This is a genomic window from Streptomyces sp. NPDC111606 (assembly GCF_055656945.1).
In genome coordinates this window covers 57154-282936 of the sequence record NZ_JBVKBY010000009.1, presented here as the reverse complement: position 1 = coordinate 282936, position 225783 = coordinate 57154, and the positions used below count along the sequence as shown (strand labels likewise).

At 71.2% G+C, this 225783-nt stretch carries 205 protein-coding genes and 5 pseudogenes (2 of these 210 cut by a window edge); 110 read left to right on the top strand and 100 right to left on the bottom strand.

Going from position 1 to position 225783, the window contains the following annotated elements:
- The 5 genes from ACZ7M7_RS30425 to ACZ7M7_RS30405 all read right to left on the bottom strand — a co-directional run.
- Positions 1-68 carry the start of an ABC transporter ATP-binding protein gene (locus ACZ7M7_RS30425; protein ID WP_472122218.1) on the bottom strand. Its footprint begins 1003 nt before the window's first position, so only the first 68 of its 1071 coding nucleotides appear in the window; its start codon is at positions 66-68; its stop codon lies beyond the left edge, outside the window.
- A gap of 4 nt (positions 69-72) precedes the next feature.
- Positions 73-957: an ABC transporter permease gene (locus ACZ7M7_RS30420; RefSeq protein ID WP_383626006.1), complete on the bottom strand. Its 885-nt coding sequence runs from the start codon at positions 955-957 to the stop codon at positions 73-75.
- Positions 954-1850: an ABC transporter permease gene (locus tag ACZ7M7_RS30415; protein WP_383598048.1), complete on the bottom strand. Its 897-nt coding sequence runs from the start codon at positions 1848-1850 to the stop codon at positions 954-956. The genes ACZ7M7_RS30420 and ACZ7M7_RS30415 overlap by 4 nt, the downstream gene beginning before the upstream one ends.
- Positions 1851-1853: 3 nt before the next feature.
- A complete protein-coding gene (locus tag ACZ7M7_RS30410) occupies positions 1854-2978 on the bottom strand; it encodes a polyamine ABC transporter substrate-binding protein (protein WP_383626003.1) in 1125 nt (374 codons plus the stop codon).
- Positions 2979-3170: 192 nt separating this feature from the next.
- Complete coding sequence (locus ACZ7M7_RS30405) at positions 3171-4364, bottom strand: aromatic ring-hydroxylating oxygenase subunit alpha (RefSeq protein WP_383598044.1); 1194 nt, start codon at positions 4362-4364, stop codon at positions 3171-3173.
- A gap of 428 nt (positions 4365-4792) precedes the next feature.
- On the opposite strand from ACZ7M7_RS30405, the gene ACZ7M7_RS30400 reads away from it, so the two are divergent.
- From ACZ7M7_RS30400 to hypA, 16 genes are all read left to right on the top strand, one after another.
- Positions 4793-5221, top strand: coding sequence for a hypothetical protein (locus tag ACZ7M7_RS30400; RefSeq protein WP_383598041.1), 429 nt, complete (start codon positions 4793-4795; stop codon positions 5219-5221).
- Entirely contained in the window at positions 5218-6456 is a 1239-nt protein-coding gene (locus tag ACZ7M7_RS30395; protein WP_472122213.1) for an NADH-ubiquinone oxidoreductase-F iron-sulfur binding region domain-containing protein, read from the top strand. Before ACZ7M7_RS30400 ends, ACZ7M7_RS30395 begins: the two co-directional genes overlap by 4 nt.
- Before the next feature lie 54 nt (positions 6457-6510).
- Entirely contained in the window at positions 6511-6702 is a 192-nt protein-coding gene (locus ACZ7M7_RS30390) for a ferredoxin (RefSeq protein WP_362379586.1), read from the top strand.
- 1 nt (position 6703) lies between these two features.
- The gene (locus ACZ7M7_RS30385) at positions 6704-8758 is read left to right on the top strand and encodes an acetate--CoA ligase family protein (protein ID WP_472122209.1); all 2055 of its coding nucleotides are present in this window, start codon (positions 6704-6706) and stop codon (positions 8756-8758) included.
- 48 nt (positions 8759-8806) lie between these two features.
- The gene (locus ACZ7M7_RS30380; protein WP_472122207.1) at positions 8807-9979 is read left to right on the top strand and encodes an acyl-CoA dehydrogenase family protein; all 1173 of its coding nucleotides are present in this window, start codon (positions 8807-8809) and stop codon (positions 9977-9979) included.
- Between the two features lie 40 nt (positions 9980-10019).
- Positions 10020-11192 carry an acyl-CoA dehydrogenase family protein gene (locus tag ACZ7M7_RS30375; protein WP_472122204.1) on the top strand — a complete coding sequence of 391 codons (1173 nt, stop codon included), beginning with the start codon at positions 10020-10022 and terminating at the stop codon, positions 11190-11192.
- A 34-nt stretch (positions 11193-11226) separates the two neighbouring features.
- Positions 11227-12129 carry a 3-hydroxybutyryl-CoA dehydrogenase gene (locus ACZ7M7_RS30370; protein ID WP_472122202.1) on the top strand — a complete coding sequence of 301 codons (903 nt, stop codon included), beginning with the start codon at positions 11227-11229 and terminating at the stop codon, positions 12127-12129.
- Between the two features lie 47 nt (positions 12130-12176).
- On the top strand, positions 12177-12788 hold the full coding sequence (locus tag ACZ7M7_RS30365; RefSeq protein WP_472122199.1) for a TetR/AcrR family transcriptional regulator: 612 nt from the start codon (positions 12177-12179) through the stop codon (positions 12786-12788).
- A gap of 110 nt (positions 12789-12898) precedes the next feature.
- A complete protein-coding gene (locus ACZ7M7_RS30360) occupies positions 12899-14410 on the top strand; it encodes a hypothetical protein (protein ID WP_472122196.1) in 1512 nt (503 codons plus the stop codon).
- 1 nt (position 14411) lies between these two features.
- A complete protein-coding gene (locus ACZ7M7_RS30355; protein WP_383598017.1) occupies positions 14412-15500 on the top strand; it encodes an NADH-quinone oxidoreductase subunit B family protein in 1089 nt (362 codons plus the stop codon).
- Positions 15501-15588: 88 nt separating this feature from the next.
- Positions 15589-17382 (top strand): nickel-dependent hydrogenase large subunit, encoded by a 1794-nt coding sequence (locus ACZ7M7_RS30350; protein WP_472122193.1) that lies wholly within the window; start codon positions 15589-15591, stop codon positions 17380-17382.
- Positions 17375-17935, top strand: a complete 561-nt coding sequence (locus ACZ7M7_RS30345) for a NifU family protein (RefSeq protein WP_383598011.1) — start codon at positions 17375-17377, stop codon at positions 17933-17935. The genes ACZ7M7_RS30350 and ACZ7M7_RS30345 overlap by 8 nt, the downstream gene beginning before the upstream one ends.
- Positions 17932-18528, top strand: coding sequence for a DUF5947 family protein (locus ACZ7M7_RS30340; RefSeq protein WP_472122190.1), 597 nt, complete (start codon positions 17932-17934; stop codon positions 18526-18528). Before ACZ7M7_RS30345 ends, ACZ7M7_RS30340 begins: the two co-directional genes overlap by 4 nt.
- A 42-nt stretch (positions 18529-18570) precedes the next feature.
- A complete protein-coding gene (locus ACZ7M7_RS30335) occupies positions 18571-18777 on the top strand; it encodes a hypothetical protein (protein WP_383598006.1) in 207 nt (68 codons plus the stop codon).
- A 22-nt stretch (positions 18778-18799) separates the two neighbouring features.
- Positions 18800-19000, top strand: a complete 201-nt coding sequence (locus ACZ7M7_RS30330) for a hypothetical protein (RefSeq protein WP_383598003.1) — start codon at positions 18800-18802, stop codon at positions 18998-19000.
- Positions 19001-19007: 7 nt separating this feature from the next.
- Positions 19008-19364 carry a hydrogenase maturation nickel metallochaperone HypA gene (hypA, locus tag ACZ7M7_RS30325; RefSeq protein WP_451166495.1) on the top strand — a complete coding sequence of 119 codons (357 nt, stop codon included), beginning with the start codon at positions 19008-19010 and terminating at the stop codon, positions 19362-19364.
- Between the two features lie 55 nt (positions 19365-19419).
- On the opposite strand, the gene hypE is transcribed toward hypA, so the two are convergent.
- The 15 genes from hypE to ACZ7M7_RS30250 form a co-directional block, all read right to left on the bottom strand.
- Positions 19420-20490, bottom strand: a complete 1071-nt coding sequence (gene hypE / locus ACZ7M7_RS30320; protein WP_451166497.1) for a hydrogenase expression/formation protein HypE — start codon at positions 20488-20490, stop codon at positions 19420-19422.
- The gene (hypD, locus tag ACZ7M7_RS30315) at positions 20483-21625 is read right to left on the bottom strand and encodes a hydrogenase formation protein HypD (RefSeq protein WP_472122185.1); all 1143 of its coding nucleotides are present in this window, start codon (positions 21623-21625) and stop codon (positions 20483-20485) included. The genes hypE and hypD overlap by 8 nt, the downstream gene beginning before the upstream one ends.
- Positions 21622-21942, bottom strand: a complete 321-nt coding sequence (locus tag ACZ7M7_RS30310) for a HypC/HybG/HupF family hydrogenase formation chaperone (protein WP_383597990.1) — start codon at positions 21940-21942, stop codon at positions 21622-21624. The genes hypD and ACZ7M7_RS30310 overlap by 4 nt, the downstream gene beginning before the upstream one ends.
- 3 nt (positions 21943-21945) lie before the next feature.
- Complete coding sequence (hypF, locus tag ACZ7M7_RS30305; RefSeq protein ID WP_472122182.1) at positions 21946-24279, bottom strand: carbamoyltransferase HypF; 2334 nt, start codon at positions 24277-24279, stop codon at positions 21946-21948.
- On the bottom strand, positions 24276-25043 hold the full coding sequence (gene hypB, locus ACZ7M7_RS30300) for a hydrogenase nickel incorporation protein HypB (protein ID WP_472122179.1): 768 nt from the start codon (positions 25041-25043) through the stop codon (positions 24276-24278). Before hypB ends, hypF begins: the two co-directional genes overlap by 4 nt.
- Positions 25044-25081: 38 nt before the next feature.
- Positions 25082-25669, bottom strand: coding sequence for a hydrogenase maturation protease (locus ACZ7M7_RS30295; protein ID WP_472122176.1), 588 nt, complete (start codon positions 25667-25669; stop codon positions 25082-25084).
- On the bottom strand, positions 25666-27411 hold the full coding sequence (locus tag ACZ7M7_RS30290; protein ID WP_472122174.1) for a hydrogenase maturation protein: 1746 nt from the start codon (positions 27409-27411) through the stop codon (positions 25666-25668). Before ACZ7M7_RS30290 ends, ACZ7M7_RS30295 begins: the two co-directional genes overlap by 4 nt.
- A 132-nt stretch (positions 27412-27543) precedes the next feature.
- Positions 27544-28395, bottom strand: a complete 852-nt coding sequence (locus ACZ7M7_RS30285) for a PaaX family transcriptional regulator (RefSeq protein WP_472122491.1) — start codon at positions 28393-28395, stop codon at positions 27544-27546.
- 52 nt (positions 28396-28447) lie between these two features.
- Positions 28448-29866 (bottom strand): alpha/beta hydrolase family protein, encoded by a 1419-nt coding sequence (locus tag ACZ7M7_RS30280; protein WP_472122171.1) that lies wholly within the window; start codon positions 29864-29866, stop codon positions 28448-28450.
- Positions 29866-31239, bottom strand: coding sequence for an MFS transporter (locus ACZ7M7_RS30275; RefSeq protein ID WP_472122168.1), 1374 nt, complete (start codon positions 31237-31239; stop codon positions 29866-29868). Before ACZ7M7_RS30275 ends, ACZ7M7_RS30280 begins: the two co-directional genes overlap by 1 nt.
- A 298-nt stretch (positions 31240-31537) precedes the next feature.
- On the bottom strand, positions 31538-31792 hold the full coding sequence (locus tag ACZ7M7_RS30270) for an EF-hand domain-containing protein (protein WP_383599696.1): 255 nt from the start codon (positions 31790-31792) through the stop codon (positions 31538-31540).
- An 88-nt stretch (positions 31793-31880) separates the two neighbouring features.
- Entirely contained in the window at positions 31881-32954 is a 1074-nt protein-coding gene (locus tag ACZ7M7_RS30265) for a FecCD family ABC transporter permease (protein WP_472122164.1), read from the bottom strand.
- Positions 32951-33955, bottom strand: a complete 1005-nt coding sequence (locus tag ACZ7M7_RS30260; RefSeq protein ID WP_383597968.1) for a FecCD family ABC transporter permease — start codon at positions 33953-33955, stop codon at positions 32951-32953. Before ACZ7M7_RS30260 ends, ACZ7M7_RS30265 begins: the two co-directional genes overlap by 4 nt.
- A gap of 59 nt (positions 33956-34014) precedes the next feature.
- Positions 34015-35058, bottom strand: a complete 1044-nt coding sequence (locus tag ACZ7M7_RS30255) for an ABC transporter substrate-binding protein (RefSeq protein ID WP_472122161.1) — start codon at positions 35056-35058, stop codon at positions 34015-34017.
- Between the two features lie 179 nt (positions 35059-35237).
- Positions 35238-36872, bottom strand: coding sequence for a cellulase family glycosylhydrolase (locus ACZ7M7_RS30250; protein WP_472122158.1), 1635 nt, complete (start codon positions 36870-36872; stop codon positions 35238-35240).
- A 203-nt stretch (positions 36873-37075) separates the two neighbouring features.
- Between ACZ7M7_RS30250 and ACZ7M7_RS30245 the strand changes: the two genes are divergently transcribed.
- Together ACZ7M7_RS30245 and ACZ7M7_RS30240 are read left to right on the top strand one after the other, a co-directional pair.
- Positions 37076-37861 carry a cyclase family protein gene (locus ACZ7M7_RS30245; RefSeq protein WP_472122155.1) on the top strand — a complete coding sequence of 262 codons (786 nt, stop codon included), beginning with the start codon at positions 37076-37078 and terminating at the stop codon, positions 37859-37861.
- Positions 37858-39498: a thiamine pyrophosphate-binding protein gene (locus ACZ7M7_RS30240; RefSeq protein ID WP_472122152.1), complete on the top strand. Its 1641-nt coding sequence runs from the start codon at positions 37858-37860 to the stop codon at positions 39496-39498. Before ACZ7M7_RS30245 ends, ACZ7M7_RS30240 begins: the two co-directional genes overlap by 4 nt.
- 70 nt (positions 39499-39568) lie before the next feature.
- On the opposite strand, the gene ACZ7M7_RS30235 is transcribed toward ACZ7M7_RS30240, so the two are convergent.
- The gene (locus ACZ7M7_RS30235) at positions 39569-41014 is read right to left on the bottom strand and encodes a glyceraldehyde-3-phosphate dehydrogenase (protein ID WP_369269224.1); all 1446 of its coding nucleotides are present in this window, start codon (positions 41012-41014) and stop codon (positions 39569-39571) included.
- 135 nt (positions 41015-41149) lie between these two features.
- Between ACZ7M7_RS30235 and ACZ7M7_RS30230 the strand changes: the two genes are divergently transcribed.
- Together ACZ7M7_RS30230 and ACZ7M7_RS30225 are read left to right on the top strand one after the other, a co-directional pair.
- Positions 41150-42109, top strand: coding sequence for a LysR family transcriptional regulator (locus tag ACZ7M7_RS30230; RefSeq protein ID WP_383597953.1), 960 nt, complete (start codon positions 41150-41152; stop codon positions 42107-42109).
- 136 nt (positions 42110-42245) lie between these two features.
- Positions 42246-44237, top strand: a complete 1992-nt coding sequence (locus ACZ7M7_RS30225; RefSeq protein WP_472122149.1) for a collagenase — start codon at positions 42246-42248, stop codon at positions 44235-44237.
- A gap of 55 nt (positions 44238-44292) precedes the next feature.
- Here the strand turns inward: ACZ7M7_RS30225 and ACZ7M7_RS30220 are convergent, their stop codons facing one another.
- Entirely contained in the window at positions 44293-45255 is a 963-nt protein-coding gene (locus ACZ7M7_RS30220) for an esterase/lipase family protein (RefSeq protein WP_472122146.1), read from the bottom strand.
- Between the two features lie 301 nt (positions 45256-45556).
- Here ACZ7M7_RS30220 and ACZ7M7_RS30215 point away from each other — a divergent pair, with 301 nt between their 5' ends.
- The gene (locus tag ACZ7M7_RS30215) at positions 45557-46780 is read left to right on the top strand and encodes a PucR-like N-terminal domain-containing protein (protein ID WP_472122144.1); all 1224 of its coding nucleotides are present in this window, start codon (positions 45557-45559) and stop codon (positions 46778-46780) included.
- An 11-nt stretch (positions 46781-46791) separates the two neighbouring features.
- On the opposite strand, the gene ACZ7M7_RS30210 is transcribed toward ACZ7M7_RS30215, so the two are convergent.
- Positions 46792-47751, bottom strand: a complete 960-nt coding sequence (locus tag ACZ7M7_RS30210; protein WP_472122141.1) for a LysR family transcriptional regulator — start codon at positions 47749-47751, stop codon at positions 46792-46794.
- 80 nt (positions 47752-47831) lie between these two features.
- Here ACZ7M7_RS30210 and ACZ7M7_RS30205 point away from each other — a divergent pair, with 80 nt between their 5' ends.
- Entirely contained in the window at positions 47832-48527 is a 696-nt protein-coding gene (locus ACZ7M7_RS30205; protein WP_472122138.1) for a type 1 glutamine amidotransferase domain-containing protein, read from the top strand.
- 117 nt (positions 48528-48644) lie between these two features.
- Here the strand turns inward: ACZ7M7_RS30205 and ACZ7M7_RS30200 are convergent, their stop codons facing one another.
- Positions 48645-48896 (bottom strand): hypothetical protein, encoded by a 252-nt coding sequence (locus ACZ7M7_RS30200; protein WP_451166530.1) that lies wholly within the window; start codon positions 48894-48896, stop codon positions 48645-48647.
- A gap of 165 nt (positions 48897-49061) precedes the next feature.
- Here ACZ7M7_RS30200 and ACZ7M7_RS30195 point away from each other — a divergent pair, with 165 nt between their 5' ends.
- On the top strand, positions 49062-50567 hold the full coding sequence (locus ACZ7M7_RS30195; RefSeq protein WP_472122135.1) for a purine-cytosine permease family protein: 1506 nt from the start codon (positions 49062-49064) through the stop codon (positions 50565-50567).
- Positions 50564-51109: a cysteine hydrolase family protein gene (locus ACZ7M7_RS30190; protein ID WP_472122132.1), complete on the top strand. Its 546-nt coding sequence runs from the start codon at positions 50564-50566 to the stop codon at positions 51107-51109. Before ACZ7M7_RS30195 ends, ACZ7M7_RS30190 begins: the two co-directional genes overlap by 4 nt.
- Before the next feature lie 31 nt (positions 51110-51140).
- On the opposite strand, the gene ACZ7M7_RS30185 is transcribed toward ACZ7M7_RS30190, so the two are convergent.
- Both ACZ7M7_RS30185 and ACZ7M7_RS30180 read right to left on the bottom strand, forming a co-directional pair.
- Positions 51141-52112: a peptidoglycan-binding domain-containing protein gene (locus ACZ7M7_RS30185; protein WP_472122129.1), complete on the bottom strand. Its 972-nt coding sequence runs from the start codon at positions 52110-52112 to the stop codon at positions 51141-51143.
- 129 nt (positions 52113-52241) lie between these two features.
- Positions 52242-53588, bottom strand: a complete 1347-nt coding sequence (locus ACZ7M7_RS30180) for a phosphoribosyltransferase family protein (RefSeq protein ID WP_472122126.1) — start codon at positions 53586-53588, stop codon at positions 52242-52244.
- 210 nt (positions 53589-53798) lie between these two features.
- Between ACZ7M7_RS30180 and ACZ7M7_RS30175 the strand changes: the two genes are divergently transcribed.
- From ACZ7M7_RS30175 to pqqB, 5 genes are all read left to right on the top strand, one after another.
- Positions 53799-54551, top strand: coding sequence for a Type 1 glutamine amidotransferase-like domain-containing protein (locus ACZ7M7_RS30175; protein ID WP_472122123.1), 753 nt, complete (start codon positions 53799-53801; stop codon positions 54549-54551).
- Positions 54548-55222, top strand: coding sequence for a hypothetical protein (locus ACZ7M7_RS30170; protein WP_472122120.1), 675 nt, complete (start codon positions 54548-54550; stop codon positions 55220-55222). Before ACZ7M7_RS30175 ends, ACZ7M7_RS30170 begins: the two co-directional genes overlap by 4 nt.
- A 135-nt stretch (positions 55223-55357) precedes the next feature.
- Positions 55358-56599 carry an acyl-CoA dehydrogenase family protein gene (locus ACZ7M7_RS30165; protein WP_472122117.1) on the top strand — a complete coding sequence of 414 codons (1242 nt, stop codon included), beginning with the start codon at positions 55358-55360 and terminating at the stop codon, positions 56597-56599.
- Between the two features lie 174 nt (positions 56600-56773).
- Entirely contained in the window at positions 56774-57175 is a 402-nt protein-coding gene (locus ACZ7M7_RS30160; protein ID WP_383597916.1) for an SseB family protein, read from the top strand.
- Between the two features lie 241 nt (positions 57176-57416).
- Complete coding sequence (gene pqqB, locus ACZ7M7_RS30155; RefSeq protein ID WP_383597913.1) at positions 57417-58268, top strand: pyrroloquinoline quinone biosynthesis protein PqqB; 852 nt, start codon at positions 57417-57419, stop codon at positions 58266-58268.
- Between the two features lie 46 nt (positions 58269-58314).
- Here pqqB and ACZ7M7_RS30150 read toward each other — a convergent pair whose 3' ends face one another.
- The 6 genes from ACZ7M7_RS30150 to ACZ7M7_RS30125 form a co-directional block, all read right to left on the bottom strand.
- The gene (locus tag ACZ7M7_RS30150; protein ID WP_383597910.1) at positions 58315-58704 is read right to left on the bottom strand and encodes a MarR family winged helix-turn-helix transcriptional regulator; all 390 of its coding nucleotides are present in this window, start codon (positions 58702-58704) and stop codon (positions 58315-58317) included.
- A 90-nt stretch (positions 58705-58794) separates the two neighbouring features.
- Entirely contained in the window at positions 58795-59145 is a 351-nt protein-coding gene (locus ACZ7M7_RS30145; RefSeq protein ID WP_472122113.1) for a VOC family protein, read from the bottom strand.
- 177 nt (positions 59146-59322) lie between these two features.
- The gene (locus ACZ7M7_RS30140; protein ID WP_383597904.1) at positions 59323-60354 is read right to left on the bottom strand and encodes a LacI family DNA-binding transcriptional regulator; all 1032 of its coding nucleotides are present in this window, start codon (positions 60352-60354) and stop codon (positions 59323-59325) included.
- Positions 60351-61259, bottom strand: a complete 909-nt coding sequence (locus ACZ7M7_RS30135) for a carbohydrate ABC transporter permease (RefSeq protein WP_472122110.1) — start codon at positions 61257-61259, stop codon at positions 60351-60353. Before ACZ7M7_RS30135 ends, ACZ7M7_RS30140 begins: the two co-directional genes overlap by 4 nt.
- Positions 61256-62179, bottom strand: a complete 924-nt coding sequence (locus ACZ7M7_RS30130; RefSeq protein WP_472122107.1) for a carbohydrate ABC transporter permease — start codon at positions 62177-62179, stop codon at positions 61256-61258. The genes ACZ7M7_RS30135 and ACZ7M7_RS30130 overlap by 4 nt, the downstream gene beginning before the upstream one ends.
- Positions 62176-63507 carry an ABC transporter substrate-binding protein gene (locus ACZ7M7_RS30125; protein ID WP_472122104.1) on the bottom strand — a complete coding sequence of 444 codons (1332 nt, stop codon included), beginning with the start codon at positions 63505-63507 and terminating at the stop codon, positions 62176-62178. The genes ACZ7M7_RS30130 and ACZ7M7_RS30125 overlap by 4 nt, the downstream gene beginning before the upstream one ends.
- Before the next feature lie 184 nt (positions 63508-63691).
- Here ACZ7M7_RS30125 and ACZ7M7_RS30120 point away from each other — a divergent pair, with 184 nt between their 5' ends.
- The 15 genes from ACZ7M7_RS30120 to ACZ7M7_RS30050 all read left to right on the top strand — a co-directional run bounded on the left by ACZ7M7_RS30120 (position 63692) and on the right by ACZ7M7_RS30050 (position 80112).
- Complete coding sequence (locus ACZ7M7_RS30120) at positions 63692-65713, top strand: beta-galactosidase (RefSeq protein WP_472122101.1); 2022 nt, start codon at positions 63692-63694, stop codon at positions 65711-65713.
- Positions 65714-65834: 121 nt separating this feature from the next.
- The gene (locus ACZ7M7_RS30115) at positions 65835-67403 is read left to right on the top strand and encodes a glycoside hydrolase family 53 protein (protein WP_472122098.1); all 1569 of its coding nucleotides are present in this window, start codon (positions 65835-65837) and stop codon (positions 67401-67403) included.
- 222 nt (positions 67404-67625) lie between these two features.
- A complete protein-coding gene (locus ACZ7M7_RS30110; RefSeq protein WP_472122095.1) occupies positions 67626-67913 on the top strand; it encodes an ArsR family transcriptional regulator in 288 nt (95 codons plus the stop codon).
- Positions 67914-67984: 71 nt separating this feature from the next.
- Complete coding sequence (locus ACZ7M7_RS30105) at positions 67985-68956, top strand: SMP-30/gluconolactonase/LRE family protein (RefSeq protein WP_472122092.1); 972 nt, start codon at positions 67985-67987, stop codon at positions 68954-68956.
- Positions 68957-69119: 163 nt separating this feature from the next.
- On the top strand, positions 69120-69569 hold the full coding sequence (crcB, locus tag ACZ7M7_RS30100; RefSeq protein ID WP_472122089.1) for a fluoride efflux transporter CrcB: 450 nt from the start codon (positions 69120-69122) through the stop codon (positions 69567-69569).
- Positions 69566-69961, top strand: a complete 396-nt coding sequence (locus ACZ7M7_RS30095; protein WP_472122086.1) for a DUF190 domain-containing protein — start codon at positions 69566-69568, stop codon at positions 69959-69961. Before crcB (ACZ7M7_RS30100) ends, ACZ7M7_RS30095 begins: the two co-directional genes overlap by 4 nt.
- Positions 69958-70332, top strand: coding sequence for a fluoride efflux transporter CrcB (crcB, locus tag ACZ7M7_RS30090; protein WP_472122083.1), 375 nt, complete (start codon positions 69958-69960; stop codon positions 70330-70332). Before ACZ7M7_RS30095 ends, crcB (ACZ7M7_RS30090) begins: the two co-directional genes overlap by 4 nt.
- 95 nt (positions 70333-70427) lie before the next feature.
- Positions 70428-71267 (top strand): undecaprenyl-diphosphate phosphatase, encoded by an 840-nt coding sequence (locus ACZ7M7_RS30085; protein ID WP_472122080.1) that lies wholly within the window; start codon positions 70428-70430, stop codon positions 71265-71267.
- A 177-nt stretch (positions 71268-71444) separates the two neighbouring features.
- Positions 71445-72122, top strand: coding sequence for a FadR/GntR family transcriptional regulator (locus tag ACZ7M7_RS30080; RefSeq protein WP_383599693.1), 678 nt, complete (start codon positions 71445-71447; stop codon positions 72120-72122).
- The gene (locus ACZ7M7_RS30075; RefSeq protein ID WP_383597868.1) at positions 72119-73558 is read left to right on the top strand and encodes an amino acid permease; all 1440 of its coding nucleotides are present in this window, start codon (positions 72119-72121) and stop codon (positions 73556-73558) included. Before ACZ7M7_RS30080 ends, ACZ7M7_RS30075 begins: the two co-directional genes overlap by 4 nt.
- Before the next feature lie 49 nt (positions 73559-73607).
- A complete protein-coding gene (locus tag ACZ7M7_RS30070; protein WP_383597865.1) occupies positions 73608-74624 on the top strand; it encodes an asparaginase in 1017 nt (338 codons plus the stop codon).
- A gap of 117 nt (positions 74625-74741) precedes the next feature.
- Complete coding sequence (gene aspA, locus ACZ7M7_RS30065; protein WP_472122077.1) at positions 74742-76151, top strand: aspartate ammonia-lyase; 1410 nt, start codon at positions 74742-74744, stop codon at positions 76149-76151.
- Between the two features lie 47 nt (positions 76152-76198).
- The gene (locus ACZ7M7_RS30060) at positions 76199-77140 is read left to right on the top strand and encodes a glutaminase (protein ID WP_383597859.1); all 942 of its coding nucleotides are present in this window, start codon (positions 76199-76201) and stop codon (positions 77138-77140) included.
- A gap of 228 nt (positions 77141-77368) precedes the next feature.
- Positions 77369-78763 (top strand): polyprenol phosphomannose-dependent alpha 1,6 mannosyltransferase MptB, encoded by a 1395-nt coding sequence (gene mptB, locus ACZ7M7_RS30055; RefSeq protein WP_383597856.1) that lies wholly within the window; start codon positions 77369-77371, stop codon positions 78761-78763.
- Positions 78760-80112 carry a glycosyltransferase 87 family protein gene (locus tag ACZ7M7_RS30050; protein WP_472122074.1) on the top strand — a complete coding sequence of 451 codons (1353 nt, stop codon included), beginning with the start codon at positions 78760-78762 and terminating at the stop codon, positions 80110-80112. The genes mptB and ACZ7M7_RS30050 overlap by 4 nt, the downstream gene beginning before the upstream one ends.
- 32 nt (positions 80113-80144) lie before the next feature.
- Here the strand turns inward: ACZ7M7_RS30050 and ACZ7M7_RS30045 are convergent.
- The 3 genes and pseudogenes from ACZ7M7_RS30045 to ACZ7M7_RS30035 all read right to left on the bottom strand — a co-directional run.
- Positions 80145-81029 (bottom strand): annotated as a pseudogene (locus tag ACZ7M7_RS30045) (D-alanyl-D-alanine carboxypeptidase family protein); the annotation flags it as partial.
- A 96-nt stretch (positions 81030-81125) separates the two neighbouring features.
- A complete protein-coding gene (gene rho / locus ACZ7M7_RS30040; RefSeq protein ID WP_472122072.1) occupies positions 81126-82256 on the bottom strand; it encodes a transcription termination factor Rho in 1131 nt (376 codons plus the stop codon).
- Positions 82257-82499: 243 nt separating this feature from the next.
- Entirely contained in the window at positions 82500-83327 is an 828-nt protein-coding gene (locus tag ACZ7M7_RS30035; RefSeq protein WP_472122069.1) for a class I SAM-dependent methyltransferase, read from the bottom strand.
- A 129-nt stretch (positions 83328-83456) separates the two neighbouring features.
- Between ACZ7M7_RS30035 and ACZ7M7_RS30030 the strand changes: the two genes are divergently transcribed.
- From ACZ7M7_RS30030 to ACZ7M7_RS30020, 3 genes are read left to right on the top strand one after another with little or no spacing between them, the layout of a single operon-like run.
- Positions 83457-84170 carry an SgcJ/EcaC family oxidoreductase gene (locus tag ACZ7M7_RS30030; RefSeq protein ID WP_383625890.1) on the top strand — a complete coding sequence of 238 codons (714 nt, stop codon included), beginning with the start codon at positions 83457-83459 and terminating at the stop codon, positions 84168-84170.
- The gene (locus tag ACZ7M7_RS30025) at positions 84167-84508 is read left to right on the top strand and encodes a YciI family protein (RefSeq protein WP_369269184.1); all 342 of its coding nucleotides are present in this window, start codon (positions 84167-84169) and stop codon (positions 84506-84508) included. The genes ACZ7M7_RS30030 and ACZ7M7_RS30025 overlap by 4 nt, the downstream gene beginning before the upstream one ends.
- Positions 84505-85767 carry an RNA polymerase sigma factor gene (locus tag ACZ7M7_RS30020; RefSeq protein ID WP_472122066.1) on the top strand — a complete coding sequence of 421 codons (1263 nt, stop codon included), beginning with the start codon at positions 84505-84507 and terminating at the stop codon, positions 85765-85767. Before ACZ7M7_RS30025 ends, ACZ7M7_RS30020 begins: the two co-directional genes overlap by 4 nt.
- A 214-nt stretch (positions 85768-85981) precedes the next feature.
- Here ACZ7M7_RS30020 and ACZ7M7_RS30015 read toward each other — a convergent pair whose 3' ends face one another.
- The gene (locus ACZ7M7_RS30015) at positions 85982-86380 is read right to left on the bottom strand and encodes a nuclear transport factor 2 family protein (protein ID WP_383597839.1); all 399 of its coding nucleotides are present in this window, start codon (positions 86378-86380) and stop codon (positions 85982-85984) included.
- Between the two features lie 70 nt (positions 86381-86450).
- Between ACZ7M7_RS30015 and ACZ7M7_RS30010 the strand changes: the two genes are divergently transcribed.
- Entirely contained in the window at positions 86451-87008 is a 558-nt protein-coding gene (locus tag ACZ7M7_RS30010; protein WP_472122063.1) for a PadR family transcriptional regulator, read from the top strand.
- Between the two features lie 5 nt (positions 87009-87013).
- Positions 87014-87775 carry a class I SAM-dependent methyltransferase gene (locus ACZ7M7_RS30005; RefSeq protein WP_472122060.1) on the top strand — a complete coding sequence of 254 codons (762 nt, stop codon included), beginning with the start codon at positions 87014-87016 and terminating at the stop codon, positions 87773-87775.
- On the opposite strand, the gene ACZ7M7_RS30000 is transcribed toward ACZ7M7_RS30005, so the two are convergent.
- The 4 genes from ACZ7M7_RS30000 to ACZ7M7_RS29985 form a co-directional block, all read right to left on the bottom strand.
- Positions 87745-88503 (bottom strand): GntR family transcriptional regulator, encoded by a 759-nt coding sequence (locus ACZ7M7_RS30000; protein WP_472122058.1) that lies wholly within the window; start codon positions 88501-88503, stop codon positions 87745-87747. The genes ACZ7M7_RS30005 and ACZ7M7_RS30000 overlap by 31 nt on opposite strands.
- 130 nt (positions 88504-88633) lie before the next feature.
- Complete coding sequence (locus ACZ7M7_RS29995; protein ID WP_472122056.1) at positions 88634-89800, bottom strand: serine hydrolase domain-containing protein; 1167 nt, start codon at positions 89798-89800, stop codon at positions 88634-88636.
- A 126-nt stretch (positions 89801-89926) separates the two neighbouring features.
- Entirely contained in the window at positions 89927-90331 is a 405-nt protein-coding gene (locus ACZ7M7_RS29990) for a nuclear transport factor 2 family protein (protein ID WP_472122053.1), read from the bottom strand.
- A gap of 10 nt (positions 90332-90341) precedes the next feature.
- Complete coding sequence (locus tag ACZ7M7_RS29985) at positions 90342-91310, bottom strand: acetylxylan esterase (RefSeq protein WP_472122050.1); 969 nt, start codon at positions 91308-91310, stop codon at positions 90342-90344.
- Positions 91311-91413: 103 nt separating this feature from the next.
- Between ACZ7M7_RS29985 and ACZ7M7_RS29980 the strand changes: the two genes are divergently transcribed.
- Entirely contained in the window at positions 91414-92793 is a 1380-nt protein-coding gene (locus ACZ7M7_RS29980) for an 8-oxoguanine deaminase (protein ID WP_472122048.1), read from the top strand.
- 180 nt (positions 92794-92973) lie between these two features.
- Here the strand turns inward: ACZ7M7_RS29980 and ACZ7M7_RS29975 are convergent, their stop codons facing one another.
- The 3 genes from ACZ7M7_RS29975 to ACZ7M7_RS29965 form a co-directional block, all read right to left on the bottom strand.
- Positions 92974-93558, bottom strand: coding sequence for an Rv1733c family protein (locus ACZ7M7_RS29975; protein ID WP_472122045.1), 585 nt, complete (start codon positions 93556-93558; stop codon positions 92974-92976).
- A gap of 75 nt (positions 93559-93633) precedes the next feature.
- Positions 93634-94416, bottom strand: coding sequence for a ferredoxin reductase (locus ACZ7M7_RS29970; RefSeq protein WP_383625872.1), 783 nt, complete (start codon positions 94414-94416; stop codon positions 93634-93636).
- A 10-nt stretch (positions 94417-94426) separates the two neighbouring features.
- Complete coding sequence (locus tag ACZ7M7_RS29965) at positions 94427-95032, bottom strand: sulfite oxidase-like oxidoreductase (protein ID WP_472122043.1); 606 nt, start codon at positions 95030-95032, stop codon at positions 94427-94429.
- Between the two features lie 295 nt (positions 95033-95327).
- On the opposite strand from ACZ7M7_RS29965, the gene ACZ7M7_RS29960 reads away from it, so the two are divergent.
- A complete protein-coding gene (locus tag ACZ7M7_RS29960) occupies positions 95328-96233 on the top strand; it encodes a putative protein N(5)-glutamine methyltransferase (protein ID WP_472122040.1) in 906 nt (301 codons plus the stop codon).
- Here the strand turns inward: ACZ7M7_RS29960 and ACZ7M7_RS29955 are convergent.
- A complete protein-coding gene (locus ACZ7M7_RS29955) occupies positions 96205-98286 on the bottom strand; it encodes a SpoIIE family protein phosphatase (protein ID WP_472122037.1) in 2082 nt (693 codons plus the stop codon). The genes ACZ7M7_RS29960 and ACZ7M7_RS29955 overlap by 29 nt on opposite strands.
- A gap of 268 nt (positions 98287-98554) precedes the next feature.
- Here ACZ7M7_RS29955 and ACZ7M7_RS29950 point away from each other — a divergent pair, with 268 nt between their 5' ends.
- Positions 98555-99424, top strand: coding sequence for a hypothetical protein (locus tag ACZ7M7_RS29950; protein ID WP_383625865.1), 870 nt, complete (start codon positions 98555-98557; stop codon positions 99422-99424).
- A 156-nt stretch (positions 99425-99580) separates the two neighbouring features.
- Entirely contained in the window at positions 99581-99961 is a 381-nt protein-coding gene (locus ACZ7M7_RS29945; protein ID WP_383597799.1) for a hypothetical protein, read from the top strand.
- Positions 99962-99980: 19 nt separating this feature from the next.
- On the opposite strand, the gene ACZ7M7_RS29940 is transcribed toward ACZ7M7_RS29945, so the two are convergent.
- Positions 99981-101141 (bottom strand): M20 family metallopeptidase, encoded by a 1161-nt coding sequence (locus ACZ7M7_RS29940; protein ID WP_472122035.1) that lies wholly within the window; start codon positions 101139-101141, stop codon positions 99981-99983.
- Positions 101142-101307: 166 nt separating this feature from the next.
- Between ACZ7M7_RS29940 and ACZ7M7_RS29935 the strand changes: the two genes are divergently transcribed.
- Positions 101308-103323, top strand: a complete 2016-nt coding sequence (locus ACZ7M7_RS29935; protein ID WP_472122032.1) for an oxidoreductase — start codon at positions 101308-101310, stop codon at positions 103321-103323.
- Between the two features lie 54 nt (positions 103324-103377).
- The gene (locus tag ACZ7M7_RS29930) at positions 103378-103929 is read left to right on the top strand and encodes a PadR family transcriptional regulator (RefSeq protein ID WP_472122029.1); all 552 of its coding nucleotides are present in this window, start codon (positions 103378-103380) and stop codon (positions 103927-103929) included.
- Positions 103930-103962: 33 nt separating this feature from the next.
- Here ACZ7M7_RS29930 and ACZ7M7_RS29925 read toward each other — a convergent pair whose 3' ends face one another.
- The 10 genes and pseudogenes from ACZ7M7_RS29925 to ACZ7M7_RS29880 form a co-directional block, all read right to left on the bottom strand.
- Positions 103963-104496, bottom strand: coding sequence for a hypothetical protein (locus ACZ7M7_RS29925; RefSeq protein WP_383597789.1), 534 nt, complete (start codon positions 104494-104496; stop codon positions 103963-103965).
- Between the two features lie 167 nt (positions 104497-104663).
- Entirely contained in the window at positions 104664-105641 is a 978-nt protein-coding gene (locus ACZ7M7_RS29920) for a fibronectin type III domain-containing protein (protein ID WP_472122025.1), read from the bottom strand.
- Positions 105642-105965: 324 nt separating this feature from the next.
- Positions 105966-106305: pseudogene (locus ACZ7M7_RS29915) on the bottom strand (SDR family NAD(P)-dependent oxidoreductase); the annotation flags it as partial.
- Positions 106306-107114: 809 nt separating this feature from the next.
- Positions 107115-107537: a PTS-dependent dihydroxyacetone kinase phosphotransferase subunit DhaM gene (locus tag ACZ7M7_RS29910; protein WP_383597781.1), complete on the bottom strand. Its 423-nt coding sequence runs from the start codon at positions 107535-107537 to the stop codon at positions 107115-107117.
- Positions 107530-108129 (bottom strand): dihydroxyacetone kinase subunit DhaL, encoded by a 600-nt coding sequence (dhaL, locus tag ACZ7M7_RS29905; RefSeq protein WP_472122021.1) that lies wholly within the window; start codon positions 108127-108129, stop codon positions 107530-107532. The genes ACZ7M7_RS29910 and dhaL overlap by 8 nt, the downstream gene beginning before the upstream one ends.
- A 46-nt stretch (positions 108130-108175) precedes the next feature.
- Positions 108176-109168, bottom strand: coding sequence for a dihydroxyacetone kinase subunit DhaK (dhaK, locus tag ACZ7M7_RS29900; RefSeq protein WP_383625852.1), 993 nt, complete (start codon positions 109166-109168; stop codon positions 108176-108178).
- Positions 109169-109550: 382 nt separating this feature from the next.
- The gene (locus tag ACZ7M7_RS29895; protein ID WP_472122018.1) at positions 109551-111497 is read right to left on the bottom strand and encodes an FHA domain-containing protein; all 1947 of its coding nucleotides are present in this window, start codon (positions 111495-111497) and stop codon (positions 109551-109553) included.
- A gap of 107 nt (positions 111498-111604) precedes the next feature.
- On the bottom strand, positions 111605-113236 hold the full coding sequence (locus ACZ7M7_RS29890; protein ID WP_472122015.1) for a serine/threonine-protein kinase: 1632 nt from the start codon (positions 113234-113236) through the stop codon (positions 111605-111607).
- 423 nt (positions 113237-113659) lie between these two features.
- Positions 113660-114280 (bottom strand): LysE family translocator, encoded by a 621-nt coding sequence (locus ACZ7M7_RS29885; protein ID WP_472122013.1) that lies wholly within the window; start codon positions 114278-114280, stop codon positions 113660-113662.
- 72 nt (positions 114281-114352) lie between these two features.
- Positions 114353-115450: a diaminopropionate ammonia-lyase gene (locus tag ACZ7M7_RS29880; RefSeq protein WP_472122010.1), complete on the bottom strand. Its 1098-nt coding sequence runs from the start codon at positions 115448-115450 to the stop codon at positions 114353-114355.
- Between the two features lie 115 nt (positions 115451-115565).
- On the opposite strand from ACZ7M7_RS29880, the gene ACZ7M7_RS29875 reads away from it, so the two are divergent.
- Positions 115566-116507, top strand: coding sequence for a LysR family transcriptional regulator (locus ACZ7M7_RS29875; RefSeq protein ID WP_383597767.1), 942 nt, complete (start codon positions 115566-115568; stop codon positions 116505-116507).
- Between the two features lie 24 nt (positions 116508-116531).
- Here ACZ7M7_RS29875 and ACZ7M7_RS29870 read toward each other — a convergent pair whose 3' ends face one another.
- The 5 genes from ACZ7M7_RS29870 to glyA are packed head-to-tail and all read right to left on the bottom strand — an operon-like array spanning position 116532 to position 122883.
- Entirely contained in the window at positions 116532-117155 is a 624-nt protein-coding gene (locus tag ACZ7M7_RS29870) for a sarcosine oxidase subunit gamma (protein WP_383625838.1), read from the bottom strand.
- Entirely contained in the window at positions 117148-120012 is a 2865-nt protein-coding gene (locus ACZ7M7_RS29865; RefSeq protein WP_472122007.1) for a sarcosine oxidase subunit alpha family protein, read from the bottom strand. Before ACZ7M7_RS29865 ends, ACZ7M7_RS29870 begins: the two co-directional genes overlap by 8 nt.
- A complete protein-coding gene (locus ACZ7M7_RS29860; protein ID WP_472122005.1) occupies positions 120009-120308 on the bottom strand; it encodes a sarcosine oxidase subunit delta in 300 nt (99 codons plus the stop codon). Before ACZ7M7_RS29860 ends, ACZ7M7_RS29865 begins: the two co-directional genes overlap by 4 nt.
- A gap of 23 nt (positions 120309-120331) precedes the next feature.
- Positions 120332-121552, bottom strand: a complete 1221-nt coding sequence (locus ACZ7M7_RS29855) for a sarcosine oxidase subunit beta family protein (RefSeq protein WP_383625833.1) — start codon at positions 121550-121552, stop codon at positions 120332-120334.
- Positions 121549-122883 carry a serine hydroxymethyltransferase gene (gene glyA / locus ACZ7M7_RS29850; protein ID WP_472122002.1) on the bottom strand — a complete coding sequence of 445 codons (1335 nt, stop codon included), beginning with the start codon at positions 122881-122883 and terminating at the stop codon, positions 121549-121551. The genes ACZ7M7_RS29855 and glyA overlap by 4 nt, the downstream gene beginning before the upstream one ends.
- Positions 122884-122977: 94 nt before the next feature.
- Here glyA and ACZ7M7_RS29845 point away from each other — a divergent pair, with 94 nt between their 5' ends.
- A complete protein-coding gene (locus tag ACZ7M7_RS29845; protein WP_383597752.1) occupies positions 122978-123643 on the top strand; it encodes a GntR family transcriptional regulator in 666 nt (221 codons plus the stop codon).
- A gap of 78 nt (positions 123644-123721) precedes the next feature.
- On the opposite strand, the gene ACZ7M7_RS29840 is transcribed toward ACZ7M7_RS29845, so the two are convergent.
- Entirely contained in the window at positions 123722-124681 is a 960-nt protein-coding gene (locus tag ACZ7M7_RS29840) for an EamA family transporter (protein WP_472121999.1), read from the bottom strand.
- A 68-nt stretch (positions 124682-124749) separates the two neighbouring features.
- On the opposite strand from ACZ7M7_RS29840, the gene ACZ7M7_RS29835 reads away from it, so the two are divergent.
- The 4 genes from ACZ7M7_RS29835 to ACZ7M7_RS29820 all read left to right on the top strand — a co-directional run bounded on the left by ACZ7M7_RS29835 (position 124750) and on the right by ACZ7M7_RS29820 (position 130317).
- A complete protein-coding gene (locus tag ACZ7M7_RS29835) occupies positions 124750-125622 on the top strand; it encodes a LysR family transcriptional regulator (protein ID WP_472121996.1) in 873 nt (290 codons plus the stop codon).
- A 426-nt stretch (positions 125623-126048) separates the two neighbouring features.
- Positions 126049-126822: an HAD family hydrolase gene (locus tag ACZ7M7_RS29830; protein WP_472121993.1), complete on the top strand. Its 774-nt coding sequence runs from the start codon at positions 126049-126051 to the stop codon at positions 126820-126822.
- Positions 126822-129302, top strand: coding sequence for a glycoside hydrolase family 65 protein (locus tag ACZ7M7_RS29825; RefSeq protein WP_472122488.1), 2481 nt, complete (start codon positions 126822-126824; stop codon positions 129300-129302). The genes ACZ7M7_RS29830 and ACZ7M7_RS29825 overlap by 1 nt, the downstream gene beginning before the upstream one ends.
- A 133-nt stretch (positions 129303-129435) precedes the next feature.
- A complete protein-coding gene (locus ACZ7M7_RS29820; protein ID WP_472121990.1) occupies positions 129436-130317 on the top strand; it encodes a universal stress protein in 882 nt (293 codons plus the stop codon).
- Between the two features lie 3 nt (positions 130318-130320).
- Here ACZ7M7_RS29820 and ppk2 read toward each other — a convergent pair whose 3' ends face one another.
- Both ppk2 and ACZ7M7_RS29810 read right to left on the bottom strand, forming a co-directional pair.
- Positions 130321-131124 carry a polyphosphate kinase 2 gene (ppk2, locus tag ACZ7M7_RS29815; RefSeq protein ID WP_383597740.1) on the bottom strand — a complete coding sequence of 268 codons (804 nt, stop codon included), beginning with the start codon at positions 131122-131124 and terminating at the stop codon, positions 130321-130323.
- 163 nt (positions 131125-131287) lie between these two features.
- Entirely contained in the window at positions 131288-131629 is a 342-nt protein-coding gene (locus tag ACZ7M7_RS29810; RefSeq protein WP_383625822.1) for a DUF6479 family protein, read from the bottom strand.
- Between the two features lie 139 nt (positions 131630-131768).
- Between ACZ7M7_RS29810 and ACZ7M7_RS29805 the strand changes: the two genes are divergently transcribed.
- The 5 genes from ACZ7M7_RS29805 (at position 131769) to ACZ7M7_RS29785 (ending at position 138264) form a co-directional block, all read left to right on the top strand.
- Positions 131769-132152 (top strand): four-helix bundle copper-binding protein, encoded by a 384-nt coding sequence (locus ACZ7M7_RS29805; protein ID WP_383597735.1) that lies wholly within the window; start codon positions 131769-131771, stop codon positions 132150-132152.
- Positions 132153-132277: 125 nt separating this feature from the next.
- The gene (locus ACZ7M7_RS29800; RefSeq protein ID WP_472121986.1) at positions 132278-133456 is read left to right on the top strand and encodes an acyl-CoA dehydrogenase family protein; all 1179 of its coding nucleotides are present in this window, start codon (positions 132278-132280) and stop codon (positions 133454-133456) included.
- 9 nt (positions 133457-133465) lie between these two features.
- The gene (locus tag ACZ7M7_RS29795) at positions 133466-134308 is read left to right on the top strand and encodes an oxygenase MpaB family protein (protein ID WP_472121983.1); all 843 of its coding nucleotides are present in this window, start codon (positions 133466-133468) and stop codon (positions 134306-134308) included.
- Positions 134309-134371: 63 nt separating this feature from the next.
- Positions 134372-136612, top strand: a complete 2241-nt coding sequence (locus ACZ7M7_RS29790; RefSeq protein WP_472121980.1) for a serine/threonine-protein kinase — start codon at positions 134372-134374, stop codon at positions 136610-136612.
- 74 nt (positions 136613-136686) lie between these two features.
- Positions 136687-138264: a phytoene desaturase family protein gene (locus ACZ7M7_RS29785; protein WP_472121977.1), complete on the top strand. Its 1578-nt coding sequence runs from the start codon at positions 136687-136689 to the stop codon at positions 138262-138264.
- A 12-nt stretch (positions 138265-138276) separates the two neighbouring features.
- Here the strand turns inward: ACZ7M7_RS29785 and ACZ7M7_RS29780 are convergent, their stop codons facing one another.
- Entirely contained in the window at positions 138277-139116 is an 840-nt protein-coding gene (locus tag ACZ7M7_RS29780) for an SDR family NAD(P)-dependent oxidoreductase (protein ID WP_472121974.1), read from the bottom strand.
- Between the two features lie 54 nt (positions 139117-139170).
- Between ACZ7M7_RS29780 and ACZ7M7_RS29775 the strand changes: the two genes are divergently transcribed.
- Complete coding sequence (locus tag ACZ7M7_RS29775) at positions 139171-140022, top strand: helix-turn-helix transcriptional regulator (protein ID WP_472121971.1); 852 nt, start codon at positions 139171-139173, stop codon at positions 140020-140022.
- A gap of 22 nt (positions 140023-140044) precedes the next feature.
- Here ACZ7M7_RS29775 and ACZ7M7_RS29770 read toward each other — a convergent pair whose 3' ends face one another.
- Entirely contained in the window at positions 140045-141817 is a 1773-nt protein-coding gene (locus ACZ7M7_RS29770; protein ID WP_472121968.1) for a serine hydrolase domain-containing protein, read from the bottom strand.
- 168 nt (positions 141818-141985) lie between these two features.
- Here ACZ7M7_RS29770 and ACZ7M7_RS29765 point away from each other — a divergent pair, with 168 nt between their 5' ends.
- Positions 141986-143095, top strand: a complete 1110-nt coding sequence (locus ACZ7M7_RS29765) for an NAD(P)H-dependent flavin oxidoreductase (RefSeq protein WP_472121966.1) — start codon at positions 141986-141988, stop codon at positions 143093-143095.
- Between the two features lie 23 nt (positions 143096-143118).
- The gene (locus ACZ7M7_RS29760; RefSeq protein ID WP_451178347.1) at positions 143119-144669 is read left to right on the top strand and encodes an acyl-CoA synthetase; all 1551 of its coding nucleotides are present in this window, start codon (positions 143119-143121) and stop codon (positions 144667-144669) included.
- Between the two features lie 2 nt (positions 144670-144671).
- Here the strand turns inward: ACZ7M7_RS29760 and ACZ7M7_RS29755 are convergent, their stop codons facing one another.
- The 4 genes from ACZ7M7_RS29755 to ACZ7M7_RS29740 form a co-directional block, all read right to left on the bottom strand.
- Positions 144672-147581, bottom strand: coding sequence for a helix-turn-helix transcriptional regulator (locus ACZ7M7_RS29755; RefSeq protein WP_472121963.1), 2910 nt, complete (start codon positions 147579-147581; stop codon positions 144672-144674).
- A 187-nt stretch (positions 147582-147768) separates the two neighbouring features.
- Positions 147769-148785 carry a (-)-alpha-amorphene synthase gene (locus tag ACZ7M7_RS29750; RefSeq protein ID WP_472121960.1) on the bottom strand — a complete coding sequence of 339 codons (1017 nt, stop codon included), beginning with the start codon at positions 148783-148785 and terminating at the stop codon, positions 147769-147771.
- On the bottom strand, positions 148760-150136 hold the full coding sequence (locus ACZ7M7_RS29745; protein ID WP_472121957.1) for a cytochrome P450: 1377 nt from the start codon (positions 150134-150136) through the stop codon (positions 148760-148762). The genes ACZ7M7_RS29750 and ACZ7M7_RS29745 overlap by 26 nt, the downstream gene beginning before the upstream one ends.
- 334 nt (positions 150137-150470) lie before the next feature.
- On the bottom strand, positions 150471-152897 hold the full coding sequence (locus ACZ7M7_RS29740) for a penicillin acylase family protein (protein WP_472121954.1): 2427 nt from the start codon (positions 152895-152897) through the stop codon (positions 150471-150473).
- 119 nt (positions 152898-153016) lie between these two features.
- Here ACZ7M7_RS29740 and ACZ7M7_RS29735 point away from each other — a divergent pair, with 119 nt between their 5' ends.
- Positions 153017-154516 (top strand): acyl-CoA synthetase, encoded by a 1500-nt coding sequence (locus ACZ7M7_RS29735; protein ID WP_472121951.1) that lies wholly within the window; start codon positions 153017-153019, stop codon positions 154514-154516.
- Positions 154517-154746: 230 nt separating this feature from the next.
- Here ACZ7M7_RS29735 and paaK read toward each other — a convergent pair whose 3' ends face one another.
- Positions 154747-156042 carry a phenylacetate--CoA ligase PaaK gene (paaK, locus tag ACZ7M7_RS29730; protein WP_472121948.1) on the bottom strand — a complete coding sequence of 432 codons (1296 nt, stop codon included), beginning with the start codon at positions 156040-156042 and terminating at the stop codon, positions 154747-154749.
- Positions 156043-156217: 175 nt separating this feature from the next.
- Here paaK and ACZ7M7_RS29725 point away from each other — a divergent pair, with 175 nt between their 5' ends.
- Positions 156218-156643 (top strand): hypothetical protein, encoded by a 426-nt coding sequence (locus ACZ7M7_RS29725; RefSeq protein ID WP_472121945.1) that lies wholly within the window; start codon positions 156218-156220, stop codon positions 156641-156643.
- Positions 156644-156689: 46 nt separating this feature from the next.
- Positions 156690-157553: an alpha/beta fold hydrolase gene (locus tag ACZ7M7_RS29720; RefSeq protein WP_472121942.1), complete on the top strand. Its 864-nt coding sequence runs from the start codon at positions 156690-156692 to the stop codon at positions 157551-157553.
- A 111-nt stretch (positions 157554-157664) separates the two neighbouring features.
- Here ACZ7M7_RS29720 and ACZ7M7_RS29715 read toward each other — a convergent pair whose 3' ends face one another.
- Positions 157665-159557: an alkaline phosphatase family protein gene (locus tag ACZ7M7_RS29715; protein WP_472121940.1), complete on the bottom strand. Its 1893-nt coding sequence runs from the start codon at positions 159555-159557 to the stop codon at positions 157665-157667.
- A gap of 116 nt (positions 159558-159673) precedes the next feature.
- Positions 159674-161302 (bottom strand): acyl-CoA synthetase, encoded by a 1629-nt coding sequence (locus tag ACZ7M7_RS29710; RefSeq protein WP_472121937.1) that lies wholly within the window; start codon positions 161300-161302, stop codon positions 159674-159676.
- 178 nt (positions 161303-161480) lie between these two features.
- Between ACZ7M7_RS29710 and ACZ7M7_RS29705 the strand changes: the two genes are divergently transcribed.
- From ACZ7M7_RS29705 to ACZ7M7_RS29675, 7 genes are all read left to right on the top strand, one after another.
- Positions 161481-162281, top strand: a complete 801-nt coding sequence (locus tag ACZ7M7_RS29705; RefSeq protein WP_383611461.1) for a crotonase/enoyl-CoA hydratase family protein — start codon at positions 161481-161483, stop codon at positions 162279-162281.
- Positions 162282-162470: 189 nt separating this feature from the next.
- Positions 162471-163442 (top strand): Zn-ribbon domain-containing OB-fold protein, encoded by a 972-nt coding sequence (locus tag ACZ7M7_RS29700; RefSeq protein WP_472121934.1) that lies wholly within the window; start codon positions 162471-162473, stop codon positions 163440-163442.
- Complete coding sequence (locus ACZ7M7_RS29695) at positions 163439-164488, top strand: thiolase domain-containing protein (protein WP_472121931.1); 1050 nt, start codon at positions 163439-163441, stop codon at positions 164486-164488. Before ACZ7M7_RS29700 ends, ACZ7M7_RS29695 begins: the two co-directional genes overlap by 4 nt.
- Positions 164485-165651 carry a thiolase domain-containing protein gene (locus ACZ7M7_RS29690; RefSeq protein ID WP_472121928.1) on the top strand — a complete coding sequence of 389 codons (1167 nt, stop codon included), beginning with the start codon at positions 164485-164487 and terminating at the stop codon, positions 165649-165651. Before ACZ7M7_RS29695 ends, ACZ7M7_RS29690 begins: the two co-directional genes overlap by 4 nt.
- An 83-nt stretch (positions 165652-165734) precedes the next feature.
- Complete coding sequence (locus ACZ7M7_RS29685; protein WP_363043009.1) at positions 165735-165977, top strand: DUF397 domain-containing protein; 243 nt, start codon at positions 165735-165737, stop codon at positions 165975-165977.
- A gap of 181 nt (positions 165978-166158) precedes the next feature.
- Complete coding sequence (locus tag ACZ7M7_RS29680) at positions 166159-167064, top strand: universal stress protein (protein WP_383611449.1); 906 nt, start codon at positions 166159-166161, stop codon at positions 167062-167064.
- 169 nt (positions 167065-167233) lie between these two features.
- A complete protein-coding gene (locus ACZ7M7_RS29675) occupies positions 167234-167731 on the top strand; it encodes a hypothetical protein (protein WP_383611446.1) in 498 nt (165 codons plus the stop codon).
- A 10-nt stretch (positions 167732-167741) separates the two neighbouring features.
- On the opposite strand, the gene ACZ7M7_RS29670 is transcribed toward ACZ7M7_RS29675, so the two are convergent.
- Positions 167742-169751 carry an N-acetylmuramoyl-L-alanine amidase gene (locus ACZ7M7_RS29670; RefSeq protein ID WP_472121925.1) on the bottom strand — a complete coding sequence of 670 codons (2010 nt, stop codon included), beginning with the start codon at positions 169749-169751 and terminating at the stop codon, positions 167742-167744.
- 164 nt (positions 169752-169915) lie between these two features.
- Positions 169916-171061: an aminoglycoside phosphotransferase family protein gene (locus ACZ7M7_RS29665; RefSeq protein ID WP_472121923.1), complete on the bottom strand. Its 1146-nt coding sequence runs from the start codon at positions 171059-171061 to the stop codon at positions 169916-169918.
- A 246-nt stretch (positions 171062-171307) separates the two neighbouring features.
- Here ACZ7M7_RS29665 and ACZ7M7_RS29660 point away from each other — a divergent pair, with 246 nt between their 5' ends.
- Positions 171308-172804 (top strand): DNA-binding protein NsdB, encoded by a 1497-nt coding sequence (locus ACZ7M7_RS29660; protein WP_472121920.1) that lies wholly within the window; start codon positions 171308-171310, stop codon positions 172802-172804.
- Between the two features lie 58 nt (positions 172805-172862).
- On the opposite strand, the gene ACZ7M7_RS29655 is transcribed toward ACZ7M7_RS29660, so the two are convergent.
- The gene (locus ACZ7M7_RS29655) at positions 172863-174293 is read right to left on the bottom strand and encodes a PP2C family protein-serine/threonine phosphatase (protein WP_472121916.1); all 1431 of its coding nucleotides are present in this window, start codon (positions 174291-174293) and stop codon (positions 172863-172865) included.
- Between the two features lie 433 nt (positions 174294-174726).
- Here ACZ7M7_RS29655 and ACZ7M7_RS29650 point away from each other — a divergent pair, with 433 nt between their 5' ends.
- Positions 174727-175140 carry an SsgA family sporulation/cell division regulator gene (locus ACZ7M7_RS29650; protein WP_472121913.1) on the top strand — a complete coding sequence of 138 codons (414 nt, stop codon included), beginning with the start codon at positions 174727-174729 and terminating at the stop codon, positions 175138-175140.
- 69 nt (positions 175141-175209) lie between these two features.
- Here the strand turns inward: ACZ7M7_RS29650 and ACZ7M7_RS29645 are convergent, their stop codons facing one another.
- Positions 175210-176307: a baeRF3 domain-containing protein gene (locus ACZ7M7_RS29645; RefSeq protein ID WP_383611429.1), complete on the bottom strand. Its 1098-nt coding sequence runs from the start codon at positions 176305-176307 to the stop codon at positions 175210-175212.
- Between the two features lie 65 nt (positions 176308-176372).
- The gene (locus ACZ7M7_RS29640) at positions 176373-177989 is read right to left on the bottom strand and encodes an alpha/beta hydrolase (RefSeq protein ID WP_472121910.1); all 1617 of its coding nucleotides are present in this window, start codon (positions 177987-177989) and stop codon (positions 176373-176375) included.
- A gap of 271 nt (positions 177990-178260) precedes the next feature.
- Here ACZ7M7_RS29640 and ACZ7M7_RS29635 point away from each other — a divergent pair, with 271 nt between their 5' ends.
- Positions 178261-178914 (top strand): chaplin, encoded by a 654-nt coding sequence (locus ACZ7M7_RS29635; RefSeq protein WP_383611423.1) that lies wholly within the window; start codon positions 178261-178263, stop codon positions 178912-178914.
- Between the two features lie 205 nt (positions 178915-179119).
- A complete protein-coding gene (locus ACZ7M7_RS29630) occupies positions 179120-179974 on the top strand; it encodes a GNAT family N-acetyltransferase (protein WP_451173449.1) in 855 nt (284 codons plus the stop codon).
- 9 nt (positions 179975-179983) lie between these two features.
- On the opposite strand, the gene ACZ7M7_RS29625 is transcribed toward ACZ7M7_RS29630, so the two are convergent.
- A complete protein-coding gene (locus ACZ7M7_RS29625) occupies positions 179984-180469 on the bottom strand; it encodes a nucleoside deaminase (RefSeq protein WP_472121907.1) in 486 nt (161 codons plus the stop codon).
- A gap of 135 nt (positions 180470-180604) precedes the next feature.
- Here ACZ7M7_RS29625 and ACZ7M7_RS29620 point away from each other — a divergent pair, with 135 nt between their 5' ends.
- The gene (locus ACZ7M7_RS29620; RefSeq protein ID WP_472121904.1) at positions 180605-181381 is read left to right on the top strand and encodes a GNAT family N-acetyltransferase; all 777 of its coding nucleotides are present in this window, start codon (positions 180605-180607) and stop codon (positions 181379-181381) included.
- 93 nt (positions 181382-181474) lie between these two features.
- On the opposite strand, the gene ACZ7M7_RS29615 is transcribed toward ACZ7M7_RS29620, so the two are convergent.
- The 3 genes from ACZ7M7_RS29615 to ACZ7M7_RS29605 all read right to left on the bottom strand — a co-directional run bounded on the left by ACZ7M7_RS29615 (position 181475) and on the right by ACZ7M7_RS29605 (position 183030).
- The gene (locus ACZ7M7_RS29615; RefSeq protein ID WP_328429850.1) at positions 181475-181738 is read right to left on the bottom strand and encodes a GlsB/YeaQ/YmgE family stress response membrane protein; all 264 of its coding nucleotides are present in this window, start codon (positions 181736-181738) and stop codon (positions 181475-181477) included.
- 69 nt (positions 181739-181807) lie between these two features.
- Entirely contained in the window at positions 181808-182371 is a 564-nt protein-coding gene (locus ACZ7M7_RS29610; protein ID WP_472121901.1) for an AAA family ATPase, read from the bottom strand.
- 59 nt (positions 182372-182430) lie between these two features.
- The gene (locus ACZ7M7_RS29605; RefSeq protein ID WP_472121898.1) at positions 182431-183030 is read right to left on the bottom strand and encodes a hypothetical protein; all 600 of its coding nucleotides are present in this window, start codon (positions 183028-183030) and stop codon (positions 182431-182433) included.
- A 204-nt stretch (positions 183031-183234) separates the two neighbouring features.
- Here ACZ7M7_RS29605 and ACZ7M7_RS29600 point away from each other — a divergent pair, with 204 nt between their 5' ends.
- The gene (locus ACZ7M7_RS29600; RefSeq protein WP_472122485.1) at positions 183235-184002 is read left to right on the top strand and encodes an ArsR/SmtB family transcription factor; all 768 of its coding nucleotides are present in this window, start codon (positions 183235-183237) and stop codon (positions 184000-184002) included.
- 80 nt (positions 184003-184082) lie between these two features.
- Here ACZ7M7_RS29600 and ACZ7M7_RS29595 read toward each other — a convergent pair whose 3' ends face one another.
- On the bottom strand, positions 184083-184523 hold the full coding sequence (locus ACZ7M7_RS29595) for an SPW repeat protein (protein ID WP_328429853.1): 441 nt from the start codon (positions 184521-184523) through the stop codon (positions 184083-184085).
- A gap of 250 nt (positions 184524-184773) precedes the next feature.
- Between ACZ7M7_RS29595 and ACZ7M7_RS29590 the strand changes: the two genes are divergently transcribed.
- The 10 genes from ACZ7M7_RS29590 (at position 184774) to ACZ7M7_RS29545 (ending at position 195679) form a co-directional block, all read left to right on the top strand.
- Entirely contained in the window at positions 184774-185127 is a 354-nt protein-coding gene (locus ACZ7M7_RS29590; RefSeq protein ID WP_472121895.1) for a YciI family protein, read from the top strand.
- Positions 185127-186320, top strand: coding sequence for an RNA polymerase sigma factor (locus tag ACZ7M7_RS29585; RefSeq protein WP_472121892.1), 1194 nt, complete (start codon positions 185127-185129; stop codon positions 186318-186320). The genes ACZ7M7_RS29590 and ACZ7M7_RS29585 overlap by 1 nt, the downstream gene beginning before the upstream one ends.
- 136 nt (positions 186321-186456) lie before the next feature.
- Positions 186457-187227: a GntR family transcriptional regulator gene (locus ACZ7M7_RS29580; protein ID WP_383611399.1), complete on the top strand. Its 771-nt coding sequence runs from the start codon at positions 186457-186459 to the stop codon at positions 187225-187227.
- An 85-nt stretch (positions 187228-187312) separates the two neighbouring features.
- Positions 187313-187540 (top strand): 4Fe-4S dicluster domain-containing protein, encoded by a 228-nt coding sequence (locus tag ACZ7M7_RS29575; RefSeq protein WP_031480193.1) that lies wholly within the window; start codon positions 187313-187315, stop codon positions 187538-187540.
- Positions 187541-187554: 14 nt separating this feature from the next.
- Positions 187555-188910, top strand: a complete 1356-nt coding sequence (locus ACZ7M7_RS29570; RefSeq protein WP_472121889.1) for an ABC transporter substrate-binding protein — start codon at positions 187555-187557, stop codon at positions 188908-188910.
- The gene (locus ACZ7M7_RS29565; protein ID WP_472121886.1) at positions 188907-189767 is read left to right on the top strand and encodes an ABC transporter permease; all 861 of its coding nucleotides are present in this window, start codon (positions 188907-188909) and stop codon (positions 189765-189767) included. The genes ACZ7M7_RS29570 and ACZ7M7_RS29565 overlap by 4 nt, the downstream gene beginning before the upstream one ends.
- Positions 189764-190585, top strand: coding sequence for an ABC transporter ATP-binding protein (locus ACZ7M7_RS29560; protein ID WP_472121883.1), 822 nt, complete (start codon positions 189764-189766; stop codon positions 190583-190585). Before ACZ7M7_RS29565 ends, ACZ7M7_RS29560 begins: the two co-directional genes overlap by 4 nt.
- A 371-nt stretch (positions 190586-190956) precedes the next feature.
- Positions 190957-193722 (top strand): fumarate reductase/succinate dehydrogenase flavoprotein subunit, encoded by a 2766-nt coding sequence (locus tag ACZ7M7_RS29555; protein ID WP_472121880.1) that lies wholly within the window; start codon positions 190957-190959, stop codon positions 193720-193722.
- Positions 193723-194023: 301 nt separating this feature from the next.
- Positions 194024-194734 carry a chitinase gene (locus ACZ7M7_RS29550; protein ID WP_383611384.1) on the top strand — a complete coding sequence of 237 codons (711 nt, stop codon included), beginning with the start codon at positions 194024-194026 and terminating at the stop codon, positions 194732-194734.
- Positions 194735-194773: 39 nt separating this feature from the next.
- Positions 194774-195679: an aldo/keto reductase gene (locus ACZ7M7_RS29545; RefSeq protein WP_470948084.1), complete on the top strand. Its 906-nt coding sequence runs from the start codon at positions 194774-194776 to the stop codon at positions 195677-195679.
- A 22-nt stretch (positions 195680-195701) separates the two neighbouring features.
- On the opposite strand, the gene sph is transcribed toward ACZ7M7_RS29545, so the two are convergent.
- On the bottom strand, positions 195702-196688 hold the full coding sequence (sph, locus tag ACZ7M7_RS29540) for a sphingomyelin phosphodiesterase (RefSeq protein ID WP_383611379.1): 987 nt from the start codon (positions 196686-196688) through the stop codon (positions 195702-195704).
- 119 nt (positions 196689-196807) lie between these two features.
- Positions 196808-197267, bottom strand: a pseudogene (locus ACZ7M7_RS29535) (pyridoxamine 5'-phosphate oxidase family protein).
- 134 nt (positions 197268-197401) lie between these two features.
- Between ACZ7M7_RS29535 and ACZ7M7_RS29530 the strand changes: the two are divergent.
- Entirely contained in the window at positions 197402-197788 is a 387-nt protein-coding gene (locus tag ACZ7M7_RS29530) for a VOC family protein (RefSeq protein WP_472121876.1), read from the top strand.
- A 65-nt stretch (positions 197789-197853) separates the two neighbouring features.
- Entirely contained in the window at positions 197854-198924 is a 1071-nt protein-coding gene (locus ACZ7M7_RS29525; RefSeq protein ID WP_472121873.1) for an adenosine deaminase, read from the top strand.
- A 25-nt stretch (positions 198925-198949) separates the two neighbouring features.
- On the opposite strand, the gene ACZ7M7_RS29520 is transcribed toward ACZ7M7_RS29525, so the two are convergent.
- Together ACZ7M7_RS29520 and ACZ7M7_RS29515 are read right to left on the bottom strand one after the other, a co-directional pair.
- On the bottom strand, positions 198950-199459 hold the full coding sequence (locus tag ACZ7M7_RS29520; RefSeq protein ID WP_472121870.1) for a mycothiol transferase: 510 nt from the start codon (positions 199457-199459) through the stop codon (positions 198950-198952).
- A gap of 25 nt (positions 199460-199484) precedes the next feature.
- Complete coding sequence (locus ACZ7M7_RS29515) at positions 199485-200372, bottom strand: LysR family transcriptional regulator (RefSeq protein ID WP_363040617.1); 888 nt, start codon at positions 200370-200372, stop codon at positions 199485-199487.
- Between the two features lie 137 nt (positions 200373-200509).
- Here ACZ7M7_RS29515 and mgrA point away from each other — a divergent pair, with 137 nt between their 5' ends.
- Entirely contained in the window at positions 200510-201505 is a 996-nt protein-coding gene (mgrA, locus tag ACZ7M7_RS29510) for an L-glyceraldehyde 3-phosphate reductase (protein ID WP_472121867.1), read from the top strand.
- Here mgrA and ACZ7M7_RS29505 read toward each other — a convergent pair.
- Positions 201495-202500: pseudogene (locus ACZ7M7_RS29505) on the bottom strand (oxidoreductase). The gene mgrA and the pseudogene ACZ7M7_RS29505 sit on opposite strands and share 11 nt — an antisense overlap.
- A gap of 101 nt (positions 202501-202601) precedes the next feature.
- On the opposite strand from ACZ7M7_RS29505, the pseudogene ACZ7M7_RS29500 reads away from it, so the two are divergent.
- Positions 202602-203526, top strand: a pseudogene (locus tag ACZ7M7_RS29500) (AraC family transcriptional regulator).
- Here the strand turns inward: ACZ7M7_RS29500 and ACZ7M7_RS29495 are convergent.
- Both ACZ7M7_RS29495 and ACZ7M7_RS29490 read right to left on the bottom strand, forming a co-directional pair.
- Positions 203516-203803 carry a DUF1905 domain-containing protein gene (locus ACZ7M7_RS29495; protein ID WP_383625710.1) on the bottom strand — a complete coding sequence of 96 codons (288 nt, stop codon included), beginning with the start codon at positions 203801-203803 and terminating at the stop codon, positions 203516-203518. The pseudogene ACZ7M7_RS29500 and the gene ACZ7M7_RS29495 sit on opposite strands and share 11 nt — an antisense overlap.
- A gap of 70 nt (positions 203804-203873) precedes the next feature.
- Positions 203874-204257 (bottom strand): nuclear transport factor 2 family protein, encoded by a 384-nt coding sequence (locus ACZ7M7_RS29490; protein WP_472122482.1) that lies wholly within the window; start codon positions 204255-204257, stop codon positions 203874-203876.
- A 356-nt stretch (positions 204258-204613) separates the two neighbouring features.
- Between ACZ7M7_RS29490 and ACZ7M7_RS29485 the strand changes: the two genes are divergently transcribed.
- The 4 genes from ACZ7M7_RS29485 (at position 204614) to ACZ7M7_RS29470 (ending at position 209005) form a co-directional block, all read left to right on the top strand.
- Positions 204614-205024, top strand: coding sequence for a hypothetical protein (locus ACZ7M7_RS29485; RefSeq protein ID WP_383611361.1), 411 nt, complete (start codon positions 204614-204616; stop codon positions 205022-205024).
- A 91-nt stretch (positions 205025-205115) separates the two neighbouring features.
- A complete protein-coding gene (locus ACZ7M7_RS29480; protein WP_472121864.1) occupies positions 205116-207461 on the top strand; it encodes an FHA domain-containing protein in 2346 nt (781 codons plus the stop codon).
- Between the two features lie 10 nt (positions 207462-207471).
- Entirely contained in the window at positions 207472-208017 is a 546-nt protein-coding gene (locus ACZ7M7_RS29475; RefSeq protein WP_472121861.1) for an SH3 domain-containing protein, read from the top strand.
- Complete coding sequence (locus ACZ7M7_RS29470) at positions 208007-209005, top strand: serine/threonine-protein kinase (protein ID WP_472121858.1); 999 nt, start codon at positions 208007-208009, stop codon at positions 209003-209005. The genes ACZ7M7_RS29475 and ACZ7M7_RS29470 overlap by 11 nt, the downstream gene beginning before the upstream one ends.
- A 19-nt stretch (positions 209006-209024) precedes the next feature.
- Here ACZ7M7_RS29470 and ACZ7M7_RS29465 read toward each other — a convergent pair whose 3' ends face one another.
- Entirely contained in the window at positions 209025-210311 is a 1287-nt protein-coding gene (locus ACZ7M7_RS29465; protein ID WP_472121855.1) for a streptophobe family protein, read from the bottom strand.
- Positions 210312-210536: 225 nt separating this feature from the next.
- Here ACZ7M7_RS29465 and ACZ7M7_RS29460 point away from each other — a divergent pair, with 225 nt between their 5' ends.
- The 3 genes from ACZ7M7_RS29460 to ACZ7M7_RS29450 all read left to right on the top strand — a co-directional run bounded on the left by ACZ7M7_RS29460 (position 210537) and on the right by ACZ7M7_RS29450 (position 212789).
- On the top strand, positions 210537-211685 hold the full coding sequence (locus tag ACZ7M7_RS29460; protein ID WP_472121852.1) for a DUF6777 domain-containing protein: 1149 nt from the start codon (positions 210537-210539) through the stop codon (positions 211683-211685).
- A 99-nt stretch (positions 211686-211784) separates the two neighbouring features.
- Positions 211785-212240: an ATP-binding protein gene (locus ACZ7M7_RS29455; RefSeq protein ID WP_328429876.1), complete on the top strand. Its 456-nt coding sequence runs from the start codon at positions 211785-211787 to the stop codon at positions 212238-212240.
- 99 nt (positions 212241-212339) lie between these two features.
- Positions 212340-212789, top strand: a complete 450-nt coding sequence (locus ACZ7M7_RS29450) for a helix-turn-helix domain-containing protein (RefSeq protein WP_472121849.1) — start codon at positions 212340-212342, stop codon at positions 212787-212789.
- A gap of 15 nt (positions 212790-212804) precedes the next feature.
- Here the strand turns inward: ACZ7M7_RS29450 and ACZ7M7_RS29445 are convergent, their stop codons facing one another.
- The 3 genes from ACZ7M7_RS29445 to ACZ7M7_RS29435 form a co-directional block, all read right to left on the bottom strand.
- Positions 212805-213407 (bottom strand): ClpP family protease, encoded by a 603-nt coding sequence (locus ACZ7M7_RS29445; RefSeq protein WP_383611339.1) that lies wholly within the window; start codon positions 213405-213407, stop codon positions 212805-212807.
- A gap of 1 nt (position 213408) precedes the next feature.
- Entirely contained in the window at positions 213409-214047 is a 639-nt protein-coding gene (locus tag ACZ7M7_RS29440) for an ATP-dependent Clp protease proteolytic subunit (RefSeq protein WP_472121846.1), read from the bottom strand.
- Between the two features lie 109 nt (positions 214048-214156).
- Positions 214157-215362, bottom strand: coding sequence for an epoxide hydrolase family protein (locus ACZ7M7_RS29435; protein ID WP_472121843.1), 1206 nt, complete (start codon positions 215360-215362; stop codon positions 214157-214159).
- Positions 215363-215486: 124 nt separating this feature from the next.
- Here ACZ7M7_RS29435 and ACZ7M7_RS29430 point away from each other — a divergent pair, with 124 nt between their 5' ends.
- Entirely contained in the window at positions 215487-215966 is a 480-nt protein-coding gene (locus ACZ7M7_RS29430) for a VOC family protein (RefSeq protein ID WP_383611330.1), read from the top strand.
- A 16-nt stretch (positions 215967-215982) separates the two neighbouring features.
- On the opposite strand, the gene ACZ7M7_RS29425 is transcribed toward ACZ7M7_RS29430, so the two are convergent.
- The 5 genes from ACZ7M7_RS29425 to ACZ7M7_RS29405 all read right to left on the bottom strand — a co-directional run bounded on the left by ACZ7M7_RS29425 (position 215983) and on the right by ACZ7M7_RS29405 (position 221799).
- Entirely contained in the window at positions 215983-216912 is a 930-nt protein-coding gene (locus tag ACZ7M7_RS29425; RefSeq protein WP_472121840.1) for an SGNH/GDSL hydrolase family protein, read from the bottom strand.
- Positions 216913-217030: 118 nt separating this feature from the next.
- Positions 217031-217909: a geranyl diphosphate 2-C-methyltransferase gene (locus tag ACZ7M7_RS29420; RefSeq protein ID WP_383626387.1), complete on the bottom strand. Its 879-nt coding sequence runs from the start codon at positions 217907-217909 to the stop codon at positions 217031-217033.
- A 50-nt stretch (positions 217910-217959) separates the two neighbouring features.
- Positions 217960-219018, bottom strand: coding sequence for a family 2 encapsulin nanocompartment cargo protein terpene cyclase (locus ACZ7M7_RS29415; protein ID WP_472121837.1), 1059 nt, complete (start codon positions 219016-219018; stop codon positions 217960-217962).
- A gap of 16 nt (positions 219019-219034) precedes the next feature.
- Positions 219035-220471 carry a family 2B encapsulin nanocompartment shell protein gene (locus ACZ7M7_RS29410; protein WP_451173524.1) on the bottom strand — a complete coding sequence of 479 codons (1437 nt, stop codon included), beginning with the start codon at positions 220469-220471 and terminating at the stop codon, positions 219035-219037.
- 320 nt (positions 220472-220791) lie between these two features.
- A complete protein-coding gene (locus ACZ7M7_RS29405) occupies positions 220792-221799 on the bottom strand; it encodes a zinc-binding alcohol dehydrogenase family protein (RefSeq protein WP_472122479.1) in 1008 nt (335 codons plus the stop codon).
- A 150-nt stretch (positions 221800-221949) separates the two neighbouring features.
- On the opposite strand from ACZ7M7_RS29405, the gene ACZ7M7_RS29400 reads away from it, so the two are divergent.
- Together ACZ7M7_RS29400 and ACZ7M7_RS29395 are read left to right on the top strand one after the other, a co-directional pair.
- Positions 221950-222750: a VOC family protein gene (locus ACZ7M7_RS29400; protein ID WP_472121834.1), complete on the top strand. Its 801-nt coding sequence runs from the start codon at positions 221950-221952 to the stop codon at positions 222748-222750.
- A gap of 36 nt (positions 222751-222786) precedes the next feature.
- A complete protein-coding gene (locus ACZ7M7_RS29395; protein WP_472121831.1) occupies positions 222787-223482 on the top strand; it encodes a ribonuclease H family protein in 696 nt (231 codons plus the stop codon).
- An 18-nt stretch (positions 223483-223500) separates the two neighbouring features.
- Here ACZ7M7_RS29395 and melC2 read toward each other — a convergent pair whose 3' ends face one another.
- Together melC2 and melC1 are read right to left on the bottom strand one after the other, a co-directional pair.
- Entirely contained in the window at positions 223501-224325 is an 825-nt protein-coding gene (gene melC2 / locus ACZ7M7_RS29390; RefSeq protein ID WP_472121828.1) for a tyrosinase MelC2, read from the bottom strand.
- A 62-nt stretch (positions 224326-224387) separates the two neighbouring features.
- Positions 224388-224810: an apotyrosinase chaperone MelC1 gene (melC1, locus tag ACZ7M7_RS29385; RefSeq protein ID WP_472121825.1), complete on the bottom strand. Its 423-nt coding sequence runs from the start codon at positions 224808-224810 to the stop codon at positions 224388-224390.
- 347 nt (positions 224811-225157) lie between these two features.
- On the opposite strand from melC1, the gene ACZ7M7_RS29380 reads away from it, so the two are divergent.
- A protein-coding gene (locus ACZ7M7_RS29380; protein ID WP_472121822.1) for an FAD-dependent monooxygenase crosses the window boundary here: on the top strand, positions 225158-225783 show its 5' portion. 598 nt of this gene lie beyond the right edge of the window; the window shows 626 of its 1224 coding nt (coding positions 1-626); it begins with the start codon at positions 225158-225160; its stop codon lies off the right edge, out of view.

Genomic DNA, 225783 nt, shown 5'->3' with positions numbered 1-225783 from the left:
TGCACGGCGTAGGAGTCGGCGAACTGCTTGGAGACGCCGTCGAGCCGGACAGCGGGGGTCGCGTCCATGGAGTCACTCTCCGGAGAGGATGTCGAGGCCGCCGCGGCGGCCGAAGAGGCGCGGGATGAACAGGGCCAGGGCGATCAGGGCGATGGATCCCGCGAGCATCAGCGTGCCGACCGCGTTGATGGTGGGCTGCACCCCGAAGCGGATCGCCGAGTAGATCCGCACCGACAGCGGCTGCGGGTCGACGCCGGTGGTGAAGTAGGCGAGCACGAAGTCGTCGAAGACCAGCGCGAAGATCAGTACGGCCGCGGCGAGCACGGCCGGCAGCAGGGCCGGCAGCGTCACCAGCCGGATCGCCTGCCAGCGGGTGGCGCCGAGGTCCATCGCGGCCTCCTCCACCTCCGGGTTCAGTGCGGCGACCCGGGATCGGAGGATGACCGTGACGTAGGAGATGGAGAAGGTGATCTCGGCCAGCATCACGGTGCCGGTGGACAGCGGGATGCCCAGCCCCTTGAACAGCAGCATCGACGCCACGCCGGTGACGATCTCCGGCGTGATCAGAGGCACCAGCATGATCAGGCCGGCCAGCGAGCCGAGCCGGGTGCGAGACCTGACCAGACCGAGGGCCAGCGCCCCCCCGAGCAGCACCGAACCCGCCATCGCCACCAGGGAGATACGCAGACTGGTGCCCAGGGAGGCGATGAGGACGTCGTCGTGGACGAAGGCGCGGTACCAGCGCAGGCTGAACCCGTCGAACACGGTCAGTGACTTCTGGGAGTTGAAGGAGAACAGCGCCACCACCGCGATGGGCAGATAGAGCAGCGCGAAGAACAGCCCGGTGACGGCGATGAGACCGCGGGGCCTGCGGTTGGCGCGGCCGCGCCGGGTGCGGGTCCGGGCCTTCGGAGAGGCCGAGGGGGCGGTGGCGGTCGGCAGCTTGAGCATGGTCATCCGCGGGCCTCCGCCTCGTCCTTGCGGGTGCGCCGCAGATAGCCGAGCATCCCGATCAGCAGGACCAGCATCAGCAGCATGGTGAGCGCGGAGCCCAGCGGCCAGTTCTGGCCCTGGAAGAACTTGTCCTGGATGAGGTTGCCGATCATGATCTGGTCCGGGCCTCCCATGAGCTGTGCGCTGACGAAGTCGCCCATGGCGGGCAGGAAGACCAGGACGAGCCCGGCCGCCGCGCCCTGCCGGGTGGCGGGCAGGGTGACGAAGAAGAAGGTGCGGACCGGGCCGCCGTACAGGTCGCGGCCGGCCTCGATGAGGGAGACGTCCAGCCGTTCCAGGGCTGCGTACAGCGGGATGATCATGAAGACGACGAAGCCGTAGACCAGTCCCGCGACCACGCCGAAGCCGCTGTTGAGGATCTTCGTTCCGCCGTCGGCGATCCCGACCGCGCGCAGCGTGCGCAGCACGGGTCCGTCGTCGGAGAGGACCACCGACCAGCCGTACATCCGCACCAGGTAGTTGGCGAAGAACGGTACGACGATCGCGGCGATCAGCGCGTGCTTGTACCGCCCGCCGTACAGGGCGATCGTGTACGCCACCGGATAGGCGATCAGCAGCGAGATCAGGCAGGTCAGCAGGGCGTAGCCGAGGGAGCGGGCCAGGACCTCGGTGTAGGCGGGGTCCGCGAGCGCACGTATACCGGCGAGGCTGAAGCCGAAGCGGGGGTTGCCCAGTTCGTCGGTGGTGCCGACCGCCAGGACGCCGACGAGGACCAGCGAGGCGATCAGGAAGCCGGTCATCCACAGGGTGCCGGGCAGCATGAGCCAGGTCCAGATACGGGTGCCGTTCGCGTTGGGGCCGCGGCGGGCGCGTGAGGAGGGGCGGGGCAGTGCCATGGATCAGCCCGCCTTCACATGGGTCCAGGCGGCGTCGCGGGCGGCCTCGGCCGCGGTGCCGCCGTTGCGGAAGAACACGTCGGCCTTCAGGTCGTCCTGGGTGACCAGGCACTCGGGGAAGGGCCCGACCAGGTCGGCGTAGGTTTTCTCGGTGCCCGCGACCGGCATCGGGTAGCCGATGTACTCGATGTTCTTCTTCACGTTCTCCGGCCGCAGCATGTAGTCGATGAACAGCATCGCGGTGCCGGGGTGGGGAGCGTTCCAGGGAATGGCGTAGCAGTCGGAGTTGATCGGAGTGCCCTCCTTGGGGGCCTGGAACCCGAACACCGAGGGGTCCTTGGCCTGGTTGAGCATGGCGGCCATGTCGCCGCTCCACGCCTGCTGGATCAGCGCGTTGCCGTTGAGGAGGTTGTTGTAGCTGTCGCTGGAGAAGCCGCGCAGCCGTGGCCGCAGGGTGCCCAGCAGGGAGGTGATGCGGTCGAGGTCGCCGGTGTCGCCGGTGCTGACGTCGAGACCGAGGGCGAGGGCGCCCATGCCGAGGACCTCGTCGCGGTCGTCCAGCAGGAAGACTTTGCCCTTGGCCCGGTCGTTCCAGAGGTCCCGCCAGGAGCCGGTGAGCTCTCCGATCTTGTCGCGCCGCCAGCCGATGCCGGTCTTGTACGCGGTGAAGGGGACGGTGTGTGCGGAACCGGGGTCGTACCACGGGTCAGCGAAGTAGTCGTACGTTCCGAATATGGCCTGGGAGTGGGCGAGCCCGGAGTGGTCGATACGGCGCAGCCGGCCTCCGCGGACCAGACGCTGGGCCCATTTGGCCGTGGGGAAGATGATGTCGTAGCGGTTGCCGGCGTTGAGCTTGGCGACCATGCCTTCCATCGAGTCGAAGTTCGACTGGATGACCTTGACGCCGTACTCCTTCTCAAAGCCCTTGAACACGGACGGGTCGACGAAGTCGGCCCAGTTGAAGTAGACGAGATCGCCGTCGACGCGCGCTTTCACGGGCGCCAGCTGTTGGGCATCGGGCGTTTTCGCGGGCATGAACCCGCAGCCGCCGGCCGCGGCGCCCAGCAGGCCGAAGGCGCCTGCCCGCAGCACGGCGCGTCGGGACGGCGGTATTGCCTCGGGGGACATGAACGTCCTCTCCGTCGAGGAACGGCACAACTCCAGGGCGGGACCGGCTGGTCGGCTCACTTCAGGCCCTGATTCCGCAGTGAAGACCGGTCTGGGGAGGTGCGTACGCGCGTCAGACTGCGCGCGGTAAGCCTGCACGGAGGCTCACGGCGGCCTCGTGCGGATGCGGCGAACGCGCCGCGCCGAAGGGCGTCACGCGGCGCCCCCCTCCAGGTCCTCCCGGACGCGGCGGGCGAACCAGCCGACAGCGGCCTCGCGCTGTGACAGCGGACCCGGCTCGAAGCCGGGGGTGCGCATACCTGCCTGCACGCGCTCCACCAGCTCGGCGTCCTCGTCGTTGGTGACCCAGCCGATGTGGATGTTGATCCGCCGGGCCAGCCGGGTACGGAAGCTCTCCCCGTGCCGGGTGTAGAAGCCGCCGGGAATCGCCGCCCGGTCCTGGGCGGTGGGCAGGGCGGTCCACGCGAGCACGTGGTCAGGGTAGAAGTCGATGAGCGTGTTGGGATATATCACGGCGTACCGCCACACCCTCCGGTCGGCCTCGGTCAGCCCCGGCATCGGGGTCGCCAGCCGCTGGTAGAGCCGCTCGGTCCAGTTCGAGGACGGCTTGTCGCGCAGCGGTGACTCGAAGAGTACGTAGTTCTCCTGCACGTCCACCGTGTACGCCTGGTAGTCGAGCAGTCGCATGAGGGAGGGGTGGGCCACGGGGACGTGGTAGCCCTCCAGGTAGTTGTCGACGATCACCTTCCAGTTGGCGTTCTGCTCCTCGCCGTCCGCCACGTCGTGGATCCGGTGCTTGCCGACCGGGACCAGGCCGGGCCCGGCGTAGTGGCCGACGGCCTCGGCCAGCCCCGCGCAGCTCTCGGCGAGCGGGGTTGCCTCCATGTCCAGGTTGACGAAGACGAAGCCGAGGAAGGACTCGACGTTGACCGGGTGCAGTCCGAGCCTGGGCTTGTCCAGGCAGGGGATCCGGCGGGCCTCGGGGGCCCCGACCAGCCGTCCGTCCAGCTTGTAGGTCCAGCCATGGTACGGGCAGCGGATCGCCTTGCCCGACGGCTCGGGTTCGGTGACCAGGCGGGTGCCGCGGTGCCGGCAGACATTGAGGTGGGCGGCGAGGCCGCCGTCCTCGGTGCGCACGACCAGCACCTCACGGCCGGCGGCGGTGGCGGTGAGCCGGGCGCCGGGGCCCGGGAGGTCGGACTCGTGGCAGACCAGCTGCCAGGACTTGGCGAAGATATGGTCGGTCTCTGCCTCGGCGATGGCCGGATCCGTGTAGTAGCGGGCGGGTAGTGCTTCCCCGGGGTGTTCAAGGGGCGACCGGGCCGGCTGGGGCGACTCCGGCGGGGGAGCGGAGACAGCGTCTGCCCGTGTGGTCGAGGGATGCATTGGGGTCCTCCTCCGCGCCGCTTCGGCGGCGATGGGCGGTGAGGGCGAGGGCCGGTACGGACGGCCGGTGGGGCGCCAGGTGTGCTCGAAGCGGGGCGCCGGACCAGCCGCGATCCGGCTGACTGATTGGTTAGTCAGAGTGGGACCATCGCGGGGGCAAGTCAAGACTTGTGGGCTGACTAATTAGTTAGTTAGTCTCCTGGCAGGCGGATGACCCGGGACCCGCAGACCGATACCCAGGCGCTCCGCAAGCCCGCGGACCACCGTCCGCGCCACAGCGGGCATCCGGATCCGGACACCCCGCACAGCTCCCGCCCCCTCGCGTCACGGCACCGGAGCATCCGCACTCACGTCATCCCGACTCACGTCATCGCCGCGCCACCCCCGTCTCCGGACCACCCGGGAACGGTGCGCACCCGGAGGCACGCATGAGCGCTCGCCGCAGTCTTGTATGGCTCGGCCTCACGCCGGAGCCCGAACAGGAACTGCCCACCGCCGTGGCCGCCCTGCGCGCCCCGACGGACGGCAGCCCGCCGCCGGCCCTGGTCACCGCCGAACGACACCGCGTCGAGCGACTCGTACTGCGCGGCACACACCGCGGCTGGCTGCGCTACCTCGGCGAAGTCACCGACCTGGTCGTCGAGGCCGCCACCGGCTCCGGCACCGCCGATCCACGGGCGGCGCTGGTGGCGGGCGAGGTCGTCCTCGATCACCACCGCATGCTGATCGGCCTGCCCGGGGCCGGTTACGCCCGCACCGCGACGCAGCGGCGGGATCTGGAACGGGCGCTGGGACTCCTGCGAGCCCGCCGCGCCCCCGCCCGCACCGGACACCACCAGCCCAGGAGCACCGTATGACCCGCGTGTACTCCCTCCTCCCCGAAGGACACCACGGCCTGCTCGCCCCGCTCGGGGGCAGCGAGGACATCCACGGCTACCTCGCCGTGGGCGGTTACGCGCCGCTCGTCGCGCCCGACCGCCTCCTCGACCGGATCGCCGCGACGGGCCTGCGCGGCCGTGGCGGGGCCGGGTTCCCCGCCGCCGTCAAGATCCGTGCCGTCCGTGACGCACCACCCGGCCCGCGCGTGGTCGTCGCCAACGGGGAGGAGGGCGAGCCCGGATCCGTCAAGGACCGCTGGCTGCTGCGGCACCGCCCGCATGCGGTCCTCGACGGTCTGCGGCTGGCCGCGGCCATGACCGGTGCCGAGCGCGGCTTCGTCTACCTCTCGGACGACCTCGCCGAGCAGGCCGTGCGAGAGGCGCTCGCCGAGTCCGCGCCCGAGATGCGCATCGACGTCGTACGGACGCGGCACACCTACGTCGCGGGGGAGGAGAGCGCGGTCGTACGAGCGCTCGACGGCGGCCCGGCGCTGCCCACGGCGAAGCCCCCGCGCCCGTTCGAGAGCGGTGTCGGCGGCGCGCCCACGCTGGTCGCCAACGTGGAGACGCTGGCCCGCGTCGCGGCGATGTACTCGCGCCCGGACGAGGCAAACTCCGTCGCCGGGACCCACCTGGTGACCCTCTCGGGCGCCGGCGCTGCCGGTGCCGCGCTGGCCGAGGTCCCCGCCGGGACGCATCTGAAGGTCCTCGCCGACCTGAGCGGACACGGTACGGCCGCCGCGGTCCTGCTGGGCGGCATGTTCGGCGGACTGTACGGCGAGGGCTGGACGGACCTGCCCCTCGACCACGACCGACTCAAGGAGGCCGGCGGAGCCCTCGGCTGCGGAGCGCTGCACTTCCTGCACCCCGAGGACTGCCCGGTCGGCGTGGCCGCCGAGGCCGCCGCCTATCTGGCCGCGCAGAGCGCCCGGCAGTGCGGGGTGTGCGTGTCCGGCACCGGGGCGCTGGCCACCACCCTCACGGCCGCGGCCCGCGGCGAGGCGGGCTACGACTCCGTCGACAAGCTGCGCCGCTGGTCGCAGCAGCTGCCCGGCCGCGGGGCCTGCGGGCTGCTGGACGCCGCCGCCCGCATCGTCGGCAGCCTCCTCGTCCACTTCCCCGACCGGATCGACGCCCACCGCCGCTCCGGCTGCCCTGCCTGCGAGGGCGCGGCAGCCGAGGACGGGCGCCGGTTCACGGTGCCGGTGCCCTGAGCCGCATCCAGGCCCCGTAAGCCCCCGACCCCGCCGCACCGAAAGGACCGCACCATGAAACTCCTGCTGGACTCCACCCGCTGCCAGGGCTACGGCCTCTGCCAGGAACCCGCACCCGAGCTGATCGACCTCGACGAGTGGGGCTATGCGCAGATGCGCGCGACCGACGTGCCGCAGGGTGACGAGGAAGCCGCCGAGGCCGCTGTCGCCGCCTGCCCCAACGCTGCGCTGCGGCTGGTGAAGTGACATGGGACGTGACCTGTCGGCCCTCTTCGACCCCGTATCCGTCGCCGTCGTGGGAGCCAGCGACGACCCTGCCAAGTACGGCCACGCCATAGCCGCCCAGGCCATCCGCGCCAACGGTCGTCGCCCCGTGCACATGGTCAACCGCCGCGGCGGCACGGTGCTCGGCCGCACCGTCGCCCCCAGCCTGAGCGCGATCGGCGAGCCCGTCGACCTGGCGGTGGTCTCCGTGCCCGCCGCCGGTTTCGAGGACGCCGTCGACGAGGCCCTGCGGTGCGGGGCCCGGGCGATCGTCGCGATCACCGCCGGTTTCGCCGAGACCGGCGACGCGGGGCGGGTACGGCAGCAGGCCGTCGCCGAACGCGTACGCGCCGCCGGTGCCGTGATGGTCGGGCCCAACTGCCTGGGGATCGCCGACAACACCACCGACCTCTTCCTGGCCTCCGACACCTTCACACCCGGCGGCGTCGCACTCCTGAGCCAGAGCGGCAACCTCGCCCTCGAACTCCAGCTCCGCTTCCGCCCGCACGGCCTCGGCTTCTCGCGGTTCGTCTCGCTCGGCAACCAGGCCGACGTCACCCTCGTCGACCTCCTCGCCGACTGTGCCCGGCACGAGGGCACCCGGGCCATCGCGGTCTACGCCGAGGACTTCGGCGACGGACGCGCCTTCGCCGAGGCTGCCGCCGACGCGGGCAAGCCCGTGGTGCTGCTCACCGCCGGACGCGGCGACGCCTCAGCGCGCAGCGCGCAGTCCCACACCGGCGCGCTGACCACTTCGGCCGACGTCGTGACCGCGGCCTGCCGGGACGCCGGTGTGGAACTCGTCGCCACGCCCCGCGAACTCACGGTGGCCGTGGCCGCGTTGAGCGGCCCGCGACGGGCGTCGGGACGCAGGGTCGCCGTGCTCACGGACGGCGGCGGACACGGCGTCGTCGCCGCCGACGCCGTCGAGGCGGCCGGCCTGAGCGTGCCCGAACTCCACGAGCCGACAAGGCAGGAACTGAGGGAGGCCCTCTGGGAGCAGTCGGCCGTGGCCAACCCCGTGGACCTCGCCGGGATGGGTGAGCAGGACCCCGGCTCCTACGCGGAGACGGTCGCCGCGCTGCTGGCGGCCGAGGAGGTCGACGCCGTGCTGATGACCGGCTACTTCGGCGGCTACGCGGCGGCCGAAGGCGGGCTCGGCGGAGGCGGCAAGGCACTTGCGGACGGGGAGGAGGAGGCCGCCCGCCTCATCGCCGCCCGACACCGCGCCACCGCGAAGCCGCTCGTCGTCCAGTCCATGTATCCCGAGTCCCCGAGCTGCCGCACCCTCGCCGCCGCGGGCATCCCGGTCTTCGCCGCAACCGAGGATGCGGCCCGCGCCCTCGCCGCGACGGCACCCGTGGAACAGCGCACCGGTGTCACCCCCCTTCCCCGGCCGGCACCCCCGCTGGGCGAGAGCGGCTACATGGAGACGCGCCGAGCCCTCGAAGAGGCCGGACTCGCTTTCCCCGCAGCCCGCGAGATCCACGACGAGACCGAACTGCGCGCCGCAGCCGAGGAGTTCAGCGGCCCGTACGTCCTCAAGGCCCTCCATCTGCTCCACAAGTCGGACGCGGGTGGAGTGGTGCTCGGCCTGGCCGGACCCGACGAACTGCTCGCCGCCTTCCGCGAGATGCACGCCCGGCTCGGCGCCTCCTCCTACTCCGTGGAGGCCATGGCCGACCTGACCGACGGCATCGAGCTGATCGTCGGCGTCAACCGCGACCCGCGCTTCGGCCCGGTCGCCATGGTCGGCCTGGGCGGAGTGCTGGCGGAGGCCCTGCACGACGTCGCCTTCACGCTCGCCCCCGTGTCCGCCGAACGGGCCGTGAGTCTGCTGCGCGGACTGCGCACCGCCGCCCTGCTCGACGGGGTGCGGGGCAAACCGCCCGTCGACGTCGAGGCGGCCGCGAAGGCCGTGGAGGCGATCACCGCGTTCGCCGCCGCCCACCCGGAGATCGCCGAGATCGAGGTCAACCCCCTTCTCGTACGCCCCGACGGTGCCCTCGCCCTCGACTCCCGCGCCGTACTCGCCTGACCCGCCCCACCCCGCACGCCGTCCCCCGACCTGACCGAAGAGGCCCCCATGGACATGCGCTACACCCCCGAGCAGGCCGACCTCAAGCGCCGCGCCGCCGAGTACGCCCGCCTGCTGATGCGTTACGAGGACCAGTCCGAGCAGGCCGGCGGCCCCCTGCCGCAGCAGCTCGTCACCGAACTGACCCGGGCCGCCATGGACGCCGGTGTCTACGCCATCAACATGCCCGCCGAATGGGGCGGCGCCGGACTCAGCCTGCTCGACCAGGTCATCGTCGAGGAGGAGTTCGGCAAGGTCACCAACTGCCTCTGGGACATTCCCTGGCGGCCCGCCAACGTGCTGGCCTACGGCGACGAGCGGCAGCGCGAGAAGTACCTGCTGCCCGTGATCCGGGCGGAGAAGTTCGACGCGTTCGCGGTGACCGAGCCGGGCGCGGGATCCGACCCGTCCTCCGGCACCTCCACGGCCGACCGCACCGACGGCGGATGGGTGCTCAACGGCGAGAAGTGGTTCGTCACCTGCGGCGACATCGCCGACTTCCTGCTGGTGCAGGCGGACGCCGGGCCCGAGCGGCAGCCGACGCTGTTCTTCGTGGACCGGGCCGCGCCCGGCGTCGAGATGACCCGGGTCCCGCACTTCATGCACTCCGCCGTCAACGGGCACCCCGAGTTCACCTTCACCGACGTCTTCGTGGCTGACGAGGACGTGCTCGGCGGCGTCGGCAACGGCTACGAGCTCACGAAGGAATGGTTCACCGACGAGCGTCTGATGATCGCGGCCCGTACGGTCGGCGCCGCCGAGCGAGCCCTCCAACTCGCCCGTGACTGGGCCGTGGAGCGCGAGCAGTTCGGGGCGCCGATCTCCTCGTACCAGCTGATCCAGGGGATGCTCGCGGACTGCGCCGTGGACATCGCCGTCAACCGCGCCTACGCCCACCAGGTCGCCTGGGAGGCCGACCAGCCGGGCACCGACCGCAAGACGCTGCACGCCAAGGCCTCCACCGCCAAGCTCGCCGCCAGCGAGGCCGCCGGCCGGGTCGCCGACCGCTGTCTGCAGATCTTCGGCGGCCGTGGCTACGACCGCACCTACCCCGTCGAGCGCATGTACCGCGAGCTGCGCGTCGACCGGATCTGGGAGGGCACCTCCGAGATCCAGCGGCTGATCATCGCCAACGAGCTGATCAAGCGCGGCACGCGCGCCCTTGCTCTGCCCACGCCCTGAAACCGCCCACCCGTCACATCACCGCACAGCGAGGACTTCCATGGACTTCCGTCTCACCCCGCGCCAGGTTCAGCTCAAGGCCGACGCACGCGCCCTCACCGACTTCATCGCCGGCTACGAGATCCAGTGCGAGGAGGACAACGGCCTGCCCGCCGACGCCCACATCAAGGTCCGTGACGCCGTGCTGGACGCCGGTCTCCAGGCCGTCAACATGCCGGCCGAGTGGGGCGGCGCCGGACTCACCATCGCCGAACAGGTCACCGTGCAGGAGGAGTTGGGGCGGCTCACCGGCGCCCTGTGGGACATGGTGTGGCGGCCCGCGAACGCGCTGCGGTTCTGCACCCCCGAGCAGCGCGAGCGCTTCCTCGTCCCCGTGATCAACGGCGAGCGGCGCGACTGCTACGCCGTCACCGAGCCCGGCGCCGGCTCCGACCCGCAGAACCTGGCCACCACGGCGACGAAGAACGACCAGGGCTGGGTGCTCAACGGCGAGAAGTGGTTCGTGACCGTCGGCGACCACGCCGACTTCATGATCGTGCTCGCGGCGGCCGGCCCGGAGCGCGCACCGACCCTCTTCCTGGTCGACAAGGACACCCCCGGCATCGAGATGACGCGCGTCCCGCGCTGGATGCACACCTTCGTCTACGAGCACCCCGAGTTCACCTTCACCGACGTCCAGGTCGGCGAGGACGCCGTGCTCGGCGGCATCGGCGAGGGATACGACATCACGCGCTCGTGGTTCACCGAGGAGCGCCTGATGATCGCCGCCCGCACCATCGGCGCGGCCGAGCGGGCGCTGGAGCTGTCCCGGGACTGGGCCGTGGAGCGGGAGCAGTTCGGGGCGCCGATCTCCTCGTACCAGCTGATCCAGGGCATGCTCGCCGACTGCGCCGTGGACATCGCCGTCAACCGCGCCTACACCCACCAGGTCGCCTGGGAGATCGACCAGGCCTCGGCCGAGGACCGCAAGACCCTGCACGCCAAGGCGGCCATCGCCAAGCTCTCGGCGAGCGAGGCCTCGGGACGGGTGATCGACCGGTGCCTCCAGATCCACGGCGGGCGTGGCTACGACCGCTCGTACGCCGTCGAACGGCTCTACCGCGAGCTGCGCGTGGACCGCATCTGGGAGGGCACCTCCGAGATCCAGCGGCTGATCATCGCCAACGAACTCATCAAGCGCGGCTTGGGAGTTCTGGACCTGCCCAGCGCCTGACCCGCACCGTCGCAGACCAGAGAGAGGGATACGGATGACCGACATCAAGCGCGTGGGAGTCGTCGGCTGCGGGCTGATGGGCGCCGGCATCGCCGAGGTCTGTGCACGGGCCGACGTGCCGGTCACGGTCGTCGAGCGCGACGCGGAGGCGGCCCGGGCCGGCCGCCTCCGCATCACCCGCTCGCTCGACCGTGCCACCGCACACGGCAGGCTGAGCGACGAACGACGGGAGACCGCCGAGTCCCTGGTCACCGTCGTCCATGAAATCGAGGCATTGCACGACCGCGACCTGGTCATCGAAGCGGTCGCCGAGGACGAGGCCCTCAAGGTCGACGTCTTCACCCGCCTCGACTCGGTGATCACCGGCGACGACACGATCCTGGCGACCAACACCTCCTCCATCCCGGTCATCAGACTCGCCGCCGCGACGACCCGCCCCGACCGGGTCGTCGGCGTGCACTTCTTCAACCCCGTACCGGTCCTGCGACTCGTCGAACTCGTGCCGTCGCTGCTCACCTCGCCCAGCACGGCGGCACGGGCCGAGGATTTCGTGACGGGCACCCTCGACAAGGAGGTGGTCAGGACCCGGGACAAGGCCGGATTCGTCGTCAACGCGCTGCTCGTGCCCTATCTCCTGGCCGCCGTCCGCATGGTGGAGTCGGGCAGCGCGACCGTCGAGGACGTCGACCGCGGCATGGTCCTCGGCTGCGCGCACCCCCTCGGCCCGCTCGCCCTGACCGACCTGATCGGCCTGGACACCACACGCGCCATCGCGGAGTCGCTGTACGCCGAGTTCCGCGAGCCCCAGTACTCCCCACCCCCACTGCTGTCCAGGATGGTGGAGGCCGGACTGCTGGGGCGGAAGTCCGGGCGGGGCTTCCACGCGTACGACGCACAGGGCCGTCCCGAGGCCGCGGCACCGTCGGGGCGGCCGTGAGGGAAGATGGTCATGGCCTACGTCCACGGAACGAGGGGAGCCCGACGGTGTCCACGAAGGTGCGCACGGCAGACACACGCGAGCGCATCCTGACCGCGGCGTGCGAGGTCATCGCCGACATCGGGTTCGAGAAGATCCGGATGCGCATGGTCGCCGAGCGGGCCGGTGTGTCGACGGCGCTGCTGCACTACCACTTCGACACGCGCGAGAAGCTGTTCACCGAGGCGATGACCCACTCCTTCGCCAACACGGCCGTCGACGTCGAACGTGACGCGGAGACGGCCCCGGCGGCGGTCATCCTTTCCCGTATCGTGCGCAACCTGCTGCCCACCGACCCCCAGCTGACCCAGGACTGGCGGCTCTGGCAGGAACTGTGGGTCCGGGCGCTGCGCGACGAGACCACGCGGGTCTTCGCCGTCGACCTGTACGCCCAGCTGCACGCCTGGGTGGGCGACGCGGTACGACGCGGGATCGCCTCCGGCGAGTTCACGCCGACCGACGTGGACGACCTCAGCACCCTCGTCCTGTCCCTCAGCGACGGCTACGGCATCCGCCTCATGCTGCGCGACCCGACCGTCACCCTCGACACGGCGCTCACCTCCATCTGGCGCCATGCCTCCACCGCGCTGGGCCTGCCGCCGACCGTGCCGACGGACTGACGCCCCCAACCCGAATGGCTCAGCGTCGCTGCGCCGGAGGAGGCGAGGGTGGGTGAGTGGTGTGAGCGTGGTGGAAGGGATGCGCGTGAACACTGCGACGAGGAGGCGCGATGGCGGCGGAGGGACGGGCCGAGGGCGGCACTGCGTGCGCTGACCCCGGGGAGGACGCGGACCTGCCGCCGGGCCGGTCCGGAGGCGTCTTCGAGCAGGTGAGCGCGGTCGCCGACGCCGTCCTCTACGAGGGCTACCTCCTCTATCCCTACCGGCGCTCCTCGGCCAAGAACCGCGTCCGATGGCAGTTCGGGGTGCTGTTCCCCCGGGACTGGGTGGAGTCGGACGGTCCCGTCGCCCCCGGCATCTCCGGCTCCGCGGACTCCTGGTACCAGCAGACCGAGTGCCTGCTGAGGCTCCGGCAGCCCGGCGCGGCCGTACATGTCCGGCTGCGCTGTCTGCAGATGCAGCGCAAGCAGGTCGAGGAAGCGGAACGGGACGGCGGACACCGCCCCGTCGAGTCGCTGCGCACCGACGACGGCACGACCCATCTGACCTTCGACGAGGCCGTACCGCGTGAGTTCGATGCCGTGATCCCGCTGGACGAGCTCCTTCGGGGTGAACACACCGTTGCGGTGGCAGCGCCGGCCGGGGAGGACGTCGAACCACTGCCGGGCCACTCGGGCCGGGTGGTGCGGCGCCGCGAGCAGGTGCGGGCGAGCCTCACCGTCGTCGCCGAGCGCCTCGCGCCGTACCTCTGCCGGCTCCGGGTCCGCACCACGAACACCGGACCCGCCCCGGATCCGGGAACCCCGCGCGACGAGGCGCTGCGCCGGGCACTCATCGCCACGCACACCCTCATCGGCGGTGCCGGCGTCGAGTTCGTCTCGCCGACCGATCCGCCCACGGACCTGCGGGCCCATGCGAGCGCGTGCCGCAACGAGTTCACGTTCCCCGTGCTCGGCGGTGAGCCCGACGAGGTCGGACGCGCCCTGCTGTCCGCCCCGATCATCCTGCCCGACCACCCTCAGGTCGCCCCGGAGAGCCCCGGCGACCTGCACGACGCGGCGGAGATCGACGAGATCCTCACCCTGCGCACGATGCTGCTGACCGACGAGGAGAAGCAGGAGGCACGCGCCACCGACCCGCGGGCCGCCGCGATCCTCGACCGGGTCGACACCATGCCTCAGGAAGTCTTCGAGCGGCTGCACGGCGCCGTCCGCTCCCTGACTCCGTCAGCCACGGCGCCCACCCGGGTCACCCCGTCGCCCCTGGCGACCCTGCCCGCCGAACGCCCGGCCTGGTGGCAGGAGGGCGCCGACGACGGTCTCTCCCCGTCCACGGACACCGTGCTCGTGGACGGCGTACCCCTCGGAGCGGGCAGCCGAGTAAGGCTCCGCCCACGGGGTCGCGGCGCCGACGCCCAGGACATGTTCCTGGCCGGGCGGACCGCCGAGGTCGCCGCCGTCTTCCACGACGTGGACGGCAGCGTGCACCTCGCCGTCACCGTCGACGACGATCCCGCGGCAGAACTGCACACCTGGTACGGCCGCTTTTTGTACTTCCGGCCGGACGAACTCGAGCCACTGGAGCCCGCTCCATCCGAAACCCCCCGCAGCGGAGGCCGATGACATGGCAACGCACAGCAGTACCGCCGAGGTCAGCAAAGAACCCAGTAGCGGTGAGGACCGCGAGGGCTTCGACGAGATCACCATCCTGTGGATCTCCGAGGGCATGAGCTGTGACGGCGACACCGTCTCCCTCACGGCCGCCGACCAGCCCTCCATCGAGGACCTCGTCCTGGGTCTGATCCCGGGCCTGCCGAAGGTGAACCTGGTCAACAAGGTGCTCTCGCCCAGCCTGGGCGGCGAGGACTTCCTCGCTCCCTACCGGGCCGCCGCGCGGGGCGATTTGTCACCGTTCATCCTCGTTATCGAGGGCTCGATCCCCAACCAGAACATCATCGAGGGCGACGGCTACTGGACGTCCTTCGGCAACGACCCGGAGACCGGTGAGCCGCAGACCCTGAACTGGTGGATCGACCAACTGGCCCCCAAGGCCTGGGCGGTGGTGGCCGCCGGCACCTGCGCCACCTTCGGCGGCATCCACGCCATGTCCGGCAACCCGACCGGCTGCATGGGCCTCGCCGACTACCTGGGCTGGGACTACACCTCCCAGGGCGGCCTGCCGGTCGTCAACGTGCCCGGCTGCCCGATCCAGCCCGAGAACTTCATGGAGACCCTGGTCTGGGTCCTCTACCACGCGGCCGGCTCCGCGCCCCCGCCCCCGCTGGACCACATGCTCCGCCCGCAGTGGCTGTTCGGCAGGACGGTCCACGAGGGCTGCGACCGCGGCTCGTACTACGAGCAGGCCAGCTTCGCCAAGGACTACAACTCGCCCAAGTGCCTGGTCAAGACAGGTTGTTGGGGTCCGGTCGTCAACTGCAATGTGCCCAAGCGCGGCTGGATGGCAGGCATCGGCGGCTGCCCGAACGTCGGCGGCATCTGCATCGGCTGCACGATGCCCGGCTTCCCCGACGCGTTCATGCCGTTCATGGACGAACCCCCGGGCGGCACGCTGTCGTCCCTGGCCATCAAGCCGTACGGGGCCGTCATCCGCAGGCTGCGCGGCATGACGAACGAACTGGTCAACCACGAGCCCAGGTGGCGCCACAACAAGCGCAAGCTGACCAGCGGCTACGACCCGCACTGGCGCCCCTGATGGCGCTCCGCGCGCAGGTCCGCGAACCGCACGACCCCCACCTCACGACCCACCCGCACATCACCGACAGCGAGGGGCAGCACCGCAGATGACCACCACCGAGGCCCGGCCCACGGAGCGCAAGCCGCCACAGCTCGTGGACATGTCCTGGGATCCGATCACCCGGATCATCGGGAACCTGGGCATCTACACGAAGATCGACTTCGCCAACCGGGAAGTCGTGGAATGCCACAGCACCTCGTCGCTCTTCCGCGGCTACTCCGTGTTCATGAAGGGCAAGGACCCGCGCGACGCCGGCTTCATCACGTCCCGCATCTGCGGCATCTGCGGCGACAACCACACCACCTGCTCCGACTACGCCCAGCAGATGGCCTACGGCGTCAAGCCGCCCCCGCTGGCCGAGCACATCGTCAACCTCGGCGAAGCGGCCGAGTACATGTTCGACCACACGATCTTCCAGGACAACCTGGTCTTCGTGGACTTCTGCGAGGCGATGGTCAAGGCCACCAACCCCGGCCTGCTGGCCCGCGCGGAACGCACCGAGGCGCCCCGCGGGGAGATCCACGGCTACCGGACGATCGCCGACATCATGAAGGCCTTCAACCCCTTCGAGGGCGAGGTCTACAAGGAGGCCCTGAAGGTCAGCCGGGTCACCCGTGAGATGTTCTGCCTGATGGAGGGGCGGCACGTCCACCCGTCCACGCTGTACCCGGGCGGCGTCGGCACGATGCCCCAGCCGACCGTCTTCACCGACTACCTCGCGCGCCTCATGCGGGTCATCGACTTCGTGAAGAAGGCCGTCGCCATGAACGACGACGTCTTCGACTTCTTCTACGAAGCACTGCCCGGCTACGAGGAGGTCGGCCGCCGCCGCGTCCTGCTGGGCTGCTGGGGCGCCTTCCAGGACCCCAAGGTCGTCGACTACCGGTACGAGACGATGAACACCTGGGGCAAGGCGATGTACGTCACCCCAGGCATCATCGTCGACGGCGAACTCGTCACCAACAACCTCGTCGACATCAACCTCGGCCTGCGCATCATGCTCGGCAGCTCCTACTACGAGGACTGGGTCAACGAGCAGCCCTTCGTCACCCACGACCCGCTCGGCAACCCCGTCGACATGCGTCACCCGTGGAACCAGACCACCGTCCCGGTGCCGCAGAAGCGCAACTTCGACGACAAGTACAGCTGGGTGATGAGCCCGCGCTGGTACGACAAGCGGACCGACCAGCACCTCGCCCTCGACACCGGCGGCGGCCCGCTGGCCCGGCTGTGGTCGACCGCGCTGAGCGGCCTGGTGGACACCCCGTACATCAAGGCCACCGGCCACAGTGTGCGCATCTCGCTGCCCAAGGGCGAGTCGCTGCCGGAGACCACCCTGGAGTGGCGCATCCCGCAGTGGAGCAACACCATCGAACGCGACCGCGCCCGGCCCTACTTCGTCGCCTACGCGGCCGCCATGGCCCTGCAGTTCCTCGAAGAGGCCATGGGACTGGTCCGCGCGGGCGAGACCAAGGTCTTCGAGAACTACGAGGTGCCCGACGAGGCCATCGGCTGCGGCTTCCACGAGGCGGTCCGCGGTGTCCTCTCGCACCACCTGGTGATCAAGGACAAGAAGATCGCCAACTACCACCCGTACCCGCCCACCCCGTGGAACGCCAGCCCCCGCGACATCTACGGCACCCCGGGTCCGTACGAGGACGCCGTCCAGGGCCAGCCCATCTTCGAGGAGAACGGGCCGGACGACTTCAAGGGCGTCGACATCATGCGCACGGTCCGCAGCTTCGACCCCTGTCTGCCCTGCGGTGTGCACATGTACGTCGGCAAGGGCAAGACGCTCACCACCCTGCACTCGCCGACGTACGGGGCGAACCATGGCTGAGGCCGGTGCCGCCCGGCTGGCGGACCCGGACGTGGAGGCCCGGCTCGCCCGGCTCGACGAGCTGCTGGCGGGCCTGGAGTCCGCGCCCGGCCCCACCACCCGGTCCGCGACCGAGGCGGTGGGACTGCTGACCGAGGTCTACGGCGAGGCGCTGGCCCGCGTCATGGACCACGCGGACGGTCAGCTGGCCGAGCGCCTGGCCGACGACGAGTTGCTGGGCCACCTGCTGGTCCTGCACGACGTCCATCCCGAGCCCGCCGAGCGCCGGGCGGCCCGCGCGGTCGAACGGCTGCGTCCCGCCGTACAGGAACGTGGCGGCGACGTGGAGTGGGCCGGCGTGGAGGGACAGGTGGCCCGGGTGCGCATGAAGGCGGGCGGCGGATGCGGCTCGGGTTGCGGTGCCGGGGCGCTGGACGTCACCGACGCGGTCCGCGAGGCGGTGCTTGCCGTGGCACCCGAGCTGACGGCCGTGGAGCCGCTCACCGCGGCTGCGCCCGCACCCCCGCCCGCGTTCGTCCCGCTCGCCACGCTGACGCACCGGGGCGCACGGTGACCACCGACGGGGCCCTGGCCCGCCTCATCCGTTCCTCGGCCGACCGCACGGCGGCGGCCGGGGTGGAGGCGTGTGACCTGTGCGCCGCGCCGGTGCCGGACGAGCACGCGCACCTGTACGACACCGGGCAGGACGAGGTGCGGTGCGTCTGCGGCCCCTGCTCGGTGCTGTTCGCCGGGGCCGGGGCGGGCGACGGCCACTACCGGCTGGTGCCCCGGCGTCGGATCAGGCTGCCCAAGGTCGACACGGCGGCGCTGGGCGTACCCGTCGGCCTGGTCTTCTTCGTGCCCCGGGCGGACGGCACCCTCACCGCGCAGGGCCCCAGCCCGGCCGGTGCCATGCGGTGGGAGGTGGAAGGGTCGGCCTGGCTCGGGCTCGCCGAGACGTGTCCGCAGCTCGCCACCGTGGAACCCGAGGTGGAGGCACTGCTGGTGAACACCGTCCACGGCCTCGACCACCACTGGATCGTGCCGATCGACGACTGCTACCGGATGGTCGCCGTCGTACGCCGGGAATGGCGCGGCCTGTCCGGCGGCGGGCAGGTCTGGCCGGCCGTCGAGCGGTTCTTCGAGGACCTCACCGAGCGGTCCTGAGCACGTACTCCGCAGGTCGGAGGCGAGGAAGGAGATCACCCCATGGGCAGCATCAGAGTGGGCCGGGCCCAGGCGAGGCCCGACACGCCGGCGCACGTGTCCGGCATGCACCAGGGCAACCGGGGGCGGTACAAGGACCAGAAGGGCCACCACGAGGACGGCACCGCCGACGCGCGCCGTTCCACCGGGATCCATTGGAAACGGCATGACGTGCTCGTGGAGACGATGCCGAACATCTCACCGGGATGAGAGACAGCAGGGAGTCGCCGCAATGAAGGTCCAACGAGCACAGTGGTCGACTGCCAAGGGCAGACGAGCCGGGATGAGCGGACAGCGGGTGCTGATGGCCGAGGCGGCCCTGGTGGGCAGCCTGGTCCTCGCCGTGCTGCTCAAGGAGTTGCCCAGCCTCCGGCGCGAGGCGCGGATCTGGCGGATGTCCGGCGGGTTCCGCGCCGGACGCCGCTACCCGTGAGCCGGTCGTGCACGAACTGTCGATCGCGACCGCGATCATCGAGCGGGCCGGTGAGCTGGCACGGGCGGACGGAACCGAGTCCGTCTCGGCGGTGACCGTCAGGGTCGGCGAGCTGGCGGGCGTCGTCCCCGACGCCCTGGATTTCGCCTTCGAGGTGGCCCGCGACGGGACCCCCCTCGCCGAGGCGCGGCTCGTGGTCGAGCAGATCCCCGCGCAGGCCTGGTGCGGCCCGTGCGCCGAGGAGTTCCCGGTGGGCATGCCCCCGTTCTTCTGGTGCCCGCGCTGCGACGTGCCCTCCACGGACCTGCGCAGCGGCCGGGAACTGGAGATCGCCGGGATCGAGCCGCCACCGGCCTCGGCATAGCGCGCGTGGGCCCCGCCGAACACGCTCGGCGGGGCCCACGCACGTCCGGACCCGATCAGCAGATCCGCGGCAACTGCTCACCCAGCGGCAGATCCACCACCCGGGTCCCGCCGAGCCCCGTCGCGACCACGACCATCCCGGGGTGGTCGGCGACGCACTCGCCGATCAGAGTGGCGCCGGCGCCCTGCGGGTGGGCGCGCATCGCAGCGAGTACGTCCTCCGCCTCCGACGGGGGCACGAAGGCGACCAGCCGGCCCTCGTTGGCGACGTAGAGCGGGTCGAGCCCCAGGAAGCCACAGGCGTTCGCCACCGCGTCCGGCACCGGAATGGCTCGCTCCCGCAGCCGGACACCGGTCCCGGAAGCGCGCGCGATCTCGTTCAGGGACGCGGCGAGGCCGCCCCTGGTGGGGTCGCGCAGCACATGGATGTCCTGGGTGACCGCCAGCATGGCCGCGACCAGACCGGCGAGCGGCGCGGTGTCGCTGGCCACCTCCACCCCGAACTCCAGCCCCTCCCGCACGCTCATGATCGCCACCCCGTGCAGGCCGATCGGCCCGCTGACGATGACGGCGTCACCGGGTCGTGCACGCTGGGGCCGGATGTCCACCCCGTCGGGCACGAGCCCCACGCCGGCGGTGGTGACGTACACGCCGTCGCCGTGCCCGGACTCCACCACCTTGGTGTCACCCGTGGCGATGGTGACCCCGGCGGCCTCGGCCGCCGCGCCCATGGCCCGCGCGATCCGCTCGACCACGGTGAGCTGCACGCCCTCCTCCAGCACGAAGGCGGCGGACAGATACGCGGGCCTGGCACCGCTCATCGCCAGGTCGTTGACGGTGCCGTTGACCGCGAGGTCGCCGAGGCTGCCGCCGGGGAAGAACAGCGGCCTGACCACGTAGGAGTCGGTGGAGAACGCCAGCCGGGCACCGCCCAGTTCGAGGACGGCGGAGTCCGCGAGCCCGGCCAGGGTGGCGTTGCCGTAGGCGGGGGTGAAGACCTGCTCCATCAGCTCCGCCGACAGCGCACCGCCGCCGCCGTGCCCCATCACCACGACCCCCTGGTCGCGCAGCGGGGCGGGGCAGGACCAGTTGGCCGGGTCGACCGTCTCGGCGAGTTGTTCAGGCAACGGGGTTCATCTCCTCCCGCGCGGCCCGGTCGGCCTGCGGAGTCGGGGCGTTCATGCGGCGGTACAGGTAGTAGGCCGCGCAGGCACCCTCGCTGGAGACCATGGTGGCGCCGAGCGGCGTGCGCGGAGTGCAGGTGGTGCCGAACGCGGCGCACTCGGTCGGCTTGATCAGACCCTGGAGGACCTCGCCGCTGCGACACTCGGCGGGCTCCTCGGTACGGATGCCGCTGACGTCGAAGCGCTGCTCCGCGTCGTAGGCCCGGAAGGCGTCCGTCAGCCGCCAGCCGCTCAGCGGGATGCGCCCGATGCCACGCCAGTTCCGGTCGGTCACCTCGAACACCTCCTCGATCATGCGCACGGCGGCCGGATTGCCCTCCTCGCGCACGGCACGCGGGTACGCGTTCTCCACCCGGTGCTCACCGCGCTCCAGCTGGCGCACCGCCAGGCGGATGCCCTCCAGGATGTCCAGCGGTTCGAAGCCGGTCACCACCATCGGAACGCCGAACCGCTCGGCGAGCCCCGGGTACTCGGCCGTCCCCATCACGCTGCACACATGCCCGGCGGCCAGGAACCCCTGCACCCGGCACTCGGGCGCCGTCATGATCGCCTCGATCGCCGGGGGCACCCGCACATGCGAAACCAGCAGACTGAAGTTGGTCAGGCCCAGACGACGCGCCTGGTGCACGGCCATCGCGTTGGCGGGGGCGGTGGTCTCGAAGCCGATGGCGAAGAACACCACCTCCCGGTCCGGGTTGCGGCGGGCCAGCTCCAGGGCGTCGAGCGGTGAGTAGACCACGCGTACGTCGCCGCCCTCGCCCTTGACCCGGAACAGGTCGCGGTCGGTGCCCGGCACCCGGAGCATGTCGCCGAAGGAGCAGAAGATCACGTCGGGCCGCGAGGCGATCTCCAGCGCCTTGTCGATGACCACCAGCGGCGTGACACAGACGGGGCAGCCGGGGCCGTGGATCAACTCCACCTTCTCGGGCAGCAGTTGGTCGATGCCGTGCCGGATGATCGAGTGGGTCTGCCCGCCGCACACCTCCATCAGGGCCCAGGGCCGGGTGGCGGTGGCGCGGATCTCGTCCAGCAGCCGCCGCGCGAGATCGGGGTCGTTGAACTCGTCGATGTACTTCACCGGGCCTCGCTCCCGCTGTCCTGGCGCTCCGTCACCGCGGTGCCGCCCGCCTCCTTGGCCGCCTGCTCCCAGGCGTCCCCGAACTCCTCCTCCAGCAGCCCCAGTTCCTCGAAGAGCTTCAGGGAGGCCAGCGCCGACTCCTCGTCCAGGCGCTGGAGCGCGAAGCCGACGTGCACGATGACGTACTCACCCACCCGCACGTCGCTCACGTACTCCAGACACGCCTCTTTCTGCACCCCACCGAAGTCGATCAGCCCGGTGAGCGGATCCGCGCTGTCGTCGATGGACACGACCTTGCCGGGCACTGCCAAGCACATGGGTCACTCCTTCTGTCGTTCGTGCGCCGCGACCACCAGCTGGCCGAGGGCCAACCCGCCGTCGTTCGGCGGGACTTCGCCGTGCCGGAGCACCGTGAGGCCGTCCCCGGTCAGCAGCCGCGTGCACTCCTCCTCCAGCAGCGCGTTGGCGAACACCCCGCCGCTGAGGGCGACGGTGGTCAGCCCGGTGTCCTCGCGTGCCCGCCGGCAGACCGCCCGGACGGCCCGCGCCACGCCGCGGTGGAAGCGCGCGGCGAGTACGGGAGCCGGGGTGCCGCGGCGCAGATCGGTGAGCAGCGCGCCGAGCACGGGCGCCGGGTCGTAGGCGCCGCCGGCGAGTCCGAAGGCGTAGGCCGAGGTGTCGGCGTCCCAGCCCGCAGCGGCGGCGGACTCCAGCTCCATGGCGGCCTGCGCCTCGTACCGCGCGCGATGACAGACGCCGACGAGGGACGACACCGCGTCGAAGAGCCGGCCCATGCTGGAGGTCGCCACACAGGCCACACCACGCGTCAACTGGCGCTTCAGCATGGCCAGTTCGTCGGGAGCGCAGGTGGCCACGCTGGGCAGGTCCGCGTCCCATCGCAGGCCTGCCGCCCACAGCCGCGCCAGCGCCAGGCGGCACGGGTTGGCCACGCCCGCGTCACCACCGGGGAGCGGGGCGGGGGTGAGGTGGCCGAACCGCCGGAAGCCGTTGTAGTCGGCGAGCAGGATCTCGCCGCCCCAGACGGCGCCGTCGTCGCCGTAGCCCGTGCCGTCGAAGGCGACGCCGATCACGGGGGCGGTGCCGTCGAGGCCGTGCTCGGCCATCGCCGAGGCGATGTGCGCGTGGTGATGCTGGACGAACACCGGTGCATGTACGGGCAGTTGGGCGGCCCGCTGCCGGGCCCAGCGCGACGAGTGGTATCCCGGGTGCCGGTCGGCGGCGACCAGCTCCGGGCTGACGCCGGTCAGGGACCGCAGCTGCGACTCCGCCCGCCGGGCCGCCTCCAGGGTGGCCAGCTCGCCCATGTCGCCGATGTGCGGGCCGAACCAGGCGTGCTCGCCCTCACCGAGGCACAGCGCGTTCTTCAGATCGCCGCCCACGGCGAGCGCGGGCCGCACCGCGACCGGCAGACGCAGCGGACGGGGTGCGTAGCCCCGGGACCGGCGCAGCACCTGCTCCGTGCCGTCGGGGCGTACCCGCAGCAGGGAGTCGTCGCACGGCGACGCGATGGGCCGGTCGTGGGCCAGCCAGGCGTCGGCGAGACCGGCCAGCCGGGTCAGGGCCTCGTCGTCGTCCGTGACGATCGGCTCCCCCGAGCGGTTGCCGCTCGTCATGACCAGCACCCGCGGTCCCGGCGGATCGCCGGGCAGGCCGAACAGCAGGGCGTGTACGGGGGTGTAGGGCAGCATCACGCCGACGTGCGGGCTGCCGGGGCAGACGCCGGGGGCGAGGGTGTCGTGCTCCGAGCGCCGGCGCAGCAGGACGATGGGGCGCCGGGGGCTGGTGAGGGCGGCCGTCTCGGGCGCGGACGGCACGGCGATCCGCCGCACGACGTCGAGGTCCGCGCACATCACCGCGAACGGCTTGCCGCCGCGTGCCTTGCGGGTGCGCAGCGTGTCGACCGCCCGTGCGTCCGTGGCGTCGCACGCCAGGTGATAGCCGCCGAGGCCCTTCACGGCGACGATCCCCCCGGCGGAGAGCAGCGTCCGTGCCGTCTCCAGGGCATCGGCGTCCCGCGCGGGCCTGACACCGCTCCCGGCAGCGGGCACCAGGCGCAGCCGAGGGCCGCAGTCGGGGCAGGCCACGGGCTGGGCGTGGAAGCGGCGGTCGGCGGGATCGCCGTACTCCCGGGCGCAGTCGGGACACATCGGGAAGCCGGCCATGGTCGTGACCGCCCGGTCGTACGGCATGCCCGTGGCGATGGTGAAGCGCGGCCCGCAGTGCGTGCAGGTGACGAACGGGTGCCGGTGGCGGCGGTCGGCCGGGTCGGCCAGCTCCCGCAGGCAGTCGGCGCAGGTCGCCGTGTCCGGCGGCAGGAGCGTGCGGCCGGGGGAGCGGTCGGTGGAGCGGATGGTGAAGGCGTCGTCGGCACCGGTGACGGGCAGGTCCTCGAACCCGACGGCGGTGACGGAGGCCAGCGGCGGGGGCTGGACGGCCAGCCTCTCGCAGAAGTCGACGACACCGTCCGGCGGGCCCTCCACCTCGATCAGGACACCGCCGGCCGTGTTGCTCACGAACCCCGCCAGCGCGAGATCGGAGGCCAGGCGGTGTACGTACGGGCGGAAACCCACGCCCTGCACCGTGCCGCGCACGGTGACGCGGCGGCGTACCGCCTGTGCGGCGGGCGCCGTCACGAGACGCGGCCGGCCGTGAGGCCGGAAGCGGCGTCCTCATGCGTGTGGCTGTGGCTGTGGCTGTGGGTGTGGGGTCGGGGCGCCAGCGGAGGCCGGTGGACCGCGGCCCCGTCCCGCACCGCGAGCACCCGATCCAGGAGGGTGTCGACTCCGTCACCGGTCCGGGCGCAGGAGAACATGAGCTCCACGCCGGGATTGACCCGCTGGATGTTGGCGGCGAAGGCGGCCTGGTCGAAGCCGGCGGGCCCGGCCAGGTCGGTCTTGGTGAGCACCACCAGATGGGCGGAGCCGAAGGCCGTGGGGTACTTCAGCGGCTTGTCCTCGCCCTCTGTCACCGCCATGAGCACGATCCGCAGGTTCTCGCCGAGGTCGTAGGAGGCCGGGCAGACGAGGTTGCCGACGTTCTCCACGAACAGCAGCGAGGTGCCCTCCGGCAGCCAGCTCTCCACATGCCCGCGCAGCTGCCGGGCCTCCAGATGGCACAGCCCGTCGGTCAGCAGCTGCTTCACCGGCGCTCCCGAACGGGCGAGCCGGTGGGCGTCGTTGTCGGTCGCCAGGTCGGCGGTGAGCGCGGCCACGGGGATGCCCCGCTCCACGGCCCTGGCCAGTACCCGCCCGAGCAGTTCCGTCTTGCCGCTGCCCGGGCTGGACAGCAGGTTGGCCACGCTCACACCACGCCGGGCCAGTTCCTCGCGCAGGCTCGCGGCCAGATCGTCGTTCTTCGCCAGGACGGCCTGAGTGACCTCGTCCACGGAATCGCACATGCGCGCTGCTCCCAGCGGGGGATCGGGGGTTCGGACCGCTATCGATCCTCCGCGCCCTCGGCCACCAGGCGCGGGAGACCGGCCGCGCACGGGTCCGTGGATTCCTCCGGGCGGCTCAACGGGGGCGTGGCCGCCGGGTCGGCGAGCAGCACCGGCACCATCGTGTGCAGAGCGGCGACGGCCCGTCCGACGGCATCGCGCACGGTCGCGCTGATGCCCGGCGCGATGTCCTCGTCGCCGCGCGGCCGCAGCTCGGGCTCGCAGGCGAGGACGAGGACGCGTGGGAGCGGTTCGTCGCCCAGGTGGGTGGCCAGCGCCAGGACCTTCGCCGGGTCCATGCCGTGCGCCTCGGGAACGGGCCCGCCTGCGCTGCCGTCGGGAAGCTGCGGTTCGATCAGCGACAGGGTGCCCGGCTCGTGTCCCCGTACGGACGCGTCGACCAGCACAGCCGTGTCGTAGCCGTCGAGCAGCTCGTACGCCAGGTCCATGCCGCGGATGCCGAAGTCCCGTACCCGTACCTCGGGCGGCAGCGGGCGCCCGTCCAGGGCGCGGATCACCTCGGGGCCGAAGGCGTCGTCCGCGAGGAAGATGTTGCCGACGCTGGCCACCAGCAGACGGGTGCTCATCGCGCGCCCCCGGTGGTCAGCGGGTTGGCGGAGCCGCTCGGCTGCTTGCGGACGAAGGCCGAGCGCAGGGCGTGGTACGGGGCACGCGAGTCGAAGAAGATGGCGCGCATGCGGGCGAGTTCGTCCCGCCGGTACTCGCCGAGCGGTCGCCGCGCCTCGTCCGCCCGCCGTGCCGCGGCCTTCGCGGCGGTCCGTGCCGTGAGGTCCGGGGCCTCGGCGAGGGCGGCGGCCAAGTGCTCGACCTCCCCGGTGAAGTCCCGTGCCGGGACCGGCACCAGACGGTCCACCAGCCCGATCCGTGCGGCCGCCGCCGCGCTCACCGGCAGCGCCTCGGTCGTGAGCCGCGCGGCCGTCTCGGCTCCGGCGCGGCGCGGCAGCGTGTACGTCCAGTACTCGGACCCGTAGAGGCCCATGCGCCGGTAGTGCGGGTTGAGGACGCTGCCTGTGCGGCACCAGACCTGATCGGCGGCCAGGGCGAGCATCACGCCGCCTGCGGCCGCGTTGCCGCCGACGGCGGCAACCACCAGTCGGTCCGTCGTCCGCAGCACCGCCTCGACCAGGTCGTTCATGGCGTTGAGGTTGGCCCACGACTCGCCCGCAGGGTCGGCCGATGCCTCGATGACGTTCAGATGGATGCCGTTGGAGAAGAAGTCGCGGGCTCCGCCGAGCACCAGCACCGAGGTGGGGCGGGTGAGCGCGCGCCGGTAGGCGGCGAGCAGCCTGCGGCACTGGTCGGTGCTCATCGCCCCGCCCGGGAAGGAGAAGGACAGGAAGCCGACGTCGCCGTGCTGCCGGTAGCGGATGTCGGTCCAGGTGGTGCGCTCCGGGGGCAGTTCGAGCGGGGCGGCTTCCTCCGGCAGCCAGTGCGGGCCGCCGTCATGGCGTGGCGTTCCCTGACCGGTGCCGGGCGGGGCCGGGAATCCGGCGAGCACCGAGGCCGCGGGGCGGCGGAACGGCGCCGGGTCGCCGGAGTTCTTGCGGGGGCGCAGCTCCGGGATCCACACCGCGCCGTCCCGGGTGGCCCGGCAGACCGCGCCGGACCGCGTCGCGAGCAATGCGCCGGGGCGCCCGCGCAGCCGGTCCTCGCCGTGCCCGCCGTGCAGGAACACCTCCCGGCCGCACAGCTCGTCCAGGACACCCGGCTGCGAGTCGGCCCCACGGAGCTTGCGCAGCACCGTCGCGGTGCTGTCGTTCTCCCAGTCGATTCGTCGCCGCTCCTGGCGGAGGAAGTCGCGCCACACCACGGCAATCGCGGGATCGCTCTGAGCCTTCGGCTTGAACGATCCGTCGGCGAACCGTTTCACCGCCAGCAGGACGGCGGCCGAGGCGGCGTCGGAGACCTCGTTGCGGTACAGGTCGCTCTTGCCGACCGGCGGCACCGGGAAGGAGCCGTCCGCCCAGATGTCGCCCGCGTCCATCGCCGCCTCGGCCTGAAGCACCGTCACGCCCCAGCGCGGCGCTGCCTCGGCGATCGACCAGTCGAGGGAGGACGGGCCGCGGTCGCCGGGTGGGCCCGGGTGCACGATCAGACAGGTGTGCTCCTGCCACACGTCCTCCGGCAGCGCCGTCTTCAGCATCGGCGCGATGATCAGCTCCGGACGCGTTTCGCGTACGGCGGCCCGGACCGCTTCGGGTCCGTGCGAGGCGAGTACGACCTCAACCCGGTGTCCCCGCTCGGACAGTTCGGCGTACACACGCTGGGACAGGCTGTTGAACGCGCTGGCGACGAGCAAGATGTCCATGGCATGGCATGTTCGCCGGTCGGGGGAGGGCCGCGAAGGACCACGGCGGCGTTTCGCGAGTCGCCGCCGGTTCCCGTCCGCCATCCGGATCGCATTCCCGGCCGGGTCGCGCGGCTGCCCGGCGTCGCCCGCCTAGCCGAACGGAGTGGTCTCCAGCAGCTCGCCGGCCATCCGCCGAGCGGGCCGCTCGGTGTGCTCGGCGACGCGCCGGAAGGTCTCCTGGGCGGCGCGGGCCGGCCACTCGGGGGGAAGGTGCCGGGCGGGCAGCCTCGGGTCCGTGCGGATGGTCCAGAGCCATTCGCTGACAAGCCGCAGCCGGGTTCCGATCGGGTCGTCCCCCGGCCCGGCGTCGAGGTGAGCCGTCCACCGCTTGTCGAAGGTGACGTAACGAGCGGCGATGCTCTCCAGGTCCCAGGTGCCGTGGATCATCTGCGCGATGTCGGTGCTGTCGTCCGCCAGGGCGTGGAAGATCTTGACGTGGTCGGCCAGCTCGAGCTCCGAGACCACGGCGGCGACGTCGACCTTCCCGGGGGCGATCCACAGCCCGCTGTACAGCGCGCCGAATCCGGACCAGGCCAGCCGGGAGCGCAGGTCGTGGCGCCTGCGCTTCCAGGAGTCGGGGAGGGAGAAGCCGAGCAGGGTCCAGGAGCCGTCCCAGTCGTCGTTGACCGCGCCCTGCCGCCAGATGCGGGTACGGCCGTCCTCGAGGACGCGCGTCGCCTGCGGGGTCAGACCGAAGAACATCTTGCGGCCCTCGCGCCGGCGCCGCAGCAGACCGCGGTTGACCATGCGGGTGAGCGTGGAGCGAACGGCCTGTTCACCGACCCCGACGCGGCCGAGCACCTCGATGATGCTGCCCGAGTAGACGCACAGGTCGCCTTCCTCCAGAACGTGATTGCCGAAGAAGGCGAGCATGAGCGACTGCGGGCGCGGCTGCGGGCCCTCCGAGGTGACCGGGGTGTCCAGGATGTCGTCGTCCTCCACGGTGCACAGCGTACGACCGCCCACCGACAGCGCGGCGGGCGGTCGTACGGCATCACCGCCCGTCGGCGGGGTGGGCAAGGTCGTAGGGGCGCGGGTACGGGGCCGGTCGGTACGGCACGTAGCGCGTCGGCGTGGTCGGATCGGCCGCCGTGGCACGGGAGTTGAGGGACTTCGGGTCGGTGCCGACCCAGCTGCCGGCCGTGAGGCGGTCCTCCAGGGTGTGCAGGGCGGCGAGCTGTTCGGCGGGGCTGAAGGTGCAGTGGCCGGCGTTGTCGGTGTACGCCTGCCGCAGCCGGGACGCCGACCCGGCGGCGGTGACGGCCCGCTTCAGAGCGTTCTCCGTCTGGACGGGGACGAGGGCGTCGCCGATGGTGTGGACCGACAGCTGCGGCTTGGCAAGCTTGCCGGTGAAGGAGCTGGTGCCGCTCATCCACGCCACGGCGTTCGGGTCGGCGCCGATGCGCGGGGCGCGGTTGAGGGTGGCGAGATCGGCGCGCAGGGACAGGCCGGCCTTCCGGTACAGCTCGGTGACCTCCTTGCGGACGGAGGACCGGCCGAGCAGCTTCGCGTAGTCGACGCCGGTGTTCCACGACATGTTGCCGCCTGCCCGCGCCTCCGCCTCCTGCCGCCGGTTGAAGGCGGCGATCTGCAGCAGGCCCTTGACCGCCTCGTACTGGTTGGCCTGCTGGGCTGCCCAGTCGGTCGCGGCCGGCCGGGGCTGCGTGGGCTGGTTCCAGACGGGGATGTTGTGCAGGGCGGCGGCGAGGGCGATCCTGGCCCGCCCTACGGCCGTCGTCTGTGCCGAGTCGACCACGGAGGTCAGGGTGTCGGCCGCGTCGTCGGCGGCAGCCTGTTCGGCGATGTTCACCAGTGGGACGTCGGTGCCGGGCGCGAGGAGCGTTTTGATCGCGAAGACGGGATCGAGGGTGTTGTTCCAGTTGGCCACTCCGCCGTGGACCAGGCCGCACAGCGAGATCGAACCGTCGATCCGCTCCGGATGCCGCTCGGCGATGGCGGTGGTGACGAGCCCGCCGTACGACCGCCCCCAGGCGATGGTGCGGGAGGCCGTCCCGAAGCGGTCGGTGAAGGCGGTGAGGGTGGCGAGCTGATCGGGAACCGCGTCCGTCACAGCCCAGCCGGTGGTGGCGTAGGAGGAGCCGGCGAGGGCGTATCCGTTCCTGAGGAGCAGAGCCTTGGTGGCGTCGTCCGGGGCGTCCTGGGCGGGGTTGGCGGGGCCGGTCGCGTAGCCGTGGCTGAACAGCAGGACGGTGCCGTTCCAGTGGGCGGGCATGTCCATCATGTACGTGGCGCCCGAGGGGAGTCGGCCGTCGACGTGGGTCGTGTCGGAGGCGGCGACGGCGGTCGTGGCGGGCAGCGCGCCGACGGCGAGCAGGAGGGCGGCCGCACCGGCGATGCGGCTACGGCGGCGGGGCCGGCGTACGTGCGGTGGCGGGGGCGCGGTGGTGCTCATCACGCGGAGATCCCCTCCGTCCGGCGGGAGTTGGGACGTTCGGGCGCCGAGCCGGACAGGGACGTGCGGTTGGTCTCGCGCACGAACCAGACGGTCAGCGCCGTGATGAGCGAGCCCCCGCAGATCAGCAGGGCGACGGGGGTGCCGTTGCCGCCGGCGGCCACCAGACTTCCGGCGAGCATCGGGGAGAAGCCGGCGCCGATCAGGGTGGCGCCCTGGTAGCCGAGGGAGGCTCCGGTGTAGCGGACCCGGGTGCCGAACATCTCCGTGAGCAGGGCGCCCAGCGGGCCGTACATCACGGACTGGGCGATGCCGTGGCCGAGGACGACGGCGAGGATCAGCAGCCCGGGCGACTTCGAGTCGACCAGGGCGAGGACGGGGAAGGCGAGCGCGGCCGAGGTGAGGGCTCCGGCGAGGACGACCGGGCGGCGGCCGACGCGGTCGGACAGCGCTGAGGCGCAGGGCAGGACGACCAGGGCGACGCAGGCTGACACCGTGAGCGCGGTGAGCACCTGCGGGCGGGCGTATCCGATGCCGGTGGCGTACGCGATCAGATAACTGGTCAGCAGGGACTGGGCGGTGAAGGCGCCGATGCCGACACAGCAGGCGAGCAGCAGCGGCCGGGGACGCCGCAGTACGTCGACGATCGGCAGCCGCGCCTCGGTGCGCTCCTTCTTCACCTCGGCGAAGAGCGGGCTCTCGACCACCTTCAGCCGGACGAAGAGGCCGACGCCGAGCAGCACCACGCTCAGCAGGAACGGCACGCGCCAGCCCCAGGCCGTGAACTGGTCCCTGGGCATGGCGACCACGAAGGTGACGACGAGCGAGGAGAGCAGGGAGCCGAGCGGGGCTCCCATCTGCGTGAAGCTCGACCACAGGCCGCGGCGGCGCTCCCCGGCGTGCTCGACGACCATGAGCGTGGCGCCGCCCCACTCACCGCCGATGGCGATGCCCTGGACGACACGCAGGGCGATCAGCAGGACCGGCGCCCAGACGCCGATCGTGCCGTAGGTGGGCAGCAGGCCGATGAGGAAGCTGGCGCCGCCCATCAGGCCCATCGTGAGCAGCAGCATGGACTTGCGGCCGAGCCGGTCACCGAAGTGCCCGAAGACGATGCCGCCGAGCGGACGGGCGACATAGCCGGCGGCGAACGTGCCGAACGCGGCGATGGTGCCGACAGCCGGGTCGGCGCCCGGGAAGAACAGCTCGCCGAAGACCAGGGCGGCGACCGTGCCGTAGACGAGGAAGTCGTAGAACTCCACGGCGGTACCGAGCAGCCCGGAAAGGGCGACCCTGCGCAGCTGCCGGGCGCTTTCGGGGTTCGGGTTCGGGGACGGGGGTGGTGACGGTGATGCGACGGGGGACGGGGGCATCGCGGTCTCCCTTGACGGGGGAAGGACACCGCGAAGGTAGGCTCTATACTTACCGCCGTCAATAAAGTGCACAACATTAGCGCCTATGGGTGCCGTGCGGGTCGGTCGTGATCGCCGAACGGCGCGTTCGTCCGGGGACGGCGAAGGGGCTGCGGCGGCTACCGGGCGGTGAGCGCCGCCGCCTCCGTGGGCCGTTTCTGCCAGGCGCCGGTCGACCTCAGCCTCAAGGGGCAGGAGGCAAAGACGGCCTGGCGCCTCGAGGAGGGGAGAACTGCAGCGCTACGGCTCGTATCCCGTCTCAGTGCCAGCCGAAGCGGCGGTCCACCACCGCTGCGAACTCCTCCAGGGTCAGCACGGAGTCCCCGTTCTGGTCGGCTGCGTCGAACAGAGCGGACGAGGCGTACTCGTCTCCCAGTGCCCAGGTCGGCAGATCTCCAGAAGCGGCCAGGGACGGGCCCTTGCTGCGCAGGGCGATGATCACCTCTTCGCGGGTCAGGGTCCCGTTCTCGTCGAGGTCGAGTGCCTCGAACAGCTTCCGGGCCTTTTCGCTCATCGTGTCACCCTCGTTCCTGTCGTCGGCATCGGGCCGACCCACCCCGTTACCAGATGAGAACGCCTTTTCCCCCGCTCGGGTTCCCTTTTCAGCGACGAGTGCGAGTGCGGGCGATCAGCCACATCAGATACGGCGCTCCGACGGCCGCCGTGAGGACGCCCACCGGCAGCTCTACCGGGGAGAACATCCGGCGGGCCAGTACGTCCGCGACGAGCACGATCGTGGCGCCGGCCAGGGCGGAGGAGAGCAGCGGGATCTGGGCGGTGCGGGTCAGCCGGTGGGCGATCTGCGGGGCGAGCAGCGCCACGAAGTCGACCGGGCCGGCGGCGCCGGTCGCCACGGAGGCCAGCACCACGCCGAGCGCGGTCAGACCCAGCCGGACCGGACCGAGCCGCACGCCCAGCGCGGTCGCCGTGCTGTCGTCCAGGGACACCATGCGCTGCGCGTGCGCCGCCCACAGCAGCGCCGGGACCAGGGCCAGCAGGATCCAGGCGAGCGGCGCGGCCTGGTCATAGCCCCGGCCGTTGAGCGAGCCGGTCAGCCACACCTTGGCCTGCTGGGCGACCAGATAGTCGCCCTTGGTGAGAAACAGCCTGGTCAGCGAGCCGAGCGCGATGGACACGCCGATTCCGACGAGCACGAAGCGCGTCGCGTGCAGACCACCCCGCCAGGCGAAGGCATAGACGAGCGCGGCGGCCGAGAGCCCGCCCAGGACCGAGACGTACGGCAGGACGGTGTACGACGTGAGCCCGAAGGTCATCGCGGTCACCGTCGCCGCGCCCGCGCCGTGCGTGACGCCGATGACGTCCGGACTGGCGAGCGAGTTGCGGGCGACGGTCTGGACCAGTGCGCCGGAGACGCCGAACGCCGCGCCGACCAGCAGACCCGTCACCAGGCGGGGCAGGCGCAGCGTGCCGACGACGAGTTCGTCGGGGCTCGGCTGCCCGAGCAGCACCCGCACGACCTCCGTCGGCGAGACGTACGACTCGCCGACGCACAGGGACACGACGACCGTCACCGCGAGCACGGCCGCCAGCAGCACCGCGACCGCACACGCCCGGCGGTGCAGCAGGAAGCTGTTGTCCCGCACGCGGACAACGGTGTAGCCGGAGGGACGGAGGCGACGAGACGCGGCGGCGGTGCGATCGAGGGGCTGAGTCACGCCGGCACCGTTGCCTTCCTGCGTACCAGCGCGACCAGGAACGGCACGCCGAGCAACGCGGTCATCACGGCCACCGGCACCTCCGAGGGCGCGAAGAGGACACGGCCGAGCACGTCCGACACGAGGATCACCGTGGGGCCCAGCAGCGCGGACAGGATCAGCACCCACCGGTGGTCGGCGCCCACCAGCGCCCGCGCGATGTGCGGGACGGCGAGCCCGACGAACGCGATCGGACCGGCGACCGCGACGGCGACCCCGGTCAGCACGGTCGCGGCGAGCGCGCCGACGGCCCGCAGGAGCGCGACCCGGTGGCCGAGCCCTCTGGCCACGTCGTCGCCGAGAGCCAGGGCGTCCAGCCCCCGCGCCACGACGGCGACCAGCAGCAGCCCGACGAGGACGAACGGCCAGGTCTGCGCGACGACGTCACCGTCCCGGCCGCCGATCGAGCCGACGTCCCAGAAGCGGAACTCGTCGAGGGCGCGGGCGTCGGTGGTGACGATGGCGGACACCACGGAGGCGATGAAGGCGTTCATCGCGGCCCCGGCCAGCGCCAGTTTGACCGGCGAGGCACCGCCGCGTCCGCTGCCCGCCACCGCATACGCGGCCACCGCGGCCAGTCCCGCACCGGCGAACGCGAACCACACGTAACCGGCCGGCGAGTGCACCCCGAGGAACGCGATCGCGCAGACGACACCCAGCGAGGCCCCCTGGCTGACGCCGAGAACGCCGGGCTCGGCGATCGGGTTGCGGGTGATGCCCTGCATGACGACCCCGGCCACCGCGAGGGCGAGCCCGACCAGCACGCCGATGACCGTGCGGGGAACCCGCAGCGCCCGCACGACCTGTGCGTTGTCGCTGGTGCCGCCGTGCAGGAGGGCGTCGAACACCTGGGCCGGCGGGATCTGCCGGCTGCCGAGCGCGAGGCTCAGCAGGGCCGCGACCAGCAGCAGGAGCATGCCCGCGACCGTCCAGGCGATACGACGCCGGGTGGCACGGGACATGCGGTTCCTCTTGCTGTTTGCTCTTGCCGTGTGGCAGCCGGATCCCCTGTACGAGGGCCTTACTTGGTGAGGTACTTCTCCAGGTCCGTGAGGACCTCGTCGGCCGCGGTGACGCCCAGACCCAGGTACCAGGTCTCGTCGGGGACGTCGTACGCGTGCCCGGCCTTGACCGCCTTCAGGTTCTTCCACAGCGGGTTGTCCTGCGCGCGGGACTTGTCGGTGGCCTTCGCGTCGCCGTACACGCCGGTGAAGATGTAGTCCGCGTCGGCCTGGTCGATGTTCTCGGCGCTGACCTCGGCGGCCAGGTCCTCGATGTCCTGGTTCTTCGGGCGCGGGATGCCGGCGTCCTTGAGGATGGTGCCGATGAACGAGGCGTTGGCGTACAGCCGGATCACACCGTCGGGCAGGTAACGCACCATCGACACGATCGGCTTGTCGGCGCCCAGCTCGGCGTCGAGCGCGTCGACCTTCTTGTCGTAGGCGGCGAGCTTCGCCTTGGCGTCGGCGGTCTTGTCCAGGGCCGCGGCGTTCAGAAGGTAGTTCTCCTTCCATGTGAAGCCGGGGCGGATGGAGAAGACGGTGGGCGCGATCTTCGACAGCTCGTCGTACTTGTCCGCGGCGCGCAGCTGGCTGCCGAGGATCAGGTCCGGCTTGAGGCCGGCGATCGCCTCCAGGTTGAGGTTGTTGATCGTGCCGACGTTCTTGGGGGTGCCGGCGTCCTTCTTCAGGTAGGAAGGCAGTTCGGGGGAGCCCTCGGTGGGGGCGAGGCCGACCGGCTTGATGCCGAGCGAGACGACGTTGTCGAGCTCGCCGACGTCCAGGACCACCACACGTTTGGGCGGGGAGTCGATGACCGTCTCGCCCATGGCGTGCTCGATGGTGCGCGGCCACTGGCCCGGCTTGGCGTCGGTGCCCATCGCGGCGGTCTTCTCTGCGGCGGACGCGAAGTCCTTGCCGCCCTTGGCCACGTCCTTCTTGTTGCCGGACCCGGCCGCGGAACCCGCGCTGTCCGAGCCGTCGTTGGAGCCGCCACAGGCCGCGAGGGACAGTGCGGCGGCGACGGCAAGAGCGACGGCGGCTGTGCCGCGGCGCCGGTGAAGCATGACAGGGCTCCCTCATGGTGCACAGGTGGCCATCGATTAGGCCAGGCTCACCTTATCCGCACGGTCCGTGTGCCGTACACGAGGGCTGTGTGGTCCCTGTCACGGTCCTGTGCTGTGCACGTGGGGCATCCTTGGCGCCCTGACCTGCCAGGACGCCAAGGATTGCGAGCGCGTGGCGGTCAGGCCGGCGAGCAGGCGGAGTCGTTCAGCGTGAAGGCGGCCGGGCTCGGGTTGGCGCTGCCCTTCGTGGCCGTGAAGCCGAGGGTGACCGAACCGGCCGGGGCGATCGACGCCGTGTACGACACGGATGTGACGCTCACGTCGGTGCCGCTCTGGGTCGCGGTGCCGCCCCACAGATTGCTGACGTGTTGGCTGTCCGGGAAGGTCCAGCGCAGCGTCCAGCCGTTGACGGCCGAGCTGCCGGTGTTGCGGATGACGATCTCGGCCTGGAAGCCGCCGGGCCACTCGTTCGCCACCCGGTAGGCGACAGCGCATGTCGCCGACGAGCCGGCGGACGACGTCGTGACCGCCACCGTGCCCGAGCGCTGCGAGCGGTTGCCCGCCGCGTCGCGCGCGTAGACGGCGAAGGCGTAGGCGGTCGCCGGGGCGAGGCCGGTGACCGTGGCGGAGGTGCCGGTCGTCGCGGTGGCGGCGGTCTCGGTCCCGCCGCCGATGCGGACGACGTCGTAGCCCGTCACGCCGTTCGCGTCGGTGGAGGCGGTCCAGTTCAGGGCGACGGACGAGGACGTCACGGGGGAGGCGGTCGGCGTCCCGGGGACGGTCGGGGGAGTGGTGTCGCCCCCCGAAGAGGAGTAGACGGTGGCTTCCTCGGCCGTGGCGGCGATGCCGTTCGCGCCGTTGAAGAGGCGTTGCCCCCACGAAGTCAGCTGGTTCGGGTCGAAGCCTCTGACCATGTCCAGGTACTCGACCCCGCCGCCGTTGCCGCTCCAGGACCAGCCCAGATAGCCGAGGCCGAGCTGCTGGGTGACCGCGAGGATGGTGTCCTCGTCGGGGTTGCCGTCCGAGTGGTCATGGCCGAACTCGCCCACCACGATGGGGAGTTCGGCCGTGACGAAGCGGTTCAGATAGTCGCTGATCTCGGCGGCCGTGTCGAAGACGCCGTACATGTGGATGGAGAAGACCGTGTTGGCGTCCGGGTCGGCGGCGAAGACCGAGGCGGCGTTGTCGCGCATCGTGAACGCCCAGTCCTGGCCCCAATTGGGTGCGTCGACCATGAGGGTGTGCCGGAAACCGGCGGTGCGCAGTTTCTGGATGGCCGCCTTGGTGTCGGCCGTCCACGCCGTGTAATTCGTGTTGCCGTACGGCTCGTTGCCGATGTTGACGACGACGTAGTCCTCCTGGCCGAGTAACGCGCCCTGCACGCCGATCCAGTAGTCGGCGGCCCGGGAGAGCGTGACGGCGCCGCTCTGTTCGCCGTAGCCCGTGGTGTCGTGGACCTCCAGGACGCAGATGAGCCGGTTCTGCTTGCACTGGGCGACGACGTTCGCCACGTCTGCGGTGTCGTTGCGGGTCCAGCGGTCGCCGCTGGAGAGGACCACCCGCACCGTGTTCGCGCCCTTGGCCTTGATGTGGGCGAGGGAGCTGATGCGGTCCGGATACCAGGTGTGGGCATGGTTGACGCCCCGCATGACGAAGTCGTTCCCGTTCGCCTCCAGCAGCCGGCCGTTCGCGACCCGGAAGCCCGGCGGCGCGGCATGAGCCGGCGTGACGACGGCAAGCAGCGGGAGAAGAAGTCCCAGCAGGGCTGCGGCCACGGCGACCGGCCGTGGGACGGCGGGGAGGCGGAATCTCATGGCGGCTCCAAGAGAGGGGAGTTGGGGGTGGGGGAGTGTCAGGTGTGGCCCTCGCCGCCGTGCCGTCGGCGGCGGTGCTGAGGGTGCCGTGCGAAGTGGGAGCGCTCCCATGAACCATCAAGCCACTGTTGTCATTGACGCGTCAAGGGGCGGGAAGTACGGCTGCGATGCTGTCATGGAGAGCACCGACCGAGGAGGCGCCCATGCCCGAGCCGTCCGTCCTTGCCGCGCTGGTGTCCGGGTTGCGGGGTGGATCGATCGAAGTCGTCGACCTCACCTCGCCCCTGTCGTCGACGACACCGGTGATCCAACTACCGCCCCAGTTCGGGCAGACCGCCGTCTTCGAGCTGGAGGAGATCAGCCGGTACGACGACCGGGGCCCCGCCTGGTACTGGAACAACTTCCGCAGCGGCGAGCACACCGGCACCCACTTCGACGCCCCCAACCACTGGGTCACCGGCAAGGACCTTGCCGACGTGGCCTCGGTTCCGGCCGGCAAGCTGATCGCACCGGCGGTGGTCCTGGACTTCACCGCCGAGGTGGCCAAGAACCCCGACTTCCTGGTCGAGGTCGACCACGTGAAGGCCTGGGAAGCCGAGAACGGCCCGTTGCCCGACGGCGGTTGGCTGCTGCTGCGCACCGGCTGGGATGCCCGGTCGCACTCCCAGGAAGCGTTCCTCAACGCCGACGAGAACGGCCCGCACACCCCCGGTCTGTCGGTGGAGTGCGCCCGTTGGGTGGCCGAGGAGTCGCCGGTGATCGGCCTCGGAGTAGAGACGGTGGGCACGGATGCCGGGGGCGCGCACTCGTTCGAGCCCGCCTTTCCGTGCCACTCCTACCTCATGGGCAGCGGCAAGTACGGTCTGACGCAGTTGCAGAACCTCGCCGCGCTGCCTCCGACCGGTGCCCTCGTCATCGCAGGACCGCTGCCCATCGTCGCCGGCTCCGGGGCTCCGGCACGGGTGCTGGCCCTGGTGGAGCGCGCATGAACGTCGCGGAAGCGGTCGGCCGGGCGCTGTGCGCGGCCGGGGTCGGCCAGGTCTTCGGGGTGGTCGGATCGGGCAACTTCCATGTGACGAACGCGATGGTCGCGGCAGGTGCGCGGTTCGTCGCCGCACGCCACGAGGGCGGCGCGGCGACGATGGCCGACGCGTACGCCCGGACCAGCGGCACGGTCGCCGTGGTGAGTGTCCATCAGGGGCCCGGCCTGACCAACGCGATGACGGGAATCGCGGAGGCGGCGAAGAGCCGTACGCCGCTCGTCGTCCTGGCCGCCGAGGTGACCGAGCCCCGGTCCAACTTCTATGTCGACCAAGAGGCGTTGGCCCGCGCGGTGGGCGCGATCACGGTTCGGGTCACGTCGGCGGAGGAAGCGGTCGAGCAGGCGTGCGCGGCGGTACGGCTGGCGGTGGGGGAGCGGCGTACCGTCCTGCTCAACCTTCCGCTGCCGGTGCAGGCGCTGGAGGTGCCCGACGGTGCCCTCGCTCAGGCGGCACCCCCGCCGCAGCGGGCCGCGGTCGAACCGGAGGCCGACGAGGTGGCCGCCTTGTCCCGGCTGCTCGGGCAGGCCCGGCGGCCCGTCTTCGTGGCCGGCCGGGGGGCACGCGGGCCGGGCTGTAGCGAGGCCCTGGAGGCGGTCGCCGAACGGCACGGCGCGCTCCTGGCGACCTCGGCCGTCACGCACGGGCTCTTTCACGGAAACCCCTGGTCCCTGGGCATCTCCGGCGGCTTCGCCGCACCCTTGGTCGCCGAACTGCTCCAGCGCGCGGACCTGATCGTCGGCTGGGGCTGCGCCCTCAACATGTGGACGATGCGGCACGGCAACCTCATCGGCGCCGACGCCACCGTCGTACAGGTCGATGACGAATCCACGGCGCTCGGGGTGCACCGGCCGGTGCATCTCGGTGTCACCGGAGACGTCGGGCTCACCGCGCGTCAGGTGTTCGCGGTGGGCGACGGGCAGCGGCAGGGGTATCGGACCACAGAAGTCCGTGCGGCCATCGCCGCGGCCGGGCGGCTGCGTGACGTGCCGTACGAGGACAGGAGCACGCGGGAGCGGATCGATCCGAGGACGTTGAGCATCGCGCTCGACGGCATCCTGCCAGCGGAGCGGGTCGTCGGCGTGGACTCCGGCAACTTCATGGGCTACCCGAGCGCGTACTGGTCGGTGCCGGACGAGAAGGGCTTCTGCTTCACGCAGGCCTTCCAGTCGATCGGCCTGGGGCTGGCGACCGCGATCGGGGCGGCGCTGGCACAGCCGGACCGGCTGCCCGTGGCGGCGCTCGGGGACGGGGGCGCGCTGATGAGTGCCGCGGACCTGGACACCGTGCGCCGGCTCGGGCTGCCGATGGTGGTCGTCGTGTACGACGACGAGGCCTACGGTGCCGAGGTGCACCACTTCGGTCCGCACGGGCATCCGCTGGACACGGTGCGCTTCCCGCCGACGGACATCGCCGCCGTGGGGCGGGGCTACGGCTTCGAGGCGGTGACCGTTCGGACCAGGGCCGACCTGAAGGCAGTCGTGGACTGGGTCGCCGGGCCGCGGACCGCGCCGTTGCTCGTCGATGCCAAGGTCGTCGCCGATCGAGGGTCGTGGTGGCTGGAGGAGGCCTTCCGCGGCCACTGAGGGCTCCGCGAACGCCGACCCGCCCGCCGCGGCTCAGCGCAGGGCGACAGGCGGGTCGACGTGGGCGGGATCAGACCGCCGGGGCCGGGTAGGTCGGGTACTCCACCCCGGAGACGTGCTGGACGACGCGGATGACCTGGCAGGAGTAGCCGAACTCGTTGTCGTACCAGAGGTAGAGGATGGCGTTGTCGCCCTCCACCTTCAGCGCGCCGGCGTCGATGATCGAGGCGTGCCGCGAGCCGATGAAGTCGCTGGAGACCGCGTCGGGGGCCGTGATGAAGTCGATCTGGCGGCGGAGCGGAGAGGTCAGCGACACGTCACGCAGGTGGTCGAGGACCTCCTCGCGCGTCGTCTCCCGCTTGAGCTGGAGGTTCAGGATCGCGATCGACACGTCCGGCACCGGGACACGGATCGAGCTGCCGGTGATCCGCGCCTTGAGGTCGGGCAGCGCCTTGGCGACGGCGGAGGCGGCGCCGGTCTCGGTGATGACCATGTTCAGCGGCGCGGAGCGGCCACGGCGCTCGGACTTGTGGTAGTTGTCCAGCAGGTTCTGGTCGTTGGTGAACGAGTGGACGGTCTCCACGTGACCGCGCAGCACGCCGTACTCGTCCTCCATCGCCTTCAGCGGCGGGACTATGGCGTTGGTGGTGCAGGAGGCGCAGGACAGGATCTGCTCGTCCGGCTTGAGGGTGTCGTGGTTGACGCCGTGCACGATGTTGGGGACATCGCCCTTGCCCGGCGCGGTCAGGACGACCTTGTCGATGCCGGGGCGCAGGTGCTCGGACAGGCCCTCGCGGTCGCGCCACTTGCCCGTGTTGTCGATGAGGATGGCGTTCTTGATGCCGTACGCCGTGTAGTCGACCTCGGACGGGTCGTTCGCGTAGATCACCTTGATCGCGTTGCCGTTGGCGAAGATCGTGCTGCTCGCCTCGTCCACGGTGATCGTGCCCTGGAACTGGCCGTGGATGGAGTCCCGGCGCAGCAGGGAGGCGCGCTTGACGATGTCCTGCTCGCCGCCACCGCGCACGACGATGGCACGCAGGCGCAGGCCGTTGCCCGAGCCGGACTTCTCGATCAGCAGGCGGGCGACGAGCCGGCCGATGCGGCCGAAGCCGTACAGGACGACGTCGCGGCCCTCACGGCGCTCGATCTTGTTGGCTCCGGTGGCACCGGCGACGGCCTCGGCGGTGAACGCCTCGACGGTCAGACCGCGGTCGTCGGCCTTGTACGTCGCGGCCAGCATGCCGATGTCGATCTGCGACGGGCCGAGGTCGAGCGCGGTGAGGGCCTGCACGAACGGCAGCGTCTCGGTGACCGAGAGCTCCTCACCGGCGATCTGCCGGGCGAACCGGTGGGTCTTCAGGATGCTGACCACCGACTTGTTCACCAGGGAGCGGCTGTGGAGGAGGACGGTGACGTCCCGCTCCCGGTGCAGCTTCCCGATGAGCGGGATCATCGACTCCGCGATCTCCTCGCGGGTCTTCCAGTTGGTGAACGAGTCGTCGTTGACAGTCACGGGCCTATCTTTCGAGCTAGGTGGCGCTCATATGCTAACCGCAGGGTGCGACGATCGTTCAAAGGGGGGTCGGTGAGGTGGGAGAGTGACCCGGTTTTGCGGGTTTTTCGCCTGTATGCGGAGAAGGAGTGAAGGGTGGAGTTGGAGCTACGGCATCTGCGCGTGCTGTGCGCCATCGCGGACGCGGGGAGCGTAGGCCGGGCCGCGGCGGAGCTGGGCTACTCGCAGCCCGCGATGAGCACCCAACTCCGGCGCATCGAGCGGTACTTCGGTGAGTCCGTGTTCGAGCGCGGGCCGACCGGTGTGCGGTTGACCGCGTACGGCTTCGAGGTGGTCGCGCAGGCCCGCGACGTCCTCACCCGTGCCGACGCGATCGGACGCCGTCCGGCCTCCGGTGCCGCGGCGGCGGGCCGGACCCTGCGGGTGGCCGCCACCAACTCGCCGATGCTGGCCGGCATGGTGTCGGGCGTGCGCACCCGGCTGCCGGACGTCACGCTCGCGGTGAGCAGCGTGTACGCCTCCTCGCGGATCGTCGAGCTGCTGGAGGAAGGCGTGGTGGACGCGGCCATCGCCGCGGACTATCCGGGCAGGGAGCTGGAGCACTCGGACGCGGTGGCCCACCGCGGCATCGTCACCGAGCCGACCTTCGTGGCCCTGCCGTCCCGGCACCCCCTCGCCCAGCGCACGCAGGTCGCCCTCGCCGATCTCGCCGAGGAGGCGTGGTTCCTGACGCCGGACGACGGGGCGGGCTGGCCCGGTGTCTTCTACTCGGCCTGCGCGGCGGCCGGCTTCACGCCCGCCGTCACCCATGAATTCCTCGGCGACCAGCAGCAGTTGCAGGGGATGATCGCCGACGGCCTGGGGGTGGCCGTCGTGCAGCCGACGATGCGGCCGGAGCCGAACGTGGTCGTCAAGCCGCTGGCCGGTACGCCGTTGTGGTGCCGGTATGTGCTGGCCTGGCGGCGGGCGACCGTCGCCGATGACACGGTCGAGGCACTGTTCCAGTCCGCAATCGCCACTCATCGTCAACTCGTGGGCCAGTCACCCCACTTGAAGGCATGGGCCGCGCGGACCTGGAGCGCCGCCGAGGGGTAGGCGGCGCCGTATGGCCGGGCAGTGGTGTTATGTCTGCTCGGTGCCATGTGCTATGTCACACGGCATTGTTGAGCGGAGGCGGCGTTGAGACAGTGCCTCACACGCCTCAGCACCCCACACCGAGGCGCATCCATCCGTGGAGGACCCCCAGATGCGCTACCGCTTCGTGCTGCCCAGACGCATGGCCCCGGCGCTCGCCGCCTGTGTCACCGTCTGCGGCTTACTGACGACGCCGGCTCTCGCGACCACCGCTCCCCAGGCCGACGCCGTCCCGCTCGCTACCCGGTCGGTGAAGCCGACGCCACCCCCGCCCCCGACCGCATCGACCACCGACCCCACCACCCACCCCGTCGCGCGCGACCGGCAGCGCACCCCCGCCCACCTGCCGCCCCTGACACCGACGCCCGAGCCCGACAGCCCCGGCGCGCAGGTCGCTCCGAAGGCGGCCCCGTGCAGTCCCGCCGACTTCGGAAGCAGAACGGGATCCGCGCTGGTGGCCTTCGTCAAGGCCTCGACCACGGACTGCGTCAACAGCCTCTTCTCGGTCACCGGCACGGACGCCCGCGCCGTCTTCCGTGAGTCCCAGATGGTCACCGTCGCCGAGGCGTTCACGCGCACGGCGCAGAGCTATCGCGGCGACAACTCCACCCGCATCTGGCAGCTCGTGCTCTTCCTGCGCGCCGGCTACTACGTGCAGTTCAACAACCCCACCGACGTCGGCCCCTACGGCGCACGCCTGGCCCGGAACACCGTCCGCGGTCTGGACACCTTCTTCGCCCGCACACCGTCGAGGGACGTCACGGCGGCCAACGGCGACGTGCTGAGCGAGGTCCTCATCCTCACCGACAGCGCCGACCAGCAGCCCCGCTATCTGCAGGTCTACCGGCGCGTGCTGATCGGATACGACAGCTCCTACGACGCCATCCCCAGCATGCTCGCCGCCGTCAACGCGGTCTACACCCCGCTGTGGCGCGGCAATTGGAACGCGGACTACGTCAACGCCGTGGCCGCCGACCCGTCCATCGTCCGGACCCTCCACAGGTTCGCGCTCGACCACCTCGACCTGCTGCCCACCGACCGGGCGTATCTGGCGTCCAACGCAGGGATGAACCTGGCCCGGTACGTCGAACACCCGTCGCTGCGAGCCATGGTGCGGCCGCTGACCAGGCAGCTGCTGAGCGCGTCACGGATCACCGGCCCGACGGCCGGGCTGTGGGTCGCGGTGGCGACGCAGGCCGAGTACTACGACGGGGCCAACTGCTCCTACTACGCCGTCTGCGACCTGACCGGCCAACTGACCAGGGCCGCCCTGCCGATCACCCACCCCTGCGACGCGACCCACACCATCCGGGCGCAGGCGCTCACCCCGGCCGACCTCGACGCGGCGTGCGACAGTGTGCTCGGCCAGGACGCGTACGTGCACGACCTGGTCAAGGACGACGGCCCCATCCCCGGTCAGTACCTGTCGACCATCGACCTCGTCGTCTTCGCCGGCCCCGCCGACTACCGCACCTACGCAGGAGCGATCTTCGGAATCAGCACGGACAACGGCGGCATGACCCTGATCGGAGACCCGGAGGACCCGGCCAACCGGCCGTTCGCGGTCATGTACCAGAAGGAGCAGGACACCGGTCACGCCGCCCGCATCTGGAACCTCAACCACGAGTACACGCACTACCTCGACGCCCGCCACAACATGAAGGGTGACTTCGCCCAGCAGATCTCGGTGCCGGACGTCTGGTGGATCGAGGGCGTGGCCGAGTACGTCTCGTACGGCTACCGCGGCATCGACTACGACCGGGCGATCGCCGAGGCGGGCAAGCACACGTACCGGCTGAGCACGCTGTTCCAGAACACGTACACCAACAGCGACGTGACCCGCACCTACCAGTGGGGCTACCTCGCCGTCCGCTACATGTTCGAGCGCCACCCGGACGATGTCCACCGCATGCTCGCCCGCTTCCGCGTCGGTGACTACGCGGGCGGATACGCCGTCTACGCCACCGACATCGGCACCCGCTACGACGCCGACTTCGACCAGTGGCTGACGGAGTGCGCGGCGGGGGCCTGTGCGGCCGGCGCGGCCGTCGGCCGAGGCCGGTCCGCGATATCAGCACGCGGCCTCTGAGCCCCGGCCCGTGGCCCGCGCGGGGTGATCCGCGCGGGCCACGGGACCGCCGACATCAGCAGGTGGGACGCTGGGCGTGGGCCGGGTCGAGGGCGTTGAGGACGAGGCGGGTGGCCAGGGCGTTGTAGCTGATGCCGACGTGTTCGGTGAGGTCGGCGGGGCACAGGTCCTGGAGCTTGACGTTGGTGACGTTCGGGGCGGCGTCGAGATAGGCCGAGGTGTAGGGGGTGACGACCTCGTCGTACCGGGTGGTGATCACCGTGTAGGTGATGCCCGGGTCGGTCTCGCCGCCCGCGTTGAGGTCCCGGAGGAAGTCCGAGCCGATGAGCTGCTGGCTGCACGCCTTGCAGTTCACTCCGAGGAGTGCGTCGCCGCCGGGTACCGCCAGGGCGAGCAGGCCCAGGCCCGAGAACGTGGTGCCGTGGTTGGACGGGGTGAGGGCGACGAGCTTGTCGACCTCGGCCGCGCCGCCGAGGTTCTTGATGTAGTGGCGCGGCATCATGCCGCCCTGCGAGTGCCCGACCAGGTCCACCTTCGCGGCGCCGGTGGCGGCCAGCACCCGGTCGACGAAGTCCGCCAACTGCCGGGCCGAGACAGCCATGTCGCCGGTGCCGAGCAGGGCGCCGGAAGTGCCGCCATGGTTGAGGGCGAAGACGCAGTACCCGGCCTCCTTGAGCCGCGGAGACAGCGCCGCCCAGTTGTCGTAGCGGTTCTCCATGGTGCCGTGCACGAGGACGACGGGTCGCGGATGCGCGGCTCCGGGGCGGCAGGCGAAGTCGTTGGCGCCGAAGGGCACGGCCGTCGGGTGGGCGAGGGAATAGCTGAACGCCGACGCGAAGTCGTCCTGGGGCGGGCCGACCGGATCGGTCGCGGCCACCGGCACGGCGTCGCTCGTGTCGGGCGCCGCCTGGGACCGGTCGACACCGGTCACGCCGATACAGACGGCCGCGGTGAGCCCGGCCAGGGACGCGGTCAGAAGGCGTCGGCGTCGGGTGCGCCGGAGTCTGCGGGTACGCATGAGGAGGTCTCCTCCGCTTGGTCGTGGGGAGCGGCAGCGCATCCGTGAGGCCTGGTCACAAGGGGTTTGGTCAGGAGCGTGTGAAGCCTTGTCACAAGGGCGAGACATGGAAGCTACTGGCGCGTAACGTCGGATCCACACTCGCGTCGCCCGCGGGGAGTCGACCAGGAGAGCCGCGGACGGGAGGAGAAAGATGTCATGGGCGTGACACCTTTCCCGGGCTGCCCCTCACCGGGAGCAGTCCCCGTGCCCGCCGCCGGCCACCCACGACAAGTCCGCCGCCCGGGACGGAGCCACCTCGATGACGTCACAGGCCGAGACGTTCTCGCGTCAGCCCTGGCACGAACTGCCCCAGGTGCTGGCCGCGCTGATCCGTTCCCGGACCGAGAGCATCGTCACCGACATGACCCGCGCGATCCGTGACGAGGTGCCCGCCTATCGCCGCTCGCTCGACTCCGCCGTCGGCCGCGACCTCACCGAGTCGATCCGGCGGGCCGTACGGCAGTTCGCGGAGCTGATCGAGCGCCCCGACAGCCCGCAGGACCATCACATCCTGCACTTCCGGCACCTGGGCCGTGTCGAGTTCCTCAACGGCCGCACGACGGACGGGCTCCAGGCCGCCTTCCGCGTCGGTGCGCGCGTGGGAAGCCGGCGGTACGCCGAGATCGTGCAGGAGGCATCGCTGCCGCCCGAGACCGTCCTGACGCTGCACGAAGCCGTGCTGGTCCACATCAACGCCCTGTCCAACGAGTCGGTGAAGGGGTTCCTCGCGGCCCAGTCGCGCTCGGAGGGCGAGGTGAAGCGCGCCCGCCGGACCCTGGTGGAGCGGCTGCTCGAGCCGCCGAGAGGCCAGGAGCGCGCACCGCTGGGACCGCTGGCCGAGCGTGCCCGCTGGGCGTTGCCGGGTGCCGTCGCCTGTGTGGTGGTGCGGTCGGCGGGGCGCTTCTCCGTGCCCGGCGCCGACGGTGAACTGCTCTCCGTGAACCGGGGGAGCGACATCGTCCTGATCGTGCCCGAACCGGAGTCGGGCGGGCTGATCGAACGGGTGCGGGCCGCCGCGCGGGGGCGTGTCACCGTCGTGGGCCCGGCGGTTCCCGTGCACGAGGCGTGGCTGTCCCTGCAGTGCGCCCGCCTCGCCCTCGACCGCCGTGCGGAGCAGCCGACGGTGCCGGGCGGTGAACCGGCCGACGGTGTCTTCCTGCACGTCGACGACGAGTTGGCGGAGCTGCACCTGCTCCGCAGCGCCCCCATCGGTCAGTTGCTCGGCCGGCGGGTGCTGGGCGTCTTCACCGACCTGCCCCAGGGAAGAGCCACGCGGTTGGCCGAGACCCTGGACGCGCTGCTGATGTCCTGGGGTCGTACGGCTCCGGAGGTGGCCCAGGCGCTGGGCATCCATCCGCAGACGGCCCGCAAACGGCTGCGCCAGCTGGAGGAGCTGTTCGGCGACCGGCTCGCGGACCCGCGCTTCCGGTTCGAGGCCCTGCTGGCGCTGCGCACCCATGCGCTGCGGGCCAACGCCGTTTGAACTTCGCGCAGTTACCAGTCCCGCGCGCTGCCCAGCAGGTGGTCGCGGACCAGCGCGACATGAGCACTGCCGGACGAGCCCGGGCGCTGGACGAGGAAGCCGGTGTTGATCGGCGGATCGTCCGGGTCGTGCAGCAGGACCAGCGCGCCCGACGCCAGCTCGGCGGCGCACAGGTAACGGGGGAGCACGCTGAACCCGGCACCGCCCGTCACCGCGGCCCTGACCCCGTTCAGGTCGGGCATCGTGACCGCCGGGTGACACACCAGACGCTTGCCGAACACATGACGCCAGTAGCGCCGCACGATCGGTACGTCCTCGGCGTAGGCGACGAGCGGCACGCCGTGCAGCGCGGCGGGCCCGGCTGTCGCGATCCGCGTCGGTCCCCCGATGCGCTCCGCCCAGGAGGGAGCCGTGACCAGCACGAACTCCTCGTCCATCAGCGGCACCGAGGCCAGGGCGCGACCGCGCGGCCGGTACGTCGACAGAACCAGGTCGTGGCGACCGGCTCGCAGCTCCTCCAGGAGCGGCTCGGTCAGGCCCGGGGTGACGCGCAGCCGTACGCCCTTGTCGACCAGCGGCGCGAGCGCCGGCATGACGCGGTGGGTCAGCAGCTCGGCCGGACCGGCGAGATGCACCGGCTCCGCCGGCTGGACGTCGGCCGAGCCGCCCGGCCCGGTGACGGTGGCGAGGGCGTCCAGCGGCTCGACGATCCGGGAGGCGAGCTCGTCCGCGTGGGGAGCGGGGGCGACGCCGCGTGCGAGACGCTGGAACAGCTCCCTGTCCAGCTGCCGCTCCAGCGTACGGATCTGTGTGGTGACCGTCGGCTGCGACAGGCCCAGCACACGGGCGGCGGCGGTGAAGGAGCCGGTGCGGTACACGGCCAGGAACGTGCGCAACAGGTTGAGGTCCACCGGCGCCGCACCGCTGAGCTGGGCGCTGTCCTCCATCTCATCGGAATTCCTATGTCTCATATGTGTGAGCCTATTGGATTCCAATGGCGCCGGGTGCGTACCGTCGGGACATCGACTCACCGTCTCTCGAAAGAGCCCCCATGTCGAAGATCCTTTTCGTGCTGACCGGCGCCGACCACTGGACGCTGGCCGACGGCACCAAGCACCCCACCGGCTTCTGGGCCGAGGAGGCCGTCGCCCCGTACGAGGCGTTCACTGCCGCTGGCCACGAGGTCGTCGTGGCCACGCCCGGTGGGGTCGTCCCGCCGGTCGACAAGGGCAGCCTCGCGCCCGAGTTCAACGACGGTCAGGAGAACGCCGACCGGGTCGCCGCCGTACTCGCCGCGATGGCGGAGCTGCGGCAGCCGGTCCGGCTGGAGGACGTCAACCTCGACGACTACGCCGCCGTGTTCTACCCCGGCGGCCACGGCCCGATGGAGGACCTGTCCGTCAACGCCGAGTCCGGCAGGCTGCTGACCCTCGCGCTGGAGAGCGGCAAGCCGCTGGGTGTCGTCTGCCACGCCCCGGCCGCACTGCTCGCCGCCACCAGGGCCGACGGCACCAACACCTTCGCCGGATACCGGGTGGCCGCGTTCACCAATGCCGAGGAGACCCAGGCCGGCTTCGCCGGCAAGGCCAAGTGGCTGCTGCAGGACCGGCTCACCGCGGCCGGCGTGCAGGTGCAGGTGGGCGAGCCGTGGGCTCCGCATGTGGTCGTCGACCGCAACCTCGTCACCGGCCAGAACCCGTCCTCCGCCGCCCCGCTCGCCGTCGAACTGCTCAAGAAGCTGGGCTGAATCAGCTCGCCGCCCCGCCCGCGCACCCAGGCGCTGCGGCGGGCCCGAGGGGCGGCAATGGCCGAGGACGCCTCGTGCGCGACACGCATACGAGACGTCCTCGTCGGCTACGGCTGTCTACTGCAGGAACGAGCCCTCGGCGCCCTCGGCGTCACCGAAGCCCGCCCCCTGGTCCTGGGCCTGGCTGCCTTCACTGCCGAAGGCGGCGCCGCCCTGGTCGTTGAACGTGGGCTCCTGCCAGCCCTGGTTCTCCTGGCTGCCGACGCCGAAGCTGCTCTGGTCGTCGACATCGGCGTGGGCGGCGGCAGCGCCGCCGAGGACGACCAGGGTTCCGAGGGCCGTGGCAGCAAGTGCGGTGCGAATACGCATTCGTACTCCTGTTGCAGTGGGTGCTGTTGTCACATGAACATCACCCTCGGAACGTACGGGGTACACCAAGAGCCACTCGGATGAGTGACTGTCGCATGGCAACCAGCGCGACGGACACCGGCAGACGGTGTTCCGCGGCGGGAAAAGCGGTGCGACGATGCCGGAATGATCACATCCCCGGACCCACTCGACGGCCGGCCCGCGAGGCGAGCACTCCAGCTGGAGACCAACGGCCTCGACGTGATCGCCGACGCCGAGCGCAAAGGCACGCCACGCACCCTGTTCTGGCCCTGGTTCGGGGCCAACGTGTCCATTCTGGGCCTGAGTTACGGCGCCTTCGCGCTCGGCTTCGGAATCTCCTTCTGGCAGGCGCTGGTCGCCGGAGTCGTCGGCATCGTCTTCTCGTTCCTGCTGTGCGGGTTCGTCGCCGTGGCCGGGAAACGCGGATCCGCGCCGACGATGGTCCTCGGTCGCGCCGCGTACGGGGTGCGCGGCAACCGTCTGCCGTCGGTGATCTCCTGGGTCCTGACCGTCGGCTGGGAGACCGTGCTCTGCGCCCTCGCCACCATGGCCACCGCCACCGTCTTCGGACGGCTCGGCTGGGGCGGTGGCACCGAGACCAAGGTGGTCGCCCTCGTCCTGGTCGCCGCGTTGACCGTGGTCGTGGGGGTCATGGGCTTCGACCTGATCATGCGGCTGCAGACCGTGATCACCGCGGTCACCGGCGTGCTCACCGTCGTCTACGTCGTCCTCGTCGCCGACGACATCCACTGGTCCGTCGTCAGCGCCCTACCCACGGGCTCCGCCCAGCAGTTCATCGGCGCACTCGTCTTCATGATGACCGGCTTCGGCCTCGGCTGGGTCAACGCGGCCGCCGACTACTCCCGCTATCTGCCACGCAGCGCGTCGAGCCGGGGCGTGATCGGCTGGACCGCCTTCGGCGGCTCGCTGGCGCCGCTGCTCCTGCTGGTCTTCGGTCTCCTCCTGGCCGGCTCGTCCAGCGCGCTCGGCGAGGCCGTCGCCGCGGACCCGATCGGCGCGCTGACGACGATCCTGCCGACCTGGTTCCTGGTCCCGTTCGCGGTCGTCGCGGTCCTCGGCCTGGTCGGCGGCGCGGTCCTCGACATCTACTCGTCCGGCCTGGCCCTGCTGTCGGCGGGCCTGCGCGTGCCGCGCTACATGGCCGCGCTCGTCGACGGCGTCCTGATGATCGTGGGCTCGATCTACATCGTGTTCGTCGCCGACGACTTCCTCGGCCCGTTCATGGGCTTCCTCACCACGCTCGGCGTCCCCATCGCCGCCTGGTGCGGCATCATGCTCGCCGACCTGGCCCTGCGCCGCCGCGACTACGACGAACCCGACCTCTACCGCCCGAGCGGCCGCTACGGCGACGTACCGCTCACCCCGCTCCTCCTGACCCTCACCGCCACCGCCCTCGGATGGGGCCTGGTCACCAACTCGACGGCGAAGTGGCTGGACTGGCAGGGCTATCTGCTGACCCCACTGGGCCTCGGCGGCCGAAGCGGCTCCTGGGCCTACGCCAACCTCGGCGTCCTCGCGGCCCTCGCCCTCGGCTTCCTCGGCACCCTGCTGCTGCGTCGCGGACGCGTCCGTGCCCAGGAGGCGCAGGCACCGAGCCCCACGGCGGACGAGGGGGCGAAGACCGCATGACCACGGGGCTGCTCACCGTGATCGACATGCAGCGCGTCTTCGCCGACCCCGACAGCCCCTGGGCCACCCCGCGATTCGCCGAAGCGGCAGCGGGCGTACGGCGGCTTCTGCCGGCCTTCGGGGACCGGGTCACGTTCACCCGATTCGTGGCACCCGAGAGTCCGACGGGTGGCTGGCGGGCGTACTACGAACAGTGGCCCTTCGCCCTGCAACCACCTGATGCTCAACTCTGGCAGCTCACACACGAGTTCGCGCCTCGGGCACGGCACGTCCTCGACGCCGCCACCTTCGGCAAATGGACCCCTGAACTCGCGCGACGCGCCACCTCGGAGGGCCGCCTCGTCCTGGTCGGCGTCAGCACCGACTGCTGCGTCCTGTCGACCGCCCTGGCCGCCGCCGACGCGGGCGTCGAGGTGCTGGTCGTCGCCGACGCCTGCGCGGGCGCGGACGACGACTCGCACGCCAAGGCGTTGCACGTTCTGGACCTGTACCGGCCGTTGATCCGGGTGACGACCGTCGCCGTGCTGCAGGAGACGGCCTGAGTCACCGGCGACGCCCCGCCACCCCGGGTGGTCACGGCTCCGAGGTCTCCGATTCCAGTGCGGCACGGGTCGCCTTGCCGTAGACGCCGGACTCGTCGCTGAGGATGACACGTGTGAGCTGGTAGGTGCGGACCGAGCCTTCCACCCCGCGGTCGTAGTCGCCGTCGGTGTCCCCGGAGTAGAGGCCGAGCTGGCGCAGGCGCTGCTGGAGTTCGGTGACTTCCGGCCCCTGGTCGCCGAGGCGGAGGACCGGAGGCCGACCTTCCGGAGCGGTGGGTTCGGGGGCGGCGGTGCCGACTCCGGCGCCGACGCCGGAGGGGGGCGCGGTCGGGGTGGTGGAGGAGTCGGTCGGGGTTGCCGGGCTGCCGGCCGGGGGCGTACCGGGCGAGGACGTCGGGCTCGAAGCCGGCGATGCGGTGGCCGTGGCGGCGGACTGGCCCTCGGGGGATGTGCCGTCCTCGGTGGAGCTGTCCGGGACGGGCGGCCGTACGTCGTCGGATGCGGCTCCCGCCCGGGAGGGGCTGTCGTAGAGGTGGAGCCCGCCCAGGACGGCACCGGTCACCAGGGCGACCATGGTGGCGCCCGCTCCGGCGATGAGAAGGGGGCGCCGCTTGCGTGGGGGGCCTTGCGGGGCTTCCGCGTCGGGGGCGGGGGTCTCCACGGGTGCTGGGTCCGGGGCGGCGGGAGCGGGGACAGGGGACGTGGGGCCGTCGTGCGCGTCCCCGGCGTCCCCTTGTGTCGCCGAGTCCCTTGATATCTCCAAGTCCCCTGAATGTGGCGGCACTTCACCCGCCGACGCCCGGTCCGCCGTCCCGGCACAGTCACCGAGCTCCACGAACGGCCGGATCCGCAGCGGAGCGAAGTCCTCCGCTGCCGCCGCCTCAGCCGTGCGCGCGTCGCGGTGGGCGTCGGAGGCGAGGCGGGTGCAGGAGCAGGCCGGAGTTCCGTCCGATGCCCGGGGTGTGTCGCACTCCGGGCAGACGGGGCCGTTCGGTTCGCTCACGTGGAGTGCCTCTCCGTGCAGGATCCTGAGTCCAGGCATATGTCCTGCACATAATCTCCATCACCCCGGACGTGGGTGGAACCGGGGCCTCCGGACCGACCAGATCAAGCCGCGCGGGGACCTCTGTCGCTACCGCGACCGGCGCGGCGACGCCCCCGCGGTGGGCCGGTCGAGGTGTGCGGTGAACCAGTCACGGGCCAGTTCGGCGACGGTGGTGAGGGTGCCGTGTTCCTCGAAGAGGTGGGTGGCGCCCGGGACGACGGCGATCCGGTGCTCGCAGTGCATTCGGTCGGCGGCCAGGCGGTTGAGGCTGAGCACCTGGGTGTCGCGGCTGCCGACGATGAGCAGGGTCGGCGCCCGCAGGCGGGTCAGCGCCGCCGGGGTCGCCAGGTCGGGGCGGCCGCCGCGGGAGACGACGGAGCGGATGCCGGAGCCGGACAGCGCGGCGGCCTCCAGCGCCGCGGCGGCCCCTGTACTGGCCCCGAAGTAGGCGACGGGCAGGCCGGTTTCACTGCGCAGCCACAGGGATGCGGCGTGCAGGCGGCGGGCGAGCAGGAAGATGTCGAAGACGTTGTGCCGGTCGTGGGCCTCGTCGTCGCTGAGCAGGTCGAGCAGCAGCGTGGCCAGGCCGGCGCGGTTGAGGGCCGAGGCGACGTAGCGGTTGCGCGGGCTGTCCCGGCCGCTGCCGCTGCCGTGCGCGAACGCCACGGCCGCCGGGGCCTCGTCCGGCACGACCAGGTGGGCGCCCAGCCGGGCCCCCGCGGCCGGGATCAGCACCTCCCGGTTCAGCTGTGACGAGGGTGCCCCCTCGGGGGACCGCCCGGCGGGGGAGCGGGGCGTGGAGCGGGCGGCCTCGGCGAGCAGGTAGGTGACCTCGGCGTCCGAGGTCTGGGCGAAGTTCCGGTACCAGGCGCCCACCGAGCCGAGGGCCCGCAGCGGCTGCGGACACACCACCTCGTCGGCGACCCGCCGCAGTCGGGCGACGCTGTGAGTGGGCCCGACGGGCACGGCGAGCACGACCCGGGCAGCGCCCTGGCCCCGTACGACCCGACAGGCCGCCTCGGCCGTGGCGCCGGTGGCGAGCCCGTCGTCCACCACGACGGCGACCCGCCCCGCGACCGGCAGCGCGGCCCGGCCCTGCCGGTACTCGCTCACCCGCCGGTCCAGCTCGGCCCGCTCCGCTCGCTCCACGGCGTTCTGCTCGGCAAGGTCCAGCCCGGCCTCGCTGATCACGTCCTGGTTGAGGACGCGGACACCGTGCTCGCCGATCGCGCCGAACCCCCACTCCGGCTGCCGGGGCACACCCAGCTTGCGCACCACCAGCACATCCAGCGGGGCGCCGAGGTGCCGGGCCACTTCGGCCGCCACGGGCATCCCGCCGCGCGGCAGCCCCAGCACCAGCACGTCCTGGCCGCGCCACTCCTCCAGCGTCTCGGCCAGCAGCTGCCCGGCCGCCCTGCGATCGTCGTACCGCATACGCCGCCTCCCGCGCCCACAAGGGCGGGAGCCTGTCCTTACCTCTTCAGGCTACGACTGTTCGCCCGCCGCGGACGCCGGTCTGCCGCGCGCGTGCGGACGGCCTACTCACGGTTGCCCCCTGCGCGGGCAGGGCCAATCTCGATTGCGCTCGCCGCCCGGACCACGGCATCGTTCCCGAACACTTCCCGGTCCCGAGGAGGTCCACCGGTGCCCGACGTTCCGCCCCGCCGCCTGGCCCTCCTCGGCGGCGGCTTCTCCACCGAGGACGACGGCCTGCTCGACGACTGGCTCCTCGGACACGCGCGCACGCCCCGGCCGAGGGTCTGCTTTCTGCCCACCGCGAGCGGGGACGCACCGGGATACGCGGAGAGGTTCCTGACCGCGTTCCGGACGCGCTCCTCCTGCGCTCCCTCCGTCCTGCCACTGTTCCAACGGACGCTCGACGACGAGGCTCTTCGCGCGTACCTGCTCGCGCAGGACGTGGTCTACGTCGGCGGCGGAAACACCGCGAACCTGCTCGCCGTATGGCGTGTACACGGAGTGGACCGGCTTCTGCGCGAGGCCTACGACCACGGCACCCTGCTGTGCGGCATCAGCGCGGGCGCCAACTGCTGGGGCGAGGCCTCCCACACCGACTCCTTCGGCCCGCTGACCTCCCTGCCGGACGGTTTGGGGCTGCTGCCGGGTTCGGTCTGCCCGCACTACGACAGCGAACCGGGACGCCGGTCCTCCTACCGGTCGGCGGTGGGCGGCGGAGCGCTGCCCGCCGGGTGGGCTCTGGACGACGGGACAGGGACTCTCTTCACGGACGGCAGCGTGACGGAGGCGGTGACGCGTGCGCCGGGTGCACACGTGTACCGGGTGGCGGCGGACGGCGGAGGTGGGGGCGTCGTCCAGGAGTGGGCTCTGCCCTGTCGTCGGCTGTCCCGGGCTCCGGATGGGGGAGGCTTGCAGTCATGACCGAATCCAGAGCCTTGGCCTCCGCCGAGGAGATCCATGCCTACCTCGTCGAGCAGCTGAACCTCGCGCTTCGGCGGCCCGGGATGTTCGGGGGCGAGACGGCGCTGTGGATGTTGGTGGATCATCTGCTGTTCGTGGAAGGGCAACCCAAGGCGTGGGACGAGGAGAGGGCGCGTCTGGCGGAGCGTGGGTGCTGGGACGCGCTCGGGGTTCGAGGGGTGTTTCGCGAGCTGATTCCCGGTCGCCACTACGACAGCGGAACAACCTCGGTCCACGCCGAGTTCGCGCATCGACGCGACTGGCTGAAGCCGGACCGGGTCCTCGATGAGCAGGAGTACGAGGCCCTGGCCGGCCGAGCCCGTCAGTGGGCCGGCAAGGACCGGGTGTGGTCGGAGGTGATCGCCGAGTTCGGGGAACCCTCGGTGCTGTTCGGTGGAAACAACCCGCTCTACGGCAAGACACTCGGCTATCTCACCGGAGACACCGACCGGCCGATCATCCATTTCCACCTCTGGAACGGCAGCGCGGACGGAGACGAACCATCGTGGCCGCCCGCGCACGAGGAACCGCTCCTGTTCGCCGTCCGCTTCGGTGACGGCCCGTTCCGCGAGACCTTCACCTTCACCCCGGAAGGCCGTCGGCTGCGGCCGGCGGCCGAAAGGCAGTGCTGAGCCGGTTCCGCCCCAGGGGCTCGGCAGCTTGGCGATATCCGGTCGGTACCCCGTGCACAGTTGCCGTGTTCAATCACTTGGTATCGCGTCACGCATCACGACACGAACGGACGGCCCCACACGTCAGGAGGCATCGTGATCGCCGCTCCCGAGCCCGGACTGACCGAACGTGACATCGTCGAACGGGCCGTGAACCTGCGGCCCGTGCTGCTGGAACGCCAGCCGGAGACCGAACGGCTGACGCACTACCCCAAGGACACGCACGACGACTTCCTGCGGGCCGGCTTCTACCGGATGCTTCAGCCGCGCCGCTACGGCGGCTACGAGTTCGGCCTGCCCACCTTCTACCGCGTGGTCACCGAGATCGCACGCGGCTGCCCCTCCACCGGCTGGGCCCTGTCGCTCACGGCGGCCCACGTCCTCCAGGTCGCCGCGGTCTTCGAGGAGAGGGCGCAGGACGAGATCTTCGGCGCCGACGGCGACTTCCGCGCCGCCTCCACCGTCGCGCCCATCGGCGTCGCCCGCCCCGACGGCGACGGCCATGTCGTGCTGAACGGCACCTGGCCGTACTCCTCGGGCGCCCCGTACTCCACCCACTACGTCGGCCAGACCCTGCGCGCCCCCGACCGCGACGGCGCCCCGCCCGGACCTCCGGTGCTGTTCGTCGCCCCGCGCTCGGTGTGGACGGTGCTCGACGACTGGCACGGCGTCCTGGGCCTGCGCGGCAGCGGCTCCAACAGCATCTTCATGGAGCAGGCCCGCATCCCCGCGTACCTCACCCGCGAGGCGAGCCTGCTCGATCTGCCCGTCGAGGGCGGAAGCGCCGGCTCCGCCCTGCACGGCAACCCCATGTACGCGGGGCGGGCGCCGAGCTTCTTCCACGGCGAACTGGCCGCGATCATGATCGGCACCGCGTACGCCGCCGCCGACGAGTACGCCCGGGTCGTCGCCGACCGCCCCCTCATCCTCGAACCCGGCCGCACCCGGGCCGAACTCCACGACTACCAGCGGCACCTCGGCGAGGCCCTGGGCGTCATCCACACGGCCGAGGCGGCGCTGCAGCGCACCGCCGAGGAATGGATGGAGACCTGCCACCGCAATGCCAACGGCGGCCCGCCGTTCACCACCGTCGAGGACAACCGCCTCGCCCTCATGTTCCTGAACGCGGGCCGCATGACCTGGGACGTCCTCCAGGGCAGCCTCTTCCGCACCGCCGGTTCCCGGCACGCGCGCGACGGCGAGCGGATGCAGCGCTACTTCCGGGACGCGGCCACGTACTGGACCCACGTGGGCCCCAGCATGGCCGAGCCCCTCGCACGCCGCGTCGGCTGCGACCGCCTGGGGCAGCCGTCCGGCCACATTCCGTTGATCCCCTGACTCCTCCGCCGGGTGTTCCCCTGAGAAAGGACCTTCTGACCTTCTGACCAGCATTCCCATCCCCTGGACGGCGATAGGAATGCTCCGGTCCGGATCGGGTACGCGAGCAGGACCGCACCAGGGTCGATCACGTCCCGGGCGGCCCGCACTACCGCCGCTACCAGGGGATCTGTCATGGAGACACCAGCGAACGACAACACCGCCACACCGGCCCGGCGTGCGCTGGACGCGCTGGCCGGGAACAGCGAGGACGCGACGGCGATGGACACGCTCGCGAGCAGCGACGTCCTCGTCCCCGTCCCCGACGACGCCGATGAGCAGGACGCCATCGACCCCGGCGCCGTGGCGCTGCCGGTCATCGAGCGGTCGGACGGCGAGCCCGTCGTCCCCGTCTTCACCTCCGAGCCCGCGATGGCCGAGCTGCTGCCCTTCGTCTCCCGCTACCGCCTGGTACCGCTGGGCGCACTCGCCTCGCAGTGGCCGTCCGAGGACCTGGCCCTGACCATAGACGCCGGCTCCTCACACCCGCTGACGCTGACGTCGGAGGGCGTACGCACCCTGCTGGCGCGGCCCTAGCGCCGACCACGAGCGGCCATGCAGCGCCGACGGCGAGTGAAGACCTGAAGGGGACGAGTGGCACGTCAGCCACTCGTCCCCTTCGCGCCGTGCCACCCCAGCCGCCACTGACGGCACCCGGAACCGCCCCGGACCGCGGGTGAAGGTCGGCCGGAACTGCTCCCCGCCCCGGGGTGCTTCGGCCGTACGGAGAGGGAAGATCCCACCGGAAGAGCCGACGCGCGAAGGGTGGGGGGTCGTCTTGAGGTTCGTCCTGCTCGGTACCGCCGCCGGAGGCGGGTTTCCACGCTGGAACTGTGCCTGCGCGCGATGCGCCGCCGCCCGCGACGGCAAGCTGCCCGCCCGCAGCCCGGAATGCGCGGCCGTCACCGGCAACTCCCGCGACTGGTGGCTGCTGAACACCTCGCCCGACATCCGCGCCCAGCTCACCGCGGCCTCCGCCCTGTGGCCCAGCCCCCGGCACAGTCCCGTGCGGGGAGTGCTGCTGACCGACGCCGAGGCGAACCACGTGGCGGGCCTGGCCGTGCTGCGTGATGTGCCCGGACTGAAGACATACGCCGCCCCACCCGTTCTCGCCGCCCTGGCCCCGGCGCGGGCGGCGCTCGACCGTCACGACCCGTGGGAGTGGGCGGACAGCCTGACGGAAGGCGGCTTCGTGCTGGCCGGCGGGCTGGTCGTCACGGCCCACCCCGTCGGGGGTGAACCGCCGGCGTACGTACCGGCCCGGTCGTCGGACGACCGCTGGGTGACGGCGTACCGCATCGAGAACCTGGCGACCGGCGGCGTCCTCGTGTACGCGCCCCGTCTGCGCACCTGGAGCCCGATGCTGGACGACCTGATCGAGACGGCGGACTGCGTCGTCATGGACGGCACGCACTTCGCGCCGGACGAGACGCCGCAGGCCGGACGCCGGCTGTCCGTCTCGGGACCGGCCGGCAGCCTCGCCGCCCTGGCCCGGCACCCGCACGCCCGCCGGATCTACACCCACCTGACCGACACGAATCCCCTGCTCGACCCCGCCTCGGCGGCTCGTGCGCAGGTGTCCGAGGCGGGCGTGGAAGTGCTTCCGGACGGGACCGAGTTCGTGATCTGACGGCCCGGCGCCGGAGGCCTGTCAATCGACGTCCGACGCCCAGCCCTCAGCCGGTCAGCATCCGCGCCAGCGCGTCCCGCTGCAGCGGCAGTACCTCGGCGTGCAGCTCACGCCCCTTGCGGGTGAGGGTGACGTACACGCCGCGCCGGTCCTCGGCGCAGACGGATCGCTCCACCAGGCCGTCCTTCTCCAGCCGCCCTATGAGCCGGGACAGTGCGCTCTGGCTGAGATGAACCCGGCCGACCAGATTCTGCACCCGGCACTGCTCGCCCTCCTTGGGGGCCGCCGACGCGAGGATGTCGAGCACCTCGAAGTCGCTCGCGCCCAAGCCGTGCGGGTGCAGCACGCGGTCGATCTCGCACATCGTGCGCGCGTGCACGGAGAGGATGTCCCGCCAGCGTTCCTCGAGCCCGGCGTCGGCCGTCTTCACTGCCATACCTGGCACGGTAGCACCGATCCGGCCATTTGTTGCCTGTGCAACTAGTGCGCGCGCAAGGGAATCGGCCGGGCCTGCTTCGGGGGCGTCTCAGCCGGTCGCGTCCTGAAGCAGCCCGACGAGGTTGCCGTCCCCGTCCTTCACGGAGGCGATCAGCCGGCCGCCACCGACGTCGTGGACGTCCTGCAGCGCCTCGGCGCCCGCCTCCAGCAGAGCGGCGAAGGCCGTCCCGATGTCGTCGACGTGCCAGTAGGGCACCGGGCCGGTCATGCCCTTCGCGTGTCCGTTGGGGTCGAGGCCGACGTCCTGTCCGGCGTCCTTGAAGCCGACGTAGTACGGCTCGTCCGCATACGGTTCCGTGCCCAGCAGGGCCTTGAACAGGGCCTTCGCCCGGTCCAGGTCCTTGACGGGGTAGATGATCGTGTTGACTCCGGCGGTCATGACGTCCTCCTGACGTGAAGTGTGCCCGATGGTTTTCGTCGGTGGTTTCACGCTAGGACGGGGGAGTCCGGAGCTGCTTCTTCATTCCTGACCGGTCACTGACCGGTCGCGGACGGAGGGCGCCGACGGCCGCGTCGCCATGCAGCGCGCCCGGCGCCCCGCGGCCCGCTCACGCCACTACGTCGACTCCCGCTTCACCAGCTCAGTCGGCAGGATCACCGCAGCCGGGTCCTCGCCGCCGATCTGCGCGAGCAGCAGCCTCACCATCTCGGCGCTGATGCGGTCGTAGGGCTGGCGGATCGTCGTGAGGGCGGGAGTGGCCTCCGTCGCCGCTGCGGAGTCGTCGAAGCCGCCGACGGCGACGTCCTCGGGCACCCGGCGGCCGGCCCGGTGCAGTGCGGCCAGGGCGCCCTGTGCCATCAGGTCGGACGCCACGAACAAGGCGTCCATGTCAGGGGCCTGCGCCAGCAGCCGCTCGGTACCCGCCTCGCCGCTGGCACGGCTGTAGTCGCCGGAGACGATGAGCCGCTCGTCGCTCTCGACGCCCGCCTCGGTGAGTACCTCCTTGTAGCCGGCGAGCCGATCGACACCGCCCGGCGTGTCCAGGGGACCGCTCACCACGCCGATCCGGCGGCGCCCGACGGACAGCAGATGGCGCACCATGTCACGGGCGCCGTCCCGGTCGTCCGCCGCCACGTAACTCACCTTGGAGCCGGGGCCCATGGGCTTGCCGCACTGGACGAGCGGCACACCCGCCTCGCGCAGTTCCTCGGCGACCCGGTCACCGGAGTGGCTGGACACCAGCAGCACCCCGTCCACGTGCCCCGCCGTGATGTACCGCGTGATGCGCCGCCGCTCGTCCTTCGTGCCGGCCAGCATCAGCAGCAAAGGGATGTCGTGCGCGGCCAGTGCCTGCGTGCAACCGCTCAGCAGGACGTTGAAGTTGGGGTCCTCGAAGAACCTCTCCTGCGGCTCGGTCAGCAGGAAGCCGATCGAGTCCGAACGCCCCGTGATCAGAGAGCGGGCATGCCGGTTGACGACGTAACCCGTCTTGCGGATCGCCGCGTTGACCGCCTCCTGCGCGGTCGGGCTGACGTAGTGCCCGCCGTTGAGCACGCGCGAGACCGTGCCCCGTGAGACTCCGGCCTCGCGCGCCACGTCGTGGATCGTCGGCGGCTTGCGTCGGCCCCCCGTGTTGCTCATGGTCATGACTTTACGGCCCCGGAGAGCAGATCCAGGCTCCAGAACCGCTGGACGACCAGGAAGAGCGCGACCAGCGGGAAAACCGCGAGGAACGCGCCGGTGATCACCAACGTGTACAGCGCCGGGGTGTTGGCGCCCTGCTCGAGGAGTGTGTACAGACCGAGCGTGATCGGGAACTTCTCGTCGTCGCTGAGCATGATGTACGGCAGCAGGAAGTTGTTCCAGATCGCCACGAACTGGAACAGGAACACCGTCACCATGCCCGGCACCATCATCGGCAGCGCGACCCGCGTGAAGATCCGCCACTCGCTCGCGCCGTCCATCCGCCCGGCCTCGACCACGTCGGCGGGGACGGCGGCGGCCGCGTAGATCCGCGCGAGGTAGACGCCGTACGGCGAGAGGATCTGCGGCAGCATCACGGACAGGTACGAGTCCGTGAGGTCGGCCTGCGCCAGCAGCAGGTACTGCGGGATGGCGAGGATGACCGGCGGCATCAGCACGCCCGCCAGCAGCACGTTGAAGAGCGTCTCGCGGCCCGGGAAGCGGTAGATGGCGAGCGCGTAGCCGCTGAACGCCGAGACGACCGTCGACAGCAGGGCGCCGAGGCCGGCGTACAGGGCGGAGTTGCCCATCCACTGCCAGTACACGCCGTCGCGGTAGGCGCTCAGGTCCGCGAAGTTGTCGGCGAAGCCCGTGCCCGGCAGGAACGTGAACGTGGAGAACAGCTCGCTGCCGGACTTCGTCGCCGCGATCACCACCCAGGCGACCGGCAGCAGGCAGTACACCGCGCCGAGCAGCAGCGTGATCGTCGGGATCAGTGCGGTCCGGCGGCGCAGCGGCGGGCGGTTCCGGACGGTGCCGGGGGCGGTGCCGGCGGCCCGCCCGGTCTTGCGCACAGCAAGAGAACTCATCGTGCTGCCTCCTGCTTGTTACGGCGGTTCGCGGCGCGCAGGAAGCCGAAGGACAGCAGCAGCGTGGCCAGGGCGATGATCGTGGCCTGGGCGGCCGCCGCATGGATGTCGCCCTTGCCGAAGGCGTCCTGGTACACCTTCATCAGCGGACTCCACGTCGTGGACACGGAGTTGGTGAGCGGCTTGAGGGTGGTCGGCTCGCTGAACACCTGGAGCGTGGCGATGATCGAGAAGAAGAAGGTCAGCACCAGCGAGGGTGCCACCATCGGGATCTTGATCCGCAGCGCGATCTGCAGCGGCGTGGCACCGTCCAGCTTGGCCGCCTCGTACACCTCGGCCGGGATGGCCTGCAGCGACGTGTAGATGACGATCATGTTGAAGCCGGTGCCGCCCCAGACCGCGATGTTCGACAGGGCGAGGTAGAGCGGACCGCCTTCCAGCAGGTCCGGCTGCGGCATGCCCAGCCTGTCGAGCACGAAGTAGAACGGGCTGACGTCCGGCAGGTACAGAAAGCCCCACAGCAGCGCGGCCACCACGCCCGGGATGGCGTAAGGCAGGAAGATCGCGAGCCGTGTGAACGGCGCGAGGCGCACCTTCTCGGAGTCCAGCATCAGCGCGAACAGCAGGGCGAGGCCCAGCATCACCGGCACCACGATGCAGCCGTAGCCGAGCACGCGCAGCGCGCCGTTCAGCAACTCGCTGTCGGTGAGCGCGTCCGTGTAGTTCTCCAGGCCGGCCCAGACCTCCTTGCGGGCGCCGGAACCGAGCCCGAGTCCGGAGACCTGCACCTTGCGGAAGCTGAGCCAGATCGCGTACCCGATGGGCAGGGCGAAGAAGAGCAGGAAGAGGGCCGTTGCGGGGATGAGGAAGGCGTACGGGGCCCCCTTCACCCCGTACGCCCTCCGGCTTGTGCTGGTCACTCGGAGACCTCGAAGCCCTGCTTCTCGAGGTCGGCGACCGTGTCGTCCTGCATGGCCTTCAGCGCGGCGCCGAAGCCGGACATGTTCTTCGCGGCGGAGCCGAAGGCGTCCTTGAACGTCGTGTACGCGACGTTCACGTTCGGGCCCCACGCGGACGGCGCCGTGCTCTCGGCGATCTCGGCGGCCTTCGTGTAGAAGTCGGGCTGGTTGGAGAAGTAGTCCGGCGGCGTGGTGAACGCGCCGCTGAGCTGGGCCGAGGTGGAGGCCGGGTAGATGCCGCTCTCCTTGGCGAGCGCGTTGAGCGCGTCGCCGTCGGAGTTCAGCCAGGCGGCGAACTTCGCGGCGGCCGCCTTGTGCTCGGAGTCGGTGGTGACGGCGGTGGAGGAACCGCCCCAGCTGCCGGTGACGTTGTCCGAGTCGGACCACTGGGGGAGCGGGGCCATGGCCCACTTGCCCTTGGTGTCGGGCGCGGCCGTGGTCAGGGTGCCCGGCGCCCACACGGCGCTGACCCAGGCGATCTGCTTGCCGGTGTTGAGCGCCTTGTTCCAGGCCGGCGTGTACATCGGCTGGTTGTCGACGGCGCCCTCCTTGACGAGGTCGCCCCAGAACTCGGCGACCTTCTGCGAGGCGGCGTCGTCGATGCCGACCTTCCACTTGTCGCCGGACGTCGTCCACCACTTGGCGCCGGCCTGCTGGGCCAGCCCCGCGAAGAGGCCGGAGTCATTGGCGGAGAAGGTGGTCAGGTCCTTGTCCGGGGCCTTCTTCTTGAGCGCGCGGGCGGTCTCGGCGAACTCGTCCCAGGTGGCCGGGACCTTCAGGCCGTACTGCTTGAAGAGGTCCTCGCGGTAGTAGAACATCATCGGCCCGATGTCCTGCGGGACCGCGTAGACCGCGTCCGTGCCCAGCGTCGTCTGCTGCCAGACACCCTCGGCGAACTTGCCCTTCGCGTCGCCGACCTCGCTCGCTATGTCCGCGACCGCGTCATTGCTGACCAGCGTCGGCAGCGCCTGGTACTCGGCCTGGACCAGGTCGGGCGCCTTGCCCGCCTTGTGAGCGGTGAGGATCTTGGTGACCAGCGTGTCGCCGGACGCCTGCTTCTTCACCGTGACCGTGATCCGGTCCTTCTTGCCCTGGCCCTTGTTCCACAGGTCGACGACCTTGTCCATGCCGGGCGTCCAGGTCCAGTACGTCAGCGAGACGGGACCGGACTCGGCCTCGCTGTCGCTCCCGGACGAGCCGCACGCGGCGAGGGCGGTGGCGCCGAGGGCGACGGCGACGGACGTGGCTGCGCTTCTGACGAAGAGCCGCCGGCGCTTCGTGATGGGCATGGATCTCTCCCCTGACCTGGGGTCTCCGCCTGTTGCGAAGACCTGCCATGCTTCTGTGAGCGTTCACAGTAGAGAAACATCCCGGACACTTGTCAATGGTTGTTGCTGTGCGGTTATGTTGGGCTCGCATCGCCCATGATGTGTGTGCACGTTCCCAACTGATCGATAAATCGGGAGACATTCCATGCCGGAGACCACCCCCAGGGGCCTCACGAGGCTCGCCTTCGGTGGGGACTACAACCCCGAGCAGTGGCCGGAGAGCGTCTGGCAGGAGGACGTCCGGCTGATGCGGGAGGCCGGCGTCACGATGGTGAGCGTCGGGATCTTCTCCTGGGCCCTGCTGGAGCCGTCACCGGGGGCGTACGACTTCGGCTGGCTGGACCGCCTGTTCGACCTGCTGCACGAGAACGGCATCCGCGTCGACCTGGGCACACCCACCGTCTGCCCGCCGGTGTGGTTCTACCGCGCCCACCCCGAGGCCCTGCCCGTGACGGCGCAGGGCGTGCGCCACGAGTTCGGCTCGCGCGCCGCCATCTGTCACAGCAACGCCGACTACCGCGCGGCAGCCGCGGGCATCACCACCCGGCTCGCCGACCGCTACGGCGATCACCCGGCGCTGGCGATGTGGCACGTGCACAACGAGTACGGCGTCCCCGTCTCGGCCTGTCACTGCGACTCCTGCGCGGCACACTTCCGGCGTTGGCTGGAGTCGACGTACGGCACGGTCGAGGCGGTCAACGAGGCCTGGGGGACCGCCTTCTGGGGGCAGCGGTACTCGCACCTGGACGAGATCAATCCGCCGCGCCTCACGCCGACGGCCGTCAACCCGGCACAGGCGCTGGACTACAAGCGGTTCGCCGACGCCACCATGCGCGAGAACTTCCGCATGGAACGGGACATCCTGCACCGCCTCGCGCCGGGCGTCCCGGTCACGACCAACTTCATGACAGCCCTCAGCCAGTGCGACTCCGTCGACTACTGGGCCTGGGGCCGCGAGGTCGACATCGTCACCAACGACCACTACCTGATCACCGACGGCCGCCGCACCCACGTCAACCTCGCCATGGCCGCCGACCTCACCCGCTCGGTCGCCGGGGGAGCCCCCTGGATCCTGCTGGAGCACTCCACCTCGGGCGTCAACTGGCAGCCCCGCAACCCCGCCAAGGCCCCCGGCCAGATGGCCCGCAACTCCCTCGCCCACGTGGCGCGCGGCTCCGAGGGTGCCATGTTCTTCCAGTGGCGGCAGTCCCGGCGCGGCGCCGAGAAGTTCCACTCGGCGATGCTCCCGCACGGCGGCACCGACACACGCGTGTGGCGTGAGGTCGTCGAACTCGGCGCCGCCCTGGACTCGTTGGGCGCCGTGCGCGGCACCCGCACGCAGGCCGACGTGGCGATGCTGTGGGACTGGCACTCCTGGTGGGCGCAGAGCCTCGACTGGCGCCCCAGCGAGGAGCACGACGCCCGCGAGCGCGCCGACGCCTTCTACGAGGCGCTCTACGACCGCCACCTCACGGTCGACTTCGCCCACCCCGAAGCCGATTTGTCGAGCTATCCCCTTGTCGTCGTACCGGCCTCGTACCTGATGACCGAGGCGGCCGGGAACAACCTCACGGAGTACGTCGAGAACGGCGGCACCCTCGTCGTGTCGTACTTCTCCGGCATCGTCGACGAGCACGACGCCGTGCACGAGGGCGCCTACCCGGGGCCGCTGCGGGACGTCCTCGGCCTGACCGTCGAGGAGTTCTCACCGCTGCTCCAGGACCGGCTGGTGCGCATCACCGGCCCGGACGGCTCCGAGCTGAGCGGCGACGTGTGGAGCGAGTTCGTCGTCCCGCGCGGCGCCGAGACCGTCTGGACGTACGCCGACGGCCTGACCGCGGGACACCCCGCCGTCACCCGGCACCGCCTCGGCGAGGGCACGGCCTGGTACGTCTCCACGCGCCTGGGCACCGACGGTCTCGACGCGCTGCTGGGCTGGGCGATCGAGGACGCGCAGGTCGCCCCGCGTGTCGACCTGCCCCGTGATGTCGAGGTCGTGCGCCGTACCGGCGAGTCGGGAAGCTACCTGTTCGCGATCAACCACACCGCGTCGGACGCCAAGGTGCCGCTGGAGGCGCCCGGCGCCGAGCTGCTGACCGGCGAACGCGCCGCGGGCCGCCTCGAGGTCCCCGCCGGAGCCGTACGGGTCGTACGACTCGACGGCTGAGCCGACTCCCCTCCGCCCGCGCGTGCCACGAGCCGCGGGTGGAGGGGCTCCTCACCGCAGTTTCCTCACCGCGGCGGTGAGGGATCCCCATCCCCATACGTCGAAGGGACGACGGACGACGATGTTCCATCCCAGACGCACCCTCCGAGCCCTGCTGCTGCCGCTCGCCGCCGGACTCGCCCTCACCGCCCTGCCCGCGCAGACCGCCTCGGCGGCGAGCACGCTCACCAACGGCGGTTTCGAGTCCGACGGCACCGGCACCGCCACGCCGGCCGGATGGTCCACGTACTCGGCGGCCGGCCAGAGCGCGGCCTCCTTCACCGAGGCCGGTGGCCACGGTGGGAGTTACCGACTCACCCACTGGGCGTCCGCCGCGTACAAGGTGGAGACGTACCAGTACCTGTCCGGGCTGACCAACGGGAACTACCGGCTCACCGCCTGGGTCCGCTCGGGTGGTGGCCAGAACTCGGCGTACATGGCGCTGAGGAACTGCGGTGGCGCCGAGCAGCGCACCGACCTTCCGGTCTCGGCGAGCGGCTGGATCCGTATCGTCGTGCCGGTCACTGTGACCGGAAACCAGTGCACCATCAGCATCAACAGTGACGCGAACGCGGGCAACTGGATCAACGTCGACGACCTGACCTTCGCGTCCGGTACGAGCGGCACGTCGATCCACGGCGCCGACATCTCCTCCCTTGCCAAGAGCGAGGCCAAGGGCGGCGTCTACAGAACCGGTTCGGGCACGACCGCAGACGCGATCACCATCCTGAAGAACGCCGGCATGAACTACGCGCGGCTGAAGGTCTGGGTCAACCCGGCCGACGGCTACAACAACAAGACGCGCGTGCTGGCCATGGCCAAGCGCGTCAAGGCGGCCGGCATGAAACTGCTGGTCGACTTCCACTACTCGGACACCTGGGCAGACCCGGGTGCCCAGGGCAAGCCGGCCGCCTGGGCCGGGCACTCGTACAGTCAGCTCAAGACCGACGTGTACAACCACACGTACGACGTGTTGAACGCGTTGAAGGCCCAGGGCACCACCGCCGACATGGTCCAGGTGGGCAACGAGATCAACGGCGGCATGCTGTGGACCGAGGGGTCCACGGACAACTGGTCGCAGCTCGCCGGCCTGCTCAACTCCGGCTATGACGCGGTCAAGGCCGTCAACCCGGCCACCACCGTCGCGCTGCACCTCGCCAAGGGCGGCGACCTGTCCGGCACCCGCTGGTGGTTCGACAGCGCGGTCGCGAACGGCGTGAAGTTCGACGCCATCGGCCTGTCCTACTACGGCTACTGGCACGGCTCGCTCCACGACTTCCAGACGACCCTGGACGACGCGGCCGCCCGCTACGGCAAGCCGGTCTTCGTCGCCGAGACGGCCTACCCGTTCCGGCTGGACAGCAAGGACTCGCACGAGGAGATCATCAACACCACCGGCGAACTGGTCTCCGGCTACCCGGCGAACACGGCCGGGCAGCGCCGCTGGATGAACGACGTGACCAGCATCGTCGAGGCAGTCCCGAACGGCCGTGGCCTCGGCGTCTTCTACTGGGAGGCGACCTGGACCGCCGTCACCGGCAACGGCTGGGACCCGACCGACGCCTCCTCCGGCAACGGCTGGGAGAACCAGGCCCTGTTCGGCTACGACGACACGGCCCTCTCCTCGATGGCGTGGTTCGGCCACCGGTGAGTTCGCCGACTCCGTTGAATCCGTGACCAACGGGCCCGGCCGCGCCCCTGCGGCCGGGCCCCACCGCGTCCGGGACGCAGAAGGCCGGTCCTCCGTCGAACACCCCTATGTCGTACGGCCGTTCGGTACCGGACAAGCGTCCGAGAGTCCCGGACACGGCGGCTTCGACTGCGGGACAGTGGGGCATACGCGCTAGGACGCGGCCCACGGAGGGGGGACGAGATGCTGAGGACTCCCGTCAGCGCAACGCGCCACGACATCCTGGAATGGCTCAAGGATCCGGTCGCGCACTTCCCGAAGCGGCGACATGGCGATCCCGTCGAGGACGGCGTCACCGCGGACGCCGTGGCCGCGAAGCTCGGAGTGCCGCGCAAGGTCGCCGAGGCCCACCTCGGCCTGCTCACGGGCTTCGGCATGCTGCGCACCAAGCGGATCCGGCGGCGCGTGTACTACCGTCGCGACGACATGCGGATCGCCGAGGTCGCGCGCCTGTTTGAGAAGGGCTGGTAGGCGGCGAACCGACAACGCGGAGCCGGGAGTCGAGCGCCTTGGCACACCAGGGCGACGAAGGGATGACGCACATGGAACGTCCGGGGGCGCTCGTCCCGCACCGCTACGTCGCGATCGGCGGCCGAGGCCCGGAGGACGTCATCGCCGACGCCCGCGGCCGTGTCCTGACCGGCCTCGAGGACGGCCGTATCCTGCGCCTCGACGGCTTGGCGGACGCAGAGTCCCGTGCCGAGGTCCGTGTCGAGGTGCTCGCCGAGACCGGCGGCCGACCACTGGGCCTCGAACTCCTGCCGGACGACGCCCTGTTGGTGTGCGACGCCGAACGCGGACTGCTCCGCGTCGACCTCACCGACGGCACCGTACGCATCCTCGCCGACTCGGCGGCGGGGGAGCGGCTGCGGTTCTGCAGCAATGTCGTCGCCCTGCCCGACGGCAGCGTCTATTTCACCGTCAGCAGCCGCCGGCACCCCCTGGAGCACTGGATCGGCGACCTCGTCGAACACACCGCCACGGGCCGCCTGCTGCGCCTCGCCCCCGGCAGCGACACCCCCGAAGTCCTTCTGGACGGGCTCCAGTTCGCCAACGGCCTCGCCCCGAGCGCCGACGGTTCCTTCCTGGTCGTCGCCGAGACCAGCGAGTGCCGCCTCACCCGCTACTGGCTCACCGGGCCCCGTGCCGGACACAGCGAGCCCTTCGCCGAGAACCTGCCGGGCATGCCGGACAACCTCTGGCGCGGCACACCCGACGGCCCGATCTGGGTGGCGCTGGCCGGCCCGCGCGTGCCCCCGCTGGACCTCCTGCACCGCGCCGCCCCCACCGTACGCCGCGCCGCCGCCCGCGTCGCCGTGCGCGCCCCGTTCCGTCCCACGGGCACGATCGGCGTGCTCGCCCTCGACGACACCGGACGGGTCGTCCACCACCTGGCCCGCCGCCGCTCCGGCTTCCGCATGGTCACCAGCGTCTGCGAGACCGGCGGCCACCTGGTCCTCGGGAGCCTGTGGGAGCGGGGCGTGGCGCTCTGCGAGCTGCCCGAGCAGAAGTGACCCGCCTTCGCGTCCGGGGTTAGGCTGTTCAGCAGCCGTGATCATCGTCGCGGCGCGGCGGTGGGGCCCGCCGTACCCGAACCGCGGCGCGCATGCCGCCAACGGTCCCTACTTGCGACCGCGCCCGTCTGCCCGGGCCCCGGCGAGTAGGAGACGTACGACCATGACAGCCCCGGACACCGAGAGCCTGCGCGCCCCGCGGCAGCCCGCGTGGCGGACACAGGCGCCGATCGTCGCGGTGGTCGCACTCGGCGGAGCCATCGGCGCCACGGCCCGGTACGCGGTCTCCCTGTGGTGGCCCGCCCAGCCCGGGGGCTTCCCCTGGGCGACCTTCTGGATCAACGTCGTCGGCTGCGCCATGATCGGCGTGCTCATGGTGATCATCACCGAGGTCCGGCCCGCCCACCGCCTCGTCCGCCCCTTCGTCGGCACCGGAGTGCTCGGAGGCTTCACCACCTTCTCCACGTACGCCGTCGACATCCAGCAGCTCGTCGACAGCGGCCACCCCCGCACCGGAATGGCCTATCTCGCCGCCACCCTGATCGCGGCACTCACGGCGGTCTGGCTCGCGACGGCGGCGACCCGCCGCGTCCTGAAACGGAGGCAGCCATGACCAGGCTGACCGGCAGTGCCCTGCGCCTCACCGTGTTCGTCGGCGAGCACGACACCTGGCACCACAAGCCCCTCTACTCGGAGATCGTGCACCGCGCCCACGCGGCCGGCCTCGCGGGCGCCAGCGTCTTCCGCGGCATCGAGGGCTTCGGCGCCTCCTCGCTGATCCACACCTCCCGGCTGCTGTCCCTGAGCGAGGACCTGCCGGTCACGGTCGTGATCGTCGACACCGAGGAGCGCGTACGGGCCTTCCTGCCGCAGCTCGACGAACTCGTCACCGAAGGGCTCGTCACCCTCGACGCCTGCGAGGTCATCCGGTACACCGGCCGCGGAAACCCTCCGTCCGAACCGGATACGACAGGCAGGAACACGGAAGGTGAGACGCCGCCGTGAACTGGCTCCTGGTGATCGCGGGTGCCGTCGTCGGCGCACCGCTGCGCTATCTCACCGACCGGGCGGTGCAGTCCCGGCACGACTCGGTGTTCCCCTGGGGCACCTTCCTCGTCAATGTCAGCGGCTGCCTGGTCCTCGGCCTGCTCACCGGCGCGGCAGCCCAGGGCGCCGCGAGTTCCCACCTCCAGCTGCTGCTCGGCACCGGGCTGTGCGGGGCCCTGACCACGTACTCGACCTTCTCGTACGAGACCCTGCGGCTGACGGAGACGGGAGCCGGGCTCTACGCCGTCCTCAACGTCGTGGGGAGTGTGATCGCGGGCCTCGGCGCGGCGTTCGCGGGAGTGACGATCGCCCAGGCGGTGTGGTCCTAGACGACGACACCGCCACCGTTGCCGCAGGAACCACACCCGCACCTGGTAGGACAGTGCGCGCCACTGCTGTCCCGCCGACCCCGGAACTGGATCCCATGAGCGCCATCAGCGTCGGTCAGGCCGTCGTCCTCGGAGCCGTCGAGGGGGTGACCGAGTTCCTGCCCGTGTCCTCGACCGGGCATCTGAAGATCGCCGAGGGGCTCATGGGCATCCCCGTCGACGACGACGCGGTCATCGGGTTCTCGGCCGTCATCCAGGTCGGCGCGATCGCCGCAGTGCTCGTGTACTTCTTCAAGGACATCGTGCGGATCGTCTCCGCATGGCTGCGCGGGCTGCGGGACAAGGAGGAGCGGTACCACCACGACTACCAGTTCGCCTGGTGGGTGATCTGCGCGACGATCCCGATCATCGTCGTGGGCCTGGCCGCCAAGCCGCTCATCAAGGGGCCGCTCGCCTCCCTGTGGGTGGTCGCCGGCTCGCTGATCGTCGGCAGCGGCGTGATGTGGGCCGCGGACCGGATGGGCCGGCACAAGCGAGGGGAGGACGACACCTCCTTCAAGGACGCGATGCTCGTCGGCAGCTCCCAGATCCTCGCCCTGCTCTTCCCGGGCTTCTCGCGCTCCGGCGCCACGATGTCCACCGCGCTGATGCTCGACCTGGACCGCGTCGCCGCCACCCGGCTGTCCTTCTTCCTCGGGATCCCGGCCCTCACCGGCGCCGGCATCTACGAGCTGAAGGACGCCCTCGGCACGACGGGCACGGGCGCGCTGCCCCTGGCCGTCGGCACCACCGTCTCCTTCGTCGTCGCCTACACCTCCATCGCCTGGCTGCTGAAGTTCGTCGCCAAGCACTCCTTCAACGCCTTCGTGATCTACCGGATCGTGGTCGGGCTGCTGCTCTTCGGGCTCCTGGGTGCGGGCGTGATCAACAGCTGACACAGGCGCCCGCCGGTCGGCCGGCCGGGCGGAGCGCGGTCGGCTTTGCTGGTTCACACCCGGTGAACCTCACCCACCGGCTCCCCTTGACACCACCCCCACCTCACCCGGAGTATCACTTCCGTGAACCTGTCAGACAGCCGGACAGCCGGACAGCCGCCGAGGCGGGTCAGCGCCATGGAAGCGGTCCTGGCGCACCTGCGCAGTGCCATCGAGCGCGGCGACTACGCCATCGGGGACAAACTCCCCTCCGAGGCGGAACTCTGCCGCAGCCTGGAGATCAGCCGACCCGTGCTGCGCGAGGCCCTCAGGGCCCTGCAGACCATGGGCCTGACCGTCTCCAAGACCGGCAAGGGCACCTTCGTCGTCGCCAGCGCGGTCGAGGACCCGACCTTCGGCGACTACGCGGCCAGTGACCTGCTGGAGGTGCGCCGGCACGTCGAGATCCCGGTCGCCGGATACGCGGCCCTGCGCCGTACCCCGGAGAACCTCGACCACCTGGCTCACCTGCTCGACCGTATGGAACGGGAGACGGACACCACCGCGTGGGTCGCGATGGACACCCTCTTCCACCTGGCCGTGGCCGAGGCCGCCCAGAACCCGGTCTTCCGCCGGGTCATCGAGGAGATCCGCGACGCACTGGCGCGTCAGTCGGCCTTCCTCAACGAGCTGGGCGGCCGGCGCGAGCAGTCCAACCGCGAGCACCGGGCGATCGTCGAGGCGCTGATCGACGGTTCCGAACTCGACGCGACCGACGCCATGGCGCATCACCTCGACCGCGTCGAGACGACCCTCACCGACATCGTGCGCCCCCCGCGCACGGACAGCACCACGGAAGGCGGACCCGAGGCGTGAGTGAGCAGTCCCTGCACGAGGGCGTGCAGAAACGTTCCGGCCATGTCGACGCCGGAGACGCCGGCTACAGCAAGTCGCTGAAGTCGCGGCACGTCAACATGATCGCCATCGGCGGAGCCATCGGCACCGGCCTGTTCCTCGGCGCCGGCGGCCGGCTCGCCGACGCCGGGCCGTCCCTGTTCATCGCCTACGCGGTCTGCGGCGTATTCGCCTTCCTCGTCGTGCGCGCCCTCGGCGAACTCGTCCTGTACCGGCCGTCCTCCGGCGCCTTCGTGTCGTACGCCCGGGAGTTCATGGGTGAGAAGGGCGCGTACACCGCGGGCTGGATGTACTTCCTGAACTGGGCGACCACCGGCATCGCCGACATCACCGCGGTGGCGACGTACACCCACTACTGGGGCATGTTCTCCGACATCCCGCAGTGGGTGATCGCGCTGATCGCCCTCGCGGTTGTCCTCACCGTGAACCTGATATCTGTGAAGATCTTCGGCGAGCTGGAGTTCTGGTTCGCGATCATCAAGGTGGGCGCGCTCGTCGTCTTCATGTGCATCGGCATCTTCCTGCTGGTCACCCAGCAGCCCGTGGACGGCCACACCCCCGGCCCGTCCCTGATCACCGACAACGGCGGCCTCTTCCCCAGCGGCCTGCTGCCCATGCTGCTGATCGTCCAGGGCGTCGTCTTCGCCTACGCCTCCGTCGAGCTGGTCGGCGTCGCCGCCGGTGAGACCGAGAACCCCGAGAAGATCATGCCGAAGGCGATCAACTCGATCATGTGGCGCGTGGGCCTCTTCTACGTCGGCTCCGTCCTCCTGCTCTCGATGCTGCTGCCCTGGTCGTCGTACAAGGCGGGCGAGAGCCCGTTCGTCACCGTGCTGTCCAACATCGGCATCCCGGCGGCCGGCGGCGTCATGAACCTGGTCGTGATGACCGCGGCCATGTCCTCGCTCAACTCCGGCCTGTACTCCACCGGCCGCATCCTGCGCTCCATGGCCATGTCCGGCTCCGCCCCGAAGTTCACCTCGGTGATGAGCCGCAGCCAGGTCCCGTACGGCGGCATCCTGCTGACCAGCGGTATCTGTGTCCTCGGCGTCGGACTCAACTTCGTCGTCCCGGCCGATGCGTTCGAGATCGTGCTGAACTTCGCCGCGATCGGCATCCTCGCCACCTGGGGCATGATCATGATCTGTCACCTGCTCTTCTGGCAGAAGACCCAGAAGGGCGAGCTCGACCGGCCCGGCTACCGACTGCCGGGCTCCCCCTGGACCGAACTCGTGACGCTGGCGTTCCTCGCCTCCGTCCTGGTCCTCATGTACGCCGACGGAGGCGCCGGCCGCACCACCGTGCTGTGCCTGCCGCTGATCGTCGGAGCGCTGGTCGCGGGCTGGTACACCATCCGCGGCCGTGTCGCCCGCACCGCCACCAAGGCCGACGCGTGAACCCGTGTCGGTCGACGCCCCCTCATCGACCCAGGACAGCCAGGCAGTGATGTACAGCAGCTCCATGGCGGACGCACCCCTTGTCCGCGAACCTCTCCACGCCCCCGTCGCCCACCTCATACGCGGCGGAATGATCGAAGGCACCCACTACGGCTCCGTCGTCGTCCTCGGCGCCGACGGCAAGGTGGACTTCCAACTCGGTGACATCGAGGCCGCCTTCTACCCGCGCTCCGCACTCAAGCCCGTCCAGGCCGTGGCCATGGCCCGGGCCGGGCTGCCGCTCGACGGCGAGCTCCTCTCGCTCACCGCGGCGAGCCACTCCGGCGAGGAACGCCACCTCGCCGGAACCCGGCGCATCCTCGAACTCGCCGCGCTCACCGAGGACCACCTGCGCAACGTCCCGGACATGCCGTTCGACCCGGTCGTCCGGGACGCCTGGGTGCGGGAGGGACGCCTGCCTTCCCGGCTCGCGCAGAACTGCTCCGGCAAGCACGCGGCGATGCTGTACACCTGCGCGCTCAACGGCTGGTCCCTGGACGACTACCTCGACCCCGGGCACCCGCTGCAGCAGGCGATCGCCGAGATCGTCGAGGACCTCACGGGGCAGCGGATCGCTCGCACCACCGTCGACGGGTGCGGGGCGCCGTTGTTCTCCGTCTCGCTGCACGGCCTTGCCCGTGCCGCCGCCCGCATCACCACCGCGGTGCCGGGCACGCCCGAGGCTCGGGTCGCCGACGCGATGCGCGAGCATGCGGAGATGGCCTCCGGCACCGGGCGAGACGTGGCCGCGCTGATGCGGGCCGTGCCGGGTCTGCTCGCCAAGGACGGGTTCGAGGGCGTGCAGGTCGCTGCGCTGGCGGACGGGCGGGCTGTTGCCGTGAAGATCGCCGATGGGGCGAATCGGGCGCGGATACCGGTTGCCGCCGCCGCTCTTGCATGGGCCGGGGTGGACCCGGAGCTGCTCGCCGAGTTCCAGGGCGAGGCGCTTCTCGGGGGCGGTCAGGCGGTCGGGTGTGTGCGGCCCGTTCGTGCGCTGGAGCCGGTTGTTGTTTCGGCCTGCGCCTAAGGATGTGCCGGAAGTGCTGTTCTGCGGCTGCGGGCCGATTGTGGCTGGTCGCGCAGTTCCCCGCGCCCCTGAAGGGGCGCTCACCCTCACCTGCATTGAAAGAGGAACCGTTCCCTCATGACCGCTGCCATCCGTAGCGAACACGACCTGCTCGGCGACCGTGACATCCCCGCCGACGCCTACTGGGGTGTCCACACCCTGCGCGCCACCGAGAACTTCCCCATCACCGGGACGCCGATCTCGGCCTACCCGCACCTCATCGACGCCCTCGCCGCCGTCAAGGAGGCCGCCGCGCTCGCCAACGAGGAGCTCGGGCTGCTGGAGGCGAAGAAGGCTGCTGCCATCGTTGCCGCCTGTCGGGAGATCCGGTCCGGCAAGCTGCACGACCAGTTCGTCGTGGACGTCATCCAGGGCGGCGCCGGCACGTCGACCAACATGAACGCCAACGAGGTCGTCGCCAACCGGGCGTTGGAGCTGCTGGGGTTCGAGAAGGGGCAGTACCAGCACCTGCACCCCAACGAGGACGTCAACCTCGGCCAGTCGACCAACGACGTCTACCCGACCGCCGTCAAGATCGCGACGGTGTTCGCGGTGCGCGGGCTGCTCAAGGCGATGGCGGTACTTCAGGACGCGTTCGCCCGCAAGGCCGTCGAATTCCGCGACGTGCTCAAGATGGGCCGTACGCAGTTGCAGGACGCGGTGCCGATGACGCTCGGGCAGGAGTTCTCCGCGTACGCCGTCATGCTCGACGAGGACCGGTCCCGACTTGCCGAGGCCGTCGAGCTGATCCATGAGATCAACCTGGGCGCGACGGCCATCGGTACCGGACTGAACGCCCCCGCCGGCTACGCCGAGTCGGCCAGGCGTCACCTCGCCGAGATCACCGGGCTCCAGCTGGTCACCGCCGCCAACCTGGTCGAGGCGACCCAGGACTGCGGCGCGTTCGTCCAGATGTCCGGCGTGCTCAAGCGCATCGCCGTCAAGCTCAGCAAGAGCTGCAACGACCTGCGGCTGCTGTCGTCCGGTCCGCGCGCGGGTCTGGGCGAGATCAACCTGCCTCCCGTGCAGGCCGGTTCGTCGATCATGCCCGGCAAGGTCAACCCGGTGATCCCCGAGGTCGTCAACCAGGTCGCGTTCGAGGTGATCGGCAACGACGTCGCCATCACCATGGCCGCCGAGGCCGGACAGCTCCAGCTCAACGCCTTCGAGCCGATCATCCTGCACTCCCTGTCGGAGTCGATCACCCATCTGCGGGCCGCCTGCCTGACGCTCGCCGAGCGCTGCGTGGACGGCATCACCGCCAACACCGAGGCGCTGCGCCGGACCGTGGAGAACTCCATCGGCCTGGTCACCGCCCTGAACCCGCACATCGGCTACACGGCGGCCACCGACATCGCCAAGGAGGCCCTGGTCAGCGGCCGCGGCGTCGCCGAACTCGTCCTGGAGAAGGGCCTGTTGCCCGCCGAGACCCTCGCCGACCTGCTGCGCCCCGAGATCGTCGCGGGCAGCGGCCAGGCCCTGGCCTGAACCGGCCGTGAACCGCTGAAGCGCACCCGGACCGGCAGGAAGGCACAATGGTGATCATGGCAGCGTCGACGTCGTCACTGACCTTCCAGCCGATCCTTCAGCGCATCGCGGAGGAGATCGAGCGGACCCCCGGCCGCGGCCGGCCGGCCGACTACATTCCGGCGCTCGCGGCCTGCGACCCGCGCAGCTTCGGCATGGCCGTCGCGGAACTCGACGGCACGGTGTACGGCGTGGGGGACTGGCGCGAGCCGTTCTCCACGCAGTCCATCACCAAGGTCTTCACCCTCGCGCTGGACCTGGCCCGCGAGGGCGACGAACTCTGGGAGCACGTGGGCCGCGAGCCCTCCGGCAACCCCTTCAACTCCCTGATCCAGCTGGAGTACGAGAACGGCATCCCACGCAACCCGTTCATCAACGCCGGCGCCCTCGTTGTCACCGACCGGCTCCAGACCCGTACCGGAGCCGCGGCGGGCGAACTCCTGGCCTTCCTGCGTGCCGAGAGCGGCAACCCCGCCCTGGACTTCGACCAGGACGTCGCCGCCTCCGAGTCCACGCACGGCGACCGCAACGCCGCGCTCGGCCACTTCATGGCGTCGTACGGCAACATCGACAACCCCGTGCCGGTCCTGCTCGACCAGTACTTCCGCCAGTGCTCGATCAAGGCGTCCTGCGCCGATCTGGCCCTCGCCACCACCTTCCTGGCCCGCCACGGCGTCCGCGCCGACGGCACCCGGCTGCTCACCCGCAGCCAGGCCAAACAGGTCAACGCGGTCATGCTGACCTGCGGGACGTACGACGCGGCGGGCGAATTCGCGTACCGGGTGGGCCTGCCCGGCAAGAGCGGCGTGGGCGGCGGCGTCATCGCGGTGGTACCGGGCCGGTGCACGTTGTGCGTGTGGAGTCCGGGGCTGGACGAGCGGGGCAATTCAGTGGCAGGAGTGGCGGCCCTGGACAGATTCACGACACTGACAGGCCTTTCGGTCTTCTGACCTGACTACTCGGCGCCGGGTGCGGGCGCGTCCCTAAGGGGCGCGGGGAACTGTGCGACCAGCCCCCACCGGCCGGCAGCCTGCGAACCACCTCATCCGGCAGACGCGTCGCAGCCCTGAACCAACGGCCACAATCGATCACCGGCCGGTCACACCCCGGCCTCCCCCCGGAGGGAACCGCGTCAACTTAAAGCCACCCCGCGTTGACACCCTGACCGAGTGTTGGCCATGGCTTTCCCCATCGATCTCCGCCGCTGCCAGATCCTCGGTCTGGCCGGCACCGCCTTCCTCGCCCTGGGCGGTGAGTCGGCCGGCGCGCTGCCGGTCCGGGACATCCTGGCCCCGAGCTCGGCGCACGCGGCGCTGGGCCTGGTCGGCGTGTACTTCGGCGTCGTCCTGCTGATAGCGGCGTGGCTGATGCTCGGGCGCCTTGTGCGCAGCGCCGATCCGCCGACGCCACGCGCCCTGCTGCTGGTGCTGGCGGTGTGGGCCACCCCGCTGCTGATCGCGCCGCCGCTGTTCAGCCGGGACGTGTACAGCTACCTGGCCCAAGGGGCCATGGTCGACGCGCACATCGACGTGTACGCGTACGGCCCCTCCCATCTCGGCGGCCCGCTCGCGGACGAGGTCGCCCCGCTGTGGCGGCACACCGGCGCCCCGTACGGCCCGGTGTTCCTCGGCGTCGCCTCCGCCCTGTCCACCGTGACCCGCGGTGAACTTCCCGCCGGGCTCCTCGGCATGCGCCTGATAGCCCTCCTCGGGGTGGCGCTGATGGCGGCCGCGCTGCCGCGCCTGGCCCGGCACAGCGGAGCCGACCCGTCCGCGGCGCTGTGGCTGGGGGCCCTCAACCCGCTCGTGCTGCTGCACCTGGTGGCGGGCGCCCACAACGACGCCATCATGCTCGGCCTGCTCGGTGCGGGGCTGGTCGCCGCGCTCGGCCGGTGGCCGGTCCTGGGCGCCGTACTCGTCACGCTCGCCGCCCTCGTCAAGGCGCCCGCGGCACTGGGCCTCGCCGCGGTCGTACTGCTCCAGATGCGGGCCGGGCACCACCCGGTGAAGGCCGTGTTCACCACCGCGGCCGCGGCCGCCGGCACCACGGTCGCGGCGACGGCCGTGGCGGGCACCGGATACGGCTGGATAGGCGCCCTGGACACCCCGGTCTCCTCGCAGAACTGGGCGCTCACCAGCCTTCTCGGCCGTGCCACCGCCTCGCTCCTGGAGCAGGCCGGCAGCGACCTCGCGCCGCTGGCCGTCCCGGTCTGGCACACCTTCGGCATCGTGCTCACGGGGGTCCTCGTGCTCCTCATATGGTGGCGCTGGCGACCGCGCCCCGTGTACGCGCTCGGTCTGAGCCTGGCGGCCGTCGCCGCCTTCGGACCGGCGATCCGCCCCTGGTACGCCCTGTGGGGCCTGTTCCTCATCGCCGCCGCCGCGCCCAGCACTTCGGTACGGCACCGGGTGGCGGCCCTGACGGGAGTGCTCGCGCTCGCCGTCCTGCCCAGCGGCGGCGCCGCGGACGCCGGCCAGCTGGTGCTGGCGGTCTCCGGGGGTGCGCTCGCCGTGGTCGTTCTGTGGCAGGCGCATCTCGCTGCGCAGGCCCCGGCTCTGGAGCGCACCGCATGAGGCTTCCGCGTACCGACCGGGGCCGGCTCTTGCTGGTCCTCGTGCTCGCCGCCGCGGTGACCGTCTTCACCGCCACCGTGCCACTGCTGCGTGACTGGTTCGACCTGCGCGTCTACTACGGCACCGTGGACAGCTGGATCCACCACGGCGGCCGTCTCTACGACTACCGGGTGCCCGGCACGACGTACGGCTTCACCTACCCGCCGTTCGCCGCCGTCGTCATGCTGCCCATGGCGCTGGTCGGTCTGCACGTTTCGATCGCGGTGGCGCTGCTGCTCAACCTGGCGGCACTGGCCTTCTCGCTGCGGGTGCTGGCGGGACGGTCCTGGCGGCGCCACGGCTGGTACGGCTGTGCCCTCGTCGCGTGCGGGCTGGCCCTGTTCGAACCGCTGAGGGACACCTTCAGCTTCGGCCAGGTGAACATCCTGCTGCTGGCCCTGGTGCTCCTCGACTGCTGGTTGCTCGCGACGGGCCGGGAGCGCTGGGCGGGCGTGGGCATCGGGCTCGCGGCCGCGATCAAACTGACGCCGGCCGCGTTCATCGGCCTGCTGCTGGTGGCCCGGCGCTGGCGAGCCGCCGCGGTGGCCACGGCCGTCGCCGCCGCGGCCACGGCGCTGGCGGCCTGGGTGGCCCCCGACGCCTCCCGCTTCTACTGGACGCACGCGATGTGGGACACCACCCGCGTGGGCCGCCTCGACTACGTCTCCAACCAGTCGCTGCAGGGCATCCTGGCCCGGCTGGACGTGCCGAGCCGCGAGGTCTGGGCAGTCGTGGTGCTGGTGGTCCTGGGCGTCTGGGTGGTGCGCACCCACCGCGCGGTCGTGGCGGGGGACTGGACGGCGGCGTTCGCCCTGACCGGGCTGACCGCCTGTCTGGTCAGCCCGATCACCTGGGTCCACCACCTGGTGTGGCTGCTGCCGTCCTTCGCCGTCCTCGTGCGCGCCGGGCACCTGCGGATCGCGGGCGCCCTGTACGCCGTGCTGTGCACCAGCGTGGTGTGGCTGTGGTTCGACGACGCGTCCGGCGTCGACGGCTTCCTCGGCAGCAACACCTACGCCTGGATCACGCTCGGCCTGCTGCTGTGGCTGCCCGTCGGTCAACTCTGCGTCGACCGCTCGACCCTGCCCCGGGTCACCAGCGACACGGCACCGGCGCCCATGCCGGCGGCGCCCGCGATCGCGAAGGCCTCGGCCCAGCCCGGCTCGTCCTCCGGTGCCACCGCGGCGACCACGGGCACCGCCGCGGGCCCCGGCCTCGGCCTGACCCGCAACGCGTCCAGCGAGCCCACCGGTTCGACCCGGCCGACCGCCCCGAACCCCCAGTCGAGCAGTTCGCCGGCCTCCTCGTAGACGGTGAACCCGCCGGCCCGGGGGTTCATCACGGTGACGACCAGGGTGCGCTCGCCCCGGCGGGCGGCGGCGATGAGCGTGTTGCCCGCCTGGCTGGTGTAGCCGTTCTTGATGCCGATCACGCCCGGGTAGCGGTCCACGCCGTCCGCGCCGGTCAACAGGCGGTTGGTGTTCTGGATCCCGTACGCCCAGCCGCCTCGGCCCGGGAACCGCGACTGCGCGGTGCCGCAGTACCGCGCGAACTCGGCGTTGCGCAGCCCGGCCCGGCCGAACACCGCCAGGTCGTACGCCGACGACACCTGGCCCGGCGTGTCGTAGCCGTCCGGCGACACCACGTGCGTGTCTAGGGCGCCCAGGGAGCGGGCCTTGGCCTCCATGCGCTCGGCAGTGAAGCGCCAGCCGCCGTTGAGGGAGGCCAGCACCCGCACGGCGTCGTTGCCGGAGCTGAGGAACACCCCGCGCCACAGGTCGGCGACCTGGTACGTACGCCCCTCGGCGACCCCGACCAGGCTGCTGCCGGGCCCGATCCCGGCGAGCTCCTCCTCGCGCACGGTGTGCCGGATGACGCCGGGCAGGGTCGGCAGCACGGTGAGTGCGAACAGCGACTTGAGCGTGCTGGCGGGTGGCAGCTTCCGGTGTGCGTCGTACGCGGCGAGCACCTCGCCGGTGTCGGCGTCGGCCACCAGCCACGACCGCGCGGACAGACTCGGAACACGGGGTGCCCCGGCGTGCGGCCGCACCTGTGTGCCGGATCCGTACAGCTGGGTGGGAGGTGGCGTTGCCGCCTGGTGCCTGCCTGGGGTGTCGGGGTCGCGCCCGGGGCGGGCGACGGCGGTGGCGGGCGCGAGCGCCAGCAGGCCGGTCGCGCACAGTGCGCAGGTGGACACCAGGGCCCGGGAAGTAAATCCGATCTTCATACCGTCAACGTAGGAACGGTCGCGCCTCACACCGCGCTGCCCGGGCCGGTCGGGGCGCGCGTCGGCACCCGGACGGGCGATTCCGGCGCGGATCTGTCATTCGCCGGGAAGTGTCGGCTGGATCCGCCGAAGGAACGTGGCGTTGTCGGGCGTCTCGCGCATGCGCTCCAGGAGGGTTTCCAGGTTGGACTGGCCGTCCCGGGTCTGCAGGGCCCGGCGCAGTCCGCGCACGGCGGTCAACTCGGCCGGGGGCAGAAGCAGTTCCTCGCGGCGGGTGCCGGAGGGGTTGATGTCGACGGCGGGGAAGACGCGGCGGGAGGCGAGGTCCCGGCTCAGGCGCAGCTCCATGTTGCCGGTGCTCTTGAGCTCCTCGAAGTAGTAGTCGTCGGCCCGGGAGCCGGTCTCCACGAGGGCCGTGGCGAGGATGGTGAGCGAACCGCCCTCCTCGGCGAGGCGCGCGGCGCCGAAGAACCGCTTCGGACCCTGCAGCGCGGTCGCGTCGACGCCGCCGCTCAGGGTGCGGCCGCCGGATCCGGCCGCGTTGTTGTGCGCCCGGCACAGCCGGGTCAGGGAGTCGAGCAGGATGACGACGTCCTCGCCCGCCTCGACGAGCCGCTTGGCGCGTTCGATGACGAGCTCGGCCAGTGCGATGTGCTGCTTGGGCGCCCGGTCGAAGGTCGAGGCGTACACCTCGCCCCGCACCGAGCGCCGCATGTCGGTGACCTCCTCGGGGCGTTCGTCGAGGAGCACCACCATCAGCCGGCATTCCGGGTGGTTACCCGCGACGGCGGCCGCGATCTGCTGGAGCAGCACGGTCTTGCCGGTCTTGGGCGGGGCGACGATCAGGCCCCGCTGGCCCTTGCCGACCGGGGCGATCAGGTCGTTGACCCGCCCGGTCAGGCCGGACGCCGGGTGTTCGAGGCGGATCCGGTCACGCGGGTGCAGCGGCGTCAGGTCGCCGAAGCCGGGGCGGTTCTTGGCGGGGGTGCGGCCATTGACGTGGGCGACTTCGGTGAGGGTGCGCCGGTCGCCGCGTACGCCGTCGACGAGGTCGCCCTTGCGCAGGCCGTGGCGGCGGATGAGCGCGGGGGAGACCTGAAGGTCGGAGGGCGAGGGCAGCAGGTTGGCGGCGCGCAGGTGCCCCTTGCCGCTCGCGTCGATGTCGAGGACACCGGTGACGGCCGTGGCCTGCTGCTGGACCGGTGGGTGTTCGAGTGTGGTGGTCATGGTGGTGTGTCCTTTCACGGACGGAAGGCATGGGACATGCAGAGGGAAGGGGTGTGCCGCGGACATCGGGAAGGCGGACAGAGCGCCTTCGGGCGGCGGGAAGCAACACCTCGGACATGGCGGAACCGCTGGTCACGAGATGGTGATGAGAAGCCGGTACGCCTACCGGCGAACTGAGAGAGAACTGGCACCGGCGCCACAACCGGGCGTACACAGGTGCTGACGCGACCGTAGCACGAAGGCTCAGCGTGTGGCGAGCAATCCGTACAGCAGAGGGATGCGTGGCTCGGGGAGACGCCACCAGCCGGAGGGGGTGCGCTCCATCTGCGGCCAGCGCTGCCAGGGCAGCTCGTCACTCTCGCGCAGCCGCCTGATGGTCAGTCCTGCTCCGCTCAACGCGTCTACGACCTCTCCTATTCCGTGCATCCACTCGTAACTGTCCGTGGCGCCTTCGACGGCAGGCCCGTCGGTGTAGGTGCGTGCCGCGTCCCGGTGCACGGCACCGTCGCCGCCCAGGTAGTCATTGCGCAGCAGCAGCTCGGGCCCCTCGCCCGGACCGGGCTTGGGGCCCAGGGAGTTGAGTAGCGGGTGGAACTCGACGATGTACAACCGCCCGCCCGGACGCAGGAGTTGGGCCACGACACCGGCCCAGCGATCGAGGTCGGGCAGGTAGCACAGTGCGCCCTTGCCCGTGTACACCACGTCGAACCGGCGTTGCCCCAGGGCCTCCACGGCGTCGTACACATTGGCCTGCACATACGTGACGTCCAGCCCGGCCTTATGCGCGATGCCGCCCGCGGCAGCCACGGACGCCGCGGAGAAGTCCAGGCCGACGGCCCGCGCCCCGCGCTGTGCGAAGGCGATCGTCTCGGTGCCGAGATGGCACTGCAGATGGAGCACATCGCGGCCGGTCAGCTCACCGAGGTCGTCCCACTCGAAGGAGGCGAACCAGCGCGCGGGATCGAGACCCTGGTCGAGGCCGTAGAAGCGGCTCGCGAGGTGGACGGGGGTGCGGGCGTCCCAGTTCGCCTGATTGGCCGACATCATCCGCGCGTGCTCGTCGGAGGTCATGAGGACATCCAATCGCGAACGGAGCGTGCGCGGGGGCAGAAATCCCGGGCGTGGGCCGCCCGGGTGTCGATTCGGTCCGGTCCCGTTCGTCGGTGGGGTGTAGGAAGCTCATGAGGACCGGGAGGATCCATGAAGTACATGCTGCTCGTCTGCGGTGACGACACCGCCGACGCCTCGGGCATGACCCCCGTCGAGCCCTGGGTCGAAGACCTCGGCGACCGCCGCGTACGCCTGCACGGCCACCGGCTGGCGCTTCCCGACCGGGCGGTCACCGTGCGGGTGCGCGGCGGGGAGGTACTGCGCAGCGACGGGCCGTTCGCGGAGACGAAGGAGTACGTCGCCGGGTTCGACATCCTGGACTGCGACAGCCTGGAGGAGGCGATCGAGGCGGCCGCGCGGCATCCCGTGGCCGCCGTCGGGGCCATGGAGGTGCGCCCCTTCTGGGAGGACGAGGATGCCGAGACGCAGATCCGCGCGCTCGACGCCGAACTGACCGCGGCCGCGCGTGAGCGGGACGTCGAGCGCATGGCGGCCTGCTACGCCCCGGACGTGACGGCGTTCGTCGACGGCCGGGAACTTCAGGGGACCGACGCCCTGCGCAAGTCGCTGGAGGCGCGGTTCACCGGCCTCGCCGGTCCCGTCACCCGCGAGGTGCTGGACTTCCGCGTCCACGTCGACGAGAGCATCGCCTTCGGCCACGCCCTCGTCCGCCTGCGCGCCACCCGTACGGACGGTGCGCCACTCGACGACCTGATGCGCGTCACCACCGGCTACCGCGACGTCGGTCTGCGCCGGCTGATCGCGCACGAGCACGTCTCTCTCGACCCCGAGGAGCGGTCATGAAGTACGTCCTGTTCATCTGCACACCGGTCGGCGGTGAGGAACTCAGCCCCGAGGAGATCGCCGAGGACCCCCGTTTCACCTCGTACATCGACGAGGTCCGCAGCCGTGACGTCGTCAAGGGCGGGGCCCGCCTGCGGCCGCACACCGACGCCACGACCGTCCGCGTCCAGGGCGACGAAGTGCTGCTCAGCGACGGGCCCTTCGTGGAGTCCAAGGAGTACGTCGCCGGCATCGACATCATCGAGGTCGCCGACCTGGACGAAGCCATCTCGCTGGCGTCCCGGCATCCAGCGGCCCTCGGCGGCGGCTCGATCGAAGTGCGGCCGGTCTGGGAGTGAGCGCCACGAACGGCGTCGAGGAAGCCGTCGCCGCCGCCTTCCGCGAGGAATGGGGCCAGGTCGTCGCCACCCTGATCCGAGTGACCGGCGACTGGGACCTCGCAGAGGAGTGCGCCCAGGACGCCTTCGCCCAGGCCCTCGACCGGTGGCGGCGCGACGGAGTGCCGCGCCGCCCCGGCGCCTGGCTGACCACGACCGCCCGCAACCGCGCCCTGGACGTACTGCGCCGGGAGGCGGTGGGGGCGGCGAAACTCCGGGAGGTGGCGGTGCTGGCCCGCGACGAACCGCCGTACGGACCCGAGAACGACAGCGGTGACGGCAGCGGCGTGCAGGACGACCGGCTGCGGCTGATCTTCACCTGCTGCCACCCCGCGCTGCCCATCGAGGCCCGGGTCGCGCTGACCCTGCGCACGCTCGCGGGGCTGACCACACCGGAGATCGCGCGCGCCTTCCTCGTCCCCGAGGCGACCATGGCGCAGCGCCTGGTGCGCGCGAAGCGGAAGATCCGCAACGCAGGAATCCCGTACCGCATCCCGCCCGCGCACCTCTTGCCCGAGCGCACGACGGGCGTGCTCGGTGTGATCTACCTGCTGTTCAACGAGGGCTACGCGGCCACCGCCGGTGCCGATCTCGTCCGTACGAACCTCTGCGCCGAGGCGATCCGCCTGGCTCGCGTCCTGGCCCGTCTGATGCCCGACGAGCCCGAGGTGCTCGGCCTGCTCGCGCTCCTGCTGCTGCACGACGCCCGCCGGCACACCCGCGTGGACGCCGCGGGCGACCTGGTGACCCTGGAGGACCAGGACCGTACGGCCTGGGACCGCGCCGAGGCCGACGAGGGCGCCGCGCTGCTCGAGACCGCGCTGCGGCGCGGCCGCCCCGGGCCGTACCAGATCCAGGCCGCCATCGCCGCCTGCCACACCACCGCGCCCACCGCCGAGGACACCGACTGGGCCGACATCGCCGCCCTGTACGGCGAGTTGGCGCGCCGGGTGCCCTCCGCCGTGGTCCGCCTGAACCGTGCGGTGGCCGTCGGCATGGCCGAGGGCACGGACGCCGGCCTCGCCCTGGTCGCGGAGCTGGAGGAGCAGGGCGACCTGGCCGGGTACCACCTGCTGCCGGCCTCCCGCGCCGATCTGCTGCGCCGCAGCGGCCGCACGGACGAGGCGGCGCAGGCATACCTCAGCGCGCTGGAGCTGGTCGAGAACGACGCGGAACGGAGGTTCCTCGAAAGGCGGCTCGCGGAGTGTCGATCCGGGTGAGGACCGCTCGTCGGTGGGGTGAGAGCGCCCTCGGTGGCGCCGACCACGCCTTCACGCCGCTGGAGTCCGCCCGGAGCCGCTCGCGGCACTGACGGCCGGCCACCGGGCCGCGTTCACGGCCTGCGCCGTGCTTGCGGCGGCAGGGCCGGCCTGCGTGCCGGTGCTGGTGCGCGGGCGCCCCGGCGCCGGCGTCCCGAGCGGCCGGAGGCGGCTGTCACGCCGACTGCGCCGCCGCCTCCTTCGCGATCCGGTCGAACTGCGCGCCCATCGCCTCGGCCAGCGCCTGCAGGCCCGACAGCGGACGGACCATGACCATGAAGTCGTCGATCAGCCCGTCCTCGTTGACGTGGAGGAAGTCGCAGCCGGTGATCTCCCGGTCGCCCACGCGCGCGGTGAAGACCAGCGCGTGATCGCGGCCGCCTGGGTCGTTGATCTCGCGCACATAGCGGAAGTCCTCGAAGACCCGCACGACAGCGCGCAGAATCGCCGCCGTGATCGCCTTGCCGGCGTACGGCTTGAACACGGCCGGGCTGGTGAAGACGACATCCTCCGCCAACAGGGCCTCGACGGCTTCGGTGTCGCCTGCTTCCACCGCCTCGCGGAACGCGCGCATCGGATCACCTCATAGTCAAATAGTTGAGTAGGTGCCGATGAGAATAATCACCTGCTGTTAACGTGTCCACATGTCCCTCAAGTACGCCGTCCTCGCCGCCCTCCTGGAGGGCGAGGCCTCGGGTTACGAGCTGTCGAAGGTCTTCGACGTCTCGTTCGCCAACTTCTGGCCCGCGACGCCGCAGCAGCTCTACCGGGAGCTGGAGCGGCTCGCGCAGGACGGCCTCGTCGAGGCCCGGTTCGTGCAGCAGGAACGACGGCCGAACAAGCGGATGTTCACGCTCACCGACGCCGGACGCGAGGACCTGCGGACCTTCGCCGCCGAGCCGCCCCGGCGGCCCACCGCCATCCGCGACGAACTCCTGATCAAACTCCAGGCCATGGAGGACCCCGAGGCCACCCGCGCCCTGATCGAGGAGCGCATGACGTGGTCGAGCGGCAAGCTGGACCGCTACGAACGCGTCCGCGACCGCCTCCTCGACGGGCGCACCGAGGACGAGTACCTGCGCGAGTCCGACCGCATCGGGCCGTATCTGACGCTGCTGGCCGGAATCTCCTTCGAGCAGGAGATTCTGCGCTGGTGCGAGCGCGTGCTCACCGTCCTGCGGCACCGAGTGGCCACGGGGTGACGCGGATGTTCAGCCCCGAAGGGCCCTCCCTGCGTGAACTCGCCGTCCAGGCCCTGTCGTCCGTCGAGCGCGGATACGACCTGCTCGCCCCGAAGTTCGACCACACGCCGTTCCGCACGCCGGACTCCGTGCTCCGTGCGGTCGCGTCGGCGCTCGGCCGAACGGGCTCGTACGACGACGGCCTCGACCTGTGCTGCGGTACGGGCGCGGGTGTCGACGTGCTGGCCGAGGTGTGCCGGCGCAGCGTCACCGGTGTCGACTTCAGCGCCGGCATGCTCGACGTCGCCCGGCGGCGGGTGCGGGTCGGGGAGCGGCGCGTCGGCTGGGTGCGTGCCGACGCCCGCGCCCTGCCGTTCGCCCCGGCCTTCGACCTCGTGGTGAGCTTCGGGGCGTTCGGGCACTTCCTTCCCCGTGAGCTGCCGGGACTGTTCGACCAGGTCCACTCCGTGCTGCGGCCCGGCGGGTGCTTCGCCTTCCCGGTCGTGGCCCCGCCCCGCCCCGCGTCCCTCGGCTACTGGATGCTGCTGGGCTTCGACACGGTGATGCGGGTGCGCAACGCCGTGTGGCGGCCGCAGTTCGTCATGTACTACCGGGCCTTCCGGCTCGCGGAGGTACGCGACGAACTGGCCCGCGCCGGCTTCGAGGTGGAGTCGCAGGTTCTGCCCGAGTTCGGACGGCGGCGGGACGGGAGTCCCCGGGTGCGGATGGTGGTGGCGCGGCGCCCGGACCAGGCTGGTCAGACCGCCGCGGGCAGCGTGAACTCGTAGACCAGAGCGTCCTGTTGGGCGTCCATCACGAGGTCCGTGATCTCCAGGGGGCGGGCGTACTGGTCGTGCACGCGCCGGGTGACCCGCACCGAGGACGCGCCCGGGAGCCGGGTGATGGTGTCCCGGTGGTGGAGGGTGAGGCCCGCCTTGCGCATCCAGTCGTAGGTGCGGTGCAGTTGGGCGGAGCCGGTGCTGTCGGCGCGGTCGCCGTCGGCGCGGTCGCGGCAGCGGGCGAGCTCCGCCACCTCGGCGAGGGCCACAGCCGAGAACGACGTCACTGCCGTACGCCGGCCACCACCGTCGGCGCCCGCGGACTCGTACCGGTGCACCAGGGTCGGCCGGTGCGTGGCCAGCCCCAGGGCCGCGGCATGCTCCGGCGGGGGAGTCTCCCAGGCGACCGTCGCGCGGTCCACGGCGCCCGGCCCGGCCGTCCGGGCGCCGACCGGGAAGGTGAGGGTCGACGGGGTCTCGACCGGCGGACCGGACAGGGTGGCATGGCTGCCCCGCCGGTCGGTGGCGACCAGGCCCCGGTGGCGCAGCACCTCCAGCGCCTGCCGTACGGTCTCCCGGCTGACCCCGTAGTGCAGCGCCAACTGCCGTTCCGACGGGAGCCGTTCACCGGGCGGGATGGTTCCGTCGCTCAGTTCGTCGAGCAACTGGGTGGCGATTCTCCAGTACAGCGGCTGCGTTTCGGTGAGGGGGCGGTCGTGCGGGGTGGTGCGGGCCATGCCGCGCCTCCTGTTGGTGACGTGTTGTAGCCGTGCGGGTTCGTTGCGCCACCAGATCTAAGCATTGGTCTAAACCACGGCGGAAGGGTGGTCTGTCACTTCGGCCGAAACGGTCCGCGCGTACAGGCCGTCACAGGGTGCCGTACAGGGCGTCGATCAGCGCCATCTTCCGCGGGTCGTCGGCGATATGAGGCCCCATCCGGTTCATCACATAGCCCAGCGACACCCCGGCCTCCGGGTCGGCCAGACCGCAGGAGCCGCCGAAGCCGTCGTGTCCGAAAGCCCGCGGGTTGGGCCCGTACGACCCGTTGGCCCCGCTCAGCCACAGGCCGAGCGCGACCTCCGTCTCGCTCTCGAACCCGGCCCCGAGCACCAGATCGCGGCAGGCGCCCTGCCCCTCACGCACCCGCTCGGCCGCCTCGGGAGACAGGACGCGATGGCCGTCGTACGACCCGCGCCCGGCGAAGATGCCGTACAGCGCGGCGATCGCCCGAGCCGTGCCGTGCCCGTTCGCGGCGGGGACCTCCGCAGCCCGCCACTCGGCCGAGTTGGCCTGAGCCGCCCCCACGGCGGGGTTGGCCAGCGCGGCGATGGCGGCGGGCGCCAACTGGCTGAAGATCGCAGCCTGTTCACTGTTCGACGCGACCGGCGCATGCACCAGCTCGGCCGCCCGTCCGCCCTCCTTCTCCGGCAACCCGATCACGAAGTCGATGCCGAGCGGCCCGGTCACCTCCCGCTCCAGGAAGGCTCCGGGCAGCAGCCCCGAGACCCGCCGCACGACCTCCCCGACCAGGAACCCGTACGTGAGCGCGTGATATCCGGACTGGGTCCCCGGCGCCCACCACGGCTCCGTCGCCGCGAGCCGCTGGGTCGTCAACTCCCAGTCGCAGAGCTGTTGAAGCGAGTGCGGATCCCGCAGCCCGGCCAGTCCGGCGCGGTGCGACAGCAGATGCCGTACGAGGATCTGCTCCTTGCCCGCGGCGGCGAACTCCGGCCAGTACGTGGCCACCGGCGCGTCCAGGTCGAGCAGCCCCCGGTCGGCGAGGATGTGCGCGCACAGTGCCGTAGGTCCCTTGGTCGTCGACCACACGTTGACCAGCGTGTCGCGCTCCCACGGGCGACTGTGAGCCGCGTCGGCCCACCCGCCCCACAGATCCACGACGGTCTCGCCCCCGACCCTGACCGTGACCGCGGCGCCCAGCTCCCCGCGCTCGCGGAAGTTCGCCTCGAATGCCGTCCGCACCGCCGCGAACCTCGGATCGCAGTGCCCGTGCAGCAGTGCCTCGTGCTCCGCCATGGCCCACCCCTAGTCGTCCGCAGACGTCCGCCGGATACCCGGACCGCGACCGTGCGACCGGGCTCCCTGAACGTACCGACTGGTCGGACTGGACGGAAGGCGTCGAACACGCCGAACGCACCGACCTCATCCGAGGAACAGTGCGCCTTCCGGCTCGCGGTGACCCTCGACGGTGTGCCAGTAGTCGCGGGTCTCGACGGCGAGCCCGGCGGCGTCGAACCGCACGAGGACACAGCCGGCCAGCGTGGCCGGCGCGCCGTCCTCCTCGGCGAGGACCCGGAACTCGGCCACGGCCACCCCGTCCTCGCCGACCACCGGCGCGGAGAAACGCACGTCGGTCACCCGCTCACCGGCGAACGACCAGCGCAGATACTCGGCCAGCGCCGCCCGCCCGCGGTGTGGCTCGCGGAACGGCATCGAGCGGTGGACGCAGCCCTCGGCATACAGCCCCAGCAGGGCGTCCACGTCGTGTTCCGTCCAAGCCCGCTGCCAGACCCGGACGAACCGCTCCGCGGCCTCACGCGTCTCCATGCCGGACCTCTCAGGCGTGCGAGCGCAGCCAGTCGAGCTTGGCCGCCTCGTGGAACGGGCCGCCGCCCTCGTGGTCGTTGAAGTCGTAGACCTCGATGGCCTTCTCGTCGTAGGCCCAGGCGTTGAAGGCCGCGAAGACGGTGGACGGCGGGCAGGTCTGGTCCTCCAGGGCCGCCGAGAACAGGGCGGGGGCCCGGCCGCGGGCCGCGAAGTGGACGCCGTCGAAGTACGACAGGGTGCGCAGGACGTCCTCGGTGCGGCCCCGGTGCGTCTTGAGGTAGAGGGCGATCTCGCGGTACGGGTGGCGGTCCGTCAGGGTGGCCGCGCGCGGGTAGTCGCACAGGAACGGCACGTCCGGCGCGATCGCCGTCAGGTCCGGGACCAGGCCGCCGACCGCGATCGTGATGCCGCCGCCCTGGCTCGCGCCCAGCGCGACCGTGCGCGAGGCGTCGGTCAGCGGGTGGGAACGTGCCGCCTCGACGGCACGGACCGCGTCCGTGAACACCCGGCGGTAGTAGTAGTTCTCGGGCGCGTCGACGCCCCGCGTCATGAACCCGGGGTACGCGGGCGCCGCGCCCACCGGGTCCGGCGTGCCACCACCGGCGCCCCACGCGCTGCCCTGGCCACGCGTGTCCATCATGAAGTGCGCCCGGCCCGAGGAGGCCCACAGCAGGTTCTCGTGCGGCAGGCCCCGCCCGCCGCCGTACCCGAGGAACTCCACCACCAGCGGCACCTGCTCGGTGGTCCCGGCGGGCAGTCGCAGCCAGCCCTTCACCGGGTGACCGCCGAACCCGGCGAACGTCACGTCGTACACCTGCACCGTGACCAACCCCGTGTCGACCGGCTCGAAGCGGGCGTCCAGATCGTGTTCGCGCGCTTCCCCAAGGGTCTTGGACCAGAACGAGTCGAAGTCCTCGGGTTCGACGGACTTGCTGCGGTACTCGCGCAGTTCGTCGAGCGGAAGGTCGAACAGGGCCATGAAGGACCGCCTTTGCCAAGAGTGACTGCGGATGATCACACCGTACGTGGATGATCGGACGACTCGCCAGAACTTTGCCGTGCCGTGTGCCTACGATGGCGCCATGACGTCTGCCGTCGAACCCCCGGTCAACGCCACGGAACTGCTGGTCAAGGACGCCGAACTGCTCATCGTGGACGGGGACCGGGAGATCCCGGGCGGCTGGCTGGCCGTCACCGGTGGTCGGGTCACCGGCGTCGGTTCCGCCGGGAGCGAGCCCGAGGCCCGCAGCACCGTCTCGGCGGCCGGACGCCTCGTCACCCCGGGCCTGGTCAACACCCACCATCACATCTACCAGAACCTCACCCGGTCCTACGCGCCCGCGGTGAACGGCTCCCTGTTCGACTGGCTGACCACCCTCTACCCCCTCTGGGCGGACCTCGACGAGGAGGCCGCGTACGTGTCGGCGTACGTCGGCATGGCCGAACTGCTGATGGGCGGCTGCACCACGTCCGCCGACCACCTCTACGTCCATCCCCGCCCGCGCCTGGTCGACGCCGAGATCCGTGCCGCCCGCGACATCGGCTTCCGCTTCCACGCCACGCGCGGCTCGATGACCCGCTCCGTCGACGACGGAGGCCTGCCGCCGAGGAGCGTCACCCAGACCGAGGACGAGGTGCTGGCCGACAGCGAGCGCCTGATCACGACGTACCACGACCCCGAACCGGGCGCGCTGGTGCGGGTCGCGCTCGCGCCCTGCTCACCGTTCTCGGTGACCAAGTCGCTGATGACGGCGACCGCCGAACTCGCCGGGCGCCACGACGTACGGCTGCACACGCACCTCGCCGAGGACCACGACGAGGACACGTACTGCCTCGAGACCTACGGTTGCCGTCCCGTGGAGTACTTCGAGCAGACGGGGTGGATGAGCGACCGCAGCTGGGTCGCGCACTGCATCTACCCGACCGGCGACGAGCTGCGCCGGCTCGCCGCCGCGGGCGTCGGCGTGGCGCACTGCCCGAGCTCCAACATGCTCATCGGCGGCGGCACCGCGCGCGTGAAGGAGATGCGCGAGCTCGGCCTGCCCGTCGGCATCGGCTGCGACGGCTCCGCCTCCACGGACCACGCCTCCCTCTGGATGGAGACCCGGGCGGCACTGCTGCTGGGCCGCTACCGCGGCGGACCCGGCGCGATGGCCGCACGCGACGCCCTCGACATCGCGACCCGCGGCTCGGCGCGCTGCCTCGGCCGGGACGACGAGCTGGGCCACCTGCGGCCCGGGGCCTGCGCCGACCTCGTCGTCTGGGACCTGCACGAGGTCGCCCTCGCCGGCGCACTGAGCGACCCCGTGGAGGCCTGGCTGCGCTGCGGGCCGGCTCGGGCCTGGACCACGGTGGTCGGCGGCCGGATCCTGGTGGACCGGGGCGAGCCCCGGTTGACCGGGCTGGCGGACGCGTTGCGCGGGCACGAGCGGATCGCACGGCGGATGCAGCGTCGTGCCTAGACGGCGGGTGGCAGGGCGGGAGACGGCCCGCGGTAGGGGCACGTGGCAAACGGTGAGTGGCTCGCGGTAGGCGGCGGGCGGCAAATGGTGCGTCGCCTGCGGCAGACGGCAGACGGCAGACGGCAGGTGGCAGACGGTAGATGGCCCGCGGTAGGTGCCGCGCCAGACAGGCGCCGCCGCTCACGCCCGCCGGTCCGACCAGACCGGCTCCGTCCGGGCCCACTCCTGCTCCCACTCGGCCAGCCGCCGCCGCATCGCGCTGTGGCGTACGACGGCGTGGCCGAGCATGATCACCGCGACCGCGCCGCACGCGGCACAGACGCCGATGGTGACGGTGTGCTGCCAGACGGCCATGCCGCCGGCAGGCGGGGCCGTGCTCCGGCCCCGGGAGTCCAGCCACACGTCGACCGTGTCGCCGGCCCGCGTGCCCGCCGGGACGCGCGCCGTGGCCGTACGCGGACCGCCTTCCGGCTCGGTCCAGCGCACCGTCGTTCTGGCTGACGGCTGCCGACCGCCCTGTGCCATGGGAAGCGCGTCGGAGGACTTGCCGAGGACCTCGGCCCTGACGTGCCGGCGATCGGCCCGCTGCTCCCGGGCCACGCCCCGGGCGCCGTCATGGGCCCACCATGCGGCGACCACCCCGACCAGCGGCGCGACCACGAGCAGCAAGAGGGCCACCGTGAGCACCGTCCACGCCTCGACGACATCCGACCGGCGCCGCAGTGGACTGTGCCGTCGGCGCCAGCCGCGCACCCGATATCGCATGGCGTCCAGGTACCCCGTACGCCGGACATGGTTCCTGACGATCCCGGACGAAATGCGTCCCGTGCGGGGCGCCGTTCAGCCGAAGCGTTCGATCCGGATGCGGTCCACGGGCTGACCTGCCGCCACGAGCAGCCGCGAGGCGTGCTCGGCGAATCCGTTGGAGCCGCACACATAGGCCTCCCACCCACCGGGAGGCCGCTCGGCCAGGAGTGGCGCCACATGGGCGGCCGCCATGCGTCCCACGGGCACACCCTCCGGCGCACTTCGCGTGAACACGGGCGTCGTCTCCGCGCCGTACTCCCGCGCGTAGATCAGCTCCTCGGGGCTGCGCGCCGAGACCAGCAGGCGCAGCGGCACGTCCAGGCCCCGCGCCCGGTGGTGCCGCACCATCGACATCAGCGGTACGACACCGGAGCCGGCGCCGATCAGCAGCGCGGGCCGGTCGCCGGGCCAGGCGAAGAAGCCGCTGACCGGGCCGCGCACCTCGACCGTGTCACCGGGCTCGGCCACGGTGTGGAACCAGCTGGAGACCTCACCGTCCTCGACATGGTCCACGGTGAGCTCGATGTGGCCCGAGTCGTCCGGCGCGGACGCGATCGAGTAGTGGCGCTGGGCCACATAACCGTCCTGCGCCGTCAGACGCAGCAACAGGTGCTGGCCGGGCAGATGGCCCACCCAGGCAGGCACCGCGAGACGGAACGTGGCGGCGTGCGGGGTCTCGCGGCGGACCTCGGTGATCGTGGCGGTCTGCCACATCGCGGCGGCCCGGTCGCCGACGGCGATCCGTCCGGGCACGGCGAAACGGGTCGGGGGAGCGAACGCCAGGGTTGCCCCGGCTGCCACGGTTGCTTCAGTCACGTCCATCGCCTCAGTCACCCGCGTACCGCTGCTCTTCCCACGGGTTGCCGCGGGCGTGGTAGCCGTTCTGCTCCCAGAAGCCGGGCTCGTCGTGGTCCAGGATCCTCAGGCCCGCGATCCACTTGGCGCTCTTCCAGAAGTACAGGTGCGGCACCAGCAGCCGTGCCGGGCCACCGTGCTCCGGGGCGAGTGGCTTCCCGTCGTACTCCCAGGCGATCCAGGCCCGTCCGCCGGTCAGGTCGGCGAGCGGGAGGTTGGTGGAGTACCCGGTGTGTGAATAGGCGACGGCATGTGTGGCGGACACATGGGGCCGGACCACAGCAAGGAAGGCGTCCAGCGAGACGCCCCCGAACCGCACGCCGAACTTCGACCAGCTCGTCACGCAGTGGATGTCGCCCTCGTACCCGGACGCCGGCAGCTCGTGTGCCTGATCCCAGCTCCAGCTCCGTGGCTCCTCGACCAGACCGTCGATGCGGAAGGTCCACTCGGCGGGCGTCAGCTCGGGGGTGACCTCGGCGGACAGGACGGGCCAGTCGTCGCCCGCGTCGTACTGGCCGGGCGGCAGCGCGGCGTTCCGGACGCGGGGGCGGCCGGTGAAACCTCGGGTGACGTTCATACGGGTGGTGCCTCCAGGCCGCTGTCGGCGGCGGCCCGCGGGTCGAGCGTGATCAGTTCTTGCTCATTCAACCGTACGCGCTGCGGTGGCCCGCCTTCGCCGATGCACGGGAGCGTTGGTGATCGTTGGGGTAGGGTTGCCCTCCGGCCGGGACAGTCCCCGCCGCACGGAGTCCAGGAGGTGAGACCCATTACCGCTGTGTCAGGTCGGGTGCTCACACCTCGAATCGGCGCGGATCACCGCCGCTAGGCGACCGCGAGAGCATCCTTCGGCTTCCGAAAGGCTCTCGGCTTCCATGCCTCCTCTCTCCTCCCCGTCCGCTTCGTCCTCTCCGTCGCCCACGTCCGCCCTGCCTGCTGCTCCTTTGCCCCTCTCGGGCGACGCCGTCGTGACCGCACTGCGCGCCGCCGGCTGTGTCTTCGCCGAGGACGAGGCCCGGCTGATCCTGACCGCAGCCGGCACCCCGGACGAGCTGGCCGCCATGGTGGACCGGCGGGTCACCGGCGTGCCCCTCGAACTCGTCCTGGGCTGGGCCGAGTTCCGCGGGCTGCGCATCGCCGTGGAACCCGGCGTCTTCGTCCCCCGTCGCCGTACCGAATTCCTGGTCGAGCAGGCCCTCGCCCACGCCCGGGACGCGTCCCTCGTCGTGGACCTGTGCTGCGGCTCGGGCGCGGTCGGCGCGGCGCTGGCCGCGGCCCTCGGCCCGGTCGAGCTGCACGCCGCCGACATCGACCCGGTGGCGGTGTGCTGCGCCCGCCGCAACGTGGGCCCCTTCGGCGGTCGGGTGCACACCGGCGACCTGTTCGAGGCGCTGCCCGGCACCCTGCGCGGCCGGGTCGGGATACTCGCGGCGAACGTGCCGTACGTGCCCACCGGCGAAGTCGGACTCCTGCCCGCGGAGGCCCGCGACCACGAGCCGCACGTCGCCCTCGACGGCGGTCCGGACGGACTCGACGTACTGCGCCGGGTCGCCGCCGAGGCACCCCGATGGCTGGCGCCCGGTGGCTGCCTGCTGATCGAGACGAGTGAACGCCAGGCACCGGCAGCCCTGGAGGCCTTCACCCGCAGTGGACTGGCGTCGCGTCTGATCGTCTCGGCGGAGCGGTACGCGAACGTCGTGGTCGGCCTCAACCAGGCCGACCACCAGGCGCCCCTCGGGGGCACCCCGTCGATCAACCCGGCGGCAGAACACGGGCGATGAGCAGCGCCACGTCGTCGGAGTTCTCGGGCTGGTGGAGGGTGCGCACCAGGAGGTCGCAGACCTCCTCCAGCGGACGGTCGGGGCCGTCGAGGAGTTCCAGGAGGGCGGCCAGGCGTTCGTCGAGCGGGTGTTGGCGGGTCTCGACGAGGCCGTCGGTGTAGAGGACCAGGCGGTCGCCGGGTTCGAGGTCGACGGTCGTCGTGGAGAACGGGACTCCGCCGACACCCAGCGGTACCCCGGTGGGCAGTTCGAGGAACTGCGGGCTGTGGCCGGGGCGGAGGCGGGCCGGCGGCAGGTGTCCCGCGTTGGCGATCCGGCACTGGCGCTGCTGCGGGTCGTGGACGACGTAGACGCACGTGGCGATGGAGTGGTCGAGGCCCTCGGTGATCTTGTCGAGGTGCTCCAGGAGCCGGGCCGGTTCGAGGTCGAGGGAAGCGAGCGTGTGCGTGGCGGTGCGCAGTCGGCCCATGGTCGTCGCGGCGTCGATGCCGCTGCCCATCACGTCGCCGACGACGAGCGCGGTCTTGCCGCCCTCCAGCGGAATGACGTCGAACCAGTCGCCGCCGACCTCGGCGCTGGCGCCCGCGGGCTGGTAGCGGGAGGCGACCTCCAGGCCGCCGGTCACCGGAGGATGGCTGGGCAGCAGGCTGCGCTGCAGGGTGAGGGCGGTGTCGCGGGCGTTCTGGTACCAGCGGGCGTTGTCGATCTGCACGGCCGCGCGGGACGCCAACTCCCGGGCGAGCAGCAGGTCGTCCTCGCTGAACGGCAGCGGATTGCGGGTGCGCTTGAGGTCGAGGGCGCCCAGCACCTCGCCGCGCGCGATCAGCGGCACCGCCAGATAGGAGTGCACGCCCGCGCGGCCCAGCTGGACGGCGGCCTCGGGGGAGCGGGCGATGCGCGGCAGGTCCTTCTCCTCGACATGCGCCACCATGATCGGGCCGGCGGTGCGCACACACTGGGTGACCAGTCGGTCGGGACCGTAGCGGGCGACCTGGCCGGGCTGGTCGGCGGCGTCGAGGGCCACCGTGTCGTGCTCCGCCTTGACGGCCAGGGCGCGGATCACCGCCGATTCCGCGGGCCCGAGGCTGCTGCGTCTGCCCTCCACGACGGCTTCCAGCAGATCCACGGCCGCCACGTCGGCGAGCTCCGGCACGGCGACCTCGGCCAGCTCGTGGGCCGTGCGGTCCAGCTCCAGCGTGGTGCCGATGCGCGCGGAGGCGTCGGCGATCAGGGCCAGACGCCGCCGTGCCGTCTCGGCCTCGACGGCCGCCTGGTGCTGCTCGGTGATGTCCACTGCCATGCCGGCCACACCGAGCACCGTTCCGGCGGAGTCCTCCAGCCGGTACAGCGAGATGGACCAGAAGTGCTCCACGTCCGGGTCGGCCAGGGTCCGGCCCATGATGCGCTGGTTGATGAGCGCATCGCCGGTCCGCAGCACCTCGCGCAGAGCCGCTTCGATGGCCTCGGCGGCGTCGGGATCGGGCAGCAGCTCACGTGGTGTGCGGCCGAGGTGCTCGTCGGCCGGGATGCCGTTGAGCTGCGCCAGCGCCGGGTTGACCGAGACGTAGCGCAGCTCGGTGTCCATGACGGCCAGCCCGATCGGGGCCTGAGCGATCGTCCGGGTCGACAGTGCGACGTCCCGCTCCACCTGGCGGACCGTCGTCTGGTCGGCGCACAGCCCCAGTGCGTAGACGTCCCCCTGGTCGTCGAGCAGCCGCATGTTGCGGAACTCCACCAGCCGCGTGCTGCCGTCCTTGCGCCGGATCGGGAACGCCCCGGCCCAGCCCTCACCGGTCTCCATGACGTCGGCGAACAACTTGACGACCAGGTCCACGTACTGCTCGTGGACCATGATCCGGGCGGCGTACTCGCCCAGCGCCTCCTGCGCCGGATAGCCGAACAACTCCTCGGCCTGGGGGCTCCACAGCACGATGCGGCCCTCGATGTCCAGCACGACCGAGGCCACGCCGAGCACATCGAGCAATCCGCTCGGCCCTACCGGCCCGCGCACCGGCTCGTCGCCCCCGGCCACGGGACGTTCGGCTGCTGACATCCGCACCGCCTTCGCCCATCCTCCTCGCGGCACGCCATTCCCCCGTGCCGACTCCCCTTGTTCTACCGCGTTCAACCGTCTCCGGGCCCCCCTTGGTCGTTCTCCTCCACCATCCCTCAACACGGCGGCGGGCGTCCGCCGAAGTCATCACCGGGGCACGCGACTGTGGCCGATCAGACAGCACATGTTCGCTCGCTTGGTCTGTACATGACCATATGGTCCCGCCAGACTGTCCGCGACCCGCACCCACCCCCAAGGAGTCGGTCCCATGGCCCTGCGTGCCCGGCAACGTTGTCAATCAGCTCTGACCTGCCTCGTCGCCCTCGCGTCCGCCGCCGTGCTGTCCACCGCGACGCCCGCGCAGGCCGCCGACACCTGGACGGAGGTGGGCTCCGACCGCGCCGACCCGCTGACCGAGAGCCAGGGGCTGGCCTCCGTGGAGGTCCCGGCGAACAGCCCGAACCGTTACACGGGCATCGGCACCATCCCTGTCTCGGTCAGCAGCCGTGGCTGGAACCACGTGGGCGACCCCGACGCCTCCTACAACGGCTACTACATCGAGCCGTACCAGGCGGACTCCGGCAGCGCGAAGATGTTCCGGGTGCAGGCACCGAACGGGACCTGGTCCGAGTACGTCCACGCGCTGGGCTCCGGCGAGGCGCTGAACAACTCCTTCGTCGCCATCACGCCCGGCGGCCAGTGGATGGTCTCGGGAGAGTGGGGCACCATGACCCGCCTGCTGGTCCACCCGACCCCGGGCGTCAACCCGAGCACGTCGCCGTCGGCGAACCTCCCCTGGACGTCCAGCATCCGGCTGGACCACGCCGTACGCGACATCCAGGGCTGCGACTTCCTCGGCGCCACGACCTTGCTGTGCGCCTCCGACGACCCCGCGGGCACCCTCTTCGGCATGACCAAGCCGTTGCTCCGGATCGACCTCTCCGCCGAGCCCGGCTCGTCCGACGTGACCGGACACGTCACGGCCCTGCGTCAGCTCCCGCTGCGCAGCTCCTGCTCGGGCGAGTTCGAGACGGAGGGCATCGACTACGACCGCCGTACCGGCACCCTGCGCGTGATCGTCATCTCGCCGGGCTTCTGCGTGCTGACGGACAGCAAGACGTACCGGTTCACACGATGAGCTGCCGGTCCACGAGCGGCCTGGGCGGGTCCTGGGCGCGGATGGTGCGGTTCCGCCGGTAGTGCCCGGCCGGACTGGGTGCTTTTCTTGGGATTGGGGTCCGGTTCCGCGGGCAACCCGTGGCACCGCGGTGCGGCCACGAGAGGAGCGATCACGATGGTCCGTGAACGAATGCACGAGGAACCCGTCTCCGTCGAGATCAGCGGATGCAGCAAGGAAGACGCCCGGATCGTGTTCGACACGCTGAACGCGTGCTTCGAGTCCGACCGGACCCCCGAGGACGTGCCGCAGCAGCTCCATGAGACGCGCCCCATGGTGTGGCTCGGCACGTTCGAGGTCACCGACGCCCAGGAGTGCCCGGCGCCCGCCCGGCTCTCGGCGTCCGTCGAGGCCGATGCGCAGGGCGGCTACTGGGCCATCGAACGGCTCCGTACGACCCTGGACTCGCTGTTCACGGTGCACGACCTGACCTCGGCCTCGGGCGACCAGGAGCGGGAGCTGCACGTGGTGCTGGAGAGCCGGTCCGGCGCGTCGTGACGCGCCCGTCCCGGGCCCCTCATGAGGGGCCCAGCAGGCTGAGCACGGCACGCCGGTAGACGGCGTGGACGGCGGGCAGGTCCTCCAGGCAGGCCTGCTCGTCCACGCCGTGCAGCCCCTCGTACCGGACGCCGAAGCCGGCCGTGGCCGGGATGCCCTCGCCCGCGAGCAGATTGCCGATGTTCGACGGGCCGGCGGTCTTCGGCCGCACGACCAGACCCTCCCCGGCGGCGGCATCCAGCAGCGCCGCCGCGGGCTGCCGGCCCGTGCCCAGTCGATACGCCGGCCAGGACGCCACCGGCGTGATCGTGGTCGCCCGCGGGGCCGACACCTTCGCGTCCAGCTCGGCCACCGCCTCGCGGACCAGCTGCTCGGCGGCGCGGGCGTCGAAGGCCGGAGTGGTGCGGATGTCGACGCCCAGCTCGCACAGGTCGGGCACGACCGAGAAGCCCTGGCCGCCGTGGCAGGAGGTCACGGTCAGCTTGGGCGGCAGGGGGAACTCGCCGTCGGAGCCTGGGAGATCGGCTTCCTCCAGGAGCCTTACGAGATGCGCCGCGCGGGAGATGGCGCCGGGTGCCGAGCGGCGTGACCCCGAGTGGCCCGAGGCCGCGTGCACCGCGATCGTGGCCCGCCACAGGCCCCGCCCGCCGACCACGACCTCGTCGAGCCCCGGGTAGCCGATCATCACCCCGGCAGGGCGGGCCGCCTCCGGGTCGGCGAGGTAGGCGCGGGCGCCACCGAAGCCGCCCGTGTGCTCGTCGACGTCGAGGAGCACCGCGAGCCCGCCGTGCAGGGCATCGGCCCGCCCGCGCAGTTCGGCCGCGATGCCGCAGAACATCGCCGCGGCGAGCTTGGAGTCCGCGGCGCCCCTGCCGCGCAGCCAGCCGTCGACGACCTCGCCGGAGTCGGGCGCGAACGACCAGGCGGCCTCGTCGCCAAAGGGGGCGGTGTCGACGCAGGCGTCCAGTGCCCACCAGGGGCCGGGCCGGCCACCCGCGACCTCAATCAGCAGACCGACGGCGCTGCCCGTGTCGCCGTGGAGGCGGCGATACGGCAGCTCCCGCGCGGCGAGCCAGTTCTCCAGGACGCCGAGGACGGGCCCGTAGTCGTCGATGCCGGCGCGGCTGGGGCGGCGGATCAGGCGCTGGGCGAGGTCGATCACGTCGGCGTGTGCGGTCATGGGGCCTCCGTGTGGGGTCATGGCGCCACTGTGCCCGAGCGCGATCGGTGTCGGGGGCGGCGGCAGTGGCCGGTGTCACCCCTCCTCGGTTGTGCAACTAGTTGCATAAACCCGGTGCGGTCCTCTACAACTACGTCAGGCACGACACCGCCCACGGAGGGTCCCCATGAGCCGTTACCCGCACCTGCTGAGCCCGCTCGACCTGGGCTTCACCACGCTGCCCAACCGCGTCCTCATGGGCTCCATGCACGTGGGCCTGGAGGAGGCCGAGCGCGGCTTCGAGCGCATGGCCGCGTTCTACGCCGAGCGGGCGCGCGGGGGAGTGGGGCTCATCGTCACCGGTGGCATCGCGCCCAACGACGCGGGGCGGCCCTACGAGGGCGGTGCCAAGCTCACCACCGAGGCGGAGGCGGAGCAGCACCGGGTCATCACCGACGCCGTGCACGGCGCGGGCGGCCGGATCGCGATGCAGATCCTGCACTTCGGCCGGTACGCCTACCACCAGGACCTCGTCGCCCCGAGCCCGATCCAGGCGCCGATCAGCCCCTTCCAGCCCCGCGAGCTCGTCGACGCCGAGGTCGAGCGGACCATCGACGACTACGCCCGCGCCGCCCGCCTCGCCCGGCATGCCGGCTACGACGGCGTGGAGATCATGGGCTCCGAGGGCTACCTCATCAACGAGTTCATCGCCAGGCAGACCAACCGCCGTACCGACCGCTGGGGCGGCGCGTACGAGAACCGGATGCGCTTCCCGGTCGAGATCGTCCGGCGGGTGCGCGAGGCCGTCGGCGAGGACTTCATCATCGTCTACCGGCTGTCCATGCTGGACCTCGTGCCGGGCGGTTCGACCCTCGACGAGGTGATCACGCTCGCGAAGGCCGTAGAGGCCGCCGGGGCGACGATCATCAACACCGGCATCGGCTGGCACGAGGCGCGCATCCCGACCATCGCCACCTCGGTGCCCCGCGGCGCGTACACCTGGGTGACCAAGCGGCTGATGGGCGAGGTGTCGGTCCCGCTCGTCACCACCAACCGCATCAACACCCCCGAACTGGCCGAGGAGTTGCTGGCCGACGGCTGCGCGGACATGGTGTCCATGGCCCGCCCGATGCTCGCCGACCCCGACTTCGTCGCCAAGGCCGCTGCCGGGAAACCCGAGGCCATCAACACCTGCATCGGCTGCAACCAGGCCTGCCTCGACCACACCTTCAGCGGCAAGATCACGTCCTGCCTGGTCAACCCGCGCGCCTGCCACGAGACCGAGCTGACGCTGTCCCCGACCCGACTGCGCAAGCGGGTCGCCGTCGTGGGCGCCGGACCCGCCGGCCTCGCCTGTGCCGTGAGCGCGGCCGAACGCGGCCACGAGGTCGCGCTGTTCGACGCCGCGAGCGAGATCGGCGGGCAGCTGAACGTCGCCCGCAAGGTCCCCGGCAAGCAGGAGTTCGACGAGACCCTGCGCTACTTCCGGCACCAGCTCGACTGGCAGGGCGTGGACGTACGGCTGAACACCCGCGTCGCGGCCGACGATCTCGCCGGCTACGACGAGGTCGTGGTCGCCACCGGCGTCAGCCCGCGCACCCCGGACATCCCCGGCGTCGACCACCCGAGCGTCGTGGGCTACCTCGACGTCCTGCGCGACCAGGCCTACGTCGGCGAGCGCGTCGCCGTCCTCGGCGCGGGCGGCATCGGCTTCGACGTCGCCGAGTTCCTCACCGACGGCGGCGACAAGGCGAGCGAGGACCCGGCGACGTACTTCCGCCAGTGGGGCGTGGACATGGACTACACGGGCCCCGGCGGCCTCGCCGCCCCCGAGCGGCCCGCCCCGCCGCGCACCGTCCACCTGCTCCAGCGCAAGACCACCAAGGTCGGCGCCGGCCTCGGCAAGACCACCGGCTGGATCCACCGCGCCGAGCTCAAGCACCGGGGCGTCACCATGGTCCCGGGCGTGCGCTACGACCGTATCGACGACGCCGGACTGCATGTCACCGTCGGCGAGGAGAGCACGGTCCTCGAGGTCGACACGATCGTGCTGTGCACCGGGCAGGAGCCGCGTCGCGAACTGTACGAGGCGCTCATCGCCGCGGGCCGCAGCGCACACCTGATCGGCGGCGCCGACGTGGCCGCCGAACTGGACGCCAAGCGGGCCATCAAGCAGGGCACGGAGCTGGCGGCGAGCCTGTAGGAGCGAGTGGTCGCATGCGTAGGACGACCTCCTCGCGTCCTTAGGATGAGCCCCATGTCACTCCCGCACGCGATCCTCATCGCCCTGCTCGAAAAGCCGTCCTCGGGGCTGGAGCTGACCCGTCGCTTCGACAAGTCGATCGGGTACTTCTGGTCGGCGACGCATCAGCAGATCTATCGCGAGCTGGGAAAACTGGAGAGCGAGGGGTTCATCCGCACCCTGCCGAGCGAGCAGCCGGCCCGCGGGCAGAAGAAGTCCTACGACGTCCTGCCCGCGGGCCGCGCCGAACTGGCCCGCTGGACGGCCGCGTCCCAGGACCCGAGGCCCCACCGCGACACCCTGCTGCTGCGGATGCGTGCCGCGGCGGTGGTGGGGACCGAGGGCATCGAGGCCGATCTGCGGCGCCATCTCGATCTGCATCAGCGGCAGTTGGCCGAGTACGAGCAGATCGAGCAGCGCGACTTCCCGCCCGGCAAGGACAGCTCCCAGGACCGGTTGCGGCACCTGGTGCTGCGCGCCGGCATCGATCTGGAGACCTTCTGGACGCAGTGGCTCACGCACGCGCTTGAGGAGTTCGCCGAGCTGCCGGGGCGGGAGCCTGCGTGAGCCGGCCCGGCAGCTGTGCCGGGGGCCCGGCCCTCAGAGCCGGTACGGCTTGGCCTTGCGGCGCAGATACCAGGCCGCGGCCAGGCCACCCGCGCCCACCAGGACGCCGCCGCCCACCAGTGTGAGGGTGCCGAAGTCCGTCGAGGAACCGCCCACGCCGCCCATCACGCCGCGCGAGGGCGAGGTCCTGGGGGTGGGTGTGCGGGTCGGGCTGGTCGAGACGATGACCGACTGGGTGCCCGCCGTCGAGCCGTTGGAGCACACGACGATGACGGTGTAGGTGCCCGGGTTCACGCTCGACCACGCCGCCGACTGGAGCCGGTCCGTGCCGGACAGGGAGACCTGCCGCCCCTGCGAGAAGTTGGCCTGGCTGCTGGTGAGCAGCGAGGCGGTGCCCCAGCTGCCGTTGACATTGGTGCACGCACTGGTCGTGACGGAGACCGTGGACCCGGTGGTGCTCACGGAGATCCCCGATTGCGCGGCGGCCGGACCGGCGGCCACGACGAAGGGGAGTGAGGCGGCTGCCACGGTCAGGCCCGAGCGGAGGAAGAGCGATGAATTGCGCATGGAATGCCCTCCGGCGGCACGGTTGGCGGTACATCCCTTGCGCCGCCGAGGGTCGGGAACGCCCGTGCTGCCTCAGGGGCAGCCAACGCGCCCCGGGTCCGGCCCGCATGCGGGCCGGACCCGGTCAGGTGACTCCTTGCTGCATCCGGGGGAGGCCGGACCTGCTGTCACCCCCGCGCGCCGGTCGTCACCGTCCGCTCCGCCGAGAAGCCGCCCCAGGTGCCGTCCGGCAGCCTCCCCCGGATCCGCACCCGGTGGCTGACCCCGGAGTCGGGGCCCAGGTAGAAGCTGTACGTGGCCTTGTCGCGCGGCGGGTTTCCGCCGTACACCAGCGAGGTGGCCGCCTTGCCGTCGAGCTGGATCTGGTACTCCGCGACGACGCCGTCCGTGCGCGGCGGTACCCAGCTCAGGTCGAGGTGGTACGCCCCGTCCGCGCGGTGCGTCGTCGCCCGGAAGGAGGTCGGTGCGGTGCCTCGTCCGTCGTCGGTGCCGGGCGTGGTGATCCGGACGGACGCCGTGGCCGGTGACAGGTTGTCGGCCGCGTCGCGGGCCCGGACGGTGAAGGAGTAGCGGGTGCCCGGCCTGAGCCCGGTGACCACGGTCGCCGTCTGGTTGCCGCCCACACTGTGGATCTTCGTGCCGCCCTGATGGATGTCGTACGACACCACGTCCCGGTTGTCCGTGGCCGTCGACCACGACAGCTGAACCGCCCGGCTGCCGACCGCCCGGCCGGTGATCTTCCCCGGCCGCGTCGGGGCCGCACGATCGGCGGCCACGGCCCGGGGAGTCGTCGCCCGGACCTCCTTGCTGGGCGGCCCGAGACGCCCGCCCGTGTCACGGGCCCGGACGGTGAACGCATAGGTGGTGGCCGGCTTGAGCATGGTGACATCCACCATGTGCGCGGAGCCCGGCACTTCCTTGACCTTTGTGGGGCCCCGATACACCTCGTAGACGCGGACGCCGCCTTCCGTGGAGACCGCGGTCCACATGACGTGCACGCTGGTCGCGCTGCCCGCGGCGGCCGTGACACCCGTCGGTGCCCCGGGCGGCCGGGCCCCGTCCCCGTCCGCGCCGCCCCACGTGCAGGACGAGAGCAGCGCGAGCGCGGCGCAGAGGGCGGAAACGAGTGTCAGAACGCGTCGCACGACTCTGCCTCCCGGGGGCGGCCTCGCGGCAATGGTCCGGACCAATATGACGCGGCTGACGCGATCACATCAAGAGGGGGGTAGGTGGTGGTCGTTGATGGTCCGTCCGGCGGGTTACGTATGCTGAAGCTCCTCACGGCCGAACTCACCCTGAGAGCTGGGGAGTTCATGCCGCCTGCGCGGGCCCGCTGTCGTCGCTGATCCCGCGCCGGACGCGGGTGGCCGGGCGGCCGGGTCCTGTCGCGGACTCAGGCCCCCGGCCCCTGACGGACGTTCGGGGCGGTCGTCATGTCCGTCGTGTCGTCGTCGGCGGATGAGGGGCAGTCAGACCGCCGACCAGCCGTCGTCGACGGGCAGGATCACGCCGTTGATGTTGCTCGCCGCGTCCGAGGCGACGAAGACGATGGCGGCGGCCTGCTCCTCGGGCTCGGCCGGCCTGCCGAGGTTGACGAAGTGGGGGCCGAGGGCGGCAGGACCGTGCGCGTCCTGCGCCGCGTCCACGACTATCCCCGTCCGGGTCCGCCCGGATTCCCTGCTTGCGGTACATCACCGCGAGGGACTTCGTCAGCCCCACCACGCCGTGCTTCGACGCCGTGTACGCGGCACCGGCCGCGCTGCCCCGCAGGCCGGCCTCCGACGCCGTGTTCACGATGGCAGGCGGGCCGTGGCGGCGCAGGGGGGCGGGGGTGCTGCGGAGGTGCGGTGTCGGGCCCCGCTCGCCAGGTGCGCCGGGGCATCGGCGAGACGGCGCCGGGCGCGAGGCGCCTCCCCGGCGCACGGGAGCGGAGGCCATCACCTCAGGGTGTTGCGGGGATGTGGCTGGCAGGGAGTGGCAGCGAGCGCCTCGGGGTCCGGTCGCCGGGCACATGAGGGCTGGGGGAGGGGCTCGCGGGGGCGCGGCCCTGGGGTGGTGGTCGGCGATGGAGGAACGCCGGGGCGGTGGGCCGGTGTCATGGGGTCGGGATCCCGTGCGTCGGCCGTCCGGGTTCCGGGGCCGTCCGGTCACCGCGTGCGCGTGCCGCGTGGTTGAGGCTGTGTGGGGTGTGGCTCGTGGATTGGGGGTGGGCGACTGAGGGATGCGCGGGCGGTGGGCCGGTGTCATGGGGTCGTAGTGGCGTGCGTCGGCCGTCTGGGCCCCAGGGGGTGCCTGGTCACCGCTCGGGCGGCTGCCGTGCGCGTGCCGTGTGGTTGAGGCTGTGTGGAGTGCGGGTGGGCGGCTGAGGGGCGCCGGGGCGGGGGCCGGCGTCATGGGGGCGAGGTCCCGTGCGTCGGTCGGGGGCCGGCGCGAGGAGCGGTGGCAGGCGGTTGAGGGGCGCTGGGGCGGCGTCATGGGACCGAGACGCCGTGCGTCCGGCCGTCAAGGCCCCGGCCACCGCCCGCGGAGCGGTACCGGCGGGCAGGGCCCGTGGTGCGCATCCCGGTAGCCGGAACTACGCCGAGGGGCCCTGGCCGCCACGGCTGCCGTAGGGCGTCCTACACCTTGCGGTACGTGTACGCCTCCGCAGCCGCCGCCTCCACCGCCGCGAGGTCGGCGCCCGCCGCTGCGGTGACGACCGCGGCCACCGCGCCCTCGACGAACGGGGCGTCCACCAGGCGTGTGTTGTCGGGGAGTTCGTCGCCCTCCGCGAGGAGAGCCTTGACGGTGAGCACCGCGCTGCCGAGGTCGGTGAGGACCGCGACCCCGGCGCCGCGGTCGACGGAGGCCGCAGCGGCGGCGATCAGTTCGGAGCTGGTGCCGAGCTCGCCGCCCTCGGTGCCGCCCGCCGGGGCCACCGGCACGGTCGTCGAGCCGCCCGCGAGCCCCTGGGCCAGCTCGGCGACCGACGCCGCCACCTGCGCGCTGTGCGAGACCAGTACGACGCCCACGAGTCCCTGGTCCTTCTTCGCCTCACTCACCGTTCGCCTCCGCCAGTGCCGCGATCAGCAGCGCCGATGACGTGGCGCCGGGATCCTGGTGGCCGATGCTGCGCTCGCCGAGATAGCTCGCCCGCCCCTTGCGGGCCTGCAACGGCGTCGTCGCCAGGGCACCCTCCTCGGCGGCGGCCCGCGCCGACGCGAAACCGTCACCGAGGGCGTCCACGGCCGGCACCAGCGCATCGATCATGGTCTTGTCGCCCGGCGCCGCACCCCCGAGCGTCATGACCGCGTCCACCCCGGCCCGCAGCGCCTGGCCGAACTGGTCCTCGCTCACCTCACCGTCATCCCCGAGGGCCTTGCCGGTCCGGCGCAGCAGGGTCCCGTACAGCGGTCCGGACGCCCCGCCGACCGTAGAGATCAGCTGCCGCCCGGCGAGCATCAGGATCGCACCGGGCGTCTGCGGGTCCTCCTTCTCCAGCGTCGTCGCGACGGCGGTGAACCCGCGGTGCAGGTTGCTGCCGTGGTCGGCGTCCCCGATGGGTGAGTCGAGGGCGGTGAGCCGTTCCGCCTCACGGTCGACGGAGGCGGCGGTCGCCGTCATCCAACGGCGGAAGAAATCGGCGTCGAGCACTGGATCTCCTTGCATGGCAGGTGCGTTGCGGTCGTCCGGCTCCGGATCACATACCCCACCGCAGCCCGGGCGTCTTCACCGGCGCGTTCCACAGCCGCAGCAGCTCCTCGTCGACCTGGCAAAGTGTGACCGAGGCGCCGGCCATGTCGAGGGAGGTGACGTAGTTGCCGACGAGCGTGTGGGCGACGGTCACTCCGCGCTGGGCGAGCACCCGCTGGACCTCGGCGTTGAAGCCGTACAGCTCCAACAGCGGTGTCGCGCCCATGCCGTTGACCAGGACGAGCACCGGATTGCGCGGGGTCATGTCGTCGAGGATCGCGCCCACCGAGAAGTCGGCGATCTCGCCCGAGGTCATCATCGCGCGCCGTTCCCGGCCGGGCTCACCGTGGATGCCGATGCCCAACTCCAGCTCGCCGGGCGGCAGATCGAATGTGGGGCTGCCCTTGGCGGGGGTGGTGCAGGCGCTGAGGGCGACGCCGAAGCTGCGCGAGTTCTCGTTCACCTGCCGCCCGATCGCCTCGACCCGCTCCAGCGGCTGCCCCTCGTCGGCGGCGGCACCGGCGATCTTCTCCACGAACAGGGTCGCGCCCGTGCCGCGCCGCCCGGCCGTGTAGAGGCTGTCGGTGACCGCCACGTCGTCGTTGACGAGCACCTTCGCGACCTGGATGCCCTCGTCCTCGGCCAGCTCGGCGGCCATGTCGAAGTTGAGGACGTCGCCCGTGTAGTTCTTCACGATGAACAGCACACCGGCCCCGCTGTCCACGGCGGCCGCGGCCCGCGCCATCTGGTCGGGCACCGGCGACGTGAACACCTCACCCGGACAGGCAGCCGACAGCATCCCCTGACCGACGAATCCACCGTGCAGCGGCTCGTGCCCCGACCCGCCGCCGGAAATGAGGGCGACCTTCCCCTCCACGGGCGCGTCTCGCCGAACGATCACCCGATTGTCCACATCGACGACCAGCTCGGGATGAGCGGCAGCCATTCCGCGCAGTGCGTCCGCGACCACGGTCTCCGCGACGTTGATCAGCATCTTCATGGGTACCTCCTGGTGAGACTGGCGCCGGCCTCCTGACCTGTGCTTGTCCAGGTCAGGGCAGCTGGGGCAAGGCTTCGATCTTGGCGGTCCGTGACGGTCGTGGGCGGGTTCGGGAGGTTCCGGCGATACGGCGTGTCGTCGCCGAAGCCCTGATGTCGGCAGTATCGCCCTTGCGGCAGCGAAGGTCACGTGCGCAGGTCCCCGGGGGGCGCCCCCGGGCAGGAGGACGCCTTCGAACCGCGGTCCTGACCTGGTGCGCCGGCAGGTCCTCCATCGGCCGGTCGCGCACGGCGAACAGGTGCGCTGACCAGCTGAAAGGGGAGGAGCGGCGGCCGCTGACCGGCCGCCGGACCCCGAGGCGGCACCCGTCACGGGCACCGGCTCACGACGGTGCGACCGCCGGGCCCGCGTTGTGCGGGTTGAGGAACCTGGCCTCCTGCGGCACCTGCGGCGCGAGGTCGGTGCGCGGGTCGGGAGGGCGGGGCACGAAGACGGGGACTTCCGACTGGTAGAAGATGTCGATGTCGGCCTCCTCACCGCTGACGATCAGGGTGTCCCACGCCCCGCTCTCCTGAAGCGTGCGCAGGGTTTCCGGAGCGAGCTCGGCGAGGTGGGCGCGCAGCACCTCGTCGGTCGGCATGCCCGGCAGGCGGGACGCCAGCCGCTCACGGATGGCGAGCATGCGGTCGAGCAGGAGATCGAGGTCGGAGCGGTGCGCCGCGGAGCCGTCGTCCGGCTGCATGCTGCGGGCGACGATGTCCTTGATGGCACGGGTGATGCCCTCGTCGTCGGTGGCCACCATCGCGTTCCAGGCCCGGGACTTGTGCCGGTACTGAAGCATCGACATCGCCGCCTCGTGCCGGATGAAGTCGGCGTCCCGAAGCGGTCGGCCCTGCCAGACCCGGCTGAGGGAGCGGGCGAGCGAAGTGGCCGACGCCAGGCCGCTGTTGAGGCCGCGGCCCGGCCAGAAGTGGATGGCGTTCGCCGCGTCGCCCAGCAGGAAACCGAAGGTTCCCGGGCTCTTCGCGGTGGGCCGGCTGAGCTGGGCCGTGAAGCGCGGGCGCTGCACCATGTCCAGACGGAACGAGGTGACCGCCGACAGGTCGTCCTCGGGCACCCCGAACATCTTCAGCCCCTCCAGGATCCGCTTCCACAGCGGCGAACCTTGAAGCAGGGCCGGCAGGAACAGGGTTCCGTGCGTGGGACAGACGAACTCGTTGTGCTCGCCGCGGGTCATCACGCAGGGGCGGGCGGCGATGCACTCCTCGAAGACCTTGCGGACCGGATCGATGCCGATCACGTCCTCGGCCTCCTCGCGGGTGAGCCGCATGTTCAGGAAGCCCTCGCCACGCAGCGAGTTGAGCAGGAAACGGTTCTGCGACACGGTGAGCAGAACGCTCATCGGGTCCGGCAGCGTCGACTTCACCCGCAGCCCCAGCACGATGTCCCGCAGGTGCTCGCCGTCGAGGGAGTAGATCGAGGCGTCCGCCGCTCCGAAGCGGTCGGCATAGTGTTCGCGGGTTCGGGAACGCCCGCCCTCGGCGATGACGAGCACGTGGTCCTGGGCGATCCGGTTCTGCTGCTCCTCCACGTCGAAACGCTTGGGCACCAGCCTGATCGCCTCGCGCTTGTTGGCCAGCTCCAGCAACTGGTCCTCGACGTAGGCGATACGGATGTTGCGCGGCGGACGGCCGTCCACCGAGTCCGGTCCGACGGGCCACATCTCCGAGTAGCCGGCCGTGTCGTCGAACAGCGCCGAGCGAACCTCCTCGGACAGCGCCAGATACTGCCGGCTCTGCACGGTCACGACCTGCTGGCGCCGCACGTTGCCGTGCCGCTCGTCCTTCCAGACGACGGTGGAGCCCTCCTTGCGCCAACGGGCGTCGTACACGGTGATCTGCGTACGTCCCCGGAGTTGCTCCTCCAGCGCCAGGGCGAAGGCGAGGCCGACCGGTCCACCGCCGGTGACCGTGACGCGCAGGGTTCCGGAGTCGGCGCTCGGGTCGATGCGCGGGGAGTTGAGGAGGGAGAGGTCCATGACCGTCTCCATCGCTTCCTGCGCCTCGTAGAGGAAGGTTTCGTCGCCTATTCGTATGCGGTCGTTGGGTCGCAGCACGTGTCGCGTGACGCGTTCGTCGTTGACGTACGTGCCATTGCGGCTGTCACGGTCGTACAGGACGAAGCCGGCGTCCTCCGTGACGATCTCGGCGTGCAGGCGCGAGGCATTGGCGCTCACCAGCACGATGCCGTTGTCGCCCTTACGGCCGAGGGTCAGCGGTGCACCGTCCAGAACCACACTCTGACCAGTGAAGGGACCTGTTTGTCCCACGATGATCGACGGCACCTGCGTACTCCTCGCACTCCGTGTGAGGGTGAACTCCCCCGGGACATACACGTAAGTATGCCCCGCCGCGGTTCAACCGATCTTGGACCGATCTACTCGCACGTCACCGAGAAGGGCACCGTGTTCGAGGTCGTCCCCGGAGGGCCCTTGACCTCCACGCCGATCTCGCTGGTGAAGGTGCCGGCCCTGGAGTACGCCGTCAGGCGAACGACGTCCTGGCCCGTACGGTCCCCGTCGCTCGCGAAGTTGAGGGAGCGCCACTCGCGATCGACCACCGAACCGTCCTTGGACACCCACCGGTAGGTGATTCTGGCCGGTACCTCGTCCACGGCGAACGTCGCCGTGAAGGTGGGGGCCTGGTCGGCGGGCGGCGAACACTCCCCGACATAGGTCGTGTTCACGCCCGTCACCGTCGCACGGACCTGCTGCGACGTGGCGGTGTCCTTGTCGTTCCCACCCTCGTCCTCGCCCCGATTGACCAGCACGTAGCTCAGCCCGGCGACGAGGAGGGCGCACGCCACCGCGCCGGCGATCAGGGCCGCCGTGCGTCGGCTGCGGCGCGGGACTCCGGCAGGCTGCGGCTCGAAGGGGATGGGCGGGCCGAAGACGCCGGGCGGTGCGGTGGCGGCGGGTTGAGCGGGTTGAGCGTGCTGTGGTGGCTGAGGGGAGTGAGAGGCATGGGCCGGTGATGGCTCGGTCACGGCGTGCGTCGCCGCAGCCGACGCCGACGTACCGTCACCGGTGGTCGGTGTGTCACCGACCGTGGGCGCGTCACCGACGGTGAGGGTTCCTTCGGCCGTCGGGACCTCCGAGGCGCCGGCCGTTGGGGAGTCGAGGGTGGCGCTCGTGGGCGCTTCCACGGCGGCCGTCGCGGCCGTACCGCCCGCCGCGATCGCCCGCAGCTCCCGCTCGGCCTGTTCGGCGGTCATCCGCTCGGTGGGCTCCTTGCGCAGAAGTCCCTCGATGATCGGGGTGAGCGGGCCGCACCGGCGTGGTGTCGGGGGTTCCTCGTCGACGATCGCGCGCAAGGTGCTGAGCGGGGTGTCCTGACGGAACGGGGAGAGGCCCTCCACGGCCGCGTAGAGCAGAACGCCGAGCGACCACAGGTCGGACTCGGGACCGGGAGTGCGGCCGAGGGCCCGCTCGGGCGGCAGGTACTCGGGGGAGCCCACGACCTCGCCGGTCATCGTCAGCGAGGAGTCGCCCTCGACCATGGCTATGCCGAAGTCGGTGAGTACGACACTGCCGTCGTCGCCGAGCAGCACGTTCGCGGGCTTCACATCGCGGTGCAGCACCCCCTCGCCGTGCGCGGCGCGCAGAGCTGACAGGACCTCGGCGCCGATCTGCGCCGCCCGCTTCGGGGTCAGCGGTCCCTCGGCGCGCAGCAGGTCTCCGAGTGAGCGTCCCCGCACGAGTTCCATGACGATCCAGGGGCGGCCGTCGTCGGTGGCCACGTCGTAGACGGTCACCACATTGCGGTTGGGGATGCGGGCGGCGGCCCAGGCCTCGCGCTCCAGCCGCGTGTACATCCTCTCGATGTGCACGGCGGACAGCCCGGCGGGGGCACGCACTTCCTTGACGGCGACGTCGCGATGCAGCGTCTCGTCGCGCGCCCGCCACACCGTTCCCATGCCGCCCTCGCCGAGGCGCGACAGCAGCAGGTAGCGGCCCGCGATCCTCCGCTCCTGGTCCGGTGGCACCTGTACGGCCTCCTGGTTGTGCATCCGGACGGCTCTCCCTCTCCTCGTGCGGCGAGCGGGGCGATCGCCGATGTCGCCCTCGCGCAGCAGTTCCGCATCCCCGTATACAGCGCTCCACAGCGAGCCCGCCACCCCGCGGGTGGCGTCCCGCGTGGCGGCCCGGCGATCACCGACCCGGCGCGGACACATGATGTCGCACGTGCCCGACCGGCCGTCATGGCCCCCACCCGTTCCCTCCGACAACGCGCCGTCCCTCCGGGACAGTTCCTCGCATGTAGTCGAAGCGACCGTGCCGCCGGCGGCTCCCGGACTTTCCGGGAGCCGCCTTGTGCTACAAGCGGAAGCCGGTTCGAATGGTTCGCCTCATTGCGAGGAACTTGTGGCAGCTCCCGACCTGGTGCCCGAAACCGGCGCATGCGCAGGCCCGAGCCGGGTGGCGTCTGTGTATCAGCCGGAGGCCGTCGCGAGCGCGAGGCCCAGACCGATCAGAGCGACGCCGGTGGCTCGCCCGAGCGCACGGCGGGTCCGCGAAGGTTCGAGGACGCGCCCGGCCTTGGACAGCAGGAACACGTAGCTGCCCAGCCACGCGACGCTGAGGACGGCGTGGAGGAGGACGAGGAGCGTCATGGACCAGGCGGCGGGCAGGTGCGGCGGGGCCAGGGTGGGGAGCAGTCCTGTGTAGAAGACGATGATCTTCGGGTTGAGGACATTGCTGACCAGGCCGGTCCGCCACAGGCCTCGGCCGGCAAGGCGCGTACCGGCATCGGACGAGGCATGGGCGGCCCGGCGGCTCTGCCACAGTGCCTGCACGCCCAGGAACATCAGGTAGCCGGCGCCGAGGAACTTGATGGCCAGGTAGGCCGCGGGCGAGGCGGCCAGCACGGCCGCGAGCCCGGCCACGGTCAGTGCGCCCCAGATCAGCAGTCCCGTGGTGATCCCGGCGACGGTGCGCAGAGCGTCCCGGGGTCCGATCGCTATCGCGCTTCGCGTTACCACCGCCATGTCCGGGCCCGGCAGGACGGTCAGCAGGCCGAGCACTCCGAGCGCGGCTGCGAAGTGGGTCAGCATGCCGCCGCCCGGCTCCTGACGAAGGTGCGGGTTTTCAACTCAAAAGCCTTTCAGGTGTGGAGTGTTCAGTGATCAGAGCGGGTTGGCGGCCGTGCCCTCGCTGCTCAGCAGCACGACCACCGAGGACGGGCCGAGCCCGAGCGCCCTGCGGCGGTCGTCGCCGCCGACGCCGTTGAGCGCCGTACGCAGACCGGCTAGGGCGGCGGCCCCACAGGGACCCGAGGAGACACCGAGGCCGGCGAGGTCGACGGCCGCGCGGGCGCTGTCGGCGTCGGGGATGGCGACAGCGGCGTCAAGACCGCCGTACAGATAGGGCCAGGCAATGCTGGACGGGGTGCCGCAGTTCAACCCGGCCATGCTGGTCTTCCCGGTGGTGACACTGACGAGCGCGCCGAGAGCGAGGCTCTCCAGGACGCAGGCCGCGCTCTCCGGTTCCACCGACAACAGCGCCGGTGCCCGCTCGGAGAGACGACTGCGGTAGTGGGTGACCACTGCCTGGGCCAGCGACCCCACGCCCACGGGTACGGAGACGAGGTCGGGCCCTTCGGTGACCCCGGCGGCCGTCAACTGCTCGTCGATCTCTGCGCAGAGGGTGGAATAGCCCTCGACGATCCAGGCCGGGACCTGCTCATAGCCCGGCCAGGCGGTGTCCTGGACGAGGATGGCGTCCGGCGCCGCAGCGGCCCGAGCCGCCTGTCGAACGGCTTCGTCGTACGGCCCCGGAACTTCGGTGACCTTGGCCTGTTCCTCCACGATGGCAGTCACGGCCCGCGGATGTACGCCCTGCGGGACGAAGACGTGGGCGTGCTGTCCGAGGAGGCGTGCCATACGGGCGACCGCGCGCCCGTGGTTGCCGTCCGTCGCGGTCACCAGAGTGGCCGGACCCGACCCGTGGCCGTTCGCGGCCCGCTCGGCGAGGGCGCGGTGGATCGCCCAGGACGCGCCCAGCGCCTTGAACGCGGGCAGGCCCAAGCGGTGGGACTCGTCCTTGACGAAGACCCGGCCGACCCCCAAATCCTGTGCCAGTGCAGGTAGTTCGGTCAGCGGGGTCGCCGCGTAGTCGGGCAGTGCGGAGTGGAAGTCCCGCACCTCGGCGGGTGCGGGTGCGCACCGCCAGGCGCGGGCGCCGGGCCGCGCGGACCAGGGCAGGCAGGAGAGGTTCTCGGTCACACGGTCAGCGTCCAGCACCCAGTGATGATCGGTCCAGCAGATGTTTCCGACCTATACTCATCGGTGGAGCCGACCATTGGGGTTGCTGCTCCGTGACCGAGGAAGCGGTCCGGCGATGTTCGATCTGCACCGACTGCGCCTGCTGCGCGAGCTGAAACACCGAGGCACCCTGGCAGCCGTCGCCGCAGCCCTCTCCTACGCCCCGTCCTCCATCTCCCAGCAGCTCTCCCAGCTGGAAGCCGAAGTCGGGGTCCCGCTACTGGAACCGGTGGGGAGGCGGGTACGGCTGACCGAGCAGGCCGAGATCCTCGTCGCCCACACCGAGGCGGTGCTCGAACGGCTGGAGCGCGCGGAGGCCGACGTCGCGGCCTCCCTGACGGCGCTGACCGGCACCGTGCGCATCGCCTCGTTCCAGACGGCTGCCCTGGCCGTGGTCCCGACCGCGCTCGGCCTGCTGCGCGACCGGCACCCGCACCTGCGCGTCCACGTCAGGCACATGGAACCGGAAGAGGCTCTCCCCGCCCTGCAGTCGCGTGACTTCGACCTGGTCCTCGCCGAGGAATACCCCGGCAACCCCAACCCGCGTCCCGCCGAGCTCGAACAGGAAGACCTGTTCGACGACCCCCTCCACCTCGCCGTGCCCGAACCGGCCGTGAGGCCGGACGCCGACGGCCCCATGGCGGCGCTGCGCTCACTCGCGGACCACCCCTGGGTGATGGAACCCGAGGGCACAGCCGCCCGGCACTGGGCCACGACCCTGTGCCGCAACGTCGGCTTCGAACCCGACGTACGCTTCGAGACCACCGACCTCCTGCTCCACCTCCGCCTCGTGGAGCAGCACCACGCCGCCGCCTTCCTTCCCGACCTCGTCTGGAACGGGCAACCGCCGACCGTCCCCCTGCGGCAACTCATCCGTGGGCAGCGGACGCGCCGCATCTTCACCGCCGTACGACGAGGTCGCAGCCGGCACCCCACCATCGTGGCCTGCCGCGAGGCCCTCCACCGCGCCGTCGACCCGGCAGTGGTCCCTGAGACCGGTCAGCCTGACTTCTCGTAGTCGGAAACCAGACCCTGGGTCCCGTCAGGGAGTCTCCGGCCCCCGGTACTCACTCATCGCGTCGATGAGCCAGCGGGCCAGGTAGTCGGCGAACGAGGACCGCGGGAGGATTCGGTACGTCGGCTCGTCGTCGACCTGCCACAGCAGTACCGCCACGGGCCCCACCGTGGTCGACAGCGCCCGGCCGGGGCCGAAGGCCCGAGGGTGCAGGTCGAGCGCGCAGCCTTTCTCCAGCACCTGTCGGGCGGTCGGGCCGCTCAGCTCCAGGGTGGTGCGGTTGGCCGAGACGTCGACGACCGAGCCGGGGTCCGCTCCGAGGGCCTCCTTCAAGTCGGCGGACACATAGGTGCCTTCGGAGATTACGAGCCACTCGTCGGGACCGAGCCAGACGATCGTGTGGGCGTCGGATGCGGCGGTGTCGCCGCATTGTCGGGGGAGGGGTGTCCCCAGGACCTTGGCCATGCGGTCGGCTGCCTCGGAGGCGGGATCGACGCGCAGGTTCACCATCGTGAGGAACGGCCGCTCGGCCAGCGCGACGCCCCGGGAGCCGGTGACGGTCGCGGCGCGCATCCGTTCCTCCAGATGTGCCAGGGGGCTGGTGCGCGGTGCCACCGGGCCGGAGCCTGTGTCGGTCGTGGACTCAGCCATCTCGCTTGGTCCCTTCGGGGTCGTAGAGGACGAAGTCGGTCACCTCGACGGGCACCAGGCCCTCACCCACGGGGGCGAGCAGGGTCTCGCCGATCCTCGCCCGCCCGTCGGCGACGAGGGCGAGGGCGAACGGTCGGCCGAGGGCCGGGCTGTGGTAGCTGGAGGTGACGTGGCCGAGCATCGGCACGGGCACCGTCTCCAAGGAGACGTCCGGCGCGACGAGTTGGGCGCCCTCGGGCAGCCGGGTCGTGCGGTCGGTCGGCAGCAGGCCGACCAGTTGCTTGCGATCGGTGCGGCAGGTGGCGGCGCGGGAGTAGGACCGCTTTCCGATGAAGTCCTTCTGCTTCGAGACCACCCAGGACATGCCCGCGTCCTGCGGGGTGACGGTGCCGTCGGTGTCCTGGCCGACGATGATGTAGCCCTTCTCGGCGCGCAGGACGTGCATGGTCTCGGTGCCGTACGGCGTGATGTCGTAGGGCCGGCCGATCGCGTACACCTCCTCCCAGACCGCCAGGCCGTACCAGGCGGAGACGTTGATCTCGTAGGCGAGTTCACCGGAGAAGGAGATCCGGCAGATGCGGGCCGGTATGCCGGAGGCGAGGGTGGTCTCGCGGAAGACCATGAAGGGGAACGCCTCGTTCGACAGGTCGACGTCGGGGGCGAGATGAGCGACGACCTCGCGCGACTGCGGGCCCACGACGGCGATCGTCGCCCACTGCTCGGTCACCGAGGTGCAGTGGACGTCGAGTTCGGGCCACTCCGTCTGCAGCCACTCCTCCAGCCAGTCCAGGACCCCGGCGGCACCGCCGGTCGTGGTGGTCATGAAGTAGCGGTTGTCGTCGAGGCGCAGGGTCACGCCGTCGTCGAAGATCATGCCGTCGGGCTTGCACATGACGCCGTAGCGGGCCATGCCGGGCTTCAGCTTCTTGAAGGCGTTCGTGTACATGCGGTTGAGGAACTCGCCCGCGTCCGCGCCCCAGATCTCGATCTTGCCGAGGGTGGAGGCGTCCATGAACGCCACCCCCTCACGGGCCGCCCGGCACTCGCGGGCCACGGCCGTGTCCATGTCCTCGCCGGGGCCGGGGTAGTACCGGGGCCGCTTCCACTGTCCCACGTCCTCGAACACCGCCCCTTGAGCGACGTGCCAGGTGTGGACGGACGTCGTGCGCTCCGGGTCGAACAACTCGCCGCGCTCACGCCCGGCCAGGGCGGCGAATGCGATCGGCGTGTACGGCGCGCGGTAGGCCGTGGTGCCGATCTCGCCCAGGGAACCGCCGAGGGCCTCGGCGATCACGCCGATGGCGTTGACACCGGAGGTCTTGCCCTGGTCGTTCGCCGTGCCGAGCGAGGTGTAGCGCTTGACGTGCTCCACACCGCGCATGCCGGCACCGGTGGACCGCCAGACATCGGCGACGGTGACGTCGCGTTGGAGATCGACGAAGTGGGTGTCCCAGGTGGCGGGTTCGCCGTCGGGGTCGGGGACCAGCCACAGCGCGCGCACCGGGCCGGGCGCGGATCGCGCATCGCCGAGCGACGGTACGGCGACCGGGAACCCGGCGTCCGTCGCGGCCCGAGCCCCGGCCCGCGCCCCTTCGGCCAGACAGCCGTCGAGGTCGTACGTCCCACGCGCCGCACCCACGGCCTGCTGGTCCCGCACGGTTTCGTCGGGGACGAACGCGACCAGCTCCTCGTCCCAGCGCAGCCGCCCCTGACGCTGGCTGTGCAGGTGCACCACAGGGCTCCACCCGCCCGAGACCGCGAGCAGATCGCAGTCGAACGACTCCGCCGCACCGGTGAGTCGGCCGTCCTCGTCGAGGGCCTGCACGGTGACGCCGGTCAGCCGTCCGCCGCCGGCAGCGGAGACCACCGCACTGCCCGTCACCACGGGCACCCCGGTCGCCCCGGCGACCTCGGCGGCCCTGTGGGAGAGTTCGGGGCGCGCGTCCACGACGGCGGCGATGTCCACCCCGGCGGCGTGGAGATCGGCGACGGTGTCGTACGCGCTGTCGTTGGTCGTGCTGACGACGGCTCGCGAACCCGGCACCACCGCATACCGGTTGAGATACGAACGCACGGCCCCGGCGAGCATCACCCCGGGCAGGTCGTTGCCGGCGAACACCAGCGGACGCTCGTGGGCCCCGGTCGCCAGGACGACCTGGCGGGCCCGGATGTGCCACAGCCGCTGACGCGAGACGCCCTCGGACGGGTCGGGGGCGCCGGCTCCGAGGTGGTCGGTGCGCCGCTGGAGGGCCAGTACGTAGTTGTCGTCGTACGACCCGAAGGCCGTGGTGCGTTGCAGGACCACGACGTCGGGGGCGGCGTCGAGAGCCGCCCGCACCTCGGCGACCCACTCGAGGCCGGTCCGCGTGCCGGAGAGCAGCGAACCGCCGGGCTCGGGCTGGTCGTCGACGAGGATCACCCGGGCGCCGGAGCCGGCGGCAGCGGCGGCGGCGGCGAGTCCGGCAGGTCCGGCGCCGACGACCAGGACGTCGGTGTGGACGTACTTCTTGTCGTACACGGCGGGGTCGGGGGTCGGGTCGAGCCGGCCCATCCCGGAGAGGGTGGTGGCGGACAGCCCGTCGTACAGCTCCACAGTCGTGGCCGGGAGCATGCCCTCCGAGCACGAACCGTCGATCTGCACCAGGGCGTTGGGCTCCTCCACGCCCGCTGCGACGATGCCGCGCGGGCGGCCGCGGTACAGCGACGGGGCCACCTCGACAACACCGTTCGCCAGCATCGCGGAGGCGACGGTGTCACCGGGGTGACCGGTCAGCTCCCGCCCGTCGACGGTGAACCGCAGCACGCGGGCACGGTCGACACGGCCGCCCTGCCGCCGCCGGAATCGCTGGTCGGTCATCGGTCGTTCCCTCCGGCCTGGGGCAGTTCGGGGCGGGGCTCGCCGAGCCGGTAGGAGCTCAGCACCTCGTAAGTGACGGTGTCGCGCAGGACGTTGAACCAGCGTCGGCAGCCGGTGCTGTGCATCCACCGCTCGGCGAAGGGGCCCTTGGGGTTGTCGCGGTAGAAGACGTACTCGGCCCACTGCTCGTCGGTGAGCTGGGCAGGGGTCTCGGGGTAGGGGACATGGGCCTGTCCGCCGTAGTGGTACTCGGTCTCGTCGCGGGGGCCGCACCATGGGCAGCTGATCAGCAGCACGGTGTCCTTCTCTCAACAGGCTTTCAGTGGGCCACGGCTGCCGCGCCGTGCTCGTCGATCAATGCACCCGTCGCGAACCGTTCGAGGGCGAAAGGGGCGTTCAGCGGATGCGGTTCGCCCGTGGCGATGGTGTGCGCGAAGGTCCAGCCGGCGGCCGGGGTGGCCTTGAAACCGCCGGTGCCCCAGCCGCAGTTGACGTAGAGGTTCTCTACGGGCGTGGTCCCGATGATCGGGGAGGCGTCCGGACTGACGTCCACGATGCCGCCCCAGGTCCGCAGCACGTGCGCCCGGGCGAAGACGGGGAACAGCTCGACGGCGGCGGCCATCTGCTGCTCGATGACGTGGAAGGAGCCGCGCTGGCCGTAGCCGTTGTACGAGTCGACGCCCGCGCCCATCACCAGCTCGCCCTTGTGCGCCTGGGAGACATAGACGTGCACGTGATTCGACATGACCACCGTGGGGTGCACCGGCTCGTGCAGCTCGGAGACCAGCGCCTGCAGCGGGTGGGACTGCACCGGCAGCCGCACGCCCGCCCGCTCGGCCAGCACGCTGCTGTGCCCGGCGGACGCCAGACCCACCCGGCCGGCGAGGATGCGGCCCCGGTTGGTCTCGACGCCCACGACCCGGTCGCCGTCCTTGAGGAAGCCGGTGACCTCGCAGCCCTGGATCAGATCGACGCCCATCTCGTCGGCCCGGCGGGCCAGCGCCCAGGCGACGTGGTCGTGCTTGGCGATACCTGCCCGGGGCTGGAAAGTGCCGCCGAGGACCGGATAGCGGGTGCGGGGCGAGACGTTGAGGATGGGGCAGACCTTGGCGACCTCGTCCGGTTCGAGCCACTGGGCGTCGACTCCGTTGAGGCGGTTGGCGTTGACGCGCCGTACGCCCTCGCGGACGTCCTGGAGGGTGTGGGCGAGGTTGAGGACGCCGCGCTGGCTGAACAGGAAGTCGTAGTCCAGCTCCTCCGGGAGGCCCTCCCACAGCTTGAGCGCGTACTCGTAGATCGCCGCGCTCTCGTCCCACAGGTAGTTCGAGCGGATGATCGTGGTGTTGCGCGCCATGTTGCCGCCGGCCAGCCAGCCCTTCTCCAGGACGGCGACGTTGGTGATGCCGTGGTTCTTGGCGAGGTAGTACGCGGTGGCCAGGCCGTGCCCTCCGGCGCCGACGATGACGACGTCGTAGGAGGAACGCGGCTCGGGGTTGCGCCAGAGGAAGTCCGGGTGCTCCGGCAGCGGCTGGGCGGTCATGCCGCGTCTCCGATCAGGTGGGGATTCCCGGTCAGGTGGGGATAGAGGGGGAACGCGCCGGCGAGCTTCGCGACCCGGTCCCGCAGCAGGTCCGCGCGCTCGTCGCCGAGCCGCTCCGCCATCAGGGCCTGCGCGATGATGTCGGCGACCTCGCGGAACTCCGTCTCGCCGAAGCCGCGGGTGGCCAGGGCCGGGGTCCCGATCCGCAGCCCCGACGAGACCATGGGCGGGCGCGGGTCGAACGGCACCGCGTTGCGGTTGACGGTGATGCCGACGCGGTGCAGCCGGTCCTCCGCCTGCTTCCCGTCGAGCGCGGAGTTGCGCAGGTCGACGAGGACCAGATGGACCTCGGTGCCGCCGGTCAGCACGGTGATCCCGGCCTCGGCCACGTCATCGGCAAGCAGCCGTCCGGCGAGGATGCGGGCGCCGTCCAGCGTGCGCCGCTGGCGCTCCTTGAACTCCTCGCCCGCCGCCACCTTGAAGGCCACCGCCTTCGCCGCGATGACATGCTCCAGCGGGCCGCCCTGCTGGCCCGGGAAGACCGCCGAGTTGATCTTCTTCGCCAGGTCGGCACGGCTGAGGATCACCCCGCCGCGCGGCCCGCCGAGGGTCTTGTGCGTGGTGGTCGTCACGACATCGGCGTACGGCACCGGGCTCGGGTGCAGGCCCGCGGCCACCAGCCCGGCGAAGTGCGCCATGTCCACCATCAGGTACGCGCCCACCGCGTCGGCGATCCGCCGGAACGCGGCGAAGTCCAGCCGCCGGGAGTAGGCCGACCAGCCGGCGACGATCATCTTCGGCCGGTGCGCGAGAGCGAGCTGCTCGACCTCGTCCATGTCGACGCGCAGGTCGGACTCGCGCACGTGGTAGGGCACGACGTTGTACAGCTTGCCGGAGTAGTTGATGCGCATGCCGTGGGTCAGGTGACCGCCGTGCGCCAGGTCGAGGCCGAGGATCGTGTCGCCGGGGTCGAGCAGCGCGAACATCGCGGCCGCGTTGGCCTGGGCGCCCGAGTGCGGCTGCACGTTCGCGGCCTCCGCGCCGAACAGTTCCTTCACCCGCGCGATGGCCAACTGCTCGACGACGTCGACGTGTTCGCAGCCGCCGTAGTAGCGCCGGCCCGGGTAGCCCTCGGCGTACTTGTTGGTCAGCACCGAGCCCTGGGCCTCCATGACGGCGGCCGGGGCGAAGTTCTCCGAGGCGATCATCTCCAGGGTGGACTGCTGCCGGTGGAGCTCCGCGCCCACCGCGGCGGCGACATCCGGGTCGAGCTCACCCAGCGGGAGGGAGAGAGGAGAGGCGGACGTGGTGATCGACGGGTTCGCTGCCATCTGTGCACCATCCTGGGAGCCAACTAATGAGCAACTGATATATCAATCTCTGCGGTACGGTATGAGAGCTCGACGGACAGGTCAAGGGGGCTTCATGCAGAACGTGGCGACCGCGCCAAGAGGTGAGGAAGTGTCCCTCGCCGAGCGGGCCTACCGCGCCATCCGCGACCGGCTCGTCATGCTCGAGATCCGCCCGGGCGCGCCGATCAACGAGGACCAGCTCGCGCAGTCCCTCGGCGTCGGACGGACGCCGGTGCGCGAGGCGCTCAAGCGGCTCCAGTACGAGCGGCTCATCACGACCTACCCGCGACGCGGCACCTTCGCCACCGACGTCAACATCACCGACCTGGCGCACATCTCCGAGGTGCGCCTGGAACTGGAACCCCTGGCCGCTGCCCAGGCCGCACGCCGTGCGACGGCCGCGGACCGGGCAGTCCTGACGGCCCTGCGGGTGGAGCTGGAGAGCGAGGGGCCCCGGCAGCGCGACGCCTCCGAGCTCATGCACCTGGACCTTCAGGTCCACCGCGCCATCTACGCCGCCACGCACAATCCGTACCTGGAGGACACCCTCGTCCGCCACGACAACCTGGCGACCCGCATCTGGTGTCTGTTCGTCGACCGGCTGTCCGACATGGCCGGGCATGTCGAGGAGCACGGACCGCTGGTCGAGGCGATCGTCGCCGGTGACCCCGACAAGGCGGCGCAGCTCGCCCGCAGCCATGTCGAGGGCTTCGAACAGGCCATCCGCGAGGCCATCTGATCCGCGCGGGGCACCAGTGATACGCGCGTCCACGTCCCCACGCTGTACGACCCCGATCACCTCAAGGCCGTCCCCGTCTCAGTCGCGTGACGTGATGATGCTGAGCGCGTTGGCGGCGACGATGGCGCCGATGCTCGCCCACTCGAGCCCGCCCAGGTCCTGACCCAGACCGACCAGGCCGACCACGGCCGCGAGCACCGGGTTGACGCTCATGAACAGACCGAAGGCCCGGGCCGGGACGTGGCGGAGGGTGAACAGGTCCGCCAGGTACGGCACGGCCGAGGAGAGGAGCCCGGCCGCGATGGCGCAGGCGAGGGCGCCGGCCGTGGGCGGGTGCTGGACGGCGATGACGATGCCGATGGGCAGGAACATCACGGCGGAGATGCCGGACGCGGCCGCCGCGCCCCGGGCTCCGGGGATGCGCCGGCCGACGGTGCGGTTGAGCAGGATGTACGACGCCCAGCAGACGGCGGCCAGCAGGCCCAGGGCCAGCCCCACATAGTCCGTCGAGGGCTGTGGGCGCATGAGGGTGATGACACCGGCCGCGGCGATCACCGCGCAGCACACGTCCACGCGGCGGCGCGACGTGGCCAGAGCGATGGTGAGCGGGCCGAGGAACTCCAGCGTCACCGCCAGCCCCAGGCCGACGCGCTCGATCGACGAGTACAGCGAGAGGTTCATGGTGCCGAACACCAGGGCCAGCGCGACGACCGGCCACCACTGATGCCACGTGAACGAACGCAGCCTGGGCCTGCTCACGCACAAGAGGACGACGGCGGCGACATACTGCCGCACGGCGACGACACCGACCGGCCCGAGGACGGGGAACGCGAGGGAGCCGATCGCGGCGCCCGTCTGGGTGGACAGTCCGCTGCCGATCATCGTGGCCACACCGGCGAGACGTCCGCCGGTCTGCTTGCGGCCATCGAGAGGGACCGTGGACGAGGGCGCCGCGGCCGGCGCGGACGCGGCAACGAGCGCCGGCGGGGTGGCGGGCGCGGGTGCAGTGGCGGACGCGGGTGCGGGACGGGTGCGCATACGCCGATCGTGCGACCGCTCGATCTTTGCGCAAAATGCGTCCCTGGAGCCATCTATACGCTTGAGTCATGAATGGAGCTGGAGCCACGGATCTGGAGCTGCGGCAGCTGCGCTGTCTCGTCGCCATCGTCGACGAGGGCACGTTCACCGACGCCGCGATCGCCCTCGGCGTCTCCCAGGCGGCCGTGTCCCGCTCGCTGGCCTCGCTGGAACGCGCCCTGGGCGTACGGCTGCTGCGGCGGACCTCCCGGGAGGTGACTCCGACGGGTACCGGGCTGCGGGTCCTGGCGCACGCGCGGCGGGTGCTCGGCGAGGTGGACGACCTGGTCCGGGAGGCCGCCTCCGGGCACGCCCGGCTGCGGATGGGCTACGCCTGGGCGGCGCTCGGCCGGCACACCCCGGCGTTCCAGCGCCGCTGGGCCGCCGCCCACCCCGGCACCGACCTGCAGCTAGTCCGCGTCAACTCGCCCACCGCGGGACTGGTGGAAGGCGCCTGCGATCTGTCCGTCGTCCGCCGGCCGGTGGACGACCGGCGGTTCGAGAGCGCCATCGTCGGACTGGAGCGGCGGTTGTGCGCCGTGGCCACCGACGATCCACTGGCCCGGCGCCGCTCGGTCCGGCTGGCCGACCTCAGCGGCCGTACCCTGCTCGTCGACCGCCGCACCGGGACCACGACGGCCGACCTGTGGCCGCCCGACTCACGTCCGGCGACCGAGGAGACGCACGACGTCGACGACTGGCTCACGGTGATCTCCACCGGCCGCTGCGTCGGCATGACCGCCGAGGCCACCGCCCACCAGTACCCGCGCCCCGGAGTCGTCTACCGGCCGCTGCGGGACGCCGAACCCATTGCCGTACGGCTGGCCTGGTGGCGCGACGACCCGCCTCCCGCAGCTCAGGCGGCGATCGAACTGCTCACGGCGCTCTACCGCGGCGACTGACACACGCACAGAAACCCCCGGGCGACATCACGGGGACGGAGCAGGACACTGGGGCGGGAAGGGCCCTATCCACTTCTCGCGGATCCTGATTGCGCGGTGCGCGGCCGTCATCCGCTTCCCCGCGCCGGTGTGGGTCCTTCCCGTCACCTCCAGCACACCATGCGCGCGGCTGATGCGCCAGGGCCGGTCGGCGCACCTGGGCGGCAGGCGGCGGCGGTAGCGGTGCCAGGAGGTGACAACGCGGGCCCGGCGGGTACCCATGAGCGGATCCCGCCGGGTGCGGGAGCGCCGTCGAACGGAGGTGAGGGCGCCGTGCGGTTCGCGTTCTGTGACGCCGGTGTACGCGGACATCCCCCGGATGCCGTAGGCGCCCGGCGTTGGCCCCCACACGACCCGGGTGACGACCTGCCGCGGCGGGGGTGACCGATGCACAGGCCCCTCACCCCCGACAGGGCGCGCGAGGCGCTCGCCCCCGCTCTGCGCGACGTGCGTGCCGTCGTCTTCGACACCGACGGAGTGATCACCGACTCTGCCCGGGTGCACGCCGCCGCGTGGAAGGTGGCCTTCGACGGCTACCTGCAGGCCCACCCGCCCGAGGACCCCGATCAGCGTCGCCCCTTCGACGTGGGGGACGACTATCTGCGCCACGTGGACGGCAAGTCCCGCCTCGACGGCGCCGCGGCCTTCCTCGCCGCGCGCGGCGTCGACGCGTCGGACGAGACGGTTCGGGCCGTCGCCGAGGACAAGGAGCGCCTCTTCACCGAGAGGCTGCACGAGCACGGCGTCGACGCCTACCCGGGGACCGTACGGCTGGTGCAGGCGCTGCGCGCGGCCGGCGTGCCCCGGGCGGCCGCCTCCGCGTCCCGGCACGCCGGGGAGCTGCTGGAGCGGGCCGGAATCCTCGACCTGTTCGACGCCCTGGTGGACGGCGGTGAGACGGCCCGCCTGGGCCTCGCGGGCAAGCCGGAGCCCGATCTGTTCCTGGAGGCGGTCCGCAGACTCGGCGCCCCCGCCGGTCGGGCCGCGGTCGTCGAGGACGCCCTGGCGGGCGTGGAGGCGGGCCGGCGCGGCGGATTCGCCCTGGTGGTCGGTGTGGACCGGGCCGCGGGCGCCGACACCGGGGCGCGGCTGCTGCGGCACGGCGCCGACATCGTCGTACGGGACCTCGGAGAACTCTGCGCGGGAGGAGTGCCGACGTGATGGACCGGAGCCTGGAGGCCGAGGGAGCTGACCTGAGCTCGGTGGCCGAAGAAGCAGAGCTGATCTCGAAGGCCGACGGAACGGATCTGGGCTCGGAGATCGACGGAACGGGCTGGAGCTGGGAGTACGCGGGCTACAAGCCCGGCGACGAACGACTGCGCGAGTCGCTGTGCACCCTCGGCAACGGCTACTTCGCAAGCCGTGGCGCGCTGCCCGAGTGCGCTGCCGACGACGTCCACTATCCGGGCACGTATGTGGCCGGCATCTACAACCGGCTCACGTCCAAGGTCGCGGGCCGCAAGGTCGAGAACGAGGACATGGTCAACGTCCCGAACTGGCTGCCGCTGCGCTTCCGCCTGCCCGGTGGAGAATGGATCGTCCCCGACACGTCGGACGTGCTCGACCACCGGCTGATGCTGCACCTGTCCGTGGGGCTGCTGGAGCGCCGGACGCGGTACGGCCTGGGCGACGACGGAGTGCTGACGGTGCGTCAGCAGCGGGTGGTGCACATGGCCGACCCCCATCTGGCGGGGCTGCGCACCGAGTTCACGGCCGAGGGATTCTCCGGCCCGCTCGAAGTGGAGGCGGCCCTGGACGGCGGCGTCACCAACTCCGGCGTGGCCCGCTACCGGGACCTGGACGGCCGCCATCTGACCCACATCCACACCGGCACCGCCGCCCCCGACACGGTCTGGCTGCGCTGCCGCACCCGCACCTCCGACATCCGGATCGGCATCGCCTCCCGGCTGACCACCGACGCCGACGTTCCGGTCACGATCAGCCACGAACGGCCGTACGCCATCCAGCGGTTGACCATCGACCTGGAACCGGGCCGCACGGTCACCGTCGACAAGACCGTCGCCCTGCACACCTCCCGCGACCCGGCGATCAGCGACCCGCTGCACGCCGCCGTCGACCGGGTGGGCCGCGCCCCCGGCTTCGACGCGCTGATCGGGTCGCACCTCACGGCCTGGGCCCAGCTCTGGCGCCGCGCCGCACTCGACGTCCCCGGCGAGTCGGGCCGCATCCTGCGGCTGCACCTCTTCCACGTCCTGCAGACGCTCTCCCCGCACACCGCCGGTCTCGACGTGGGAGTCCCGGCCCGCGGACTGCACGGCGAGGCCTACCGCGGCCATGTCTTCTGGGACGAGCTGTTCGTGCTGCCCTACCTCAACATGCACTTCCCGGAGGTCTCCCGCGCCCTGCTCCGCCACCGCCACCGACGCCTCGAACAGGCCTGCACCAGCGCCAGGGCGGCGGGCCACAAGGGCGCGATGTACCCCTGGCAGAGCGGCAGCGACGGCCGTGAGGAGACCCAGCAGCTCCATCTCAATCCGCGCTCGGGACGCTGGCTGCCCGACCACTCCCGGCTCCAGCACCACGTCGGCTCGGCGATCGCGTACAACGTGTGGCAGTACTGCGAGGCCAGTGGCGACATGGAGTTCCTGCACACCAAGGGCGCCGAGATGCTGCTGCAGATCGCCCGCTTCTGGGCGGACAAGGCCGTCTACGACGACAGTCTGGGCCGCCACAGCATCAAGGGCGTCGTCGGCCCCGACGAGTACCACGAGGCGTACCCGGACGCCGGCGCACCCGGCCTGGACGACAACGCGTACACCAACGTCACAGCGGCCTGGGTGCTCACCCGCACCCTGGAACTGCTGGAGAGCCTGCCCGAGCCCCGCCGGCGCGAACTCGCCGAACGCACCGGCCTGGGCGGGGGTGAGCTCGAACGGTGGGACGACGTCTCGCACACGCTCCACGTCCCCTTCCACGACGACGTGATCAGCCAGTTCGCGGGCTACGGCGACCTCGACGAGCTCGACTGGCACGGCTACCGCGAGCAGTACGGCGACATCCGGCGGCTGGACCGGATCCTGGAGGCGGAGGGCGACACGGTCAACCGCTACAAGGCCTCCAAGCAGGCCGACGTCCTGATGCTCGGCTACCTCTTCGCCCCCTCCGAACTGGGCAGCCTGTTCCACCGGCTGGGAGTCCGGCTCGACGAGCACATGTGGCAGCGCACCGTCGACTACTACATGCACCGCACCAGTCACGGCTCCACCCTCAGCGGCCTGGTCCACGGCTGGGTCCTGGCCCGGTGCCGGCGCTCGGAGGCGTGGAAGTTCGTCCAGGAGGCCCTCCAGGGCGACATCGCCGACGTGCAGGGCGGCACCACCGGCGAGGGCATCCACCTCGGCGCCATGGCCGGCACCCTCGACCTCGTCCAGCGCGGCCTGACCGGCCTGGAGACCCGGGGCGGTGCACTGTGGCTCGACCCCGTGCCGCTGCCCGAGCTGTCCTCCTACGGGTTCCCCCTGCGCTACCAGGGCCACTGGGGCGTACGGCTGCGCCTGGAACGAGGGCTGCTGGAGATCGAGGTCCCGTCCTCCGACGCCTCACCGATCGACGTACGGCTGCCCGGTCGCGGTGTGTCGCTGCAACCGGGGGGAACAGGGCGACTGGTGCTGCACGACTGACGCGGCTCATCCTCGGCTCCGACCTGCGCGACGTACCGCCCGGTGCGGGATGCGGCCCGCGGGGAGAGGCTGGGAGGACAAACCCTCGCGGATCCTGCGGGGAAGGCGGATCCTGCGCGGAAAGGGGAGCGCGATGCACGGCCCGGTTGTCGTAGGGGTGGACGGCTCGCCGTCGAGCATGGCGGCCGTGGAGATCGCGGCGCGCGAGGCCGGGCTGCACGGCGTGGGCCTGCGGCTGGTGCACGCCTTCGGCTGGCCGGCCGCACACATCCCGCACGGCGGGCGGCCCTGGGAGCCGAGCGGCGCCGGGATGCGTGAGCTGATCGACGGCACGCTCGCCAAGGCCGAGCAGCGCGCCCACGAGCTTGCGCCGGACGTCGAGATCACGCGTGACATCGCCGTCGGGGAACCGGTGACGGTGCTGGAGATCGAGTCGCGCACCGCGTCCCTCGCGGTGGTGGGAAGCCGGGGCCAGAGCCGGTTCGGCGCCCTGCTGCTCGGCTCCACCGCCGGTCACATGGCCGCCCATGCCGCCTGCCCGGTGCTGGTGGTGCGCGGCAGACCGGATCCGGACGGGCCGGTACTCCTCGCCGTGGACGGTTCGCCCGCGGCCCGGGGAGCCGTCGAGTTCGCCTTCGCGGTGGCGGCCGCGCGCGGCACGGACCTGGTGGCGCTGCACGCCTGGAGCACCCGTTCCGAGCGCGCCTACGAAAGCCCCGCCGACCCGCCCTTCGTGACGTACGACGAGGGCCGGCTGCGCGACGAGGAGGAGCGTGTGCTCGCCGAGGCGCTCGGCGGGCTGCGTGAGCTGTATCCCGACGTCGCCGTGCGCCGCAGGCTGGTGCGCGGCCGGATCCGCCACACCCTCATCGAGGCCAGCGCCGACGCCGGGCTCGTGGTGGTGGGGGCGCGCGGCCGGGGCGGGTTCGCCGGACTGCTGCTCGGCTCGGTCAGTCAGGCGCTGCTCCATCACGCGCAGTGCCCGGTCGCCGTCGTCCGTTCCGGTGCGCAGTGAGGCTCACAGGCTCGCCGCGTGGTCCGGGACGTAGTGCTGCAGATGGCGTGGCGGTCGCTGGTAGCCGGTCGAGGCCGGACGCTCGGGCAGCTCCAGGACGGGCGGGAGCGCGTCCTGGTACGGCACGGAGCCGAGCAGGTGGGCGATCATGTTCAGCCGGGCCCGGCGCTTGTCGTCGCTCTCGACGACGTACCAGGGCGCCTCGGCGATGTCGGTGTGCACCATCATCTCGTCCTTGGCCCGGGAGTACGCCTCCCAGCGGGTAACCGACTCCAGGTCCATCGGGGACAGCTTCCAGCGCCGTACGGGATCCTCCAGCCGACGCCGGAAGCGTTCCTGCTGTTCCTCGTCGCTCACCGAGAACCAGTACTTGCGCAGCTGGATCCCGTCCTCCACGAGCATCCGCTCGAAGAGGGGGCACTGGCGCAGGAAGCGCTGGTACTCCGCCTTGGTGCAGAAGCCCATGACGTGCTCGACACCGGCGCGGTTGTACCAGCTGCGGTCGAACAGCACGATCTCCCCGGCGGCGGGCAGATGCCCGATGTACCGCTGGAAGTACCACTGGGTCCGCTCGCGCTCGGTCGGCTTGGGCAGCGCCGTGATCCGCGCGACCCGGGGGTTGAGGTGCTCCGTGACCCGCTTGATCGTGCCGCCCTTGCCCGCCGCGTCCCGCCCCTCGAAGACGACGACCAGCCGGGCACCCTCGGCCCGCACCCACTCCTGCAGTTTCGCCAACTCCAGCTGCAGACGCAGCAGTTCCTTCTCGTACGCCTTGCGCGGCAGCTTCTCCGCCTTGTTGCCGGCCATGCCGCCTCCCAGCTTCGAACGCCAGAACAGCACCGTACTGACCGGCGACGGTCACTGCACGTCCACCGGCTCCGCCGAGAGGCGGCTACCCGGGTGAGGGGGCGTACGCCACCAGGCTGGGGACAGGTGCGATCCGTGCGGCGGCCTCCGAAGAGCGGAGGCGTCACGTACCGCCGCTGCCGCCCTCGCTCCAGCGCGGGCGTTCCTGCGACGGGCTGGTGCGGGAGGGGATGTTGCCGTGGGCGGGAAGGTCGTGCGGGGTGACCCGCTGGTCGCTCTTCGGCACCTCGGCGGGTTCGCGGTGCTCCCGGACCTCGTGGACCGGGCCCTCGGCGGGCAGCCTGGGCTGTTCCTCGGGACGGGGCGGACGCGGTTCCCGGCGCCTGATCCGGGCGCCCAGGACAAAGGCGCCGATGAGCAGCGCCACGACGACCACCCCGGCGACGAGCAACCCGCCAGCGAGTGCGCCCCGAGCTGCGGCGATGTCCATCCAAGTCGTGTCCATGGGCCCGCGGGTACCCCTGGCACCTCGATGAACACGTAGAGCATCCGTGAAGAACCCGTTTGCCACGACCGGCTGGAACGCCCGGCCACAAGGCGTGAGAGTCGGGTTTGGTGCCCTCGGCTCCGGCTACCCGCCCCTTGTGACATCGCCAGCATCCCAGCAAGAACTCGTCCAGTTCCTCGAGGACCGCTTCGCCTGTGCGCAGGCCTGCACCGAGTGCGCTCGGACCTGCGCCCTGCGTGCGAGCCTCGTCGATCCGGACGCGGCCGAGGACCAGGAACTTGTGCGACGCAAGGGCATCCTGTGTGCCGAGGTGTGCGACACGACCTGCCGTGTGCTGTCCGAGCAGGGCGGCATGGACGAGGGCGCCGAGGCCGCGCTCCGGGTCCAGCTGGAGTGGACCCGGTCCGTGTGCCTGGAATGTGCGCATGTTTTCGACCGGCACCCGGGCGCCGAGGACGCCGCGAAGGCATGCCGTGCCTGCGCACGGGCCTGCACGGACTTCATGAGCACGCTCGACTGACGGGGCTGCACCGCCTCGCCTCAGCGGGTCGCCCCGCATCCCACCGCTCCTCGCCATTCCCAATTTCTGGAACACGTTCTACCGTGTGCGCCGACAGGACCGGCCTTGGGGAGCCTGGAGGCGCCGTGCATCTCGAATACACGCCCGAGCAGCAGCGGCTGCGCACCGAACTGCGCGAGTACTTCGCCAAGTTGGTGCCCGACCTCGCACAGACCCGCTTCACCGACCCGGCCGCCCAGAAGCGCTACTACCGCAGGACGATCCGCCGGCTCGGCACGGACGGCTGGCTCGGCGTGGGCTGGCCCAAGGAGTACGGCGGCCGCGGCCTGACCGCGATGGAACAGTTCATCTTCTTCGACGAGGCGGCCCAGGCGGGCGTACCGCTGCCGCTGATGGCGCTCAACACCGTCGGCCCGACGATCATGCAGTACGGCACGGACGAACAGAAGGCGTACTTCCTGCCGAAGATCCTCTCCGGCGAGATCGACTTCGCGATCGGCTACAGCGAGCCCGACGCGGGCACCGACCTGGCCGCCCTGCGGACACGCGCCGTGCGCGACGGCGACGCGTACGTCGTCACCGGCCAGAAGATCTGGACGACCAACGGCGACACCGCCGACTGGGTCTGGCTGGCCGTCCGCACCGACCCGGACGCCCCGCCCCACAAGGGCATCACCATGCTCCTCGTCCCGACCACCGACCCGGGCTACTCCTGCACCCTCATCAACACCCTCGCCTCGCACGACACCACCGCCAGCTACTACGAGAACATCCGCGTCCCGGTCTCCCGCCGCGTCGGCGCCGAGAACCAGGGCTGGCGCCTGATCACCAACCAGCTCAACCACGAGCGCGTCACCCTCGCCGCCCACGGCACCATGGCCATTCGTGCCCTGCACGACGTCCAGCGCTGGGCCATGGAGACCAAGCTCGCCGACGGCCGCCGGGTGGTCGACCTCCCCTGGGTGCGCCGCCGGCTCGCCCAGACCCACGCCAAGCTCGACGCCCTCAAGCTCCTGAACTGGAAGATGGTGAGCGCCGTGCAGGAGGGCACGCTCACCCCACAGGACGCCTCCGCGGTGAAGGTCTACGGCTCCGAGGCGCGCCGGGACGCGTACGCCTGGCTGATGGAAATCGTCGCCGCACCAGGCGCGCTGAAGGAGGGTTCGGCGGGGGCCGTACTGCACGGCGAGCTGGAGCGCGGCTACCGCTCGGCCGTCATCTTCACCTTCGGCGGCGGCAACAACGAGATCCAGCGGGAGATCATCTCGTGGATCGGGCTGGGGATGCCGAGGGTGCGGCGTTAGCCTGCGGGCATGGGCGATTCCGGGCTGTTCACCCCGAGTTCCGTGACCTGGCAGATGCACGGCGACCCCATGATGTGGGTCGCCGGAATCCGCGCGCTCTACTTCCAGGCCCTCCATCCGCGTGCCGTACGCGGCGTCATGCAGAACAGCGACTTCCGGCACGACGCCTGGGGCCGCCTCCTGCGCACCGCCAACTTCGTCGGGACGATCTCGTACGGCACCACCGAGGCCGCCGAGAAGGCGGGCGCACGTGTGCGGAAGATCCACAGCATGCTGAGCGCCACCGACCCGGACACGGGGGAGCGGTACGGCGTCGACGAACCCGATCTGCTGCTGTGGGTGCACTGCGCGGAGATCGACTCGTATCTGCAGGTCGCGCGGCGCTCCGGGTTCCGCCTCACCGACGTGCAGGCCGACCGCTACATCGACGAACACCGGGTCAGCGCCCGTCTGGTGGGCCTGGACCCCGACGCCGTACCGGCGAACCAGGCCGAGATGGCGGCATACTTCGAGAAGGTGCGGCCCGAGCTCGCGTGCGGATCCGAGGCACGCGCGGTGGACGACTTCCTGCTCCGCCCGCCGACGCATGCCCTTCTCGTCCCGGCGCGCGAGGTGCTGTGGCGGCGCGTGGCGCAGCTGGCGTACGCCGCTCTGCCGCCGTACGCCCACGAGCTGTACGGCAGACCGGCGCCGAAACCCGCCACCGTCACCCGTCAGTTGCGTGCCACGGGCACCCTGCTGCGCGCTGTTCCCGCACGTCTGCGCTGGCAACTCCCGCCCAAACACATCGTGCGGGCCATGGCACGACTCGGCCCCGGCTCGCGCCCGGCACCGTACAAACTCGGACGATAGCTCGCCATACTGGACGAGCCGGGGGAGGGCAAGGCTGACCGTGACGGGGGGCGATCGCGGGCGATGGGGGACAGCAGGCTGATCCAGGGCCGGTACCGACTGCTCGATCCGATCGGGCGCGGCGGTATGGGCGAGGTCTGGCGTGCGCGCGACGAGTCGCTGGGCCGGCATGTCGCCGTGAAGTGCCTCAAGCCGCTGGGACCGCATCACGACCACTCCTTCATGCGTGTCCTGCGGGAGCGGTTTCGCCGCGAGGCGCGGGTGGCCGCGGCTCTCCAGCACCGCGGGGTGACCGTGGTCCATGACTTCGGCGAGTCCGACGGGGTTCTGTTCCTGGTCATGGAGTTGCTCCAGGGGCGCAATCTCAGCCAGCTCCTGGAGGACAACAAGCACCATCCGCTGCCCGTCGCGGACGTCGTCGAGATCGCCGACCAGGTCGCCGCCGCCCTCGCCTACACCCACCAGCAGGGCATCGTGCACCGCGACCTGAAGCCCGCGAACATCATGCGGCTCGCCGACGGCACGGTGAAGATCTGCGACTTCGGCATAGCGCGCCTCGCCCATGACATCGGCTTCACCTCCCGGCTGACCGGCACCGGCATCGCGATGGGCACCCCGCACTACATGTCGCCGGAGCAGATCGGCGGGGAGGAGGTGGACCAGCGCAGCGACCTGTACTCGCTGGGGTGCGTGCTGTACGAGATCGCCACCGGGGTACCGCCGTTCGACCTGGACGACCCCTGGGCGATCCTCGTCGGCCACCGCGACACCGCGCCCCGGCCGCCGCGCAGCCACCGCGCCGAGCTGCCCGAGTACTTCGAGCAGGTCATCCTCGACCTGCTGGCGAAGCGCCCCGAGGAACGCCCGCACGACGGACGCGAGTTGGGCCGCCGGATCGGCCTGGGCCGTACGACACCGGCGTATGTGCCGACCGTGGTGACCCCGCAGCCGGAGCTCAGGCCCCCGGCGCCCGTGACCCGCGAGCCCCGCCTGCCGTCCTGGACCCGCGGCATGACCACCGGCCACAAGGCCACCGGCGCCGGCCTGCGCACCACACCGCCGGACGCGGGGGCCGGGCTCACCGGCGAGTGGATCCCCCGGCCCACGACCGGCCGGCCCGAGGGGCCCGCCGAACCCGACGAAGCGCCCGCCCCTTCCGCGGCGGCGCTCGCGGCGCTGGCCGGACGGCACAACGCCGGTCTCAGCCTGGGCCGACTGGGCCGCTGGACCGAGGCGGGCGAGGTGCACCGGGCCGTCGCCGCCGAGCGTGAGCACCTCCTCGGTCCCGACCACCCGGACACCCTCGCCAGCCGCTACGAGGTCGCCTTCACCCTCAGCCGCACCGGCCGCGCCGCCGACGCCCTGCGGGAGTACAAGCACGTCGCCCGCGCCCGCAGCCTCTCGCTCGGCCCCGACCACCCCGAGACGCTCGCCGCCCGGCAGGAAATGGCATACGTGCTCGGCCAGTTGGGCCGCCACTTCGACGCGCACCAGGTCTACACGTCCGTACTGACGGCACGGGAACGCGCGATCGGCGCCGACCACCCCGACACGCTGCGCTGCCGCCACAACCTCGCCTTCAACCTGAGCAGGCTCGGCCGCCTGGAGGACTCGTACCGCATGGCCGGCGAGGTCGCCGTCGCGCGCGCCCGCGTCCTCGGCCCGCACCACCCCGACACCCTGGTCACGCGCTACGAAGTCGCCTACGCGCTCGGCCAGTTGGGCCGCTGGACCGAGGCCCTGCAGACCTACCGCGACGTCGCCGACGCCCGCGCCCAAGCCCTCGGCCCGGACCACCCCGACACGCTCGCCGCCCGCTACGAGGTCGGCATCAGCCTCGGCCGCCTCGGCCGGAGCGCGGAGGCGCTCCAGCTCTACCTCGACCTGATCGACGACCGCACCCGAGTCCACGGCCCCGCCCACCCCGAGACCCTGCGCGCCCGCCACGGCCTGGGCGTGAACCTCGGGCGCCTCGGGCGCTGGGAGGAGGCCCTCGCCGAGTCCCGTGACGTGTGCGCGATCCGTGAGCGCGTGCTGGGACCCGACCACACCGACACCGTGGTCAGCCGACGCGAGGTCGCGGTGAGCCTGGGCTGGCTGGGCCGCTGGCCGGATGCGCTCACCGAGTACCGCAGGGTGGCCACCGCCCGCGAACAGGTCCTCGGCGCCGACCACCCCGACACCCTCGCCAGCCGGAACGACGAGGCCCACTGCCTGGAGCAGCTCGGGCGGGGCGCGGAGGCGGTCGAACTGTACCGGAGGGTGGCGGTGCTGCGGCAGCAGCGGGCGTCCGGAGGCCGGTGAAGCCCGGTGGCGAGGCGTGACTCCGGTGCGTCCCACCTATGGCCGACCTAGATCATCACGTGTTACGAAGAACCATGCCAGCACACGAGGGACACCCGGGACACCGTACGTACGACGCCGTTATCGTCGGCGGAGGCCACAACGGTCTGGTCGCCGCCGCCTACCTGGCCCGGGCCGGACGGTCCGTGCTGGTGCTGGAGCGACTGGACCGCACCGGGGGCGCCGCGGTCTCCACACGCCCGTTCGCCGGCGTCGACGCTCGGCTCTCCCGCTACTCGTACCTGGTCAGCCTGCTGCCCAAGAAGGTCGTCCGGGACCTCGGCCTGGACTTCCGCGTCCGTACGCGCAATGTCTCCTCGTACACGCCCGTCGACCGGGACGGACGGCCGACCGGACTGCTCGTGGGCGGCGGCGAGCGGCGCACCCGGGAGGCGTTCGCCCGGCTGACCGGGGGTGAGCGCGAGTACGCGGCCTGGCAGCGCTTCTACGCCATGACCGGCGAGGTCGCCCAGCGGGTCTTCCCGACACTCACCGAGCCCCTGCCGAGCCGCGAGGAACTGCGCCGCCGGGTGGACGACGAGGAAGCCTGGCGGACCCTCTTCGAGGAGCCGATCGGCGTCGCGATCGAGGACCGCTTCACGGACGACCTGATCCGGGGCGTGGTCCTGACGGACGCCCTGATCGGCACCTTCGCCGACGCCCATGACGCCTCGCTCAAGCAGAACCGTTGCTTCCTGTACCACGTGATCGGCGGCGGCACCGGCGACTGGGACGTCCCCGTCGGCGGCATGGGCGCCCTCACCGACGCCCTGGCCACGGCCGCACGCGACGCCGGCGCGGTCCTCGTCACCGGGCACGAGGCGGTACGGATCGACACGGACGGACGTACGGCGGAGATCAGCTATCGCACGGCCGACGGTGAGGGCGTCGTCGCCGCCCGGCACGTCCTGGTGAACGCCTCCCCGCAGGAACTCGCCGCCCTCACCGGCGGCACCACCCCGGCCCCCGCCGAGGGCGCCCAGCTCAAGGTGAACATGCTGCTCAAGCGCCTGCCCCGGCTGCGCGACAGCTCCGTCGACCCGCGTGAGGCGTTCGCCGGCACCTTCCACATCGCCGAGGGCTACGACCAGCTGGCCACCGCCCACGCCCAGGCCGCCGCCGGGGAACTCCCCGCCGCCCCGCCGTCCGAGATCTACTGCCACTCGCTGACCGACCCGACGATCCTCGGCCCCGCCCTGGTCGAGCGGGGCTACCAGACCCTCACCCTGTTCGGTCTGCACACCCCGGCCCGGCTCTTCGAGCGCGACAACGACGCCGTACGCGACGAACTGCTGAAGTCGACGCTCGCCCAGCTGGACGCCCACCTCGCCGAGCCGCTCGCCGACTGTCTGGCGACGGACGCCGACGGACGGCCCTGCATCGAGGCGAAGACCCCGCTGGACCTCGAGCGTGACCTGCGCCTGCCCGGCGGCAACATCTTCCACCGCGACCTGGCCTGGCCGTACGCCCAGGAGGACACCGGCCGCTGGGGCGTGGAGACCCGCCACCCGAACGTGCTGCTGTGCGGGGCGGGCGCGGTGCGCGGGGGAGGGGTGAGCGGGGTGCCGGGGCACAACGCGGCGATGGCGGTGCTGGAGGCGGTCGGCGACTGACGCCCTCCCGGCTCAGGCCCGGACGCCGCCGTCCACCTGAAGGATCACGCCGGTGACGTAGGACGCGCGGTCGCTCAGCAGCCATGCGGCAGCCTGGGCGACCTCCTCGGGGTCGGCGGCCCGGCCCAACGGGTTCTGTGCGGTGAGCCGGTCGATGATGCCGGGGGAGTTCCGCTCCCACTCGTCGACCATCTCGGTGCGGGTGAGGCCGGGTGCGACGGCGTTGACACGGATGCCCTCCCGGCCGTACGTGACGGCCGCCGACGCGGTGAGGCTGTTGACGGCCCGCTTCATCGCGCCGTACACGGGCAGCTCGGGGTTGGCCGCCAGGCTGCCCACGCTGGAGTTGTTGACGATCGCCCCGCGCCCGGCGGTGGCTCGGATGGCGGCGATCTCGGCCTTCATGGCCAGCCACGGTCCCCGGAGGTTGACCGCGCCGACCCGGTCGAACTCGGCCTCCGTCAGCTGGTCCAGCGGACCGGGCGGCTGGATCGTCGCACCGTTGTTGAAGGCGACGTCCAGGCGGCCGTACAGCTCCACGGCCCGGTCGACGGCGGCCCGGACGCTGTCCCCGTCGGCCAGGTCGCACCGCACGTGGTCGGCGGTGCCCCCGGCCGCCCGGATGTCCTCGGTGACCGCCTTGAGCTGCGTCTCGGTGCGCGCCGCGAGCAGCACGCGGGCCCCTTCCCGGGCGAACAGCCGAGCGGCGGCTGCGCCGATGCCGCGGCCGGCGCCGGTGACGAACGCGACCTTGCCGTCGAGCAGGCCTGTCGGTGTGATCGGTGTGTTGTCCATGCCGATGGGTGCGTTGTTGTCCATGCGATCGAGCCTGTGACCGGCCGCGCCGCTCATCCAGGCACCGGTGGTACCTGGCTCGGCGGCCGTTCGCCCGCGCACACTGGAGACGTGGACCGACGACAGATGGCGGACTTCCTGCGCAGCAGGCGCGAGCGCATCGCCCCCGGCGAGGTGGGGCTTCCGGCCGGGCCGCGCCGCCGCACTCCGGGGCTGCGCCGCGAGGAGGTGGCGCAGCTGGCGTTCATCTCGACCGAGTACTACACCCGCCTCGAGCAGGCCCGCGCCCTGCACCCGTCCCGCGAGGTACTGGCCCAGCTGGCCCGAGCCCTGCGCCTGACGGACGCGGAGCGAGCCCACCTCCACCATCTCGCCGGGGCCCCGCCCGGACCGCCGCCGGGGCCGGCGCGCGAGGTCCGGCAGAGCATCGTCGACCTGATACACCGGCTGCCGCACGCCGCGGCGACCGTCATCTCGGCGACGTTCGAGATCCTCGCCTGGAACGACCTCGCGGCCGCCCTGATGGAGGACTTCTCCGCCCTGCCCCGCAGCGACCGCAACCTCGTCCGGCGCGCCTTCCTCGGACCGCACCGGGACGGGCGGGCGCTCTACGGCGTCTCGGACGTGGCGGAGTTCGCCCGGAACTCGACCCAGCAACTGCGCGCCGCCGCCGCCCGCTACCCGGACGACCCGGAACTCACCGCGCTGATCAGCGAACTTCTGGACGGCAGCGAGGAGTTCGCCCGGCTGTGGGCGGCCCACGACGTGACCGCCGCACCCACGCTCCGCAAGACCTTCGACCACCCCGTCGTCGGCCCCGTCACCGTCAACTGCGACGTCCTGGACATCGCCGACCGCGACCAGCGGGTCGTCATCTACACCGCCACGCCGGGCACGCCGTCCGAGGAGGCGCTACGACTGCTGTCCGTCCTCGGCACGCAACGCCTGGACGTGCCCGGCTGAGTCGTCGGCGCCGGCTGGGCGGTCAGTTCGCGGAAGCGGTCCACCCGCTCGCCGTGATCCGCGCCGCGTCCGCCGGCCGGGCCTCGTCGAAGAGGACGCCGTGCGCCGTCTCGACGTGCAGACCATCGACGTACGCACCGCGGCCCACGTACAGCTTGTCGGTGGTGTATCGCCAGCGGAGCACCAACTGGCGGTGCGCGGGGAGTTGAGCCGTGAGGCGGTGCCAGACGCGGCCCGACCAGCCGGTGACGGCGCCGGTCGGGTGGGCCTGTGGCCGCTCGCCCTGGCGTTTCGTCGCGAAGGGGAGCGGAGTCCAGGTCGTGCCGCCGTCGGTCGTGGACTCCAGGACGAGGACGTCCGCCTGCGGCTCGGTGTCCCACCACAGGGCGCAGTGCAGCTCTGCCTCGCCGGAGGACGTGTCGAGGGTGGGGAGCGCGAGGGTCGCGCTCGTGGCGGTCGCCATTCCCGAGAACCATGCCGTACGACCGTGGCGCGGGCGGACCGCTGCGGCACGGGCCATGTTGTCGGCCGCGGCGACCCGGGGCGCGGAACCGGAGCGCCAACTGCGCACCGGGTGGACCGAGTTGCCGAGGACGACGAGGAAGGAGTCGGTCGTCGGGTCGAGGACGAGGGAGGTGCCGGTGAAACCGGTGTGCCCCGCTGTGCGCGGGGTGGCCATGGCGCCCATGTACCAGTGCTGGTAGAGCTCGAAACCGAGGCCGTGCTCGTCGCCGGGGAAGGCGGTGTTGAAGTCGGTGAACATCAGCTCCACGGACTCCGGCTCCAGGATGCGGCACCTGCCGTAGGCGCCCCCGTTGAGCAGTGTCCGGCCGAGGACCGCCAGGTCCCACGCGTTCGAGAAGACGCCGGCGTGGCCCGCGACCCCACCCAGGCTGAAGGCGTTCTCGTCGTGCACCTCACCCCAGACGAGTCCACGGTCCAGGCCGGACCACGGCAGCCGGGCGTCCTCGGTGGCCGCGATCCCCGGCTTCCAGGCTGCGGGCGGGTTGTAGCGGGTGCGGCGCATGCCGAGCGGGCCGGTGATCTCGTCGTGGAGGAGGGCGTCGAGGCCGCGGCCGGTGATCTTCTCCAGGACGAGCTGGAGGGAGATCAGATTCAGGTCGGAGTAGAGGTACTTGGTGCCCGGAGGGTTCAGCGGCGCCTCGTTCCAGATGAGGTGGAGCTTCTCCTCGTACGTCGGCGCGTTGTACAGCGGGATCCAGGCGCGGAACCCCGAGGTGTGGGTCAGGAGCTGCCGGACCGTGATGTCCTGCTTGCCCGCGCGGCCGAAGTCCGGGAGGTAGGAGGCGACCGTCGCCTCCAGCCCGAGCTCACCCCGTTCGATCTGCTGCACCGCAAGGATCGACGTGAACAGCTTGGACACCGAGGCCAGGTCGAAGACGGTTTCCTCGGCCATCCGGATCTGCTGGTCCGACGGAAACTCCACGCCGGTGTCGCTCGTTTCGTCGTACGCCTCGTAGCGCACGGCCATCCCGATGGGCTGGTGCAGGGCCACCGTGCCGCCGCGGCCGGCGAGGAGGACGGCGCCGGCGTACCAGGGGTGCTTGGGGGAGGGGCCCAGGAACCTCTCGGCGTCGGTGACGAGTTGGCGGAGATGGGTGGGGAGGAGGCCCGCGCGTTCGGGGGATCCGTGGCGCAGGGTGGGGTTTGCGGTGCGTGCCTGTGCTGCCGCCGCGGGTCCCGCGGGCAAGGGGGCGATGGCCAGGGCGCCGCCCAAGGCCATCGCGGTTCTGCCCAGTTGACGCCTGGTCAGTCCGGTTCTGCCGTCGGTCATCGAGGTTCCTCCCGCCACTCCGGCTGAAAGTATCTTTCCGGGATCACCTTGCGTGATGAAACTTTCGTGTCAGGTGGGAGTGGTGTCAACGGGACGGTCGCTCAAGAGATCTGACGGTGTATCAGAAAAGGCCTTCCGTCGTCCGGAGGTCTGCGGCATCCTGCGCCCATGCAGACGGAGCTGAGCAAGAAACTGGGAGTCGAGCACGCCATTTTCGGCTTCACGCCGTTCCCCGCCGTCGCCGCGGCCATCAGCAGGGCCGGCGGCTTCGGTGTGCTCGGCGCGGTCCGCTACACCGCCCCCGACGACCTCAAACGCGACCTCGACTGGATCGAGGCACATGTCGACGGCAGGCCCTACGGCCTGGACGTCGTCATGCCCGCGAAGAAGGTCGAGGGCGTCACGGAAGCCGACGTCGAGGCGATGATCCCGGAAGGGCACCGGCAGTTCGTCATGGACACCCTGGCCAAGTACGGGGTGCCCGAACTGGCCGAGGGCGAGGCGTCCGGCTGGCGGATCACCGGGTGGATGGAGCAGGTCGCCCGCACCCAGCTCGACGTCGCCTTCGACTATCCGATCAAGCTGCTCGCCAACGCCCTCGGTTCACCGCCCACGGATGTCGTGGAACGCGCCCATGACCGGGGCGTGCTCGTCGCCGCGCTCGCGGGCAGTGCCCGGCACGCCCGCAAGCACGCGGAGGCGGGGATCGACATCGTCGTCGCCCAGGGCTACGAGGCGGGCGGCCACACCGGTGAGATCGCCTCCATGGTGCTCACCCCGGAGGTGGTGGAGGCGGTCGACCCCCTGCCCGTGCTGGCTGCCGGGGGCATCGGCAGCGGCCAACAGGTGGCGGCGGCACTCACCCTCGGCGCCCAGGGTGTGTGGCTGGGCTCCATGTGGCTGACCACCACAGAGGCCGATCTGCACTCGCCCGGCCTGACCCGCAAACTGCTCGCCGCCGGCTCGGGCGACACCGTCCGCTCCCGCGCCCTGACGGGCAAGCCCGCACGCCAGCTGCGCACCGAGTGGACCGACGCCTGGGACGACCCGGACGGGCCCGGCACCCTTCCCATGCCCCTGCAGGGACTCCTGGTGGCCGAGGCCGTCTCCCGGATCCAGAAGTACGAGGTCGAGCCGCTGCTCGGCACACCCGTCGGGCAGATCGTGGGCCGGATGAACAGCGAACGCAGTGTCCAGGCCGTCGTCGACGACCTCACCCGCGGCTTCGAGCAGGCCGTGCACCGCATCAACCGCATCGCCGGAAGGAGCGGCCAGTGACGAGCACCCCCGCCACCCCCACCGTGAGCACCCCGCCGGTCGGATTCTGGGCCCAGGCCGCCGCCGACCCCGACCGCCCGGTCCTCGTCGCCCCCGACGGCGAGCAGTGGACCGCCGGGCGCCTGCACGCGGCCGCCAACCGTCTCGTCCACGGCCTGCGTGCGGCCGGCCTCGGACGCGGCGACGCCTTCGCGGTCGTCCTCCCCAACAGCGTCGAGTTCTTCACGGCATACCTGGCCGCCACCCAGGCCGGCCTCTACCTGGTCCCCGTCAATCACCATCTCGTCGGCCCCGAGATCGCCTGGATCGTCGCCGACTCCGGCGCCAAGGTGCTCATCGCCCACGAGCGCTACGCCGACCCCGCGCGCCAGGCCGCCGACGAGGCCGGCCTCCCGGCCACCCACCGGTACGCCGTCGGCGAGGTGGAGGGCTTCAGGCCGTACGCCGAACTCGTCGACGGACAACCGGAGTCGGCGCCCGCGGAACGCGAGCTCGGCTGGGTCATGAACTACACCTCGGGTACGACGGGCCGCCCCCGAGGCATCCGCCGCCCCCTGCCCGGCAAACCGCCCGAGGAGTCCTACCTGGGCGGCTTCCTCGGCATCTTCGGCATCAAGCCGTTCGACGCCAACGTGCACCTCGTCTGCTCGCCGCTCTACCACACCGCGGTCCTGCAGTTCGCGGGCGCGTCCCTGCACATCGGCCACGGACTGGTCCTGATGGACAAGTGGACGCCCGAGGACATGCTCCGCCAGATCGACAACCACAAGTGCACGCACACCCATATGGTCCCGACCCAGTTCCACCGTCTCCTCGCGCTTCCGCAGGACGTACGGGGCCGCTACGACGTCTCCTCCATGCGGCACGCCATCCACGGCGCCGCCCCGTGTCCCGACCATGTGAAACGGGCCATGATCGAGTGGTGGGGCCACTGCGTGGAGGAGTACTACGCCGCCAGCGAGGGCGGTGGGGCCTTCGCGACCGCCGAGGACTGGCTGAAGAAGCCCGGCACGGTCGGCAAGGCCTGGCCGATCAGCGAGCTCGCGATCTTCGACGACGACGGCAACCGGCTCGCTCCCGGCGAACTCGGCACCGTCTACCTGAAGATGAACACCGGCGGCTTCAGCTATCACAAGGACGAAGCCAAGACGAAGAAGAACCGCATCGGCGACTTCTTCACCGTGGGCGACCTCGGCTGTCTGGACGAGGACGGCTATCTCTTCCTCCGCGACCGCAAGATCGACATGATCATCTCCGGCGGGGTCAACATCTACCCGGCCGAGATCGAGTCCGCCCTGCTCGCCCACCCGGCCGTGGCCGACGCCGCCGCCTTCGGCATCCCGCACGACGACTGGGGTGAGGAGGTCAAGGCCGTCGTCGAACCGGCCCCCGGCCACGAGCCCGGCCCTGCCCTCGCCGCCGCGATCCTCGACCACTGTGCCGGGCAGCTCGCCGGGTACAAGCGGCCCAAGAGCGTGGACTTCATCGCCGAGATGCCAAGGGATCCCAACGGGAAGCTGTACAAGCGGCGGTTGCGGGAACCGTACTGGGAGGGGCGCACGCGCCCCGTGTGACGTCAATGACGCATACGAGACGGTGCCTCCAAGGCCTTGGCGAGGCCTGCCGCGTCGGTGCCGAACTTGCGGTAGATGCTGGAAAGCAACTGCCGCACGCCCTGTTCGGTCAGGTGCAGTTCCTTGGCGATCACAGTCACCGGGCGTCCCTCGACGGCCAGTTGGGCCGTACGGTGCTCCTGCGCGGTCAGTGTGTCCGCCTGCACGTAGCGCAGGGGCAGCGGGCGCAGACCGGCCGTCGAGAGTTCCTCCCGGGCGCGGGCGGCGAGCGCCTCGGCTCCGCAGTGGACGGCGCCTTCCAGACCCTGGTAGAGCCGGTCGGCGGCCTCCTGGAGCCGCCCGTTGCGGGACAGCGCGGCGCCGTGGCCGACTTGGGCGCGAGCGAGTTCGTACGAGGCGGGGGACTGCTCCAGTTGGTCGATCGCCTCCGCGTACAGGTCGAGTGAGGCAGGCCCGCCGGTCACCTCGGCGAGGGTGTGGAGGGCCTGCCCGATGGTGGAGGCGGCACCGAAGTCCCGGGCACGCTTGACGGCGTCCTGGGCGTGATGGATCGCCTCGTCCGGAGCGGTGGGGGCGAGCGCGGTCGCGAGGTGCAGCTGCCACGGGCACCAGGCCGGATTGCGCCAGGCCCGTCCGTCCAGCCAGTCCCCCACCGCGGACAGCAGCGCCGCCGCCTCCGCGTGCCGTCCCTCCGCCAGCAGCAGTTCCGCGTACACGGTGCGCGGGTCGGGATAGATGACGGCGTTCGGAGCCATCTCACCGAAGTGGTTGTCGTCGGCGAGCGCGCGAGCCTCGGTGATCCGTCCACGGGCCAGCAACGTCTGGATCAGGACGCTGACGCCGTACCACTGGGCGGCCACGATGCCGTCCACCTTGTCGGCGATGCGCAGACCTTCCCGGACCAGGTCCTCGGCTTCGGCCAGACAACCGCGGTGGTAGCGGACATAGCCGGCGATGGACTGGCCGAAGGCCAGGTGGGAGCCGTGCCAGCCCTTGCCCACGCACTCCGCGATCCCCTGCTCGAACAACTCCTCGGCCCGTCGCGGCTGGTCGCTGTACATGAACACCAGGGCGACCGAGAGGGGTACCTCGAAGCCCCGGTTCTCATCGGTCCAGCTCATGCCGCCGCGCAGGGACTTCTCCGCATAGGCGAGGGCGGTCCGGCGCGGTTCGCCGCGCAGGACGGCATCCCAGGCCCGCAGTCCCAGGATGTAGCGCTCCTCCAGGCTGCGGCCGGGCAGCTGCTCGGCCAGCCGCGCCAGGGTCCGGGAGCGGGCGGGTGAGTCGGGATCGTCGGCGCGCATCGTGCTCCAGACGAACTGATCGGCCTGCATACGCAGTTTGACGCGCGGATTCGTGGCCTGCCGGGCCTCCTCTGCGGCCACGGTCGCGGCCTCGGCCATCCGATCGGTATGGGCGAGTGCTGTCGTCAGCCGATAGACGATGGAGGCGCGCAGGTCGGGGTCGACATCCGGCTCCGCCAGCGCCTGCTGGAGATGCCGCACCGTGGCCGTGGGCTCGATCAGGAAGGTGGCGCACGCGAGTTCGTGCAGGACCGCGGCGCGGTCCTCGGGGAGCGGTGGCTCCTTCAGCGCACGGGTGAGCATGCGCCGGGCGGCCTCGGTCGCCCCGGCGCCGAGGTACTCGCGAGCGGCCTCGCGCAGGCATTCGACCGTCTCGGGGCTGCCCTCACTGGGCACCTCCAGCAGGTGCCGGGCGGCGGCGGTGGGGCCGTATCCCGCGTTCAGGACCGCGTCCGCGGCCGCGTTGTGCAGACCGGCCCGGAAGCCGGAGCGGATGGACCGGTAGATCGTCGTGGTGATCAGCGGGTGGACGAACTCGAGCTCACCCTCAGGGCCGTGGCCGTCGCTGAGGATCCGTGCCGCGCGGAGCTTCTGGGTCGCCTCGGCGGCGGTCTCGTCGCCGAGTACCGCGATGGTCGCGGCGAGCTGGGGTGAGAAGGGCGATCCCAGCACGGCAGCGGAGTGCGCGAAGCGGACGGTCGCGGTGTCGAGGCCTTCCAGACGCTCGATCAGCCCCGGACCCTTGATCGCGGCGGCCAGTTCACGCATCGCGGGCAGGTCACCCTCGCTGCCGCTCAGTTTCCGCTCGGCGAGGCCGATGGCGAGCTCCACCGTCTCGAAGGGGCTCCCTCCGGTGGCCGACCAGCATTCCTTGCAGAACACGTCTTCGGCTCTGTCACCGACTTGGTTCCTGATGATCTGTGCCACGCCGTCGGCGGTGAGGCATGCGAGGTCGTGGGGGCGCTCTCCGTGATGTCCGACGAGCGTACGGAGTTCGCCCGCGTCGGACGGCAGTTCCTCGGGCCGGTAGGCGACCACGATCAGCAGGGGGAGGTCATCGACGCGTGACGCGAAGGAATCGAGCCAGCTCAGGGACTCGGCGTCCGCCCAGTGCAGGTCGTCCAGGAGCAGGACAACGGGTGCCTTCCTGATGGTGAGGCAGGTCATGACCCAGTCGAGGCCTTCGCGGACCCCGGTCGGATCCGGTGCGGGGGCGGGGCCCCTCGCCTCGAGGCCGAGCACGGCGGCCATGACGTCGTACCAGCTTCCCAGGAAGGCGCGGAGTTCCGCTCCGTCCATCCTCGCCAGCGAGGGCTGGACGAGCTGGCGCACCACGCGGAACGCCGACCCTTGTTCCTTCTCCCCGCCTCTGCCCGACAGCACGGTGAATCCCGATGTCATGGCGCGCTCACGCGCTTGCGTCATGAGTGCTGTCTTGCCCAGTCCGGCCGGTCCGCTGAAGGCGAGCAGCCCCCTGCGCCTGGCTTGCGGCACACCGTCCGTGGTGCGTCGCAGTTGCTTGAACGCGGCGTCGAGGGCCTGAAGTTCCCGTCGGCGCTCGATCAACGTCCGTTGTTCCGTGATCGAGTGCCGCGGCTCCATCGCCATGTGCCGTACCGCCTTCTGTCGTTCGGCTCGGAGGAGCCGAGCGTACGCCTCGGCGAGGTGCGGCAGGACGAATTGAGCACCATAGGGTGAATCGTTCACTGTAGGTGGGAGAACGCCCGCCCGCTGGGTAGTGGACACGGATGGACGTCTCCCGGGTGAAGCGGAAGCGGGAGCACATCAGGAGGGGCTACGGCACGGCCGGCACCGAAGTCACATCCGCGTAGCGAGGCACGGTGCGGGCCCAGTCGTAGCACCCGCGGATCCAGCCGATCATGCCCTCCACATAGGCGATGCCCGTGGGGCTCAACGCCGGTTCGATCCCGGCACGCAGCCTTTGGAACTGCTCGATCGCGCTGTTGATGTCCTCGATGGCCAGGAGCACGGCGGCCTGCAGGGAGCACCGTCGTTCGCGCTGGTGGGCCAGGGCAAGGTTGATCATTTCGCCCGCGTGCTGTTCTTTCACCGCGGAGAACAGATCGGCCGTCCATACCGCCGCGTCGGCCGACAGCCGGCTCAGTCGCCGCACGACGGGATGATGCACGTCGGCGTCGGTCAGTTCGCTCGCTCGGGCGCCCTCGTACAGCGGGTAGAACGGCTCGACGCCCGCGGTCAGCGACCGTATGGAGGTGCAGTCGCCGGTGCGCAGCACCAGGGGGTGGGCCTGGGCCACGGCTTCGTACAACAGGCCGTGCACGTATTCACAGCTCTGCCAGGCCCATCGGGAAGCCTGCGCGGGGGTGCACTGCTCCCGGACCTGGCGATGGAGATCGGCCAGCGCAGCTCCGAGGCGAGTGCGGGGCGGTCGCCCCTCCCGCAGGATCGCGACACTCTCGCACAGCATGGGCAGCAGCCTGCCCGGAGAGCTTCGGCCGAGGTCCTCGGCAAGGTCGTCGAAGACGAACTGATAGGCGATCTGGTGGGCCACAATCTGAAGGACGCCCAAATCCACGGTGGGGCTGGTGTAGCTCGCGAGTTCGGCGGGCCGAGTGCGCGCGATCATCGCCGCCACATCCGGTTCGTCCGTCAGCCCCCATACCCTCAGCCATGCGTCGACCCCGGTCGCGGCCTCGGTTTCATGTGGATTCCGCCGGAACGGAAAAGGCATATGGAGGTTGGTGTCGATCAGGTCCCGGAGATTGAAGTCCGGCATTCCGTCCGGTACGCCCAGAGTGATTTCCTCATGCGTCGTCGACACCGTGGTCACCTGCCGTTCGGGTATCCGACGTGCGCCGGTCGGCCGTCGCTCGGCGCGTGCGCGAGTCGGGGGAGGGCGTACGGGAACGGGGTTCGCAGATCATGACCAGCGAGCGCGGTCCCATCGTGATCCCGGGGCGCGGTTTCCGGTCGGCATGATCAGGCAGATGACGCAGGCGTCGGCGGCCGGCGATGGTCGCGAGCGCGAGGGTGGCCTCCACCATCGCGAACTCGTCACCGAGGCACTTACGGTTGCCCGCGGAGAACGGCATCATCGCGCGACGTTGTTCGGCGGTGGGCTGCCCGGGCAGCCAGCGGTCGGGATCGAAACGCTCGGGTTCCGGGAACGACGAGGGATCGTGGTGCAGGAGGTGGGGGCTGTAAAGGACGGCGGCTCCCTTGGGCAGGCGGCATCCGGCGAGTTCCGTCTCCTTGGTGGCGACGCGCGTGAACAGCCAACCGGGCGACGAGTGGCGCAGCGTTTCGGAGACGACGCACCGGGTGTAGACGAGGTGCGGCAGGTCCTCGGGACCGGGCCGCCGGCCTTCGGCGAGGAGGGAGTCGAGCTCGGCGTGCAGACGTCGTTCCGCCTCCGGATTGCGGGCCAGCAGACTGAAGGCGCCGGACAGGGCGAGCGCCTGGGTCTCGACGCCGGTCAGCAGCAGCGTGATCAGGTGATCGTGGACCTCCTGATCGGTGATCGCCGCGGTCGGTCCGTCGCCGTTCGCGGCCTTCAGCAGCGTGCCCAGCACGTCGTCGCGGTCGGAGCCCCGGCGGCGCTCCGCGATCGCCGTGTCGATGATCTCGTGCAGGCGCGAGAGCGCGCGCCGATAGCGCCGGTTGGCGGGGGTGGGAAGGCGGAACAGGGCATCGATCGGTACGACCGTGCGGACGAACAGGCCGCGGACGACCGCGGTGAGACAGTCCCGCACCTCGGCAGTCGTCCGGTCGTCCAGGGAATCGGAGAGGAGAACACGGCTGGTCACCCGTGTCGTGAGCGCCATCATCGCCTCGGTGACAGGAACGTCCTGACCGACCGGCCATGCGCGGTACAGCGCCTCAGCCTCCTCGGTCACCAGGTCCGTGTACTCGGCGACGTGGGAAGGGCGGAAGGCGGGCTGTAACAGCTTGCGCTTCTCCCGATGCGTCGGCTGTCGGCAGGTGACGAGGCCGTCGCCCATCAGCTTCCCGAGCCTGTCGTAGAGCGGGCCCCCCTTGTCGAAGGTGTGCGGGTCCTTGAGCATCTCGTGGACCAGCTCCGGGTGGCACACCATCCAGGCACGCTGGGGGCCCAGCCGTATCTCGACCAGATCCCCGTACGAGGGCAAAGAATTCAGAAACGCCAGCGGTCGGCGGAACAACGCGATACCGTGACCGAGGATGGGGAATATGCCTGGTGCAGTACCTGTCCGCCATACTCGCTCCTGTGCGGGAACAACACGGCTCATGAATACCTCCTGCCTGACGCGGCACGCGAAATCGCGGAACGCGCCACGGACTTGATCCTTGAGACAAGTCCTGCCCAGTCCGAGCGGTGTTCGGTTTCCCGAAACCTTTCTCCAAAGGGGCGCACAGGAGCACAGAGAGGCAAAAGAAGCACTCGGCCAAATGGTCGTTTGTGATCGTACTTCGACGGCCAGGTGCATCCGTCACGCAGGTGTGGTCCCGCCCCATGGGGGACGGGACCACATTCGCTCAGCGTTCGCGCACGCGGATAACCTTCAGGACGGGCGACGACAGGATGTCCTTCTCACAGAACCGCGCCGTCACCCACCTCTCACCCGAGAACAACCGCGTCTGGTCCCGGAAGTGGGCCGAGTTCGGGTTCGACGACTGCGCGTACGTCAGCAGCGTACGGGCCACCGGGCAGCGGCCGTCGTCCCAGCCCACCGCCTGGATGTGGCTGGAGCCGGTCGTCACCTCGGTGTAGCCGCCCTGAGCCGTGTTCCACACCGGCTCGATCTTGTTCCACACCCCGAGTCCCTCGGTGCCGCCCGGAACGGGGATGCGCTGACCGTTGCGCACGACGAACTGGTGCTCCCCGAGGCGGGAGTCGAGGGCGATGCCCGCCGCCCGCAGTTCGGCGACCGTGTCCGCGAGGGCCGTGGCGAAACCGGGAGCTCCGGTGTTGAGCGTGTGCGGAGTGCGCACCGGGTCCGCCGCCGAGAACGGCACCTTCCACCGCTGGGCGGCCGGCACCTTCGCCGTCAGCTTCCGCCAGAACCGGTCGAAGAGCAGGGCACCCCGGCTGCCGGTGTCCATGGTGCGGTCCCACGCCGCGAGCACCGGGCAGGCTTGCGTGACATCAACCGCCTTGCCGTCGCTGCCCGTTGCGGTGCCGCCCGGCAGTGCGGCGCACGCCTTCGCCGTGTCGGTCGCGGCCAGGGCGGCTGCCGGCACGTGGTTCCTGAACTGTTGGCGCTCCAGATCCCGGACGGTCAGACCGCCCCGCTCCGCCATCGCCGCCACGTCCTCGATCGCGCCGCGGGTGCGCAGGGAGCGCTGCGTGCCGATGGTGCCGAAGACCCGCTCGTAGCCGGTGAGCGGCCGGTCGGCGTTGGCCAGCCAGGCGCTGTCGTTGGAGTTCTCCGCGTACGGCGCGTCCTTCAGCGTCGGCATGCGCGCGGGCCCGAAGATCCCGGGCTGAACGGCGTCGGCGTCGCTGCCGAGCGCGCAGTCGCCGCGGGAGCCGTCGAGGACCGCGAGTCCCGCGGCCGGGTAGGTGGCCCTGCCGAGGTCCGTGGAGCACCGCGCCGCGAGGTCGTCGGTGATGCGGGGCAGTACCTGCGACTGGGTGTAGAGGGAGTGCCCCGAGCGGTCCGCGGCGATGGTGTTCACCCACGGGAGCCCCTGGTGCCGGGCGAGGGTCGCGAGAACGCCGGCCGTGCCGCGCGCCTTGCTGAAGCCGAGCGAGGTGTCGGCGAACCGCATGTTGGCCGCGTTCGGGTCGTTGAGCGCGTACGCCGTCGTCGCCGTCCACGGCAGCGGGAGGTCACCGTCGGTGGACGCGACGACCGGGCCGTACCGTGTCCACCACTGGGTGCGGCTGACCGGGGCACCGCCCTGGACCGCGACGGTCACGGTCCGCTTCTTCATCCGCTCGGGTCTGCCGTTCACGAGGTAGACCGTGGGGTCGGCCGGATCCAGCGTCAGCCTGTGCAGATTGAACGGGACACCCGTCGCGACGGTGTGGCTCCACGCCACATGGGAGTTGTAGCCGATGGAGATCGTCGGCGACCCGAGCAGTGACCCGCCGGCGACGTCGAGCTCGCCGGGAATCGTCTGCTGCGCCTGCCAGAAGCGGCGTCCGCCGTGCCACGGGTAGTGCGGGTTGCCCAGCAGCAGACCGCGCCTGTTGGCGGTGGTGTCACCGCGGAAGGCGACCGCGTTCGACCCCATGTCCGCGTCGGCGGTCCGCTCGCGCACGGCCCGGATCAGGGCCGTGGCATCCGGGCTCGTCCCGATGCCCTTGCCGCGGGCGGCCGAACCGGTGGGCGGCTGTGCGGAGGTGATGTCGTCCACGGCGCCGCCCTGACCGCCGAGCACCGCGAAGGCGTAGGAGCGGGCGGCCACGTCCAGCGGGGTGATCGGCCGCACCCAGGCGGCGCCCTTGCATGCGGGGTCGGTGATCCGGTTCTGCTCCAGCCAGGTGTTGTACCCGGCGGCGAAGCCACGCATGAGGTCCTTGACCTGCCGGCTCGGGCCGCGCGGTGCGGGTGCGGCGAGCAGCTTCTCCACGGTTCGGGTCTGGCGTACGCCACGGAAGTACAGGTCGCTGGAGAGGTTCTTGGTGGCCGAGGACAGTGACAGGTCGGTCGCCGCGTCCGGGCCGAAGAAACGCGAACGCTCGCCGCGCACGGTCACGAACCCGTCGGCGAGCGTGCACACCTGGTCGGCGGCCTGCGCCCAACCGGTGCCGAAGCCCATGGACCTGTAGTCCTTGGCGACAATGTGCGGAATGCCGTACTCGGTATAGCGGACGACGGCGGACATACTGCCGTTGGACGGCTCTTCGTGCCGGTTGTGCCGATCCTGCCGGTCGGCCGCGGCCGCGGGCAGCCCGGCCACGGTGGCGAGCAGGGCGACGGCCGCGACGACGAACCGTCTGGGGCGGGTGCGCATGGTGCCTCCCAACGTCATTGAGGGAAGGAGCCGTTGAGCGTACCAACGGGTATGTGTCCCCGGTCAGTGTCGGGCCTGGTTCTTGACCCGTCCCTTCGACGCACCGAGGATCATGTGTCATGACGCCAGGACACGGCAGCACGGTTGACGGAGTGCTGCGCCGCAGCGCCCGACGCACCCCGGCACGCGTCGCGGTCGAGGACCGCGAGCGCGCGTGGACGTACGAGGAACTCGACGAGGCCGTCTCCCGCGCGGCGAGCGTCCTGCTCGACCAGGGCCTCACCCCCGGCGACCGGGTGGCCGCCTACGGCCACAACTCGAGCGCGTATCTGATCGCCTTCCTGGCGTGCGCCCGCGCGGGCCTAGTGCACGTCCCCGTCAACCAGAACCTCACCGGCGACGACCTCGCCTACATCGTCCGCCAGTCCGGCAGCTCCCTGGTCCTCGCCGACCCCGGCCTGGCTGGCCGCCTGCCCGACGGCGTCCCCACGATGCCGCTGCGCGACGCCGACGACTCCCTGCTGGCACGGCAGGCCACGGCAGCCGTCCACGACGGCCCGGAGCCGCGCAGCGAGGACCTGGTCCAGCTGCTCTACACCTCCGGTACGACGGCCCTCCCGAAGGGCGCGATGATGACCCACCGCGCCCTGGTCCACGAGTACCTGAGCGCGATCACCGCCCTCGATCTGAGCCCCGGCGACCGTCCCGTCCACTCGCTGCCGCTGTACCACTCGGCGCAGATGCACGTGTTCCTCATGCCGTATCTCGCGGTCGGTGCCACCAACATCATTCTGGAGTCGCCCGACGGCGACCAGCTCTTCGACCTCATCGAGGCGGGCCGCGCGGACAGCCTGTTCGCCCCACCCACGGTCTGGATCGGCCTCGCCGGCCGCCCCGACTTCGCGACCCGCGACCTCGAGGGACTGCGCAAGGCGTACTACGGCGCCTCGATCATGCCGGTGCCGGTCCTGGAGCGGCTGCGTGAGCGGTGGCCGAAGCTGGCCTTCTACAACTGCTTCGGCCAGAGCGAGATCGGCCCCCTGGCCACGGTGCTGGCCCCCGACGAACACAAGGGCCGGATGGACTCCTGCGGCCGGACCGTGCTCTTCGTCGACGCCCGGGTGGTCGACGAGGACGGCGAGACCGTGCCCGACGGTACGGCCGGCGAGATCGTCTACCGCTCACCGCAGCTGTGCGAGGGCTACTGGGACAAGCCCGAGGAGACCGCGGACGCCTTCCGGGACGGCTGGTTCCGCTCCGGGGACCTCGCGGTGCGCGACGCGCACGGCTACTTCACGATCGTCGACCGGGTGAAGGACGTCATCAACTCCGGTGGCGTACTGGTCGCTTCACGTGAGGTCGAGGATGCCCTGTACACCCACGAGGGCGTCGCCGAGGTCGCCGTGATCGGCCTGCCCGACGAGCGCTGGATCGAGGCCGTCACGGCCGTCGTCGTCCCGCGCGGCGAGGTGAGCGACACCGAGCTGATCGACCACGCGCGCGAGAAGCTCGCCCACTTCAAGGCGCCGAAGCGGGTGGTGTTCGTGGACGGGCTGCCGCGCAACGCGAGCGGGAAGATCCTCAAGCGGGAGCTGCGGGACCGGTTCGCTCACGATTGATCACGCCCCCGCCGCCCGCCTGGGCCGTGTCCGCAAAGTCTCGCCTGCCCCGCGACGCCTGGCACGCTCCCCCACTCTCGGCTTCGCTCGAGCGGGAGGGGCCCACCGCCGCACCGGGCGAAGCCCCGAGTACATCCAGTACAAGGGGCTCCGCCCGGCACGCCGAGAGCACGCACCGGACGCCGCGGGGCCCGCCCTCCGGGCGGGCGACGGGACTTTGCGGACACGACCTAGCGCGGGCGCAGGTCCTGGATGCGCCGGATCTTGCCCACGGAGCGTTCCAGTGACTCCGGTTCGACGATCTCCACGGCGACCGACACGCCGATACCGTCCTTCACGGCCGCCGCGATGGCCTGCTCCGCCGCGTCCCGGGTCTCGGGGGAGGCGTCGGGGCGGGCTTCCGCCCGGACGGTCAGGGCGTCGAGCCGGCCTTCACGGGTGAGACGCAGCTGGAAGTGGGGTGCCACACCCGGGGTGCGGAGCACGATCTCCTCGATCTGGGTGGGGAAGAGATTGACGCCGCGCAGGATGACCATGTCGTCGCTGCGCCCGGTGATCTTCTCCATCCGCCGGAACACCCGGGCGGTCCCCGGCAGCAGCCGCGTCAAGTCCCGGGTGCGGTACCGGATGACGGGCATGGCCTCCTTGGTGAGGGAGGTGAACACCAGCTCGCCCTCCTCGCCGTCGGGCAGCACCTCGCCCGTGATCGGGTCGACGATCTCGGGGAAGAAGTGGTCCTCCCACACATGCAGCCCGTCCTTGGTCTCGACGCACTCCTGCGCGACCCCGGGCCCGATGACCTCCGACAGCCCGTATATGTCGACGGCGTCGATCGCGAACCGCTCCTCGATCTCGTGACGCATCTGCTCGGTCCAGGGTTCGGCCCCGAAGATGCCCACCCGCAGGGAGGTCCCGCGCGGATCGACGCCCTGCCGCTCGAACTCGTCGAGGAGGGTGAGCATGTACGACGGCGTCACCATGATGATCCCGGGCTTGAGGTCCTGGATCAGCTGGACCTGGCGGGCCGTCATGCCGCCGGACGCGGGGATGACCGTACAGCCGAGCCGTTCGGCCCCATAGTGTGCGCCGAGTCCGCCGGTGAACAGCCCGTAGCCGTACGCCACATGCACCGTGTCCCCGGGCCGCCCGCCCGCCGCCCGGATGGACCGGGCCACCATGTCGGCCCACAGGGACAGGTCGCCGTCCGTGTAGCCGACAACCGTGGGCCGGCCGGTCGTGCCGCTGGACGCGTGGATGCGGCGGATACGGTCCTGCGGCACGGCGAACATCCCGTACGGGTAGTTCTCGCGCAGGTCGGCCTTGGTCGTGAACGGGAAGTGCGCCAGGTCGGCGAGCGAACGGCAGTTGTCGGGCCGTACGCCCGCCTTGTCGAAGGAGGCACGGTAGAACGGCACGTTGTCGTACGCATGGCGCAAGGACGTCCGCAACCGCTCCAGCTGCAACGCGCGCAATGCTTCCGGCGCGAGCCGTTCCCCCGAGTCCAGCAGCTCCGTCGCATCCGCCATGGGGACTTCTCCCTCGCCAACCGCGTCAATCCGGACGACCGATCATTCGGTCTGGGTGTTCGGGATCAGTAATCCAGGAGCTGATTGATCAGGCAAGGGGGCGGGCCGCACTTTCTGCGAGGCAGGGCACCGGAATGGCGTTCATGGACTTGCGTGCAGAGCTGCTCCCCGCCCGGTGCCGGAGGCGCGCCTGCGGGAAGGCGCCAGTGCGGTCGCACGGATCGAGAGTCTGCTGTGCAGTGGCGAACGGGCGGCGGCGGACGCGGCTGTCACCGCGTTCAACGAGGACACCGGTCATGCCTCCGATGCGTACCGGTTCCTCGCGCACAGCGGGTCGCGGACCGTTGAGGAGTTCGCGCGGGAAGCGGCACGTCCGGCGCATCCGCGGGTGTCCGACATCACGCGCGACGAACTCGTCGAGGTCGTCCGAAGGATCCGCGAGTGCGGGCCTGACGAGGACCACTACCGACTCCTCTGCGACACCGACGCCGCGCACCCGTCCGCCTCGGCTCCGGTCTTCCACCCGCCCGCCGGCCTGGAGGAAGCACCCGCCGGGGAGATCGTCGACGCGGCCTTGGCCCATCGCCCCATTGTCCTGTGAGGCAACTCCGTTGCGATGGCTGAGACCGGCAGCCAAGATCGACGTCATGCCGACCTTTACTGCCGCCGATGGAACCGAGATCGCCTACCACTTGCGAGGAGAAGGCGAACCGCTCGTCGTTCTGCCCGGTGGGCCGATGCGGGCCTCCGCCTATCTGGGTGACCTGGGTGGACTGGCCGCGCACCGGCAGCTCGTCCTCCTCGACCTGCGCGGCACCGGGGACTCCGCGATGCCGGTGGATCCGGCCACGTACCGCTGCGACCAGCTGGTGGACGACGTCGAGATGTTGCGCGCCCACATGGGGCTGGACCACATGCACGTGCTCGGGCACTCGGCGGGCGGGAGCCTGGCCATGTTGTACGCCGCCCGGTATCCGGAGCGGGTGGCGCGGCTGGCCTTGGTGACCGCGACGCCTTGGGCGCTGGGGATGCCGGCCGCGGCCGAGGACCGTCTGGTCGCCGCCCGGTCGAGGCAGGGTGAGCCGTGGTTCGCGGAGGCATTTCCGGCATTCGAGGCGTGGCTGGCAGGGACTGGGGAATTCGACCGTGCGTTCGCGCCCTTCTTCTACGGTCGTTGGGACGACGTCGCCAAGGAGCACGACGCGCGCGGCGACCACGAGTTCAACGACGAGGCCGCCGACATCTACCACTCCGACGGCGCCTACGACCCGCCCACGACCCTCTCCCGGCTCGCCCGGCTCACCGTCCCGGTCCTCGTCCTCGCCGGTGGACTGGACGGAGCCCCGACTCCGGAAGTCGCCCGCCGCACCGCCGACGTCTTCCCGAACGCCGAGTGTGTCGTGCAACCCGGCGCCGGGCACTACCCGTGGCTGGACGACGCGGAATGGTTCGTACGGTGTGTCGTCGCATTCCTGGAGAGGGAGGATGCGCCGCGCCTGCGAACGGGATGAGTTCGGACCGCGCCCTTTTCGACGTCGTCGAGGGCTCGACGGCGACGCGGGCCCGCAGCAGCGGGCCTTCGCGGCCGGCCCGTGCGCCTTCTCCGAGGGACGGAGGGATCCTCACTTCGCCTGCGGCCCGTACGCCGTCATGAAGCGATCCCGGAACTTGTCCATGCCCCATGTCGGAGCGTTCTGCGCGGGCTTGAGGCCGTCCGTCCAGTGCCAGTCGGCGATCTTTTCGAGGACCTTCGGGTCGCGGGCGACGACCGTGACGGGGACGTCCTTGCTGGTGCTGCCGGCGGTGACGGTCGGTACGGGCTGGTGGTCGCCGAGGAAGACGAGGACCGTGTTGTCGGTGCCGTAGCGCTCGACCCATTCGGTGAGGCTGTTGATCGAGTACTCGATGGCGCGGCGGTACTCGGTGCGGACGCGCTCGGGGTCCTTCCAGACCTCCTTGGGGTCCGTGCCCTCCTTCTTGATCTGGTGGAAGACCGAGCCGTCGCCGAGGTCATCCCAGTCGACCATGCGGGCGATGGGGGACCAGGGGTTGTGGCTGGAGGCCAGGATGATCTCCGCCATGATCGGCTCGCGGTCCTTCTTGCCGTGCTCCAGACGCTGGAAGGCCTCCAGGCTGAACTGGTCGGGCACGGGGGTCCAGCTGAAGTACGGGCCCTGGTAGCCCAGGTGCTCCGAGTCGTAGATGTGGTCGAGGGCGAAGTACTTGCCCTCCGGCCAGGCCCGCCGCACGCCGGGCACGACGCCGACCGTGCGCCACGCGCCGGTCTTGCGGAAGTAGCTGTTCAGCGTCGCGCGGTCGCTGGTCGTCAGACTCCGGTACCGCTGCTGGTTCTTGATCCACAGGCCGGAGAGGAAGGTGGAGTGGGCGAGCCAGCTGCCGGCCCCTGTCACCGGAGACTTCAGCCAGGCGCTGCGCGACTGGAACCCGGCCGCCTTGAGCCTGTTCGTCCCCTCCTTGAGCGTCGCGTCGAGCTGTGGCGCCATCGCCGGGTCGTCGATCGCCACACGGCCGTAGCTCTCGATGAACGTGAACAGGACGTCCTTGCCGCGCAGCCCGGTCAGCAGCTGGTCCGGCGGTGTCTTCGCGAAGGCGTCGACGGCCGCCTGCTTCTGGAAGACCCGCCCGTCCCTGAGGCCCGCGCGCACCTGCTCGACACGGTTGTTGAGGAACTCGGCGTTGCCCTTGGTGGCGAGCGGCACGCCGGTGACCTGGATGCCCAGCGTCATGCAGGTGATCCACGCGGTACCGAGGATCAGCGTCGTGCGGGCGGCGACGGCACGGTGGCCGACCATGAGGTTCGTCACCCGCACCATGGCGAGCGTCATGAGGACCAGCACGGCGACGAACAGCACGATCACCCCGACGACCGCCAGCACCTGCCCGGTCCGGCCGAAGGACTCCCGGACGAACTCCGCCGCGTCGTCGAGCAGGATCCAGTCCAGGACCAGGTCGAAGGGGCGGGCCAGTACCTGGTAAAAGCCCATGTCGACGAACTTCAGGACGGTGAGCAGTCCGAGCAGCGCACCGGAGACCACTGCCATCAGCCGCCGTGACCGCGGCGGCAGCGCCAGCAGCAGACCCGCGAGCAGGATCCCCTCGGCCGGGAGCCGGAAGAACGACTCCGGATCGAGCCGTTCGACGCGGTTCGGCACAAGGAGCGCGAACAGCAGCAGCGCCCCGGCCAGCACGGTCGTCCCCACGGTGACTCCGCGTGCCGTACGGGGGTAGCGGCGGCGCCAGCCGAACCAGCCGGGGGACGGGGAGCCGGGCGACTCCGCAGGGCTGCTCGCCTCGGCCGGGTCGGAGTCTTCGACCGCCGTCTTCGCCTCGGCCGGGTCGGCGTCCTCGACCGCCGCCTTCGCCCCCGCCGGGTCGGCGTCCTCGTCCGCCGCGTTCCCCTCAGCCGCGTCGACCGCCTCGGCGGCCTCGCCCGCTTCAGCCGTGGCCGAGTCCTCCGACTCTCGTGTTACCTGCTCTGTTGCCTCCTGCGACACCCGGAGGTCCTCCCGTGCGGTCTTGCGATGGCATGGCAAACAGCGCCCGATGACCGAGCCTGCCACCACGAGTACGTCCGCACGTCACCTTAGGTTCAATCAGACCTGCCCGGAATTCATCCGTCCGCTGCCGCCGCCACCTCGCGCGCCCACCGGTAGTCCGCCTTGCCGCTGGGGGAGCGCCGTATCGAGTCCGTGATCACCAGCTGGCGGGGGATCTTGTACCCCGCGAGATGGGAGCGGCAGTGCGTCTGGATGTCCGCCAGCGACGGCCGTACCGCCCCCGCCCGCAACTGCACCACGGCCGCCACGTGATGCCCCCACTTCGAGTCCGCCACCCCGGCCACCAGGGCGTCGTACACGTCGGGGTGGGACTTGAGAGCCTGCTCGACCTCCTCCGGGTACACCTTCTCGCCCCCGGTGTTGATGCACTGCGAGCCGCGGCCCAGCACCGTGACGACGCCCTCCGCGTCGACCGTGGCCATGTCGCCGAGCAGCACCCACCGCTCGCCGTCCTTCTCGAAGAAGGTCTCGGCGGTCTTCCCCGGGTCGTTGTAGTAGCCGAGCGGCACGTGACCGCACTGCGCGACCCGACCCACCTCGCCGACGGCGACCGGCTCGTGGGTGGCCGGATCGACCACCTGCGTACGGGAGTTGACGCGGATGCGGAAGCCGCGCTCGGGGCCGGAGTCCTCGGTCGCCGTACCGTTGAAGCCGGACTCCGAGGAGCCGAAGTTGTTCAGCAGCATCACGTTCGGGACCAGCTCCTGGAACTGCCGGCGCACCGTGTCCGACATGATCGCCCCGGACGACGACACGCTGAACATCGACGAGCAGTCCGTGCCCTTCATCGGCCCGTTCAGCGCGTCGACCAGCGGCCGCAGCATCGCGTCGCCGACCAGCGACACGCTGGTGACCTTCTCCTTCTCGATCGTCCGCAGGACCTGCTCCGAGGCGAACTTGCGGTGGATCACGATGCGTTGGCCGAAGTTGAAGCCGATGAAGGCGGTCAGCGTGGACGTCCCGTGCATCAGGGGGGCGGTCGGGAAGAAGGTGATCCCGTCGCCGCCCGACGCCACGCGCTCGGCGAGTTCCTCCGGCTTCTTCACCGGCTCACCGGTCGGCGCGCCCCCGCCCAGGCCCGAGAAGAACAGATCCTCCTGCCGCCACATCACGCCCTTGGGCATCCCGGTGGTGCCGCCGGTGTAGATGATGAACTGGTCGTCCCCCGACCGCGCCGGGAATCCCCGCTCGGGCGACCCGGCGGCCTCGGCGTCCGTGAAGGCAACCGCGGGCACGACCGGTGCCTTGGCGGCGCCCGGGGTCACGCTGCCCACCCGCACCAGATGCCGTAGTCCGTCCACGCGCGGCAGGGCCGCCGCCACCCGGTCCGTGAACTCCGCCTCGAAGACCAGGGCCACCAGATCGGCGTCCCGGTAGAGGTACACCAACTCCTCTTCCACATAGCGGTAGTTGACGTTGACCGGAACGATCCGCGCCTTCAGGCAGCCCAGCACCGTCTGCAGGTACTCGATGCCGTTGTAGAGGTGGAGCCCGAGGTGCTCGCCGGGGCGGATCCCGCTGTCGGTCAGATGGTGCGCGATCCGGTTGGCGGCCGCGTCCAGCTGCGCGTACGTCAGACGGCGCTCCACGCCCGTGCCCGGGTGGTCGATGTACACGAGCGCCTCGCGGTCGGGAACCGCGTCGACGACCGACTCGAACAGGTCGGCAATGTTGTACTCCACCGCTCCTCCTGACCTCGGCCACGGCCTGGCTCTTCAACGGTTCGCCGGTCATCAGAGCAAAGGGCGGCACAACTGTGAAGCCTCCGCGCAAAAGAATCTGACTGACTGTCAGAAAACCCTTGAAGTGCCTCCGCGCCTACTGCAACCTGTTCTCGTTCTGTAAGAGGGGAGACTGGTCATGAGTGGGACGGAACACCTTGCCGTGCGGCGCGAGGGCGCCACACTGGTGCTCACGCTCAACAGGCCCGAGGCGAAGAACGCGCTCTCGTTGCCGATGCTGGTCGGCCTCCACGACGGCTGGGCCGAGGCCGACGCGGACGACTCGATCCGCTCGATCGTGTTCACGGGAGCCGGCGGCACCTTCTGCGCCGGCATGGATCTCAAGGCCCTGGCCGGGAACGGCATGGCGGGCGAGCAGTACCGCGACCGGCTCAAGGCCGATCCCGACCTGCACTGGAAGGCGATGCTCCGCCACCACCGGCCGCGCAAGCCGGTGATCGCGGCGGTCGAGGGCTACTGCGTAGCCGGTGGCACGGAGATGCTGCAGGGCACGGACATCCGGGTCGCGGGCGAGTCGGCCACCTTCGGGCTGTTCGAGGTGAAGCGCGGTCTGTTCCCGATCGGCGGCTCCACGGTCCGTCTGCAACGCCAGATCCCGCGCACCCACGCCCTGGAGATGCTGCTCACCGGCCGCCCGTACAGTGCCCGCGAAGCCGCCGGCATCGGCCTGATCGGGCACGTCGTACCCGACGGCACGGCGCTCGCCAAGGCCCTGGAGATCGCCGAACAGATCAACGCCTGCGGCCCGCTGGCCGTCGAAGCCGTCAAGGCGTCGGTCTACGAGACGGCCGAGATGACCGAGGCCGACGGTCTGGCCGCCGAACTCAAGCGCGGCTGGCCGGTCTTCGACACGGCCGACGCCAAAGAGGGCGCCCGCGCCTTCGCGGAGAAGCGGCCACCCGTCTACAAGCGCGCCTAGGCCGTGTCCGCAAAGTCCCGCCTGCCCCGCGACGCCTGGCACGCGCTGGCGCTCCCCCGGAGGTGCGGTTCGGACACTGCGGGCTGTGTGCGGCCGGGCGCGCCCACGCGGCGGAGCCGCACATGTCACAGCCCCGCGCCCTCTGGGGGTGCAACCCACCGACCATGATCCGAAGGAGGCACGCTCTCGATGCCCGAAGTCCTCAAAGCACCGCTCGTCGTCGAGTTCCCCTTTACCCGCTCCCTCGGCCCCGTCCAGAGCGCCTTCCTCACCGGCCTGCGCGAACGCGTCGTGCTGGGGGTGCGGACCAGCGACGGCCGCACGCTCGTCCCACCGGTCGAGTACGACCCCGTCACCGCCGAGGAGATCCGCGACCTGGTCGAGGTCGCCCCCACCGGCACGGTCACCACCTGGGCCTGGAACCACGCGCCCCGCCGCGACCAGCCCCTCGACACGCCCTTCGCCTGGGTGCTGGTCCGCCTCGACGGTGCCGACACCGCCCTCCTGCACGCCCTCGACGCCCCCGGCCCCGACGCCGTGCACACCGGCATGCGGGTCCGCGTCCGCTGGGCCGGGGAGCGCACCGGCGCCATCACGGACATCGCCGGCTTCGAGCCGTACGACGAAGCCCCCGAAGGCAGCGGCCCGGACGACGGCAACTCGGCCCAACCAGTGGATCACACCGGCCGGTTCGAGGACATGATCACCGGGATCGTCGCCGCCGCCCGGCTCGACTACACGTACTCACCGGGCCGCGCCCAGACCGCCTACATCAACGCCCTGGCCGAACGACGCAACGTCGGCGAACGCTGCCCGTCCTGCCGCAAGGTGTACGTCCCGCCGAGGGGTGCGTGCCCCACCTGTGGCGTGGCCACATCGGAACAGGTCGAAGTGGGCCCCAGCGGCACAGTCACCACGTTCTGCATCGTCAACATCAAGGCGAAGAACCTCGACATCGAAGTGCCGTACGTCTACGCCCACATCGCCCTCGACGGCGCCGGCCTCGCCCTGCACGCCCGTATCGGCGGCATCCCGTACGACCAGGTGCGGATGGGCCTGCGGGTCGAACCGGTGTGGACACAGGGCTCCCGCTTCCCCGACCACTACCGTCCCACGGGCGAGCCCGACGCGGACTACGACACCTACAGGGAGCTGCTGTGAACCGCGAGATCGCCGTCGTCGCCTTCGCACAGACCGACCACCGGCGCACCAGTGAGGAGCTCTCCGAGGTGGAGATGCTCATGCCCGTCCTGCACGAGGTGCTCGCACAGACCGGCCTGAAGACCGCCGACATCGGCTTCACCTGCTCCGGCTCCAGCGACTACCTCGCCGGTCGTGCCTTCTCCTTCACCCTCGCCCTCGACGGCGTCGGCGCCTGGCCGCCGATCTCCGAGTCGCACGTCGAGATGGACGGCGCCTGGGCGCTGTACGAGGCGTGGACCAAGCTGTTGACCGGGGACGCCGACACCGCGCTCGTCTACTCCTACGGCAAGTCCTCGCCGGGTCCCCTCCGCGACGTCCTCACCCGCCAGCTCGACCCCTACTACGTCGCCCCCCTCTGGCCCGACTCCGTCGCGCTCGCCGCCCTCCAGGCCCAGGCCCTCATCGACGCCGGCGACACGGACGAAACCGCGCTCGCCGCCGTCGCCGCCCGCAGCCGCACCGACGCGACCGCCAACTCCCATGCGCAGCTGCGGGGTTCGGTGCCACAGGGGGAGTACGTCGTACGACCGCTCCGCACCGGGGACTGCCCGCCCATCGGTGACGGTGCCGCCGCGGTGATCCTCGCGGCGGGGGAGCGGGCCCGCGAACTGTGCGACAGGCCCGCCTGGATCCGCGGCATCGACCACCGCATCGAGGCACACAGCCTGGGCGTCCGTGACCTGACCGACTCGCCGTCGACCCGCCTCGCCGCCGAGCGGGCGGGCGTGTTCGAACGGCCCGTCGACACCGCCGAGTTGCACGCGCCCTTCACCTCCCAGGAGATCGTCCTGCGCAAGGCGCTGAAGCTCGACGACGGCGTGCGCGTCAACCCGTCCGGCGGGGCGCTCGGCGCCAACCCCGTGATGGCCGCCGGACTCATCCGCATCGGAGAGGCCGCCGCCCGTGTCCACCGGGGCGAGTCCGACCGGGCACTCGCGCACGCCACCTCCGGACCCTGTCTGCAACAGAACCTGGTCGCCGTACTCGAAGGGGATCCGCGATGAGCAAGGAGCCCGTGGCCGTCGTAGGCATCGGCCAGACCAAGCACGTCGCGGCGCGCCGGGACGTGTCGATCGCCGGGCTCGTCCGGGAGGCGGCCCGAAGCGCCCTCGACGACGCCGAGTTGACCTGGGCCGACATCGACGCCGTCGTCATCGGCAAGGCGCCCGACTTCTTCGAGGGCGTCATGATGCCGGAGCTGTATCTCGCCGACGCGCTCGGCGCGGTGGGCAAGCCCATGCTGCGGGTGCACACGGCCGGCTCGGTCGGCGGATCCACGGCGCTGGTCGCCGCCAACCTGGTCGCGGCCCGCGTGCACGCCACCGTGCTGACGCTGGCCTTCGAGAAGCAGTCCGAGTCGAACGCCATGTGGGGACTGTCCCTGCCGATCCCCTTCCAGCAGCCCCTGCTGGCCGGGGCGGGCGGCTTCTTCGCCCCGCACGTGCGCGCGTACATGCGGCGCAGCGGCGCGCCCGACACGGTCGGCTCGCTGGTGGCGTACAAGGACCGGCGCAACGCACTGAAGAACCCCTACGCCCACCTGCACGAGCACGACATCACCCTGGAGAAGGTCCAGGCCTCGCCCATGCTGTGGGACCCGATCCGCTACTCGGAGACCTGCCCCTCCTCCGACGGCGCCTGCGCGATGATCCTCACCGACCGCGCCGGAGCCGCCCGCGCCCCCCGCCCGCCCGCCTGGATGCTCGGCGGCGCGATGCGCAGCGAGCCCACCCTCTTCGCCGGCAAGGACGCCGTGTCGCCGCAGGCCGGCAAGGACTGCGCGGCCGACGTCTACCGGCAGGCGGGGATCGCCGACCCGCGCCGGGACATCGACGCCGCCGAGATCTATGTGCCGTTCTCCTGGTACGAGCCCATGTGGCTGGAGAACCTCGGCTTCGCCGCCGAGGGCGAGGGCTGGAAGCTCACCGAGTCCGGCGTGACCGAGCTGGACGGCGACCTGCCCGTCAACATGTCGGGCGGCGTCCTCTCCACCAACCCCATCGGGGCGTCCGGCATGATCCGGTTCGCGGAGGCGGCCCTCCAGGTGCGCGGGCAGGCCGGAGAACACCAGGTGGAGCGGGCCAGAAGGGTCCTCGGGCACGCCTACGGCGGCGGGTCCCAGTTCTTCTCGATGTGGCTCGTGGGAGCGGAACCCCCGACCTCCTGAAAGGTCCCCCTCACGTGGCCTGTCGGCACCCGGAACCGATCGCTAGGCTGGCCCGCGGACGACGAGTCGGGAGGAGCACGGACGTGGCCGAGAGCACCATCCAGCAGCAGCCGATCACGGGCTGGGACAAGCCGGAGCTGGACCTCGCAGACGCCGACTGGCACTCGAGCAGCCGTGGCCTGGGGGATGTCCAGATCGCCTTTGTCGAGGGGTTCATCGCGATGCGCAACAGCGGCCGCCCGGAGAGCCCTTCCCTGATCTTCACACCCGCCGAGTGGGGTGCCTTCGTGTCGGGCGCGAGGGAGGGCGAGTTCGACCTGACCTGACACCGTGGACGCAGGCGAGCCGACGGGCGGTCGCCCCGCGCGTCGGCCGCCTTCAGGCCGATCCGGGGGTGTTCCGCCCGTTTTTCCGGACACGCGACCTTGAGAACGCCCCTCGGGCCGAGGCCTGAGCCAGGCTGGCCCCGGAAGCGGGACGGGTCGTATTTCCGGAGGTGAGGAACCCATGAGCACCCTGCCGGTCATCGCGGCGGTCGACGGCTCGGACGACAGCCTGGTCGCACTGGACTGGGCCTTCGAGGCCGCCCTGGTGCGCGAGGCGCCGCTGCGGGTGGTCCATGTGCAGCAGTACGCCGCGTGGGCCCAGCCCGTCGCGCTGCCCACCGGGCGGCCGGATCCGGAGGATGATCCGGTTCTCGAACGGGTACGCCGGTATCTGGAGGGGAGAGCCGAGTGGCCGGCGACGGAGTACCTCGCCCTCGGGGGCGCTCCCGCCGCGATGCTTGCCGAACTGGGCTCCACCGCCGAGCTGTTGGTGCTCGGCAGCCGGGGTCGCGGCGGCTTCGCCAGCCTGCTGCTCGGCTCCAACGGCATGGCCGCCGCACGCGATGCCGGATGTCCGGTCGTCGTGGTGCCCAAGCCGGGACGTGAGGTCCACGACGACACGCCGATCGAGCCCGGCCCGCGGGTCGTCGTCGGCCTCCAGGCGGACAGCCCTGACGAGACCACCCTCGCCTTCGCCTTCACCGAGGCCGCTCTGCGCGGCGCCCGGCTCCAGGTCATCGCCGCCTACAACTGGCCGCTGCACGTCTGGACGGCAGCCACCGCCCAGATCGTGCCCCCGTCCGAGGACCAGGACGCCGTCGAGGCCGAGACCCGTACCCTCGCCGAGGACTCCCTCGCCCAGCACCGCGAGCGCCACCCGGGGGTCCACGCCCAGCTCTACATCGCCCCGGGCGACGCGGCCGGCCACCTCGTCTCGGCGTCCAGGGACGCGGACCTGGTCGTCGTGGGCCGCCATCGACGCCGCCTCCTGGCCCCCGCCCGCATGATCGGCTCGGTGACCCACGCCGTCCTCCTGCACACCGCGAGCCCGGTCGCGGTCGTACCGCCCCCGCCGCCGGAGGAGTGAGGGGCCCGCCGAGCGCAAGGGGATCCGAGGCCCGTCATGTCCCCCGCTCCGGGCGGCACCACGCCCTCGTCGTTAGGCAACTCGGGAACCCCTGTCCACCGGCCATGCGGCACGCGTCGAACCCATGCCCGCACGTCACGCAACAGGCCCGGCCACGTACCATGGCGACATGTCGTTCCTCCGCCGCCGCAGCGCCACGCCCGCCGGGCCCGACTTCGACGTTCTGGCCATGGACCCGGGCGACTGGCCCGGCAATCTGGGCGCCGGGCTGCTGCCCGCCCCCGACGGCAGCTGCCAGGGCGTCTTTCTGCGCTACGACCTCTTCGGCGGCCGCGGCCCCGCGATGATCATTGGCAATCTGCCGGAGGGCTCCCCGGCCCGCGAGGTCGACGAGGACGAGATCCCGTTCGAGGTCGCACAGCTGCTGCTGGCCCTGGAGAACGACGAGGAGGTCACCGTCGTCGGCAGCGAGGACGTGCCGGTGATGCAGGGCGACAACCTCCTGATCGTGCGCCGCCTGAAGCTCTCCGAGAGCCGGATCTCCTGCGTCCAGTTCGACCGCAGCGACAGCGTCCTGGTCACCATCGCCGCCTGGGACCGCCCCATCACGGACGACCTGTACGCCCTCCTGAAGCCGCTGCCCGCGGAGCTCTTCCAGCAGGGCTGAATCGTCCCGGCTACGACCCCGAGGCCAGCTCCCGTACGTCAGCCGCCCGCACGTACGCGACGCGGTGCCCGAACTGGATCTCGTAGTACATGTCCTTCCCGGTCACGACCCGGTGCGAGGCCGTGTCGAAGGACACCGCGTAGTAGTACTCGCCCGGCACCTTGGCACCGACCACGTACCTCTGACCTGCGGGCAGGGTGTACGGCAGCGGCGACACCGCCTGTGCCGGTACGCCCGACGGATAGGCGGAGGCCTCGGGGTAGGCGCGTCCGTACACCGGGACGCTCTGCGCGCCGTTCTTGGGCGTCACCACGCGGCCGGCCGCGTGCACCGCGGTCGGGTTCGTGGCCGGGTTCTTGAACCAGGCCTTCTGGCCCAGGTACCAGATCGCCGTCCAGTCGCCGTCCCGTCCGGCGACCGCGTACTGCTGGCCGGTCGAGACCCGCGACGACAGGTCGTTGACGCCGGTGGTCGGGGCCGAGCCCAGACCGATGTCCTTGATCAGGGGATACGACTCGCCCGGCCCGGAATACAGCCGCACCGCACTCGAACCGTGGTCCGCGCACGGCTTGCCCGCGGAGACACAGCCTGTGTACCGGGGCCTGTTGGTCGCGTAGTCGGGGCGGATCGTCACCAGGCCGCCCTTCGGGCCCGCGGTGGGCACCAAGGGGCGGCCCAGCAGCTCGAAGTAGTGCCGCCAGTCCCAGTACGGGCCCGGGTCGGTGTGCATGCCACTGATCGTCGACGAGGTCGGACCCGGCACGGTGTCGTGGCCGAGGATGTGCTGCCGGTCCAGCGGGATGCCGTGCTTCTTGGCGAGGTACGTCACCAGGCGGGCGGAGGACCGGTACATCGCCTCCGTGTACCAGGCGTCCGGCTTCGCCAGGAAACCCTCGTGCTCCAGGCCGATCGACTTGGAGTTGATGTACCAGTTGCCCGCGTGCCAGGCGACGTCCTTTGCCTTCACATGCTGGGCGATGTGGCCGTCGGTGGAGCGCAGCGAGTACTGCCACGACACGTACGTGGGGTCCTGCACCATCTTCAGGACGCCTTCCCAGGCGCCCTCCGTGTCATGGATGACGATGTTCTCGATCTTCTGGGACGCCGGCCGGTCTCCCAGGTCGTGGTTGCCGTAGTCGCTGTCCCCGAACTCCTCGTACGGCGCCGGGATCCACTCGCAGGACACCGTGGGCGGGCACTCCGTCTTGGCGGCGGCGGGCTTGCGCAGCCCCGCCCGCCGCAACTGCCCGGTGTCGGGGGAGAGGCCCGGATGGGCGGCCAGGGACACCAGTTGCCCCGCGTCCGTGTGGCGCTCCTGTCCGGTGCGCAGCACGTCGAAGACGTCGTTCGCGTACGCCGCCGCAGCCGCCGTGTCGTCGGCGCCGGTGAAGCGGGCCACCGCGCCGTACCACTCGGCCGGGTCGGAACTCAGCGGTTCGCCCAGCTCCTTCTGCGCGGCGGCGAGCAGGGCGGCACCGCCGGCCACGTTCGCCGCCGGGTCCGTACGCAACTGCTCCGCGCTCAGTCCGGTCAGTTCGGCAGCCTTCGGCAGCGTCCTGAGGCGGGCCGGGATCGTGGCCGGCTCCGGCAGCTTCGCCTTGGGGAGCAGGGGCGGGCGGGCGCTGTCGCCGCGCGCGTCCTCCGAGCCCTCACTGTGATGCGGCGGCGCCTCGGCGAGGGCGGTGCGGACGTCGGTGAGGTGCATCGGGCCGTAACCACCGGTCACACTCGGCGCGCCCGCGTGCGCGTCCCAGCGGGACTGCAGGTAGGAGACGCCCAGCAGGACGCTCTGCGGCACGTGGTACTCGGCGGCGGCGGACGCGAACGCCGACTGCAGGCCGGTCTCCGAGCTCCCGGCATCGGACGGCGCCGCGCCGAGCAACGGGAACAACAGTGTCGCAGCTGCCAAGGCGGTGACGGATCCTCGCAAGGGAGCCTCCAGGGACGGTCGGGCGCGATGAGCCGTGCGGGGGCCGGGCGTGCGTCTGTGGTACCGGCTGTCCGACGATCCGTCAATCATGCCAATGAACAGGCGAATTCCCTTGTCAGCCGGGATTCCCGGGAGTTTCGTGGTGGCGGTCTCCTGGCCTGCGGGGCGTCAGTGGCGTATCCCAATGACGCCGTTCACACGAAAGCCCGCGGTGCGCCGCTGTCTCCAGGGCGCACCGCGGACCACCGTCCCCGTCAGCGAGTGCCGACCGCCGCGCGCACGGCCCGCCGGGCCAGCTGGCAGTCGTCGTGCAGCCGCCGCAGCAGCAGCCGCTGTTCCTCGCCGGACGGCGCAGCACCCGGGTGGGCCACTCCCGGTGCCGCCGGGGTCGGAGCGTCGTGCATCGAACGCTGCACGGCCGTCTCATAGGTACGGATCTCACGGGTCAGCACGAGCATCAGGTTCACCAGGAACGCGTCCCGTGACGCCGGACCCGCCGACTGGGCGATCTGGCTGATCTGCCGCCGGGCCACCGGCGCGTCCCCGAGTACCGACCACAGCACCGCCAGGTCGTAGCCCGGCAGGTACCAGCCCGCGTGCTCCCAGTCCACCAGCACTGGACCGGCCGGTGAGAGCAGGATGTTCGAGAGCAGTGCGTCGCCGTGGCAGAACTGGCCCATGCCCTGTCGGCCCGCGGTCGCCGCGATGCCGTGCAGCAGCTTCTGCAGATCCCCCATGTCCCGGTCGGTGAGCAGTCCCAGCTCTTGGAACCGGGAGATCTTGGCCGCGTAGTCCAGCGGCGCGTCGAACGTGCCCGCCGGCGGCCGCCACGCGTTGAGCCGGCAGATCGCGCCGAGTGCCGCCCGGATGTCCGCACGCGGCGGCGTCTCCAACGGGTGCCGCTGCAGCGCCGCCACCCGGCCCGGCATCCGCTCGATGACGAGGGTGCAGTTGTCCGGATCCGCTGCGATCAGTCTCGGCACGCGCACCGGAGGGCGGTGCCGGACGAACGAGCGGTATGCCGCTATTTCGTGGCGGATCCGCTCCGACCACTCCGGGGAGTGGTCGAGTAAACACTTGGCGACGGCCGTGCTGCGCCCGGTCGTGCCGACCAGGAGGACGGACCGCCCGCTGCGGCGTAGCACCTGCACCGGAGCGAACTCCGGGCAGATCCGGTGCACCGACGCGATCGCGGTGCGCAGCTGGGCGCCCTGGGGGCCGGACAAGTCGAGTCTCCCGCTGAGCGGTTGGGTGCCGAGCCCCGCGGCGCGCGGCGGCCGGCCCGCACCGAGCACAGGGGCGGGCGCCGGCCGCGCGGGGGCGAGGTAGGGGCCGCTGCCCGCCGGGCGGGAACGTAGCGACCGGGGCGGGGCGGACACGGAGGATGATGCTGCGTACATGGGAGAAACAGATCCCTTCGTGTGCCTGCGACGACAATGCGCTGCCCGATCCGGCCGCCCGGGTGCACCCTGGGGAATGCACCAGCCATATTCCAAAGGGCGACCGGGTCGGGGTGGCGCGTTCCTACCTGACACCCGATGCGCAGTGGCACACCATCTGGCGCACCCTGGCGAACCCTGGCGAATAGTCGCCCGGCATCTTTCACCGGGCTACTGTCAACTCAGCCGAGAACCTGGGGGCTTGACGTGAGCGGAGAACCCAACACCCGCCTATCGGACCTGTTCGGCCTGGCCGGCTGGTCCAAGGGTGAACTCGCGAGGCTGGTCAACCGGCAGGCGGCGGCCATGGGCCACCCCCAGCTGTCGACCGACACCTCGCGGGTGCGGCGGTGGATCGACATGGGAGAGATCCCGCGCGATCCGGTGCCGCGGGTGCTGGCAGCCCTGTTCACCGAGCGTCTCGGCCGTGTCGTGACCATCGAGGACCTCGGTCTGGTCCGGCACGGGCGTGCGGGGAAACGGCAGGACGGCGGGAGCGTTGAGCATCCCGACGGTGTGCCGTGGGCGCCCGAACGGACCGCCGCGGTCCTCACCGAATTCACGGGAATGGACCTCATGCTCAACCGACGCGGCTTGGTGGGCGCGGGTGCCGCGCTCGCCGCGGGATCCGCACTCAGCAGCGCCATGCACGACTGGCTGCACACCGACCCGGCCCTCAAGGCCGACTGTCCCCAGTTCGACGACCCCCTGCACGCCGACCCCGCCGGGTTCGACCGCTACGAGGCCGCCCCCATCGGGTCGCAGGAGATCGAGGAACTGGAGCGCTCGGTCGAGGTGTTCCGGGCCTGGGACGCGGCCCGCGGCGGCGGGCTGCAGCGCAAGGCAGTCGTAGGCCAACTCAACGAGGTGGGCGGCATGCTCGCCTACCACCACCCCGAACATCTGCAGCGGCGCCTTTGGGGTGTCGCCGCCAACCTCGCCGTCCTCGCGGGCTGGATGTCGCACGACGTCGGCCTGGAGCCAACGGCCCAGAAGTACTTCGTCATCGCCGCCCATGCGGCCCGTGAGGGCGGCGACCGGCCCCGCGCCGGAGAGGCGCTCTCCCGAGCGGCTCGCCAGATGGTGCACCTCGGCCGGCCCGACGACGCGCTCGACCTCATGAAACTCGCCCAGTCCGGTTCCGGTGAAGAGGTACTGCCGCGCACCCGGGCCATGTTCCACACCATCGAGGCCTGGGCGCAGGCGTCGATGGGCCGGGGCCAGGCCATGCGCCGCACCCTGGGACGCGCGGAGGACCTCTTCGTCTCCGACAAGAGCGACGTGCCGCCCCCGAGCTGGATGCAGACCTTCAAGGACGAGGATCTGTACGGCATGCAGGCCCTGGCCTACCGCACGCTGGCCGAGTTCGAGCCCGGCGCGGCCGCGCACGCCCAGCACTTCGCGGAGAAGGCCCTGGCCCTGCGCGTGGACGGGCGCGAGCGGTCGAAGATCTTCGACCATCTGTCCATGGCGTCCGCCTGCTTCATCGCGGACGACCCCGAACAGGCCGACCGTTACGCACGACTGGCCCTGATGTCGATGGGCTCCAACTCGTCCGGCCGCACCTGGGACCGGCTGCGCCAGATGTACCGACTCACCGCCGAGTACTCCAGCTACCCGAAGATCCACGAACTGCGGGAGGAGATCCAGTTGGCGCTGCCCAGGATGAAGAAGTCCGGCGGCGGCAACAGCGCACGGGCGTAAGGGGACTGTGCGCTGAGCCCTTCCCGGAAGTTCCGGAACGTCCTGGGCCGCTGAAGTTCTAGGACGTCACCCTGGCCACGAGCACGCAGGCGTTGTCCTCGCGCTCGCTCTCACCGAACTCCTCGATGACCAGCCGTACGCAGTCCTGTGCGGTGCCTGCCTCGCCGATGCGGGGGCCCAGGCCGAGGAGGCTGTGCACGGAGTCCGCTGCGCTGTGCCCCGGCATCAGTCCGTCGGTGTGCAGCAGGAGCACGTCGCCCACCTCGAGGGTCTCTTCGGCCTGCGCGTAGACGGCACCCGAGGTGGCGCCGAGCAGGACGCCGTCCGGCGCGTTCAGTATGCGCCCCGTCCCGTCGCGGAACAGTAGCGGGGCGGGGTGTCCGGCCTGTGCCCAGACCAGGGTGCGGGTCTCGGGCCGGTAGCGGCAGCAGACTGCGCTGCCGAGGGCCGGCTGGACGGTGGCGTCGAGTAACTGGTTGAGCCAGGACATCAGTTGGCCCGGCTGGGTGCCGGCCATCGCCATGCCGCGTACGGCGCCCAGCAGGGTCGCCATGCCGGAGGCCACGGCTACGCCGTGCCCGGTGAGGTCGCCGACGCTCAACAGCGTTTCGCCGTCTGCCAGTTCGAGCGCGTCGTACCAGTCGCCGCCGATCAGCGTGCTCGTCGACGACGGCAGGTGCCGGGCTGCGAGGTCCAGTGTCCGGGGGCCCTGGTGCGGGAGCCGCAGGGAGCCACGCCACGGCGGCAGCACGGCCTCCTGCAGCTCGACCGCGAGCCGGTGCTCGGTCTGTGCGTGGTGCTGCTCGCGCTGGAGCGAGTCACGGGTCTCGCTCACCGCGCGCCGGCAGCGGCGCAGTTCGCTGACGTCCCGCAGCACGGCCCACATCGAGGCGGTGCTGCCGTCAGTGTCGAGCACGGGCTCGCCCATCATGTGCACGGTCCGGGCCTCGCCGTCCGGTCGTACGATCCGGAACTCCCCGTCGATGGGCTTCGCGTCGATGAGGCAGTCGGTCACCATCGCCGTCAGCCTCGACCGGTCCGTGTCGAGCACCAGGGACGGCAACTCGTCAAGGGTGAGGGGCGGAGCGCCGGGGTCGCGCCCCAGGATCTCGTAGAGCTCGCCGGACCAACTGGCCTCGTCCGTCAGCAGGTTCCACTCCGCGCTGCCGACCCGGCTGAGCAGTGAGCCGCGCCGGGGAGCGGGCGGCACGGCCCGGCCGACGGGCGCGGTCTCGGGCGCCGGGGAGGCGGGAGCCGGGCCGTCCCGCAACTGGGCCAGGTGCTCGTCGAGGTCGTTGAGGTGGTGCAGCGCGAGATCGCACAGGGCCCGCTGCCACCGCTCCTGCGGGTCCGAATCGTCGCTGTGCGTGTCCCGCCGTACGGCGTCGACGTCGCCCTTGAGCCGTCGCGTCTGCGTTATCAGCGCGTCGACCGAGCCGCGTCCGGGCGGCTGAGCGGCGGGGCGGTCCGCAGAGAGGTGGGACGGCATGACGCACTCCGATGCGGGGACGGTACGACCAAGGCTGACGGAAGGACCGTTACGACTGTCGCACAGCCCGCGACGCCCCGTAAGGGATTTGGCAACACCCGATTCGGTGGTGCGTCCGGCATATGCCAGAGTCTTCACGGAGGGCTCATCCGATACGGATGCTGTACGACGCCGGGTGGGTCAAGTCGTAGGCGACGTACGCCACTTGGCGGTCCGTGCAGGTGATTGTACGGCTGCCATTCGAGTGTTCGACGGCCGCATGTTCTAGGGGTGGGGCGGCGACGGGTGCCCCTCGCGGGGTTGCACTCATCGGTAGTGATGCAGGTCACAAAAATGATGTCCACTTGGGCGTAATGCGAAGGGCACTTGCGGGGTCGTAAGAGGACAGCGGCAAAAACCGAGCCCGACCGCCGACCCACAGGGGAGACCGCCCATGGACATCGCCCTCGAGCAGCCCGCCCACGCCCGTCTGATCACCGGCGACGAGCGCGAACTGTCCGTGCCCGCCACACTGCGCTACGCCTCCACGGACCCGCTGGCGGTGTACATCGACTTCCCGGGCGACGTCTCCCTCGACGGCCACGGTGCCACCTGGACCTTTGCGCGCAGCCTGCTGGAGGCGGGGCTGCGCGGGCCGGCCGGGGACGGGGACGTGCACATCTGGCCGTGCGGCGAGGAGCGTACGGTCGTGGAGCTGCACTCGCCCTACGGCATGGCCCTGCTCCAGTTCGACACCGCCGCCCTGCACCGCTTCCTGCTCCGGACGTACGCGGTGGTCGCGTCCGGCGACGAGGACCTCGGGGCGGTCGTGGAGCGTGGCCTGAGCGCGCTGTTCGGCAGCGTATGACGTGAGCGCACTGCGACGGCGTGCGAGGAGGCGAACGGGCCGCCGCTGTGCCTCCTCGACGCTCCGGCGTCAGTACCGCAGCACGCCCGCGATGCCCTGGGCGTCGATCAGCGTGCCGTCCGGCACGAAGCGGACCTCGGCACCGGTCTCCAGGCACTGCTCGACGATCTCGTCCACGATGTCCTCGCGGGCGTCGAGGTCGCCGCTCTCCGCCGGGATCAGATGGCCGCCGTCCTCGCCGCGCACCGTCACGCGGTAGTTCTCCTCGACGGCCAGCAGCCGCACCCGGCCCTCGCGCGCGCTGCGCCACACCTCGTCGACGCCGGCGGCGAACGCCTTGCGGCCGAGGGCGGTTTCGAGTTCCCGGGCCACGGCGTCGGTCCCCCTGCGGTTCTCGGCGGCGATGACCGGCCGGACCGCCTGCCACACCGCCTCGCGGGTGCCGTGCGCGAGCCCGCCGTGGGGGACGTGCACGGCGGACTTGGTGATGCCGCCGATCTCGTCCAGCAGGGACAGCGCGGCCGGCTCGCCGGTGACGTACAGCTGCCCAGGGTTGTGCTGCAGCACCGCGCCCAGTGCGGAGTCGGCCTCCTTCAGGAAGTGGCGCGTGTCCTCGTCGCGGAACTTGCTCGGCACGTCGCCGATCTGTTCCTGACGCTCCGCGTCGAAGTTCTGGATGTCCCGGGTCAGCGGGAAACCGCCGACACGGGCCTCGGTGACGCGGTCCAGGGCGCCGTGCCACAGGGTGACCCGGTCCACGGAGACCGACAGCACCCAGAACGGTCGCTCGGCGGCCTGCGCGGAGACGAGATTGCGGGTCAGGAAGGTGTCCGAGAGCACCACGCGCTCGGGCACGGTGCGGGCGACCGACCACACCTGGTGCTCGCCCGGAGCGGCGAAGATCACCAGGCCGTCCTCGGCGTGCGTCAGATCGATCTCGGAGAGGGCCTGGTCGAGCTGCCGTTCGACATCGACCCGGCGCTCGCGGGTGACCGAAGGATCGGCTTCCAGCTGTTTCTTGGCCTCGGCCACGACATTGCGCAGCCGGACCTGATCCTGGGCCCGGTAGGGCTCCCGGGGATGCGTGGGCGTCAGCACGGACACGGCCGGATAGGGGCGCGGGCGCCGCAGCTCGGAGAGGGTCGTGGGACTGAGTGCGTGCTCCATAACAGCACGATAGGGCCGATTCACCGATCGGGCATTAGGGGCAATCCATCACCCTCGTCCCGGATCTACTCCCGGCGCTCCTCGGGCCCGCAGGAGCTGCCGTCGGCCGGCAGCGTGCCGTACAGCAGGAAGGTGTCGACCTTGCGGTGCACGCACTTGGAAGAGGCGTATCCGGTGTGGCCGCTGCCCTTGTTGTCGAGGACCACGGCCGACGGGCCGAGTCGCTTCGCCGTCTCCTCGGTCCAGCGGTAAGGCGTTGCCGGGTCGCCGCGGGTGCCCACGAGGAGCATCTTCGGTGTGCGCACGTCCTTCACGTCGTCGCGTATGAAGTCCGTGCCCTTGGGGCGGCCGTAGCACATCAGCACCCCGGTGAGCCGGTAGGGACCGAAGACCGGCGACGCCTGCTCGTACTCGGCGCGCAGGCCGTCGAGACCGTCGACGATCTGCTTGCCGGTGGGGCGGTCGGGGTCGTCCGCGCAGTTGATCGCCATCAGGGCCGCGGGGAGGTTGTCGAGGGGGACGTCCTCCTCGTCGACCAGGCCGCCGTCGGGCTCCTCGGACTCCTGGGGGCCATCGGTCTCCTCGGGGTCGTCGGTCTCCGCGCGCCGCCAGGGAGCGGCACCGCCGGCCGCGAAGGCCTCGATGGCGTGGGTGTCGCCGTCCTCGACCAGCGAGGCCAGGGCACGCTCCAGGGAGGGCCACATCTCCTCGCTGTAGAGCCCCTGTCCGATGGCGCCGACCAGGTCCTGACCGGTGAACGGCTCGCCGAACGCCGACGGAACCGGATTCTCGTCCAGCGAGTCGACGAGTCGTACGACCTGCTTGCGGGCCTCGCGTGCGTCCTGCCCGAACGGACAGGCGATGTCCTGCACACACCAGTTGATGAACTCTTCCAGGGCCTGCTGCTGCCCCTTGGCGCTCGCGACGCCCTGCTCCATCAGCGACGCGGTCAGCGTGTCCACGCCGTCGAGCACAAACCGGCCGACCTTGTCGGGGAATTGGGTGGCGTACACCGAGCCGAGCCGTGTGCCGTAGGAGAAGCCCAGATAGTTGAGTTTCTTGTCGCCGAGGGCCGCGCGCATCACGTCCATGTCGCGCGAGGCGTTGATCGTGCCTATATAGGGGAGGACGGGGCCGGAGTGCCGGGCGCACGCGTCGGCCGCCTTCTTCAAGTCGGCGAGGACGGACTGCGGATCACGGCCGAGCTCCGTGCCGTCCTCGGCCATGTCGATGTTCTCCTCGCCGTCCCCGCAGCTGACCGGCGAGGACCTGCCGACGCCGCGCGGATCGAACGTCACGATGTCGTAGCCGTCCGTCAGCTCCATGAACTCCTTGCCGCCGGTGGCGAACTGGGGGACGCCGGCACCGCCCGGCCCGCCGAAGTTCACCAGCACCGAGCCCTGTTTGTCGCCCGTGGCCCGGTAGCGGGCGAGCGCCAGGTCGAGCGTCCCTTCCTCGGGGCGGGCATAGTCGAGAGGGACGGTGACCTTGCCGCACTGCATGTCCTTCGGCCCCTCGCCCGGACACTTCGCCCAGGTGACCTTCTGCCGGTAGAACCGCGTGAGGTCGGGCTCGGAGCTGTCCGTGGCCGCAGGCAGCCCCGTGCCGAGCAGGGCCAGGCCGACCGCGCCGGTCACCGCGCAGCGGCGCAGCATGGGCCGCGTTGACAGGTGGGCAAGCATCGATGCCTCCAGGGACGCCCGTCGCGGACCGGTAAACGGCGTCCTGGCTCACGATAGGCGGGCCCCGGAATGCACGCCTCCGGACGTGCGGGACCGCTCGTGCGGGCGTACCCTGTGCCCCTTTCGTTGCCGGTGGAAGTTTTTACCGCTAGTTCGACAACCCTGACGCTCGATGGGGTGAATGGCCGATTAGCCATAACTCGGATGGTTCGCCTGCGTTTTATCCGATGCGGGCGAGTGCCCGCGACCATGTCTGGAAGGCAGGGAACCTATGAGACGGGTTACCCGATACGGTGTGATCGCCGTCGCCGCCTCGGGCGCGATGGCTGTGACGTTCCCGGCGTATGCCGACTCCGCGGCGGATGGTGCCGCGGCCGAATCGCCGGGGCTTCTCTCCGGCAACACCGTTCAGCTGCCGGTGCATGTGCCGGTGAACGTGTGCGGGAACACCGTGAACGTGGTGGGGCTGCTCAATCCGGCCGTCGGCAACACCTGCGTCAACGAGGACGGTGGCAAGAAGGGCGCGAAGTCGCACAGCGGGGCTTCGGCCCAGGGCCGCGGAAAGGATTCGCCGGGCATCGCGTCCGGCAACGTCGTGGAGCTCCCGGTTCACCTCCCGGTGAACGTCAGCGGCAACAGCGTGAACGTGGTCGGGGTCGGGAACGCGGCCATCGACAACGAGTCGGTGAACGGTCCCGGCGACCGCCCTTCCGACACCACGAAGCCGGCGCCGAAGCCGGCCCCGCCCCGGGCGCACCAGCCCCGGCCGGCGCCGCCCGCGCCCGTCCCGCAGGGGGAGCCCGAGGGCACCCTCGCGCACACGGGCTCGGACCAGGCCCTCGCCGCGGCAGCGGCGGGCGGCACGCTCCTCGTGGTGGGCGGAGCCGTCCTGTACCGGCGCTTCCGCCCGCAGGCGGCGAGCTGACCCGCGCCTCACGCGCGGCAGGGAAGGCCCCACCCCGCGGGCGGTGGGGCCTTCCCTCATGCGCACATCCGTCCGGAAGGCCACCTGCGCGGGGCAACGGCTGGATCATGCCGTGACGTGCTCCCCGAAGATCCGCGAGGATGCTGTGGGCGCGGGCGATCACCACGCCCGCATCCCGCGAACCCGCACGGAACGGAGCACACCCATGGCGTCCCCGGCCCCCCAGGACCTCGTGATCACGCAGGCCGGCCTCGACGACTGGCCGGTCGTCCGCGGATGGGCCGTCCACGAGGGCTGGAACCCGGGGCTCGCCGACAGCGAGGCATTCTTCGCGCAGGACTCCGAGGGCTTCTTCATCGGCCGGATCGACGGCGAGCCCGTCTCGGCGATCTCCGTCGTCAATTACGGAGCCGACTACAGCTTCCTGGGCTGGTACCTGGTCCGCCCCGACGTCCGCGGCCAGGGCTTCGGCCTCACCACCTGGAAGACCGCGCTGGCGCACGCGGAGAACCGCACGGTGGGCCTCGACGGCGTCGTCGACCAGCAGGACAACTACCGTCGCTCCGGCTTCGAGCTCGCCCACCGCACCTTCCGCTTCAGCGGAGCCGCGCCCGCCGCCCAGGCTCCGGCGGACGTCCGCGCCGTACGGCCGGAGGACCTCGCGGAGATCACCGCGTACGACAGCGCCTGCACCCCCGCCGACCGCCCCCGCTTCCTCGCGCACTGGCTCACCGGCCCCGGACATCACGCCGTCGTCCGCCGCACCGGCGGCCGCGTCACCGGCTACGGCGTGATCCGCCCCGGCCACGACTGCCCGCGCATCGGCCCGCTCTTCGCCGACACCCCCGAGGACGCGCGGGCCCTGTTCGCCGCCCTGACCGCCGAGGCGGCCGGCCGCGAGGTCGCCGTCGACGTGCCCGAGACCAACCCGGCGGGCGTCGCTCTCGCCGAGGAGGCAGGTTTCACGCCGTCCTTCGAAACCGCCCGGATGTACACCGGGCCGGTGCGGCCCTACGCCCAGGAGCGCGTCTTCGGCGTCACCACGCTGGAGCTCGGCTAGCGGCTGCGCTCAGCCCCGAGGCCGGTGGAACCGGACGTGCAGCGCGCGGACGTCCTCCGTGAGCTCGGGGACCGGGCCCTCGACGGTCACGCCCGGCGCGACCTCCCGGATCGGCAACGGCCGTACCGGTGCGGCGGGTACGCCCAACTCGGCCAGCCAGCCGGTCAGTTGCTCCGACGAGGCGACGTACACGATGCGTCCCAGGCCGACCCAGGCGTGCGCGGCCGCGCACATCGGGCAGTGCTCGCCCGAGGTGTACACCGTCGCGGCCGCCCGTTCCTCCGGCGTCATATGGGCCGCGGACCAGCGTGCCAGCTCGAACTCGGGGTGCCGGGTGCGATCGCCCGAGGCCACTCGGTTGTGGTCCTCCGCGAGCACCATGCCGTCCGCCCCCACCAGCACCGAGCCGAACGGCTCGTCCCCGGCCTCGAGGGCCTCGGCCGCGAGCGCGACGCAGCGGCGCAGATATGGCAGTTCGGTGTCCTTCGCGGCCATGGTGTACGGGCCCTCCCAGCGGTGCGGTTTTCCGTGCGCACCCCAGCTTCGCCCACGTACGGCCGGACGGCGAGGAGGTACGGGCACGTCATAAAAGGTGTTGCCCCGGCAGCGGCCCGGTGGTGAGGTCACCCCATGGATCATGCCGCGGTGCTCGCCCTCTTCGACCGGGACATGCGCGAAGGCGCGCGGCCGGACGGCCCCGACGCCCTGGTCGAGCGGGTGGGCGGAGTCGTGCGCCAGGTGGCGTCGGCGCACGGCTGGAACGGCATCCTGTGGTCCGACCTGGACGAGGCGAGCGTCGACGGGGCGATCGACGGACAGATCGCCCACTTCTCCGGGCTCGGGCGCGAGTTCGAGTGGAAGCTCTACGGCCATGATCTCCCGACGGACCTCGGACAACGGCTCAGGGACGCCGGCTTCGCGCCCCAGCCCGAGGAGACGTTGATGATCGGCGAGGTCGCCGACCTGGCCCTGGACGCCGAACTCCCGGAAGGCATCCGGGTCCTGCCCGTGACCGACCGGGCGGGCGTCGACCTGGTGACCGAGGTGCACGAGAAAGCCTTCGGCACCGACGGCTCCGCGCTCCGGCACCAACTGCTCGACCGGCTGACGGCCGCCCCGGACACGGTGGTCGCCGTCGTCGCGCTGGCCGGTGACACTCCGGTGAGCGCCGCACGGATGGAACTCGTGCCGGGGACGCGGTTCGCCGGGCTGTGGGGAGGCGGGACCGTCGAGGGCCGGCGGGGCCGAGGCCTCTACCGCGCACTCGTCGCCCACCGCGCCCGCGCCGCCGCGGACCGCGGCTATCGGTACCTCCAGGTCGACGCCATGCCTACGAGCCGTCCCATCCTGGAACGGCTGGGCTTCGAGCCGCTGACCACCACGACGCCGTACCTGTTCACGCCGTAGCGGCGCGGCTCGCCGCGACGGCCTCGCCGCCCGTGCGGGCCGTCGCGGGAATCGCCTGAACGTCAAGCTGCCCCTTGTCCTGGGGGTACGGCGTCAGCGGCGCGCCTTCGTCCGGTCCAGTGCGGCGACGCCGAGCGCGGCGAGGCCGATCTGGATGAGCCACTCGACCCAGTCGACGCCGTCGGTGTCGCCCACGTCGAGGCCGGCCGCGATCGCCGAACCGAGCAGTGCGGCCACGATGCCGACGAGGATCGTCCACAGAACTCCGATGCGCTGACGGCCCGGAATCACGAGCCGACCGAGCACACCGATGATGATGCCGATCACGATGGCACTGATGATGCCCGAGATCTCCATTTCGCCCCTCTTCCTCCTGTCCCCGCACAGGTTGAGTTCCCCCTCCGGGCATGGACAGTCCGTTCCGGTTCAACCAGTGGCCGGCGCCCCGCCAACTCCGATGCCGGCCCAGCCGGTGACGGCCACCACCTCCGAGGCGATGTCGATCACCGAGCGGCCGTCCGTCACCACGCGCACCACACCCGCCGGCGCCCGCTCCTCGAGAAGCCGCGCCTTGCGCGCGCTGCTCCTCATCTCGTGCTCCAGCTCGGAGCCCAGCTCCCGCCCGGCCAGCCGCTGTTCGGCAGTCTCGTCGGTGGCGGTGAGCAGGACCCGTACGAGCCGTACGCCGTCACCCATGGCCCGCCGGAACATGGGCGCGGCCTCGTCGAGCACGCTCACCGTGTTCGTGTAGACGAGACGCCGGTATCCGAGGTCGGCGTAGTTCCCCCACACGGCAGCCAGGTTCCGCTCCGTGACGCCGGCCCGGTGCGCGTCGCCCGCCGGCGCCGGATGGACGGCCCCCATGAAGTCACCGTCGATCACCGCATGCGCCACTAGCGCATCCCGCAGCCGAGCCGACACCTCCCAGCCGACGGTCGTCTTTCCGACCCCGGCTCTTCCCCCGATGAGCAGTACTTCCGCCTGGTTCATGCAGGCAGGGTGCCCGGGTGGGGGGTGTCTTGGCGAGGCGTTTTTGGCTTCGGTCCAGGTCAGTGCCCGTCCAGCCAGGACCTCAACTCGCCGTCCGGCTGCAGGGACACGTGCAGGCCGTTGTTCTCGCCGTGCGCGGCGTGGCCGTTGGCGACGAGGGTGTCGAGGTGGGCGGCGCCCGCGTGGAGGTCGGCCTCGTAGTGGTTGTCGGTCAGCTTGTAGAGCTTGGCCTTCGTCTTCCCGTCCGCCAGCGTCGGCGCGGCGACCAGGACGCGCTTGGTCACGGACTTGGGCTTCGGCTTGGCCTGCTGGACCCAGGAGGTGACCTTGCCGTTCGGGTAGAGGGTGACGTGCAGCCCGTTGTTCTGGGCGTAGGCGGGCCTGCCCTGGGTGTACAGGCTGCCGTACTGGGCGCCCTCGGCCCAGAGCTCCGCCTCGTAGCGGTTCTTGCCGGTCTTGTAGACCTTGGCCCGGCTGACCTTGTCCGCGAGCTTCACTGTTTTCACGTGGACGCGCTTGGTCTTGGTCTGGTGCGCCACGGGCCTGTCGGTCGGGGTGGAGGCCGCGTCCACGGCGAAGGCGCCGGCGGCCGAGACGCCCAGCGCGGCGGTGACGCCGGTGGCGATGAGGGCGGTGCGCAGGGTGCGGGGAGCACGCATCAGTGGATCGTCCTTCGGTGGGGTTCGTTCGTGCGATGCGTTCGAAGCTACGGATTCCTCATCAAGGGCTCCCATATGTTCTGTAACAGGCATTCGGCATCTATAGGTCGAAGCGGGCAAGACGGCTCACGCGCACCTGCCCCGATTGACATGCAGGTGATTACCTGCATAACGTTGAGTGTGCGATCAGAGAATGACCCCGAGATGGACCAGGTCTTCAAGGCGCTCAGCGACGGAACCCGCCGACGGCTCCTGGACCGGCTGCACGAGGACAACGGGCAGACGCTCGGTGAGCTGTGCGCGCGTATCGACATGGCGCGCCAGTCCGTGACCCAGCATCTGGCCGTCCTGGAGGCCGCCAACCTGGTCAGCACGGTGCGGCGGGGGCGGGAAAAACTGCACTACCTCAATCCGGTCCCGCTCCACGAGATCCAGGAGCGGTGGATCGACAAGTTCGAGAGCCCGCGCCTGCGCGTGCTCGGGGCCGTGAAACGACGAGCCGAGGAAGCCATGACCGACCGACCCACCTATGTGTACGTCACCTACATCGAGAGCACCGCCGAGAAGGTCTGGGACGCTCTCACCGACGCCGACCTGACCGCCGCCTACTGGGGCCACAGCAACGTCTCGGACTGGCGGGCCGGTTCCCGCTGGGAGCACGTCCGTACGGACGGTTCGGGCATCGCCGACGTGGTGGGCGCCGTCGTGGAGAGCGAGCGTCCGAGCCGCCTCGTCACCACCTGGGCGGCGCCCGACGAGGAGGGGCAGGACGACAAGTACTCCCGGGTCACCTTCGACATCCAGCAGCACGCCGAGATCGTCCGCCTCACCGTGACCCACGAGGACCTGCCGGACGAGAGTGCGCGTGCCGACGTGGCGTCCGGCTGGCCGGCGGTGCTGTCCAACCTCAAGTCGCTCCTGGAGACCGGCCATGTCCTGCCCCAGGAACCGTGGTTGATGCCGACCCGATGACCGGGGTAGCCCGGAGGCGGACACGCGAAGGCCGGCCCGCGGGCGCGGACCGGCCAACGTGTCCTGCTCCTGGTCTGCCGCTACGGCCTCGGAGTGCTCTTCGCCGCCGTACCGGCGCACACCAGCCCCAGGATCACGGCCAGCGCGCCGATGATGATGTTGTTCACGATGACGCCCGCGTCCGGGCTCTCCCCGACGACCCACGGCGCGATGATCATCCAGACGCCCATCGCGCAGAAGGCCCAGCTGAGGCCGTACATGCGCTCCGGTGCCCGAGTGAATCCGAGGGCCAGCAGGCCGATCGCGATACCCATGATCAGGTTGTGGGTCACGAGTGCCGGCTGGCTCGTCGTGTAGTGCAGTATCCAGGGAGATGCCGCGCAGTACAGACCGAGCAGGAACACCGGTCCGTCCACGAGCGCCACATCGCGACCGCCGAGCATGCGGGCGTAGCGGTCCCGCATTTCGGATACATCAGGGTGAGCTGTGATGTCACCTCTGGTGGGCGAGACGTTGGCCATGACTCGTCTCCTTTGACTCGCAGGCCTGACCGCGTCTGGTGCGGTGTGCGGTAAGCGCCGCCTCTGCCATTCTGCGCTTATTTTTTCTTTATGTGTAGGGCTCGACGGTTTCATGACGATGTAAGCGGAGTGGCTCTCCGGAAACTTCTCACCGGTGCCGGTGTGCGGGGTGTCGATCCGGCCGGGTGCCGTTCGTGTAGGAGGTGAGAGACCGGGAGACCGGCAGACCACCACGTCCGAGGAGACCGTCATGAAGTACTACCTGCTCAATGTGATGCAGCCCGTCGGAGAACCGCCCGCTCCGGACGTCCTCGGCGAGATCGAGAAGAACCTCGACACCCTCAACCGCGAGTTGCGCGAGGCCGGCGCCTGGGTGTTCGCCGGGGGACTGCACGGCCCGGAGTCCTCCACCGTGCTGCGGCCCCGCGACGGCGACGTCCTGGTCACCGACGGACCGTACGCCGAGGGCAAGGAGATGCTCGGCGGCATCAGCCTCATCAAGGCGCCCGATCTGGACGCGGCGCTGGAATGGGGCCGCAGGCTGGCGCTGGCGACCACACTGCCGATCGAGGTGCGGCCGTTCATGGGCGAGGCCGAGTACTGATGACGGCCACGGACGTCGAAGGCGTCTTCCGTGCGGAGTACGGCCGCGCGGTCGCCGTACTCATCCGCTTCCTCGGCGACATCGACCTCGCCGAGGAAGCGGTCCAGGACGCCTTCGCCACGGCCCTGCGGCGCTGGCCGGAGACCGGCGTGCCGCCGAGCCCCGCCGGCTGGATCATCACCACCGCCCGCAACCGCGCCGTCGACCGGCTGCGCCGCGAGGCCACCAGGACCGAACGCCACGCCCAGGCCGCCCTGTTGCACACCTCCGACGCACCTCCCGAGGAGGGCCCCGTGCGCGACGACCGGCTCCGGCTCATCTTCACCTGCTGCCATCCCGCCCTCGCCGACCAGGCGCGGGTCGCCCTGACCCTGCGCCTGCTGGGCGGGCTCACCACCGCACAGATCGCGCGCGCCTTCCTGGTGCCGGAGCCGACGATGGCCCAGCGGCTGGTGCGGGCCAAGGCGAAGATCCGCAACGCCGGCATCCCCTACCGCGTGCCCCGCGACGCCGACCTGCCGGACCGGCTCGCGGGGGTGCTGGCCGTCGTCTACCTGATCTTCAATCAGGGGTACGAGGGCGAGGTCGGCCTGTGCGCGGAAGCCGTACGCCTCGGTCGTCTGCTGGCCGAACTCATGCCGGACGAGCCCGAGGTGACCGGGCTGCTCGCGCTGATGCTCCTCGTCGAGTCCCGCCGGGCCGCCCGGCAGGACGACCGTGGCGAACTCGTACCGCTCCCGGAACAGGACCGCGGCCGCTGGGACCGTGAACTGATCGCCGAGGGACAGTCGCTCGTCCGCCGGTGCCTGCGCCTGGGCCGGCCGGGGCCGTACCAGATCCAGGCCGCGATCCAGGCGGTGCACAGCGACGCGCCGACCCCGCAGGCCACGGACTGGGGTCAGGTCCGACAGCTCTACGACCACCTCATGGCCATCGCTCCCAGCCCTGTCGTGGCTCTGAACCGAGCCGTCGCCGTGGCCGAGGTCGAAGGCCCGGCTCCGGCCCTCGACCTCGTGGACGCGCTGGATCTCGACGGCTACCACGTCTTCCACGCCGTCCACGCGGACCTCCTGCGCCGCCTGGGCCGCCATACGGAGGCCGTGCGAGAGTACGAGTCCGCCCTCGCGGTGGCGGAGAACCCGGCGGAGCGGGCGTACCTCGAACGCCGCCGCCGTGAACTCGTCCGCGGCTGACGGCCGAGCGGGCGCGTAGTGGCGAAACCGGGCCGCAGTCCCAGAAAGTTGCAGGTCAGCGCCCTGGTGAGAGGTACTCAGGTGGCGCAATGATGCGGTAACACCACTGAGCGGCAACCGTCGGTATGGTCACCGCATGCCAGCAGAACGAACCCGCGAGCACACCGCGCCGCTCGCCGCAGCCCGCCGTCGGCGGCTGCGTGCCGACCGGGCGCGGCAACTCGCGGACCTGCTGCGGCACCTGGTGCTGACCGGGGGATTTCCCCGGGGCGTGCTGCCGCACGAGGACGTGCTCGCCGCCGACTACCAGATGTCACGGAACACCGTCCGGCACGCACTGGACCTGCTGCGCGCCGAGCAGCTCGTCGAGCGGCTGCCCGGCGTGGGCACCGTCGTCGTCGCCGAGAAGTACCCGCACGGCCTCGACCGGCTGATGGGACTCGCGGAGACCCTGCGCGAACACGGCCAGGTCAGCAACGAGGTACGCACCATGGGCCCGGTCGCCGCGCCCGCACCCGTGGCCGAGCGACTGCGGCTGCCCACCGGCACCGACGTCCTCTACATCGAGCGGCTCCGCAAGCTGAACGGTCTGCCGCTCTCCCTCGACCTCACCTATCTGCCGCTGGACATCGGCAGTGAACTGATCGGCGCCGACCTGGAGAACACCGACGTCTTCCGGTTGCTGGAGCAGATCACCGGGCAACCGCTCGGGCACGCGGAGATCACCCTGGAGGCCGTCAACGCCGACGCGCACTCCGCCACCGTTCTGCAGGCACCGCGCGGCACCGCCGTGCTGATGCTGGAGCGCCTCACCCACCTGTGCGACGGCAGGCCCGTGGACCTGGAGTTCATCCGGTTCCGCGGGGACCGGATCGCGATGAGCGGGCTGCTGCGCCGCTCCCTGTGAACACCCGCGATCCACACAGAACCTGATGCCAGGAGTCGGACATCAGGTGTAACTCACCCTTCGCAGTACCTCACTGGAGACAGCCATGCCCTTGGTGCCCCAGCGGGCCGACGTGCCCGTGACCGTCGACGAGTCGAAGTGCATCGACGGCTGCACGCTCTGTGTCGACATGTGTCCGCTGGACTCCCTGGCGATCAACCCCGACAGCGGCAAGGCGTACATGCACGTCGACGAATGCTGGTACTGCGGCCCTTGCGCCGCCCGCTGCCCCACCGGGGCCGTCACGGTCAACATGCCCTATCTGCTGCGGTGAAAGGTTCTCTCCCCATGAAGCGCACGACTCCCGCAGCCCTGCTCGCGGCAGCCCTCGTCAGCACCCTCGTCACGGGCTGCGGCGGCAATGCGGCGGCCGGCGACGACAAGCACGTCACCGTCACCGTCGGCTACCAGTCCAAGACCATCAACACCGTCACCGCCGGCACCCTGCTGCGCTCCCTCGGCTACTTCGAACGCGAACTCGCCGCCCAGGGCAAACGGGACGGTGTCTCCTACAAGGTCCAGTGGCAGGACTACGCCACGGGCGCGCCCATCACGGCGCAGATGACCGCCGGGAAGATCGACATCGGGTCCATGGGTGACTTCCCGCTGCTGATCAACGCCGCCCGCGGCAAACAGCTGAACCGCCCCACCCGGCTCGTCTCGGTCACCGGCTACAACCTGCGCGGCGCCCTCAACACCGTGGTCACGGCGCCGGACGCGAAGCTCGCCTCGCTCAAGGACCTGCGGGGCAAGACCGTGTCCACCAGCATCGGTTCGGCGGCCGACGGGACCCTCGTACGGGCGCTGCAGCGCGCCGGACTCGACCCGGAGAAGGACATCCGCAAGCTCAACCAGCAGCCGTCCGTGGGCGCTTCGGCACTTCAGGCGGGCAGCGCCGACGCCCTGTCGCAGTTCGTGGCGTGGCCCGGGCTGCTCGCTTTCCAGGGCAAGGCGAAGGCACTGTACGACGGTGCGGAGCTGAACCTGCCCACCTTCCACGGGGTGACGGTCCGTGAGGACTTCGCCGAGCAGCGGCCGAAGGTGCTCGACGCCTTCCTCGCCGCGCAGATCGAGGCGACGCGCTACCTGAACGAACACCCCGTCCAGGCCGCCGAGAAGGTCGCCGAGGCCACCGACCTGCCCCCGGAGGTCGTCTACCTCTACAACGGCAGCGGCGGCATCGCCACCTTCGACCCGACCGTCAAGCCGCAGCTCGTCTCCGCGCTGAAGAAGGACGTGTCGGTGCTGCGCTCGGCGAAACTCGTGGGCGACGTGGACGTGGACGCCTTCGTGGACGACGGCCCGATCAAGCGCGTGTACGGCAAGGAGTACGCCGAGCGGCTCGCCGTCACCTCCGAGCCCTCGCGCAGTGAGGTGTGGCTCAAGGGCGAGGACAGCACCCGGCCCTTCGACTCGCCCGCCGCACTGCTGAAGTTCGTCGCCGGGCACAAGGGCGACGTGCGCGCCGCGTACGTACCGGACGCCGCCAACGGCACCCGCTGGTACGCCGACAAGGCGGTCTGGGTCCAGGACGGCAAGGAGCTGCAGCCGTTCGTCACGCCCTCCGCCGCCCGCGCGTACACCCAGGCCCACCCCGGCGCCCGTACCGTCTCCTACGCCACCGCACTGGAGCAGGCGTCATGACCGCGGTGACCGCCCCTCCGACGAACCCGAGGAAAGCGAGCAAGGAGTCCACGCGGCCGGCCCCCGCTCGGCGCACGGCCCGCTTCCGACCGGTCGTGCGCGTGCTGTCACTGCTTGCGGCGCTCGCGGTGTGGCAGCTGCTCACCACGCTGGACGTCCAACTGTGGCTGCGTTTCGACCAGTTCCCGTCCGTCACCGACGTGGCCCGGGAGTTCGGCGAGCGCCTCGCCGACGGCGCGTACTGGCAGGACGTGAGCGACAGCCTGCGCAGGATCGTCACCGGGTTCCTGCTCGCGGCGGTGCTCGGCGTCGCGGCGGGCGTGGCGGTCGGCCGCTCCCGCTGGGCCGCCGACCTGATCGGACCGGTCCTGGAGGTGCTGCGGCCCGTCCCGGCGATCGCGCTGGTGCCCGTGGCGATCCTGCTCTTCCCCAGCAACGAGCAGGGCATCGTCTTCATCACCTGCACCGCCGCCTTCTTCCCGGTCCTGGTCGCCACCCGGCACGCGGTGCGCGCGCTGGCTCCGGTGTGGGAGGAGGCGGTGCTCACCATGGGCGGCGGACGGTGGCGGGTGCTCGCCTCCGTGGTGCTGCCCGGCGCGCTGCCGGGGATCTTCGGCGGGCTGTCGGTCGGGATCGGCGTCTCGTGGATCTGCGTCATCTCCGCGGAGATGATCTCCGGCGAGTACGGGATCGGCTACCGCACCTGGCAGGACTACACCGTCCTCGACTACCCGGGCGTGTTCACCGGCATCGTCAGTATCGGCGTGCTCGGCTGGCTGACCTCCACCGTGGTGGAGCTCCTGGGACGCCGACTGACGCACTGGCTGCCGCGACGCGAAGGGAGTGCCACGTCATGAGCACGAAATCGGACACCGCCGCCACCGCCCCCGTCGTCCATACGCCCGCGACCACCTCTCGGGCCGAACAGCCCGCCTCCGGGGCACGGCTCAGCCTCACCGGGACGGACCTGGGACGATCCGGTGCAGTCGTTCTGCACGGGGTCGATCTCGAAGCCGCCTCCGGCGAGATCCTGACGGTCGTCGGCCCGTCCGGGTGCGGGAAGTCGACCTTGCTGCGGACACTGGCCGGGCTGTTGCCCGTGCTGGCCGGACAGGTCGCCCAGGACGGGCGGCCCGTCACGGGCCCCGGCGCGGACCGGGCGCTCGTCTTCCAGGAGGAGGCGCTGCTGCCGTGGCGCACGGCCCGCGCCAACGTCGAACTGCCGCTGGCCATCAGAGGGCTGGGCCGCGCCGAGCGCAGGACCAGGGCGGAGGAGTGGCTGGAGCGGGTCGGCCTGCCAGACCGGAAGCGGCAGTTGCCGCACCGGCTCTCCGGAGGGCAGCGCCAGCGGGTGCAACTGGCCCGCGCGCTTGCCGGGCAGCCGCGGGCCGTGCTCATGGACGAGCCCTTCGGTGCCCTGGACGCCCAGACCCGGGCGGGCATGCAGCAGTTGCTGGTGGAGGTGTTGCGCGGGACCGGAGCCACCGTCGTCTTCGTCACCCACGACGTGGACGAGGCACTGTTCCTCGGCGACCGTGTCGCCCTGCTCGGCGCGGGCGGCCTCACCGATGTCCGGACGGTACCGCGCCCCCGCGACCGCGGCGCCCGCGACGATCCCGCGACGGTGGGACTGCGCCACGACATCCTCGAGTCCCTCGGCTCTCGCTCGTCCTGAACGGGCCCCGGCCGCCACGGAACGTCCGAGCTTCCTCGGCTCCCGCACTCCCGAGCCCTCTCGGCTCAGGCAGGTTCCGAGCAGCCCTCAACCCCTGCGCTTCCCGGGCAGTCCTCGCTCCTGCCGGTTCCGAGTGATCCTCGGCCGTGCGCCCTCGGGGCAACCCTCGCCCCTGTACGTCCCGGACAACCTTCGCCCCGCACCTCCCGAGCGACCCTCGGCCTCTGCACCCCCCGAGCAACCCTCGGCCCCCGCCCGTCCGAAGCGCCCGCGCCCCCCGCCTTCGGGTAGGCCCGTCCCACGTCCCAAGCGCCCACCCCCTCCCGCGCGACCCTCGGCTGCCCCCGTACGTTCTGAAAGGCACCCCTGCCATGACCACCGCGACCGCGAACCTGACGGAGATCCCCGCCCTCGGCTCGGCGGAGGAGCTGAGCTGCGACGTTCTGGTGATCGGCGGCGGCACCGCCGGCACCATGGCCGCGCTCACCGCCGCCGGGCGCGGTGCGTCCGTGCTGCTGCTGGAGAAGGCCCACGTCCGGCACTCCGGAGCGCTGGCCATGGGCATGGACGGCGTCAACAACGCCGTCATCCCCGGCCGAGCCGAACCCGACGACTACGTCGCCGAGATCACCCGCGCCAACGACGGCATCGTCGACCAGTCGACGGTCCGTCAGACGGCCACCCGGGGCTTCGAGATGGTGCAGCGTCTGGAGTCGTACGGGGTGAAGTTCGAGAAGGACGAGCATGGCGAGTACGCGGTGCGCCAGGTGCACCGTTCGGGCTCGTACGTGCTGCCCATGCCCGAGGGCAAGGACGTCAAGAAGGTGCTCTACCGGCAGCTGCGCAGGCGGGAGGTGCGCGAGAAGGTCCGTATCGAGAACCGGCTGATGCCGGTGCGGGTCCTGACCGCGGACGGCAAGGCGGTCGGCGCCGCCGCCTTCAACACCCGCACGGGTGCCTTCGTGGTCGTGCGGGCGGGCGCCGTGATCCTCGCGACCGGGGCCTGCGGCCGGCTGGGGCTGCCCGCGAGCGGCTATCTGTACGGCACGTACGAGAACCCCACCAACGCGGGGGACGGCTACGCGATGGCGTACCACGCGGGCGCGGAGCTCACGGGTATCGAGTGCTTCCAGATCAACCCGCTCATCAAGGACTACAACGGCCCGGCCTGCGCCTATGTCGCCAACCCGTTCGGTGGCTACCAGGTCAACCGGCACGGGCAGCGGTTCGTCGACTCCGACTACTGGTCCGGGCAGATGATGGCCGAGTTCGCCGCCGAGGTCGCCTCCGACCGCGGCCCGGTCTACCTCAAGCTCAGCCATCTGCCCGAGGAGTCGATCTCGGCCCTGGAGTTCATCCTGCACTCCACCGAGCGTCCCACCCGCGGCACCTTCCACTCCGGGCGCGGCCACGACTACCGCACCCATGACGTGGAGATGCACATCTCCGAGATCGGCCTGTGCGGCGGGCACTCCGCCTCGGGCGTACGGGTGGACGACCACGCCCGCACCACCGTCCCCGGCCTGTACGCGGCGGGCGACCTGGCCTGCGTCCCGCACAACTACATGATCGGGGCGTTCGTCTTCGGCGACCTGGCGGGCGAGGACGCGGCCCAGTACAAGGCGTGGCAGGGTGAACTGCCGCAGGACCAGCTCGCCGAGGCCCACGATTTGATCTACCGGCCGCTGCGCAACCCCGACGGTCCTGCTCAGCCCCAGGTCGAGTACAAGCTGCGTCGCTTCGTCAACGACTACGTCGCTCCGCCCAAGAGCGGTGCCCGGCTCTCCCTGGCGCTGGAGCACTTCGAGCGGATGCGGGACGAGATCGCCGAAATGGGGGCCAGGACACCGCACGAGCTGATGCGCTGCGCGGAGGTCTCGTTCATCCGCGACTGCGCGGAGATGGCGGCCCGGTCGTCCCTCGCCCGTACCGAGTCCCGCTGGGGCCTCTACCACGAGCGCCTCGACCACCCTCAGCGGGACGACACGGAGTGGCTGCACCACCTCGACCTGTGCAAGGGTTCTTCGGGAGCCATGGAGTTCACAGCGCGTCCCGTCGCCCCCTATCTCGTGCCCGTCGACGAGTTCACCCCCACCGGCGGCCCCTCCCGCCACCTGGGCGCGGTGGACCCGCTTCCGACGGCCACGGCGGGACGCCGGGAGGTACCGCCGGCAGTGACCACCGGGGAACCGGGCGACGTCGCACCGTCCGACGGCGAGCCGCACGGGGCCTCGGAGTCCAACCGCGAACGGATCCTCGAACTGGTCGCGCTCTCGGAGGAGGAACCCGATCTCCCCGCACTGGAGCCCTACTTGAAGGACCCGGATGCCGCCGTACGCCTCGCGGCCGTGAAGGCGCTGACCGAGACGGCCCCACCCGGAACGGGCCCCGCGCTGGGCTCAGCCCTGACCGACAGCGACGGACAGGTGCGCGCCGCGGCCGCGTCGTCGCTGCGCGAGCTGGCAGAAGTCCTCACGGCGGAACCGGAGTTGCGGGCACCGTTGGTCTCCGCACTGACGGCAGCTGATCCGACGGCCCGCACCGCGGCCCTGGACGTGCTGCGCGCCCTGCGCCTGGGCGACGCGGCACTGTTCGCCCCGCACCTGGCCGACCCGGACACCGAGGTACGCCTGGCCGCCGTACGCGCCCTGGTCTCGGTGGACGCGGTCGATGCCCTGTCGGAGGCGGCCGGCGACGCCGCACGTGAGGTACGGGTCGCCGTGGCGCGCGGGTTCGCCGCCCTGGCCACGCCCATCGCGCGGGCGCAGCAAGGTACGCCGTCCGCCCTGCACGCCCTGATCCGCGACCCCGACGTCCTGGTCCGTGCCGCGGCCCTGGAAGCGCTGGGCGTCCTGGGCGTCCCGCACGGACTCCTCGACACCGTGACGGCGGCGCTCACCGACCCGGCGTGGCAGGTCCGCGCGGGCGCCGCGAAGGCCCTCGGCGGGACGGCACCGCAAGACGGTGTCCCCGCCCTCGCCCAACTGCTGCGCGACACCGACGCCGACGTGCGCAAGGCCGCCGTACTCAGCCTGCTGCGGCATGCCGCACACGACGACGCCCGTGCGGCACTGGCCACCGCGGTGAACGACCCCGACGCCGACGTCCGCGCGTACGCGGGCCGGGCGGTGCGGTGATCCGGCGCCGCTGCCGGTACGCCGAGCTGACCTGCGTCATGCGGCCGGGAGCGGCTCGTACGCCGGACCGGCGCGTCACATCGGTCTCGACTCCCTTGGCCCCCGGGCCGGGTTGATTGGTCTACACCTTATTTGGTCTACACCCTTGACTGGTACATACCAACGCGGTTGAGTGTGTCTCCAAACCCCCCACCACGGCCGCCCCCACGCCGTGGCCGACCCGGTCGGCGCGTGCGCTCAAGGCTCTGTTTCGTCCTGCCCTTGTCCGGGTGCGGCCGTGCTCCGCAAAGGAGTTGATCCTGTGTCGAGGCGCCGCATAGCCGCACTGCTGTCCTCGCTCGCCCTGGGCAGCGCCGCTCTGCTGCTTCAGCCGGCCCCGAGCGCGTCCGCCGCCGGGTTCGTCGTGAGCGAGTCGCAGTTCAACCAGATGTTCCCGAACCGGAATTCGTTCTACACGTACAGCGGCCTGACCGCCGCCCTCAGCGCCTACCCGGGCTTCGCCAACACCGGCAGCGACACGGTGAAGAAGCAGGAGGCGGCCGCCTTTCTCGCGAACGTCAACCACGAGACCGGCGGCCTGGTCCACATCGTCGAGCAGAACACCGCCAACTATCCCCACTACTGCGACCGGAGCCAGCCGTACGGCTGTCCCGCGGGCCAGGACGCATACTACGGGCGCGGTCCGATCCAGCTGTCGTGGAACTTCAATTACAAGGCCGCGGGTGACGCGCTCGGCATCGATCTGCTGAACAACCCCTGGCGGGTGCAGAACGAGTCGGCCGTCGCCTGGAAGACCGGCCTTTGGTACTGGAACACCCAGTCCGGCCCCGGCACCATGACCCCCCACAACGCCATGGTGAACCAGGCCGGCTTCGGCCAGACCATCCGCTCCATCAACGGCTCCCTGGAGTGCGACGGCAAGAACCCGGCGCAGGTCCAGAGCCGCGTCGACGCCTACAACCGGTTCACGCAGATCCTCGGCGTCTCGCCGGGCGGCAACCTCTACTGCTGACGCCCTCCCTGTGCCCGAGGCGTGTGCGAGACTCCGCCGATGACCTCAGAGATGATCACCGCGCGCGCCGCGGGCACCTGGAAACTCGGCGACCTGTCCGTGAGCCGCGTCGGCTTCGGCGCGATGCGGCTGACGGGCAGCGCCGCCTTCCACAACGGAACGCCCAGCGATCGGGGACGCTCGATCGCCGTGCTGCGCAAGGCGGTTGAGCTGGGCGTCGACCACATCGACACGGCCGCCTTCTACTTCTCCGCCCTGCGCGCGGCCAACGAACTCATCAACACCGCGCTGGCACCGTACGCCGACGACCTGGTCATCGCGACGAAGGTCGGCCCGTTCCGCGACTACACCGGGGAATGGGGCACCTCGGCCCGCCCCGACCAGCTGCGCGGCCACGTCGAGGAGAACCTGCGCCAGCTCGGCCGCGACCACCTGGACGTCGTCTACCTGCGCCGCATGCGGCAGGACTCCATCGCCGAGCACTTCGGTGCCCTGGCCGAACTGCGTGAGGCGGGCCTGATCAGGCACCTCGGCATCTCCGCCGTGGAGCCACGGCACCTCGCCGAGGCGCAGGCCATCGCCCCCGTGGTCAGTGTGCAGAACAGGTACGCGCTCGACCGGCCCGACCCCGAGGCCGACGAACTCCTGCGCCTGTGCGGCGAGCAGGGCATCGCCTTCGTGCCGTTCTACGCCGTCGCGGGCGACACCGGGGAGCGGGGCGCGACCGGCGCCCACGACGACGAGGTGCTCGCCGTCGCGCAGGCGCACGGCGTGAGCCCCGCCCAGGTGCGCATCGCCTGGACCCTGCACCAGGGCCCGCACGTGCTCGCCATCCCCGGCACCGGCAACCCCGACCACCTCGCCGAGAACGTGGCCGCGGGAGCTGTCCGCCTCACCGGCGACGAGCTGGCCCGGCTCAACACGGCGCGACAGCAGACCGGTTGAGCCGCAGCCACCGCGGCATGGCTCAGCCGGCGAACCCGGTCACCGGATAGTGGTCGGAGAGGTTCGTGTACGTGTAGTCGGTGCCCCAGCTCGACACCGTCCAGGGCGCGCTCTGCTCCTTGACGACGTCGTTCTTCCAGACGGTGGGACGGGCGTGACCCGCGCGGTGCAGGACGTAGTCCAGGTCCTCGCGCGGGTCGTCGGGGTAGCGGTCGCGGGCTATGGAGTTGTCGGCAGTGTCGAAGGAGTACGCGTGCCCGGTCCGCGCGTCCGCCCCGACCAGCCCGCCGTCGGCGAGCATCGAGCCGTACTCGGACGTGTGCGAGTCGACGTTCATGTCACCGGCGACCAGGACCTGCTCGCTCGCGGGGATGTTCTTCGCGTCCAGGAACGCGTCGATCGCCTTGAACTGCCGGCTGCGCATCGCGGCGGCCTCACCGGCGTCGCAGCCCGGGTCGGTCGACTGCGCGTGTGTGCCCACGACGTGCACCTTGGTGCCGTTCACGTTCAGCACCACGTACGCGAAGCCCTTGTTGGACCACCAGTCCGCCCCGCACGCGTCCTTGAACACGTACTGCTCCTTGCGCAGCACCGGCCACTTGCTCAGGATCGCGACCCCGCCGTCCTCGGGCGTGGTGGCCGAGTAGGAGCCACCGGTCGCGTCCCAGCCGCTCTTGCTGCGCCCGACCACCGGCGTCTGGTGCGGGTAGCGGTCGGCGAGGGAGCTCTTCAGCGCGTCCGAGGAGGAGTTGTCGAACATCTCCTGGAACACGACCACGTCGTTGCCCTGCACGAACGGCGCCTTGGCGATCTCGGCGGCCCGGTGGTCCTGGCCCCAGTTCGGGTACAGGCTCTTGCTGAAGAGGAAGACGTTGTACGACAGCACCTTGAGCGGCGGCGCCTGCTCGGCGGCCGACGCGGTGGGCGCCGAGCAGGCAAGACCGGCACCGGCGAGCGAGAGCGCGAGCACGATCGAGCCCTGTGCGCGGCGGTGTGCGGAGAGCGTCACTGGATCTCCCTGTGGTTGAAGGGGGTTGTGTGGCGCCGCACATCAAATCATCAGGAGTTACTACCAGGTAACACCTGTGCGGGAAATGGATGGCGTGGGGACGTACGCGTGAAACTTGTTCAGACAAGCCACGTTCCGTTTCGCATGAGATGCCGTTGCGGCAGTTCACGCTCCTCGTGCCACGCCTGCACCGCACGCGGCCGCACCCGGTAGTAGGCGTACGTCGCGGAGTCGTTGCGTGGATCCCAGCCTGTCTTCGCGTGAAACGCCTCGGCAGCCGCGGCCGGCACCTCGTCGGCGTCGTGGACCTCCACGTCGCCGTCGATGAGAACGACGTCCCGGGTGTCCCCGAAGGCCAGCCGGGTCCGACGGCCGATGCGGAGGTTGCGCCCTGTGGGGTTGCCGGGGCGGGTGGCCATCCACAGCGCCTCACCGTCCCAGACGAACCACAGCGCGACCAGACACGGCCCCCCCGTCGCTGTCCGCCGAGGCCACCCAGATGTCCGTCTCCCGTCCCAGCCGGTCCAGGACGTCCTGCTTGCGGCGCTCGGGGCTGCGCGCCCCATCCATGATCGTCATTCCCGGAACGCTAGTCGCCGACCGCCTGCCGCACCTCGGGCGCCGGGCCTAGGACTGCGGTCCCGGTCGGGACTGGCGCCCTGGACGTTTTACGTATAACCTCTCCCGTCAATCGCACCTCCAGGAAGGTCCCGATGAGACACATCGCCCTGGTCACCCTCGTCGTCGACGACTACGACGAGGCGATCCGCTTCTACACCGAAGCCCTCGGCTTCCGACTGGTCGAGGACGCCCCGCGCCCGGACGGCTCCCGCTGGGTCGTCGTGGCGGCGGGCGAGGAGGGCACCGCCCTGCTGCTGGCCCGCGCCAAGGGTGGCGAGCAGCGGGCCCGGGTCGGCGACCAGACCGGCGGGCGCGTCGGGTTCTTCCTGCACACCGACGACTTCGCCCGCGACCACGCCCGCATGCTCGCCGCGGGCGTGACCTTCCTGGAGGAGCCCCGGCACGAGTCCTACGGCTCGGTCGCCGTCTTCCAGGACCTGTACGGCAACCGCTGGGACCTGCTCCAGCCCGCCGGCTGATCCACCTCCCGGGCCGACCCGCCGCCCGCCGCTTCGAACCGCCCCGCTCAAGGAAAGACTCCGCCATGACTGCTACGCGCGTAGACGCCGACGTGATCCGTCGCCTCCCCAAGGCCGTACTGCACGACCACCTCGACGGCGGCCTGCGCCCCGCCACCGTGGTGGAGCTCGCGGAGGCGGTCGGCCACACCCTGCCCACCACCGACCCGGACGAGCTCGCCGCCTGGTACTTCGAGGCCGCGAACTCCGGCGACCTGGTCCGCTACATCGCCACCTTCGAGCACACCCTCGCCGTGATGCAGAGCCGCGAGGGGCTGCTGCGCACCGCCGAGGAGTACGTCCTCGACCTGGCCGCGGACGGCGTCGTCTACGGCGAGGTGCGCTACGCCCCCGAGCTGAACACCAACGGCGGGCTGGCCCTCGCAGAGGTCGTCGAGACCGTGCAGGAGGGCCTCGCGGCGGGCATGGCCAAGGCCGCGGCCGCCGGCACTCCGGTGCGCGTCGGCACTCTCCTGTGCGGGATGCGGATGTTCGACCGGGTGCGCGAGGCGGCCGACCTGGCCGTCGCCTTCCGGGACGCCGGTGTCGTCGGCTTCGACATCGCCGGTGCCGAGGCCGGCTTCCCCGCCGCCGACCACGTCGACGCCTTCGAGCACCTGCGCCGCGAGAGCGTGCCCTTCACCATCCACGCCGGTGAGGCCGACGGCCTGTCCAGCATCCACCAGGCCCTCCAGGTGTGCGGCGCCCAGCGCATCGGGCACGGCGTGCGGATCACCGACGACATCGTGGACGGCAAGCTCGGCCGCCTCGCCGGCTGGGTGCGCGACCGCCGTATCGCGCTGGAGATGTGCCCGACCTCCAACCTCCAGACCGGCGCCGCCACGTCCATAGCCGAGCACCCGATCACCGCGCTGAAGGACCTCGGCTTCCGTGTCACCCTCAACACCGACAACCGTCTGGTGTCCGGTACGACGATGACGCGCGAGATGTCCCTGCTGGTCGAGCAGACCGGGTGGACGGTCGAGGATCTGCGCACGGTCACGGTGAACGCCCTGAAGAGCGCGTTCATCCCGTTCGACGAGCGCAAGGCCCTCATCGAGGACGTCGTCCTGCCCGGTTACGCGTCCGCGCTCTGAGCATCGGTCCGGACCGGTCCGCGGGCTAGGAGCCCACGACCAGCCCGCGGACGTAGGCGGCCTGTCCCACGTGCTGGAGATCGTCGGACAGGACGCTGACCAGCCGTGTGCCCAGGCTGACCGGTGGATCCCAGCGCTCGTCCACGATGCGCTCCAGATCCTTGGCGGCCACCTCCCGCAGCGCCCCCAGACTCTGGGCGTGCACGGCGTCGTAGTAGCCGGTCAGCAGGTCACCCGAGTCGACCCGTACCTTGGCGACCTTCGCCGAGGTGTGGCCGTAGCCGGTGTCGTGGCGCGGCAGGTCGAGCCCGAAGGTCTTCTGGAAGTCCTGCGTCAGCCACACCTGGTCGAGGCCGAAGGCGTCGGCGATGTGGTCGTCCTGGACCCGGGTGAGATGCCAGATCAGCCAGGCGACGGAGTTGGCGTCGGGGGAGGGGCGGGCGTGCAGGTCGTCGGGGTCGAGGCCCTCGACGGCGGCGTGGACTTCTTCCTGGATGCGGTTGTACCCGTCGATGAGGATGTCCTTCGCATGCATGGCTCCACCATCGCGTACCCGTCCGTCATGCGCCCTCCGTTTCCAGCAGCGCCATGAGAGCCCGGGCCGCCGGGCTGGTGGCCTGCGCGGGCGGCAGCAGGGCGACCGTCTCGTAGACGGTCTCGCCGGTGCCCTTCACCGGCAGGGCCGTCAGTGAGCGCCGCTTGTCCCGGAAGTGGCGCGGTACGACGGCGATGCCGAGGTCCTCGTCCACCAGGTCCAGGAGGCTGTGCACATCGTTGACCTCCAGGGCGACGGTCCGGCGTACGCCCGCGGCGGCGAAGACGGCGTCGGTGGTGCGGCGCGGCCCCCAGTCCGGGTGGAAGTCGACGAAGACCTCGCCGCCCAGCTCCTCCGGAGTGACGGCGGCGCCGGCGGTGGCGAGCCGGTGGCTCGGATGGCACAGGACGGTCATCGGCTCGCCGGTCAGCGGCACGACCCGCAGCTGGTCGGTGTCCTCCTGCGCGGTCCGTACGGCGAAGGCCAGATCGAGGCGTCCGGCCGCGACCTCCTCCGCGAGCGCGCCCGAGCCCGCCTGACGCAGACAGATCTCCACGTCCGGATGTGCCCGGCGGAAGGCGGCCAGCAGTCCCGCCACATGCACCCCGGCGATGCACTGCTCGGACCCGAGCGCCAGCATCCCGCGCAGCACGCCCTGCACCGCCGCCACCGCCTCATGGGCGGCCCGCACCTGCGCCAGGATCCGTTCCGCCTCGCACAGCAGTGCCCGGCCGGCAGGGGTGAGCGTGACCCGGCGGGTCGTCCGCACGAACAGCGGGGTCTGCAACTCCCGTTCCAGGGCCCGGATCGAGGCCGACAGGCCCGATTGGGACACCAGGAGGCGCTCGGCCGCCCGGGTGAAGTGCTGGTCCTCGGCGACCGCCACGAAGTGCTGGAGATGGCGCAGTTCCATGATTGAGCAGCGTAGCCGCTGAATCCCATCTGATTTACCTGTTGGACCACTGCCAGCAGGTCACGACAGAGTGGACGGCGACTGGAACACCGGTTCCTCGGAGCCGTCCTCCCTGTGCCAACCCCTCTGGAGTCGCGTTGTACACCGCACACACCGACCGCTACGCGGAGATGCCCTACCGGCGCACCGGCCGCAGCGGACTCAAGCTTCCCGCGCTGTCCCTCGGCCTGTGGCACAACTTCGGCCCGGCGGACCGCTCGGTCGAGCACCAGCGGGCCATCCTGCGCCGCGCCTTCGACCTCGGCGTCACCCACTTCGACCTGGCCAACAACTACGGCCCGCCGCCCGGCGCCGCCGAGTCTGCGTTCGGTGAGGCGCTGAAGGCGGACTTCGCGCCGTACCGGGACGAGCTGATCATCTCCACCAAGGCCGGCTATCTGATGTGGCCCGGCCCGTACGGCGAGTGGGGCTCGCGCAAGTACATGCTGTCCTCGCTCGACCAGAGCCTGAAGCGGATGGGCCTGGACTACGTCGACATCTTCTACTCGCACCGCCCCGACCCGGACACTCCCCTGGAGGAGACGATGGGCGCCCTGCACTCGGCGGTGCAGCAGGGCAAGGCGCTGTACGTCGGCGTCTCCAACTACTCGGCGGAGCAGACCCGCGAGGCCGCCCGCATCCTGGGCGAGCTGGGCACGCCGCTGCTCATCCACCAGCCGGCCTACTCGATGCTGAACCGCCGCCCCGAGGAGGAGGGACTCCTCGACGCCCTCGACGAGCTCCAGGTCGGCTCGATCGTCTTCTCCCCGCTGGCGCAGGGCCAGCTGACCTCCCGCTACCTCGACGGCATTCCGAAGGACTCGCGGGCCGCGAGCGGCAGCCCGTTCCTGAACGCCGACTCGATCACCGACGAGCTGCTGGGCAAGCTCCGGGCCCTCGACGAGATCGCCAAGTCCCGCAGCCAGACCCTGGCGCAGCTGGCCCTGGCCTGGGTGCTGCGCGGCGGCCGGGTGACCTCGGCGCTCGTCGGTGCGAGCAGCGCGCAGCAGATCGAGGACAGCGTCGCGGCCACCCGAAACCTGGACTTCGACGCCGACGAGCTGGCCCGCATCGAGGCGATCCTCAAGCCGTAAGGCGTTCGCTGACCTCCCAGAGGCGGGCCGCCGCCTCTGGGTCCACGGCGTACGACAGCACGCCCGGCGTCTCCGCTCCGGCGCGCCACTCGGCCTCGTCGGCCTCGGCCACCAGGGGGCTGACGTCGCAGTTCTCGCAGTAGACCCCGCCCACTGCGGTCAGCTGCGGGCTGGTGGCGCACCAGACGCTGGTGGCGGCTCCCTGCTCGACCGTCTTCAGCTGGCGGGACGGGTCCCGTACGGGCCGCCCGTGCTCGTCGAGGACACCGGCCGCCCGGACCACGTCCGCGGAGACGTGCTTGGCGAGGCCGGTCTCGATGATCGTGCCCGGGTGCACGGCGAAGGCCCGCACCTCCTGGGCCCGCCCGCGCCGGTCGAGTTCCACTTCGAAGAGCGCGTTCGCCGTCTTGGACTGGTAGGCTTCGCCGTCTTGGACTGGCCGTAGGCGGCGAACGGCTCGTAGGGGCGGTGCTCGAAGTGCAGGTCGTCGAAGTCGACGTTGCCGAGCGGATGCCCCGCGAGGACACGGCCACGACCCGCGCCCCGTCGGCCGCGACCAGGGCGGGCCACAGGCGGGCGACCAGCTGGAAGTGGCCCAGGTGGTTGGTGGCGAACTGCGCCTCGTACCCGCGTGCGTCCCGGGTCGGCGGGGTCGCCATGATCCCGGCGCTGTTGACCAGGATGTGCAGCGGACGCCCGGAGGCCAGGAACTTCTCCGCGAAGGCGTCGATCGACGCCGGGTCCAGCAGGTCCAGGTACTCGGCCTCGGCGCCGGGCACGTCCTGCAGCGCGGCCCGTGCCCGCTCCAGGTCCCGCGCCGGTACGACGACCTCGGCGCCGGCGGAGCGCAGCACCCGGGCCGTCTCCAGCCCGATGCCGGAGTAGCCGCCGGTGACGATTGCGACCCTGCCGGTCAGGTCGACCCCCTTGATCACCTCCTCGGCCGTGGACGCGGCGCCGAAGCCGGAGGGCAGGGGGTGCTGTGCGGTGGTCATGGTGCGTATCTCCTCAACGTGAGCCGACCAGGCCACCGTAGGTTCGCGTCTCCGTACGATGAATGCTTGAGAATCCGTATTACTTGCGTGAGAGTTCGAGCATGACCGCAGACCCGCTGTCCGAGGCCCTCGCCGTCGCCGATGCCCGCAGCGTGTTCTCCGGTGGCTTCACCGCCGGCGGGACCTGGGCGATCCGGCTGCGCGGGCGCGACAGCCTGAAGGTGATCGCCGTGGTGCGGGGGCAGCTGTCTGCTGGTCCGCGAGGGCGGTGGCGAGCCGCTGAAGCTGTCCGAGGGGGACGTGGTGGTCTCCGACGGGCGCCGGCCGTACGTCCTGTGCAGCGCGCTCGGGGTGGAACCACTTGACTCCGCCGACGTCACGGTGGACCCCGTCACCTCTTCCGCCCGGCTCGGTGAGGGCCCGGACGAGGACGTCTCCTGCGTCTCCGGGCACATCGACCTGAGCCGGGACAGCGGCGAACTGCTGCGCCGGGCGCTCCCGGAGCTGATCCACGTACGGTCCGACGTGGCCGAGGCTTCGGCGCTGCGCTGGCTGATCGGGCAGCTGGCCGAGGAGATGAGGACGCGCCGGGCCGGGGTCGAGTTCGCCTCCGACCAACTGGCCCAGCTGATGTTCGTGCAGGTGCTGCGGGTCTGCCTCGTCGAGCCGGAGGGGCTGCCGCCGGGCTGGCTGCGCGCCCTGGCCGACGAACGTCTCGCCCCGGCCCTGCGCCTGATGCACGGCGATCCGGGCCATCCCTGGCAGCTGGCGGATCTCGCCCGGGCGGCCGCGATGTCCCGGACCACCTTCGCCGTACGGTTCAAGGAGGCGGCCGGGGTGCCGCCCCTGACGTATCTGCTGAACTGGCGCATGAGCCTGGCCGCCCGCGCCCTCAGGCAGGACACGGTCCCGGTCGCGGCGCTCGCCCGTTCCGTCGGATACACCTCCGAGAGCGCCTTCAGCAACGCCTTCAAGCGGGCGGTGGGCGTCGCGCCCCGGCGCTATCGGGAGGCCGCTAGGGGCTGATCCGCTCCTCCAGACGCACGGTCACGGTGTCGCCCTCCGCCTTGCCGATGGCCTTGCGGATGTCGGCCTTCACGGGCAGCTTGTGCGTGCCGTCGCCCATGGCCATGAACGAACTGCGGAAGGGCTGCCCGTCGATCGTGCCGCGGACCTTGACGAGCCCGCGGGTGCCGAAGAACTCGACGCTCCTCGGCCAGACGAGATAGGTCCAGCCGCCCTCGCTCGGACTCTTGCGCAGGACGGCCGTGAACTCCTCGTCCAGCTTGGCGGTGGTGGTCATGATGGTTCCTCCGCTCGCGGTGGTCACGTACTGAAGAGACCACCGCGAGCCGGGAAACTCATCGCGGATCTCATGCCCCGGCCGGAACCCGGTCCAGAAATCCGAGGACGGACTGGATCTGTCCCTCGGCGTCCAGCGTGATCACGTCGGACCCGGCGACCGGCGCCGCCCCGTCGACCTCGCTCACCAGCTCCCAGGAGAAGCGCGCCGTGTCGTGGTGGCCGTCGACGGAGCCGGTCCGGCGGAAGACGAAGCCGGGGAACTGTGCGTGCGCCGCCGCGACGACGGCCACGATCCCCTCAAGGCCCCGGACGTCCGCGAGCGGGTCGGTGTAGCCGCCCTGCGGGGACCACGCGATGGCGACCGCCCGGGCCAGCGCATCGGGCTCGCGGGTGTTCCAGGCGTCGAAGTAGCGGGCGACGGCGATCTCGTAGCGGTCGGTGGTCACGGGCACGGACGCGGACATGGGCGATCAGCCTCCAACGAGGTCGGCACTGGTGGGAACCCGGATCCCGCTCGCGGTGACCCGGTACCGCAACGATGCCCGCCGACGGCGGAAAGCTCGATTACTCCCGAGGTAATGCCCGGTCACGCACGTGGTTGACGTGTGCCCGCCGCGTTTCGGCCAACACCGGCTGTGAATATGCCAGGAGACTGGCCGGAAAGTCATGGTGACAGTGTTTCAGTAGTGAACATACTCAACTACGAGGGTGCCTCACATGGGGCGACGGCTCCCTTACGCACCGCTCACGAGCCGCAGGGAAAGCGAGGTCCGCCGACAGGCGAACACGGCAACACGGGGGAGGTCACGTGCACGACGAGTTCCTTTGCCATGTCACCGCATACGGCGTCTGCGGCGGTCGGCGCATCGGTGTACCCCTGGGAACCTACCGGGCACCCACCCTGGCCCTCGCGCTGTGGTGGTTACGTGACCGGGCCTCCTGGATGGCCGAGCGATTAGACCCGCGACCGGATGCCGCGCACTTGCCCGCGAGTGCGCTCGTCCCGGTCGCGGACAATGTGCCCGACGTGCCGGCCGTGCTGCGCGCATGGTGCGGCGACGACGATCAACAGGAGCTGGTGGCCGACGAGTTGGCGGCCGGGCGGCTGGTGCGGATCGCCGTGAGTGACGAGACCACCGAGTACGAACTGCTCGCCGAGTCGATCGACGCCCTGCGGATGCAGCGGACCGTCCCGGCGCTGGTCGTCCCCGTCGGCTGAACCCCCGGCTGCCGAAGGAACGCGTCCCGAGCGCGGACGGACGCCGTGAGCGCGGGCAGCACATACATGGGCAGATCGATAGAATCCTGGCATGGCGGAGCGGCCGGTCGCACCGACTGCGCCCGTACTGGTCCTGGAGACCGAGTCGGGCTCCACCGTGATGACCCCCGGCCGTGACTACCGCGTCGGACGCGACCCGCTCAGCGACATCGTCATCGACGACGCCCGTGTCTCCTGGCACCACGCGGTACTGCGGCCCGGCGCCGACCACTGGACCCTCGCGGACGAGAACAGCACCAACGGCACCTACACCGAAGGCCACCGCATCCGCGAATGGGACGTGGGACCCGGCACCGTCATCCGCTTCGGCAACCCGTCCGACGGCCCCCGCGCGGTGCTGCTGGACCGCCCGGGCCCGCCCGCCGCCCCGGAGCGCCCCTCGGCGATCTCCATGCCCGGCCTCACCGGTACCTTCCGCCGGCCCACCTCCGTCCGGCCCCTGCCCACCCGCGCCGTCCGCATCGGCCGCGCCGCCGACAACGACCTGGTCATCGACGACCTGGTCGTCTCCCGCCACCACGCCGAACTGCACGCCCTGCCCGACGGGACCTACGAGATCGCCGACCTGGGCAGCCACAACCGCACCTACCTCAACGGCAGTCCGGTCACCACCGCCCCGATCGGCCCCGGCGACATCGTCGGCATCGGCCACTCCGCGTTCTGCCTGGTCGGGGACCAGCTGCAGGAGTACGTCGACACCGGCGAGATCTCCCTGGAGGTGCAGGACCTCGCGGTCGCCGTCGATCACGGCCGCAAGACCCTCCTCGACCATGTCTCCTTCCCGGTGGGGGAGAAGTGCCTGCTCGCCGTCGTCGGCCCGAGCGGCGCCGGGAAGTCCACGCTTCTCAACGCCCTCACCGGCCAGCGCCCCGCCGACCACGGCACCGTGCTCTACGACGGCCGCGACCTCTACCACGACTACGCCGAGCTGCGCCAGCGCATCGGCCTGGTCCCGCAGGACGACATCCTGCACGCACAACTCACCGTCCGCAGCGCCCTGTCCTACGCCGCCGAGCTGCGCTTCCCCCAGGACACCGCGAAGGCCGAGCGCCGGGCCCGGGTCGACGAGGTCATCCACGAACTGGGCCTGGAGCAGCGCGCCGGGCAGCCCGTGCACAGCCTCTCCGGCGGGCAGCGCAAGCGCGTGAGCGTCGCCCTGGAACTGCTGACCAAGCCGTCGCTGCTGTTCCTCGACGAGCCGACCTCCGGGCTCGACCCCGGCATGGACCGCTCGGTGATGAACATGCTGCGCGGCCTGGCCGACGACGGCCGCACCGTCATCGTCGTCACCCACAGCGTGCTCAGCCTCGACATCTGCGACCGGCTCCTCGTGCTCGCCCCCGGCGGACGCATCGCCTACTACGGCCCGCCCGAGGAGGCCCTGCTCTTCTTCGGGTTCGAGCACTGGCCGGAGGCCTTCGAGGCGTTCGAACGCGACCAGGAGCGGGACTGGGCGGGCGACTACCGCGGCTCGCTCTACCACCGGCAGTACATCTCCGACGCCACCGGGCAGCCCCGCCAGCTCCGCACCGGCCCGGTCGTGATCGCCCGGCCGCCGCGGCCGCGCAGCCGCGGCGCCCAGCTCGGCACACTGATCCGCCGCTACGCCACCGCGCTCGCCGCCGACCGCACCTTCCTCGCGATCATGATCGCCCTGCCGTTCGTGATGGGCGCGATGGCCCGCGCCCTGGCCGGCAGCAGGCTGACCCAGGAGACGGCGATGAACGCGCTGCTCATCCTGTGCGTCGGCGGCGTCCTGACGGGCGCGGCGAACGCCGTGCGCGAGCTCGTCAAGGAGCGTGTCATCTACCGGCGCGAGCGCGCGGTCGGTCTGTCCAGATCGGCGTACCTGATGTCCAAGGTGGTGGTCCTGGGGACGATCACCGTGCTCCAGGCGGTCGTACTGACCCTGGTGGCCCTGCTCGGCGTCGACCTCAACGCCCCCGGCGGCGAGGGTGTGCTGATGCCGCCGCTCGTCGAGATCACCGTCGCCGTCGCCCTGCTGGCGTTCACCGCGATGATGCTCGGCCTGGTCGTCTCCGCGCTGGTGCGCAAGGAGGAGGTGACGATGCCGCTGCTGGTGCTGCTCGCCATCGTCCAGGTGGTGTTCTGCGGAGCGCTGCTCAAACTCGACGGAGTGCCCGGCCTGGAGCAGCTGTCCTGGGTCGTGCCCTCCCGATGGGCGTTCGGCGCGATGGCCGGCACCCTGGAGCTGTCCCGGCTCGTCCCCGGCGACCTGACCGGCGATCCGCTGTTCGAGCACTCGGCCGGCGTGTGGCTGCTCAACGTGTCCATGCTCGTCGCGCTCTCCGCGGTCTTCGGCTACGTCGTCTCCCGGCTGCTGCGCCGCCGCGAACCCGTCGTCATGCGGAAGTAGGCGAGAGCCCATGGCGTCCCCCGGCTTCCGGCCCACCCACGTCGTCCCCCAGCACGGCATGCCCGCCTGGGAAACACCCGACCCCGCCCGGCCCACCGTGCCCCTCGACGCGTTCCTGCCGGTCCAGCTCGTCGAGCGGCAGGGCGACTGGGGGCACATCCTGTGCGCCAACGGCTGGTCGGCCTGGGTCGACGGCCGCCACCTGGTCGCCGTACCGCAGGACCCGCCCACCGCCGACGACGGCGCGCTCACGAGTGCCGCCGACCCGCGCCCACTGCTCACCCGCGTCGAGCGGGTGCTGGCCGGCTACCGGTCGGCGGTCGAGGACCTCGCGGCCGGCGGCCTGGACGGCGAGTCCTTCCGTGTCCGCACGTCGGGGCTGCGCATCGGGGTCGTCGTCGACGGTGAGTCGATGTGGCTCTACGACGCCGAGCACGGCCGGTGGGCGTACGCGGACGGCACCCGGCTGAGCACGTACGCCACGGACGACGGCCCCCGCGCCGCCACCGACCCCGGCCACGCCCCGACCCAGGTCGTGACACCCGATGGTCCGTGACACGAGCCTCTTCTCCGGCCGTCCCTCGGAGCTGATCGGCCGGGAGATCGCGGGCTACCGCATCGAGCGCGAGATCGGCCGCGGCGGCATGGCCGTCGTCTACCGCGCCCGCGACCTCCGCCTGGACCGCACCGTCGCCCTGAAGCTCCTCGCCCCCGAACTCTCCCGCAACGACACCTTCCGGAACCGCTTCACCCACGAGTCCCGGGCCGCCGCCGCGATCGACCATCCGCACATCGTGCCCGTCTTCGAGGCGGGCGAGACGGACGGCGTCCTGTACATCGCCATGCGCTACGTCTCCGGCAGCGACCTGCGCCATCTCCTCGACCGCCAGGGCCCCTTGCAGCCCCCGACGGCCCTGCGCATCGCCGCCCAGGTCGCCTCCGCCCTCGACGCGGCGCACGATCACGGCCTGGTCCACCGGGACGTGAAGCCCGGCAACATCCTCGTCGCGCGCGGCACCGACAGCGATCACCCCGAGCACGTGTACCTCACCGACTTCGGTCTGACGAAGAAGTCGCTGTCCCTGACCGGCTTCACGACCGTCGGACAGTTCGTCGGCACCCTCGACTACGTCGCCCCTGAGCAGATCTCGGGCAAGCCGGTCGACGCACGCTGCGACGTCTACGGGTTCGCCTGCGTGGTGTACGAGTGCCTGGCGGGCCACCCGCCGCTGCGCCGCGACAGTGACATGGCCCTGCTGTGGGCCCACCAGTACGACGAGCCACCGCCCCTGACCGAGGCACGCCCGGACCTCGCCGCGGCCGTGGACGCCGTGTTCGCCAGGGCGCTGGCCAAGAGCCCCGACGACCGGCAGGGCTCCTGCCTCGCGTTCGTCGCCGACCTGCGCGCCGCGGTCGCGGGCGGTGCGGCACAGGGGCACGCGCCGACGGAGGTGGACCTGAGGGTCGTGGAGCGGGCGAAGGAGTCCGCGAAGGGCGAGCCGAAACCGCCGCCCCGCTGGGCCGGGCCGGTCTTCCGGCGGTGACCGGGGCCGGTGCGGCAGCTCACCCTTGCGCGCGCGTCGGCACCTCGCCCCGGTGCCGCACCCGCTTCGCCAGCAGCCCGCCGAGGAATCCGCTGACCAGCCCCCACAGCAGTGCCAGGCCGATGGCGCCCCACACCTCGGGCCGCAGGAACAGCTCGCCGCCCAGATCCCCGCCGAGGTCACCGATGCCCAGCACCGACAGGCCGTAGTGGGCGGACGTCCGGCCGACGAGGCAGATCATCAGTACCGTCAGCGCCAGCGCGACCGCCATGTGCACGGCGTGCTGCCAGGCGCGCATCCGGGCCGGTGAACGTCTCGCCATCACGAAGGCGGCCGTCAGCAGCAGGACCGCGTCGACCACGACCAGCCACCACACCCTGCCGTCGTGCTCGGCGAGCGTGCCCAGATTGAGCTCGGCCGCCTCCCGGCCGCGCAGCACCTCGTCGAGGACATGCGGCATGGGCAGCCCGAACGGCCCGTCCACCCGCCCGTTCCAGGTCGCGCCGAGCCCGATCGTCAGGGCGAGCCACACCACGTTCGGCAGTCCGAGCAGCATCACCGCGAACGTCTCGGCCGCGTGCCCGCGCGTCGCCGCCACGACCAGGCCGATGACGACACCCAGCACCACAAAGGCGAGCAGCAGCGCCACCATGGCGTAGGCGGCCGGCCGTACCGACTCCTGGAAGCGCAGCAGCCGGCCCGGAAGCGGAGCCCCGCGCGAGACCAGCAGGGCCAGCACCAGCACGCCCGCCAGCCACAGCAGGCCGAAGAACAAGGTCGCCGGGACGTGAGTGGTGAAGCCGACCTCGGGCGAGATGCCGAACAGGTCGCCGAGGTCGCCGAGCGCGTCCTCCCCGAGGTCCCGCAGGGAGAGGGTGAACGTCTGGCTGGCGGCGAGGGACAGCGCCAGGAGCGCGACGAGCCACAGTACGGCGATCCTGGCGGCCCAGCCGGCCAGCTCCCCGGCGCCGGCGACCGCCCGGTGCCGCAGCGGACGCAGGAAACCGGCGGCCAGGACGAGCGCACCGGTGAGCGTGACGGACAGCGGGATCACGGTCAGACCGGCGTCGGACTCGGCCAGTCCCCCGGCGTTCCCCGAGAGCTCGATCGTGCCGCCGACCGCCGTGACGACGGTCGCCGCGACGACACGGGGGAAGGCGTTGTCCGGGAGGTCCGCGGCCCCGGCCGCCCACAGCCCGAGCGAGGCGACCACCCCCATCGCCACCAGCCCGGCCAGTACCGCGAGGAGGGCATGCACCCAGCCATGGGCGGCCACGGCCGGACGGGAGGGGGTCAGCGCGCTCACCCTGCCCACGCTAAGCAGCGCCTCACCGCCCCGCCCGCCGGGAGGTCCGTCCGCGTCGGCTTGCGGGCGGCGCGGCACCGGAGCACAGAATGGGTGCAACGCAGGGAAGCGACAAAAGAGACAGACACCAGAGACAAAGAGACAGACACCAGAGACAAAGAGACAGACACCAGAGACAAGGGTGCGCGGCGAAAGCGCCATCCAGCACGCTGGGAAGAAGGCTTCGTGAGCGTCGAACCTCCGTCGTCCGGCCGCCCCACAGGACCGCCCTCGGGCCCCCTGTCCGGCCCCTCCCAGCCACCCTCCGGCCCGCCCTCGCAGCCCCCGTCCGCCGGCGGCACCGGAGCGCCCGGCCCCGGACCGCGCCGCCCCTGGTGGCGGTCCGTGCCCCGCGTCGCGGCGATCGCCGTCGTGGTCGTGGCCGCAGTGATTCTCGCCGTCGTCCTCTCCCGCGGTGACGGGGGCGGCGGCGGCAACGGCACGACCGCCGACGGGGAGGTCTTCCTCCAGGCCGCCGGCAAGACGGGACCCGACCCGTTCACCGAGTCCACCGCCACGGACAGCTCCGCCCCGCCCGCCACCCCGACCGCGGCCACCGAGTCGGCACCGTCGAACGCGGTACGCGGGGTCGACGGCGGCGCGCCCGGCCTGTACGGCGGCAGCCGCAACGCCGCCGCATGCGACGTCGAGAAGCAGATCGAGTACCTTCAGGCGGCTCCGGAGAAGAACAGGGCGTTCGCGTCGGTCGCCCGTGTCGACCCCTCCGACGTCCCCGCCCATCTGCGCTCGCTCACGCCGGTCCAGTTGCGCATGGACACCCGTGTCACCAACCACGGCTACCGCGACGGCGCCGCCGACGGCTACCAGGCCGTCCTCCAGAGCGGCACGGCGGTCATGGTCGACGACCGCGGGGTGCCCCGGGTGCGCTGCGCCTGCGGCAACCCGCTGACCCCGCCGGTCGCCCAGCAGGGCACACTCAAGCGGACGGGAGACTCCTGGCCGTCGTACCGTTCCTCGAACGTCGTCGTGGTCGTGCCCTCGACGACGATCGTCGACGTGTTCGTCATCTTCGACGACGAGCGCGACGAGTGGGTCGCCCGCGAGCGCGGCGATGACGGTGACAAGGACAGGAAGACCGACCGGCCGGTGAAGCCCTCCCCGTCGGTGAGCGTCTCGACGCCGGCGTCGCCGAGTTCCCCGTCCAGCCCGCCGACATCAACCCCGGAATCGTCCACTCCGGAAACCTCGACCTCCGAACCTCCGACCACCGAGCCCGAGCCGTCGGAGACCTCCGTCCCGCCGCCGGACGAGGACACGACCACGACGTCCCGGTCGGCGCCCATGGAGGACACATCGCAGTCGCCGCCGCTGTGACGTACGGCGCGACCTGCACGGGGACTGCGCGGCGCCGCGCTGGGTAACAGGACTGGTGCAGCAGCGTCCGGCCGGGGCCGGCTTCCGAGAGAGAAACGCATGATCGAGCACGTGGACGGGGCAGTGATTCCGACTGGTTTCGACGTGCCCGTGGAACCGCTTCGGCGGGCGGCGCACTACAGCGGCGAACAGGGATGCATCGCCGAGGCGCGGTCCTTCGCGGCGCTGTTCCTCGGGCGACTCAGGACCGAGTGGTGCGCCACGATCGGGCAGCCGGCCGAGGACAAGGTGCTGTTGGTGGTCAGCGAGCTGGTCACCAACGCCGACCGGCACAGCAACGGCCCGTACATCCTGGATCTGGAGGGCACCGACGACGCGGTGACGGTCTGCGTGTACGACAGCAGTGCCGCGCTGCCCCGCCGCTACCCCAGGGATCCGCAGCGGGTCGGCCGGCACGGACTGGAGATCGTCCACGCGCTTGCCGCCGAGGTCGCCGTGGAACGGGTGCCGGTCGGCAAGCGGGTTCGAGCGGTACTGCGGCTGGCCGACGAGTGACGCCGGGCCGGGAGTTCCGTGCCGGTGCGTAGCGCCGGTTTCCCCCAGGGCGGAACGCCGGCCCCTTCCCCTGCCGCCGCACCCTCATAGGCTGGGAAGGTGAGCAAACAAGCGCCGAACGAAGCCCGCGTCATTCCCCTGCGCCCGCCCGCCGCCCGCCCGGGAACGACCCGCCCCGCGTCCGAACGCCCTGCCACCCCGGCATCCGCGCCCGCCGCCACACCGCCCGCCCCGGCACCCAGGGAACCCCTCTGGCGCGACCTCGTCGGCGACGTCCTGCGCCGTGAGCGCCTCGCCCAGGAGCGCACCTTGAAGGACGTGGCCGACGCGGCCCGGATCTCCATGCCGTATCTCTCGGAGGTGGAGCGCGGCCGCAAGGAGGCCTCCTCGGAGGTCCTCGCGGCCGCCGCCCACGCCCTGGGACTCGGCCTCGCCGACCTGCTGTCGCAGGCGCAGGGCGAGCTCGTCCGGCTCACCGGCCACCGGGCCCCCACCGGCAGCCGGACCAGGGCCGGTTCACGCCACGACGGGATGTGCCTCGCGGCGTGAGGTCGCGCCGGCGCCTCAGACCCCCACCAGGCGCCGGCTCAGCACCTCGTCGGCCAGGCCGTATGCCACGGCCTCCTCGGCGGTGAACACCTTGTCGCGGTCCATGTCCGCGCGCAGCGTCGTGATGTCGTGGTGGGTGTGCCGGGCCAGCACCTCCTCGACCTGCGAGCGGATCCGGACCATCTCCTTGGCCTGGAGGGCCAGATCGGACACCACCCCACGGCTGCCGCCGGAGGCGGGCTGACCGAGCAGCACCCGCGCGTGCTCCAGCACGAACCGCCGCCCCGGGTCCCCGCCGGCCAGCAGCACGGCCGCCGTGGACGCCGCCTGCCCCACGCAGAACGTCGAGATCGGTGCCTGCACGAACGTCATCGTGTCGTAGATCGCCATGAGCGAAGTGAACGAGCCGCCGGGGGAGTTGAGGTAGATCGCGATCTCGCTCTCCGGAGCCGAAGACTCCAGATGCAGGAGTTGCGCGATGACGACGTTGGCCACGCCGTCGTCGATCTCCGTGCCCAGGAAGATGATCCGCTCCGACAGCAGCCGGCTGAACACGTCGGAGGACCGCTCGCCGTGCGCGGTCCGCTCGACGACGTACGGAATCGTGTAGTTCCCCATGTCACAGCCCCATCCGTCGCTTTGAGGCGGCCGGGCGGACATCCGCGAGGTACTCCACGACCTGGTCCACCATGCCGTACTCCCTGGCCTCCTCGGCCGTGAACCAGCGGTCGCGGTCACCGTCCCGGGAGATGCTCTCCGGGGTCTGGCCGGTGTGCTCGGCGGTGATCCGCTCGATGGTCCTCTTGGTGAACTCCAGGTTCTCCGCCTGGATCTCGATGTCCGCGGTGGTGCCGCCGATGCCCGCCGACGGCTGGTGCATCATGATCCGCGCGTTCGGCAGCGCGAACCGCTTGCCCGCGCTGCCCACGCTCAGCAGGAACTGGCCCATGCTGGCCGCGAAGCCCATCGCGAGCGTCGCGACGTCGTTCGGGATCAGCCGCATCGTGTCGTAGATGGCCAGGCCGGCGTGCACCGAGCCGCCCGGGCTGTTGATGTACAGGCTGATGTCGGTGCGCGGGTCCTCCGCGGACAGGATCAGCAGTTGCGCGCAGACCCGGTTCGCGGAGACCTCGTCGACCTGGGTGCCCAGCAGGACGATGCGCTGGCCCAGGAGCTGGGCGGCCAACTGGTCGTCGAAGCGGGTGGGCGCGGTGTCGCCCTCCTCGGCCCGCGGCGCGAGCGTCGTGAGTGGAGTCATCGGTTCTCCTCGTGGTGGCGGGGATGCCTTCGACTCCACTCTTGACCTCGAACGATGCCGGAATGCGGATTCTCTGCCCGCGGCAGATTCGCTACCGGCAGAGCGGGCGTCAGCCCTTCTCGCGCATCTGCCGGAAGAACGCCCGTACGTCCCCGACGAGCAGATCCGGTTCCTCCATCGCCGCGAAGTGCCCGCCCCGGTCGAACTCCGTCCAGCGCACGATGTTCTCCGTCCGCTCCGCCTTGTGCCGCAGGGGGATCTGCGGGTCGCCGGGGAAGCACGCCACCGCGGTCGGGGCGGTCGAGGGTTCGTGCTGTGCGGCCACCCGGTCACCCTTGGCATGGGCGCGCTCGTAGTACACCCGCGCGGACGAACCCGCCGTGCCCGTCAGCCAGTACAGCATCACGTTGGTGAGCATCAGGTCCCGGTCGACGGCCTCCTCCGGCAACTGCTCCGAGTCGGTCCACTCCTGGAACTTCTCGACGATCCAGGCGAGTTGGCCGACCGGCGAGTCCGTGAGCGCGTACGACAGGGTCTGCGGCCGGGTGGACTGCATGTGGAAGTAGCCCGTCCCGTCCCGGAACCACTTGGCCCACCGGCGCCACGAGGTGAGCGTCCGCTCCCGTTCCTCGGGGCGCAGCGCCGCCAGCTTCTCGGCAGTCGGTTCGGTGGCCGCCTGCGCGCCGGGCAGGAGATTGAGGTGGATGCCGATGGCCCGGTCGGGGTGGACGCGGCCCAGTTCGCGGGAGATGGCCGCACCCCAGTCGCCGCCCTGGGCGCCGAACCGCTCGTAGCCGAGGCGTGTCATCAGCTCGACCCATGCGTCGGCGATCCGGCGGGCCTCCCAGCCGGGCTCCCGGGTGGGGCCGGAGAACCCGAACCCGGGAATGCTCGGCAGGACCACGTGGAAGGCGTCGGCGGGATCGCCGCCGTGCGCGGCCGGGTCCGTCAACGGACCGACGATGTCGGTGAATTCCACGAACGAACCCGGCCAGCCGTGCGTGACGATCAGCGGGGTGGCGTCGGGTTCGGGCGAGCGGATGTGCGCGAAGTGCACATGCGCGCCGTCGATCTCGGTCGTGAACTGCGGCCACGCGTTCAGCCGCGCCTCCGCCGCCCGCCAGTCGTATTCGTGCCGCCAGTGGCGCACCAGCTCGCGCAGGTACTCCGACGGCACCCCGTAGGCCCATCCGACCCCGGGCAGCTCGTCGGGCCACCGGGCGCGGTCGAGGCGGTCGTGCAGGTCGTCCAGGTCACTCTGCGGAATGTCGATGCGGAACGGGTGGATGCCGTTGGCGGCGGACTCAGGCGTCATGACGGCGATGCTAGTTCCGAACGGTGTAACGGCCACGTGGATTAGCCGGCCGCGCGACCGATGAGTTCCGGGGCGAGGATCGGTCGGTACAGGTGACAGCGTTCCGCACGCCCAGGAGGTACCCATGGCAACCGACGGATTCACGACGTGTCTCTGGTACGACGGCCAGGCCGAGGAGGCCGCCAACTTCTACGTCTCCGTGTTCAAGAACTCCGCCATCGGCAAGATCGCGCGCTACCCCGAGGGCTCGTTCCAGCCGGCCGGCTCCGTCATGACCGTCGAGTTCACGGCCAACGGCCACAGGTTCCTCGCGCTCAACGGCGGCCCCCAGTTCAAGTTCACCGAGGCGACCTCGTTCATGATCTTCTGCGAGAACCAGGAGGAGATCGACTACTACTGGGCCAAGCTCACCGAGGGCGGCGGCGAGCCCGGCCCCTGCGGCTGGCTCAAGGACCGGTTCGGGCTGTCCTGGCAGGTCGTACCGGACAGTCTCGACGCCATGGTCACCGACCCGGACCCGGCGAAGGCGGCCCGCGTGACCAAGGCCTTCATGGAGATGAGCAAGTTCGACATCGCCGCTCTGGAGAAGGCCTACGTCGGGTAGGGAACGGGCCCCGCAATCAACCGGTTGCGTGCGTGCCGATCACCCGGGTGATCTCCCGGGCGATCCGCAGGATCCCGGGCGAGCGGGCCGGGCACGGCTTCGGCTTGGAGGTCGTGGGCGCCAGACAGAAGTGCAGATAGTCGTCGTCGCGGTGCAGGGCGGTCCGGTCGCGGTCCGGCTGGGTGCAGTACTCGCCGTGCTCGCGCTCGTATGCCGTGCACGGCAGGTACTGGACCCAGGAGTAACGGGCCCCCGCCGCGCTCAGCGCCTTGCCCGCGTCGGCGAGCAGGCCGCCCGAGGCGCCGGCCCGCACCTCGTACAGGGCGTTGACGCGCCGGACCCGGTCGGGAGTGATCGGGTCCGGGCCCTGCAGCACCCAGACGATCCGTGTCTCACCGGCCGCGGCGATCTGGTCGGTGAGCCGCTTCAGGTCGGCCTCGTACCGCTTGAAGTACTTCTCGGGAGAGGCGTCATGGGTGATCCCGTCCATGCACGGTGTGTAGCCCCACGCGTTCCCCCAGAACTGCAGCACCACGAAGTCCGGCCGCAACCTGCGCACCAGGGCGGCCGCCTTGTCCGCGACCGGCACGAGGGACCGCTCGCCGGTGCCCTCCAGGTAGTCGCACAGGGTCGTCCCCGAATACGGGGCGCTCGTGTACGTCGCCCTCAGCTCGCGCCGCAGCTCCTGCCCGAGCACGTCCTGGGCCTCCATGGCCAGCGAGTCGCCCAGGTACAGCACGGTGGGCCCCTTCGCGGGGGCCTTCTTGCCGGTGCCGGTGCCGGTGCCGGTGCTCGCGCTCGGCGAAGCCGGCGCCCGCTGCTGCGTGGTCACCGACGCCTGCGGTACGTCCGGCGGAGCCGCTGCCTCCGGCTCGGACGCCGGATCGCCGCACGCGCCGAGCAGCACGACGGCCAGCAGTAGCCCCACGATCCACGGCCTGCGCATACGGCAACTCCCGCCCCGGGCACCGAAAACGGTTCCCCAGGCAAGCACAGCCCGACGCAAGGCGGAAGACGCGCGTCGGCCATGACCCACCCATGGCCGACGCGAGCCCGACGGTCGGTCAGACGCGGTCCGCCGCGATCAGCAGGTACTGGAAACTGCCGTTGCGGTACGCGCTCAGGAACGTGTCCTCGATGCCCGTCACCAGGTGCTCGGCCTCACGGCGCAGCTCCCAGTAGGGGATGGTGGCCTCGGTGAGGTCCTCCACATGGACCGGGACGAGCCGGTTGCGGGCCATGGCGCGGAAGTACTCCGAGCGTGGGTGGATGTCGCAGATGTAGTGGGCGTTGATCAGTGACACCTCGCGGGAGGCGCGCCCGTAGGTGTCGTTGTAGCAGCCGGTGATGGTCACGTAGCGGCCGCCGCGGCGCAGCAGCCGGGCGTGCTCGGCGAACAGCAGGTCGAGCTCGACGTACATGGTCGACTCGTTGTTCCAGGAGGCCGCGTAGGCCCCGGTCTGCAGCCCGGTGTCCAGCATGTTGCGATGGTGGTAGCGCACCCGGCCGTCGATGCCCCGCTTGCGAGCCTGCGCGTTCGCGAACTCGGCCTGCTTCTGCGAGATGGTGACGCCGTCGGCGTGGCAGCCGTACCGCAGATGCGCCGTGACGCTGCCGCCGCCGCGCCCGCAGCCGGCGTCGAAGACGCGGTCGGTGGGGGAGAGGGAGCCGAGCCGGTCTGCGAGGAATTCCGCCTGGGCGTGCTCCAGCCGGTGCAGTTCGGTGGTGATGCGCTCCCGCCGCAGGTCCGGGTCCGGTTCGTCGAGCACGGAGCGGTCGGCGGCTCCGATGCCGTAGTGATGGTGGTAGAGATCGTCGAGCTTTCCGAGTTCGAGGTTGACCGGGTTCTCCTCGGCGTTCCAGTAGTCCGCGACGCGGGTCTGGTACGTGGACTGGGTTGGCACCGATGCTGCCTTGGTGCCGGCGTCGGGGGCGATGGTCAACGGTGACTCCTCGTGCTGGTGCTTGTGACGCTCTGTCATTCGATGGCGCTTTACCAGTAGTTGGGCAGGTGGTAGCGGTGGGTGTTGGTGGAGTGCCACTCGTGGTTGCCGGCCACCCAGTCGGACAGGCCCCGGGCGTACCGCTCGACCAGCGGTGAAGTGGCGGACAGCAGGGCCGACTCCTCGTCGAAGGCCTCCATGATCCGGTTGTGGATCTCGACGGCCTTGAGGTAGGCGGCCTTCAGACCGCAGTGCTCGTTCGCGGCGATGACCTGCGGCAGGTTCAGATGGGTGGGGTCGCTCGCCAGCTCCTTGGTGAAGGAGTACAGGTCGTTGACGATCGTGGTGGCGTTGCAGGCCAGCGCCGTGATCCGCTGGATCTCGGGGCGGGCGTACACCACCTCGGGCAGTTCGTAGCCGTCGACGGCGTCCACGATCGACAGACAGGGGCGGAAGTTGTTGAACTGCCGCATCACCAGGTACTCCCAGACCTGCGGGACGTACCGGGTCTCCGCCCAGGCCGCCTCGGCGAGATAGCCCAGGTGCAGCCGGGCGATGTCGTGGACGAAGCGGTCGGTCTGGCTCGGGGTGGCGAAGGCCGCGTAGTCCTTCAGGGCGAAGTGGTACGAGCGCAGCGGACCGTCGGCCCGCACGCCGTGCCGCCACTCCTCCTCCAGCTCGGGAATGCCGTGGTACGGGTCGAGCGCCGACTGGGCCATGATCAGCCGGCCCCCGAGTCCCCGGCGCGCGCCGCCCCGGCCCTCGTCCTCCTCGCAGTAGCAGGAGTCGACGACGTTCTCGGCGAGCAGCAACTCGCCCGCGGCCGTCAGACGTTCCAGATCGAGTGCCTCCGGATGCTGGAGCACCACGGCCCGCCCGAACTGGAACCCCGAGAAGTCGCCCTTCCATGCCTCGGGGAACAGATCGAGATGCCGGGCCCACTCCTCCAGCCTGCGGTCGACCTCCGCGGCCTTCACAGGGTCGGCGGGCGCCACCTGCCGGTACCGGAGCCCGGGGATCGCCCCGGTGCGCCGCTGGGTGCGGAACGAGCTCGCGATGTTCGGCGGCCCCGGCAGTGCGAAGTCGGAGGTGGGGGAGGGCGTGCTCATCGGGTGCTCCACGCGGTCACTCGGCCGTCCGGCCGATCTGGGCGTTCTCCAGGATCCCGACCGCGTCGGGGACGAGGATCGCCATCGAGTAGTAGGCGGTGACGAGGTAGCGCATGATCGAGTTGGCGTCGATGCCCATGAACCGCACGTTCAGGCCCGGCTGGTACTCCTCCGGGATGCCCGTCTGATAGAGGCCGATGGCGCCCTGGTCGCCCTCCCCGGTGCGCAGCGCGATGATGCTGCTGGTGTGCTGCGGGCTGATCGGGATCTTGTTGCACGGGAAGATCGGCACACCGCGCCAGGCGGGGACCTCGTGCCCGTCGACGTTCGCCGTGCCCGGCACCAGACCACGCCGGTTGCACTGCCGGAAGAAGGCCGAGATCGCCTTCGGGTGGGCGATGAACAGCTTGGTCTTGCGGCGCATCGACAGCAGTTCGTCCATGTCGTCGGGGGTCGGCGGCCCCGTGAAGGTGCTGACGCGCTGCCCGTGGTCGGCGTTGGCCAGCAGCCCGAACTCCCGGTTGTTGACCAGTTCCCATTCCTGCCGTTCGCGGATCTCCTCGATGGTGAGGCGCAGTTGCTGCTCGGTCTGGTTCATCGGGTCGTTGAAGAGGTCGGCCACCCGGGTGTGCACGCGCAGCACGGTCTGGGTGAGGGACAACTCGTACTCACGCGGGGCGAGTTCGTAGTCGACGAAGCCACCGTCGATCGTCGGCTCGCCGATGTGGCCGGCCTGCACCGGAACGTGGGCCTCGCCCTTGCGGTTCATGGGCAGCTGCTGGCGTTCGCCGTACGCCTCCAGGTGCGCCGCGAGGGACGGCACCCGGTCGACGATCTCCGCGACCACGGACCAGGGGAGTGCCAGCAGTACGCCCGCCGTCTCCGCGCGCACCGAGCTCCGCCACAGCGGCTCGGACTGGCCGATGGCCTCGTCGCCGAGCTGGTCGCCGTCGGTGACGACCCCGAGGATCTCCTCCTCGCCGTACTTGCCCTCGGTGAAGCGGGTGAAGCGGCCGTGCACGACGAGGTAGGCCTCGGTGACCGACTGCCCGGCCGCGACGAGCACCTGGCCGGCCCGGACCTCGCGCACCCGGAAACGGCTCGCGATCTCCTTGAGGACATCGATGTCGGAGTAGCCGCGCAGGGTGGGCAGTTCGGTGAGCGTCTGCGGGATGACCTTGATGTCGTCGGCGCCGTTCTGCTCGAACTGCACCCGGCCACGGCCCACGCGCAGCTGGAGGCGCCGGTTGACCCGGTAGGTACCGCCCTTGACGTCCACCCACGGCAGCATCTTCAGCAGCCATCGCGAGGAGATGGCCTGCATCTGCGGTTCGGACTTGGTGGTCGTGGTGAGCTGGCGCGCCGCATGGGTGCTGAGACTGGTGAGTTGTCCGTCGGCGGAGGGGGCCGAGTCGTCGGTGGCGGGTCCGGTGGCGCTGTCGGGTACGGACACGTATCTCCCTAGAGGGTGATCGGGCGTGAGCGAAGTGGTCGGTGACGACGGCAACCGCCGACGCGTGATGAGGGCTGCCCAGTGGCACTGGTGAGCCGCACGCGTCGCAGGGACAAGCCAAACAGCGCAGGTGGTGGGGTCGGTACGGCGTGAAGGGGGCGGTTTGATCACCTGGGTGGTGCAAACTCTCCCTGGAAGCAGAGGGCACACGCGCCGGTGCCTGCACGCCGGTCGCGTTCGCCGCGACGTGCGGGCGCGAGGGGCGCGCGACCCGCGAGCTCTCGCTTCGTGTCCCGCCCGGCGCGCGGGCCGCACGAGGCTCAGGAGACGTCGTTCACCAGTACGGCCGCCCCGTCGAAGCGCCCGGCCTTGAGATCACGCAGCGCCTCGTCCGCACGGGAGAGCGGATACGTGTGCGTCGTGGCGCGCACGGAGTGCTCGGCGGCGAGCGCCAGGAACGCACGGCCGTCCGCGCGCGTGTTGGAGGTGACGCTGCGCAGCTGCTTCTCGTAGAACAGCTCGGTCTCGTAGTGCAGCGCCGGGACGTCGGAGAGGTGGATGCCCGCGACGGCCAGCGTGCCGCCCCGGTCGAGGGCGCGCAGCGCGACCGGGACCAGCTCGCCGACCGGCGCGAACAGGATCGCGCTGTCCAACGGCTCCGGCGGCATCTCCTGCGCGTCGCCCGCCGATGCGGCGCCCAGATCGAGCGCCAGCTGCCGCGCGGCCGCCCCGCGCGTGAGGACGTGCACGGTGGCGCCCTCGGCCATCGCCACCTGCGCGCACAGATGGGCGCTGCCCCCGAAGCCGTACAGCCCGAGCCGCCCGCCCGGAGGCAGCGCGGCCCGTCGCAGGGCGCGATACCCGATGATCCCGGCGCACAGCAGCGGCGCGCACCCCACGTCGTCCAGGCCGGCGGGCAGCCGGTACGCGAACGCGGCCGGCACGGTCGTGTACTCGGCGTATCCCCCGTCCGCGTCCCAGCCGGTGTACGCCGAGGCCGGGCACAGGTTCTCGGCGCCCCGCGCGCAGTAGCCGCACGAACCGTCGGTCCGCCGCAGCCAGGCCACCCCCACCCGCTCCCCGATACCGAAACCGCTCACGGCCGCCCCGAAGCCCGCGACCACCCCGACGACCTCGTGCCCCGGCGTCACACCCGGCCGGTGCACCTCCAGATCACCCTCGGCGACATGCAGATCCGTACGGCACACCCCGCATGCCCGCACGCGCACGAGCAGCTCGTCGTCCCCCGGCACCGGCACCGGCTTCTCGACCGGCCGCAGGGACCCCGACTCGACCGGGCCCGGCTCGACCACGGACCACGCGCGCATCGTCCCGTCCGTCATACCGTGTCCCGTTCGCCGACCGGCTGCCGTCCACCCCAGTCTGGAGCGGAAGCGGCCATTCGGCGCGCGGCAGGAGGACCGGGTGACTAGCGTAAGAATCCGGACAACTCAGCGATCCGGGAGAGGGCCGCAACCATGGCCGTGAAACCTGAAGGAACCCCGATCTGGGCCGACGCGATGTTCAGTGACGTCGAGGGAGCGAAGAGCTTCTACGGCGACGTCCTGGGCTGGACGTTCGGCGAGGAGTCGACGGAGTTCGGCAACTACACCCAGGCCTACGCGAACGGCAAGGCGGCCGCCGCGGTGGTGCCGCCGATGCCCGGCCAGGAGGGCCAGTCGCAGTGGTGCCTCTACTTCGCCTCCTCCGACGCGGGCGCGAGCGCCGCCAAGATCCGCGAGAACGGCGGCGAGATCCTGATGGAGCCGATGGCGGTCGGCGAGTTCGGCAGCATGTGCCTGGCCCGGGACCCCGGCGGTGTCGTCTTCGGTATCTGGCAGCCCGGCACCCACAAGGGCTTCGAGACGGAGATGGACCAGCACGGCGCCTTCTGCTGGTCGGAGATCTTCACCCGCGAGCCGGAGAAGTCCGACGCCTTCTTCCCCGCCGTCTTCGGCTACGGGCAGCAGCAGATGGAGGACGGCGAGATGGACTTCCGGCTCTACACCCTTGGCGAGGACATGGCCCTGGGCCGGATGAAGATGACGGACGACTTCCCACCCGACATCCCGCCGTGGATCAACGTCTACTTCAACGTCCCCGACTGCGACGACGCCGTCGCCAAGGCCACCAAGCTCGGCGGTGTGCTGCGCTTCGGCCCGATGACCAGCCCGTTCGGCCGGTTCGCGGCGCTGAGCGACCCGCAGGGCGCGAACTTCTCGGTGATCGACACCGGCACGACCGAGGGCGACATGCCCAAGCTCAGCGACGTCTCCTGACCGACTCCGCGACCTGGCACCCGGCCCGCCCATGGCATGATCGGGCACATGCGTGAACGTGTAGTGGCCGCGTGCGACGGGGCTTCGAAGGGAAACCCCGGACCGGCGGGCTGGGCCTGGGTGGTCGCGGACGAGACGGAGACCCCGGCCCGCTGGGAGGCGGGACCGCTCGGCAGGGCCACCAACAACGTCGCGGAACTCACCGCCCTGGAACAGCTGCTCACCGCGACCGACCCCGGCGTACCGCTGGAGGTCCGCATGGACTCGCAGTACGCCATGAAGGCCGTCACCACCTGGCTGCCGGGCTGGAAGCGCAACGGCTGGAAGACGGCCGCCGGCAAGCCGGTCGCCAACCAGGATCTGGTCGTACGCATCGACGAACTGCTCGACGGCCGCACGGTCGAGTTCCGCTACGTTCCCGCCCACCAGGTCGACGGCGACCCGCTGAACGACTTCGCCGACCGCGCCGCAAGCCAGGCCGCGACCGTGCAGGAGGCCGCGGGCAGCGGGCTCGGCTCACCGGTGCCGCCGCCCTCCCCGGACACCCCGAAGGCCAAGTCGGCCCCGCGCCGCAAGGCTGCGGCGCCGCGGAAGAACGGCAGCTCCTCGCGCACCATCAAGGCCAAGTTCCCCGGCCGCTGCCTCTGCGGCCGCGGCTATGCGGCGGGCGAGTCCATCGCCAAGAACGCCCAGGGCTGGGGCCACCCGGAGTGCCGGACCGCCGAGGCATGACCATGAGCCCTACGGGGCTCAGGCCGCGTCGAAGGTGTAGTGCGCGGTGTGATCCAGCAGGTCGGCCGGGCGCACGTCGTTCCACGGCTTCATCGTGTCGTTGAGGTCGATCACGTTCGGCGTCCCGGCCGTCGGCAGATAGCCGGAGCCGGGGTGCCGGCGCTGCCAGTCCGCCCACAGCTTGTCGATGTAGGCGTGGTGCAGCCAGAACACCGGGTCGTTGGGCGAGGCGCCGGTCGCCATCTGTCCGCCGACCCACACATGCACCCGGTTGTGCAGATTGACGCCGCGCCAGCCCTCCAGGTGGTTGCGGAAGCCGTCCGACCCGCTGTTCCAGGGCGCCATGTCGTACGTCGGCATGGCGAGCACCGACTCCACCTCGGCCCGGGTCGGCAGCTCCCGGACGCCGGCGCCGAGCGCCCGTCGCAGAAACGTACGCCCGTCGACGCGTACGTTGATCTGCCAGTTGCCGGTCGATGCCGCGAACGGCCCGTCCATCACCTGTCCGTCGCGGCTGCGCCCCGTGCCGCCGAGGAAGTCGGGCGCCCACAGCGAGGACCGTATCGAGCGGTCGGTGCTCCAGTCCCAGTACGGCAGCGCGACCGAGGCGTCCACCTCCTGCAGCGCGCGCTCGAACTCGAGCAGGAATCTGCGGTGCCAGGGCAGGAAGGACGGCGAACGGTGTCCGGTGCGCTCGCCGTTGTCGGTGTCGCCGACGATGAAGGCGTTGTGGGTCGTGACGAACTCGTCGTAGCGGCCGCTGCGCTTCAACTCCAGGAGCGCGGAGACGAATCGCCGCTTCTCGTCGGCGGTGAGCAGGGCCTGGTTCTTGCGGACGGTCATGGTCGCTGGTGCTCCAAAGTGCGGGTGGGGCGGGTCGGTCGGGCGGCGGGTCAGCCGGTGGGTCAGCCGGTGGGGAAGGGGAGGAGTGCGGCGCCCTGCAGTTCGTCCACGGCGGCGCGGGCCGCGGCGCGCGGCGTGGGCACGGGGTCGTAGTGGCTGACGACGCTGATCCAACTGCCGTCGGCATTGCGCATCACATGCAGTTCCACCCCGTCGACCAGCACGGCGTATCCGGCGCCATGGTGCTCGTGACCGCCGCCCGCAGCCGGCCCGCCCTGTATCCGGCGGCCCTTGTAGACCTCGTCGAAGGGCGACGGGGCCGGGGCGTGGTGGTCGTGTCCGGCGGTGGGTCCAGGGGACCCGGTGGACGCGGTGGGGGTGGCGGACGCGGTCGTGACGGTGTGGGCGGTGACCGTCTGGACACCGGCCACGGTGGCGAGGGCGGCCGCGGCGGTGAGCGCACGGCGACGGCTGAGTTCCGGCATGCGGACCTCCTGAGTTCGTTCGGTTGGCGACTCCGCATGCCTATCGGGCCGGACGAGAGCGGAAGAAATCGCTCGGCAGTGGTTGGCCCCGATCCGGACAAGTAACTACATGTCGTGCAAGGTTGAATGAAGGTGATCTTGCCGCGATGGCGGGCGTGAAGCCCCGGAACGGGAAATTCCTCCCCCGGGAGATCGCATTCCGGATGGTCCTTCGTCGGCGGAGCCGGCGCGCGTGGTCCACCTCACGCACGGAAAGTGGCGCGATCCGCAATGCCGCGGGATGGGGTGTTCGTCCTGCTACTCTGCCGAGTAGATATGGCCGATTTGCGTATTTTCAAGGGGTATGTGTGAAGATCGCCTGTGCCGGTGGCGGGCCCGCCGGCCTCTACCTCTCGATCCTGCTGAAGCTGCGGGACCCGTCGCACGACATCACCGTCCACGAGCGCAATCCGGAGGGCTCCACCTACGGCTGGGGCGTCACGTACTGGCGCGGACTGCTCGTCAAGCTGTACGAGCACGACCCCGTGTCCGCGCGCGCCATCGAGGAGAGCTCGGTCCGCTGGGACGAAGGCGTCGCCCATGTCCGGGGCGTGACGACCCGTCGGCCCAGCGACTCGGGGCACGGCATCGGCCGCCACCGGCTGCTGGCGATCCTCGCCGAACGCGCCCGGGCGCTGGGTGTACGGCTGGACTACGAGCACGAGATCACGCCGGAGAACCTTCCCGCCGCCGACCTGGTCGTCGCGGGCGACGGCGTCCACAGCTCCCTGCGCACCCAGTACGCCGAGCACTTCGGTACCCAGGCCAGAGCCGGCCGCAACCGCTACCTCTGGCTCGGCACCAGCAAGGTCTTCGACGCGTTCACCTTCGCCTTCGTCGAGACCGCCCACGGCTGGATCTGGTGCTACGGGTACGGCTACGGCCAGGGCTTCGGTCCCGACGCCAGCACCTGCGTCGTCGAATGCGCCCCCGA

What these genes read in the sequence shown, in the direction of transcription:
- ACZ7M7_RS30240 (WP_472122152.1), top strand. Translation starts at nt 37,858, where the DNA reads ATGAACGTCGCGGAAGCGGTCGGCCGGGCGCTGTGCGCGGCCGGGGTC.
- ACZ7M7_RS30145 (WP_472122113.1), bottom strand. Translation starts at nt 59,145, where the DNA reads ATGACCGCCGGAGTCAACACGATCATCTACCCCGTCAAGGACCTGGAC.
- ACZ7M7_RS29830 (WP_472121993.1), top strand. Translation starts at nt 126,049, where the DNA reads ATGCACAGGCCCCTCACCCCCGACAGGGCGCGCGAGGCGCTCGCCCCC.
- ACZ7M7_RS29575 (WP_031480193.1), top strand. Translation starts at nt 187,313, where the DNA reads ATGCCCTTGGTGCCCCAGCGGGCCGACGTGCCCGTGACCGTCGACGAG.
- ACZ7M7_RS30215 (WP_472122144.1), top strand. Translation starts at nt 45,557, where the DNA reads ATGACGTCACAGGCCGAGACGTTCTCGCGTCAGCCCTGGCACGAACTG.
- ACZ7M7_RS29950 (WP_383625865.1), top strand. Translation starts at nt 98,555, where the DNA reads ATGGCCCTGCGTGCCCGGCAACGTTGTCAATCAGCTCTGACCTGCCTC.
- ACZ7M7_RS29980 (WP_472122048.1), top strand. Translation starts at nt 91,414, where the DNA reads ATGACGTCTGCCGTCGAACCCCCGGTCAACGCCACGGAACTGCTGGTC.
- ACZ7M7_RS30290 (WP_472122174.1), bottom strand. Translation starts at nt 27,411, where the DNA reads ATGGACATCTTGCTCGTCGCCAGCGCGTTCAACAGCCTGTCCCAGCGT.
- glyA (WP_472122002.1), bottom strand. Translation starts at nt 122,883, where the DNA reads ATGGCAGCGAACCCGTCGATCACCACGTCCGCCTCTCCTCTCTCCCTC.
- ACZ7M7_RS30400 (WP_383598041.1), top strand. Translation starts at nt 4,793, where the DNA reads ATGAGCGCTCGCCGCAGTCTTGTATGGCTCGGCCTCACGCCGGAGCCC.
- ACZ7M7_RS29525 (WP_472121873.1), top strand. Translation starts at nt 197,854, where the DNA reads ATGACTGCTACGCGCGTAGACGCCGACGTGATCCGTCGCCTCCCCAAG.
- paaK (WP_472121948.1), bottom strand. Translation starts at nt 156,042, where the DNA reads ATGGCGGATGCGACGGAGCTGCTGGACTCGGGGGAACGGCTCGCGCCG.
- ACZ7M7_RS29885 (WP_472122013.1), bottom strand. Translation starts at nt 114,280, where the DNA reads ATGCTGACCCACTTCGCAGCCGCGCTCGGAGTGCTCGGCCTGCTGACC.
- ACZ7M7_RS30025 (WP_369269184.1), top strand. Translation starts at nt 84,167, where the DNA reads ATGAAGTACGTCCTGTTCATCTGCACACCGGTCGGCGGTGAGGAACTC.
- ACZ7M7_RS30350 (WP_472122193.1), top strand. Translation starts at nt 15,589, where the DNA reads ATGACCACCACCGAGGCCCGGCCCACGGAGCGCAAGCCGCCACAGCTC.
- ACZ7M7_RS30085 (WP_472122080.1), top strand. Translation starts at nt 70,428, where the DNA reads ATGAGCGCCATCAGCGTCGGTCAGGCCGTCGTCCTCGGAGCCGTCGAG.
- ACZ7M7_RS30410 (WP_383626003.1), bottom strand. Translation starts at nt 2,978, where the DNA reads ATGTCCCCCGAGGCAATACCGCCGTCCCGACGCGCCGTGCTGCGGGCA.
- ACZ7M7_RS30420 (WP_383626006.1), bottom strand. Translation starts at nt 957, where the DNA reads ATGACCATGCTCAAGCTGCCGACCGCCACCGCCCCCTCGGCCTCTCCG.
- ACZ7M7_RS30245 (WP_472122155.1), top strand. Translation starts at nt 37,076, where the DNA reads ATGCCCGAGCCGTCCGTCCTTGCCGCGCTGGTGTCCGGGTTGCGGGGT.
- ACZ7M7_RS29620 (WP_472121904.1), top strand. Translation starts at nt 180,605, where the DNA reads ATGGATCATGCCGCGGTGCTCGCCCTCTTCGACCGGGACATGCGCGAA.
- rho (WP_472122072.1), bottom strand. Translation starts at nt 82,256, where the DNA reads ATGACCACCACACTCGAACACCCACCGGTCCAGCAGCAGGCCACGGCC.
- ACZ7M7_RS29600 (WP_472122485.1), top strand. Translation starts at nt 183,235, where the DNA reads ATGGACCAGGTCTTCAAGGCGCTCAGCGACGGAACCCGCCGACGGCTC.
- ACZ7M7_RS29690 (WP_472121928.1), top strand. Translation starts at nt 164,485, where the DNA reads ATGAGCAAGGAGCCCGTGGCCGTCGTAGGCATCGGCCAGACCAAGCAC.
- ACZ7M7_RS29430 (WP_383611330.1), top strand. Translation starts at nt 215,487, where the DNA reads ATGGCAACCGACGGATTCACGACGTGTCTCTGGTACGACGGCCAGGCC.
- ACZ7M7_RS29985 (WP_472122050.1), bottom strand. Translation starts at nt 91,310, where the DNA reads ATGGCCCTGTTCGACCTTCCGCTCGACGAACTGCGCGAGTACCGCAGC.
- ppk2 (WP_383597740.1), bottom strand. Translation starts at nt 131,124, where the DNA reads ATGGCCGGCAACAAGGCGGAGAAGCTGCCGCGCAAGGCGTACGAGAAG.
- ACZ7M7_RS29530 (WP_472121876.1), top strand. Translation starts at nt 197,402, where the DNA reads ATGAGACACATCGCCCTGGTCACCCTCGTCGTCGACGACTACGACGAG.
- ACZ7M7_RS29770 (WP_472121968.1), bottom strand. Translation starts at nt 141,817, where the DNA reads ATGACCGACGGCAGAACCGGACTGACCAGGCGTCAACTGGGCAGAACC.
- ACZ7M7_RS30050 (WP_472122074.1), top strand. Translation starts at nt 78,760, where the DNA reads ATGAGGCTTCCGCGTACCGACCGGGGCCGGCTCTTGCTGGTCCTCGTG.
- ACZ7M7_RS30280 (WP_472122171.1), bottom strand. Translation starts at nt 29,866, where the DNA reads ATGAGCACCACCGCGCCCCCGCCACCGCACGTACGCCGGCCCCGCCGC.
- ACZ7M7_RS29825 (WP_472122488.1), top strand. Translation starts at nt 126,822, where the DNA reads ATGGACCGGAGCCTGGAGGCCGAGGGAGCTGACCTGAGCTCGGTGGCC.
- ACZ7M7_RS29545 (WP_470948084.1), top strand. Translation starts at nt 194,774, where the DNA reads ATGACCTCAGAGATGATCACCGCGCGCGCCGCGGGCACCTGGAAACTC.
- ACZ7M7_RS29415 (WP_472121837.1), bottom strand. Translation starts at nt 219,018, where the DNA reads ATGAGCACGCCCTCCCCCACCTCCGACTTCGCACTGCCGGGGCCGCCG.
- ACZ7M7_RS29840 (WP_472121999.1), bottom strand. Translation starts at nt 124,681, where the DNA reads ATGCGCACCCGTCCCGCACCCGCGTCCGCCACTGCACCCGCGCCCGCC.
- ACZ7M7_RS30355 (WP_383598017.1), top strand. Translation starts at nt 14,412, where the DNA reads ATGGCAACGCACAGCAGTACCGCCGAGGTCAGCAAAGAACCCAGTAGC.
- ACZ7M7_RS29480 (WP_472121864.1), top strand. Translation starts at nt 205,116, where the DNA reads ATGGCGGAGCGGCCGGTCGCACCGACTGCGCCCGTACTGGTCCTGGAG.
- ACZ7M7_RS30005 (WP_472122060.1), top strand. Translation starts at nt 87,014, where the DNA reads ATGTTCAGCCCCGAAGGGCCCTCCCTGCGTGAACTCGCCGTCCAGGCC.
- ACZ7M7_RS30330 (WP_383598003.1), top strand. Translation starts at nt 18,800, where the DNA reads ATGAAGGTCCAACGAGCACAGTGGTCGACTGCCAAGGGCAGACGAGCC.
- ACZ7M7_RS29700 (WP_472121934.1), top strand. Translation starts at nt 162,471, where the DNA reads ATGCCCGAAGTCCTCAAAGCACCGCTCGTCGTCGAGTTCCCCTTTACC.
- ACZ7M7_RS29495 (WP_383625710.1), bottom strand. Translation starts at nt 203,803, where the DNA reads ATGACCACCACCGCCAAGCTGGACGAGGAGTTCACGGCCGTCCTGCGC.
- ACZ7M7_RS30335 (WP_383598006.1), top strand. Translation starts at nt 18,571, where the DNA reads ATGGGCAGCATCAGAGTGGGCCGGGCCCAGGCGAGGCCCGACACGCCG.
- crcB (WP_472122089.1), top strand. Translation starts at nt 69,120, where the DNA reads ATGACAGCCCCGGACACCGAGAGCCTGCGCGCCCCGCGGCAGCCCGCG.
- ACZ7M7_RS29990 (WP_472122053.1), bottom strand. Translation starts at nt 90,331, where the DNA reads ATGGAGACGCGTGAGGCCGCGGAGCGGTTCGTCCGGGTCTGGCAGCGG.
- ACZ7M7_RS30275 (WP_472122168.1), bottom strand. Translation starts at nt 31,239, where the DNA reads ATGCCCCCGTCCCCCGTCGCATCACCGTCACCACCCCCGTCCCCGAAC.
- ACZ7M7_RS29680 (WP_383611449.1), top strand. Translation starts at nt 166,159, where the DNA reads ATGAGCACCCTGCCGGTCATCGCGGCGGTCGACGGCTCGGACGACAGC.
- ACZ7M7_RS29865 (WP_472122007.1), bottom strand. Translation starts at nt 120,012, where the DNA reads ATGACCGACCAGCGATTCCGGCGGCGGCAGGGCGGCCGTGTCGACCGT.
- ACZ7M7_RS30415 (WP_383598048.1), bottom strand. Translation starts at nt 1,850, where the DNA reads ATGGCACTGCCCCGCCCCTCCTCACGCGCCCGCCGCGGCCCCAACGCG.
- ACZ7M7_RS30405 (WP_383598044.1), bottom strand. Translation starts at nt 4,364, where the DNA reads ATGCATCCCTCGACCACACGGGCAGACGCTGTCTCCGCTCCCCCGCCG.
- ACZ7M7_RS29580 (WP_383611399.1), top strand. Translation starts at nt 186,457, where the DNA reads ATGCCAGCAGAACGAACCCGCGAGCACACCGCGCCGCTCGCCGCAGCC.
- ACZ7M7_RS29515 (WP_363040617.1), bottom strand. Translation starts at nt 200,372, where the DNA reads ATGGAACTGCGCCATCTCCAGCACTTCGTGGCGGTCGCCGAGGACCAG.
- ACZ7M7_RS30120 (WP_472122101.1), top strand. Translation starts at nt 63,692, where the DNA reads ATGCCGGAGACCACCCCCAGGGGCCTCACGAGGCTCGCCTTCGGTGGG.
- ACZ7M7_RS29890 (WP_472122015.1), bottom strand. Translation starts at nt 113,236, where the DNA reads ATGCACAACCAGGAGGCCGTACAGGTGCCACCGGACCAGGAGCGGAGG.
- ACZ7M7_RS29595 (WP_328429853.1), bottom strand. Translation starts at nt 184,523, where the DNA reads ATGGCCAACGTCTCGCCCACCAGAGGTGACATCACAGCTCACCCTGAT.
- ACZ7M7_RS29615 (WP_328429850.1), bottom strand. Translation starts at nt 181,738, where the DNA reads ATGGAGATCTCGGGCATCATCAGTGCCATCGTGATCGGCATCATCATC.
- ACZ7M7_RS29425 (WP_472121840.1), bottom strand. Translation starts at nt 216,912, where the DNA reads ATGCGCAGGCCGTGGATCGTGGGGCTACTGCTGGCCGTCGTGCTGCTC.
- ACZ7M7_RS30295 (WP_472122176.1), bottom strand. Translation starts at nt 25,669, where the DNA reads ATGAGCACCCGTCTGCTGGTGGCCAGCGTCGGCAACATCTTCCTCGCG.
- ACZ7M7_RS29940 (WP_472122035.1), bottom strand. Translation starts at nt 101,141, where the DNA reads ATGACCGCACACGCCGACGTGATCGACCTCGCCCAGCGCCTGATCCGC.
- ACZ7M7_RS29635 (WP_383611423.1), top strand. Translation starts at nt 178,261, where the DNA reads ATGAGACGGGTTACCCGATACGGTGTGATCGCCGTCGCCGCCTCGGGC.
- ACZ7M7_RS30385 (WP_472122209.1), top strand. Translation starts at nt 6,704, where the DNA reads ATGGGACGTGACCTGTCGGCCCTCTTCGACCCCGTATCCGTCGCCGTC.
- mptB (WP_383597856.1), top strand. Translation starts at nt 77,369, where the DNA reads ATGGCTTTCCCCATCGATCTCCGCCGCTGCCAGATCCTCGGTCTGGCC.
- ACZ7M7_RS29555 (WP_472121880.1), top strand. Translation starts at nt 190,957, where the DNA reads ATGACCACCGCGACCGCGAACCTGACGGAGATCCCCGCCCTCGGCTCG.
- ACZ7M7_RS30250 (WP_472122158.1), bottom strand. Translation starts at nt 36,872, where the DNA reads ATGAGATTCCGCCTCCCCGCCGTCCCACGGCCGGTCGCCGTGGCCGCA.
- ACZ7M7_RS29475 (WP_472121861.1), top strand. Translation starts at nt 207,472, where the DNA reads ATGGCGTCCCCCGGCTTCCGGCCCACCCACGTCGTCCCCCAGCACGGC.
- ACZ7M7_RS30180 (WP_472122126.1), bottom strand. Translation starts at nt 53,588, where the DNA reads ATGCGGTACGACGATCGCAGGGCGGCCGGGCAGCTGCTGGCCGAGACG.
- ACZ7M7_RS29455 (WP_328429876.1), top strand. Translation starts at nt 211,785, where the DNA reads ATGATCGAGCACGTGGACGGGGCAGTGATTCCGACTGGTTTCGACGTG.
- ACZ7M7_RS30360 (WP_472122196.1), top strand. Translation starts at nt 12,899, where the DNA reads ATGGCGGCGGAGGGACGGGCCGAGGGCGGCACTGCGTGCGCTGACCCC.
- ACZ7M7_RS30270 (WP_383599696.1), bottom strand. Translation starts at nt 31,792, where the DNA reads ATGAGCGAAAAGGCCCGGAAGCTGTTCGAGGCACTCGACCTCGACGAG.
- ACZ7M7_RS29835 (WP_472121996.1), top strand. Translation starts at nt 124,750, where the DNA reads ATGAATGGAGCTGGAGCCACGGATCTGGAGCTGCGGCAGCTGCGCTGT.
- ACZ7M7_RS29870 (WP_383625838.1), bottom strand. Translation starts at nt 117,155, where the DNA reads ATGGCTGAGTCCACGACCGACACAGGCTCCGGCCCGGTGGCACCGCGC.
- ACZ7M7_RS29755 (WP_472121963.1), bottom strand. Translation starts at nt 147,581, where the DNA reads ATGGCGATGGAGCCGCGGCACTCGATCACGGAACAACGGACGTTGATC.
- ACZ7M7_RS30195 (WP_472122135.1), top strand. Translation starts at nt 49,062, where the DNA reads ATGATCACATCCCCGGACCCACTCGACGGCCGGCCCGCGAGGCGAGCA.
- ACZ7M7_RS30140 (WP_383597904.1), bottom strand. Translation starts at nt 60,354, where the DNA reads ATGACCATGAGCAACACGGGGGGCCGACGCAAGCCGCCGACGATCCAC.
- ACZ7M7_RS30160 (WP_383597916.1), top strand. Translation starts at nt 56,774, where the DNA reads ATGGAGACACCAGCGAACGACAACACCGCCACACCGGCCCGGCGTGCG.
- ACZ7M7_RS30200 (WP_451166530.1), bottom strand. Translation starts at nt 48,896, where the DNA reads ATGCGTATTCGCACCGCACTTGCTGCCACGGCCCTCGGAACCCTGGTC.
- ACZ7M7_RS30390 (WP_362379586.1), top strand. Translation starts at nt 6,511, where the DNA reads ATGAAACTCCTGCTGGACTCCACCCGCTGCCAGGGCTACGGCCTCTGC.
- ACZ7M7_RS30210 (WP_472122141.1), bottom strand. Translation starts at nt 47,751, where the DNA reads ATGAGACATAGGAATTCCGATGAGATGGAGGACAGCGCCCAGCTCAGC.
- ACZ7M7_RS29855 (WP_383625833.1), bottom strand. Translation starts at nt 121,552, where the DNA reads ATGACCGCCCAGCCGCTGCCGGAGCACCCGGACTTCCTCTGGCGCAAC.
- ACZ7M7_RS30375 (WP_472122204.1), top strand. Translation starts at nt 10,020, where the DNA reads ATGGACTTCCGTCTCACCCCGCGCCAGGTTCAGCTCAAGGCCGACGCA.
- ACZ7M7_RS29740 (WP_472121954.1), bottom strand. Translation starts at nt 152,897, where the DNA reads ATGCGCACCCGCCCCAGACGGTTCGTCGTCGCGGCCGTCGCCCTGCTC.
- ACZ7M7_RS30310 (WP_383597990.1), bottom strand. Translation starts at nt 21,942, where the DNA reads ATGTGCTTGGCAGTGCCCGGCAAGGTCGTGTCCATCGACGACAGCGCG.
- ACZ7M7_RS30205 (WP_472122138.1), top strand. Translation starts at nt 47,832, where the DNA reads ATGTCGAAGATCCTTTTCGTGCTGACCGGCGCCGACCACTGGACGCTG.
- ACZ7M7_RS30110 (WP_472122095.1), top strand. Translation starts at nt 67,626, where the DNA reads ATGCTGAGGACTCCCGTCAGCGCAACGCGCCACGACATCCTGGAATGG.
- ACZ7M7_RS30015 (WP_383597839.1), bottom strand. Translation starts at nt 86,380, where the DNA reads ATGCGCGCGTTCCGCGAGGCGGTGGAAGCAGGCGACACCGAAGCCGTC.
- ACZ7M7_RS29560 (WP_472121883.1), top strand. Translation starts at nt 189,764, where the DNA reads ATGAGCACGAAATCGGACACCGCCGCCACCGCCCCCGTCGTCCATACG.
- ACZ7M7_RS29445 (WP_383611339.1), bottom strand. Translation starts at nt 213,407, where the DNA reads ATGGGGAACTACACGATTCCGTACGTCGTCGAGCGGACCGCGCACGGC.
- ACZ7M7_RS29405 (WP_472122479.1), bottom strand. Translation starts at nt 221,799, where the DNA reads ATGCGCGCGTGGTCCGTGGTCGAGCCGGGCCCGGTCGAGTCGGGGTCC.
- ACZ7M7_RS30345 (WP_383598011.1), top strand. Translation starts at nt 17,375, where the DNA reads ATGGCTGAGGCCGGTGCCGCCCGGCTGGCGGACCCGGACGTGGAGGCC.
- ACZ7M7_RS30105 (WP_472122092.1), top strand. Translation starts at nt 67,985, where the DNA reads ATGGAACGTCCGGGGGCGCTCGTCCCGCACCGCTACGTCGCGATCGGC.
- ACZ7M7_RS30035 (WP_472122069.1), bottom strand. Translation starts at nt 83,327, where the DNA reads ATGACCTCCGACGAGCACGCGCGGATGATGTCGGCCAATCAGGCGAAC.
- ACZ7M7_RS29565 (WP_472121886.1), top strand. Translation starts at nt 188,907, where the DNA reads ATGACCGCGGTGACCGCCCCTCCGACGAACCCGAGGAAAGCGAGCAAG.
- ACZ7M7_RS29995 (WP_472122056.1), bottom strand. Translation starts at nt 89,800, where the DNA reads ATGGCGGAGCACGAGGCACTGCTGCACGGGCACTGCGATCCGAGGTTC.
- ACZ7M7_RS30220 (WP_472122146.1), bottom strand. Translation starts at nt 45,255, where the DNA reads ATGCGTACCCGCAGACTCCGGCGCACCCGACGCCGACGCCTTCTGACC.
- ACZ7M7_RS30115 (WP_472122098.1), top strand. Translation starts at nt 65,835, where the DNA reads ATGTTCCATCCCAGACGCACCCTCCGAGCCCTGCTGCTGCCGCTCGCC.
- ACZ7M7_RS29435 (WP_472121843.1), bottom strand. Translation starts at nt 215,362, where the DNA reads ATGACGCCTGAGTCCGCCGCCAACGGCATCCACCCGTTCCGCATCGAC.
- ACZ7M7_RS29925 (WP_383597789.1), bottom strand. Translation starts at nt 104,496, where the DNA reads ATGCGCAATTCATCGCTCTTCCTCCGCTCGGGCCTGACCGTGGCAGCC.
- ACZ7M7_RS29440 (WP_472121846.1), bottom strand. Translation starts at nt 214,047, where the DNA reads ATGACTCCACTCACGACGCTCGCGCCGCGGGCCGAGGAGGGCGACACC.
- ACZ7M7_RS29520 (WP_472121870.1), bottom strand. Translation starts at nt 199,459, where the DNA reads ATGCATGCGAAGGACATCCTCATCGACGGGTACAACCGCATCCAGGAA.
- ACZ7M7_RS29720 (WP_472121942.1), top strand. Translation starts at nt 156,690, where the DNA reads ATGCCGACCTTTACTGCCGCCGATGGAACCGAGATCGCCTACCACTTG.
- ACZ7M7_RS29935 (WP_472122032.1), top strand. Translation starts at nt 101,308, where the DNA reads ATGAGCCGTTACCCGCACCTGCTGAGCCCGCTCGACCTGGGCTTCACC.
- ACZ7M7_RS29605 (WP_472121898.1), bottom strand. Translation starts at nt 183,030, where the DNA reads ATGCGTGCTCCCCGCACCCTGCGCACCGCCCTCATCGCCACCGGCGTC.
- ACZ7M7_RS29625 (WP_472121907.1), bottom strand. Translation starts at nt 180,469, where the DNA reads ATGGCCGCGAAGGACACCGAACTGCCATATCTGCGCCGCTGCGTCGCG.
- ACZ7M7_RS29955 (WP_472122037.1), bottom strand. Translation starts at nt 98,286, where the DNA reads ATGTCAGCAGCCGAACGTCCCGTGGCCGGGGGCGACGAGCCGGTGCGC.
- dhaK (WP_383625852.1), bottom strand. Translation starts at nt 109,168, where the DNA reads ATGAAGATGCTGATCAACGTCGCGGAGACCGTGGTCGCGGACGCACTG.
- ACZ7M7_RS30255 (WP_472122161.1), bottom strand. Translation starts at nt 35,058, where the DNA reads ATGCTTCACCGGCGCCGCGGCACAGCCGCCGTCGCTCTTGCCGTCGCC.
- ACZ7M7_RS29945 (WP_383597799.1), top strand. Translation starts at nt 99,581, where the DNA reads ATGGTCCGTGAACGAATGCACGAGGAACCCGTCTCCGTCGAGATCAGC.
- ACZ7M7_RS30010 (WP_472122063.1), top strand. Translation starts at nt 86,451, where the DNA reads ATGTCCCTCAAGTACGCCGTCCTCGCCGCCCTCCTGGAGGGCGAGGCC.
- ACZ7M7_RS30135 (WP_472122110.1), bottom strand. Translation starts at nt 61,259, where the DNA reads ATGAGTTCTCTTGCTGTGCGCAAGACCGGGCGGGCCGCCGGCACCGCC.
- hypB (WP_472122179.1), bottom strand. Translation starts at nt 25,043, where the DNA reads ATGTGCGATTCCGTGGACGAGGTCACTCAGGCCGTCCTGGCGAAGAAC.
- ACZ7M7_RS29665 (WP_472121923.1), bottom strand. Translation starts at nt 171,061, where the DNA reads ATGTACGCAGCATCATCCTCCGTGTCCGCCCCGCCCCGGTCGCTACGT.
- melC2 (WP_472121828.1), bottom strand. Translation starts at nt 224,325, where the DNA reads ATGACCGTCCGCAAGAACCAGGCCCTGCTCACCGCCGACGAGAAGCGG.
- ACZ7M7_RS30395 (WP_472122213.1), top strand. Translation starts at nt 5,218, where the DNA reads ATGACCCGCGTGTACTCCCTCCTCCCCGAAGGACACCACGGCCTGCTC.
- ACZ7M7_RS29585 (WP_472121892.1), top strand. Translation starts at nt 185,127, where the DNA reads ATGACGGCCACGGACGTCGAAGGCGTCTTCCGTGCGGAGTACGGCCGC.
- ACZ7M7_RS30150 (WP_383597910.1), bottom strand. Translation starts at nt 58,704, where the DNA reads ATGGCAGTGAAGACGGCCGACGCCGGGCTCGAGGAACGCTGGCGGGAC.
- ACZ7M7_RS29640 (WP_472121910.1), bottom strand. Translation starts at nt 177,989, where the DNA reads ATGCTTGCCCACCTGTCAACGCGGCCCATGCTGCGCCGCTGCGCGGTG.
- ACZ7M7_RS29975 (WP_472122045.1), bottom strand. Translation starts at nt 93,558, where the DNA reads ATGCGATATCGGGTGCGCGGCTGGCGCCGACGGCACAGTCCACTGCGG.
- ACZ7M7_RS29780 (WP_472121974.1), bottom strand. Translation starts at nt 139,116, where the DNA reads ATGAGCGGCGCGGCCGGTCACAGGCTCGATCGCATGGACAACAACGCA.
- ACZ7M7_RS29670 (WP_472121925.1), bottom strand. Translation starts at nt 169,751, where the DNA reads ATGATTGACGGATCGTCGGACAGCCGGTACCACAGACGCACGCCCGGC.
- melC1 (WP_472121825.1), bottom strand. Translation starts at nt 224,810, where the DNA reads ATGCCGGAACTCAGCCGTCGCCGTGCGCTCACCGCCGCGGCCGCCCTC.
- ACZ7M7_RS29590 (WP_472121895.1), top strand. Translation starts at nt 184,774, where the DNA reads ATGAAGTACTACCTGCTCAATGTGATGCAGCCCGTCGGAGAACCGCCC.
- aspA (WP_472122077.1), top strand. Translation starts at nt 74,742, where the DNA reads ATGACCGCTGCCATCCGTAGCGAACACGACCTGCTCGGCGACCGTGAC.
- ACZ7M7_RS30380 (WP_472122207.1), top strand. Translation starts at nt 8,807, where the DNA reads ATGGACATGCGCTACACCCCCGAGCAGGCCGACCTCAAGCGCCGCGCC.
- ACZ7M7_RS29735 (WP_472121951.1), top strand. Translation starts at nt 153,017, where the DNA reads ATGACGCCAGGACACGGCAGCACGGTTGACGGAGTGCTGCGCCGCAGC.
- ACZ7M7_RS30070 (WP_383597865.1), top strand. Translation starts at nt 73,608, where the DNA reads ATGTACAGCAGCTCCATGGCGGACGCACCCCTTGTCCGCGAACCTCTC.
- ACZ7M7_RS30000 (WP_472122058.1), bottom strand. Translation starts at nt 88,503, where the DNA reads ATGGCCCGCACCACCCCGCACGACCGCCCCCTCACCGAAACGCAGCCG.
- ACZ7M7_RS30030 (WP_383625890.1), top strand. Translation starts at nt 83,457, where the DNA reads ATGAAGTACATGCTGCTCGTCTGCGGTGACGACACCGCCGACGCCTCG.
- ACZ7M7_RS29395 (WP_472121831.1), top strand. Translation starts at nt 222,787, where the DNA reads ATGATCGGGCACATGCGTGAACGTGTAGTGGCCGCGTGCGACGGGGCT.
- ACZ7M7_RS29570 (WP_472121889.1), top strand. Translation starts at nt 187,555, where the DNA reads ATGAAGCGCACGACTCCCGCAGCCCTGCTCGCGGCAGCCCTCGTCAGC.
- ACZ7M7_RS29875 (WP_383597767.1), top strand. Translation starts at nt 115,566, where the DNA reads ATGTTCGATCTGCACCGACTGCGCCTGCTGCGCGAGCTGAAACACCGA.
- ACZ7M7_RS29845 (WP_383597752.1), top strand. Translation starts at nt 122,978, where the DNA reads ATGCAGAACGTGGCGACCGCGCCAAGAGGTGAGGAAGTGTCCCTCGCC.
- ACZ7M7_RS29930 (WP_472122029.1), top strand. Translation starts at nt 103,378, where the DNA reads ATGTCACTCCCGCACGCGATCCTCATCGCCCTGCTCGAAAAGCCGTCC.
- ACZ7M7_RS30370 (WP_472122202.1), top strand. Translation starts at nt 11,227, where the DNA reads ATGACCGACATCAAGCGCGTGGGAGTCGTCGGCTGCGGGCTGATGGGC.
- ACZ7M7_RS30170 (WP_472122120.1), top strand. Translation starts at nt 54,548, where the DNA reads ATGACCGAATCCAGAGCCTTGGCCTCCGCCGAGGAGATCCATGCCTAC.
- ACZ7M7_RS30190 (WP_472122132.1), top strand. Translation starts at nt 50,564, where the DNA reads ATGACCACGGGGCTGCTCACCGTGATCGACATGCAGCGCGTCTTCGCC.
- ACZ7M7_RS30060 (WP_383597859.1), top strand. Translation starts at nt 76,199, where the DNA reads ATGGTGATCATGGCAGCGTCGACGTCGTCACTGACCTTCCAGCCGATC.
- ACZ7M7_RS29785 (WP_472121977.1), top strand. Translation starts at nt 136,687, where the DNA reads ATGCCAGCACACGAGGGACACCCGGGACACCGTACGTACGACGCCGTT.
- ACZ7M7_RS29810 (WP_383625822.1), bottom strand. Translation starts at nt 131,629, where the DNA reads ATGGACACGACTTGGATGGACATCGCCGCAGCTCGGGGCGCACTCGCT.
- ACZ7M7_RS29675 (WP_383611446.1), top strand. Translation starts at nt 167,234, where the DNA reads ATGTCGTTCCTCCGCCGCCGCAGCGCCACGCCCGCCGGGCCCGACTTC.
- ACZ7M7_RS29765 (WP_472121966.1), top strand. Translation starts at nt 141,986, where the DNA reads ATGCAGACGGAGCTGAGCAAGAAACTGGGAGTCGAGCACGCCATTTTC.
- ACZ7M7_RS29820 (WP_472121990.1), top strand. Translation starts at nt 129,436, where the DNA reads ATGCACGGCCCGGTTGTCGTAGGGGTGGACGGCTCGCCGTCGAGCATG.
- ACZ7M7_RS29645 (WP_383611429.1), bottom strand. Translation starts at nt 176,307, where the DNA reads ATGGAGCACGCACTCAGTCCCACGACCCTCTCCGAGCTGCGGCGCCCG.
- ACZ7M7_RS29790 (WP_472121980.1), top strand. Translation starts at nt 134,372, where the DNA reads ATGGGGGACAGCAGGCTGATCCAGGGCCGGTACCGACTGCTCGATCCG.
- ACZ7M7_RS29650 (WP_472121913.1), top strand. Translation starts at nt 174,727, where the DNA reads ATGGACATCGCCCTCGAGCAGCCCGCCCACGCCCGTCTGATCACCGGC.
- ACZ7M7_RS30095 (WP_472122086.1), top strand. Translation starts at nt 69,566, where the DNA reads ATGACCAGGCTGACCGGCAGTGCCCTGCGCCTCACCGTGTTCGTCGGC.
- ACZ7M7_RS30080 (WP_383599693.1), top strand. Translation starts at nt 71,445, where the DNA reads ATGGAAGCGGTCCTGGCGCACCTGCGCAGTGCCATCGAGCGCGGCGAC.
- ACZ7M7_RS29960 (WP_472122040.1), top strand. Translation starts at nt 95,328, where the DNA reads ATGCCTCCTCTCTCCTCCCCGTCCGCTTCGTCCTCTCCGTCGCCCACG.
- ACZ7M7_RS29610 (WP_472121901.1), bottom strand. Translation starts at nt 182,371, where the DNA reads ATGAACCAGGCGGAAGTACTGCTCATCGGGGGAAGAGCCGGGGTCGGA.
- ACZ7M7_RS29630 (WP_451173449.1), top strand. Translation starts at nt 179,120, where the DNA reads ATGGCGTCCCCGGCCCCCCAGGACCTCGTGATCACGCAGGCCGGCCTC.
- ACZ7M7_RS29470 (WP_472121858.1), top strand. Translation starts at nt 208,007, where the DNA reads ATGGTCCGTGACACGAGCCTCTTCTCCGGCCGTCCCTCGGAGCTGATC.
- ACZ7M7_RS30260 (WP_383597968.1), bottom strand. Translation starts at nt 33,955, where the DNA reads ATGTCCCGTGCCACCCGGCGTCGTATCGCCTGGACGGTCGCGGGCATG.
- ACZ7M7_RS29655 (WP_472121916.1), bottom strand. Translation starts at nt 174,293, where the DNA reads ATGCCGTCCCACCTCTCTGCGGACCGCCCCGCCGCTCAGCCGCCCGGA.
- ACZ7M7_RS30125 (WP_472122104.1), bottom strand. Translation starts at nt 63,507, where the DNA reads ATGCCCATCACGAAGCGCCGGCGGCTCTTCGTCAGAAGCGCAGCCACG.
- ACZ7M7_RS29705 (WP_383611461.1), top strand. Translation starts at nt 161,481, where the DNA reads ATGAGTGGGACGGAACACCTTGCCGTGCGGCGCGAGGGCGCCACACTG.
- ACZ7M7_RS29965 (WP_472122043.1), bottom strand. Translation starts at nt 95,032, where the DNA reads ATGAACGTCACCCGAGGTTTCACCGGCCGCCCCCGCGTCCGGAACGCC.
- ACZ7M7_RS29795 (WP_472121983.1), top strand. Translation starts at nt 133,466, where the DNA reads ATGGGCGATTCCGGGCTGTTCACCCCGAGTTCCGTGACCTGGCAGATG.
- ACZ7M7_RS29400 (WP_472121834.1), top strand. Translation starts at nt 221,950, where the DNA reads ATGGCCGTGAAACCTGAAGGAACCCCGATCTGGGCCGACGCGATGTTC.